General features: G+C 37.1%; 178 protein-coding genes, 1 tRNA gene and 8 pseudogenes (1 of these 187 cut by a window edge). 90 read left to right on the top strand and 97 right to left on the bottom strand.

Annotation, left to right across the window (positions count from 1 at the left end; translation table 11 throughout):
- The 6 genes from ACFINW_RS02735 to tatA form a co-directional block, all read right to left on the bottom strand.
- Positions 1-770, bottom strand: the 5' portion of a protein-coding gene (locus ACFINW_RS02735; RefSeq protein WP_375630192.1) for a peptidoglycan DD-metalloendopeptidase family protein. 412 nt of this gene lie to the left of the window's left edge; only the first 770 of its 1182 coding nucleotides appear in the window; its start codon is at positions 768-770; its stop codon lies off the left edge, out of view.
- Positions 771-925: 155 nt separating this feature from the next.
- Entirely contained in the window at positions 926-1585 is a 660-nt protein-coding gene (locus tag ACFINW_RS02730) for a protein-L-isoaspartate(D-aspartate) O-methyltransferase (protein ID WP_273791164.1), read from the bottom strand.
- A gap of 133 nt (positions 1586-1718) precedes the next feature.
- Positions 1719-2996, bottom strand: coding sequence for a serine--tRNA ligase (serS, locus tag ACFINW_RS02725; RefSeq protein ID WP_375620754.1), 1278 nt, complete (start codon positions 2994-2996; stop codon positions 1719-1721).
- Positions 2997-3057: 61 nt separating this feature from the next.
- Entirely contained in the window at positions 3058-3840 is a 783-nt protein-coding gene (gene tatC / locus ACFINW_RS02720; protein WP_375640086.1) for a twin-arginine translocase subunit TatC, read from the bottom strand.
- Complete coding sequence (locus ACFINW_RS02715; protein ID WP_375640090.1) at positions 3837-4277, bottom strand: twin-arginine translocase subunit TatB; 441 nt, start codon at positions 4275-4277, stop codon at positions 3837-3839. The genes tatC and ACFINW_RS02715 overlap by 4 nt, the downstream gene beginning before the upstream one ends.
- A 60-nt stretch (positions 4278-4337) precedes the next feature.
- Positions 4338-4640 (bottom strand): twin-arginine translocase TatA/TatE family subunit, encoded by a 303-nt coding sequence (gene tatA, locus ACFINW_RS02710; protein WP_375673763.1) that lies wholly within the window; start codon positions 4638-4640, stop codon positions 4338-4340.
- Positions 4641-6283: 1643 nt separating this feature from the next.
- On the opposite strand from tatA, the gene ACFINW_RS02705 reads away from it, so the two are divergent.
- From ACFINW_RS02705 to pgsA, 3 genes are all read left to right on the top strand, one after another.
- Positions 6284-7147 carry a 23S rRNA (adenine(2030)-N(6))-methyltransferase RlmJ gene (locus ACFINW_RS02705; RefSeq protein WP_375620751.1) on the top strand — a complete coding sequence of 288 codons (864 nt, stop codon included), beginning with the start codon at positions 6284-6286 and terminating at the stop codon, positions 7145-7147.
- A gap of 392 nt (positions 7148-7539) precedes the next feature.
- Positions 7540-9519, top strand: a complete 1980-nt coding sequence (gene uvrC / locus ACFINW_RS02700) for an excinuclease ABC subunit UvrC (protein ID WP_375630189.1) — start codon at positions 7540-7542, stop codon at positions 9517-9519.
- A gap of 72 nt (positions 9520-9591) precedes the next feature.
- Entirely contained in the window at positions 9592-10173 is a 582-nt protein-coding gene (gene pgsA, locus ACFINW_RS02695; protein ID WP_273723320.1) for a CDP-diacylglycerol--glycerol-3-phosphate 3-phosphatidyltransferase, read from the top strand.
- A 312-nt stretch (positions 10174-10485) separates the two neighbouring features.
- Here the strand turns inward: pgsA and ndk are convergent, their stop codons facing one another.
- The 5 genes from ndk to bafA (ACFINW_RS02670) form a co-directional block, all read right to left on the bottom strand.
- Positions 10486-10908, bottom strand: a complete 423-nt coding sequence (gene ndk, locus ACFINW_RS02690) for a nucleoside-diphosphate kinase (protein WP_375612918.1) — start codon at positions 10906-10908, stop codon at positions 10486-10488.
- 267 nt (positions 10909-11175) lie between these two features.
- Positions 11176-13743, bottom strand: a complete 2568-nt coding sequence (gene bafA / locus ACFINW_RS02685; RefSeq protein WP_375673762.1) for a BafA family autotransporter — start codon at positions 13741-13743, stop codon at positions 11176-11178.
- A 358-nt stretch (positions 13744-14101) separates the two neighbouring features.
- Positions 14102-14290, bottom strand: a complete 189-nt coding sequence (locus ACFINW_RS02680) for a hypothetical protein (RefSeq protein WP_375620748.1) — start codon at positions 14288-14290, stop codon at positions 14102-14104.
- Positions 14291-14585: 295 nt separating this feature from the next.
- On the bottom strand, positions 14586-17150 hold the full coding sequence (gene bafA / locus ACFINW_RS02675) for a BafA family autotransporter (RefSeq protein ID WP_375673760.1): 2565 nt from the start codon (positions 17148-17150) through the stop codon (positions 14586-14588).
- Between the two features lie 363 nt (positions 17151-17513).
- The gene (gene bafA / locus ACFINW_RS02670; protein ID WP_375673758.1) at positions 17514-23018 is read right to left on the bottom strand and encodes a BafA family autotransporter; all 5505 of its coding nucleotides are present in this window, start codon (positions 23016-23018) and stop codon (positions 17514-17516) included.
- Positions 23019-23584: 566 nt separating this feature from the next.
- Between bafA (ACFINW_RS02670) and ACFINW_RS02665 the strand changes: the two genes are divergently transcribed.
- Entirely contained in the window at positions 23585-24874 is a 1290-nt protein-coding gene (locus ACFINW_RS02665; RefSeq protein WP_375620745.1) for an MFS transporter, read from the top strand.
- Here the strand turns inward: ACFINW_RS02665 and ACFINW_RS02660 are convergent.
- From ACFINW_RS02660 to ACFINW_RS02650, 3 genes are read right to left on the bottom strand one after another with little or no spacing between them, the layout of a single operon-like run.
- Positions 24871-25137, bottom strand: a complete 267-nt coding sequence (locus tag ACFINW_RS02660) for a hypothetical protein (RefSeq protein WP_375620744.1) — start codon at positions 25135-25137, stop codon at positions 24871-24873. The two genes, ACFINW_RS02665 and ACFINW_RS02660, sit on opposite strands and share 4 nt — an antisense overlap.
- Positions 25124-25303: a hypothetical protein gene (locus ACFINW_RS02655; protein ID WP_375611245.1), complete on the bottom strand. Its 180-nt coding sequence runs from the start codon at positions 25301-25303 to the stop codon at positions 25124-25126. Before ACFINW_RS02655 ends, ACFINW_RS02660 begins: the two co-directional genes overlap by 14 nt.
- Complete coding sequence (locus ACFINW_RS02650) at positions 25303-25749, bottom strand: DNA polymerase III subunit chi (protein ID WP_375620743.1); 447 nt, start codon at positions 25747-25749, stop codon at positions 25303-25305. Before ACFINW_RS02650 ends, ACFINW_RS02655 begins: the two co-directional genes overlap by 1 nt.
- Positions 25750-26156: 407 nt before the next feature.
- Between ACFINW_RS02650 and lptF the strand changes: the two genes are divergently transcribed.
- The 6 genes from lptF to rsmA all read left to right on the top strand — a co-directional run bounded on the left by lptF (position 26157) and on the right by rsmA (position 33696).
- Complete coding sequence (gene lptF / locus ACFINW_RS02645; RefSeq protein ID WP_375620742.1) at positions 26157-27347, top strand: LPS export ABC transporter permease LptF; 1191 nt, start codon at positions 26157-26159, stop codon at positions 27345-27347.
- The gene (gene lptG, locus ACFINW_RS02640; protein ID WP_375640114.1) at positions 27344-28435 is read left to right on the top strand and encodes an LPS export ABC transporter permease LptG; all 1092 of its coding nucleotides are present in this window, start codon (positions 27344-27346) and stop codon (positions 28433-28435) included. Before lptF ends, lptG begins: the two co-directional genes overlap by 4 nt.
- A complete protein-coding gene (locus ACFINW_RS02635) occupies positions 28436-30796 on the top strand; it encodes an LPS-assembly protein LptD (protein WP_375629336.1) in 2361 nt (786 codons plus the stop codon).
- Between the two features lie 109 nt (positions 30797-30905).
- Positions 30906-31862: a SurA N-terminal domain-containing protein gene (locus ACFINW_RS02630; RefSeq protein ID WP_375640123.1), complete on the top strand. Its 957-nt coding sequence runs from the start codon at positions 30906-30908 to the stop codon at positions 31860-31862.
- A complete protein-coding gene (gene pdxA, locus ACFINW_RS02625) occupies positions 31862-32875 on the top strand; it encodes a 4-hydroxythreonine-4-phosphate dehydrogenase PdxA (protein WP_375620738.1) in 1014 nt (337 codons plus the stop codon). Before ACFINW_RS02630 ends, pdxA begins: the two co-directional genes overlap by 1 nt.
- The gene (gene rsmA / locus ACFINW_RS02620) at positions 32866-33696 is read left to right on the top strand and encodes a 16S rRNA (adenine(1518)-N(6)/adenine(1519)-N(6))-dimethyltransferase RsmA (protein ID WP_375620737.1); all 831 of its coding nucleotides are present in this window, start codon (positions 32866-32868) and stop codon (positions 33694-33696) included. Before pdxA ends, rsmA begins: the two co-directional genes overlap by 10 nt.
- Before the next feature lie 29 nt (positions 33697-33725).
- On the opposite strand, the gene gmk is transcribed toward rsmA, so the two are convergent.
- From gmk to ACFINW_RS02585, 7 genes and pseudogenes are all read right to left on the bottom strand, one after another.
- The gene (gene gmk, locus ACFINW_RS02615) at positions 33726-34403 is read right to left on the bottom strand and encodes a guanylate kinase (RefSeq protein ID WP_375620736.1); all 678 of its coding nucleotides are present in this window, start codon (positions 34401-34403) and stop codon (positions 33726-33728) included.
- 298 nt (positions 34404-34701) lie between these two features.
- Positions 34702-35810, bottom strand: a pseudogene (mltG, locus tag ACFINW_RS02610) (endolytic transglycosylase MltG).
- A gap of 96 nt (positions 35811-35906) precedes the next feature.
- Complete coding sequence (fabF, locus tag ACFINW_RS02605) at positions 35907-37169, bottom strand: beta-ketoacyl-ACP synthase II (protein WP_375620735.1); 1263 nt, start codon at positions 37167-37169, stop codon at positions 35907-35909.
- Positions 37170-37270: 101 nt separating this feature from the next.
- Positions 37271-37507 carry an acyl carrier protein gene (locus tag ACFINW_RS02600; protein WP_004860281.1) on the bottom strand — a complete coding sequence of 79 codons (237 nt, stop codon included), beginning with the start codon at positions 37505-37507 and terminating at the stop codon, positions 37271-37273.
- A 261-nt stretch (positions 37508-37768) separates the two neighbouring features.
- Positions 37769-38506, bottom strand: coding sequence for a 3-oxoacyl-[acyl-carrier-protein] reductase (gene fabG / locus ACFINW_RS02595; protein ID WP_375673755.1), 738 nt, complete (start codon positions 38504-38506; stop codon positions 37769-37771).
- A gap of 18 nt (positions 38507-38524) precedes the next feature.
- The gene (gene fabD, locus ACFINW_RS02590) at positions 38525-39469 is read right to left on the bottom strand and encodes an ACP S-malonyltransferase (protein WP_375620733.1); all 945 of its coding nucleotides are present in this window, start codon (positions 39467-39469) and stop codon (positions 38525-38527) included.
- Between the two features lie 77 nt (positions 39470-39546).
- A complete protein-coding gene (locus ACFINW_RS02585; RefSeq protein ID WP_375620732.1) occupies positions 39547-40134 on the bottom strand; it encodes an undecaprenyl-diphosphatase in 588 nt (195 codons plus the stop codon).
- Between the two features lie 335 nt (positions 40135-40469).
- Here ACFINW_RS02585 and rpsF point away from each other — a divergent pair, with 335 nt between their 5' ends.
- The 10 genes and pseudogenes from rpsF to ACFINW_RS02535 all read left to right on the top strand — a co-directional run bounded on the left by rpsF (position 40470) and on the right by ACFINW_RS02535 (position 50939).
- A complete protein-coding gene (gene rpsF / locus ACFINW_RS02580; protein ID WP_375612935.1) occupies positions 40470-40877 on the top strand; it encodes a 30S ribosomal protein S6 in 408 nt (135 codons plus the stop codon).
- Entirely contained in the window at positions 40877-41125 is a 249-nt protein-coding gene (gene rpsR / locus ACFINW_RS02575; RefSeq protein WP_375620813.1) for a 30S ribosomal protein S18, read from the top strand. The genes rpsF and rpsR overlap by 1 nt, the downstream gene beginning before the upstream one ends.
- Before the next feature lie 149 nt (positions 41126-41274).
- Positions 41275-42255 carry a hypothetical protein gene (locus ACFINW_RS02570; RefSeq protein WP_375640129.1) on the top strand — a complete coding sequence of 327 codons (981 nt, stop codon included), beginning with the start codon at positions 41275-41277 and terminating at the stop codon, positions 42253-42255.
- A gap of 25 nt (positions 42256-42280) precedes the next feature.
- Positions 42281-42877 (top strand): 50S ribosomal protein L9, encoded by a 597-nt coding sequence (gene rplI, locus ACFINW_RS02565; RefSeq protein WP_273791080.1) that lies wholly within the window; start codon positions 42281-42283, stop codon positions 42875-42877.
- Positions 42878-43471: 594 nt separating this feature from the next.
- A complete protein-coding gene (locus tag ACFINW_RS02560) occupies positions 43472-44962 on the top strand; it encodes a replicative DNA helicase (protein ID WP_375610161.1) in 1491 nt (496 codons plus the stop codon).
- Positions 44963-45565: 603 nt separating this feature from the next.
- Positions 45566-46510 (top strand): annotated as a pseudogene (locus tag ACFINW_RS02555) (DnaB-like helicase C-terminal domain-containing protein); the annotation flags it as partial.
- A gap of 6 nt (positions 46511-46516) precedes the next feature.
- A complete protein-coding gene (gene radA / locus ACFINW_RS02550; protein ID WP_375611228.1) occupies positions 46517-47893 on the top strand; it encodes a DNA repair protein RadA in 1377 nt (458 codons plus the stop codon).
- A gap of 142 nt (positions 47894-48035) precedes the next feature.
- Complete coding sequence (locus tag ACFINW_RS02545) at positions 48036-48578, top strand: CvpA family protein (RefSeq protein ID WP_375620729.1); 543 nt, start codon at positions 48036-48038, stop codon at positions 48576-48578.
- A gap of 115 nt (positions 48579-48693) precedes the next feature.
- Positions 48694-50187 carry an amidophosphoribosyltransferase gene (gene purF / locus ACFINW_RS02540; RefSeq protein ID WP_375610159.1) on the top strand — a complete coding sequence of 498 codons (1494 nt, stop codon included), beginning with the start codon at positions 48694-48696 and terminating at the stop codon, positions 50185-50187.
- A 2-nt stretch (positions 50188-50189) separates the two neighbouring features.
- Positions 50190-50939, top strand: a complete 750-nt coding sequence (locus tag ACFINW_RS02535) for an SDR family NAD(P)-dependent oxidoreductase (RefSeq protein WP_375640134.1) — start codon at positions 50190-50192, stop codon at positions 50937-50939.
- Between the two features lie 70 nt (positions 50940-51009).
- On the opposite strand, the gene pssA is transcribed toward ACFINW_RS02535, so the two are convergent.
- The 5 genes from pssA to cysS all read right to left on the bottom strand — a co-directional run bounded on the left by pssA (position 51010) and on the right by cysS (position 56902).
- Positions 51010-51849 (bottom strand): CDP-diacylglycerol--serine O-phosphatidyltransferase, encoded by an 840-nt coding sequence (gene pssA / locus ACFINW_RS02530; RefSeq protein WP_375640138.1) that lies wholly within the window; start codon positions 51847-51849, stop codon positions 51010-51012.
- Positions 51850-51857: 8 nt separating this feature from the next.
- The gene (locus ACFINW_RS02525; protein WP_375611224.1) at positions 51858-52556 is read right to left on the bottom strand and encodes a phosphatidylserine decarboxylase; all 699 of its coding nucleotides are present in this window, start codon (positions 52554-52556) and stop codon (positions 51858-51860) included.
- 117 nt (positions 52557-52673) lie between these two features.
- Positions 52674-54557, bottom strand: coding sequence for an ABCB family ABC transporter ATP-binding protein/permease (locus ACFINW_RS02520; RefSeq protein WP_375620728.1), 1884 nt, complete (start codon positions 54555-54557; stop codon positions 52674-52676).
- Positions 54558-54672: 115 nt separating this feature from the next.
- Positions 54673-55344: a DUF421 domain-containing protein gene (locus ACFINW_RS02515; RefSeq protein WP_375620811.1), complete on the bottom strand. Its 672-nt coding sequence runs from the start codon at positions 55342-55344 to the stop codon at positions 54673-54675.
- Between the two features lie 49 nt (positions 55345-55393).
- Positions 55394-56902 (bottom strand): cysteine--tRNA ligase, encoded by a 1509-nt coding sequence (gene cysS, locus ACFINW_RS02510; RefSeq protein WP_375612941.1) that lies wholly within the window; start codon positions 56900-56902, stop codon positions 55394-55396.
- A gap of 501 nt (positions 56903-57403) precedes the next feature.
- Between cysS and ACFINW_RS02505 the strand changes: the two genes are divergently transcribed.
- Positions 57404-57772, top strand: a complete 369-nt coding sequence (locus tag ACFINW_RS02505) for a TIGR02301 family protein (protein WP_375673753.1) — start codon at positions 57404-57406, stop codon at positions 57770-57772.
- 419 nt (positions 57773-58191) lie between these two features.
- Here the strand turns inward: ACFINW_RS02505 and ACFINW_RS02500 are convergent, their stop codons facing one another.
- Complete coding sequence (locus ACFINW_RS02500) at positions 58192-59520, bottom strand: dihydroorotase (RefSeq protein ID WP_375620725.1); 1329 nt, start codon at positions 59518-59520, stop codon at positions 58192-58194.
- Positions 59521-59584: 64 nt separating this feature from the next.
- Here ACFINW_RS02500 and ACFINW_RS02495 point away from each other — a divergent pair, with 64 nt between their 5' ends.
- The 3 genes and pseudogenes from ACFINW_RS02495 to ACFINW_RS02485 all read left to right on the top strand — a co-directional run.
- Positions 59585-60457, top strand: a complete 873-nt coding sequence (locus ACFINW_RS02495) for a YgfZ/GcvT domain-containing protein (protein ID WP_375620724.1) — start codon at positions 59585-59587, stop codon at positions 60455-60457.
- Positions 60450-61067: a YfbR-like 5'-deoxynucleotidase gene (locus tag ACFINW_RS02490; RefSeq protein ID WP_375620723.1), complete on the top strand. Its 618-nt coding sequence runs from the start codon at positions 60450-60452 to the stop codon at positions 61065-61067. The genes ACFINW_RS02495 and ACFINW_RS02490 overlap by 8 nt, the downstream gene beginning before the upstream one ends.
- Positions 61068-61418: 351 nt before the next feature.
- Positions 61419-61560: pseudogene (locus tag ACFINW_RS02485) on the top strand (integrase); the annotation flags it as partial.
- A 99-nt stretch (positions 61561-61659) separates the two neighbouring features.
- Here ACFINW_RS02485 and panB read toward each other — a convergent pair.
- From panB to rpoZ, 11 genes are all read right to left on the bottom strand, one after another.
- A complete protein-coding gene (panB, locus tag ACFINW_RS02480) occupies positions 61660-62475 on the bottom strand; it encodes a 3-methyl-2-oxobutanoate hydroxymethyltransferase (RefSeq protein WP_375620722.1) in 816 nt (271 codons plus the stop codon).
- Complete coding sequence (gene panC, locus ACFINW_RS02475; RefSeq protein ID WP_375620721.1) at positions 62472-63332, bottom strand: pantoate--beta-alanine ligase; 861 nt, start codon at positions 63330-63332, stop codon at positions 62472-62474. The genes panB and panC overlap by 4 nt, the downstream gene beginning before the upstream one ends.
- Positions 63333-63355: 23 nt before the next feature.
- Positions 63356-64102, bottom strand: a complete 747-nt coding sequence (recO, locus tag ACFINW_RS02470; protein WP_375620720.1) for a DNA repair protein RecO — start codon at positions 64100-64102, stop codon at positions 63356-63358.
- A gap of 25 nt (positions 64103-64127) precedes the next feature.
- Positions 64128-65033 carry a GTPase Era gene (era, locus tag ACFINW_RS02465; RefSeq protein ID WP_375620719.1) on the bottom strand — a complete coding sequence of 302 codons (906 nt, stop codon included), beginning with the start codon at positions 65031-65033 and terminating at the stop codon, positions 64128-64130.
- Entirely contained in the window at positions 65026-65733 is a 708-nt protein-coding gene (gene rnc / locus ACFINW_RS02460; RefSeq protein ID WP_375612949.1) for a ribonuclease III, read from the bottom strand. The genes era and rnc overlap by 8 nt, the downstream gene beginning before the upstream one ends.
- On the bottom strand, positions 65714-66526 hold the full coding sequence (gene lepB, locus ACFINW_RS02455) for a signal peptidase I (RefSeq protein ID WP_375620718.1): 813 nt from the start codon (positions 66524-66526) through the stop codon (positions 65714-65716). The genes rnc and lepB overlap by 20 nt, the downstream gene beginning before the upstream one ends.
- 79 nt (positions 66527-66605) lie before the next feature.
- Entirely contained in the window at positions 66606-67007 is a 402-nt protein-coding gene (acpS, locus tag ACFINW_RS02450) for a holo-ACP synthase (RefSeq protein WP_375620717.1), read from the bottom strand.
- 26 nt (positions 67008-67033) lie between these two features.
- Positions 67034-67642 carry a DUF2062 domain-containing protein gene (locus tag ACFINW_RS02445; RefSeq protein WP_375610146.1) on the bottom strand — a complete coding sequence of 203 codons (609 nt, stop codon included), beginning with the start codon at positions 67640-67642 and terminating at the stop codon, positions 67034-67036.
- Positions 67643-67735: 93 nt separating this feature from the next.
- Positions 67736-68314, bottom strand: a complete 579-nt coding sequence (gene pyrE / locus ACFINW_RS02440) for an orotate phosphoribosyltransferase (RefSeq protein WP_375620810.1) — start codon at positions 68312-68314, stop codon at positions 67736-67738.
- Positions 68315-68330: 16 nt separating this feature from the next.
- Positions 68331-70556 carry a RelA/SpoT family protein gene (locus ACFINW_RS02435; protein WP_375620716.1) on the bottom strand — a complete coding sequence of 742 codons (2226 nt, stop codon included), beginning with the start codon at positions 70554-70556 and terminating at the stop codon, positions 68331-68333.
- A 128-nt stretch (positions 70557-70684) separates the two neighbouring features.
- On the bottom strand, positions 70685-71083 hold the full coding sequence (gene rpoZ / locus ACFINW_RS02430) for a DNA-directed RNA polymerase subunit omega (protein WP_273791104.1): 399 nt from the start codon (positions 71081-71083) through the stop codon (positions 70685-70687).
- Positions 71084-71650: 567 nt separating this feature from the next.
- On the opposite strand from rpoZ, the gene ACFINW_RS02425 reads away from it, so the two are divergent.
- A complete protein-coding gene (locus ACFINW_RS02425) occupies positions 71651-72319 on the top strand; it encodes a uracil-DNA glycosylase (protein WP_375620809.1) in 669 nt (222 codons plus the stop codon).
- Positions 72320-72367: 48 nt separating this feature from the next.
- On the opposite strand, the gene smpB is transcribed toward ACFINW_RS02425, so the two are convergent.
- Complete coding sequence (gene smpB, locus ACFINW_RS02420; protein ID WP_012231306.1) at positions 72368-72844, bottom strand: SsrA-binding protein SmpB; 477 nt, start codon at positions 72842-72844, stop codon at positions 72368-72370.
- A gap of 18 nt (positions 72845-72862) precedes the next feature.
- Positions 72863-73747, bottom strand: a complete 885-nt coding sequence (gene dapA, locus ACFINW_RS02415; RefSeq protein ID WP_375620715.1) for a 4-hydroxy-tetrahydrodipicolinate synthase — start codon at positions 73745-73747, stop codon at positions 72863-72865.
- A gap of 251 nt (positions 73748-73998) precedes the next feature.
- Here dapA and ACFINW_RS02410 point away from each other — a divergent pair, with 251 nt between their 5' ends.
- A complete protein-coding gene (locus tag ACFINW_RS02410; protein WP_375620714.1) occupies positions 73999-76089 on the top strand; it encodes a lytic transglycosylase domain-containing protein in 2091 nt (696 codons plus the stop codon).
- A 1014-nt stretch (positions 76090-77103) separates the two neighbouring features.
- Here ACFINW_RS02410 and ACFINW_RS02405 read toward each other — a convergent pair.
- Entirely contained in the window at positions 77104-77874 is a 771-nt protein-coding gene (locus ACFINW_RS02405) for an energy transducer TonB (protein WP_375640336.1), read from the bottom strand.
- Between the two features lie 241 nt (positions 77875-78115).
- Between ACFINW_RS02405 and ACFINW_RS02400 the strand changes: the two genes are divergently transcribed.
- The 5 genes from ACFINW_RS02400 to ACFINW_RS02380 all read left to right on the top strand — a co-directional run bounded on the left by ACFINW_RS02400 (position 78116) and on the right by ACFINW_RS02380 (position 84454).
- Positions 78116-80293: a TonB-dependent hemoglobin/transferrin/lactoferrin family receptor gene (locus ACFINW_RS02400; protein WP_375620713.1), complete on the top strand. Its 2178-nt coding sequence runs from the start codon at positions 78116-78118 to the stop codon at positions 80291-80293.
- Positions 80294-80556: 263 nt separating this feature from the next.
- Complete coding sequence (locus ACFINW_RS02395) at positions 80557-81600, top strand: hemin-degrading factor (protein WP_375640153.1); 1044 nt, start codon at positions 80557-80559, stop codon at positions 81598-81600.
- A gap of 18 nt (positions 81601-81618) precedes the next feature.
- A complete protein-coding gene (locus ACFINW_RS02390) occupies positions 81619-82521 on the top strand; it encodes a hemin ABC transporter substrate-binding protein (RefSeq protein ID WP_375620711.1) in 903 nt (300 codons plus the stop codon).
- 5 nt (positions 82522-82526) lie between these two features.
- Positions 82527-83624, top strand: coding sequence for a FecCD family ABC transporter permease (locus ACFINW_RS02385; protein ID WP_375612958.1), 1098 nt, complete (start codon positions 82527-82529; stop codon positions 83622-83624).
- Positions 83621-84454, top strand: coding sequence for a heme ABC transporter ATP-binding protein (locus ACFINW_RS02380; protein WP_375611204.1), 834 nt, complete (start codon positions 83621-83623; stop codon positions 84452-84454). Before ACFINW_RS02385 ends, ACFINW_RS02380 begins: the two co-directional genes overlap by 4 nt.
- Before the next feature lie 1121 nt (positions 84455-85575).
- On the opposite strand, the gene ACFINW_RS02375 is transcribed toward ACFINW_RS02380, so the two are convergent.
- Entirely contained in the window at positions 85576-86550 is a 975-nt protein-coding gene (locus ACFINW_RS02375; protein WP_375611203.1) for a tail fiber protein, read from the bottom strand.
- A gap of 1861 nt (positions 86551-88411) precedes the next feature.
- On the opposite strand from ACFINW_RS02375, the gene thiC reads away from it, so the two are divergent.
- From thiC to ACFINW_RS02330, 9 genes are all read left to right on the top strand, one after another.
- Positions 88412-90247: a phosphomethylpyrimidine synthase ThiC gene (gene thiC / locus ACFINW_RS02370; protein WP_375640155.1), complete on the top strand. Its 1836-nt coding sequence runs from the start codon at positions 88412-88414 to the stop codon at positions 90245-90247.
- Positions 90244-91194 carry an FAD-dependent oxidoreductase gene (locus tag ACFINW_RS02365; protein ID WP_375611201.1) on the top strand — a complete coding sequence of 317 codons (951 nt, stop codon included), beginning with the start codon at positions 90244-90246 and terminating at the stop codon, positions 91192-91194. The genes thiC and ACFINW_RS02365 overlap by 4 nt, the downstream gene beginning before the upstream one ends.
- 3 nt (positions 91195-91197) lie before the next feature.
- Positions 91198-91395, top strand: coding sequence for a sulfur carrier protein ThiS (gene thiS, locus ACFINW_RS02360; protein ID WP_273791115.1), 198 nt, complete (start codon positions 91198-91200; stop codon positions 91393-91395).
- 4 nt (positions 91396-91399) lie between these two features.
- A complete protein-coding gene (locus tag ACFINW_RS02355; RefSeq protein ID WP_375629378.1) occupies positions 91400-92173 on the top strand; it encodes a thiazole synthase in 774 nt (257 codons plus the stop codon).
- Positions 92170-92775 (top strand): thiamine phosphate synthase, encoded by a 606-nt coding sequence (locus tag ACFINW_RS02350; RefSeq protein ID WP_375640160.1) that lies wholly within the window; start codon positions 92170-92172, stop codon positions 92773-92775. Before ACFINW_RS02355 ends, ACFINW_RS02350 begins: the two co-directional genes overlap by 4 nt.
- Positions 92766-93524, top strand: a complete 759-nt coding sequence (locus ACFINW_RS02345; protein ID WP_375611294.1) for a hydroxymethylpyrimidine/phosphomethylpyrimidine kinase — start codon at positions 92766-92768, stop codon at positions 93522-93524. Before ACFINW_RS02350 ends, ACFINW_RS02345 begins: the two co-directional genes overlap by 10 nt.
- Before the next feature lie 448 nt (positions 93525-93972).
- Positions 93973-94812, top strand: a complete 840-nt coding sequence (locus ACFINW_RS02340; RefSeq protein ID WP_375640164.1) for a uracil-DNA glycosylase family protein — start codon at positions 93973-93975, stop codon at positions 94810-94812.
- A gap of 73 nt (positions 94813-94885) precedes the next feature.
- Complete coding sequence (gene pepN / locus ACFINW_RS02335) at positions 94886-97513, top strand: aminopeptidase N (RefSeq protein WP_375673750.1); 2628 nt, start codon at positions 94886-94888, stop codon at positions 97511-97513.
- A gap of 286 nt (positions 97514-97799) precedes the next feature.
- Positions 97800-100121 (top strand): ATP-binding protein, encoded by a 2322-nt coding sequence (locus tag ACFINW_RS02330; protein WP_375629385.1) that lies wholly within the window; start codon positions 97800-97802, stop codon positions 100119-100121.
- Here ACFINW_RS02330 and ACFINW_RS02325 read toward each other — a convergent pair.
- Positions 100118-100642 (bottom strand): methylated-DNA--[protein]-cysteine S-methyltransferase, encoded by a 525-nt coding sequence (locus ACFINW_RS02325; protein WP_375620707.1) that lies wholly within the window; start codon positions 100640-100642, stop codon positions 100118-100120. The genes ACFINW_RS02330 and ACFINW_RS02325 overlap by 4 nt on opposite strands.
- Before the next feature lie 455 nt (positions 100643-101097).
- On the opposite strand from ACFINW_RS02325, the pseudogene ACFINW_RS02320 reads away from it, so the two are divergent.
- From ACFINW_RS02320 to ACFINW_RS02305, 4 genes and pseudogenes are all read left to right on the top strand, one after another.
- Positions 101098-101196, top strand: a pseudogene (locus ACFINW_RS02320) (integrase); the annotation flags it as partial.
- A 257-nt stretch (positions 101197-101453) separates the two neighbouring features.
- Positions 101454-104939 (top strand): carbamoyl-phosphate synthase large subunit, encoded by a 3486-nt coding sequence (gene carB / locus ACFINW_RS02315; RefSeq protein ID WP_375640173.1) that lies wholly within the window; start codon positions 101454-101456, stop codon positions 104937-104939.
- Positions 104940-105186: 247 nt separating this feature from the next.
- Positions 105187-105396, top strand: coding sequence for a cold-shock protein (locus ACFINW_RS02310; RefSeq protein ID WP_012754908.1), 210 nt, complete (start codon positions 105187-105189; stop codon positions 105394-105396).
- A gap of 322 nt (positions 105397-105718) precedes the next feature.
- Complete coding sequence (locus ACFINW_RS02305) at positions 105719-106921, top strand: pyridoxal phosphate-dependent aminotransferase (protein ID WP_375634296.1); 1203 nt, start codon at positions 105719-105721, stop codon at positions 106919-106921.
- A 1157-nt stretch (positions 106922-108078) separates the two neighbouring features.
- Here ACFINW_RS02305 and ACFINW_RS02300 read toward each other — a convergent pair.
- Positions 108079-108984 carry a LysR family transcriptional regulator gene (locus ACFINW_RS02300; protein ID WP_273791217.1) on the bottom strand — a complete coding sequence of 302 codons (906 nt, stop codon included), beginning with the start codon at positions 108982-108984 and terminating at the stop codon, positions 108079-108081.
- 42 nt (positions 108985-109026) lie between these two features.
- Positions 109027-109983, bottom strand: a complete 957-nt coding sequence (gene trxB / locus ACFINW_RS02295; protein WP_375620705.1) for a thioredoxin-disulfide reductase — start codon at positions 109981-109983, stop codon at positions 109027-109029.
- A gap of 310 nt (positions 109984-110293) precedes the next feature.
- On the opposite strand from trxB, the gene ACFINW_RS02290 reads away from it, so the two are divergent.
- Positions 110294-111688, top strand: a complete 1395-nt coding sequence (locus ACFINW_RS02290; protein WP_375673747.1) for a TrkH family potassium uptake protein — start codon at positions 110294-110296, stop codon at positions 111686-111688.
- Positions 111689-112905: 1217 nt separating this feature from the next.
- On the opposite strand, the gene ACFINW_RS02285 is transcribed toward ACFINW_RS02290, so the two are convergent.
- Positions 112906-113964, bottom strand: coding sequence for a glycosyltransferase family 4 protein (locus ACFINW_RS02285; RefSeq protein WP_375629390.1), 1059 nt, complete (start codon positions 113962-113964; stop codon positions 112906-112908).
- A gap of 17 nt (positions 113965-113981) precedes the next feature.
- Entirely contained in the window at positions 113982-114455 is a 474-nt protein-coding gene (gene greA / locus ACFINW_RS02280; protein ID WP_007347010.1) for a transcription elongation factor GreA, read from the bottom strand.
- Between the two features lie 338 nt (positions 114456-114793).
- Between greA and ACFINW_RS02275 the strand changes: the two genes are divergently transcribed.
- The 3 genes from ACFINW_RS02275 to ACFINW_RS02265 all read left to right on the top strand — a co-directional run bounded on the left by ACFINW_RS02275 (position 114794) and on the right by ACFINW_RS02265 (position 119085).
- On the top strand, positions 114794-115108 hold the full coding sequence (locus ACFINW_RS02275; protein WP_375612971.1) for an SH3 domain-containing protein: 315 nt from the start codon (positions 114794-114796) through the stop codon (positions 115106-115108).
- A 257-nt stretch (positions 115109-115365) separates the two neighbouring features.
- On the top strand, positions 115366-117675 hold the full coding sequence (gene uvrB / locus ACFINW_RS02270; protein ID WP_375629393.1) for an excinuclease ABC subunit UvrB: 2310 nt from the start codon (positions 115366-115368) through the stop codon (positions 117673-117675).
- 630 nt (positions 117676-118305) lie between these two features.
- Complete coding sequence (locus ACFINW_RS02265; RefSeq protein WP_375673745.1) at positions 118306-119085, top strand: BA14K family protein; 780 nt, start codon at positions 118306-118308, stop codon at positions 119083-119085.
- Between the two features lie 68 nt (positions 119086-119153).
- Here ACFINW_RS02265 and ACFINW_RS02260 read toward each other — a convergent pair.
- Positions 119154-119465, bottom strand: a pseudogene (locus tag ACFINW_RS02260) (MBL fold metallo-hydrolase); the annotation flags it as partial.
- Between the two features lie 4 nt (positions 119466-119469).
- On the opposite strand from ACFINW_RS02260, the pseudogene ACFINW_RS02255 reads away from it, so the two are divergent.
- Positions 119470-119868: pseudogene (locus ACFINW_RS02255) on the top strand (sensor histidine kinase); the annotation flags it as partial.
- 472 nt (positions 119869-120340) lie between these two features.
- Positions 120341-120964, top strand: a complete 624-nt coding sequence (locus ACFINW_RS02250; RefSeq protein WP_375673743.1) for a BA14K family protein — start codon at positions 120341-120343, stop codon at positions 120962-120964.
- Between the two features lie 70 nt (positions 120965-121034).
- Here the strand turns inward: ACFINW_RS02250 and ACFINW_RS02245 are convergent, their stop codons facing one another.
- Entirely contained in the window at positions 121035-121685 is a 651-nt protein-coding gene (locus tag ACFINW_RS02245; RefSeq protein ID WP_375629401.1) for an MBL fold metallo-hydrolase, read from the bottom strand.
- A gap of 144 nt (positions 121686-121829) precedes the next feature.
- On the opposite strand from ACFINW_RS02245, the gene ACFINW_RS02240 reads away from it, so the two are divergent.
- Together ACFINW_RS02240 and ACFINW_RS02235 are read left to right on the top strand one after the other, a co-directional pair.
- Complete coding sequence (locus ACFINW_RS02240) at positions 121830-122534, top strand: response regulator (protein ID WP_375673740.1); 705 nt, start codon at positions 121830-121832, stop codon at positions 122532-122534.
- Positions 122535-122542: 8 nt separating this feature from the next.
- Positions 122543-123883 carry an ATP-binding protein gene (locus tag ACFINW_RS02235; RefSeq protein ID WP_375673738.1) on the top strand — a complete coding sequence of 447 codons (1341 nt, stop codon included), beginning with the start codon at positions 122543-122545 and terminating at the stop codon, positions 123881-123883.
- 45 nt (positions 123884-123928) lie between these two features.
- On the opposite strand, the gene ACFINW_RS02230 is transcribed toward ACFINW_RS02235, so the two are convergent.
- Positions 123929-124429 (bottom strand): YbjN domain-containing protein, encoded by a 501-nt coding sequence (locus ACFINW_RS02230; RefSeq protein ID WP_375629408.1) that lies wholly within the window; start codon positions 124427-124429, stop codon positions 123929-123931.
- 404 nt (positions 124430-124833) lie between these two features.
- Positions 124834-125079 carry an accessory factor UbiK family protein gene (locus ACFINW_RS02225; protein ID WP_273791228.1) on the bottom strand — a complete coding sequence of 82 codons (246 nt, stop codon included), beginning with the start codon at positions 125077-125079 and terminating at the stop codon, positions 124834-124836.
- 305 nt (positions 125080-125384) lie between these two features.
- Between ACFINW_RS02225 and lgt the strand changes: the two genes are divergently transcribed.
- The 4 genes from lgt (at position 125385) to ACFINW_RS02205 (ending at position 129617) form a co-directional block, all read left to right on the top strand.
- Positions 125385-126263, top strand: a complete 879-nt coding sequence (gene lgt / locus ACFINW_RS02220; RefSeq protein ID WP_375629411.1) for a prolipoprotein diacylglyceryl transferase — start codon at positions 125385-125387, stop codon at positions 126261-126263.
- Positions 126238-127317 carry a class I SAM-dependent methyltransferase gene (locus ACFINW_RS02215; RefSeq protein ID WP_375673736.1) on the top strand — a complete coding sequence of 360 codons (1080 nt, stop codon included), beginning with the start codon at positions 126238-126240 and terminating at the stop codon, positions 127315-127317. The genes lgt and ACFINW_RS02215 overlap by 26 nt, the downstream gene beginning before the upstream one ends.
- A 102-nt stretch (positions 127318-127419) precedes the next feature.
- A complete protein-coding gene (gene pgeF / locus ACFINW_RS02210; RefSeq protein ID WP_375640214.1) occupies positions 127420-128211 on the top strand; it encodes a peptidoglycan editing factor PgeF in 792 nt (263 codons plus the stop codon).
- A gap of 473 nt (positions 128212-128684) precedes the next feature.
- A complete protein-coding gene (locus ACFINW_RS02205; protein WP_375673734.1) occupies positions 128685-129617 on the top strand; it encodes a ribose-phosphate pyrophosphokinase in 933 nt (310 codons plus the stop codon).
- Here the strand turns inward: ACFINW_RS02205 and ACFINW_RS02200 are convergent.
- On the bottom strand, positions 129614-131113 hold the full coding sequence (locus ACFINW_RS02200; RefSeq protein WP_375673732.1) for a helicase HerA domain-containing protein: 1500 nt from the start codon (positions 131111-131113) through the stop codon (positions 129614-129616). The two genes, ACFINW_RS02205 and ACFINW_RS02200, sit on opposite strands and share 4 nt — an antisense overlap.
- Positions 131114-131399: 286 nt before the next feature.
- Here ACFINW_RS02200 and ACFINW_RS02195 point away from each other — a divergent pair, with 286 nt between their 5' ends.
- Both ACFINW_RS02195 and pth read left to right on the top strand, forming a co-directional pair.
- Positions 131400-132029 carry a 50S ribosomal protein L25/general stress protein Ctc gene (locus ACFINW_RS02195; protein ID WP_375640224.1) on the top strand — a complete coding sequence of 210 codons (630 nt, stop codon included), beginning with the start codon at positions 131400-131402 and terminating at the stop codon, positions 132027-132029.
- Between the two features lie 76 nt (positions 132030-132105).
- Positions 132106-132687: an aminoacyl-tRNA hydrolase gene (gene pth / locus ACFINW_RS02190; RefSeq protein ID WP_375640229.1), complete on the top strand. Its 582-nt coding sequence runs from the start codon at positions 132106-132108 to the stop codon at positions 132685-132687.
- 221 nt (positions 132688-132908) lie between these two features.
- On the opposite strand, the gene ACFINW_RS02185 is transcribed toward pth, so the two are convergent.
- Positions 132909-133652 carry a L,D-transpeptidase gene (locus ACFINW_RS02185; protein WP_375611178.1) on the bottom strand — a complete coding sequence of 248 codons (744 nt, stop codon included), beginning with the start codon at positions 133650-133652 and terminating at the stop codon, positions 132909-132911.
- 265 nt (positions 133653-133917) lie between these two features.
- Here ACFINW_RS02185 and ychF point away from each other — a divergent pair, with 265 nt between their 5' ends.
- Positions 133918-135021, top strand: a complete 1104-nt coding sequence (gene ychF / locus ACFINW_RS02180) for a redox-regulated ATPase YchF (RefSeq protein ID WP_375636229.1) — start codon at positions 133918-133920, stop codon at positions 135019-135021.
- Between the two features lie 159 nt (positions 135022-135180).
- Here ychF and ACFINW_RS02175 read toward each other — a convergent pair whose 3' ends face one another.
- The 4 genes from ACFINW_RS02175 to petA form a co-directional block, all read right to left on the bottom strand.
- Positions 135181-135621: a PRC-barrel domain-containing protein gene (locus tag ACFINW_RS02175; protein ID WP_375611176.1), complete on the bottom strand. Its 441-nt coding sequence runs from the start codon at positions 135619-135621 to the stop codon at positions 135181-135183.
- A gap of 110 nt (positions 135622-135731) precedes the next feature.
- A complete protein-coding gene (locus tag ACFINW_RS02170; protein WP_375620693.1) occupies positions 135732-136628 on the bottom strand; it encodes a cytochrome c1 in 897 nt (298 codons plus the stop codon).
- On the bottom strand, positions 136622-137878 hold the full coding sequence (locus tag ACFINW_RS02165) for a cytochrome bc complex cytochrome b subunit (RefSeq protein WP_375620692.1): 1257 nt from the start codon (positions 137876-137878) through the stop codon (positions 136622-136624). Before ACFINW_RS02165 ends, ACFINW_RS02170 begins: the two co-directional genes overlap by 7 nt.
- A 4-nt stretch (positions 137879-137882) precedes the next feature.
- Positions 137883-138431 (bottom strand): ubiquinol-cytochrome c reductase iron-sulfur subunit, encoded by a 549-nt coding sequence (gene petA, locus ACFINW_RS02160; RefSeq protein ID WP_375620691.1) that lies wholly within the window; start codon positions 138429-138431, stop codon positions 137883-137885.
- A 726-nt stretch (positions 138432-139157) separates the two neighbouring features.
- Here petA and ACFINW_RS02155 point away from each other — a divergent pair.
- Positions 139158-139634, top strand: a complete 477-nt coding sequence (locus tag ACFINW_RS02155) for a tRNA (cytidine(34)-2'-O)-methyltransferase (RefSeq protein ID WP_375620690.1) — start codon at positions 139158-139160, stop codon at positions 139632-139634.
- A gap of 452 nt (positions 139635-140086) precedes the next feature.
- Here ACFINW_RS02155 and ACFINW_RS02150 read toward each other — a convergent pair whose 3' ends face one another.
- A complete protein-coding gene (locus ACFINW_RS02150) occupies positions 140087-141340 on the bottom strand; it encodes a CCA tRNA nucleotidyltransferase (RefSeq protein WP_375629431.1) in 1254 nt (417 codons plus the stop codon).
- A 245-nt stretch (positions 141341-141585) separates the two neighbouring features.
- Between ACFINW_RS02150 and ACFINW_RS02145 the strand changes: the two genes are divergently transcribed.
- The 5 genes from ACFINW_RS02145 (at position 141586) to ACFINW_RS02125 (ending at position 149898) form a co-directional block, all read left to right on the top strand.
- Complete coding sequence (locus tag ACFINW_RS02145) at positions 141586-142617, top strand: AAA family ATPase (protein WP_375612988.1); 1032 nt, start codon at positions 141586-141588, stop codon at positions 142615-142617.
- Positions 142618-143529, top strand: a complete 912-nt coding sequence (locus ACFINW_RS02140) for a DUF58 domain-containing protein (protein ID WP_375629434.1) — start codon at positions 142618-142620, stop codon at positions 143527-143529.
- The gene (locus ACFINW_RS02135) at positions 143526-146324 is read left to right on the top strand and encodes a DUF4159 domain-containing protein (RefSeq protein WP_375640240.1); all 2799 of its coding nucleotides are present in this window, start codon (positions 143526-143528) and stop codon (positions 146322-146324) included. Before ACFINW_RS02140 ends, ACFINW_RS02135 begins: the two co-directional genes overlap by 4 nt.
- Positions 146321-148417 carry a glutamine amidotransferase gene (locus tag ACFINW_RS02130; protein ID WP_375640244.1) on the top strand — a complete coding sequence of 699 codons (2097 nt, stop codon included), beginning with the start codon at positions 146321-146323 and terminating at the stop codon, positions 148415-148417. The genes ACFINW_RS02135 and ACFINW_RS02130 overlap by 4 nt, the downstream gene beginning before the upstream one ends.
- Positions 148418-149013: 596 nt before the next feature.
- Positions 149014-149898, top strand: coding sequence for a metallophosphoesterase family protein (locus ACFINW_RS02125; RefSeq protein ID WP_375640248.1), 885 nt, complete (start codon positions 149014-149016; stop codon positions 149896-149898).
- Between the two features lie 1375 nt (positions 149899-151273).
- Here the strand turns inward: ACFINW_RS02125 and ACFINW_RS02120 are convergent.
- The 12 genes from ACFINW_RS02120 to ACFINW_RS02065 all read right to left on the bottom strand — a co-directional run bounded on the left by ACFINW_RS02120 (position 151274) and on the right by ACFINW_RS02065 (position 165729).
- Entirely contained in the window at positions 151274-152098 is an 825-nt protein-coding gene (locus ACFINW_RS02120; protein WP_375673729.1) for an outer membrane protein, read from the bottom strand.
- A gap of 451 nt (positions 152099-152549) precedes the next feature.
- Positions 152550-155474 carry a bifunctional [glutamine synthetase] adenylyltransferase/[glutamine synthetase]-adenylyl-L-tyrosine phosphorylase gene (locus ACFINW_RS02115; RefSeq protein WP_375673727.1) on the bottom strand — a complete coding sequence of 975 codons (2925 nt, stop codon included), beginning with the start codon at positions 155472-155474 and terminating at the stop codon, positions 152550-152552.
- Between the two features lie 91 nt (positions 155475-155565).
- Positions 155566-156948 carry an ATP-binding protein gene (locus tag ACFINW_RS02110; RefSeq protein ID WP_375645508.1) on the bottom strand — a complete coding sequence of 461 codons (1383 nt, stop codon included), beginning with the start codon at positions 156946-156948 and terminating at the stop codon, positions 155566-155568.
- Positions 156945-157631 (bottom strand): response regulator transcription factor, encoded by a 687-nt coding sequence (locus ACFINW_RS02105; protein ID WP_273791552.1) that lies wholly within the window; start codon positions 157629-157631, stop codon positions 156945-156947. Before ACFINW_RS02105 ends, ACFINW_RS02110 begins: the two co-directional genes overlap by 4 nt.
- 72 nt (positions 157632-157703) lie before the next feature.
- A complete protein-coding gene (locus ACFINW_RS02100; protein WP_375611163.1) occupies positions 157704-159215 on the bottom strand; it encodes a Do family serine endopeptidase in 1512 nt (503 codons plus the stop codon).
- A gap of 216 nt (positions 159216-159431) precedes the next feature.
- Positions 159432-159842, bottom strand: a complete 411-nt coding sequence (locus ACFINW_RS02095; protein WP_375673725.1) for a cytochrome c-type biogenesis protein CcmH — start codon at positions 159840-159842, stop codon at positions 159432-159434.
- A gap of 1 nt (position 159843) precedes the next feature.
- Positions 159844-161823, bottom strand: coding sequence for a heme lyase CcmF/NrfE family subunit (locus tag ACFINW_RS02090; protein ID WP_375673723.1), 1980 nt, complete (start codon positions 161821-161823; stop codon positions 159844-159846).
- Between the two features lie 7 nt (positions 161824-161830).
- On the bottom strand, positions 161831-162310 hold the full coding sequence (ccmE, locus tag ACFINW_RS02085) for a cytochrome c maturation protein CcmE (protein WP_375611160.1): 480 nt from the start codon (positions 162308-162310) through the stop codon (positions 161831-161833).
- Positions 162311-162382: 72 nt separating this feature from the next.
- Positions 162383-163153 carry a tetratricopeptide repeat protein gene (locus tag ACFINW_RS02080; protein ID WP_375612997.1) on the bottom strand — a complete coding sequence of 257 codons (771 nt, stop codon included), beginning with the start codon at positions 163151-163153 and terminating at the stop codon, positions 162383-162385.
- 234 nt (positions 163154-163387) lie between these two features.
- Positions 163388-164806: an ATP-binding protein gene (locus ACFINW_RS02075; RefSeq protein ID WP_375611158.1), complete on the bottom strand. Its 1419-nt coding sequence runs from the start codon at positions 164804-164806 to the stop codon at positions 163388-163390.
- Positions 164806-165471, bottom strand: a complete 666-nt coding sequence (locus ACFINW_RS02070; RefSeq protein ID WP_375611293.1) for a response regulator transcription factor — start codon at positions 165469-165471, stop codon at positions 164806-164808. The genes ACFINW_RS02075 and ACFINW_RS02070 overlap by 1 nt, the downstream gene beginning before the upstream one ends.
- Before the next feature lie 21 nt (positions 165472-165492).
- Positions 165493-165729 carry a hypothetical protein gene (locus ACFINW_RS02065; RefSeq protein ID WP_375622279.1) on the bottom strand — a complete coding sequence of 79 codons (237 nt, stop codon included), beginning with the start codon at positions 165727-165729 and terminating at the stop codon, positions 165493-165495.
- Positions 165730-166076: 347 nt separating this feature from the next.
- Here ACFINW_RS02065 and ACFINW_RS02060 point away from each other — a divergent pair, with 347 nt between their 5' ends.
- From ACFINW_RS02060 to ACFINW_RS02045, 4 genes are all read left to right on the top strand, one after another.
- Positions 166077-168227, top strand: coding sequence for a transglycosylase domain-containing protein (locus ACFINW_RS02060; RefSeq protein ID WP_375640266.1), 2151 nt, complete (start codon positions 166077-166079; stop codon positions 168225-168227).
- Positions 168228-168244: 17 nt separating this feature from the next.
- Complete coding sequence (locus ACFINW_RS02055; RefSeq protein ID WP_375620677.1) at positions 168245-168841, top strand: DUF1214 domain-containing protein; 597 nt, start codon at positions 168245-168247, stop codon at positions 168839-168841.
- Entirely contained in the window at positions 168834-169373 is a 540-nt protein-coding gene (locus tag ACFINW_RS02050) for a hypothetical protein (RefSeq protein WP_375620676.1), read from the top strand. The genes ACFINW_RS02055 and ACFINW_RS02050 overlap by 8 nt, the downstream gene beginning before the upstream one ends.
- 531 nt (positions 169374-169904) lie before the next feature.
- Positions 169905-170690 (top strand): DUF1499 domain-containing protein, encoded by a 786-nt coding sequence (locus tag ACFINW_RS02045; protein ID WP_375620675.1) that lies wholly within the window; start codon positions 169905-169907, stop codon positions 170688-170690.
- Positions 170691-172608: 1918 nt separating this feature from the next.
- On the opposite strand, the gene ACFINW_RS02040 is transcribed toward ACFINW_RS02045, so the two are convergent.
- Positions 172609-173205, bottom strand: a complete 597-nt coding sequence (locus ACFINW_RS02040; protein WP_375673721.1) for a hypothetical protein — start codon at positions 173203-173205, stop codon at positions 172609-172611.
- 254 nt (positions 173206-173459) lie between these two features.
- Here ACFINW_RS02040 and ACFINW_RS02035 point away from each other — a divergent pair, with 254 nt between their 5' ends.
- The 3 genes from ACFINW_RS02035 to ACFINW_RS02025 are packed head-to-tail and all read left to right on the top strand — an operon-like array spanning position 173460 to position 176906.
- The gene (locus tag ACFINW_RS02035) at positions 173460-175127 is read left to right on the top strand and encodes a peptidase domain-containing ABC transporter (RefSeq protein WP_375673719.1); all 1668 of its coding nucleotides are present in this window, start codon (positions 173460-173462) and stop codon (positions 175125-175127) included.
- The gene (locus ACFINW_RS02030; RefSeq protein WP_375620672.1) at positions 175117-176442 is read left to right on the top strand and encodes an HlyD family type I secretion periplasmic adaptor subunit; all 1326 of its coding nucleotides are present in this window, start codon (positions 175117-175119) and stop codon (positions 176440-176442) included. The genes ACFINW_RS02035 and ACFINW_RS02030 overlap by 11 nt, the downstream gene beginning before the upstream one ends.
- Positions 176442-176906, top strand: coding sequence for a toxin-activating lysine-acyltransferase (locus ACFINW_RS02025; RefSeq protein ID WP_375620671.1), 465 nt, complete (start codon positions 176442-176444; stop codon positions 176904-176906). The genes ACFINW_RS02030 and ACFINW_RS02025 overlap by 1 nt, the downstream gene beginning before the upstream one ends.
- Positions 176907-177137: 231 nt before the next feature.
- Here the strand turns inward: ACFINW_RS02025 and ACFINW_RS02020 are convergent.
- Positions 177138-177212, bottom strand: a tRNA-Gln gene (locus ACFINW_RS02020).
- Positions 177213-178093: 881 nt separating this feature from the next.
- Here ACFINW_RS02020 and ACFINW_RS02015 point away from each other — a divergent pair.
- Positions 178094-178696, top strand: coding sequence for a superoxide dismutase (locus tag ACFINW_RS02015; RefSeq protein WP_375620670.1), 603 nt, complete (start codon positions 178094-178096; stop codon positions 178694-178696).
- 82 nt (positions 178697-178778) lie between these two features.
- Here ACFINW_RS02015 and ACFINW_RS02010 read toward each other — a convergent pair whose 3' ends face one another.
- Positions 178779-180872 carry a S9 family peptidase gene (locus tag ACFINW_RS02010; RefSeq protein ID WP_375620669.1) on the bottom strand — a complete coding sequence of 698 codons (2094 nt, stop codon included), beginning with the start codon at positions 180870-180872 and terminating at the stop codon, positions 178779-178781.
- An 855-nt stretch (positions 180873-181727) separates the two neighbouring features.
- Here ACFINW_RS02010 and ACFINW_RS02005 point away from each other — a divergent pair.
- The gene (locus ACFINW_RS02005) at positions 181728-182165 is read left to right on the top strand and encodes a MucR family transcriptional regulator (protein WP_012754848.1); all 438 of its coding nucleotides are present in this window, start codon (positions 181728-181730) and stop codon (positions 182163-182165) included.
- 98 nt (positions 182166-182263) lie between these two features.
- On the opposite strand, the gene ACFINW_RS02000 is transcribed toward ACFINW_RS02005, so the two are convergent.
- On the bottom strand, positions 182264-182674 hold the full coding sequence (locus ACFINW_RS02000) for a SufE family protein (RefSeq protein ID WP_375611146.1): 411 nt from the start codon (positions 182672-182674) through the stop codon (positions 182264-182266).
- A 108-nt stretch (positions 182675-182782) separates the two neighbouring features.
- A complete protein-coding gene (locus ACFINW_RS01995) occupies positions 182783-183157 on the bottom strand; it encodes a DUF5330 domain-containing protein (protein WP_375620668.1) in 375 nt (124 codons plus the stop codon).
- A 1050-nt stretch (positions 183158-184207) separates the two neighbouring features.
- Between ACFINW_RS01995 and ACFINW_RS01990 the strand changes: the two genes are divergently transcribed.
- The gene (locus tag ACFINW_RS01990) at positions 184208-185041 is read left to right on the top strand and encodes a peptidoglycan-binding domain-containing protein (protein ID WP_375673717.1); all 834 of its coding nucleotides are present in this window, start codon (positions 184208-184210) and stop codon (positions 185039-185041) included.
- A 906-nt stretch (positions 185042-185947) separates the two neighbouring features.
- On the opposite strand, the gene ACFINW_RS01985 is transcribed toward ACFINW_RS01990, so the two are convergent.
- The 4 genes from ACFINW_RS01985 to ACFINW_RS01970 form a co-directional block, all read right to left on the bottom strand.
- Positions 185948-186088: a hypothetical protein gene (locus tag ACFINW_RS01985; protein WP_375673715.1), complete on the bottom strand. Its 141-nt coding sequence runs from the start codon at positions 186086-186088 to the stop codon at positions 185948-185950.
- A gap of 703 nt (positions 186089-186791) precedes the next feature.
- Entirely contained in the window at positions 186792-189458 is a 2667-nt protein-coding gene (ppdK, locus tag ACFINW_RS01980; protein WP_375629487.1) for a pyruvate, phosphate dikinase, read from the bottom strand.
- Positions 189459-189632: 174 nt separating this feature from the next.
- The gene (locus ACFINW_RS01975) at positions 189633-190289 is read right to left on the bottom strand and encodes a DsbA family protein (RefSeq protein ID WP_375620665.1); all 657 of its coding nucleotides are present in this window, start codon (positions 190287-190289) and stop codon (positions 189633-189635) included.
- An 82-nt stretch (positions 190290-190371) separates the two neighbouring features.
- Complete coding sequence (locus ACFINW_RS01970; protein WP_375611142.1) at positions 190372-190872, bottom strand: DUF721 domain-containing protein; 501 nt, start codon at positions 190870-190872, stop codon at positions 190372-190374.
- Between the two features lie 203 nt (positions 190873-191075).
- Here ACFINW_RS01970 and mutY point away from each other — a divergent pair, with 203 nt between their 5' ends.
- Positions 191076-192134, top strand: a complete 1059-nt coding sequence (mutY, locus tag ACFINW_RS01965; protein ID WP_375620664.1) for an A/G-specific adenine glycosylase — start codon at positions 191076-191078, stop codon at positions 192132-192134.
- Positions 192135-192891: 757 nt separating this feature from the next.
- Here mutY and ACFINW_RS01960 read toward each other — a convergent pair.
- Complete coding sequence (locus ACFINW_RS01960) at positions 192892-193980, bottom strand: site-specific DNA-methyltransferase (RefSeq protein ID WP_375613050.1); 1089 nt, start codon at positions 193978-193980, stop codon at positions 192892-192894.
- A 370-nt stretch (positions 193981-194350) separates the two neighbouring features.
- On the opposite strand from ACFINW_RS01960, the gene ACFINW_RS01955 reads away from it, so the two are divergent.
- The 7 genes from ACFINW_RS01955 to ACFINW_RS01925 all read left to right on the top strand — a co-directional run bounded on the left by ACFINW_RS01955 (position 194351) and on the right by ACFINW_RS01925 (position 205204).
- Positions 194351-195046, top strand: coding sequence for an HAD family hydrolase (locus ACFINW_RS01955; RefSeq protein ID WP_375620663.1), 696 nt, complete (start codon positions 194351-194353; stop codon positions 195044-195046).
- A gap of 1998 nt (positions 195047-197044) precedes the next feature.
- On the top strand, positions 197045-197401 hold the full coding sequence (locus tag ACFINW_RS01950; protein WP_375620662.1) for a hypothetical protein: 357 nt from the start codon (positions 197045-197047) through the stop codon (positions 197399-197401).
- Between the two features lie 190 nt (positions 197402-197591).
- On the top strand, positions 197592-197957 hold the full coding sequence (locus ACFINW_RS01945; protein WP_375673713.1) for a hypothetical protein: 366 nt from the start codon (positions 197592-197594) through the stop codon (positions 197955-197957).
- 208 nt (positions 197958-198165) lie between these two features.
- Positions 198166-198528, top strand: a complete 363-nt coding sequence (locus tag ACFINW_RS01940; protein WP_375629499.1) for a hypothetical protein — start codon at positions 198166-198168, stop codon at positions 198526-198528.
- 636 nt (positions 198529-199164) lie between these two features.
- Entirely contained in the window at positions 199165-200562 is a 1398-nt protein-coding gene (gene thrC, locus ACFINW_RS01935; protein ID WP_375611136.1) for a threonine synthase, read from the top strand.
- Between the two features lie 83 nt (positions 200563-200645).
- Positions 200646-201920: a M16 family metallopeptidase gene (locus ACFINW_RS01930; protein ID WP_375640293.1), complete on the top strand. Its 1275-nt coding sequence runs from the start codon at positions 200646-200648 to the stop codon at positions 201918-201920.
- A 398-nt stretch (positions 201921-202318) separates the two neighbouring features.
- Entirely contained in the window at positions 202319-205204 is a 2886-nt protein-coding gene (locus tag ACFINW_RS01925) for an EAL domain-containing protein (RefSeq protein ID WP_375620659.1), read from the top strand.
- A 42-nt stretch (positions 205205-205246) separates the two neighbouring features.
- On the opposite strand, the gene ACFINW_RS01920 is transcribed toward ACFINW_RS01925, so the two are convergent.
- On the bottom strand, positions 205247-205831 hold the full coding sequence (locus ACFINW_RS01920) for a YqgE/AlgH family protein (RefSeq protein WP_375620658.1): 585 nt from the start codon (positions 205829-205831) through the stop codon (positions 205247-205249).
- Between the two features lie 71 nt (positions 205832-205902).
- Here ACFINW_RS01920 and ACFINW_RS01915 point away from each other — a divergent pair, with 71 nt between their 5' ends.
- Positions 205903-206781, top strand: a complete 879-nt coding sequence (locus tag ACFINW_RS01915; protein WP_375620657.1) for a protein-disulfide reductase DsbD domain-containing protein — start codon at positions 205903-205905, stop codon at positions 206779-206781.
- Between the two features lie 26 nt (positions 206782-206807).
- Here the strand turns inward: ACFINW_RS01915 and rnhA are convergent, their stop codons facing one another.
- The 4 genes from rnhA to cyoE all read right to left on the bottom strand — a co-directional run bounded on the left by rnhA (position 206808) and on the right by cyoE (position 210413).
- A complete protein-coding gene (gene rnhA, locus ACFINW_RS01910; RefSeq protein ID WP_375620656.1) occupies positions 206808-207275 on the bottom strand; it encodes a ribonuclease HI in 468 nt (155 codons plus the stop codon).
- A 5-nt stretch (positions 207276-207280) separates the two neighbouring features.
- Positions 207281-208240, bottom strand: coding sequence for a homoserine kinase (locus tag ACFINW_RS01905; RefSeq protein WP_375620655.1), 960 nt, complete (start codon positions 208238-208240; stop codon positions 207281-207283).
- Positions 208240-209295 (bottom strand): 4-hydroxy-3-methylbut-2-enyl diphosphate reductase, encoded by a 1056-nt coding sequence (ispH, locus tag ACFINW_RS01900; RefSeq protein ID WP_375640306.1) that lies wholly within the window; start codon positions 209293-209295, stop codon positions 208240-208242. The genes ACFINW_RS01905 and ispH overlap by 1 nt, the downstream gene beginning before the upstream one ends.
- 182 nt (positions 209296-209477) lie before the next feature.
- Positions 209478-210413: a heme o synthase gene (gene cyoE, locus ACFINW_RS01895; RefSeq protein ID WP_375620653.1), complete on the bottom strand. Its 936-nt coding sequence runs from the start codon at positions 210411-210413 to the stop codon at positions 209478-209480.
- A gap of 343 nt (positions 210414-210756) precedes the next feature.
- Between cyoE and ACFINW_RS01890 the strand changes: the two genes are divergently transcribed.
- Positions 210757-211296 (top strand): invasion associated locus B family protein, encoded by a 540-nt coding sequence (locus ACFINW_RS01890; protein ID WP_375611128.1) that lies wholly within the window; start codon positions 210757-210759, stop codon positions 211294-211296.
- A gap of 110 nt (positions 211297-211406) precedes the next feature.
- Positions 211407-212831 (top strand): metalloprotease TldD, encoded by a 1425-nt coding sequence (gene tldD / locus ACFINW_RS01885; protein ID WP_375611127.1) that lies wholly within the window; start codon positions 211407-211409, stop codon positions 212829-212831.
- A gap of 507 nt (positions 212832-213338) precedes the next feature.
- Here tldD and ACFINW_RS01880 read toward each other — a convergent pair.
- From ACFINW_RS01880 to ACFINW_RS01845, 8 genes are all read right to left on the bottom strand, one after another.
- A complete protein-coding gene (locus ACFINW_RS01880) occupies positions 213339-214592 on the bottom strand; it encodes a class I SAM-dependent RNA methyltransferase (RefSeq protein ID WP_375620652.1) in 1254 nt (417 codons plus the stop codon).
- Positions 214589-215332 (bottom strand): TlyA family RNA methyltransferase, encoded by a 744-nt coding sequence (locus ACFINW_RS01875; protein ID WP_375620651.1) that lies wholly within the window; start codon positions 215330-215332, stop codon positions 214589-214591. Before ACFINW_RS01875 ends, ACFINW_RS01880 begins: the two co-directional genes overlap by 4 nt.
- A gap of 16 nt (positions 215333-215348) precedes the next feature.
- Positions 215349-217256 (bottom strand): 1-deoxy-D-xylulose-5-phosphate synthase, encoded by a 1908-nt coding sequence (gene dxs / locus ACFINW_RS01870; RefSeq protein ID WP_375620650.1) that lies wholly within the window; start codon positions 217254-217256, stop codon positions 215349-215351.
- Positions 217257-217497: 241 nt separating this feature from the next.
- On the bottom strand, positions 217498-217752 hold the full coding sequence (locus tag ACFINW_RS01865; protein ID WP_375611123.1) for an exodeoxyribonuclease VII small subunit: 255 nt from the start codon (positions 217750-217752) through the stop codon (positions 217498-217500).
- A gap of 7 nt (positions 217753-217759) precedes the next feature.
- Positions 217760-218863, bottom strand: coding sequence for a 3,4-dihydroxy-2-butanone-4-phosphate synthase (gene ribB, locus ACFINW_RS01860; protein ID WP_375620649.1), 1104 nt, complete (start codon positions 218861-218863; stop codon positions 217760-217762).
- Positions 218864-218878: 15 nt separating this feature from the next.
- Positions 218879-219967 (bottom strand): chorismate synthase, encoded by a 1089-nt coding sequence (gene aroC, locus ACFINW_RS01855; RefSeq protein WP_375620648.1) that lies wholly within the window; start codon positions 219965-219967, stop codon positions 218879-218881.
- A gap of 148 nt (positions 219968-220115) precedes the next feature.
- Positions 220116-220934: an enoyl-ACP reductase FabI gene (gene fabI / locus ACFINW_RS01850; protein ID WP_375620647.1), complete on the bottom strand. Its 819-nt coding sequence runs from the start codon at positions 220932-220934 to the stop codon at positions 220116-220118.
- 127 nt (positions 220935-221061) lie between these two features.
- On the bottom strand, positions 221062-221967 hold the full coding sequence (locus tag ACFINW_RS01845) for a DnaJ C-terminal domain-containing protein (protein WP_375620646.1): 906 nt from the start codon (positions 221965-221967) through the stop codon (positions 221062-221064).
- A gap of 325 nt (positions 221968-222292) precedes the next feature.
- Between ACFINW_RS01845 and pdxH the strand changes: the two genes are divergently transcribed.
- A complete protein-coding gene (gene pdxH, locus ACFINW_RS01840) occupies positions 222293-222916 on the top strand; it encodes a pyridoxamine 5'-phosphate oxidase (protein WP_375620645.1) in 624 nt (207 codons plus the stop codon).
- A gap of 237 nt (positions 222917-223153) precedes the next feature.
- Here pdxH and ubiA read toward each other — a convergent pair whose 3' ends face one another.
- Positions 223154-224158, bottom strand: coding sequence for a 4-hydroxybenzoate octaprenyltransferase (gene ubiA / locus ACFINW_RS01835; protein ID WP_375620644.1), 1005 nt, complete (start codon positions 224156-224158; stop codon positions 223154-223156).
- A gap of 90 nt (positions 224159-224248) precedes the next feature.
- Here ubiA and purD point away from each other — a divergent pair, with 90 nt between their 5' ends.
- Positions 224249-225523 (top strand): phosphoribosylamine--glycine ligase, encoded by a 1275-nt coding sequence (gene purD, locus ACFINW_RS01830; RefSeq protein WP_375673710.1) that lies wholly within the window; start codon positions 224249-224251, stop codon positions 225521-225523.
- A gap of 1084 nt (positions 225524-226607) precedes the next feature.
- On the opposite strand, the gene ACFINW_RS01825 is transcribed toward purD, so the two are convergent.
- From ACFINW_RS01825 to ACFINW_RS01815, 3 genes are all read right to left on the bottom strand, one after another.
- Positions 226608-227135 (bottom strand): DUF6101 family protein, encoded by a 528-nt coding sequence (locus tag ACFINW_RS01825; protein WP_375628324.1) that lies wholly within the window; start codon positions 227133-227135, stop codon positions 226608-226610.
- Between the two features lie 144 nt (positions 227136-227279).
- Positions 227280-228689 carry an FAD-binding oxidoreductase gene (locus ACFINW_RS01820; protein ID WP_375673708.1) on the bottom strand — a complete coding sequence of 470 codons (1410 nt, stop codon included), beginning with the start codon at positions 228687-228689 and terminating at the stop codon, positions 227280-227282.
- 2 nt (positions 228690-228691) lie between these two features.
- A complete protein-coding gene (locus ACFINW_RS01815; RefSeq protein WP_375620641.1) occupies positions 228692-229654 on the bottom strand; it encodes an L-threonylcarbamoyladenylate synthase in 963 nt (320 codons plus the stop codon).
- 278 nt (positions 229655-229932) lie between these two features.
- Between ACFINW_RS01815 and ACFINW_RS01810 the strand changes: the two are divergent.
- Together ACFINW_RS01810 and ACFINW_RS01805 are read left to right on the top strand one after the other, a co-directional pair.
- Positions 229933-230213, top strand: a pseudogene (locus ACFINW_RS01810) (type II toxin-antitoxin system RelB/DinJ family antitoxin).
- A 9-nt stretch (positions 230214-230222) separates the two neighbouring features.
- Positions 230223-230496: pseudogene (locus ACFINW_RS01805) on the top strand (type II toxin-antitoxin system YafQ family toxin).
- Positions 230497-230686: the final 190 nt, after the last annotated feature.

Here is a 230686-nt window from a genome sequence, read left to right as displayed (position 1 = left end):
TTCGTAACAGTACTTGACAAACCAGTCTCATGTTTCAATTGCGTCATCTGTTTAGAAAAATTTTTCTCAGAACTTGATTTGTTCATCTTTGCAGAGGGTGGCGTTGTTACAGGAGCTTTATATATAGGAGAGGACTTCTTGTTTTTTATAGAGGACATCACTTGAGATTGGGATGCAGATTCTGTTGTTGACACTGCCCAATCGTTATTATTGTGTGCATTTGAAGATGCTAATGTACGCCTGCTTGGAACAACCAGTACCTGACCAATATAAATGGAATTGCTGTTTATACCATTTGCTAATTTTAATGCCTCAACACTAACCCCTACTTGTCGTGCAATATTGAGCAGTGTATCTCCACTCTGGACAATATAAGAATTCCGGCGAAAAATAGGAGATTTATCCATTTGTGAACGAGAAAGTGTTCCAAGATTACGTGGAGGGGAGCCCATAACGCGACCATCAGAAGAAGTTATCCTATCTTGATGTGGAAAATTATAGGGGGAATTATCATCTCCCCACGAATCATCGCTTGATTCCACAGGTGGCAATTCAGTGCTTTGTATCATACCACTACCGTATGATAGCATTCGCGGGTCTGTATACATAGTGCTTGATATATTTGATTGAGATGATACCGTACGATGAGAAAACGTATTGGAAAAACGCTGTGTACCAGAACTACAACCAGCAACAATAGTTACCACCGCTAACAAAGTTATTCTCTGAAAATTATGCTGGAAAATATTATCCAAAGCTTTTAGACACATCGTTTTGCTCACTCATCAATAATCAACTCACTCCATTAAAGCTTTTTTAAATTACCGAAGAGTTAAAATGAGATGTTTTATTCATAAATATCTTTATATAAGATCAAAATGAACTTAACGTAGACAATTTGCAGAAACTTCTTAGCTTGTAAAAATTAAAGTATCTCCGCAATGCCTTTAATAAAAGGTTGGTAACGCACTTGGAACAGTTCTAAACACTCAAATCGACTACCAATTTTTGTATAGCGCGTCACCGTTTGTACCCCTTCGTCAGGTCCTATCGCCTGAATGAGAATTCCATTTTCAGCTAAAAGTTCTAAAAATTCCTTTGGTTCATCAAAACGTGATGGCCAAATAAGAATGCGATCAAATGATCCTAAGCCTGTCACGCTATGACTTCCATCAATCTGCCGTATAACAATATTTTCAATTCCTAAAGTTTGAAATTTTTGGCGTGCTAAATCAACAAGCGTTTTATAACGATCAATCGTTGTCACACGGTCACTCAGACATGCCATAAGAGCAGTACAAAAACCAGATCCTGTACCAATTTCTAAGACACGATGCCTTTTTTTCAACGATAATGCCGAAAGAATTAAGAGTTGTTCTTCCAAACGTTCCATATATTCACCACACTCAAGGGGAATAACTTTATTATCATAAGCACTATTGAACCAAGGAGCAGCAACAAACTGTTGACGCGGAATTTTCTCTAATGCCGAAAAAAATCGCACGTCATCAATGCCTTTGCTACGCATTTTCAGTACAAGAGCGGCTAACTCCTCACGAAATTGTAAAATACCCTTTTGCCCCATAGTATCATTCAATCTCCAATGGAGGTACACTTTTATCATACTGACAAACTGCTTCTTTTAAAATGGCAAAAACTTGCGTCTGTGTATCATCACCTCTTGGCAATAAACGCATATTGTCTCTCCTTTCGTAAAATTAAGCAGTAATACAGCGCATGCCTCCCATATAAGGTTGTAAAACATCTGGAATAATAATTGATCCATCAGCCTGTTGATAATTTTCAAGTACAGCAATAAGACAACGTCCAACAGCCGTACCAGAACCATTAAGGCTATGAACAAAATGCAATTTTTTATCGCCGTCTTTACGATAGCGCGCATTCATACGACGACCTTGAAAATCTCCACAAACTGAACAGCTAGAAATTTCACGATAACATTCTTGACCAGGAAGCCAAACCTCGATGTCATAGGTTTTACGCGCTGCAAACCCCATATCACCCGTAGAAAGAACCACTGTGCGAAAAGGCAAACCAAGCCGTTTTAATATATCTTCTGCACATTCCGTCATACGTTCCAATTCAATTAAAGACTGCTCTTCACTGGTAATCGAGACCATTTCAACTTTCCAAAATTGATGCTGACGCAACATACCGCGCGTATCACGACCGGCTGCTCCCGCCTCTGAACGAAAACAGGGAGATAAAGAAGAAAATCGCAGTGGTAAATCTGATATTTCAAAAATTTCATCGTTGACCAAATTGGTTAATGGCACTTCTGCTGTGGAAATAAGCCATCGACCATCTGTTGTACGAAAAAGGTCTTCAGCAAATTTCGGTAATTGTGCTGCTCCGTAAACAATCTCATCACGAACAAGAAGAGGTACTGAGACTTCTGTGTAACCATTCTCATTGACATGCACATCAAGCATAAATTGGCCTAATGCTCGTTCTAGCCGTGCTAACGCCCCTGAAAGTACTGTAAAACGTGTTCCAGACAAACGACTAGCTCGTTCAAAATTCATCTGTTTGAGATCTTGACCAAGATCAAAATGTTCCTTTGGTGTAAAATTAAATATTGGAGGTGTACCAAAATGTCGAATGACGACATTATCACTTTCATCTTTACCTTCTGGAACATCATCTAATGGAATATTTGGAAGTGCTGAAAGAATTTTCTCAAGACTCTCCGTCAGCTGTTTTTCTTCCACTGTTGCAGAGGAAAGAAAAGCTTTAATCTCTTCAACTTCAGCTCTAAGACGTTCAGCCATTTGCTGATCCGATACCGCTAAAGCCTGTCCTATTTCCTTTGAAACAGCATTGCGACGTTCCTGCGCCAATTGCACCTTAGCAATATGCGACCGACGTGCAAGATCAAGTTGTATTAACCTTTCAGCTTGTGGCTCAAGACCTCTACTTACGAGTGCTTTATCTAATTTCTCAGGATTGTCACGAATCCACTTAATATCAAGCATAAAAATTCCTCATTTATATTGTTTTTATTCATTCCTTATCGCATAAGATTATACACTTTTCTTAAGCGGATTTTCTTCTCTTTTCTATACTGTAAGCAATTAAAATTGAAATCTCGTAAAGTGCTATCGTTGGTAAAGCCACTGCAAACATCGTAAAAAAATCCGACGGCGTTATGATTGCCGCAATAATAAAAGAGAGCAAAATAGCCCATTTTCGTTTAGACACCAAATCATGAGACGTTAAAAATCCAATTTTTGTTAAAAGACTGATGACAAGAGGTAATTGAAAAATCAAACCAAAAATTAGGATAAATGATGTCATAAAGCCCAAATAATCAGAAATACGCACTATAAACTCTATTTTTAAATGAACATCTGGAAGAAATTGTTGAGAAAGGCTAAACCATAGTATTATTGGCGCTAATAGACCATAAACAAACGCTCCCCCAATACAAAATAAAATAGGCCCCCCAATGAGAAATGGTAAAAAAGCCATCCGCTCATTTTTATAAAGCCCTGGTGCAATAAAACTATAAAACTGAAAAGCCGTATAGGGAAAAGATAAAATAATTCCCCCAAAAGCAGAAAGCTTCATCTTCGTTAAAAAAGTTTCCCATACTTGCGTTGATTGCAAACGAATACCCTCAGGATTACCCCCTGCTATTTTCATTGCCCACTGATATGGCCATAGTAAAAAATTTAAGATATAATCTTTAACAAGAAAACACATCATAAAAGCGATCATAAATGCAACCAAGGCAGCAATAATTCGCTGACGAAGTTCAATTAAATGTTCTAAAAGTGGTGCCATATGGGCATCAACTTCATCTTTCTTAGCATTCATGACATATCTTCTTTATCTTTATCTTTAGGGGAAACAAAAATGTTTTCAGAATGATGAGAAGCTATAGAAACTGTTATATCTTTCTTGATTACGTTTTGATCACATTCCAAAATTTCTTTACCTTTTTTTGATTTATGATGTGTTTCCTTAACATCCCAATTATCGTGGATATCCTCTAATATATTTTGAGTGGGATCAAAAGTTTCTGCCAACTTCTTGCTTGAATCGCTAATATCCGAACATACTTTTTGCAAATCATCGCGCTCGATTTGTTTTATTACATCATCAAACTGATGACGAAGTTCATTTGCTGTTGAATACACATACGCTCTTATCTTTGCTACTGTCTTTAATATTTTAGGTAAATCTTTTGGTCCAACGACAATGATGAGAACAAGTAAGATTACGATAAACTCTGGTCCGTCAATCCCAAACATCTCTTAATTCAATTCGACTTTCTCATCAAAAAATATTGCACAATGATGATTGCGTTTTTGTTACTGTTTTTTAGCAACAGATGTTTTGCTTTTTTTAGAAGCAGAAGAAACCTTTCTGCGCGCTGTTGCATGTTTTACCGATAACGGTTGAGATTGTTGAGATTCTACATCAATCACTTGGGAAGTAGGAGCCATTTCAACTTTATCCTCAATGCCGTCATCTTCTTCTTTCATATTTTTTTTGAAGGCTTTAATTCCTTTAGCAACATCGCCCATTAATTCAGAAATTTTACCGCGACCGAAAAGCACAAAGATAATCAATAAAATTATAATTAAATGCGTTGGTGAAAAAATATTACCCATTATTCTCTCTAACTTTATGCTTTTAAATTTGATTTCATTTATCCATGCTTCCTCTGAAGAATGTATCAAATATAATATCTTACTTATATATTTTCTTCTTAACTTAAAAGCAATTACACGCTTTTATTGCAAAAAGAACTTTTTATCCTCTCATCCTTTTTTAGCGTATTATAACACAAACCATTCAAAAATGATAAACCACTTCATACAAAGTTCAAAACACTTAAAAACTTTTCTAAAATAACTTCATCTGATCTCTTAGGTTACTCATCTTCCTGTAAATACTATAGCCAATGTCTTTCCTTTTAAACAATGCTTTACATATCATTACAAACATTTCCGCCAAATTATCCTTTACTGATAAAAATCATAACATGCTGTAAAATATTTTACGTATTCAATTAAAAAAATCAGAAAGAAAAATCTCTAAAAAACTTTCTTAACACATCATCAGTCTCTTCAAAAACGATCATCTTACGCACAACATTTATTCTTTGCGTTGGGGTGGAAATTTTATCATCCATTATTCCATATACAATACGAAATATGAGCCATCATAGCATTCAATTAAATATCTGGCGTGTAAATAAAACTATTAGCGGAAAGAGTAAAAATGTACTTTATGAACCAACTCAAGTGCCAAGAGGTATGGCAATACTGCTAAAAAATAAAAAAGGTACCAGCTTGTGCCTTTATTCAGTAAAATACCTCCATATAACCAGCTCTCTAAACCACTGTATGCTCTAACTATTACAAGTCTCCGGATTCTGGGCATGCGTTCTCATAATATCATGTGTTTAACCTATCTCAGTATTGAAAACAGAATGGGCATGAATAGAAAATTACATTCAATCAAAAGCATGGTATCGAAGCATAATCCATATAAAAAGAATTTCTTATCCTAGCCTTTTTTATAAGATTACCTCATAAAGTCGCTCGATAATACAGTGTTAGAGATAGATAAACCTATTTACTTTAGTTTAAAATTCCTCATTTTGATTGAGATAGCTTGCAGAGCACATATCAATTTTCAAAAGTTTTATTTTAGCATCATACACAATAACCTAGCTATTTAGCGTGTATAATGTAAAGCTTTGGCTCCGCTTAAAGCAATGAAATTCATTCACACTTTTACAAAAATCTATCACTATAACACCAGCACTTTATTGCTCTATCCATAATTTTACGCTTGCTAAAAAACTTATAAATGTAACAATGTTTTTATCAACCATTTGAAATTCTTTAATCTTTAAACAAGCAAATTGATGAATGAATTTGAAAGATACCCTTCAATTTTTCAACAAACTTCACTAATATTCTCGTTAATTGAGTTTTTTTATAGTTTTCCTGAAAGAGTCCGCGGTCATAAAAAAATTCTCTTACAACATAAATATCTCTATTGAAATGTTTTGTCTCTTCTTGTCTATCTTTCATATAAAAAAATTAAAATTTTAACGATTAATCTCATAGTATAAAAATAGCCTTGTGAATAAATGCTCTAATGACATTAATATTTTTTCTGTAGTGTATAATTTGGGAGTGAGGGTATTGTTTGATTTCTACAAGAGTATTTTTATGGATATCAATTCTATTATTCTATGCTAATAATCCGGTACAGTTATACATATGATAGAGTTTACTCCATGAATTATCGGCATATTTATCATGCTGGCAATTTTGCTGATGTTTTTAAACACATTATTGTCACTCGCATTGTAGAATATCTCAAACGCAAAGAAAAAGCTTTTCGCGTTATAGATACGCATGCTGGAATCGGTATTTATGACCTTTCTTCTTTAGAAGCACATAAAACAGGAGAGTGGCGCGAAGGTGTCCAACGACTTTTTTCAACTCCTATCCCAGAAGATTTAAGAACACTCCTTTGTCCATGGTGTGATATCATTGATGCCCTCAATAAAGGGGAAAAAGAAATTGTATTTTATCCTGGATCTCCTGTTCTTATTCGTCAATTATTACGGAAACAAGATCGCCTCACCGCAATAGAATTGCACAATGAAGATTATCATATTTTAGCAAAAAACTTTGCAGGAGATTATCAAACAAAAGTTCTGCATTTAGATGGTTGGCTTTCCTTAAATGCTCATGTACCACCAAAAGAAAAACGTGGTTTTATCCTTGTTGACCCTCCCTTTGAAAAAGCTGGAGAGTTTTCCCGCCTTATTGATGGATTAACGAAAGCCTATCGTCGCTTTTCTGGAGGAATCTACGCTTTATGGTATCCTGTTAAATATGACAAAGAAATTGAAAGTTTTCTTCAAGCGCTTTATCAAACCGGAATTCCTAAGATTCTACAGCTTGAAATGCGTATCCGAAAAAATTCAAGTCCACCGACAATGAATGGAAGTGGTATGATTATTATTAACCCTCCCTACCTTTTGGAAGAAGAAATGAAAAAACTCAGCCCCTTTCTTATCAACCGTCTTGGACAAGATGAAAATGCCAAAATAACGCATAAGTGGCTTCAAAAAGAACATCTATTATTTTAGATCTTTCTCTAATATTTTTCCTAAATCAAATATCATGTTGTAAAATACAAAGGCATTAAATGATAAAGTTCTTTGATTCTTTGGATAATATCAACATATTATAATGGTAAGCTAATAACGATCAGCGTGAATTATTTTTTTTAGAAAGCCTGTCCTCTTAATCATCATGGATTTCTTATTTCAATCATTTTAATGGATAAATTGGGCAAATTCATAAAGCTGTCTTAGAATAACAACTCTCATATTTTTTATGAAAGATCGGCTCTCTAAAATCACACTCTTATGTTATAAGATATTATTTATAGAAAAAAATATAAAGACATAAATAATCATTATTTAACAAAAAAGAATATTTCATATATTAAACAAACAACATATTCGTAATAAACGGAATGGTCCTGAAAAATAATACAAATTGTCCGCAAAATGAACGGGAAAATCTTTCTTTTCTCTCTAATATTACATGGCATAATGCTAATCAAAGCAATGAGAAAAATCAATTCCAAGGTATCAAGTTCATACAAGAGTTTGTTAGACACCTTCCGCATAAGCCAGGGGTTTACCGGATGATTGGTGAAAATGGTGATATTCTTTATGTTGGCAAAGCCCGTAATCTCAAAAAACGTGTTTCAAGCTATACACGTGAACAAGGACACAATAATCGTATTACCCGCATGATTCGTGCAACATATCATATGGAATTTATTGTCACCCATACAGAAACAGAAGCACTCCTTTTAGAAGCCAATCTCATCAAAAGATTGCATCCACATTTTAATGTACTCCTACGTGATGATAAAAGTTTTCCTTATATTATGATTACAGATGATCATCAAGTGCCTGCACTTTACAAACATCGTGGTGCTCGAACACGAAAAGCTCACTATTTTGGTCCTTTTGCTTCTGCTGGTGCAGTGACACAAACAGTTCATATTTTACAACGCGCCTTTTTATTACGAACCTGTACTGATTCAGTTTTTGAAAACCGTACACGCCCCTGTTTGCTTTATCAAATTAAGCGATGTTCTGCACCTTGTACTCATGAAATTAGTGACAGTGATTATAAAGAACTGGTGAAAGGAGCAAAAGCGTTCCTTTCGGGAAAAGATCAATCTATTAAAAACGATATGGTTCAAGCTATGCATAAAGCCGCAGAAAATCTTGATTTTGAACAAGCAGCTTCCTATCGTGACCGCTTATCAGCCCTTTCTCACATACAAAGCCATCAAAGTATTAATCCTCAAACGATAAAAGAAGCGGATGTATTTGCAATTGCGCAAAAAGAAGGAATGACCTGTATTCAAGTGTTCTTTTTTCGCATGGGGCAAAATTGGGGAAACCGTGCCTATTTTCCTAAAGCAGATCCCTCTTTTTCCCGCACTGAAATTTTAGCGAGTTTTCTTGCCCAATTTTACGATGATAAACCACTTCCTAAAAGCATCCTTTTATCTGAAGAAATTGAAGAAAAGACACTTCTTACAGAGGCATTTAGTCTTAAAGCAAATCACAAAGTGTCCCTCTCTTTACCTAAACAAGGTGAACGAAAAACTCTTGTTAATCGTGCCTATCTCAATGCTCATGAAGCACTTGAACATAAGCTTTCTGAAACAGCCACCCATACAAAATTGCTTCAAGGTCTTGCTAAAACATTCCAACTACCTTTTCCTCCACGCCGGATAGAAGTCTATGACAATTCTCATATCATGGGAACAAATGCTGTAGGAGCTATGATTGTTGCTGGTCAAATGGGATTTATTAAAAATCAATATCGAAAATTCAACATTCGCTCAACAGATATCACGCCTGGCGATGATTTTGGCATGATGAAAGAAGTGATTAAACGAAGATTTTCACGCCTTATCAAAGAGTATGATCTGCCAAATAGAAGTCATGACATAAAAGATGATGATCTTTTTCCCATTTGGCCTGACCTTATCTTAATCGATGGTGGTGAAGGACAAATCAACAGCGTACATGCAATACTTGCTGAATTACAATTAAATGATCTCTTCACAGTTGTTGGAATCGCCAAAGGTGTTGACCGTCATGCGGGACGTGAACGATTTTTTATAAAAGGTATTCCCCCCTTTACACTTCCTCCACGTGATCCTATCCTCTATTTTTTGCAACGTCTGCGTGATGAAGCACACCGTTTTGCGATTGGAACTCATAGGATAAAACGAAAAAAAGCAACATTCAAAAACCCACTTGATGAAATCGAAAATATCGGTCCGACAAGAAAGCGTGCATTGCTTCATCATTTTGGAAGTGCCAAAGCTGTTGCTAGTGCCTCATTTGAAGATTTAAAAAAAGTTACGGGAATCTCTATGACAATTGCACAAAAAATTTATAACCATTTTCATGAAAAATAGGCTTGTTTCATAACCTTCGCCTTGTTACGTTTAGGAAATATATTCTCTTTCAAAAGAATTAAAAATGGCTCCATGAAAAATCATACTTTTTCTTTTCCAAATATTTTAACTTATGCACGAATTGTTGCAGTCCCAATGGTTGTTGCATGCTTTTTTTTAGAAGGGCGACTACAATCAAGTGATATCACTCGCTGGATTGCTGTTTCTATTTTTATCGTTGCATCCATTACTGACTTTCTTGACGGTTACCTTGCTCGTATTTGGGAACAAACATCCAATATTGGTCGCATGTTAGATCCAATTGCCGATAAACTTCTCGTCTCTGCTTGTTTGCTCTTGCTTGCCGCAGACAGTACCATCGCTGGGTGGACACTATGGGCAGCTATTATCATTCTTTGCAGAGAAATTCTTGTATCAGGATTACGTGAATATTTGGCTGAGTTAAAAGTTAGTGTTCCTGTCTCTCGTCTTGCAAAATGGAAAACTTTTGTACAGATGATCGCTATTGTATTTCTTTTAGCTGGACCAGCCGGTAATAAAATTTTCCCTTACACAGTAGAGTTTGGCATTACTATGTTGTGGATTTCTGCCCTCCTTACATTGTGGACAGGGTGGGATTATTTTCGTGCAGGTTTAAAACACGTTATCCTATGAAGAGTATGGAGATTTATAATGATAATTTATCTTTTTGTACTTAAATAAGAGATAAGAATAGCATAAGATTGATTTATTTTTATTAATGATAAATCAATCAAACACTGTTTTGCACATTACAAATAAGGGGGACGTGTAGATAAAAACTCTTCAAAAAAGAGTAAATAGGCTTTATATTTTCGTAAAAGCAGCTGTAATATTAAAAGCTAAAAAAACGATTAATGCTCTATATGCTTTCAAAAAAATCTATAATCTTATAAGCAAAAAACCGAAACATAGTGTTTCGGATTTTTGCTTCTTATAAACGCTTTATTAACCAACAATTTCTACCTCAGGAAACCAAAAGGCGATTTCTGTTTTTGCCGTTTCAGCACTATCGGATCCATGGACAGAATTTTCGCCAATCGATAAAGCATGAACCTTACGAATTGTCCCTTCTTCTGCATCACTAGGATTCGTAGCCCCCATTACTTCACGGTTTTTAGCTATTGCATTTTCACCTTCCAAAACTTGTACAACGGTTGGACCAGAAGACATGAATTCAACCAATTCACTAAAAAAAGGACGTTCTTTATGAACAGCATAAAATTTTTCAGCCTCACGTTTGCTCATCCAGACACGTTTAGACGCAATAACACGTAGCTCCGCATCCTCAAGCATTTTAGTAATTGCGCCAGTCAAATTACGACGGGTTGCGTCTGGTTTAATCATCGAAAAAGTACGCTCTAAAGCCATTTAACCACCTTTATTTCATTTATAATATTCTCTAGCCATTTCTATAGCGAGCAAGGAGCCCTTTGCCAAGTGACTCTGCAAAATTCTATACAAATTCTCAAAAATATAGAATGAATTATAAAGAAGACTTTAATAAAAACACCTGCAATTGCTCATCCCATCATAAAGATGCGCTACCGCTCCTTAGCAAATGTTGAACTTCTTTTATATTCCTCAACGCTTTCCATCAAAATTATCATTGAGATCAATTAAAAAATAACCATATCGTTAGAAACTATAGCGTACACCTAAAACACCCTGAAGGGACTGTTTTGTTTTACGCCCTTTAATATAATGTGCCTCACCATATAACTTTAACTTCTCACTCACTAAACTGCTTAAACCTATTCCTAATTTACCTGCATTCCCCGATAAGTCAGTGGTAAATGGATGGCGTTGATTAATTAACGTTTGATTGTCATCTTTATTCTCACGCAACCATGCTGCTGTAATATACGCAAGCGATGAGGAATCCATGTGTGAACCAAATTCATACCCTAAAGATAAACCAACCTCACTGCGTAATGAAGTGAATGGACGCATGTCACCTGTCATATCATTCGATAACTTGATTTCTTTACCCTCAACTTGTAACCATGTAAATTGTCCATAAGGCTGTAACCAACTGTTCTTTGACGTCTTAAGTCGATAACCAGCTTCAAAGGAAGTTCCCAATGCCCTTTGAGTATATGTTCCTTCAATCTCTAAACCATTCGTTGAAACGGCTTTTAGAGTATTTTGATAATGATTGTATTTTAAAATACCATCGAGATACCATCCACTATGATCAAAATAAGTGACATAAGCACCAATACCATAAGTATTGATTCCACTGTTACCCCCCCGTGCATGCGCAACACGGGCACGATCATAACTGCTAAAACCACCTATATAAAACTCTCCATTTTCCCACTCGCTTAAACCATTGATCCCCAAAACGATACCGGTCTGATCCAGTTTAAAATCTATATGCTCTGTAGCAATGCTCTCTTTAGATTTAATCGCATAGGTCCATAAAGCTGCATTCTTTTTACTTTTATCTAGAATTCCTCTTCCCGCACGTACGGTTTGCATTTCATTGTGAAAAATCATCGCTGGAGCCGCAGACATAGACAATACCGCATCTGTAGAGGGAGTGGTCAAAAAGTGAGAAACTGAAAGTTTCTCACTCAATTGTGGAAAAGGGTGTTCTTTATGAACTGGACGCAAAGTCATTTGATCGGCTAAAGATTGAGAAGAGGTTGAAACAGCAGTTTGTTGTTTTTCATCAGAAAAAGGATGAGGACCTGATGGAGGTAACGCTACAAGAGTCTGATTTTCTTGAGAGGGAGATACAGAAACACTAGAGACATTCTGTGCCCCTCTTAAATGACGTGGAGGTCGTGGTTTAGCTGGTTGTTTTATAGTAGGTTTACGAGAGCCTGTATTTTTTTCTCTAGAAGAAGCACCTTGATCAGATAATGCAAGAGGAATCTTCGTTTTCTTGTTTACACACTGTGCTTCAGTATTCGAACGTGTCGTACCTCCAGAGGCTCTTCCTAAATACCAAATTGTAGCACTACCACTAGAATCAGCACATCTATCTCTCTTTAGCAATTGATATTGATAGGCCCCACCATCAACAGCTGTAATATCCTTACCCGAAAGGTCTGCCAGAGTAAAATTAGCGCCTCCATTGTGGCTTCTATCGGTAATTAAATTAATCCCTGTGACCAAACTATTCTTTTGTGAGAGAAGACCTGTAATTTCACGACCAGAATCTGCAACGCTTATTTTGTGATTACCGGCGCCCTCATCAATCGATAAGTAATCACTCGAATCCCCCGTAGCACTAATATTGAATCGAAAATGTAAACTCCCTGAAAGTTTCTCAACATGAAGTGAAATATGTCGTGGATCATACGGTATAGAAGTAAAAATAACAGTCCCATTTTGCCCCCCTAAATCTTCAATTTCAATCTGAGGTTTTTCTCCCATATTCCGTTCACCAACCTCAAATATTGTTTCATCCACTCTGTCCTTTATAGGAATTTTTTTCTTAGTCGTATGATTTGTCCTATCACCAGCGAATAAATAAAGTTCTCCGTGATCATTGATCCTTACTTCTCCAAGGACCTCTTGTACACCAACATGGAACCACGATTTAGCAAAGTTGTTAACAGTCAGACCATCCACAAACCCTTCAGGATATACAACTTGAATAGCATGATCTTTCAAATTAGTAGCATAAGATTCTCCTAACGCTAAGACGTGCTGTCTCCCATTCCCAGAGACCTCAGCATACATTGATTTTCCCCCCTCTTTTCTTTGTCCTGCATAAAGATTTTGTTCTCCGTTATCTCCCACTTTCGTATACCAACCCCACGCTCCATCATACACATTCTGCTGTCCAACTGTTCCACCATCCCCAGTAACTGTGGAATTATATGCACTACTTTTTCTCTCCACGCTTGTAAGATCAATATATGGCTCTTCATGAATAAACTGCTGACCTCCCAAAATTTTGGCGTTCATTGCAATTCCTGCCCGTGTAACTATTTGCATCCCTCCTTTTTTAATAGTGGAACCTACAGAACTTTCTCCATTTTCAACAAGCTCTACATCACCATATTCAATCGTAATATTATTCTTGAAAAAACTAGCAATCTGTTCTAATTTTTTTTCTTCCTCTTCTCTATTTACCACATATGTTGCTCTTGTTAGCACTCTATTCCTACTCTCAACTACACTTGCAGATTGCAAAAGACAACTACTGATCATCAATACTGAAAAACTTAATTTGTATTTATACCGCATTATCCACACTCCACTCTCAATTATTTAGAAAAATATCCCGCGGCCACATAGGTAGCTCGGTTTAGATTGTATCATAATGTGTTTTATTTATGTCTAAATGCAATTTTTTAGTGTATTTTTTTGATTTAAACAACTTTAAGTTGTTTGTCTATAAGCCACTAAAAAACTCTAACTTAAGGCAGAAAAATTGAATAAAATTCAAAATGTTTACTTAAATTCAAGGAATAATTTGCATATCTGGAATTATAGATGAAAAAAAATGCTCGTGCCCTTTAATGGAGCCCCTCTTCACGTAAAACAAAACGCCATTGGGTTGTACATTCACACACTTGTTTTAAAGAGACATCTCTCAATGCACTCAAGCCCATTTCGCCACGTCATCCATGAATGATATACCGGTAAAGCCATTGAACTCCCAATCTTTACGCTTATGAAGAAGCGAGCCGATATCATCATACACTTTTCCAGCCCTAAAATGTTGCAACGCTACACCCTTTGGTACTTGAGGCAGTTTAATAAGAGGTATTTTTAGTTCTTTCTTGTACAATTTTTATCCACGCAGGCTTGCCTGCTTGTGACGTGCAAGAAAATGGTTTTGATTGATTCAACATCAACAGATTTGGAATCAGAGAATTCTATGATTTTCGCGACTCTCATTCAACATGCATAGAAATGAATTATTATTATAAATTCAGTATGTTACCTTTAAAAGAGAGAGTATAAAGACATTCCTACTGTTTGAGAAAGTCCTTACACTCTCGAGAAGACATAGCCGAGCGTTATCTGTTTAAGCTTGCAAAACAATTACATTTGTAAAGTCAATCAGTCGTGTACACACATATTTAGAAACTATAGCGTAATCCTAAAATACCTTGAAGAGCATTCTTAATCTTATGTCCTTTTAGATAATGTGCTTCCGCATAAAGTGTTAGTTTATCATTGACCGAACCGTTTAAACCAATTCCCAATTTACCCGCACTGCCTGATAAATCTGTAATAAATTTATACTGGTTATTAATTGTCGTATAATTATTATTTATATTCTCACGCAACCAAGCTGCCATAATGTAAGCTGTTAATGAAGTTTCTGAACTCACAAAAAATTCATGTCCTGCAGTCAATCCAACTTCACTGCGGAATGAAGTTAATGGGCTTAGATCACCTATCATTCCATTGGAAAGTTTTATTCTTTTACCTTCAACCTGCAAACCTGTTAGCTTGATATAAGGCTGCATCCAAGTATTCTGTGCCGGTTCAAAATAACAACCAATCTCAAATGATCCACCTATCGCCCACTGATTGTAATGACTTTGAATGGCTAAGCCATTCGTTGATATGGCTTTCAAATTATCTCGGTAATAATTATATTTCAAAACACCATCCATATACCATCCACGATGATCAAAATAAGTTGCGTAAGTTCCAATGCTATAAGAGCTCAGATCACTATCACCACCTCGTGCATGAGAAATACGTACTTGATCATAACTCCCGAAACCACCAACATACAACTCTCCATGCCTTAATTCACTCAACTGATCAGCACCAAAGACTAAACCTGTCTGCCCAAGCTTAAAGTGTGTATGGCCTGTCGCAACACGTTCTCTGCTCTTAATCCCATAAGTCCATAGTTCGATATCCTTCTTATTTCTGTCCCAAATTTTTCTACCATTCCGTATAATTTGCAACTCATTATTAAAAATAAGCCCAGGAACTACGGACAACGTTAACACTGCATCTGTAGAGGGGGTTGTTGATGTTTCTCCAGGAAAAAAAGGATTTGTCGGATCTGGTATAGAAGGTTCTGGTCCACTGAGGCGGTCTGCCGATAAAAACCAAACTTTTCCATTTTCATCCTTTCTTTCTTTCAAATCATACATATAAGTTCCACCATCAATGGCGTTAATTTTTTCACCCTTAAGATCTGTCAGCGTAAAATGCGCTCCACCACTTTGATCCGTAATTAAATCACGCTTATTTGAAAAAGGATCCGTGATTTCAACTCCAGAATCAGCAACACTTATTGTATGTTTCCCAGCGCCTTTCTCAACCAAGAGATAATCACCACGGTTATGGGCAATCGTAGTATTGAACGCGAAATGTAAATTTCCTGAAAGATTATTCACATGAAGCTGAGAATAATATGGATCAGAACCTGTAAACGAAAAAATAACACTCCCTTCACCACTTAATTTTTGTATCAAAGAACTTTTTCCATCAAACTCATCAGTAATAGAGTATAGTTTTGTATCTTTTCCATTTAAAATAATATCTTCTACTGTGGTGCGTTGTTGATCATTTCCAGCATAAAGATGGATCTGCCCAGAATGGTTTACCTGTGTCTTGCCTTCTAATGTTGCTCCAGCATACACCCATGATTTTGTTTGATCATTCATTGTTAGATTTTTTACAGATCCATCAGTATATATTTCCTGAATAGCACTCTCATTTAAAGTGACTCCAATAGCCTGACCGCCTTTTAAGATACGTTGTTTACCACCACCAAAAACTTCTGTGTCAAATGCAAAACCACCATTTTTTGCACTTTGAGACTTTTGTCCAACCTCTTGGACACCCCCTTGCATAACTTTTGTATTCCAAACTTTTCCGCCATCATATACTTTTTGTTGGCCTAGTGTTTCATCTTGACCATAAATGATAGTATGAGAAGCACTACTGCCTTTAATCTCTCCTCCAATATCCCCCTCGCCGAAAACAAGCTGCTCACCGCCATAAATTTTAGTCCCCTCTACTTTCCCTCCATTTCCAACACTTTGGTGCCCGCCTTCTTTAACAACAGCATTTTTCGAAAAACCTTGTTTTCCCTTTAAAGCCTGAACATTTTCAATTCCACCATGTTCAATTTTACTATTCTCACTGAGTCCTCCTGCATACACATAAAGCTCTGCACCATTCCTTACAGTGTTATTAATGGATCGCCCTGGACTATCAATCTCACCATCATTTGAAATGTATGCTTTACCTTCATTATCAAGGATATAATTTTCTAATATTGCCCCATCTTTAATGGAAATAAGTTCAGGCTTTTTAAGAAATGCAGTATTTTGTTCTTGTGCATTATATCCAGCATTGTCACGATGACTGCTGTCAAGCTCCTGTTGACTCGCAAACACTCTAGCACCCTTATCCATGATAAAATCTCTAGGCTTTTTTAAAAAGTCTAATTCATTGCGCGTTCTTACCATAACATCATTAGAGGCTCCAAGTATGCATCTTGCTGATTTCATATCCTCATTGTATTGATCTTGAAATACTTTATCATTTTCATAACTTGAAGATTGACAAAAAAGTGCTGTTCTCTCCTCATTTGCAGCAGCAGCTTGCACAAAACAGCTGCTCAACATGAGTATCCAAAAATTTCGTTTCCATTTATATTGTAGAGCCATATCCTCCCCCCTTCACGCCTGCATAGACACTGAACGTAATTAGCTCTACAAAACATATTTTCAACCTTAGATTGCAACAATCCTTCTTAAAAATCCTCCTTATCTCATAAAAAACCGTTCTTTACAGTTTTTTAAATACTTTTTTGATCAAGAATATAAGGGCGTTTTTATAGTGCTTCTTTAGCATTTTCTCGGAGTTTTCTTATCAAAGATAAAAAGTAATGCATAATCAAGTATATAAGGGTATACAGTTTATCATGAACAACGAAGCTGCGTGCTCTGAAAAATTGTTCTCTGATGCTGCATTAAAAACTTTAAAAAACTAATCATACATTTAAAGATAACTAAAAAATAACCATATCGTTAGAAACTATAGCGTACACCTAAAACACCCTGAAGGGACTGTTTTGTTTTACGCCCTTTAATATAATGTGCCTCACCATATAACTTTAACTTCTCACTCACTAAACTGCTTAAACCTATTCCTAATTTACCTGCATTCCCCGATAAGTCAGTGGTAAATGGATGGCGTTGATTAATTAACGTTTGATTGTCATCTTTATTCTCACGCAACCATGCTGCTGTAATATACGCAAGCGATGAGGAATCCATGTGTGAACCAAATTCATACCCTAAAGATAAACCAACCTCACTGCGTAATGAAGTGAATGGACGCATGTCACCTGTCATATCATTCGATAACTTGATTTCTTTACCCTCAACTTGTAACCATGTAAATTGTCCATAAGGCTGTAACCAACTGTTCTTTGACGTCTTAAGTCGATAACCAGCTTCAAAGGAAGTTCCCAATGCCCTTTGAGTATATGTTCCTTCAATCTCTAAACCATTCGTTGAAACGGCTTTTAGAGTATTTTGATAATGATTGTATTTTAAAATACCATCGAGATACCATCCACTATGATCAAAATAAGTGACATAAGCACCAATACCATAAGTATTGATTCCACTGTTACCCCCCCGTGCATGCGCAACACGGGCACGATCATAACTGCTAAAACCACCTATATAAAACTCTCCATTTTCCCACTCGCTTAAACCATTGATCCCCAAAACGATACCGGTCTGATCCAGTTTAAAATCTATATGCTCTGTAGCAATGCTCTCTTTAGATTTAATCGCATAGGTCCATAAAGCTGCATTCTTTTTACTTTTATCTAGAATTCCTCTTCCCGCACGTACGGTTTGCATTTCATTGTGAAAAATCATCGCTGGAGCCGCAGACATAGACAATACCGCATCTGTAGAGGGAGTGGTCAAAAAGTGAGAAACTGAAAGTTTCTCACTCAATTGTGGAAAAGGGTGTTCTTTATGAACTGGACGCAAAGTCATTTGATCGGCTAAAGATTGAGAAGAGGTTGAAACAGCAGTTTGTTGTTTTTCATCAGAAAGAGGATGAAGACTTCCTGAACCTAAGACTTCAATAACGTGACTTCCAAGAGAGGAAACAGTTGGAGATACAAAAGCTGGAGATCTTTGATTCAAGTTTTGGCGGTTTTTTCTTCGACGTGGCAATTTAATAACACGCGCTTGTGGTGCTGCAATAGTTGAAAGAGAAGAAACTGATTGATTTTGATTTAAATGCCGCATAGATCTGCTTCTACTACGTGGTAAACTGTTGAGAAATGAAACATTATCAATAAATACTGCAGATAAATACCAAACTTTTTCACCCCCATCCTCATCAATTCTCTGTTTTAAACCATACGTATAGGTTCCGCCATCAATAGTTTTAACATTTGCACCAGAAAAGCTTCTCAGGGTAAAATGTGCGCCACCACTTTGATCAAAAATTAAATCAAGTCCTGCTGAAGAAGGATCAACAATTTCAATACCAGAATCTACGACACTTATTGTATGAAAACCACTCCCATTCTCAATAAAGAGGTAATCACCTTTTTTTTCTGCAAGGCTAACATTAAAGTTAAAATGTAGACTCCCTGCTAGATTATCAATGTAAAGCTGAGAGTAATATAAATCATCTTCAAAAGAGGTAAAAATGACTTTTCCTACACCGCTTAACTGCTGAATGCGTGTACTTTTGTCGTCAAACCCACGAGCAACGGAGTATAATTGAGCGTCTTCTCCATTTAATTCAATGTTTTCTACTATAGTTTGTTGACCATCGTCTCCAGCATCAAGATGGAGCCCACCAAAATCCTGAACTTTTATTTCTCCTCCTAATATTGCACCAGGAGAAATCCATGAATTAGCATTACCTTCAATCGTTAGATTCTTTACAATTCCACCTGCATAGACTTCTTGAACACCACCAGTGCGTAAAATGACTGTATTTGCTTCACCTCCTGCTAAAACACGCTGCACACCCTCTGAAAAGATTTCAGCATTTACAGCTAAACCGCCGGCTTTTTCTGCAAAGTTATCATCATTAGGAAACCACTTAGCAAGAGTTTGTACTCCTCCACTCATCACTTTTGTTTCCACAGCCATCCCATCATCATATACATTCTGCTGTCCCAGCGTATCACCTTGACCATAAAGTGTCGTGTTATAAGCACTGCTCCCCACAATTCCACCATTTACATAACCATTTCCGAAAACAAGCTGCTCCCCACCATAAATTTCAGCTCTCAATGCAGAGCCTCCCCCCTCCACTTTTTGTTTTCCACCCTCGTAAATAATCGTAGATTCTGAGACCCCCTGTTCCCCTACAATCTCAGTACCACCATTTTCAATGGTTGTATTTTTACTGAAACCACCAGCTTCAACATAAAGTCTTCCTGATCCCTGAATTGTATTATTAATAGACTTCTTAAGAACACCTTGCTCTCCATCATCAGAGACATAAACTACGTTATCATCACCGAGCAAAGAGCTTTGTAGAATTCCTCCTCCTTCCCCAATGCTGTAATGAATTACATCAGAGATACTAAAATCTTTTGCCGACGTCATATTTTCTTCTTTTTCAGGAAGCTTATCTATAGGCGACTCCACATGAGGTGAAGGAATTACAGGAGCAGAAGTTATTTGTGATATAGCCAAAGACCAAGTCTTTCCCCCATTATCATCTTTTGTCTTTAAGCCATACATGTAGGCTCCACCATCAATCGTACTCGTCTCTTCACCAGAAAAATCTGTCAGAGTAAAATGCGCATTTCCGCTTTGAACATGAATTAAATCAAGCTCCAAAACTAAATTCTGATCTTGTAGAGGAGAATTGGTAATTTCAACACCAGAATCGATAACACTTATGGTGTGATTACCTGATCCTTGTTTTATCAGAAGATAATCACCGCGCTGTTCTGCAAAATTAGTATGCAACCTAAAATGTAAACTCCCTGAAAGATCATTGATCTCAAGTTTAGAGTAATGTGGATTAAACACGGTAGAAGTAAAAATAACACGACCATTCCCACTCAGATTCTCAATCAAAGAACTTTCACCATCTATATTAGAGGCAATCGCGTACAATTTTGTATCTCTGCCATTTAAGACAATTTTTTCTACTTCAGTACGAGATTGCTCTGCACCAGCATAAAGATAAATCCGTCCAGAATCATTAACCGTTGTCTTTCCTTCCAATGTTGCGCCACTATGTAACCACGATTGTGCTTGATCCTTAACGGTTAAATCTTTTACATAACCTCCTAAATCTATTGCCTGAAAAGCACTCCCTTCTAAAAGAACGCCAATCGCGATTCCTCCCGCTAAAACATGTTGCTGTCCACCAGAAAAGACCTTCGTATCAAAGGCAAAACTGCTATACTCGTCTAGATCCTCTTCTCCATAAAGATTTTGTATCCCTCCTTCCATGATCTGTGTGTTAAAAACCTCTCCATCATCATACACATTCTGATATCCTCGCACTCCATTCTCACCAGAAACGATAGTGTCATAGGCGCTGCTCCTCACCATCGCACCTTTAATATCAGACTTTCCTGAAACAAATTGCTCACCTCCGTAAATTTTAGCCCCTTCAGCTTTTCCCCCCTCTTTAACCTTTTGTTGCCCACCTTTATGAACAATAGTATCCTGTGAAAGACCCTGTGTTTTAATAAGCTCAGTGCCACCTCTTTGAATTGTCGTATACAAGCTAAAACCACCGCTATAAACGGAAAGCTTTCCACCATCTTTAACTGTATTACTAATTGAAGTTTCTCCATTGCTATCAACTTCCTTGCTACTCGTGTCAAAGCTAGGATCTGCAATAGAAACAGTTGCTCCTTGATCAATTGTGAGTTCTGTAAGTAAATCACTTGATGAACCAGTATATGGTTTCAATACACTATCAAAAACTTGAGAAGTTGTCTCATCAATGGTGTGGTTTGTATCTAAATACCAAATTTTACCAGTACCCTTATTGTTTCTATGTTGCAAACTGTACCGATAGGTTCCGGCATCAACAGTTCCGATTTTTTCACCAAAAGTGTTTGTCAGAGTAAAATGGGCATTTCCGCTGCGATCAGTAATTAATTTAAGCTTTTTGTAAGAAGAATTTGTAATTTCACGCCCAGAATCAGCCACACTTATTGTGTGAGAACCAGAGCCCCTTTTTTTAATCACAAGATAATCACTAAGCTGCTTGGCAAAATTGATATTAAAATCGAAATGTAAAGAACCTGAAAGATCATCAATATTAAGCTGAGAATAATGCTTATCAGCCCCAGAAGATGTAAAAATAACTCTGCCATTTCCTTTTAAATTCTTAACATTAATCTCAGGTTTTTTGCCGTTATCTTCAGACGCAATAATGTATAGTTTGGTATCTTCTCCATTTAAATTAAGATTTTCTACTTCCGTAACAGCTTCACCATTTCCAGCATAGAGATAGAGGTTGCCAAAATCATTAACATTTGTATTTTCACCTAATATCGCACCAGCAAAACCCCGTGACCTTGCTTGATGATTAATAGTTAGATTATCCGCATATCCAGAATCATATATATTCTGAATAGCTCTATCGTATAAAGTAACTTCACTCGCATTCCCTCCTGCAAAGATATTCTGCATACCATTTTTAAAAAGTTCAGTACTCAGTGCAAAAGCCCCCTCATTAATTGTAAAATCTTCATCTTCTATATCGGCTGTATCAGCATCTTCTGAGAAACCGTTATGAAAATTCTCTTTACCATCAAGATTCTGGATACCTCCTTTCATAACCTTTGTGTCAACAGCCATCCCCCCACTATAAACACTTTGTATTCCTGGCATTCCATCTGCAGCATGAATTTCAGTGCCATAAGCACTACTTTCCTTATCTTTTCGCGACAAACTAGATCCAAGGCTTCTCTTACCAAAAATAATCTGCTCGCCACCATGGATTTGAGCCCCTTCTGCATTTGCACCACTCTCAACAATTTGTTTACCCCCTTTTTTAACAGTAGCATATTCTGAAATGCTCAAGTTTTGGACAAACTCAATCCCACCATGCTCAATTGTCGTATCCCTGCTAACACTTGCTGCATCAATGTAGAGTTTTCCCCCTTCTCTAACCGTATTATTAATGGAATAAGCTGCATCTTTATAGTTAAAGCTATTTATTTCAGAACCTTCAGAGTCACGGTTAGTAATATAGATCGCAGCACCATCGCTTATTATTGAATTTGTGAGTACTTCAAAGAATAGGTTTTCTAATCTCTTCCTTTCCTCTTCTGAAAGATCACTTCCTTCTGCTGTCTGTTTATTCTCTATCTTTTTTGATCCTCCCTTTTTTTCTTTTAGTCCCCTCACTTCTGATAACAACTTTCTTGTCTCTTCTAGGTGTTCACTGATACTTACTGGTGTTAATAACTTTTCTCTTGGTGTAGCTACTCCATATGCACTCGCAATCTTGACAAAAAAACCACTGACCATTAACGCACAAAAACTTAATTTCAATTTGCGTTGCATTATTTACACTCCATAATTTTAAATTTACTCCCATTTAGAAAAAAGTGCATAGACCAAAACAACACAACGTAATTGCTCAACCTCATGTCTTTTAAGACAGCAAAGCATTCGATGGATTAAGCTTTGACAGATCAAATATACACCATGTGTTTTAAAATGCATGCACAACTAAAAGATTTAATTTTTTAGATACACTTTAAAAGTGTTATAATTGCATCCATGAAAAATATTTTTAATATTTTGAGACACTAAACACTGATCTACGAATAAGATTGATCCCTTAATAGATAAAAATGGCATTAAACTTTAAAGGACACAGCAATGTGAATGAGAGCTGCGTTTATAGCCATCTATTGCCATCTTCTACAGCATTTAAAGCAGTGTCTTTATCTTATTCAATTTGGATAATATATAGAGCACTTATTCATACTCATCAGCCCATAATCATTGTTCTAATATATAACGAAGTGTCATAATATTGACTCGACACTGATTTGAAATTTCTATAGTTATAGTCAGTTAACTCGTCATTTGATTTGTCATATACTGAAAGGGACATTCTATTCATGTCTATAAACTCAGAAATGAAAGCTACAAGCAACAGAAACTCCCCTCGTCGGATTTTATTTGCAAGCCTTATTGGCCCAACAATTGAATTCTTTGATTTTTATGTCTTTGGCACTGCCGCAGCTCTTATATTTCCTCATGTGTTTTTTCCAACACAAAATGATCAAATTGCCATTTTACAATCTTTCCTAATATTTGGAGCAGCCTTTTTTGCCCGCCCTTTTGGATCAGTTGTTTTTGGACATTTTGGAGATAAAATTGGAAGAAAAGCAACACTTATCGCTTCTCTTCTCACAATGGGTCTTTCAACAGTCATTATTGGTTTTCTTCCTACTTATGAAATAGCTGGGTGGTTTGCCCCTTTCCTCTTAACCTTGTGCCGTATTGGACAGGGAATTGGATTAGGAGGAGAATGGGGAGGAGCTGTTTTGCTCGCTACAGAAAATGCCCCTCCAGAAAAGCGCGGCTGGTATGCAATGTTCCCCCAATTAGGCGTTTCAATAGGTTTGTTTTTATCTATTGCTGTTTATTTGGGTCTGCTGCATTTCCTTGATCGTGAAGAACTTTTAGCCTGGGGATGGCGTATTCCTTTTATTGCTTCAGTTGTTTTTATGATTATAGGATTATGGGTCCGTCTTTCAATCAATGAAACTGTTCAATTCAAAAAAACTCTTGAAAGTAAAAAACATGTCAAAGTTCCTATCATAGATGTCTTTTTAAAATGTCCACGAATCCTATTTCTTGGAATATTTTCTGGTATGGCAACTTTTGTTTTGTTTTACTTGGTTACTACATATTTGCTAAGCTATTCAACAAACCATTTGCAATTGCCATTTCATCAAGCTCTTCAAATCGAAATTGTCGGTGCTATTTTTTGTGGGATTTTTACTGTCATCACGGGAAGACTCGCTGACCGTATTAGACGTAGAACTTTGATGATTTGGATTACAATCATCACCGGTATTTATTCTTTCGCAATTCCTTATTTCTTAAATTCTGGAGTTATAGGAGTCCTTGCAATGTCTGTTATCGGTTTGTCTCTCATGGGAATGATATACAGTCCTCTTGGTGCTGTTTTGGCTTCACCATACCCAACAGCAATTCGATATACCGGTTCTTCTATTACTTTCAATTTATCTGCTATTATAGGAGCATCTCTCGCGCCTTATATTGCAGAATATCTGGTGCAACATTTCGATACATCTTATATCGGTTATTATTTGCTTCTTGCTTCTTTTATTTCACTGATTTGCTTCGTCGGATTTACAGATGATGAAATATCCAACTAAAATATAATAATGAAGAATAAAATAAGGACTGGCGGCAAAAATGCTGCCAGTTTCGTTTTTAAAGACAGGGGTTGAGGTATTTTCCACCACAATATTCCTGCAAACAAAGCACTCAAAAAGAAAAATAAAAAATCTGCAATATTGCTTATATAAGAAACAGCAAACATTTCTGATAAGATATGCGTTGTCCCCAACCATGAAACGCAAAAGAAGGCCAACATCACAGCCCATAAAACAAGCAAAATTCGATCAATAATTATCATTATGGCGTTTCGTTTTTTTAATTATAGTCCATATATTTAACATGCCTAAAAGAAAAATCACAATAAAAACCCAACGCCCTCCCCCTGAGCCTTCCGTAATAAAAAGTGCAGGATTTACTATTCCCAGTAATCCTATAAAAATCAGAACAATAGATACAAGACGCATTAAACCTGTTTTTCCCAGCGACGATCTTCAGTCTGTTGCCAATACGTTAAATTATGATTTTCCATTTTATATTTTTTCCACTGTGCACGAACGAGATTCAACTGCTCTTCACTTCTACCATCAAATATCACGACAAGCCGTTGATAAGCATCAATATCCGAACAAACAGCTCCCTCTATGAGAAAACGAATCTTTGAATCATTCGGATTTTCTTGTCCTGTCGTAAGAAATACAGGCTGAACGTTTGGATATTGATCACACTCCGTTCCATGTCCAATAAATGATTCATCAGTATAAACCCATAAATGTATATCTATAGAATCGCGTTGTTCTTTACTCACACACTGTATTGTTACTTTACCAAAACGAGCCAATGCACGCTCCACAAGCGTCGGCAAAATATCCTTCAGCGTTGACTGCGTCAAATGATAGAATAAAATATCCAATCTCTTAAGCCTTCATCATTCTTTATAAAAAAGCTAACATCTTTTTAAAAAAACTTCTATATCCCTAATACAAAGGAAACGGTTCAAGATATAAACCCTCTTTTTTGATTGAGATGCATTATCTTTTTGCACGTGTCTTTAAAAGACAAAAATTTTTATCTTCAACGTTAATAAAAAAGTTTTTTAAGTTATTTTCTAGATTCTTCTAGATTCTTTGTAGACTATAGTTGAAAATAAAATATAATGTACGGAAAATTTAAAGAGGACCTCATAGGCAATTTTATATTATTTATTTGGTAAAAATATCCAATTCATGAAAGGATATTTTTTCAAACTTTATTACATTTTAACCGAAAGCAGTAAGAATATTTGCTATCGAATTAAAAACTGAGGATTTTCCCCAATTTATGCGTATTATTGAGTTCTACATCCTGAAACGTGTCCTTGTTTTGTTTAGTTCTGTCATGATTGCAGCAGTGGGCGTTAGTTGGACTATACAAATTCTTGCACGGATAAACTTTCTCACAACAAGTAAACAAACACTCCTCACAGTCTTACAATTTTCACTCTCATTGGTTCCTTCTGTTATTTTTGTTGTCATTCCGTTTGCATTAGTCATCGCAATTACAACCATCCTCTCAGCAATGCATCAAGACTCAGAACTTGCTGTCATCAATGCCTCTGGTTTTCCTAAAAGTACTGTTTGGAAACCTATCCTTCTTCTTGCTATTGTTGCATCCTGTATCTCCTTTTCTATAGCTAATTTTGTTGTTCCTCAAGCGCGTCTTCATATGCGACAAATGCTAGCAAGCGCTCATTTTGATCTTATTAATCTATTCATTAGTGAAGGGAGCTTCCAAAAACTCGCCAATAACCTTTACATAGAAATTGGCGAACGAAATCCAAATGGAACACTTGAACGCCTTTTCATTGCCGACCAGCGTGATCCTAAGACTGATCTTTTTTATTATGCAACAGACGCATCCATTGTGAGCAATAAAAACGGCAGTTTTCTGGTTCTCAATAACGGTGAAATAGAAAGAGTCAATCATCAAAATAACAGTGTTTCAATCGTGCAATTTAGCTCATATACTTTTAGCCTAGGAGAGTTTATCCCCAGTGATAAAACACCTACTCTTTATCCAAAAGATCGGTCTCTTTCTTATTTACAAAACCCTGACCCAAAAGATCCCTACTATCAACGAAAACCACTCCAATATAAAGCTGAATTTCACCGCAGATTAACACAATGGCTCTACCCTATTGTTTTTTCACTTATTGCATTAGCAGCGGCAGGGGATGTACGCTCCCATCGACAAGCTCGTCATTCCGCAAATCTCTCGGCAATTGCCCTTTCTTTTCTGGTGTATTGGATAGGATATTTTTTCGCAGAAAAGGCAAAAAGCGATCTTGCATACGTTCCTCTCCTTTATATTATACCTATAGGAACAAGTGCATTTGTCTTTTTTATGCTTTTAACGAATCATAAAATTGGGCTTCCCACAAAAGTTAATGAGATACTTCAAATCGCTTTTCAAAAAATAATGAACAAATTTGAACATCGAAAATCTCAAGATTCCTCGGATGAAATATCATGATTGGGTGGATACTTGGACGATATTTTTTTATACGGTATCTTAAAATAACTTGTTATTTCTGGGGAAGCATTTTTGTTCTTGCTCTTTTAATCGATTTCACAGAGAATTCTGGTAGGCTATCTTCCCTTCCGCATTATACAGCAAAAGATGCATTTTTCCTCTCTGCTTTACGCATCCCTTTTATCATGCAACAACTTATCCCTTTCATTGCACTCTTTTCTGCAATGGCAACGCTTATCTCGCTCAACAAAAAACTTGAACTTGTAGTAACTCGTTCAATCGGTGTTTCTGCATGGCAATTTCTTATGCCAGCTTGTTTTGGAGCTTTTCTTTTGGGATTATTTTCAATTCTTCTCATTAATCCACTTGCTGCATGGGGATTTTCTCAAGCAGAAAAAAAGATGACTGAATGGCGCAATCACAATGTACTAACACCTCTTCACAATACAAGTATCCACTGGTTAACACAACGTACAAATTTAGGCAGAACAACCATTGGTGCCAAATCTATCACCGATCAAGGACTTTCTCTTCTCGATGCAACCTTTGTACAATACAATGACAATGCAACCGTTAAAAATTGGATTAACGCCCCAAAAGCAACCTTGACTAATGGATTTTGGCTATTAACAAATGGAACAATCTATAAAATAGGGCATCCTCCTGAAAAATTTACCGTGTTGCAAATAAAAACCAATCTAAAACCTGAATTTTTAACGGAACGTTTAGTGAATCCCGCAACTATTCCATTTTACCAATTGCCAAAAAAAATTATGATTGCACGTTCATTTGGCTATTCTGCTAATAATTTTGATATGTATTTCCAATCTTTGATTGCATTACCGGCATTGCTTGTGGCAATGACCCTCATTGCAGCAACTGTATCTTTAAATTTTACACGTTTTGGGCAATCTAGAATGTTGATTCTTGGTGGCGTAATAGCTGGGTTTATGCTTTATGTTATTTCCGTACTTGTTCAAGCTTTCGGTAATGCTGGATATATTCCACCAATTATTGCAGCTTGGACACCCGTTGTTATTGCGTTATTCTTAGGAATCTCTTTTTTACTTCATAAAGAGGATGGCTAAGTGAAAGCATTAACACTTAAAAAAACTATTTTAACAAAATTAAGTGCTCTCGCTTTTAAAAGTGTTGTGGGGGTTATTTTAGGAAGTGCTTTGTCTTATTGTGCGCACGCTCAAAGCCTTCAATCTCCTTCTCAAAGTCGCATTCAAAATCTGGAACCTCCTCTTTTGCTCTCTGCGGATGAACTCATCTACAATCGTGATGAAAACACTGTTTCTGCACACGGTAATGTCCAAATCAAATATGATGGCAATAAAGTTGTCGCTCAAAAAATTATTTACAATCAAAAAACAGGACGGCTTATAGCACAAGGGAACGTTGAAATTACTCAAAAGGATGGTAATAAAATTTATTCCAACCAAATTGATATGACCAAAGATCTTGGCGAGGGTTTTGTAAACGCCCTACGTATTGATACAGCCAACAATGTTCACTTTTCAGCCCAAAATGCTACACGCAAACACAATCACATAACAGTCTTTGAAAATGCAACCTATACAGCCTGTGAACCTTGCTCTTATAAACCAGATAGAGACGTCCTATGGAAAATTAAAGCAAGAAAGATCATATGGAATAATAGCGTCAAAAAAATTCGGTTTGAAAATAGCAGTTTTGAAGTTTTTGGTGTACCGATTATAAAATTTCCAAATTTTGAGATCTATGATCCAACTGTCAGGCGTGCTAGCGGTCTGCTTACTCCTCATTTTTTTTATACTGATTATCTCGGTATGGGGATAAAGAATTCTTATTTCTGGAATCTCGCCCCCCATTATGATTTTACCCTTTCTTCTACGGTTTATACCCAACAAGGGCTTTTAACCGAAGGGGAATGGCGTCAGCGTTTAAAAACGGGACGTTATAACATTCGCTTTGCTCATATATATCAAATGAAACCGCATAGATTTGATAATGATACGATTGATGCCCAACATAAAAACCGTTATATGCTGGCGACAAAGGGGGATTTTCGTATTAATTCACACTGGACTTATGGATGGGATATTCTTGCACAATCAGATCGGCATTTTAGTCGTGCCTATAAACTTGAAAACTATAACAATCCTACACAACTTTCTCAGATCTATCTGAATGGTCTTGCAGGAAAAAATTATTTTGATATGCGTTTTTATCATTTTAAAGTTCAAGATTCAATATTGAATGATCCTCATTATGAACGTCACTCTCGGCAAGCGTGGGTCTTACCACGCATCGATTATTTTTTCACACCAGATGAACCCATTTATAATGGAGAGCTTACCTTCCATAGTAATATGCAATCAGTTTATCGTCGCCATGCTGACTTCAGTTCACCCGACCAGAACGGAAACCCTCTCAACACAGTAAAACTTTCTGGTATGGCTGGAAATAGTTTGCGTTTAACAAACGAGCTTCAGTGGAAAAAGCGCTTCAACACGCACAACGGACTCATCTTAACCCCTCTTCTCTCTCTACGAGCTGATATCATTACAACCAATGCAAGCGAAAATCACACAGATTCTATAGAAAACAATGCCTTATCCGCAATTCATGGTTCAGCAATTCGTGGCATGGCAACAGCAGGATTGGAACTACGCTATCCCTTCCTCATTACAGCTGATCATTCTACACATATTATAGAACCAACTGCACAAATTTTTATACGCAATAATGAACAATATATTGGACAAATTCCTAATGAAGATGCTCAAAGCTTTGTCTTTGATGCAACCACTCTCTTTCAACGAGACAAATTTTCTGGTTATGATCGTGTAGAAGGTGGTACAAGAGCCAATATAGGTATAAGATATTCTGGAAGCCTTAATGATAATTGGTCTCTTTATGGTCTCATTGGACAATCCTTCCATCTAGCAGGAAAGAATTCTTTTGCAGACAAGGACTTTATCAATGTCGGTACTCATTCTAGCTTAGAGGCAAAACGTTCAGACTATGTTGCAATGTTTGGTACAACCCATAAAAGTGGTTTTTCCTTAGAAACGCGTGGACGCTTTGACAAAAAAACAGGAAAAATCCGCCGTAGTGAAATCGAAGCATCACAAAAATGGCAAAATTTTTGGGCGGCTCTACAATATGCCTATATCGCAAAGCAACCAGATTATGAATATTCTCAAGAGCGCCAAGAAATTTCTTTTCAAACAGGACTTAAATTAGCAGATTATTGGTCCATTAATAGCAACGCCGGTTATGATTTAGTATCTGGTACATTTATAAAGCGAGGAATTAGCTTGAGTTATATGGATGAATGTTTCGGATTAACATTCGGTTATCAACAGGTAACGAATCCAGGCAGGAAAGCACCCTTGCAAAACTTTAATTTCTCTCTTTCATTGCGTACGATTGCAGATATCGGAAAAAAGATAGATTAATTTATAAAGGGAATGTATCAGTCATTTAACTTATCATTGTTTTTATGAAAGAAAGCGTGTATTTTAAGTTGTTGATGAGAATTAATAAACAATGCGAAAGCCTATTTACATGAATAAATTGAAAAAGCGTTTTCTTGCTTTATTTTATATTGCATCTTTGAGCGTAAGTAGCCTGATAATAAATGGATTTTTGATTCCGACAGTCTTTGCGCAGACTTCTATTGTTGTTACAGTTAATGGCAACCCCATCACAAATTATGATATACAAAGACGCCTTGCTTTTCTCAGGCTACAACAAAAGCAAGGCAATTTGGTGGCACAGGCTAAAAAAGAGCTTATTGATGAAAAGCTAAAAAATATTGAAATAAAACGTCGTAATATTGAAGTAAGCAATGATGAAGTTGATAGAGCTTTTGAGAATTTTGCGACACAAAATAATATGACGATTGATCAGCTCAACCAGATTCTGATCCAAACTGAGATCACAGTGCAACACTTTAAAGATTACATCCGTGGACAAATAGGATGGGGGCGTCTTGTTAGCGCACGCTATCAAGCTGAAACAGGTATGATTAGCGAACAAGAAGCTGTACGCAGAATATTAAAAAATGGTGGTGTAAAACCTTCAACCAACGAATATACATTACAGCGGATTGTTTTTGTCATTCCTGCACATCGTCGTTCAGAGATCTTTGAAAGACGTCAAAGAGAAGCAAGTAATTTTCGCGCACATTTCCGTGGATGTGCCAATGCTCACAATCAAGCAAGAGGTATTTTAGACGTTACTATCCGCCACTTAGGAAAGTTTCTGGAGCCACAACTTCCTAATGCATGGGAACAAGCTATTCTTGAAACGCCTGCTGGAAAAATGACAAAATTACAAGAAACATCTGATGGAATCGAAGCAATTGCTGTCTGCAAAATAAAAAGAGTTTCTGATGATTATGTCGCTCGACTGATATTTTCTCTTCAAGATAGTAAAAAAAGAAGCCCGCAAAAACTTGAAGAATTAAGCGACAAATATTTAGGAGAACTGCGCCGAGTGGCACGCATTCAAAATTCATAATGGCTGCTCTTATTGTTAGCGGTGGTGATCCTGCCGGAATTGGTCCTGAAATAGTACTAAAAGCGTGGAATTTGCGTGTTACGCGCCAAATTCCACCTTTTGTACTTCTTGCTGATCCAGATGTTATTCGTTCGCGCGCTCGTTTTTTACAGATTGATGTTGAGGTGCAATCTGTTTTAATCAATAATCCTGCAAAAAATTTTCAAAAAGCTCTTCCTATCATACCGTTAAAAAACAAACAAAGTGATCAATTAGGTATACCTTCATCGAAAAATACAGCTGGAATTATTGAAGCAATTAAACGCTGTGTTCAATTGATTCAAAATGGCCATGCATGTGCACTTATCACTTGTCCTATTGCAAAAAAGAGTCTTTATGATGCCGGTTTTCGATTTCCAGGTCATACAGAATTTTTAGCCGATTTAGCCCATAAAGCTTTTCATAAATGTTATCATCCAGTTATGATGTTAGCAGGACCTCGATTAAAAACAGTACCAATAACTGTTCATATTCCATTTAAAAATGTTCCTTCACAGCTTACCCGTGATTTAATTATTCAAACGGTACTTATTACTGAATATGACTTAAAAACAAGGTTTAAAATAACGTCACCCCGACTAGCTGTTGCTGGTCTTAATCCTCATGCTGGAGAAGGAGGTGCAATGGGAAAAGAAGATATTGAAATTATCACTCCTGCTATTGAATATCTTAAAAAGAAAGGACTCAATATTGCAGGCCCGCTGCCTGCCGACACAATGTTCCATGAATGCGCAAGAAAAGCATATGACGTTGCCATTTGTATGTATCATGATCAAGCCCTTATCCCTGTTAAGACATTAGACTTTGATAGCACTGTTAATGTCACGTTAGGTCTACCTTTTATTCGCACGTCTCCAGATCACGGAACTGCTTTTGACATTGCTGATAAAGGAATAGCCTCTCCCGAAAGCTTTATTGCTGCTCTTAAACTTGCAAATCAACTTGCAAAAAATAGTTTAAACCCATGCCAATAGATAATCTCCCTCCTCTGCGTGAGGTCATTAATATATATGGATTACAAGCGCATAAATCTTTGGGGCAGAATTTTCTTTTTGATCTTAATTTAACATCTAAAATTGCTCATCAAGCAGGCAATATAGAAGGAAAACCTGTTCTAGAAATTGGTCCTGGTCCTGGAGGTCTCACACGTGCCTTGCTAGCAAAGGGTGCCATTGTAACAGCAATAGAACGCGATGAGCGCTGCATACCGGCTCTCTTAGAAATAGAAAAACACTATCCTAAAAAATTAAAAGTTATTTGTAATGATGCACTGAAGCAAGACTTCTCAAAACTCTTTGAAACAAGCCCTGTAAAACCGCGCATTATTGCAAATCTTCCCTATAATATTGGGACACAACTCTTATTAAATTGGCTTTTAACTGAACCATGGCCTCCTTTTTATGAATCAATGACATTGATGTTTCAACGTGAAGTTGCCAAACGGATTACAGCTAAACCTCAATCTACTCATTATGGACGTCTTAGTGTCCTAACTGGCTGGCGTACCACTGCTAAAATTGCTTTTGATGTCCCCCCTCAAGCCTTCATACCAATACCTAAAGTAACGTCTTCTGTTGTTCATATTATTCCGCGAACACAACCTCTTGCCTGCTCTGCACAAAAACTAAGCCTCGTCACAAAAACCGCCTTTGGACAAAGACGAAAAATGCTTCGTCAAAATCTCAAAATACTTGGAGGTGAAGAGCTATTAGAAAAAGCTGGAATTGATGGAACGCGCCGTGCTGAAACGCTCTCGATTTCTGAATTTGTAACTTTAGCGCATCTAGTGCTCTAAAAAATGCACTTTGTGTTATAAAACCTTTTTTAATCACAACATTTATCGATTTTTTCAGCAATAAGCCCATCAACAAAAGAGCCAAGATAAGAACAACGCTCACGTTTTACGGTTTCAGCTAAATAAATTGATTTAATAAAAGATAAAGACTGATCTAAATCTTCGTTAATCACAACATAATCATAAGAAAGCCAATGCTTTAACTCCGTTCGTGCATTTTCCAATCGCAAATTGATGATATCTTGACTATCTTCTGCTCGACGATGTAAACGCGAAACAAGCTCTTTCATTGATGGTGGAAGAATAAAAACAGATACAGTGTCTCCTAGCATCTTTTTTTGCAGCTGCTCGGTACCTTGATAATCGATATCAAATAACATATCTTGGCCAGCATTCAATGCGTTTTCAACAGTTTCACGTAAAGTGCCATAATAATTTCCGTGAACTTCTGCCCACTCAATAAATTCATCCCTATCACGCTTATATTCAAACTCTTCCTTTGAAATAAAGTAATAATGCAGCCCATCTACTTCACTAGGACGCCTTTTCCTTGTAGTCATACTTACGGAAAGCTCTAATTGTCCCTCTTTTAGAAGTAATCGAGAAATTGTTGATTTACCAGCACCTGAAGGCGAAGAGAGAATAAATAAAAAACCGCGGCGTTGATTTATTTTTATAGCACTCAATTTACTTTCAAAGACTGTCATTACATCACTCTACTTTGTTCATAAATGTTTCTCCAAAATTTGAATTATACATTATCTCAACCTCTCCCTTAATCAATGTGTTTTCTTAGCAATTCTCAATGTTATTTTGCTCTTTTTTGAGATAAGGTATTAGCAGTATATTCACTTTTTTCTTAAATATTTTTATCCATACGCCAACCCACTTGTGACAGACAAGAAAATGATTTTTTATCATTCTCATAAAAAATTTAAATAGAAAAATTTTACTATATTTGGGATTCTCATTTACGATGCAAAAAGATGTGTTATCACTATAAATTCAATGTTTTGCCTTTAATTCTCGCCACTTGCGAACATTCATATTATGTTCCTCTAAAGTTCGAGAAAAAACATGCCCTCCTGAACCATCAGCAACAAAATAAAGTGCATCACTGCTTGGTGGATGTGCCACCGCTTTTAAAGAATCTCGACCTGGATTTGCAATAGCCGTTGGGGGCAAACCATTAATTTTATAAGTATTATATGGTGTTTCCTTCTCAAGATCTGAACGATAAATTGCACGACCAGATGGTTTTCCTTTTCCTCCGAAGAGACCATAAATTACTGTTGGATCCGATTGAAGACGCATATGCTTTGTAAGGCGGTTATAAAATACCGCAGCAACCATTGGTCTTTCTGCTGCAATTCCCGTTTCTTTCTCAACAATTGAGGCTAATATAACAAATTCATTAATTGATTTAATGGGTAAATCAGGTGAACGCGTAGCCCATATAGCATGAATTAATTTTGTCTGTCCTTCACGCAACCTGTTTACAATCTCTTTACGCGTTGTTCCCCGAATAAAACGAACAGTATCCGTCATTAAATAACCTTCTGGAGGCAAAATTTTTGGAAGGTCTCCAATCAAAATTTCATTCGCAGCTAATCGATCGAAAACTTGCTGAACCGTTAAACCTTCAGGTACTGTAAATGTATACTCTATAGATTTTCCTTTCACAAGAATATCCATAATATCCTGCATCGAAGCATGAGCTGGAATTAAATATTCACCAGCCTTCAGATGCGTTGTTTTTTGGTGATAACCAACCCCATAAACAAAAATATCTGATGATCGAATGAAACCACGTTTTTCTAGCAATGAAGCAATTTCACGAATTCCGGTACCAGGATGGATAAGAACAATTTGTTCTTCCTCAATTTTTCCCTTTTCTTCAAAAATACTTTTTCCAATATAAAGAGGAATACTTATGGCAAAAAGAATAATCACAATCAGCATAAGAAAAAAATGACCGAGAATGACCAACGGATTACGGACGATAGATGATTTCTTTCGTTTTTTATGTATTAACATGTCATAACTATCTGCTAAATGATTCGAAGAGGAATCACTTACGTCCTTTAATGATTTCCATTTTTCACATCGGACATAACCCCTCAATAGCGATTAAGGATAATATTATAATTTCTCATTCACCTTATAATAAAGTAGAAAACTCAAAAGCAAAAATTAAATAAAAATACTTATTATCCCCTAAAACGTCGCATCACCAACGATGCATTTGTCCCACCAAATCCAAAAGAATTAGAAAGAATCGTATCAATCTTTCGTTCACGCGGTTTGTGTGGTACAAGATCGATTTTTGTTTCAATCGATGGATTGTCAAGATTAAGTGTCGCTGGGGCTATATTATCCCGTATAGCTAAAATAGAAAAAATAGCCTCAGCAGCACCGGCAGCACCAAGTAAATGCCCGATAGATGATTTCGTTGATGACATAGAAACGTGTGGTGCATAACTCCCTAAAACACGCTCAACAGCTGCTAGCTCTATGGAATCAGCCATCGTAGATGTACCATGAGCATTAATATAATCAAGTTCACTCACATTCACTTGTGCACGCTTAAGAGCAGCTATCATACTACGCTGAGCCCCTTCACCACTTTCTGAAGGCGCTGTAATGTGGTAAGCGTCACCAGATAAACCATAGCCAATAACCTCAGCATAAATACGCGCTCCTCGTTTTTTGGCATGTTCCAGCTCTTCTAAAACAACAACAGCTGCTCCTTCCCCCATCACAAAACCATCACGATCAATATCATAAGGACGTGACGCCCGTTCAGGATCATCATTGCGACAAGTAGAAAGAGCTCTACAAGCTGCAAAACCTGCAAGAGATATCCGATTTATCGGAGATTCAGTCCCCCCTGCCACCATGACATCTGCATCACCAAACATAATCAAACGTGCCGCATCACCAATTGCATGCGCCCCTGTTGAACAAGCCGTTACAACAGAATGATTAGGCCCCCGTAAACCATATTGAATAGACACATAACCAGAAGCAAGATTAATCAAACGACCTGGAATAAAAAAAGGAGAAACACGACGTGGGCCCTTATCACGAAGCGTATAACCAGCTTCAACAATACCCTCAACTCCCCCAATTCCCGAACCAATTAACACGCCTGTACAAATCTGATCTTCATCACTCTTAGGAAACCATTCGGCATCTGCAAGCGCTTGGTTAGCAGCAGCCATTGCATAAACAATAAATGCATCAACTTTACGTTGCTCTTTAGGTTCCATATACAAATCAGCATTATAAGTCCCCTCTGTTCCATCCCCTAAGGGGATACGCGCAGCAATCTGGCATGGCAAATCTGACACATCAAACTCTGTGATACGTCGGACACCACTTCTTCCTTCAAGAAGTCGCTTCCAACTATATTCAATATTACCAGCTAATGGAGATACCAATCCTAAACCAGTAACAACAACACGTCTCATAACTTCTAACCTTGAACTAAACTTCACCTCTCAAAGCTCTCTTTTCAAAAGAGCTCCGAAGAATATAGGCAAAAGCAATTTATGCCTTTGCCCTTTAGTAATCACGCAGAAGCTTTATCAATGAACTTGACTGCATCGCCAACTGTGAAAATCGTTTCAGCAGCTTCATCTGGAATTTCTACCCCAAACTCTTCTTCAAAAGCCATAACGAGTTCAACCGTATCAAGGCTATCAGCCCCTAGATCATCGATAAAGCTTGCATTTTCTACAACTTTATCAGCATTAACCCCAAGATGTTCCACGATAATTTTCTTAACGCGCTCTACTGTATCACTCATGTTGAAATCCTCGAATTTATATTTTCCTATAATTTGGTTAACTATATCGGTTCATCTAATCAAGCAATAGATGCATTACTTTAAAAGATTTTAGTAATGATTTAAAACATCCTGTGGATATCCCCTACAAAATGAACCAATCTGACATTCCGACATCAATTGATCAACGACCATATTAAAGAAATAGATGCATCTATCCATTTCAATCGTTACTATCTAAAATAATACAACTCATAAATCAATGTGGAATAAAATAAATACTCAAATCATTGCCATTCCACCATTGATATGGAGTGTTTGACCTGTCGTATAGGCTGCTTCATCGCCTGCTAAATAAACAGCAGCAGCGGCTATTTCTTGCCCACTTCCCATACGCTTCATCGGAATCGCAGCCATAATGGCTTCTTTTTGCTTTTCATTAAGCTTGTCTGTCATTGCGGATTTAATAAATCCAGGAGCAATACAATTGACCGTGATGTTTCGCGAAGCAATTTCTTGTGCCAATGCTTTAGAAAAACCTATCAAGCCTGCTTTTGCAGCACAATAATTCGTTTGTCCAGGGTTTCCCACAACACCAACAACAGATGTAATGTTAATAATCCTTCCATAACGGCGGCGCATCATAGAATGTATTAATTCACGCGTCAAAAGAGAAGCAGCTGTTAGGTTAACTTCTAAAACATCATCCCAGTCTTTATCTTGCATACGCACAAAAAGACCATCCCTAGTGATTCCCGCATTGTTAACCAAAATATCGACGCCATCCATTTCTCTTTCTGCAACTTCAGCCAATTGTTTAATCGATTGGCGTTCAGAAAGATTAGCGGGAAATACAAAAACATTCTGCCCTAATTCTGCCGCCACTTCTCTAAGCTTTTCTTCGCGTGTTCCATGAAGTCCAACAATGGCTCCTTGTGCATGAAAGCAGCGTGCAATTGCCTCACCAATTCCTCCCGAAGCCCCCGTTACAAGAGCTTTACGTCCTGTTAATCTAAACATTTTTTAACTCCTTATAGATTAAACGCCGAGCATACCTAGCGCTGATTCTATTTCATCAACTGTTCCAATGGTTACCCCCTTTATATCTTTGTTAATACGACGCGTTAAACCTGTTAATACTTTTCCAGAACCAACTTCAAAAAGCGTATCAACTCCATTAGCAGCGATCCATTCTATTGTTTCACGCCATCGCACCCTCCCAGTCACTTGTTGGACAAGAAGAGTAGTAATACGCTCTGGATTGCTCTCAGGTGCAACAGAAACATTGGCAATCAAAGGAACAATAGGGGACATTTTGTTAACAGTCAAAAGTGCTTTCTTCATGGCATCAGCAGCAGGTTGCATTAAAGATGAATGAAAAGGTGCAGAAACAGGAAGAAGAAGTGCACGTTTTGCACCTTTTTTTGATGCAATCTCTACCGCTGCCTCAACTGCTTTTGCTTTACCGGAAATAACAATTTGCCCACCACCATTATCATTAGCAATCTGACATAGTCCTTCTCCAGAAACAGTTTCACAAATTTCTTCCACAATGTGCTCTTCTAAACCAATTAATGCAGCCATAGAACCTTCACCAACCGCGACAGCAGCCTGCATAGCATTGCCACGAATACGCAAAAGTCTTGCCGTATCTGTGAGAGTAAATGTACCAGCAGCACAAAGAGCCGAATATTCGCCTAAAGAATGACCAGCAACAAACCTTACCTTTTCTTCTATACGAAGCCCTAATTGTTTCATCACACGAATGACAGCCATAGATACAGCCATTAATGCCGGTTGTGCATTTGCTGTTAACGTTAAAACATCTGCAGGTCCTTCAAAAATGATCTTTGATAATTTCTCACCCAAAGCATCATCAACTTCCTCGAAAACCATCCGTGCGACAATAAATTGCTCTGCAAGCGCTTTCCCCATACCAACAAGTTGACTCCCCTGCCCTGGAAAAATAAAAGCTGCACCCATTTATCAACTCCTAAAACTGTACAATTAAATTATTTTCTTTTGACCTTATTCATCCGCACAAATCAAGATAAAGCCCTTTATTTAAAACGAATACCACACTTAAAATTATATTTTAAAGGCGGAATTTGATATAAAAACTTAGGGAAATAGGGTGCTATAAACTGAATAACACCGAAACTTATGAGACTTCCTAAAAGTGCACCTGCTAAAATATCAAAGGGATAATGTACACCCACAAAGATGCGCGCCCAACAGATTAAGCATAAAAACACTACGGCAAATTTAAAAGTAACTTTGTATCGGTAAAAATAAAAGTTAGCTGCATAAGATGCAATGGTCAAGGCATGATTACTAGGAAAAGAAGCTGTTGCACGATGTTGAATAAGTGGTGTCGTCAGCCCTACCACGAATGGGCGAGGATGAAAATAAAAAAGAGAAATGAGATAACCTATGAAAAGAGATGCACAAATACTCATGCAAATGCTTAGCACAACACACCGCTCCCTCTCCCCACCACAAAACCACAACGCACAAAGATGGAGAGGAATAATATAAATTAAAAACTTTGCACAAAAAATACTAAACAAAACTACAATCGACCAAGCTTGATGATTGCCGACAAACATTTCAAAGAGTGTAACATCAATCTGGTTTAAAAAGTCCATTTTTCCCTCCTTTGCCTTTATATTACAGTATTATCTTTTTGTAGAAGAAGGAAATATATCAAGATTTAACAAATCAATTTTTTTATATGCATAAACTTGCTATTTTAAAAGATAACCTGTAGATATGAAATATTCGTTGCCGGCACTTTAGCTGGAGGTTGAACGGAGGGCTGTAAAATATCAGTAGGAAATACAATGTTTCCGGCCTCCCGTATCTCCGCTCTGAGATGTCTCGAATTGTAAACGCGTCCTTTCTTCTTTGGATTTCCAAAAAAGACAAGTCGCAGAGGCTTTGCGCTAAAACCGGTGAAATTTAATTGAAGAAAGGCAAAACAATGGCTCTTTATGAACATATGTTCCTTGCCCGACAAGACATTGCACCGCAGCAAGTTGATGAACTTTTGAGTCTCTACAAAGGTGTCATTGAAGCGCATGGTGGAAAAGTTGGGCGTATAGAAAATTGGGGACTTCGTCCTCTTGCTTACCGTATTCGTAAAAACCGTAAAGCTTATTATGTCTTAGTCAATATTGATGCACCAGCTTCAGCAATTGCTGAAGTGGAGCGTCAGATGCGCATCAATGAGGATATTTTGCGTTATATGACCATTCGCGTAGAAAAACACGAAAAAGAAAAATCTGCTATGCTCTCACACCTTGATCGCAATAGTCACATTGGACATGATGAAGAGCGTCCTCGTTTTCCACGTCGTCAACGTGAAAATACTATAGAAGGGGTAGAATGATGACTGATACTAATCAAAACTCTGCACGTCGCCCCTTTCATCGTCGTCGTAAAACATGTCCTTTTTCAGCGACCAATGCTCCCAAAATTGATTATAAAGACATCAAGTTGTTACAACGTTATATTTCCGAACGTGGGAAAATTGTTCCTTCACGGATTACTGCTGTTAGTCAGAAAAAACAGCGTGAATTAGCTAATGCTATCAAACGTGCTCGCTTTTTAGGCTTACTTCCGTACGTTATAAAGTAAGCAATCAATACGCTATGCAACTGGAGAGTTTCTCCAGTTGCATTTCTTATATGGTTAAAAAATAGCTTGTTGTATCCTATGTTAAGCTATTAAATGTCAAAGTTGGGGTATTGACACGCCTCTAACTGCAGAAAGCAGGACAGCAATAAATGAAAAAAAATCGTACTTATGAGATATTAACCGGTATTTTGGCAGGATTATTTGCTGTTGTGATAGGACTGGCAATCATCAGTGTTGCAAATATCGCGCCCTTTTTTTCTCTTCTTCTTGGCTGCTTTCTTTCATTGCCAATTTTTATTGTTGCGTTCGGTCAAGGAACATTAGCCAGTCTCATCGCCCTCATAAGTGCCACTGTTGTTCTTATCATAACCACTAATACCTATATTGCTCTTGGCTTTATGTTCTTATTTTTCCTTCCTGCTGTCTATGCTTCTTGGCTTCTTGGGCTTGCACGACCAGCGCAAAAAGAAAACGAACTGATATGGTATCCATTATCATCGGTTATTTTTCATTTAACTAATTTTATCGCTCTTATAGCAACTTTCATTGGGCTCTATGTTCAAACACGTCCTTCCACACCCATCGTTGCAAAAAAAATCACCGAAAACATAGCACAAACTCTGCAACAAACACAGTCAATAAAAGAAGCCGATATACGCGCTTTTAATGAGCTTTTAATGACGCATACAGCAACTTTTACTGCTTTTTCTTTGACTATTTATAGTTTGGTTTTTCTCATTGGTAACCTTTACTTTTCCATGATAGCAGCACAACATATGAAATGGCTGAAAAGACCCCGTGATGATTGGAGCCAAACTCTCCGCCTTCCAATTTCTGGAATTATTATTTTTATTATTGTTTGCATAGCATCGATGATTGAGTTGAGCGCTTCTCTTAACTTGAGTACCCTTGCCTTTAGTACTGCATACACTGTCATCATATTAATTAGCGGTCTAGCATATCTTCACAATATTACAAAAGGGGTAAACGGTCGGATTATTATACTTTCTCTTGTTTATATTGCTATTTTTACAGTCGTTTTTACTCCACCTATTGTTTTCATGATGCTTTTGATGGGAATTTGGGCTGCTATTCAATACAATTTTCAATCACGCAAAAAACTCCACTAAATTTATTTGTTCGAAAGGAAAAACTATGGATATTATTTTACTTGAGCGCATTCCTCGTCTTGGTCAGATGGGTGATATTGTCTCAGTTAAAGATGGTTATGCGCGTAATTTTCTCTTGCCTCAAGGTAAAGCTTTACGCGCAAATGAAGCTAATAAAAAACATTTTGAGGTACAACGTGCACAACTTGAAGCACGTAATCTTGAACGCAAAAGCGAAGCGCAAAAAATTGCTGAAAAACTTGATGGACAATCATTCATTGTTGTTCGTTCTGCTGGTGAAACGGGACAACTTTATGGTTCTGTGTCAACACGTGATATTGCTGAAATCATAACAGATGAAGGCTTTTCTATTGGAAGAAATCAAATCGAACTTAATCATCCAATAAAAATGATCGGTCTTCACACTATCACTCTTAGCTTACATCCAGAGGTTCAAATTTCTGTGATTATTAATGTTGCGCGTTCTACCAGTGAAGCACAACGCCAAGCAGAAGGTGAAACCCTCACTTCGGCTAAAGAAATATATAATATTCAAGAAGAATTATTAGAAGAAAGTCAGGAGGAATTATTGGCAGAAGAAATTAATGACAACGATATAAACAGTTCTCATCAAGAAGCTTAATTGCTATTTTTGCTTTCTGTTTTATATTTTTTATTCCATTTTAAATATCGCTCATAAAATACTCACACTTTAAAAGTGAGTATTTTATGGCTATCGTACATAAAGAACCTAATTTTTATGAAAGAATTAGAAATATATTATTTAAAGGCATTATATGCCGAGAATGATAATATCACTAAGAGGAAATGTCTTTTGTCTTCCAGCATATAAAGCAAAAATAATTTAAAGTCCTACCCTTAAGGCTAAAGTTTGTATGAGCGTTAAGTTGATTATATCCTCACATGATCTGAAATAATTTTAGTTATAAAAAAATAATTTTACTTACACAGATATTGGAATTTTAAGGTTAAGTAACTTAAAAATACTTAAATTTAGAGTAGCAAAACTTCCACTTTAAAATCACATATTATAAAATAAAATAGATAGATGTTATATAAATAATACACAAATGATAAATGAGGAACGAAAAGAGAGTTTTAAAAAATTATATAATTTTAACTTAAAATGAAGATTTGTAGCTCTATTCTTTTAATTATACGATTTTCAATTTATCGCCTAAAGTAGCTAGACTTAGAATTTTAGTGGAAAAATATTATGGAAGAAACTAACGTTGTTAATGTCAGCTCTTCAAAGAAAGAGGATTCTCCTTCTTTTCGGCAACTTCCGCATAATATTGAAGCTGAACAGGCATTGCTTGGTGCCATCTTTATCAACAATGATTCTCTTGACCGCGTTTCAGATTTTTTAAAACCAGAACATTTTTTTGAACCTTTGCATCAAAAAATTTATCATGTTTTATCTCACCTTATTAAAATAGGAAAACGTGTAGATCCAGTTACAATCAAGCCCTATATCCAAATGGAAGAAAAAATTGGAGATATTACTGTATACCAATATGTTGTTCGCTTAGCCACAGAGGCAGTCACTATTATTAACGCTGAAGATTATGGACGCGTCATTTACGATCTTTTTATCCGCCGGTCTTTGATTAACCTTGGAACTCAAGTCGTCAATACAGCCTTTGATGCTCCTGTAGAACTCACGCCTACCCAACAAATTGAAACTGTTGAAAATCAGTTATTTGAGCTAGCAGAAAAAGGGAAATATGGAGGTGGATTTGAAAATTTTAATGAGGCTATTAAAAAAGCTATCGATATGGCAAGTGCTGCGAAAAAGCGCTCTTCACAATTATCAGGGATAGCCACCCATATTAAAACACTTGATGAAAAAATGGGAGGATTACAAGCATCTGACTTAATTATCCTTGCGGGCCGCCCTGGTATGGGTAAAACCTCACTGGCTACCAATATTGCCTTTAATATTGCTAATGCTTATAATCGTAATGCCAATATCCAAGAAAATGAAGGCGGCATTGTGGGATTCTTCTCACTTGAGATGTCATCCGAACAGCTTGCAACCCGTATTATTTCTGAACAAACAGAAGTCTCTTCTTCTGATATTCGGCGTGGCAATATTTCAGATGAACAATTTTCAAAAATTATTCGTGCGGTGAACCAACTACAAAAGGCACCACTTTATATTGATCAAACTGGGGGAATATCAATTACGCAATTAGCTGCTCGTGCGCGGCGTCTCAAGCGGCAACATGGTTTAGATATCTTGTTTATTGACTATATCCAACTCATGACAAGCAGTTCAAAGCGCTCATCAGAAAATCGTGTTCAAGAGATCACAGAAATTACCACAGGATTAAAAGCATTAGCAAAAGAATTGAATATTCCTATTATCGCTCTCTCTCAACTTTCACGTCAAGTAGAAAATAGAACAGATAAACGTCCACAGCTCTCAGATTTACGTGAATCTGGTTCAATTGAGCAAGATGCCGATATCGTTCTGTTTGTCTATCGCGAAGAATATTATCTCAAAAATGAAGAACCAAAACTAGGTAGCTTGGAACATACGAAATGGCAAGAAATAATGGATAAAGCTTTTGGAAAAGCTGACGTTATTATTGCAAAACAGCGCCATGGGCCGACAGGAATCGTGCCCCTTGCCTTTCAATCTGATTTCACACGCTTTAGTGATCTGGCCGATAGTAATTATCTTCCAGAGCAAATTGGTTAAATCAACATGACGCGTAATCATATTCAATTTATCTGTCAAAATTGTGAAACCATTCTTCTCATTAAAAAATATAGTTCTTATCAAGAATGAAATTTCTTACAAAGAATCATTTTTCAATGATTCTAGCCGCCGTTATTTGCTATTTAATAACATTCTTCTTGCATGAAATGATAACACATCTCTTAATGTTGTAAGTGGGGTACATATATTAAAATCCATAGCTAATCTAAATCTTTCTATATTGTTCCTTCTTTTAAAAAACTCCTTCTCACAAGACACTCATTTTCTTGTTTTTAAATTCAAAAATAATTGCTGCTGTTGTGCAAGGCTGACTATTATGTAGAATATCAGAAACTTTCCTCTTTATAGGACAACCTCTAACCTTTTAACAAAAATATTTTCTAATCTATCTGAAAAATTACCCTAATTACCGCAATATAAAAAACAAGCAGTGTTTTAAATACTACAGCACAGAGAAAATTCTACAACATGCAAAATATTCTTGATATAAAATTGCATAAAAACTGATATCTAACAAAAGGAAAGTGTATAATTATGCTAGAAAAAAAAGAAGACTGCGATAGTAGATTTGACAGTCTTGATGAAGCTATCAAAAGAGTTGTTGATATAGCAAGTGCTGCAAAAAAGCGCTCTTCGCAAATATCAGGGATAGCGACTCATATTCAAACACTTGATGAAAAAATGGGAGGATTACAACCATCCGACTTAATTATCCTTGCGGGACGCCCTGGTATGGGGAAAACTTCACTTGCTACCAATATTGCCTTTAATATTGCCAATGCTTATAATTATAATGGTAATATCCAAGAAAATGAAGGCGGCATTGTGGGATTCTTCTCACTTGAAATGTCCTCAGAGCAGCTTGCAACACGTATTATTTCTGAACAAACGGAAGTCTCTTCTTCTGATATTCGACGTGGTCATATTTCAGATGAACAATTTTCAAAAATTATTCGTACGGTAAATCAGCTCCAAAAGGCACCCCTTTATATTGATCAAACTGGAGGAGTATCAGTTTCACAACTGGCTGCCCGTGCTCGGCGTCTCAAGCAAAAACATGGTTTGGATGTCTTAATTATTGATTATATCCAACTCATGACAAGTGATTTAAAATACACATCTGAATATCGTATTCAAGAAATCACTGCAGAATTAAAAGCCTTAGCGAAAGAATTAAATATCCCTATTATTGCTCTTTCACAACTTTCACATCAAGTTGAAAACAGAACAGATAAACGCCCAAAACTTTCAGATTTAGGTGGATTTGGTTCTATTGAGCAAGATGCCGACATCGTTTTATTTGTCTATCGTGAAGAATATTACCTCAAAAATGAAGAACCAAAGTTCGGTAGCCTTGAACATATGAAATGGATAGAGACAATGGACAAAGCTTTTGGAAAAGCTGACGTTATTATTGCAAAACAGCGCCATGGGCCGACAGGAATCGTGCCCCTTGCCTTTCAATCTGATTTCACACGCTTTAGTGATCTGGCCGATAGCAATTACCTTCCAGAGCAAATTGGTTAAATCGACATGGCGCGTAATCGTATTCAATTTATCTGTCAAAATTGCGGAACCATCCATTCCCGTTGGGCAGGAAAATGTAGCGCTTGTGGGGAATGGAATTCCCTTATCGAAGAAACTATAAATAGCGGCATAGGAAGTGGTCCTAAGCAGAATGCTCGTAAAGGACGCATTGTCACACTCACATCTCTTTCTGGAAATATTGAAGATGCTCCACGTATTCATTCTGGTATTGCTGAACTTGATCGTGTTACCGGTGGGGGCTTTGTCCGTGGATCGGCACTCCTTGTTGGAGGTGATCCGGGTATTGGTAAATCAACATTGCTGACACAAACAGCCGCTGCTTTATCACGTAAAGGATATAATGTCATCTATGTTTCAGGTGAAGAGGCTATTGCGCAAATTTGTCTGCGCGCACAAAGGCTTGAAGCTAACAATACAGAAGTGAAACTTGCTGCTGAAACCAATGTTGAAGATATTCTGGCAACCTTAAGCGAACATAAAAACCTTGATATGGTGATTATCGATTCGATTCAAACCCTATGGTCAGATACAGCAGATTCAGCACCTGGCACTGTCACACAAGTACGTATCGGTGCTCAGGCAATGATCCGCTTTGCCAAGAAAACAGGAACCGCCGTTGTTCTTGTTGGGCATGTTACAAAAGATGGACAAATTGCTGGTCCTCGAGTCGTTGAACATATGGTTGATGGCGTTCTCTATTTTGAGGGTGAAGGAGGACATCATTATCGCATTCTTAGAACTGTAAAAAATCGCTTCGGACCAACAGATGAGATTGGTGTCTTTGAAATGTCTGATAAAGGATTACGCGAAGTGATAAATCCATCTGAATTATTTTTAGGGGAACGTAATGAAAAAGCACCAGGCGCTGCTGTTTTTGCAGGAATGGAAGGGACACGCCCGATACTCGTAGAAATTCAAGCGCTTGTTGCTCCTTCTTCCCTTGGGACACCAAGACGTGCGGTTGTCGGATGGGATGGAAATCGCCTTTCTATGATTCTTGCCGTTTTAGAAGCCCATTGTGGTATTCGTTTTGGACAGCATGATGTCTATCTGAACGTAGCAGGTGGATATCGCATATCAGAACCCGCTGCTGATTTAGCTGTAGCCGCTGCTTTGGTATCTTCTCTTGCCAATATCGCATTGCCAACGGATTATGTATATTTTGGTGAAGTCAGTCTTTCAGGAGCTACCCGCGCTGTTGCACATTCAGCACAGCGCATCAATGAAGCAAAAAAACTCGGCTTTCAAGGAGCCTTTCACCCCACAACAACAACCGAAATGATGAAGTCGCTCAACTTTCAACAAAAAACTTTCTCCGACCTTCCCGAACTCGTTGCTACTCTTACCGTAAGTAAAAAATGATCTGCACCACAGATATGATAATATAGAAAAATCTCTATAAAATACAAAAGATCCTTGCTATAAGAACAAAAAATGGCATAACAAAAAATATATTTGCACACAGACTTAAAAGAACACAACTTTATGTATAAGGAACAAACAAATGATCATAACAATCCTTGATGGAATTGTCGTAGTAATCATCCTGTTGTCCGCTTTTCTTGCTATGCTTCGAGGATTTTCACGTGAAGTGTTATCGTTGATTTCTTGGACAGTTGCAGCTGTTACGACACTGTTTTTATTCAAACCTGTCTTACCTTTCTTTGAACAATATCTCTCTAATAAAATGATTGCATTGATCACAACATTGGTCACAATTTTTATTATTGTTCTCATTATTACTTCAATTATTACAATGAAGATCTCTGATTTTATTATTGATAGTCGAATTGGTATCCTTGACCGTGCTATTGGTTTTATTTTTGGAGCACTTCGTGGTTTACTTATCATGGTCATCGGTATGTTGCTGCTTAATGCACTGATTAAACCCGAGCTTCAAGCGAATTGGTTAAAAAATGCAAAAACAAGGCCTATTTTAGATTCATTGGGACAAAAAGTTTGGGAAATACTCCCCAAAGATATTGGATCTGTTCTCGAAAAGACGGAAAATTTGTTTAAAGACAGCAATAAACATACGTATGAGTAACACTCTCATGAAAAGATAATTTTCAAAAAATAGAGAATAGTTTTTCATGAGGAAAGAGAACTAAATGATGTAAAATGTGATATTAATGATTCCTCCATATCACAACTGAAAGAATATGATGATAAAAAGCGATGTTTTCTGTCAAGAATTTTCATTAGATGATGATACCCTTCATGAAGAATGTGGAGTTTTTGGTATTCTTGGGCATGAAGATGCCGCAACATTAACAGCTCTTGGACTCCACGCACTTCAGCATCGTGGGCAAGAAGCAGCTGGGATTGTTTCTTACCATAATAAAATATTTCATCAAGAAAAGCATTTAGGTCTTGTTGGAGATCACTATACAAACCCTGCAACACTTGCGCGCTTACCAGGAAATCGTGCTATTGGACATACCCGTTATTCAACAACTGGAGAAGTGGCATTACGCAATGTTCAACCCCTTTTTGCTGAATTGAAAGTTGGAGGTATTGCTATTGCGCATAATGGTAATCTTACCAATGGTCTCACATTACGCCGTGAACTCATCGCTTCTGGTGCTATCTGTCAATCAACGTCGGATTCAGAAGTTTTTCTCCATCTTATTGCCCGCTCACGTTATGAGTCGTCCTCTGATCGTTTTGTTGATGCGATTCGGCAAGTAGAAGGTGGGTATGCTATGTTAGCGCTCACACGTACAAAACTTATTGCGGCACGCGATCCAACAGGAATTAGACCTCTCGTGATGGGGGAACTTGATGGTAAGCCTATCTTTTGTTCTGAAACTTGTGCTCTTGATATTATTGGAGCAAAATATGTCCGTGATGTTAAAAATGGAGAAATCATCATATGTGAAATACAAAAAAATGGGGAAATTACAAAAAAAATTATAAAACCAGAAAATACAAAACCAGAAAAACTTTGCTTGTTTGAATATGTTTATTTTGCCCGCCCAGACTCAATCGTTGGAGGACGTAGTGTTTATACAACACGCAAAAATATGGGAATCCGTTTAGCACAGGAAGCCCCTTGTGAGGGTGATGTTGTGGTTCCTGTTCCTGATGGAGGAACGCCTGCCGCAATTGGCTATGCACAAGAAATTGGAATTCCCTTCGAGCTTGGTATTATTCGTAATCACTATGTTGGCCGCACTTTTATCGAACCAACACAACAAATTCGCGCTTTTGGCGTCAAGTTAAAACATTCGGCAAACCGTCCTGTGATTGAAGGAAAACGTGTTATTCTGGTTGATGACTCCATTGTGCGTGGAACAACATCCCTTAAAATTGTACGAATGCTTCGCGATGCAGGAGCAAAAGAAGTTCATATGCGCATTTCTAGCCCTATGATTTTTTATCCTGACTTTTATGGTATTGATACACCTAAAGCTGAAAACCTTTTAGCAAATCAATATCCAGATTTAAAATCTATGTGTGATTTTATTGGAGCGGATTCATTAGAATTTCTTTCAACGGATGGATTATATCTTGCTGTAGCAGGGGAAAAACGGAATAACGCCGATCCACAATTTACTGACCATTATTTTACTGGATATTATCCTACGCATCTGGTTGATCAAGAAAATCTCTCCAAAATTCATCAATCATCTGTTCTTAAAACAAGAGATTAATGATGACAAAACGTGACTTTAGTCTCCATGGGCGTGTTGCACTTGTTACTGGCGCATCAAGAGGGATTGGCTATTATTTGGCACTCGAGCTTGCTGCACGCGGTGCTCATATTATTGCTCTTGCACGAACAGTCAGTGGACTTACTGAATTAGATAATCAAATCCGAGAAAAAGGAGCTCATGCAACCCTTGTTCCCCTTGACTTGCATCATATGGAAAACATCGATACCCTTGCTATCTCAATTGCCAAACGCTGGAAAAAACTTGATATTATCGTTGCAAACGCAGGAATTCTTGGAACACTCTCACCAATAGCGCATATAGAAAACACGGTATTTGAAGATGTTTTTCAAATAAATCTTTTCAGCCAATGGCGCTTAATGAAAGCCGTTGAGCCTTTATTACGTGAATCTGATGCTGGACGAGCCATCCTGTTATCCTCAAGCGTTGCGCATGCTGCGCGCCCTTTCTGGGGAGCTTATGCAGCCTCTAAAGCGGCTTTAGAGGTGATTGCCCGCTGTTGGGCAGAAGAACTCAAACAAACCCCTATTAAGATTAATTGTGTCAACCCTGGTGCCACACGCACTGCCATGCGCGCTGAAGCTATGCCCAGTGAAGATCCACAAACTCTTCCTTCACCACAAGAGGTTGCAAAAAAGATAGTCCATTTGTTATCACCTGATTTAAAGGAAACTGGAAAACTTTTTAATGTCCATAAAAATCGGTTTGTAGATTATCATGTACCTGATTGATCATCATATGAGAAGTAAATCGTTTGACTCTCTCTTTTTCCTGTGCTTTTCGACAGAAGAATGAAGCGCTTTATAATTCTTGGATAGCTTTAGCATCAGCCTTTTTCTCTTCTAAAGTAGCACGTTTATTATAAGCGATAAAACTACAAGGGAGAAAAATCATATAGCTAACAGCTGTAATCAATAAAGTTTCCCATGTGTAAGTCGCAAGAAAACCGACATAAATAACAATGACCAACATGCACGGTATAACGATATCGCGCCTTAAATTTTGATCAATTGTTTTTGCATTCCATACCGGTAAACGACTAATCAAAAGAAAAGCAATAATTACAGTATAAAGACTAAAAAATAATGCCCACCCCCAATTGGGGACCAAACCAAGAGTGCCTAAATAGGTAGGCAATAAAAGTAATAATGCTCCTGCTGGTGCTGGAACACCAACAAAATAACTTCTCTGCCACTTAGGTATATTGGGGTTATCTAACATCACATTAAAACGTGCTAATCGCAAACAACAAGCAACACAATAAACAAGGGCAGCAACCCACCCAATATGATTCGCTTGATTCAAGATAAATGAATAAACAATGAGTGCAGGGGTAACACCAAAATTTATAACATCAGCAAGAGAATCCATCTGTGCCCCAAAAGATGAACTACCATCTATTAAACGGGCAATGCGACCATCAGCACCATCTAAAACTGCAGCCAAAAGCACCATTAAAATAGCAGCTTCATAGCGATGTTCAAAAGCCAAACGAATGCTGCTCATCCCTGCACAAATTGCTAAAATAGTAATAATATTAGGAATAACATACCGCATTAATGTAGGTGAACGCCGCCGATTTGCAACATCATCATGCTGCCCCTCAGGGTTGAATGAAGAAAATGGCGAAAAATTTTTCATTGTGAGTCCTAATCGTATCTGAAGCCCGTTGTGGCACTCTTATCATCAAAAGAACCCAAAACTGTTTCTCCAGCAATTGCTGTCTGTCCAACTGCAACACGCAATTTCATTTCAGTTGGTATATAAACATCAAGGCGAGAACCAAAACGAATCAATCCAAATCGCTCACCAGTCATAACGGCATCGTTTTCTTTTGACCAGCAAACAATCCGGCGTGCAACCATTCCCGCTATTTGTACGACACCAATTTTACCATGTTTGCTATCAATTACCACCCCATTACGCTCATTAAACTGACTAGCTTTATCAAAGTCAGCATTGGTAAATCGACCTGGATGATAAACGATAGACTCTACTGTACCACTGATAGGAATACGATTAATATGGCATGAAAAAACATCCATAAAAATGGAAATACGAATCATTTCATCTTTCCCTAATCCTAATTCTTCAGGTGGAACACATGATTCCACAAATGAAATACGCCCATCTGCAGGCGACATAACCCAATTTGAATTCAAAGGGATCACACGATCTGGATCACGGAAAAAGTATACACACCACACCGTGAGAACGAGACCAAACCAAAACAACGGACTCCATATCCAACCAAGAATGAGCGAAATAACAAAAAACGCTACAATAAAAGGATAACCTTCTTTATGAACCGGTACAAAGCTATTATGGAAAGATTGCAGAATACTCATATAATTTCCTATTCATCGTAAACTTAAACAAGCAACAAAGCTTTTTGTTCCTCTTGTGTCTTTTTATGTATTTAATCAATCACTCCATATAAAGATATAGATTACATTTTGCTCTATTTATTTTTTACGATTAACAACACTCGTCTCATCTTCTTCACGCATTTTACGTAATTTTTCTTCCGCTTGCGATGCTTCAAGCTGCTTATTCCACATTGAAGCATAAAGACCTTTCTTGCGTAAAAGCTCTGTATGCGTCCCATTTTCAATAATACGACCACTTTTAAGAACTAAAATTTCATCCGCATTGATAACAGTAGAAAGACGGTGCGCAATAATCAATGTTGTACGTCCACGGCTTACAATATCCAATGCTTGTTGAATTTCCTGTTCGGTCGCCGTATCAAGAGCCGCCGTTGCTTCATCTAGAATAAGAAGTGGAGGAGCTTTTAAAAGTGTCCGTGCAATAGCCACGCGTTGTTTTTCACCACCTGATAATTTGAGACCTCGCTCTCCTACCATAGACTGAAAACCTTCCGGTAAAATTTCAATAAATTTTGATATTTGTGCCATTTCAGCAGCTTTGCGCATCTCTTCATCTGTAGCACTTGGACGCCCATAGCAAATATTATAGGCAATTGTATCATTAAATAACACCGTATCTTGTGGGACCATGCCAATCGCTTCACGCAAACTCTTTTGTGTTACGTCACGAATATCCTGCCCATCAATTGTGATAGATCCTGCATCAACATCATAAAACCGAAAAAGCAACCGAGAAATAGTAGATTTACCGGCACCCGATGGACCGACAATAGCGACTGTTTTTCCTCCAGGAACTTCAAAATCAATATCTCTGAGAATCTGACGTCTCGAATCATAGGAAAACTTTACCTGATGAAAACAAATGGTCCCATCGCTTATCTCTAACGGTTTAGCATCCGATTTATCAACGATCTCTTTCTGAACATCTAAAAGATCAAACATTGCTTCAATATCCGTTAAACCTTGTCGAATATCACGATACATTGAACCAATAAAATTTAGTGGAATGGAAAGTTGCATTAAAAGCGCATTAATAAAAACAAAATCTCCTAAAGTTTGTGTCTTATAAAAAACTTCATAAGCTGACATCAGCATCATGATCGTCATTCCAATACCAAAGATAAGAGTCTGACCAAAATTAAGCCAGCTTAAAGATGTCCAAATCTTTGTTGCGGCTTTTTCATAACCTACCATAGAAGCATCAAATCGATCGGCTTCTAGAGTTTCATTACCGAAATATTTGACCGTTTCAAAATTCAAAAGAGAATCAACAGCGCGAGTATTCGCCTCAGTATCCGCTGTATTCATTTTTTGCCGAATACGAATACGCCAATCACTCGCCTTAATGGTAAACAAAATATATAATCCAACCGTTACAACAACAATGAGAAGATAATGCCACCCATAACTTATATAAAATACCAGTGCCGTTAATATAAATTCTAAAACTGTTGGTACTGTACTAAGAATTGAAAATCTTACGATCGCTTCGATTCCTTTTGTTCCACGCTCAATCACACGAGAAAGCCCACCTGTTCGGCGTTCCAAATGAAATCGCAAGGATAACTCATGCATATGTACAAAGGTTTTATAAGCTAATTGACGAACAGCGTATTGACCAACAGTGGCAAACAGGGAATCGCGTAATTGATTTAATCCAGCCTGCATAATACGCGCGACATTGTATGCCAAAACAAGCATGATGGGAATAATCCAACTGGATGGGAACCATTCAGGTAGCTGAAAGCTTGAATCAAGCACATTCGTAGAATATTTAAATAAATACGGTACAGATATGAGAACGAGCTTAGCCAAAACAAGATAAAATATTGCCCATAGCACACGCATTTTTAGATCACGCCGCCCTACCGGCCACATATAGGGCCATAAATTGTAAAGTGTGTGCAGAGTCTTCCCTGTATCTGATGATACAGTTTTTGTCATTTCATTGCGTTTCATAAAGTCCTTACTTCTCTATCATCCGCACAAACAGGCAAAATACCCTCTGTGGTTATTTATAGATTTATCTCTTCATTACGGCTTCCAATAAGCTATACCTACCCGTTTTTTGAAGTTAGACTGTTTTTGAAAAAGGAACAAGAAATAATCCACTATACAATTTATTATTTTGATCTGTATTTTCATACCACTCTGCTGCAAATAAATTTTCAACTTTTACATGTTTTTTTTTCAATTCTGCCTGAAGCCATTTTTTTGTTTTACCAATCTCTTTAAGTCCATCATCAATAACTTCACCATTTTCTATTAAAATCGTCGATTTCTTTCCCTCTTCCTTTTTAATGACAGTGCAATCACCATTGGTTTCCAAACGAACAAAAGCAGCTTCATGTAAGTGACACCCTTTAAGACGTAACATCGTAATGAGATCATTAATATTGATCCCTAAGTTCTTAATCTTATCCATTTGGAAAACTCCATCTAAAACTAATGTGACATTCCGCCCTGCAATAAGACGACGAAAAAAAACTGAATAGCGTGCAAAAAAATTAAAAGATGTAATCAAGGTTTGCCAGATGAATAAAACAAGCAATAATTGAAGGCTACTAATATTCTGATTATAAATAACGCCTCCAATAATACCTCCCATGACAAAATTACTGACCAAATCAACTGGTGTCATCTGACTAAGACTACCCCGCCCCGTCGTTCTTAAAATAAATAAGAAGGCAACAAGACCTACAGCTAGTTTAAGCGCGATATATCCATAATGATATAAAAATTCCATCATATTCTCCTTTTTTATGGAGCTGCTGGAATAGAGACATTAGTGCGCTTTAGTGTCGCTTTATTTCCCACACAGTTATGCGCTCACCACTCTGCGGATCCTTACTGTCTTTTAAAAGAACCCCCTCGGCTGCAAGCTCATCACGAATTGTATCCGCAGCTTCCCACTCTTTATTATGGATAAGTCTTAGTCTTTCGGCAATGCGCTGATCAATAAATTTTGTATCAAGGAAAGTTTTTCTCATAAATAATGGGCAATCTATTTCTTTAATCCATTCTTGTCTTAACAGTCCTAATAAATTCATCCCATTCAGAAGAGCCAAAGCATTTCCTTCTTTATAAAATTTTCGCAAAAGAGTCAGTGCTTTTGGAGTATTAAGATCATCACTAAGTGCATCTATCAAAGTATCATCAATTGCTTCATTGTTTTTCATCTCACTCTTTTTGCTGCGAAGCCATTCATACCAACGATACAGTTCGCTGCTCGATTGTATTAAACGCTGTGCTGTCCAATTTAATGGTTCACGATAATGCGTTTGCAACATCGAAAAACGCGCAGACAAACCAGCCCAATTTTGCTTCATTTCATCGGTTAAAATACCATTAAACTCCCCCAAATTATTCTCTAAAACAGAACGAATAGTTATGAAATTGCCAAAGCTTTTCGACATCTTTTTGCCTTCAACTTGTAAAAAACCATTATGCATCCAAAAATTAGCCATTCGCTCCGTCCCAAAAGCTGAACAACTTTGTGCAATCTCATTTTCATGATGAGGAAAAATTAAATCAATTCCACCACCATGGATATCAAAAACATTGGCGGTCGGATCATCACAGGTTAAACCACCGCCATAGGGCGCTAATAACTTTGCCATTGACATTGCAGAACATTCAATATGCCAACCTGGACGACCTAAAACAGGAATTCCGCCCGGTGATTTCCAACCTGGTTCTCCTTCCACAGAAGGCTTCCACAAAACAAAATCCATCTCTTCCCTTTTATAAGCAGCAACATCGATACGCGCCCCCGCCCTCATTTCATCTAAAGAACGATTTGCAAATGCCCCATAATGGGGAGGATTTTTTATGCTACTTACAGAAAATAATATATGATTTTCGGCTTCATAAGCGTGCCCCTTTTCAAGCAACCTCTCAATTAAAGAGCGCATCTCCTCTAAATGCTCAGTGGCGCGTGGCTGACTGGTTGGCAACAGACAACCAAGTGCTATGGTATCTTGTTGAAACTGAGAATATGTACGTTCTGTTAAGTGACGAATAGCCTCATTCAATGATACGTTTGGATATTCGCTAGCTGCTCGTGCATTAATTTTATCATCGACATCTGTGATATTACGTGCATATAGAACATGCTCATTGCCATAAACATGACGCAATAAGCGAAATAAAATATCAAAAACAATAACAGGACGTGCATTTCCTATATGCGCATAATCATAAATTGTCGGTCCACAAACATAAAGACGTACTCTTGTCGCATCTATTGGTGTAAATTTTTCTTTTTTACGTGTTAGCGTATTATAAAATCGCAACTCTTTCATTTATTGACTCCATGGACGATATTATGCACCGATCCTTTTAGATGTATCTTATCTCAAATCATTGTATTACGCGGTTTAAGCTAAAAACTTGTATCTTTTATAGTAAATTCTTCTTACCATTTTCCCATTGTATTTACGGCTGTATTCATCGTTTATCATAAAAACAATCTATTTTATTTGATTGGACAAAAGCGTTCTATCATTAGAGATGCTTTCTCTCTTTAAAAAAAATGAGCTTAGAAAAAAATCTATAGGCAATACAATATAAATCTATGTGAAAAATAGATAGCTTGCAGGCAGAAAATCTTAAATTTTTAACCACACAAAGCTTCGTCAGTATTTTCAATATTCCACAATGGTTTCCTTACTGCCTCTTACGCCCTATATTTTATAATCAATAATTGAGAATGATGTAGCAATTAACTTTATTTTTTTACACCGTTCTCATGACAAAATTATTTTATCTTTACAGAGTTTTATTCAAAGAAAGCAATAAAAATAATGCGTAATAGATTGATGAACATCATTATTTTAATATTTCTTGTCATTTCAATACCAGCCTTTGCACAACAATCTCCACCTTATGAAAAAAATTTACTCCGACTAGCAGAAATTTTGGGATCATTGCATTCTCTCCAAAATCTTTGCGAGCCTCCAACAAACCAATGGTATGACTATATGAATGCACTGATTGAAGCAGAACACCCCATTCCACAAAGACGTGCTTATTTTTATGAAGCGTTTAATGAAGCGTATCGTGCTTTCTCAGAAAATTATCATCATTGTACACAAGCAGCCATTGAAGCCAATCAAAGATACATTGAGGAAGGAAGAATTTTATCTGAAAACCTCCTCATGCATTATAAATAATTAATCTATACAAAAAGTATCTCTCTCAATTTTAGCGGTATCAATGATACTCCTTTCACAAATGCGGGGAGCAATAAACCAGCTCTGAAAATAGAGAGACGTTTAAAGAATAATGTCTCGATACGCTTTTATTCGTATGAGCGTCTTTTTCCCCATACAAAATTGCTCTTTGGCTTCCTCCCCACACCTCAAAGGACGAAGATTTTTAACTAAATTTGCTCTGTAAACAATCTAGGTTCTTGTTGAACAAGGTTCCTCTTGGCTTCTAACGCATGTAATTTGCTGCATAGTTTCTACAAACAAGCCTAAGAATATTCACCACGCATTAAAAAAACACTTATGTATCAAAGAGGCTGACATACCCTATATCACCACTCTAAAGGATGGTATTTTACGGCATACTTATAATTTTAATCTGTTTACACCAAAGTTTCCATAAATTTAACAGGCTCTCCTTGTGAAGGTGTGACAATTTCACCTTCCCACATAACGCGCATACCACGGATAATAGTCCCAACAGGCCAACCTTTAACTTTTTGACCATCATAAGGTGTCCAACCGGCGCGAGAACCAATTAAGCTATTCGTAATAATTTCCTCTCGCTTAAGATCAACAATGGTTAAATCAGCATCAAACCCAACAGCAATGCGCCCTTTACAACTTATACCAAAAATACGACTAGGGCCATGTGAAGTGAGATCAACAAAACGTTCAAGAGATATTTTTCCTGCATTCACATGTGTCAACATAATTGCTGCTGTTGTTTGCACGCCTGTCATACCTGAAGGTGAAGAGGGATAAGGTTGAAGTTTTTCTTCAAGAGTATGAGGCGCATGATCTGAACCTAAGACATCAATAATTCCTTGTTGAACACCGTACCAAAGAGCGTCACGGTGGCGCGGCTCACGAATAGGCGGATTCATCTGAATTAATGTACCAAACTTCTTATAATCATCAGCCGTGAGCGTCAAATGATGTTGTGTCACTTCAATTGTTGCAACATCCTTATGTTTTTTTAGAAAATCAATTTCTTCTTCTGTCGAAAGATGTAACACATGAATCCGAGCCTTCGTCTCATGAGCAATTTTTACCAAACGCTGCGTACATTTTAATGCCGCAACTTCATCACGCCAAATCGGATGTGACGATGCATCCCCTTCAATACGCAATATTTTACGCTCTTTGAGCCTCGCCTCATCTTCAGAATGAAAAGCCGCACGACGGCGTGTATTCTTCAAAATAAGGCGTACACTTTCATCATCATCAACCAAAAGATCACCGGTAGAGGACCCCATAAAGACTTTAATTCCAGCCGCACCAGGAAGTCTTTCTAATTCAGATAGTTCATGAGCATTTTCACGCGTTCCTCCAACCCAAAATGCAAAATCACAATGCATTCGATGAAATGCGCGTTTAACCTTATCGCTTAATGTTTCTTCTGATGTTGTCAATGGATTGGTGTTAGGCATTTCAAAAACTGCCGTAACACCCCCTAACACAGCAGAATACGAGCCACTTTCCAAATCCTCTTTATATTCATTTCCTGGCTCACGAAAATGCACTTGGCTATCAATAATTCCTGGTAAAATATGAAGCCCCGTACAATCAATGACCTCACTAGCCGATGCACATGTAAGGTCGCCTATTTCAGCAATACGACCATTTGTAATACCAATATCACGCTTGCTTCTTCCATCATGATTCACAAGTGTTGCACCTTTAAAAATTATATCAAATGTTTTAAACATAACCACGCTCCTTACATATTGCTCACTTATCGATTATGTAACTTTGAGCAGAAAGGCAAGAACCATGATTAAAAAACAAAATGCCATTTGCTTAAAAAACCGCGGGCTTATTCAAATTACAGGCGAAGAAGCAACAGATTTTCTACAATCCCTGATCACGACAGATGTAAAAAAAATCAGTCCACAGGAACTTTTCCCTGGAGCCCTTTTATCCCCACAAGGAAAGGTTCTTGCTGATTTTCTTATCGGAAAAAAAGAAGATGGTTACCTGATTGATATCAGGATGCCTTTAGCTGATACGCTCCATAAGCGTCTGTTGCTCTATAAGCTGCGCAAAAAAGTAGAAATTACACAACCATTTCAAGAGCTTGTTACAGTTTTTTTGAATAATGAATCAGATGCTTTAAATTTTGATTCAAGTTTTGTTGATAAACGCTTCCCACAACAAGAAAAAATAATACGAATCTATGGCAAAAAACCTTTTTTGACTTCAGAATATCATGACACATGGAATCAATTGCGTATCCGTTATGCAATTGCGGAAAGTGATCAAGACTATGAAATTGGCAAAGTCTTTCCTCATGATATTAATTACGATCAAATCAATGGACTTGCATTCAATAAAGGATGTTATATTGGACAAGAAATTGTTTCACGAATGCACCACCGCCGTGCAGTACGTCGCCGTATTTTTATTGTAAAAGGCCAGTGTAAATTAACCCCTCAATCTAACATTGAAGCAGGAACAAAAGTGCTTGGCTACTTGGGAACATGTATAGGAAATGAGGCTCTTGCTTTAATGCGTATTGACCACGTCAAAGATGCTATGGATTATAACATCCCCTTTACTGTAAAAAACATTCCTGTCACTATAAGCATTGCTGAAAATATGAATTTTACCTTTCCTGAAAATACTATAGAAAATACTCATGGCTAAAGCTGAATTATTAAAAAATGGAGAAGCCCGCGCTTGGCAAAGAATGCTCTCTGGAAGGCGACTTGATCTTCTCAACCCTTCTCCTTTTGATGTTGAAATTGAAGATATTGCCCATGGACTTTCTCGCGTGGCACGTTGGAACGGTCAAACACGAGGAGAGCATGCCTATTCTGTTGCACAACATTCACTTTTGGTTGAACAAATATTTCAAAAACTTTTTCCACAATCGGAAAGCAACGAATGTCTTTATGCCCTTCTTCATGATGCTCCAGAATATGTCATCGGCGATATGATTTCCCCTTTTAAAGCTGTCATAGGAAAACAATATGAACGCGTTGAAAAGCGCATCCAAGATGCTATCCACATGCGCTTTTCTCTTCCCGTTGATCTTTCTCAAAAACTTTTAAAAAAAATTAAACAAGCCGACCGTATTGCTGCCTATTATGAAGCGATTACGCTTGCTGGATTTAATACAGAAGAAGCCTTTCGCTATTTTGGCTCTCCCAATAATATTCTACCCGATGATCTTAATTTATCCCCCTATTCTACACAACACATTGAAAACGCATTTTTAACGCGCTTTAATGACTTGGATGCCCAAAGATTATAGACTCTTCGCATTGTTGATTCCTTGTCATTACAGAATCATCACACTGACTTATAATAATAATTCATTGTTTTTTCATTTTGAATGAGAGCTCCTAATATCGTAAGCTTCACTCATTTCAAATCTGTTTATATTGAATCAATCAAAATCATTCTCTTGCACACCACAAGCGGGTCTGGCGTGTGGGTAAAATTTTTTAAAGAAAGAGTTAAAATGCTCCTTATGAACCATCTCAAGTGCTAAGCGCTGTCGCAGCATTGAAAATTGGCAAAGTGTGTGATGATGCCGGCTTGCTCTCTTATGAAGCGTAAAGACGGGAGTACTCTATAAATTTTATAAACTTTATAAGGGACTTACCACTATACTATTCACGAACGCCGTCGCGAAATAGGTTGGGTACCTTAAGAAAGCTTTCTTTAAAAAAGCACGTGAATTAGCGACCCAATGGCGTTCTGTTTTGCATGAGAGGCGTGACTTCATTAAAGAAATGGAAAAAAGCACAGTTCAAATTGCATACAAAATATATTAAATAATGCACATTCATTATCAAAATAAAAAATGTTCTCTTGTCAAACCTTTCATCTTAAACTGAAGTTTATTTTAGTTTATAAACTTCATTATCCGCTGGGAAAGCGCGAGATGTGACATCCTCTGCATAATTCTTTATTGCAGTTTCCATCGCTTGTTCAAGGTCTCCATAACGGCGTACAAATTTTGGCACATGAGAACCATAGCCCAACATATCTTCCATAACCAATACTTGCCCATCACATTGATTGGACGCCCCTATACCGATCGTAGGGATAGAAAGCTTATCTGTCAGTTTCACCGCTAAAGGTTCAACCATTGCTTCTAAAACAACAGCAAAAGCACCTGCCTCTTCAATCGCTGCTCCATCTGCTTCAATTCTTTGCCAATCATTCTCCTTGCGTCCTTGTGTTTTAAAACCACCAAAACGATTCATTGCTTGGGGTGTAAGACCAATGTGCCCCATCACTGGAATGCCACGTTTACACAAAAAATCTATTGTTTGGGCTATATAAACGCCCCCTTCAAGCTTAACTGCACCACACCCCGTTTGTGCAAGAATGCGCGATGCATTTAAAAAAGCTTGTTCTGGACTTTCCTCATAAGATCCAAAAGGCATATCAATAACAACAAGAGCTTTTTGAGATCCACGCACCACGGCTTTCCCGTGTAAAATCATCATATCTAAATTAACAGGAAGCGTTGTCTCAAACCCATACACAACCATCCCAACGCTATCACCAACCAAAAGGATATCGCAATATGGATCAGCAATCCGCGCAGTATAAGCTTGATAAGCTGTTAAAGAAACAATTGGCTGTTGTCCCTTTCGTGCACGTATTTCGGAAGATGTTATACGCTTTACGGTTTTATGTACACTCATTTTCCACCCTTCTCTTGCAATATATATTGATCAATCAGCCTTACCTCACCAAAACGGACAGTAAGGAGTAAAACCGCCGGTTTATTCAATGTTCCTTTAACCACGCATAAAGTTTCCATATCCCGTAAATCTATCGCTTCAATGATTGCACGCGTTTCTTGTTGTAAAATATCACGAACAGTTTTGCATAATTTATCAACCGACCGTTCACCTTCATGATAAAGCTTTTCAGCAGCTTTTCCACTTTCAGGAATAATTTTGGCAGCTTTACGATCTTCTAATGTTAAAAGCTGATTGCGTGAAGAACAAGCTACACCATCTGACTCCCGTAGAATAGGAACTCCAACGATTTCAATAGGAAAAGCCAAATCTTCAACCATACGCCGAATAATTAAAATTTGTTGAAAATCTTTTTCCCCAAAAAAAGCCTTATCTGCTTGGACAATGTTAAAAAGTTTAGCAACAACGCTTGTTACACCACAAAAGTGCCCCGGACGTAATTTTCCCATCAAAATACGTGATAATTTTTTCACTTGCACAATTGTATCATTTCCTAGTGGCCACATTTCATCGACAGAAGGAGCAAAAACACATTCAACACCTGCTTCTTTTAACAAAGCACAATCGCCCTTCAAATCTCTTGGATATTGAGAAAAATCTTCATGAGGTCCAAATTGCTTTGGATTGACAAAAATAGAAACCACTACGCGATCACACATTGCTCTTGCATACTGTACTAATGCAAGATGACCATCATGCAATGCCCCCATTGTTGGAACAAAACCAATCGAAAAACCTAAACGTCGTTCCTCTGAAGTATATTGGCGAACTTCAGCAATTGTCTTTAAAATTCTCATTTTCCCATTCAATTATCATCAGATCAACAAATTAATGCCTGTACACCAAATTGGCGCTCAAACAATTGTATCAAATTCATGCGCACTGACGGCTGCTTTATATCTCGTGGCTCCCAGACATGACGCATAAGAAAAAAACCCGTCAGTATAAAACCATTTATTATATCACTAAAATCAGCAGGACGAGTCGTTCTTTGTACAAGAAACTGTGGTAGAATGAGAAGCTTTTTTTTCCAAGGTTCTCCTGCTTCTTCACAGACAGCCCGACCAGATTTTGGTGATACGTAATGAAGCCTTTCCTGACGACCTGTTGCAGCACAACAAGATAAATCAAGACCAAAACCAAGTTCTTCAAGAAGCAGCATTTCAAAACGTACAAGCAATTCTGCATTTACAAATGGTTCATCAAAATTCTGCATAAAAAGGTGTAAAATATCATATAAAATGGGGTGCGGATCACGTTCGGGAAGAAGCCGCAAATGAAAAGCTATCAATTGCAAAGCATAAAGTGCTTCTGGTAGACAGATTAATCGTGCCGCATGTAAATCAAGAGCTTCAAGCCGAAAAAGTCCCAAATGTTCGTCTAAACGAGCCCACCATTCAGCCTCCACAAAATTTCCAGGTTGAAGAAGAGCTGCCATACGACGCGACCGCCCCCCTTTTACCACTCCCATATAACGACCATGTTCACGTGTCATAATCTCAAGAATAACACTTGTTTCACCATATTGGCGTGTACCAAGAATAACGGCTTGTTCTTTCCACTTCATTTTACTTTAATTATTTTTAAAAATCTTATTTTAAAAAATCCAATCCCATTTCGCGATAACGTTCTGGATCAGTATCCCAATTATCGCGCACTTTCACAAAGAGAAAAAGATGAACCTTTTGATCCATAATTTCCATGAGTTCTTTACGTGCTGCTTGACCAATCGCTTTAATTGTATCGCCTTTTGCTCCTAAGACAATTTTTTTCTGACTCTCACGCTCGACATAAATAACTTGATTAATTTTAACGGAACCATCTGAACGCTCTTCCCAGTTTTCTGTTTCAACCGTTGAGGAATAAGGAAGTTCATCATGAAGACGAAGAAAAAGTTTTTCACGCGTAACTTCAGCAGCAAGATGACGCATAGGCATATCAGAAATTTGATCTTCCGGATAATACCATGGCCCTTCCTGCATCATGTTACTCAACGCATGAAGTAAATCCTTGCAACCAGAACCGTTTAGAGCAGAAATCATAAATGTTTGCGCAAACTTTACACGTTCATTTATTTTAGTGGTTAACGCTAGAAGAGATGATTTAACAACTGTATCAACCTTATTAAGAACAAGAACTTTTTCTTGTTTCATATTGTTTACAATATCTAACATCATATCAACTTCATCCGAAAGACCACTTTGAGCGTCAATTAAAACGAGTAGAACATCAGCGCTCTTAGCCCCTCCCCAAGCAGCAGAGACCATGGCTCGTTCTAAGCGCTTATGGGGACGAAAAACACCCGGTGTATCGACCAACACAATTTGCACATCATCATGAATGACAATACCGCGGATTAAAGTTCGTGTTGTTTGTACCTTATGTGTTACAATTGAAACCTTTGTTCCAACCAATTGATTAACCAATGTCGATTTACCGGCATTAGGCATCCCAATAAGCACAACAAACCCAGAACGCGTTTTCATAACGTCACTCATGATCATTTTTTCCTACTGTTTTCCATACACCCTCTCGTCGCAAAATTTTTTCAGCTGCCATTCTTTCAGCATATCTTTTGGAGCTTCCCTGCCCAATCTCTGAAGCAAACCCAGAAATACTGACCTCTACCATAAAAACAGGATCGTGATCTGGACCTGAACGTTTTATAACCTGATAATGTGGTTGTGCATTGCCTTGGATATGCGCCCATTCCTGTAATTCTGTCTTGGCATCACGTCGACCAGCATCCATTTTCTTTGCCCGACTTTGCCAATATTTTTGAATAAAAGGGCGAACGCTTTCCAATCCTCCATCGAGATATATTACTGCAATCAAAGCTTCCACGACATCTGCATGCATGTTGATAAGTCGACGTCCCTCAAAATTTTTCATCTCAAAACCAACACGGATCATATCAGGAAGCCTCATTTCACGCGCAATATCAGCACATGTCTGTGCATTGACCAGATGATTTAAACGAACTGATAATTCACCTTCACTTGCCTGAGGAAAAAGTTGATACAGCATCTCTGCAATCAAAAGCCCTAAAACCCGATCCCCTAGAAACTCTAGTCGTTCATAATTCCCCTGTTCCGAATCTTGTACACTCGAGTGTGTTAATGCCTTCTTTAACCTCTCTTCATCTTTAAAACGATGCCCCGTCAGCTTGAAAAGCTGATCAATCATGAGACGTTTCATCGTTGCTTCCTTGCTTGATAAGCGGCAAATCATGAACCGTATTTATGAAAGAAAACAAACGTTTCCAACGCACATCAAATGGCCAGCGCCAAATCTGCCAAGCACTTGAACCATTACTGATAGAAAAGAAAATCACGCTCGCGCGACCAATAAGATTTTCTTCTGGAACATAGCCTACATCTAAACGACTATCATCTGAATTGTCGCGGTTATCTCCCATCATAAAGTAATGTCCTTGAGGAACTTCAAAGACTTCTGTATCATCAACTTTCGGGATGAAAGCTAAATCAAGTGTATCATAACTGACACCGTTAGGCATTGTCTCGCGATAAACCTCAACAGGATAGTTAACCTCTGTTATATCAGAATTATCAATCTCCCCCATAAAGTGACGTGAAACAGCCTCATCATTAATATAAAGGACACTTTGACGGACTTGTATACGATCACCTGGTAGCCCAACAACGCGTTTTATATAATCAATCTTCGGATTACTTGGTAAGCGAAAAACGACCACATCTCCACGTTGAGGTTGAGATGCCCAAATCCGTCCAGAAAAAAGAGGAGGAGAAAAGGGGATGGAAAAACGAGAATACCCATATGCATACTTAGAAACAAACAGATAATCTCCCACCAACAAAGTAGGACGCATTGAACCGGAAGGAATACTAAACGGCTGGAAAAAAAGTGTCCGAATAAACGCTGCTAAAAGCAAAGCCTGTATTAAAACAGAAATAAATTCACGAAGCCCACCTTTTTTTTCTTTTTTATGCACTTTATCTTTTTGGATCATCACCAACTGCCTTCTCATCACAGATATAATTTTTTTCATCATAATATTCAAATAACAAAAGCACAATCTCTCATGCCATCTATCCACGTGGAAGTGCTTCGATAATAATAAATGCCTGCGCCCAAGGAAAATCATCTGTTATACTAAGATGAATAACTGCATCATGATGAGGAGGTAATAACTTTTGAAGTTGTATTTGCGCACGATTTGTTAATTGCATTATTGGTTTACCAGACGGCAAATTAACTACCCCCATGTCTTTCCAATTGATACCACAAGCGATTCCCGTTCCTAAGGCTTTAGCACATGCTTCTTTAGCAGCAAATCTTTTTGCATAAGAAGAGGAGCTTTTTTTGAGATTTTCAGATCTATTTCTTTCAATATCCGTAAAAATACGTTCGATAAAATGCTCACCATAACGAACCAACATTTTCTCAATACGTCGTATATCAACCAGATCATTTCCAAGACCAATAATCATAAGATATTACCCGATCTTTCTTAAATTTATTTCTGTTTTAATACAGGCGATGAGCGCTTCTTTAAACGCCTTTTTTTTATAATCTTTTGGTATCGCTTTTGTTTAAAACGAACCGTTGCTCTGTAAACACCTATATAAGATAAACCACCAAAAACAATACCTAAAAGAGTTCCCCCTAAAATCATAGGACTCATAATTGTGTCCCATGCGCCTTTAAAGAGGAGAGAGAGATTTGACAATGTCAAACCATTAAATAGAGCACGAATTTGCGAAAGAGAAATCTCTTTGACATCGCTAAAAAGTGATAAACAAAAATACCCTACTTTATAATCAGCCATGACAATCAATAAAAATGTGAGTGGATTAGAAAAAATTGTCCCAATGATTGCGGCAGCAAAGTTTGCACGCAAAAGCCAAGAAAAAAATATTGCCAAAATAATATGCAGCCCAAAGAAAGGTGAACAAGCTAAAAAAACGCCAACAGCAACCCCTAATGCTACTTCATGCGGTGTTGCTGATATACGCAAAATACGTTTATGTATGTAGCAAAATGAGCGAGAAAATGAACGACGTGGCCATAACCAAAGTCGAATACGCGTTACAAAATCTATTGGTTCTCGACGACGAAAAAGCATATGACTCTCAATATACATCTTTTGATGATGAAATAATCTATATCATCCAAATTAATCTTTTTAAGCTTTTGCACAAAAAAAATATAACGACAATTAAATATTTCGACTGCCTGGTTTAATCGCGGGAAGAACAGAAAGCTCTGCAGGAAGTGCATCACTAGCATAAGAGGTTATCTCGTATTCAGCAAGCGCAATCAATGGAACTCCAACATTGACCTTACCACCAGAACGATCAAGGATACATGCACTAGCCAATACCTCTGCTCCTGCTGCAACAAGCGCTTCAACAGTCTCACGAATGGAAAGACCCGTTGTTACAATATCTTCAACAATAACAATCCGTGCACCCTTCTTGATTTCAAAACGACGCAATTCAAAGATGCCATTTACACGCTCTACCCAAAGAGAAGGAACACCAAGGTGACGTGAAGTTTCATAGGAAGGAATAAGACCGCCAATTGCGGGACCAACAACATAGTCAATTTTTCCCTCGATAGATTTTTTGATTTTTTCAGCCAATCCACGACATAACTTTTCCGTCAAGTCAGCATGCATGAATACTTTCGCTTTTTGCATATAAGTCGCACTATGGCGCCCCGATGTTAAAATAAAATGCCCTTCTAGAATAGCATCTGCTTGTTTAAAAATATCAATGACATCTTGTGTCTTCATTGCAAAATCTTTCTTTTTATCCATGAACCCGCCGTACTGTACTTACTGAACCTGCCTTTTTTAACTGAGAAAAAATACGATTCAAATGTTTTAAATCCCACACTTCCAAATCAATCATAATTTCTGTAAAATCTGGTGCTGTACGGATAAAAGATAAATTTTGGATATTGGCATCGTTAGCAGAAATTATTTGTGTAATTTCAGCCAGAGAACCTGGACTATTTACAACTAAAATATCCATCCGTGCAGGAAAACGTTCATTCATTTGGGCATCAATATCCCAGCGGACATCAATCCATCGTTCTGGCTGATCATCATACGCCATCAAAGCTGAAGACTGTATTGGATAAATAACGATCCCAGCTCCTGGCTGCATAATACCAACAATCCGATCTCCAGGTACTGCTCCTTCCGGTGAAAAACGTACGGGTATATCTCCACGGGTTCCTCTAATAGGCAATGCTTTAGATTGATGATTCTCGACCTTTGCATTCTTCTCATTTTCTGGAACTTTAAAAATCATACCTTGAGCATTTTCAATATTAAACCAACCTTCTTCCCCAGGCCTAAAAGATGACTTTTGTACCACACGGTGATCTTGATAATCAGGATAAACCGCTTTAATCACATCAGCGGAAAACAGCTCTCCACGCCCAACAGCAGCCAATACATCCTCTACATCTTTACGTGCTAAACGTGGCAAAACTTTCTTCAAAAGGTCTTTTGAAAATTGCTTTCCCATATATTCAAATGAACGCTCGAGAATACGATATCCTAAACCCGAATATTGTTTACGTACCGCTGCACGACTTGCTCGTCGAATAGCTGAACGTGCTTTACCCGTGACAACAAGAAATTCCCATGCTGCTGGCGGAATTTGAGCGTGTGAGCGAATAATATCAACCTCATCACCATTTTTTAATTTGGTCATTAAAGGCATAATACGACCATTGATTTTTACACCCACACAAGAATCACCGATGTCTGTATGGACGGCATAAGCAAAATCAATAGGCGTAGCTCCTTTAGGAAAAGCAATTAATCGACCTTTCGGCGTAAAACAAAAAACTTGGTCTTGAAAAAGCTCAAGTTTTGTATGTTCTAAAAACTCTTCTGGATTATCTCCATCAGACAAAGATTGTATCGTTTGACGCAACCATGCATAGGCATTCGTTTCACTTGATAACTTCACAGTCGAATAATTGGAACCATGCTCTTTATAGATGGAATGAGCAGCAACCCCATATTCAGCAACTTCATCCATAGCAGCCGTTCTAATTTGCAACTCAACACGTTGTCTTGAAGGGCCAACAATTGTTGTATGAATAGAACGATAATCATTTTGCTTTGGTATAGAGATATAATCTTTGAAACGACCAGGAACCATTGGCCATGTCGTATGAATGACACCAAGAGCACGATAACAATCATTCACGGACTCAACAATCACACGAAATCCAAAAATATCCGATAATTGTTCAAAAGATAATGCTTTACTTTCCATTTTGCGAAAAACTGAATAAGATTTTTTCTGACGGCTTTTAACATCTGCTTTAATGCCATTTTCCAAAAAAAGTTTTGTCAATTCATTTTCAATTGTGGAAAGCAAATCACGGTTGTGTTTCAATAATTCAGAAAGTCGATTGGTAATCGTACGATAACCTTCTGGATTTAAATAAAAGAAAGAGAGATCCTCTAATTCCTCACGCATATCCTGCATACCCATACGACCTGCAAGTGGCGCATAGATATCCATCGTCTCTTCAGCAATTCGCCGACGTTTATCATCACGCATAACACCAAGGGTACGCATATTATGAAGACGATCAGCAAGTTTGACTAAAAGAACACGAACATCATCAGAAATAGCAATAAGAAGTTTACGAAGATTTTCTGCTTGTACGGCTTTCTTTGATACAAGATCAAGCTTATTAAGCTTTGTAAGCCCTTCAACCAACTTCCCAATTTCAGAACCAAAAAGCTGATCAATTTCTGCTCGTGTAGCGCTTGTATCTTCAATTGTATCATGCAAAAGAGCAACAGCAATCGTTGCCTCGTCCAACCGCATATCTGTCAAAATAGCAGCAACTTCTAAAGGATGAGAAAAATAAAGATCACCTGATGCACGCTTTTGATGTGCATGCTTTTTCATTGCATAATCATAGGCCCTGTTTAAAAGAGCCTCATCTACGTCAGACTTGTAACGTTGAACACGTCCAACAAGCTCACACTGACGCATCATACGAGCATATCCTTTATCTTTTCACACCTCTAATCTTTATTGAACATGTCCTATCAATAAAAGACAAGAAAAATAATTGCTCCTTACATGACAAGGTATCTTTACTCCTGTAACATAAATTGCTGCAATTAATAATCGTCACTTTTTTCTGGAACAACCAAACCTTCAATACCCGCTAAAAGCTCTTCTTCTGACATATGATCAAATGAAGTACCTTCTTCTTGCGACGACGTATTAAAAACACTTTCAGCTTCACCTGAATGGGTAATAAATTCACTTGCCATTTCTGGCTCATCTACTTCCACATGCTTTTGCAACGAATGAATAAGGTCTTCCTTTAAATCAGCAGGCGACAATGTTTCTTCTGCTATTTCACGCAAAGCAACAACTGGATTTTTATCATTATCACGATCAACCGTAATCTGCGCTCCTTGTGAAATCTGACGCGCCCGATGACCTGCTAAAAGTACCAATTCAAAGCGGTTGTCAACTTTATCAATACAATCTTCTACCGTTACGCGGGCCATTTATGCCTCTTTCTCAAATAAAAAAATTTAATAGCGGATAAAGGAGTATATACAATAATCAAAATAAAACACAAGAAAAACAACACAAACTTTTATATTTTTTGATTAAAGAACTTATTTAAAAAAATTCTTGGAAAATTTAAAAATGTATAACCTATTCATGCTCGTTATCAAAATTTCTTTTAAAAGCATTCCAATAGATTGACTTCAAACAAAGGGAGGTCTTTCTTGACAAAAGACTTGTCTGGAGTCCTTATCCTTTTAAAAGGAATACCTGCTGTTTAAACCCTTTGCAATAACAGCAGTCTTATACATACTTTTTATGATAATATCTTTATCTAAAGAGAAAACTTTTTTCTTTGAACATCATGTGTATCGCACTCTTATTCATCGAATAAATTACTGAAAGATGACCTCTCTTTACACAATAATGAGCAATAAGTTTATATTAAACTTTCTTCTAAAAAAGTTTATTTATATTCATTATAGATTGTTTATCAAAACATAACCCGTCATATACGCTATATAAAGACTCACAAAATAGAAAAACGATTGATGCCTAACACCATGAATAGCCAATTAACATCACTGTGCCCAGAACCACCCCAAAATTGCAATTTATGTCCGAGGCTTCATCAATTTATCGCTGGCTGGCGTGTAAAAGAACCAAGTTGGTATAACGCACCGGTGCGCCCATTCTTTCCTTATAAAGGGCCAGATACAACACGCCTTCTTATTGTTGGGCTTGCTCCTGGATTACGCGGAGCAAATCGAACTGGACGTCCATTTACTGGTGATTATGCTGGGCACTTACTTTATTCAACTTTAAAAAAGTTTGGTTTTGCCCAAGGAACCTTTGAAGAAAGAGCAGACGATACTCTTGAACTTATTGATGCAGCAATTGTTAACTCTGTTCGTTGTGTTCCACCAGAAAATAAACCCACCGGTGCAGAAATTAACACGTGCCGCTATTTCTTCTCACCTCTTTTAACAAATCTTCCCAAACTTAAAGCCGTTATTACCTTAGGCACCATTGCGCACCATTCAACGATACGTGCCCTTAATGCAAAAGTTTTAGCTCACCCTTTTGGACACGGCGAAATCAATAACATCGGCAGATTACGCATCTTTTCGAGCTATCACTGTTCTCGTTATAATACAAATACTGGACGTTTGACAGACGCCATGTTTCATCAAATCTTTCAAGCAGCAAAAACATACTTAGATCAATGCTAAAACTGTTTTAAACAGCGCTATGAATAAAGAATATCTAGATCGCATCCATTAGCCATACCTTTTTAAAAGTCTTGCTTTCTCACGTCCCCAATCACGTTTTTTTTCCGTTTCGCGCTTATCATGAAGCTTTTTCCCCCGCGCTAGAGCGATCTCCAACTTAACGCGCCCTCGTTCATTAAAATAAAGTTTGAGAGGAACAAGTGTCATTCCTTCACGAGACGTTGCATTAAAAAAACGTGCCATCTCACGTTTTGAAAGTAATAATTTGCGCAAACGTCGTGGTTCATGATTAAAACGATTAGCCTGCGTATATTCAGGAATATAGCTGTTTACTAACCACAATTCCCCATTCTCAAAACTCGCATAGCTTTCAGCAATATTGGCATGATTAGAACGTAAGGACTTCACTTCCGCTCCCTGAAGGACAAGACCAGCCTCAAGATTATTAAGGATTTCAAAATTAAAACGTGCTTTACGATTGTCAGCAATTATTTTCCGTACGGGCGCGTTCTTTTTTTTATTCATGGCTTTGTCAATATCATTTTATGCTTTTAAAAGACCAGCATGACTGAGGGCTGCATCAATAATCTTCTTTGTTCTTTCTGTTAATGGAACAATAGGAGAACGCACAGTATCACCACAAAATCCTAATTTTGCAGCAGCATATTTAATACCTGCTGGACTAGGTTCAATAAACACAGCACGATTAAGAGGCATCAAGCGATCATTTAATTCTCGTGCTGTTTTATAATCACCACGAAAACAAGCTGCTTGAAGTTCTGCACAAAGCTTCGGAGCAACATTGGAGGAAACTGAAATACACCCCATACCTCCATGTGCATTAAAACCTAACGCCGTACAATCATCACCGGAAAGCTGCACAAAATCTTTTCCACACTTTTCACTTTGTTCACTAACGCGCTCAATTCTGCTCGTTGCATCCTTAACACCAATGATATTGTTAAAATCTTGATAAAGGTCTTTCATCGTTTCTACAGCCATATCGATAATAGAACGACCAGGAATATTATAAATTATAATCGGAATAGAAACAGCTTTGGCAATGGAAGAAAAATGCTTATATAAGCCAGATTGATTTGGTCTATTATAATAGGGAGTGACAACCAAAACTGCATCTGCGCCAGCTTTTTGCGCGTATTGTGCAAGCTCTACAGCCTCGCTTGTGCTATTTGATCCCGCTCCAGCAACAACAGGAACACGCTTTGCAACCTGCTCAACACACAATTCTATAATCCGCTTATGTTCTTCATGACTTAACGTTGCTGATTCACCTGTTGTCCCAACAGGGCTTACACCGTTAATCCCTTGTGTGATCTGCCATTCAACAAAATCACAAAACGCCTTCTCATCAATTGCGCCCTTGTTATCAAACGGTGTGATAAGCGCAGTTATAGCTCCCTTGAGCATGACAAACTCCCTATAATGTTTGCTTTTATTTTTTTAATAATCGCCTTTTATAAATTTTAAATAGAGCATAATCTTGCTCTATCATTGAAGCAAGATGAATTTCAAAAAAAGCCCCCATAAGATGAAAATGTCCCTCCTTAAATGTTGAACATTTCTTTAAAATAAGCCGTCTATATTAACGCGTTTTTCATGCTTGTGTTCTATAAATCCTTAAGTTTTTACAAAAAGCAAGGTCTCAAGGTCTTTTCTCTATGCGTGTATTTTCCACCTCTCTTTTCGTATCAACCTTTACTGCACTTATACTGGCAATAAGAATTTTATTTTCAAGTGCATACGCGCAAACACCCCTTTTGCAAGGGAAAGTACCAATCCCTTTGGTTCGCCCTACTCCCTTTACCGCAAAAGAAGCTCAAGAATCTCTTCAACAGACACACACAACATCACACAATACTGCTACACTTCAGCAACTGAAAACTGGGCTAGATGCACTAGCAAACAACAATATTGCAAAAACAATAAATCTTCGTAATTCAATGGAAAAACATAGCCTTGATCGTCATATTTTGACATGGGCGCTGGGGGTGTCAAACCAAGCTAATATATCCAGTTCTGAAATATTTAATGCAATCAACATGCTAAAAGGATGGCCAGGTATAGAAACGATGCAACGCAATGCTGAACGTGCTTTTCTTAACGAAACCAACGTCACACGCGCAATCATCCAAAAATTTTCTCATCACCCGCCCCAAACAGCACAAGGGATGGCTCTTTTCGCTAAAGCACTTATCGCAACGGGACAAACCACTCGTGCTCAACACGTTATTGCGCCATGGTGGCATAAAACACAGCTTAATGCAAAAGAAGAAGTATTTGTTCTTAAAAATGCAAGCGCTACATTAAAACCTATTGATCATTTGAAACGCATGCAGTTTATGCTGTATGCACATCGTTTTGATTCAGCAGCACGCGTTGCAAAATTAGCCCATGCTCAATCTCTTTTTAATGCTTTTGTGGCCGTTGAAAAAAATGATCCTAGAGCTACACAAAAATTAAAAGCTGTAGAGAGATCATGGCAAAAAGATCCTCTTTTTCAGTTTGCTCGAATACGCCATCTTCGACGAACAGAGCAATATGATGCGGCCGCAGCACTCATGATGAAAACATCAAAAGATGCATTTCGCCTTATGAACCCTCATTCATTGTGGAAAGAACAACGCGCCCTTTCTCGTGAAATGCTCGATTTAAACAAACCAAAAATTGCTTATCAACTCGTTGCAATGCACACTGGTATAACATCTGCATTAGCCATCGATGCTGAGTTTCATGCAGGATGGTATGCACTACGGTTTCTTCATAACCCTAAATTAGCAATGCAGCATTTTTCACGTATTCCTCAACTCTCTTCTTTACCTTTTTATGCATCACGTGGATATTACTGGATGGGACGAACAGCAGAAGCGCTAAAAGAACATCAAAATGCCCAGCAATACTTTCATCGCGCAGCTCATTTTGGTGCAACTTACTATGGTCAATTAGCCGCTGCACGACTCAACCAAAAAAAGCTTAAAGTTTTCTTTCCCAAACCAACAACCGCTGAGCGACAACATTTTAGTGCACGAAAAGCGATCAAAGCAATTCAACGTCTTGAAGCAGCCGGCTATGCTGATTTTGCTAAAATTTTTTATAGAGAGCTCGGAAAAAAAATAGAAAGCCCCGGTGAATTAGCTCTTCTGGCTGTTATGGCAGAAAAAAATGGAGACTATTATACCAGCCTCAAAATTGGAAAAATGGCTGTTTTTCAGGGGAAAAATGTCGGTGCACTCTCTCATCCTCTGGGAGCTATACCAGCTTCTGCTAATATTTCTGTAGAAGAAAAATCGCTTATCTATGCCATTGCACGCCAAGAAAGCGAATTTAATCCAACAGCCATATCAAAAGCAGGTGCACAAGGTATACTCCAATTGCTTCCTACAACAGCAAAAGCACTGGCAAAAAAATACTCAATCGCATGGTCTCCTAAAAAATTTAGCAGTGATGCTCATTATAATGCAACATTAGGTGCTCATTTTCTCAATGAACAATTAGAACGTTTTAATGGATCCTATATACTAACTCTTATTGGCTATAATGCGGGTCCCCGTCGAGTCAATGAATGGATAAAACGTTATGGCGATCCTCGAGGTCAATCTCTCGATAACGTCATTGATTGGATTGAACGTATTCCTTATACAGAAACACGTAATTACGTGATGCGTGTCATGGAAAATTATGGTGTCTACAAAGCAAGACTCACTGGGAAAATAGATATAAAAACCGACTTGCTTTCTGGTCGACGGAAATAATATGCCTTAACTTCCCAAATAGCATTTGAAAGCGTTGATAAGAAGTGTTTTTATTCCTTTTTAAATAGTACCATACCCACTTTCTTAGGACGTATAAGAAAGTAATTTTAATTGATTCAGTATTAATAAATTCGAAATGAGGAAACCCTACGCTATTTGGGTCTTTTATTTTAAATACAAAATGATGAATTATCATTATAAATCAACAGGTAGTACAAATAATTCATTTCTTCTCAACATAGACGACAATATCATAGAGATTACAAATATAAGAGAAGAGTGAAACAAATAGCTCATCCTTTTACTGTTGCTTATTAGTCAATATTCAAATCTTGTGAAACAGCATCTTTTAAGACTATTTTTTCCTGCTTATAACATTTCTATAACAAATAAGAGTACGTTATTATATATATCGTTTGGATTATCTCTGATAACAGAAAGACAGACTCATTGAGTTAGAAAGCCTTAAAGACAAACAATTCTCTTCTGCCCCTTCCCTTTTCATTCGGTTCTACGACTTTTAAATATGTCAATATCTTTTAATGATGAAGATGAAGCTTTGCTTTTTTTCTTATTTTTACATATAAGCTCACATCCTTCACACAAAACAGAGTATCCCCAAATAGTATGTTTTTCTTATTTATATTATTGTTTTATTTTAATGTTTCTAAGTCCATTTCACAACGGTGTATCTGAAAAGTACTTACGAAAATCCTCTCACGAATGGTATAAAAATCGATTAGACCTTTAATTAATAAAAGCTATAGCTCTATCATCCCTTAACTCCCAATGATGCAAAAGCCCTTTCATTTAGAGCACTCATAAGAAGTATATTCACTGCTTCTTAGAAGTTTTTTATCCATGCTCCTCCTCAACTTGTATCATACGTAAGCGGATGGTTTTGATTGATTCAACATCAAAAAAATTCGAATAAATTGTATTTGAACTTTCATTAAAATTATAAATAGTCATTATAAATCAATATATTATAAGAAAAGCGCCCCGCATAAAAAATCAGCTAAATATTAGGGATACTCTAATTGTTTTATTCACTTTTGATGGTGGTGGTGGTGGAAAAGAACCAACGCGTCGAAGGGCTGCCATCGCTAATCGATCAAGTTCCGGGTCACCAGCAGAGACTGCTACACGACTAGAAAAAATACTCCCCTGCTCATGCACCATAAATTCTAACTTCACCGTTCCTTTTGTACGATTGGTGCGCTGTCCCACAATATAATTTTTTTGCCTTTCTAATTGTGACTGTACCTTTGCTAACCACTCCATTAACAACATATCTTCAAGCCCTGCTGTACCGCCACCCTTGTTGATGGAAGAAGAACGTACCGCCTTTGCATTGGAGCGCTTTACTACAGCCTTTGGCATCGGTATTGTTTTTTTGATAAACGCTTTATGCTCCACTTTTTGAGGTAGGGGTTCTTCCAAAGGCTTTAAGTCATCTTGTTCTACTATATGCTGAGGTTCTTCCGATTGAACTTCATCCACGGATTCCAATCCTTCTGACTCCTGCTCTAGGAGATCAGACTGTAATAATTCTTGCTCTGTATTAATATCCGACTCTCTATGAATATCTGGCAAGTCTGTATCAACATCCGGATATACAGTTTCTTGCATAAAAGTCAGCATAATCTCCGACGAGAGCAAACCATTACTTATACCAGTACTTTGAAAATAAAACTGTGCTGCCAATAATACATGCAAAAAGAAAGCCCCAATAAATGCACCAATCCAAAGAGTTAATAATTGTTTCGTATTTGCAAAATTCATCGTTTCTTCTGCCACTATTTTAAGCTTAATATTGGTGTTCAATCTCATTAAAACAGGCTATTTTGAAATTGCAACTTTTTTCTTGACTGATTTTGTCATGTTTAATATGGTCTTCTAATGATTTTGTGCCGTTGTCAAAATCATTCCTACTTGGCTGGCAAGTTTTAATCAGTGAGTCCAGCCTTTTTGTATTAAAAATTTCAAAACAGAGAGGGGATGTTTAAAAGGGTTATGATGTGTTATGCAAATAAGACGAAAAAATATCTATAAAAGCTGTGTAATTTTAAGTGCATTATCGGTCTGTATACCTTCATTTGTTTTTGCACAAAATAAAGATGGAAGTGCTGTCACTGAACTCAAACCAATCCTTATTAAAGGAAAAAAAATAGAAGATGCTTCAAATTCAATAACCATTCTGACTGATCGTAAGACCAACAAGAATATTGATGAAAGACAAATAACTGATGTTTATGATGTGAGTCGTCTTAATCCTTCCGTATCCTATAACTCAGAAAATAACAGTTTCGTTATTCGGGGTTTAGATGCAAACCGTGTTCTTACGACAATGGATGGTATTTCTCTTCCATGGTTTAATGATATATTCCGTGGTGGAGGTGGAAACACAACTTTTGATTTCAATGCTCTTTCTACGTTTGATACTATTCAAGGATCAGATTCTAGTCTTTATGGTTCTGGCGCCTTAGGGGGAATCATTGCGTTGCGTACCCTTGATCCTGAAGACCTGATCGTGGAAGAAAAGAATTGGGGAAGCCTTATAAAAGGTGGTTATAATTCTGTTGATAACAGCTGGCGCATCGATCAAGCTTTTGCTGTGCGTAATTACCGGACATTTTTACTTTTTCAAGGATCTTATGTAGAAGGTCATGAGCGCAAAAATATGGGAACAGTAGAAGGGTATGAGGAACGCACGCGCAAAAACCCTTCTCACTTTGATAAAAATAACTTGCTTTTTAAAATTCATCAATATTTGAGTGATAATCACCGCCTTGGTTTTACCGCAGAGCGTTTTGGTCATAATAGTAACACACATGAATTAAATTCGTCTAAAAGATACGCTCCAGGTTCCGTTTATGAGCAGGATAATAAACTTCGTGAGCGCTTTTCTCTTTCTTATAATTATAATGGTAATGGTGATGCAGTTCTTGATGCGTTTAATGGGCAGCTTTATTGGCAAAGGCAATCAAGTCGTTACGTTATGACAGGCGTTCGTGTTTCAGCTCCCAAAGGGGATTATTTGAGAGATAATTTCTTGCGTAATATCAATTATGGTTTCAATGCTGATGCCCTTAAAAAAGTGGATTTTGGCACTATAAACCATACGTTAAAGTTTGTAATGAATGTTTCGTCATCTAAATTTCATCACTATTTGTTAGGTAAAGACAATTGTCATATAAAAGAATACGCTCGGGGATGTCTTTTTGTTCCTGCTAATCGATCAGATTCACCAGACACAAATGGTTACAATTTAGGTTTTGTTTTTGAAGATGAAATTGGGTTGGTTGATGATCGTTTTCGTGTAACACCGGGAATCCGGTATGATTGGTACAAATATGTTCCTCAGAAAACACCTTCTTATGAGAAAGCACTGATTTCTGATAAATTCCCTCCAGAAAGAAGTGGTTCACGCTTTTCTCCTAAATTACGCGTGGAGTGGGATGTTCGTAATCAAGTAACGCTCTATGCTCAGTGGGCACAGGCTTTTCGTGCACCACGTATTTCAGAACTTTACGTCTCTTATATCAAACCTTCTGCTTATTACGTGAAAGGGAATCCTGATCTTCAACCAGAAACAAGCAATGGGTATGATGTTGGTCTACGGTATGGAAATGTAAATTTCGGTGGTTCCTTCAATGCCTTTTTCAATCAATATAAGAATTTCATAGATACTGAGGATAGAGGGCCATCAGAGGAATTTAGATTTGCGCGTCGGCATTACATGAATCGTTTTCACGTGCAAATTTTTGGTGTTGAGACAAAAGCCCATTTAGTTCTTAAAAATGGTTTTCATAGCAATGTTGCTCTTGCTTATTCACAAGGAAAAGATCTTGATAAAAAGGAGTATCTTAACTCAATTCCTCCTTTGAAAGCAGTTATCGGATTAGGATATGCAAAAGAGGTTTGGGGAAGCGATATTATCCTTACTTTGGCAGCTAAACGTGACAAAGTAGCCGGAGAATCTGATTACCAAAAAATTCCAGGATATCATGTCGTTGATATGACAGGGTGGTGGAAACCATTCGGTGAAACGGGACCTATTCTAAGAGCCGGTGTTTATAATCTTTTCAATACAAAATATTGGAATGTATCTGAACTTCCTTCAGGTAAAAGTTCAACACCAAAAGATTATTATAGCCAGCCTGGTCGTAACTTTAAGGTGTCGTTTGTACAAAAGTTTTAGTCACTTCTGTTAATTATTCGGTCAATAAAATCGTATTGATAAAAGGATTAATTATTGTGTTTCTATTTTCAACATCTTTAAAATTACAAAGATTTGGTAGAAAAGTTTTAATTCTTTCTGTTTTATCGTTTTTTGATTGCTCAGCTGTTGACGATAGAGTGTTATTTTGTGATAGATTGAACTCTTAAAAGAATTTAATTTATTGCCTTGGAATTGTAAAATTTGAAAGTTAGTTTTTGAGTTAAGTAACATAAGGTAAATTCATGGCACATACAGCTGAAATGATTCTTCGTTTGCGTGAAGAAAAAAAAGAAATGCGAAACCGCGATTTTGCGGTTTCGATTGGTATATCTGAAGCGGAGCTTATTGCGGCTTATTGTACCATTGGAAAAGCAAAAAGGCTACAAACTGATGTTGCTACTCTCTTGGAAAATGCACCTCGACTTGGAACCGTCATGGTCTTAACTCGCAATGAATATGCTGTTCACGAAATAACGGGACGCTTTGAAAAAATTGTTCAAAACGAACATATTCCTATCACACTTGGTGAAATTGATTTGCGTATTTTTACAAAACAATGGAAGTTCGGTTTTGAATATGATGTCGTTATTCTTGGAAAACCTACAAAAAGTCTGCAATTCTTTGATCAACATGGCGTTGCTATTTTAAAGGTCTATTCTAAAGATATGACAAATATGGAAGAGTGGAATAAACTTGTTGAAAAGCTCCTTCTTGAAGATCAGTCTCCTGTTCTTAACATTCTTCCCGTTTCTCTCCCAGCCCAATGTGACATAGCAGAATTGGATATTGAGAGTTTTCGGGATCGTTGGCGGAAAATGACAGATGTACACCAACTTCACAAAATTATTTCCGAATTTAAAATTAATCGACATCATGCTGTAAAATATGTTGGTAATGAATTTGCCGATGAATTACAGGTAAATGCTGTTGAAATGATGCTTAACCAAGTCGCACAACAAGAACTGCCAATCATGTGTTTTGTTGGGAATAAAGGGTGTATTCAAATTTTTAGTGGGACTGTAAAAAATATTAAGCAAATGGGACCTTGGCTTAATGTTCTTGATCCAAGATTTGACCTTCATTTACTCACGTCCGGGATTGCTAGAGTATGGCATGTTCGCAAACCTACCCGTGATGGTTATGTCAGTTCACTTGAAGTTTTCGATAAAGATGATGAGATGGTTATTCAATTTTTTGGCGTACGCAAGGAGGGGCAAAAAGAACGTGAAGATTGGCGTTCTTTATTGAATAGTTTGCCATCATGCCAAGAAAACAGCAGTAACTAAGATAAGATAAGGTTAGACATGTTCATATCTCTTTTACATAGGTTATCAAACCTTTTTCTTACGTGTTTACTGCTCTCTCTTACTTGTTTTTCTAAACAAGTAATTGCTGAACCTGCAACGCGTTTTCCTGAAAATGCTCGAATTGTTTCTATCGGCGGAGCACTTACAGAAATTGTCTATGCATTGGGAGCCCAAGATCAACTTGTCGCCCGTGATAGTACAAGCGTCTACCCACAAGAAGCGCTCAAGCTTCCTGTGCTTGGATATATGCGTGCTCTTTCACCTGAGGGGGTTTTATCACTTGCTCCTGAGGGTATATTGCTTGTTGAAGGAAGTGGTCCCGCTTCAACAATTGATATTCTCAAAAAAACATCAATACCTCTGGTGATCATACCAGAAGACTACTCCCGTGAAAATGTGATAGAAAAGATTCGCCTCGTTGGTCAAGCCATTCATCGGGAAGTGCAAGCCGCGGCGTTAATTGAGAAATTGAAGCGTAATTTTTTAGACAACGATGCGCTTTTGGCGAAAGTAACAACACCAAAGCGTGTTCTTTTTGTTTTCTCTGTGCAAAATGGACGCGTCATGGCATCTGGGACAGGTACTGCAGCTGATAGTATGATCAAACTTTCAGGCGCTATCAATGCTATCACCGATTATAAAGGATATAAACTTCTCAACGGCGAAGCATTATTGAAATCAGATCCTGATGTTATTTTGCTTATAAAACATGGTGCAAGATCAACCAGCATTGATAAGATTTTAGCCATACCGGCAGTTCAAGCAACAACTGCAGCGAAAAATCATGCCATAAAACAGATGGATGCTATGTATTTTTTGGGATTTGGTCCACGTACTGCAGATGCATCAAGAGAGCTTATTGAGATACTTTATGGTGCACATCAAAACGGTAAGAGCTGATAAAAATGGTAGACGGTACATCTAGGATGCATTTACCTAAAGAAAAAGAAGGTAAAAAAATAAACCGTTCAAAGCAGGGAAAAATTTTATTATTAAGCTTAATAATATTCCTTATTTTCAGTATTTTTGGTGGGCTCTTGAATGGTGCAGCAAAGGTTTCTTTCGTTGATCTCCTCCATGTGATACTTACACAAGATTTTTCGGTAAGTAGTAAAACGCGTGATTACCTCGTGCTCATCGACATAAGGCTTCCCCGTGTTATCTTGGGATTATTGATTGGAGCAGCCTTAGCTGTCTCCGGTGTTCTTATGCAAGGGCTTTTTCGTAATCCTCTTGCAGATCCCGGAATTGTAGGTGTATCAGCAGGTGCTGGACTTGGAGCAGTCTTAGCAATTGTTGTCGGCATTGCTTTTCCTGTTTCTTTTGCACCTTTTCTAGAGCCTTATAAAGTTATCATAGGTGCTTTTTTTGGTGGACTTTTATCAACAATTATTCTCTACATAATAGCAACGCATAACAGCTTTACCTCTATTGCAACCATGCTGCTTGCTGGTATTGCTCTTGGTGCATTAAGCAGTGCTGTTGTCGGAACATTGATTTTTGTCGCAAATGACCAACAACTGCGTGATATCACTTTTTGGAGTCTGGGCTCTCTTGCGGGCGCTACATGGTTGAAAGTATGGCTTGTTCTCCCTTTTATCGTTATTGGTCTTCTTTTCTCTCCCTTTTTATCACGAGCACTTAATGCCCTTGCTCTTGGAGAAGCTGTTGCTGGCCATATTGGTTTCCATATTCAACGCGTCAAAAATATTGCTATTCCCCTTGTTGCTCTTATGTGCGGTAGTGCTGTTGCTGTCAGTGGTGGTATTGGTTTTATTGGTATTATTGTTCCTCATATTTTACGTCAGCTCATAGGTCCTGATCATCGCTATCTCATTCCTTGCTCTGCTCTCTTGGGAGCAGCATTACTTATTTTTGCTGATATGTTTGCACGCTTAATTGTTGCCCCCGCTGAATTGCCGATTGGGATTGTAACAGCACTTTTTGGTGCACCTTTCTTTCTATGGATCCTTATATGCAAACGAGGAACAGACTTTTCATGATTGAAGCGACAAATATTTGTGTTCAGCGCGGAAAGAAGCAGATTCTTAAACACATTAATCTTCAAGCTAAAAGTGGTGCTTTTACCATTATTATTGGTCCTAATGGATCAGGAAAAAGTACTTTTATCAAAGCTCTGAGTGGTGAAATTCCTTACAGTGGAAAAATAACCTTAAATGGTTATAATGTATGCCAAACAAAAACTCATGTAATGGCAAAAATGCGCGCTGTACTACCACAATCAACAACGCTCGTATTTCCATTCTTAGTCCATGAAGTTGTAGGGCTTGGCCTTTCTGTAAACCAATTTAGCATTGCCAAAGCCGAATTGCAAAATCTTATCCAGAAAGCTTTAGAGTGCGTTGACCTTTCTGATTATGGCAACCTGTATTATCACCAATTATCAGGTGGAGAACAAGCTAGAGTACAACTTGCCCGTGTACTTTGCCAAGTCTGGAAACCTGTTCATAATGGGATTCCTCGCTGGATGATATTAGATGAACCTATTGCTAGCCTCGATATTCAACATCAAATCATCGTTATGGATATTGCTAAACAATTTGCTCATTCTGGTGGCGGCGTTCTTGCTGTTCTTCATGACCTCAATCTCGCGGCACATTATGCAGATAACATGATCTTGCTCAAGGAAGGTGAGATTTATTGCGAAGGAAATGCAACTAATGTGTTGACAACACAAAATCTCCGCGATGTTTATCATTGTTCTTTAAACGTTTCTGAATTACCTAAAGAAGATATCCCTTTTATACTCCCTCAAACGACATCCTCCTATGAAATTAGATCTCTAGGCTATCGGCTTCAATCTAAAAACTAAAGTCCATAGCAAAATAAAACACGCAAATATTCAAGAATCTTTTTTATTTTCATATGAACTCCTTTTTGTCATCTGTCATTAAAAAAGAAGACCAATTACCCTAAAGATATTTTTGGAAAAAAACACCAGTTTAAAATCTTTTAAGATTTTACGTAACTAAAAACATGTGAAGTTTTGTTTTGTTATCAAACTGTTATATCATACAAATTTATACAACATAAACATGCGTTTTCCCACTCTTTCTATCACTTTTATCTTTATAAAAATGATTCAAGAAATACATATAAATGCCTTTGTTATAATAACGGGTGTATTATTATATCTTCTAAGGACCATATAGAAATCAAGTACCTTTCTCCCCTGCATAAAAGATTTATTTGTAGCTTTAATGGTAATGTTTTCTTTATAATACATATACTTTAGCTTATTTGTATAAATAAATATTGATTTACAATGATATTTTTACTTTTCTCTCTCTATTAAAAAATTGTTTATTGGCATATCACAAAGAATTAACCTATTGAATAAAAACTTTAAAATAAACTCAATAACGCTTTTTGTAAGCCCCCTAATGCAAAAACAATGCGGAATATAGGGATGAGGAGAGAGTATAGAAATAGCGTTTGTCTTCTGCTTCATAAGCATAATGATGATTCCACTCAAAGGGGAACTATCATTTACAGATAAAGCCTCCTACCATGGAATGCAAAGAAATGAAATCGACAACAAGGTGAGAAATATCTTTATAAGATGAATTAACTCATACAGGGGTATGCTATTTTTGCACAAAAAACGCTAAAAATATTGTACTTTTTTATGCCTCAGGTTGAATAATTTTATTACCTTCCCCTATCAAAACACCTTATGAAAAAATATATCTCCAGATCTCTTCACGGCACAGTTTAAATGATTTTTACACATTTTCCCTATGTTATCATATAATTATAAAATAAATTATATCCTTAACTCTTTCTTTCAATCATTTTAAAATTGTTTTTTGACGCTCTCAAGTATTCTATTAACAATATAGATTTCCTTTTCATATGCATAGAAAATAACGCGGAATTGCTCCGCGTTAACAAAATTATCAAGGTGTATAGATTATTATTACTTAAACATACTCATGATTTTATAGCATAGACAACGGTTGTATTAACAGGGCGCGTTTCTGCCTCACCCGTATGGGAAAGAGTTACCTTGTGTGTATGTGCACCAGCAGAAGCTGTTCTCCCTTTCAGGGTTGCATTATAAGTATAATGATTCGGGAGTCTCCCAATATCACCAACGGGCCATCCTACCCCTTGATACTCAAAATTATGCGCATGCTCGCCTGCGTTTTCAATACTCCCAATATGCGTATGTGATTTTATGCTATCTTGTTGTTCATCTGCAAACTTTCTACCACCATCTAAACCCCGACCATTATCAAAGCCGCGTAAAAACATGCCTCTAAAATCAGGAACTTTAAAAGTTTTATTGCTGTCTTTTCCCCATTTATCACCTATTGCCTCGAATAACTGCGGATAATCTTCACGCTTATAGGCCTTACCATCACATAAAAGCCAACCATTTGGCACATTTTGCATAGCAAATGTTGCAATGAATCCAGAGGGGAAACTTTCTATCTTTGGTGGTGTAGGGTTTAATAAATACCAACCCTCATGCTCTTTTATTAAAACACCATTATTGTATACCATTTCATAAATGCCATCTGTTTGAAATTCTCCACCTTCTAATGGTATAACCCCCGTATCAGTGGCTTTATAGATAAGCTTTTCTCCTATATTATTAACAGTTATTGTTGTCACGCCAATATTTACACCACAAGCTTTAAAACGTATGACGATATCATTGTTGTATTTCTTTATAGGCGAAACTGTCTTTAAGGTAATTAATGTTGTTTTATCTTCCAAATTTACTATAAAGCTTGAATTAATAGATCCACCATTATCTGCAAGATATTCGCGCACGCGCTGCATCATCGCCCTTGCACTATCATTAACAGAACTAGGCGGCTGTCCTTCTGCCCAATTAATGATACTATCTGAATAAGCATTTTCATCAGCCTTTAGAGACCAATCATAGATATTAGACATTTTAAATCCCCCATTATTTTCATAGTTTTTCTAACAACTTCTCGTTCTGTGCACTAAAATGTGCTGCCGCTGTTTATTGGTACATCATAACCACTGCACCATCCTTATTTACGCATTTTATCTCTCTTCACTCCTTCCAATTTTATAACCTAAATTCACCAGACGCTTTTCATAACATTAGTCTTAATGCTTTCTCTTCTAATGTATAATGTAACACCTCATCTGATGTTACTTAATATCTTGTTTTGTTGCTTTGCTGTTGTTATATAATTATTTTTTCAATCTTGCATCTTGTTGCAAAATTTATAAATACTTCCAAAATTTTTCCTATTATGGATTTCATATAACCATTACTGAATGTAATAACTTATCATCCACATAGAAAATTTCTGACTTAAACATTATCTTTTTTTATTTTTTTCAATAGTTTAAATCTATCTCGTCGATATTTCATACCATATATTTTAAACAAAGAAATTCTATCTTTTGGCTATCATTTGTATTAAAATTTTAAAAATTAGCTTCAAATTTTTTGCATGCTTCATTATGTTTTTATCCACATGCAGATACTTTGTTCTATTTTATTCAATTGATTTCTGAAATTGTGTCACAAGATTAGCACCAATGTTTTTTTTGAATAAGCTTTTGTTCAATCTAAATGTATCACAGAGAATATATTCAATATGGACATTTGCTCCACACTTTCATTAAACTGGAAATAAAATACTTTGAAATATTAAATATCACACACCTTCACAAAATTTGAAGGTTGTATCCGATCCGGAAAAAATTAAAAAGCATAACCCACCCCCTCCCCCAATTTTTATGAACAATATCCTTGTTTATTAAACGCCCCATAACCAACCTTTGCCCTCCCACACTTAGCATATCCCCCTCTATATATTATTATATGTATATTTTTTTTGCAAGAACAATAAATCATTCTAAATAACATCTTGCAATTATTGGTGTTCTTCTTAATTCAAGGCAATATTATTTTTATAATAAAGATTAGGTATTGTTTCTCGCTTTTATTTATCGCATTCTTAATGGGAACATCCCCCTCATGAAGAATAGAATGCCCCAAACAAAATATAATGATATTGCATATTACGCACTTTTTAAGAAATATTGCTCAAAATATACTCCTTTCATTTTACGACAGCGCACGTCAATGATACAATAGCAAGCCATTATAGATCATCAGCTTTAAGCTTTTGAAGATACAAGTGGAATCCATCATACATTTTGTTGGCTCCCACGTTTTGACAGCCTCACTCTTAGAATGTTCATTAAATGACATTTGGCTTCCTTTCTTCAAGTGCTTTGCCCCATACGCTCCCACTTATGACGTGCAAGGAAGTGTTTTTATACGAAAAGATATATGATGAGAGGATCTTATGGTATTCTGAGTTATTATTTTAATATGAAAAAAATCTCAATCAAAGCCATAAACTATCTACTTTTCCCTGATAAGCCGTTTTTAACTTTATTCTGGTTTATAAAAGCTTCAATATCATAGTTTATCACTTCATAATATCTATTTTCACTCTTAAAAACACACCAAAATCGTTTAAAATATATTTTTATGATTGACAATATAGATATTTAAGCCAACCATATTCGTATTAACAAAAATACTTCAAGTGGGAGGAGGCATGCAAATATTAGAATAGATATTGTATCAGTTTTTCAAAATAACTTTTCTTGAGCTGTATTGGGTTTTCTTTGCTACAAAGCAATACTATCCCTATTCATCTGAATGCTCGTGATTGATAATTTGAATACATCTCCATTAACATCGTAACTCCATTAACATCGCAACCTATTTTTGAACTCCGTGTCTATAAGGAAAAAGTTTGTGCAGAAAAATACTCCATCAATCAGTTGTAGCCCCTTTCCCGCTTCACGCAAAATTTATCAACAGAGCCTTCTCTTTTCTGATGTGCGCGTACCATTGCGTGAAATTTCACTGGCTGATGGCAGTGGTGAAAAACCTTTAAACGTCTACGATACTTCTGGCCCCTACACAGATAAAGATATGATCATTGATATTACAAAAGGCCTGCCAGCAATTAGTTTGCCTTGGCTCTCTAAGCGGGATGATACTGAAACTTATCCTGCACGATTAGTTAAACCTGAAGATAATGGATTGACTTCTGATAAAAACCTTACACCAGCCTTTAAGCAAAAACGTTCTATTTTACGAGCAAAAAATGGCAAAGCAATTACACAAATGGCTTACGCACGCGCAGGCATTATTACCGAAGAAATGGAATATGTGGCTATACGAGAAAATGAAGGATTAGCAGTAAAAGAACGGCAGAATGTACCATCAAATGAAACATTTGCTGGATCAATACCAGAAATTTATACTGCGGAATTTGTTCGCAATGAAATTGCTTGTGGACGCGCCATTATTCCACAAAACATTAATCATCCAGAGTGCGAACCCATGATTATTGGGCGTAATTTCCGTGTTAAAATTAATGCCAATATTGGCAATTCAGCAGTAACTTCATCTATGGAAGAAGAAGTTGATAAAATGGTTTGGGCCATTCGCTGGGGAGCAGATACAGTTATGGATCTTTCTACAGGTCGAAATATTCATAATATTCGTGAGTGGATTATTCGAAATTCTCCTGTGCCCATCGGGACTGTTCCTCTGTATCAAGCACTCGAAAAAGTACAGGGTATTGCCGAAAACTTAACATGGGATATTTTCCGTGATACCCTTATTGAGCAAGCAGAGCAAGGTGTTGATTATTTTACCATTCACGCAGGATTAAGATTACCATTTATTCCTATGACCATTGATCGTGTAACAGGTATTGTTTCACGAGGCGGTTCTATTATGGCAAAATGGTGTCTCCATCATCACAAAGAAAGCTTTCTCTATGAACATTTTGATGAAATTTGTGATATTGCAAAAACATATGATATCTCTCTTTCATTAGGAGATGGGTTACGCCCTGGCTCTATCGCCGATGCCAATGATGAGTCCCAATTTGCAGAGCTTAAAACCTTGGGAGAATTGACAAAAATTGCTTGGAAAAAGGATGTACAGGTTATGATTGAAGGACCAGGACATGTCCCAATGCACAAAATTAAAGAAAATATGGAGCAACAATTAGATCTTTGTCATGAGGCGCCTTTTTATACTTTGGGACCTCTTACAACGGATATTGCTCCTGGTTATGACCATATTACATCAGCAATTGGTGCCGCTATGATTGGATGGTTTGGAACTGCTATGTTGTGTTATGTAACACCTAAAGAACACCTAGGACTCCCCGATAGGAATGACGTAAAAACTGGTGTGATCACTTATAAAATTGCTGCTCATGCCGCTGACCTTGCTAAAGGTTTACCTAGAGCACAATTGCGCGATAATGCTCTTTCGCGTGCACGATTTGATTTTAGATGGCATGATCAATTTAACCTTTCTCTTGATCCAGAAACAGCCTGTGCCTTTCACGATGAGACAATGCCTAAAGAAGCCCATAAATTAGTGCATTTTTGTTCCATGTGTGGACCAAAATTCTGTTCTATGCGTATTTCCCATGATATTCGTGAGGCAGCTGCAATAAGAAAAACAAAAGGGGAAGGTATGATCGCCATGGCCGAAAAATATCAGAAAAATGGTGACCTTTATATGGAAATTGTTCCTCCTCAAAAAAAGAAAGTAAATAGTTGAAGAACATTCTTATCAAAGGTGCAGGTGTAGGCGGCTTAACAGCTGCCTTTATGTTACAGCAAAAAGGTGCTTCTGTTACTGTATCAGCCCCCCCTCATTCACCTATAGGAAGTGCTAGTTGGTATGCAGGAGGAATGCTCGCACCTTACTGTGAAAGGGAAAGTGCAGAACAAATTGTTGAAGATCTTGGTGTACAAGCTATACAATGGTGGCGTAAAACGCTCCCCAACCTTGTCATACAAAAAGGCACTTTAGTGGTTGCACCTACACGAGATAGAGGAGAGCTTGAACGATTTTCTGTACGTACGCATAATCACAAAACCGTAGATAATACAGAAATAGCTCATCTTGAACCAGATCTTGCTGAACGTTTTAACTGTGCACTCTTTTATGAAAATGAAGCCCATATTGATCCTCGCAAAGCACTTATGGCTTTAAAAGAAAAGCTTCTCAACAATGGAGCCTGTTTTGTTGATGTAGAGAAGGCTGAAAAAAAATTTGATATTGTTATTGATGCGACAGGAATAGCACGTTTAGGAAAAGATAAAAATATACGGGGCGTACGCGGTGAAATGCTTCTCGTGCGCTGCACCGATATTAAAATTTCGCGTCCAATTCGTCTTCTTCACCCACGGTTTCCTCTTTACATTGTACCTCGACAAGATAATATTTTTATGATTGGTGCAACGATGATTGAAAGTGACTTTGATGGTGCAATCTCTGTAAGATCAATGATGGAACTGCTCAACGCGGCTTATACTTTACATCCTGCTTTTGCTGAAGCAGAAATTATTGAATCTGGCGTTGGTGTTCGTCCATGTTATCCTAATAACTTCCCTTCTGTGCATAAAGATGGTAACTTTATTTCTATTAATGGATTTTATAGACATGGTTTTCTGTTGTCTCCAGAAATGGCAAAACGAGCAATGGAATTGGCATTGGAATAAAACATGCAAATATTTGTTAATGGTGAAACAGTCCAAACAGAAGTTATGACTCTCGGTCTCTTGCTTGAAGAATTGGGGTATGAAGGAAATTGGCTTGCAACTGCTGTTAACGCTGAAGTTGTTCCCATAGATGCACGAAGCCAATTTGTCTTGCATGAAGGAGATAAAATTGAAATTTTAAGCCCAATGCAAGGAGGCTAAAATTATGCTGAATCTTTATGGACGACAATTCTCTTCCCGTCTTCTATTAGGTACAGCGCAATATCCTTCACCAGCAATCCTTCGTGATGCTATTCATAAATCGAATACGGAAATTGTAACTGTTTCCTTGCGCCGTGAAACTGCAGGTGGAAAACAAGGTGGACAATTTTGGAAATTTCTTCAAGAACTTGGGGTAACAGTGCTTCCTAATACTGCTGGTTGTTATACTGTTAAAGAGGCCGTAACCACAGCCCAATTAGCAAGAGATCTTTTTAAAACGGCTTGGATTAAACTCGAAATTATCGGTAATTCAGATACCTTACAGCCAAATATTTTTTCCTTAATCGAAGCTGCTCAAATTTTAAACAATGAAGGTTTCAAAATTTTTGCCTATACAACGGATGATCTCATTGTTGCTGAAAAACTTTTTGACATTGGTTGCCGTGTTATTATGCCTTGGTGTGCTCCTATTGGTTCTGCCAAAGGACCTCATAATACTGATGGATTGCGTTCTATCCGTGCTTACCTTCCTGATGCTACTCTTGTTATTGATGCCGGCATTGGACGCCCATCACATGCCGCCATTGCGATGGAACTCGGTTATGATGCAGTACTGCTTAATACCGCAGTTGCTAAAGCAGGTGATCCTGTCTTAATGGCTGAAGCATTTTCTAAAGCTGTTCAAGCAGGACGTATGGGATATAAAGCTGGCATGATCGAAGCACGCAATGTAGCAGTCCCTTCAACACCAATCATTGGAAAAGCGGTATTTTCATGAAACTGGATCCATTTTACCTCATCGTTGATAACGCTGATTGGATTGAACGTTTGCTTCCTCTTGGTATCAAGCTCGTACAATTGCGTATGAAACATGAAAATCAACAAATAATCCGTCAACATATTAAGCGTGCAAAAAACATATGCAATAAATTGGGAGCACAATTAATTATTAATGATCATTGGGAAATAGCAATTGATGAAAAGTGTAATTTTATTCATCTGGGACAAGAAGACCTAAGCAATGCTGATCTTCACGCAATTCGTAAAAGTGGTATAAAAGTTGGTCTTAGTACACATGATGAACATGAATTGGCTATCGCACTCTCTGCTAATCCTGAGTATATTGCACTTGGTCCTATTTATCCGACAATCTTAAAAAAAATGAAATGGATGCCGCAAGGACTAGAAAAAATCAAACAATGGAGAAAGCGGATTGGTGCTTTACCTTTGGTGGGTATTGGTGGTTTAACACCAGAACGCGCAGTGGGTGTTTTAAAAGCAGGAGCAAATAGTGCTGCTGTTGTGACTGATATTATCCTCCATAAAAAACCAGAAGAGCGTGTACAGCAGTGGATAAAAGTAACACAAACATGGCGTTGATACCTTCTATTCTTATTGTTGCGGGCACTGATCCAACAGGAGGTGCTGGTATTGTTCGTGATATAGAAACCTCTGCACATTTTCAAATAAAAGCAAATTTAGCAATTACTTGTGTTAACGTACAAGATGATAATCGCGTTGTCGAAATCATTCCAATGCGTGGAGACCTCGTCGCTGCGCAAATGCGTGCTGCCCTAGAAGCAAATCCAATAAGCGCAATAAAAATCGGTATGACGGGGACAAAAGCAATTATAGCAGCAATCTGTAACGTACTCAAAGACTATCCCCATGTTCCAGTTATTTTGGACCCTGTACTTGTCGCTTCATCAGGAGGAAAACTAATAACGGAAACAATCATCGACACGATGATCGATAAACTGCTTCCTCATGTTGATCTTTTAACACCGAATAGAGAAGAACTCGCTCTTCTTAGCAAAAGTCCATTGGCATCTCATGATAAGCAAGCAATACAACAAGCAAAAAAACTTTTGTCATTGGGAGCTCGCTCTATTTTAGTAAAAGGGGGACATGCAGAGGGGCCTCTTGCAATTGATAGCTTCATTGACAAAACTGAAGTCATAAATATCTCTACTCCACGTTTAAAAGGAACAATGCGAGGAACAGGTTGCATTCTCTCAAGCGCTATTGCAGCGCATTTAGCATTAAATGAACCTCTCATTTCAGCTGTAAAAAAAGCAAAAGCATATATCCACACATTGCTTTTAACCCATTGTAAAAATAGTTTATAACGTCTTAGTATTTTCTCATATAAAAGTAATATTTATATATTTCAATTAATATATTTAATTTTTTTAATAAAAGTTATTAAAAAAATATAATAATATAAAATTTATAATTAATCTTATAAAGAAAATACTACAAAATTCACTTTCATTAAGTATTAAATATAGAATATAATGATAAAAAATATTATCACACCACTTGCATTCAGTAAAAAATTCTTTTAGTATGAGTGAGTTTAGTCTGTTTAAAAAGTTGAAATAACGCAATTTAAACAAATTATACATTTAAAGATGCATATAATCGCGAACATTCGCATTTTACGATTTGCCTTTTTTGTGAAAAGAGAGAATCCTATCAGCGTTCTTATACATTAATGGCTAGCGAATACATTTAATAAAACTTGAAGGATAATTTTGTTTGATCTATAATCGCTAGATCATTAGAAAAAATAAAATGTTAAATCAAACACCATGCTCAATTTCCTATGAAGAACTCTTAAACTTTTATAAAGAAAGTGGTGCGGATGCCGTTCTGACAGATTTTCCTATTGATCGTTTTAAGCAGTCTGCTTGTTCAGAGAGAAAATTAATATCTGTCGTGAACATTTCTCATAATCAACAAGCATCTCCCAAAACATCTCCAACCGTAAAATTAGATCATCATCAGCTGCATAACTCTAGGACTATACAAAATGAATCCACAGCTATAGAGAGTGCAAAAAATGCAAAGACACTTGATGAATTAAAATCTGCTCTCCTTGCATTTAATGGCTGTTCATTAAAATTGACAGCAAAAAATACCTGTTTTTCAGATGGAACAGCAGGAAGCCCCCTGATGCTTATAGGCGAAGCACCAGGACGAGACGAGGATATACAAGGAATTCCTTTTGTGGGAAAAGCTGGGATGTTGCTTAATAAAATCCTCGCATCAATTGGCTTAACAAGAAATAATGTTTACATTGCCAACACTATTCCTTGGCGTCCGCCAGGAAATCGTACACCAACACCAAGAGAAGTTACCTTGTGCCGCCCTTTTATTGAACGGCACATTTATTTAGCGCGTCCTCGTGTTCTTATAGCACTGGGAGGCGTTGCTGCACAGTTTCTTACCGGATCTCAAAATGGGATTATCCGAACAAGAGGTAAATGGCATATTTATGAAAGCGAGGATAATATAAAAATACCTGTTATGCCAACTTTCCACCCTGCTTACCTTCTTAGAACCCCTAGTCAAAAGAAGCTTACATGGATAGACTTCTTAGAAGTAAAAAATCGCCTCGACAGCCTTTTGTAATTCTTTAATCCTATATTGCTTCTAAAATTAACACACCCTTCTTTAACTCTTAAAATACAAATGGGAAAAAACTATGAAACAGCCAATAACATCTATTTATCGTTTGGAAGACTACCAACCAACCCCTTACGTTATCCCTAAAACACAACTTTCTTTCCAATTAGCACCGACAAAAACCTATGTTATAGCCATATTGTCTATTGAGCCTCGTCACGATACAAAAGAATTAACACCTCTTGTTCTTTCTGGTGATGATCTTACTTTAATTTCCGTTTCTATTAATGATGAGATATTAGCCCCAAACACTTATAAAGTGACGCCTTCACGTTTAGAAATTACAACGCCACCAACGGTTCCTTTTACATTGAAATTGGTTACGGAACTGAATCCTGAAAGCAACCGCCAACTTATGGGGCTTTATCTTTCAAATGGTGTTTATTGCTCACAATGCGAATCGGAAGGTTTTCGTCGTATTACTTATTTTTACGACCGCCCAGATGTTCTTTCTACATATAGAGTGAAAATTGAAGCAGATACCCAAACAATCCCAATCTTGCTTTCAAATGGTAATCTGGTGGAAACAGGAACTTTAGAAAATAATCGCCATTTTGCCATTTGGGAAGATCCTTATCCCAAACCATCTTATCTCTTTGCTTTAGTAGGTGGAGATCTTGATAAGTTAGAAGACCATTTTACAACTGTATCTGGACGACGTATCGAGCTTAGTATCTATGTAGAAAAAGGAAAAACCGAACGCGCAACTTATGCAATGGATGCTCTTAAACGTTCCATGCATTGGGATGAACAATGTTTTGGGCGCGAATATGATCTTGATGTTTTCAATATTGTTGCTGTTTCCGACTTTAATATGGGAGCAATGGAAAACAAAGGCCTTAACGTTTTTAATGATAAATATGTTCTTGTCGATCCTGAAACAGCAACCGATCAGGATTATAGAAATGTTGAACGTGTCATTGCACATGAATATTTCCATAATTGGAGCGGTAATCGTGTTACCTGTCGCGATTGGTTTCAACTCTGTTTAAAAGAAGGATTCACTGTTTATCGTGATCAGGAATTTTCATCAGATCAAAATGTACGCAGCCTACAGCGAATTGAAAATGTAAAAGCATTAAAAGCGACGCAATTTGCAGAAGATGCAGGACCTCTTGCGCATCCTGTGCGTCCTCGTCAATATAGCCAAATTAATAATTTTTACACAACAACTGTTTATGAAAAAGGTGCTGAAGTTGTTCGCATGATACGGACTATTTTAGGTCCTACTCTTTTTCGTAAAGGCACTGATCTTTATTTTCAACGTCATGATGGACAAGCTTGTACAATTGAAGATTTTATTACCTGTTTTGCTGAAGTGTCTGGTCAAGACTTCTCCCAATTCATGCTATGGTATGAACAGGCAGGAACACCCAATGTAGAAATCGATAGTCATTATAGCGATGGTGTTTTAACAATTCATGCAAAGCAACATATTCCCGCAACCCCACAACAAAATACAAAAAAGCCTATGCTTATCCCTATCGTATTTGGCTTGTTAGGACCTAACGGAGAAAACCTCACCTATGAAGCGGATACAGATATTCAATCAGATGTTATGCTTTTATCCAAGGAAAGCCAAACGTTTACATTAAAAGGACTGCGTGAAAAACCCGTTTTATCACTGCTGCGAGACTTCTCAGCACCAATTATTCTACACACGCCATTTAATGAAAATGAACTTATTTTTCTTGCACAACATGATGACAATCACCTTAATCGCTGGCAATCTCTTAATCATTTAATGACGCAAGCTTTGCTTCAAAGCATTCAAGATAAAACACAAGAAAAAGCAACTCTCCCTTCTGCTTTGCTAAAGCTGATTGAAACAATCATAACAGATGAAACCTTAGAGCCTGAATTTCGTGCCTTCTGTTTAAATTTACCTAGTGAAGTTGAGCTTGCTCATACAATCGGTAAAAATATTGATCCAGATCGTATTCATTACGTGCGCAATCAGTTTCTCGCTTCACTTGCACAAACACATCAAAAACTCTTAACAAAATTTTATGAACAAATGCAAACCCAAGAACCCTATTCACCAGACACTGTACAAGCCGGAAAGCGAGCATTAAAGAATATCATACTGGATTACCTTTCCATTGCTGAAGCCAATCCAAATCGAGCTGCTATACAATATGCAACAGCTGATAATATGACTGACCGTATGGCCAGCATCGCTGTTCTCGTGAAGCGTTTTAATGAAAATGAGCAGGCACAAAATGCCTTAAATGATTTTGAAAACCGCTATCGACATGACCCTTTGGTTATGGATAAATGGTTTTCTATTCAAGCAATGGTTGCTGGCACATCAACACTCGAAAATGTTCAAAAGCTCATGCAACACCCGCTATTTTCAAAGGATAATCCTAATCGTGTACGATCTCTGATCGGTGTCTTTGCCTCTAACAACCTAACAGGCTTTAACAGAGTTGATGGTGCCTCCTATGATTTTCTTTGCCAAATCATTTTAGAAATTGACAAAAAAAATCCACAGCTTGCTTCACGATTATTAACAACTTTGCGCTCTTGGCGACAATTAGAATCTATTCGGCAACAAAAACTTGAAATGGCATTAAAAACGATTGCTGCCGCGCCAAAATTATCAAGCGATGTTTCTGATATCATCAATCGTCTACTCACTTGAAACAAAAAATTATTTTAAATCAATATGCTATGATATTTTTTAAAATAAATTCTATAAACTATTCGATCATCATTAAATCTATAAACAGGCAATCTAAGCCTGTTTATAGATCACGTTTAAAGTACTTTTTTCTTTTCATATTCCAAAATCATAAAAGTAAAATTATTTTTTTTAAAAAAAAGACTGGACAGAAGACTCCTGTTTTGATTCATTGCATTCGATGGGGTTACTATGAATATCGAAGCAGTTTTTAAATCACATTATTCCAGAATTAAAGGAACGCGAGATGGCTAAATTGGACGCATATAATGCGCCAAGGGAGGTGTATGCTGATTCAAAATCAAGCGCTCAAAGCCGCAAGGAGCGCACAGAGCGTACCAATCTGTTTTCTGGTTCTGCCTATCAAAAACTTCTTTTTATTGAACCTTGGCTGCGACATTCACTCCCATTTGTAATTCTTGCATTTCTTGTTATGCTAGCAGCAATCCGTTTCCTATCAATCTATGATTGGCGCAACACAATTGATAAAAACACGCATTCTACCATCGCTCTCTTAGCTTCTCATATTACCAATACAATCGACCGTGACATACTTGCCGCCACTCGACAAGGAAAAGCTGCTGCTCTTTCTCATAATCATTTACAAAATATCCTGACCAATTTTCGTAACAAAGGTTTTATAAAAACCAGCGCTGTTATTGCTATTGTCGATCAAAAAGGCAATGTCCTAGCTTCATCAAGTTCCGAGATTGTCTTAGGAAAACCCTTACAGAATTTTACCTCTGAAAGCATTACTTTGCAAGCTCTAGGAAAACATGCTGGAATCATGAAAATTACAATAGGAAAAGATATTCCTGCTCTTGCTTCCTTTCAGCAAACAGAAAATGGACAATATGGGGTATTCATCAGTGAAAAAATGCAACATATTTACATGGAATGGCGGAAAACTCTCTCGTTAAATATAACCATATTCATTGGAACTAGTGGCGTTATCCTCGCTCTTCTTTATGCTTATTATAACCAAATTGTACGAGCACGCAAAACAGATCTTGTTTCAGAAAAAATTCAAAACCGTATTGATATGGCAATGATGCGTGGACGCTGTGGACTATGGGATTGGAATATGGCAAGTGGACGCGTCTACTGGTCACGAGCAATGTACGAAATGCTCGGCTATGTCCCTCAAGATGCATTGCTCTCAATTTCCCAAATTAGCGCCATTATCAATCCAAATGATGCAAATTTTTTTGACCTTGCTCAGGAATTAATGAGCGGTAAAAAAAAGCATATCGATATTAACGTTCCTATGCGTCATGCTGATGGTCATTATGTATGGATGCGCATTCGTGCCGAAGTGACTGAAGAAGAAGAACCCCATTTGGTTGGTATTTCCTTCGATATTAGTGAACAGCAACAATTGGCTGAACAAACGGCGCAAGCCGACCTTCGTATCCGTGATGCGATTGAAAACATTTCAGAATCTTTCGTCTTGTGGGATGCTGAAGGACGTTTAGTCATGTCCAACAGCAAATTTTGCGAATATGCCGCTATTCCTAAACAAATTCTCCAATCAGGTATCCAACGTGCAACAGTCGAAGCCATGGCACGCCCTGCACTCAGTGAATATCCCCTTAAAGATGATGGTACTGGTAACTTAACCAGTATTCGCCAAACGGCAGATGGTTGTTGGCTCAAAATTAACGAACGACGAACCCAAGATGGAGGATTGGTTTGTATTGGTACTGACATTTCTGAGCTTAAACAACAACAGGAAAAATTTGAAGACAGTGAAAGGCGTCTTTTTTCTTTCATTCAAGAACTCAAGCGCGCACGAGGGAGTGCTCAACAACGCGCAACAGAAGTTGAAAAACTTAATAAAAGTTTGAAAGCAGAAAAAGAACGCGCCGAAAGTGCTAATAAGGCTAAATCAGAATTTTTAGCCAATATGTCTCATGAATTGCGCACGCCTCTGAATGCTATTCTTGGTTTTTCAGACATCATGTTGCAATCAACTTTTGGCCCTCTTGGCTCACAACGCTATAAGGAATATATGCATGATATTTACAATTCAGGAACCCATCTTCTAACCCTTATCAATGACATTCTTGATATGTCAAAAATCGAAGCAGGAAGATTTACGCTTGATTGTAAAAATACCGATCTTGAGCCCATCATTAGTGAAGCAGTACGAACACTAACGCCTCAAGCTCAAGAAAAAAATATTGTTGTTACAACAAACATTACCCCAGAACTTCATGCTGAAGTTGATGGTCGTGCAATGAAACAGATTTTCCTTAATCTCATCTCTAATGCCGTTAAATTTACGCCTTCTGGCGGAAATATTGATGTCTGCGCTTTCAAGAAAAAAAATAACCTTATTTTTAAAATTACAGATACAGGTGTCGGTATTCCCCAATCAGCAATTAAAAAACTTGGGCAACCTTTTGAACAAGTTGAAAATCAGCTTACTAAGTCTCATACAGGCTCAGGTCTTGGATTAGCCATTTCACGCTCCTTGCTAGAACTCCACAAAGGAAAACTTGAAATTACTTCAAAAGAAATGAAAGGAACAACTGTAACGATTATAATGCCCATCACACAAAGTTAAATTTCTCCATTTTGTTCTCGTTGTAGTAAAATCTGTTTCCGTTTGTCCCCCCAACGATACCCTGAAATAAAACCATTTTTACGCACAACACGATGACAAGGAATGATAACAGCCAATTCGTTACGTGCACAGGCATTAGCAACGGCACGAAAAGCTTTCGGCATACCAATACGGCACGCTAAGATCTCATAGGAAATTGTTTCACCACATGGTATATCACATAATACTGCCCATACTTGTCGTTGAAAAACTGTACCATTTATATCTAAGGGAAAATTATATTTTTTTACCAGCTTAGGTGTTTCTATCATGGCTATAATATGGGCAACTTCTCTCTTAAATGTATTATCACCTACAACTTGTTGTGCATCACCAAAGCGTATCGTAAACTCCTGTAATAATTGCTCTATAGTATCTCCTAACGCTATATGACAAATCCCTTTTTGAGACCTAGCCACCAAAAGTTTCCCTATTGATACATCTTTCAAACAGAATACTCTTGTTTGGGAAATGTTTAGCATTTTAGCCTTCTTTATATTTTAAATAAGTCTTGAACATCATCCATAAAGTAAAAGGAGAGTATTCACTCTCTTTTAAAAACAAATAAAATCATTCTGAAATGATCTCCTTAGCCATTGTATTAAAATACACTCTCATCCTTTTATGAAACGGACACATCTATAGATTGACGTTCCCTACCCTAAAACAGAAACTTCGACCAGAGCTGATTTATCAACAATCTTGCTATTTATCTAACAGATTCCAACTGAAACCATTTGATATAGTTTATTTCATAAGCTCTCTACAGACAAATCTTGTCCTGAATTTTATCATATACTAACAAAAAATACCTTAATGTGGTAAATTTTCATACCTTATATCACAGCTCTAAACGGCAGTATTTTACAGAACAACACGATAAGCTTTCCACTTCATTTTACGAAATCCCATTGAACCATAAATAATGGCTTATGTTTTACAAGCAATAGAAAAAGCGCGTGCTCTCTTAGGCAAAAAATGTCATAAAACACAAAATATACCGGCAATGGATTGGAAAGATGTTCCGGCTTTTTATGCTCCACGTATGCTTGAATATTCTAATTTGTTAGAGCACTGTTATTATTTTTTTATCAAAGGTCATACTTTTGATAGACTGACGAGATGACTCAACTCAAAAAGGAAATTTATCTTCAATTTTATGAAAAAAAGCATGGAAAAGGTATTTTAATGCTTACTTTCTTTGTCACTTAACTTATAAAATGATTGTAGCCTCAGAACTGAAATATTTTGCCCGCAACAATCGCACATAGATATTTGTCATAGGAAAAAGTCATGCCCAAACGCACAGATATAAAATCTATTCTTATCATCGGAGCAGGACCTATTATCATTGGTCAGGCATGTGAATTTGATTATTCAGGCACTCAAGCCTGTAAAGCATTAAAAGAAGAAGGTTACCGAATTATTTTGGTAAATTCTAATCCTGCCACGATTATGACAGATCCAGATCTAGCTGATGCAACTTATATAGAGCCCATTACTCCTGAAATAGTTGCCAAAATTATTGCCCACGAGCGTCCCGATGCCCTTTTACCCACTATGGGAGGACAAACAGCCCTCAATACTGCTTTATCATTAAAGCGTATGGGTATTTTAGACCGCTATCATGTTGAAATGATAGGAGCCAATGCTGATGCTATTGATAAAGCTGAAGATCGTGCTTTATTCCGCCAAGCGATGGCAAAAATCGGTTTGGAAACGCCACGCTCTATGTTAGCCAATGCAACAGAACTGAAAGAAGAAAATCGCCAACAACACGCAAAAACGTGTGCTGAACTTAAAGCAAAGCTTTCTGGTGCTGCGCTTGACAAAGCACTCGAAGAACTTGAGCGCAACTGGCGACATACCGAAGCTGATCGCAAACAACATTATATCGCTCATGCAACAGCAAAAGCAGTTCAAGCTCTTGATGTTGTTGGGCTTCCAGCTATTATTCGTCCTTCATTCACCCTTGGTGGAACTGGTGGTGGAATCGCTTATAACCGCTCTGAATTCTATGAAATTATTGAACGTGGGCTTGAAGCTTCACCAACAACAGAAGTATTAATTGAAGAAAGTGTTTTAGGGTGGAAAGAATATGAGATGGAAGTTGTTCGTGATAAAAACGACAATTGTATCATCGTTTGTTCTATTGAAAACATTGATCCGATGGGGATTCATACCGGTGATTCGATCACTGTAGCACCTGCTCTCACCTTAACCGATAAAGAATATCAATGTATGCGTAATGCTTCGATTGCTGTTTTGCGTGAAATTGGTGTTGAAACGGGCGGATCCAATGTACAGTTTGCTGTCAATCCTGAAAATGGGCGCCTCATTGTTATTGAAATGAATCCGCGTGTTTCTCGCTCTTCAGCGCTTGCCTCAAAAGCAACGGGGTTTCCCATTGCCAAAGTAGCGGCTAAACTGGCTGTTGGTTATACACTTGATGAATTAACAAATGATATCACGGGTGGTGCAACACCAGCATCATTTGAACCTTCTATTGACTATATTGTGACAAAAATTCCTCGTTTTGCGTTCGAAAAATTTCCCGGTTCATCACCTGTCCTCACAACTGCGATGAAATCTGTAGGAGAAGTCATGGCAATTGGACGCACTTTTCAAGAATCGTTACAAAAAGCACTCCGTGGACTTGAAACAGGGCTTACGGGTCTTGATGAAATTGTGATTCCAGAGCATGCTGAAGGTGATGAAAAAAGTTCTATACGCTCAGCCATTGCCATACCAAGCCCTGATCGTCTACGCTATATTGCTCAAGCCATGCGCACAGGCTTACCCTTAAATGAGATTCACCAAATTAGCAAAATTGATCCGTGGTTTTTAGAACAAATAGCCTCCATCATTGAAATGGAGCAGCGTATCCGCATTCATGGATTACCCCAAGATGCAGATAATTTACGTATGTTAAAAGCTATGGGCTTTTCAGATGCGCGATTAGCCTCCCTTACAGGGAAAGAACCCGATTATATCGCAGCTTTACGTAAATCACTGAATGTTAAACACGTCTTCAAACGGATTGATACTTGTGCCGCTGAATTTTCTTCTCCTACAGCCTATATGTATTCAACATATGAAGTTCCCTTTGCAGGTGTAGAGCACTCGGAAGCACACGTTTCTGAACGCAAAAAAATTGCTATTTTAGGCGGTGGACCAAACCGCATTGGGCAAGGTATTGAATTTGATTACTGTTGCTGCCACGCTGCTTTTGCACTGCGTGATGCAGGATTTGAAGCGATTATGATTAACTGTAATCCTGAAACAGTTTCAACCGACTATGATACCTCTGATCGCCTTTACTTTGAATCTTTAACAACAGAAGACGTTATCGCTATTTTAGAAGCAGAACAGGAAAAAGGAGATTTGGTTGGAGTCATCGTCCAATTTGGCGGACAAACACCCTTGAAATTGGCAAGCGCTCTAGAAAAACACAACATCCCCATCCTAGGTACTTCACCTGACGCTATCGACTTAGCAGAAGATAGAGATCGCTTTCAAAAACTGTTATTTAAACTTAATTTAACACAACCTCAAAATGGTATTGCCCACTCCATTGAACAAGCACGCCTCATTGCCCACGAACTAGGCTTCCCCTTGGTTGTACGTCCCTCTTATGTTTTAGGAGGACGTGCTATGCAAATTATTCGTGATGAACGTAGCTTACAAAATTATTTACTTGAGAGTGTCCCTGAATTAATTTCAGAAGATATCAAAGTCCGTTATCCTAACGACACAACAGGACAAATCAATATATTGCTTGGTAAAAATCCGCTTCTCTTTGATACCTATTTAACAGAAGCAATTGAAGTAGATGTTGATTGTCTATGTGATGGCAAAGAAACACTAATCGTTGGTATTATGGAACATATTGAAGAAGCTGGTATCCACTCTGGTGATTCAGCATGTTCTCTACCAGTCCATACGCTCTCAAATAAAATAGTTACTGAATTAGAGCGCCAAACCAAAGCATTAGCACAAGCACTTCATGTTCGCGGCTTAATGAATGTACAATATGCTATAAAAGATGACACCATTTATGTCTTAGAAGTCAATCCCCGTGCTTCACGTACTGTCCCATTTGTTGCAAAAACGATTGGTCGCCCTATTGCTAAAATGGCTGCACGTATTATGGCAGGAGAAACGCTTCATGATGCTCTTCAAGCTTATGGTGGATTACCTTCTTTGCAAAAAAAACAACATATTGCCGTCAAGGAAGCAGTATTTCCTTTTGCTCGTTTTTCAGGTGTTGATACACTTCTTGGTCCAGAAATGCGCTCAACCGGTGAAGTTATGGGACTTGACTATGAATTTTCGCTTGCTTTTGCTAAAGCCCAACTTGGAGCTGGTGTAAAACTCCCTAAAGAGGGAACTTTGTTCGTTTCTGTAAGGGATGAAGATAAAAAACGCATCTTAAATCCTGTAAAACGTTTAACTGAGCTTGGCTTTTCTGTTGTCGCCACAAGTGGAACACAAAAATTTCTCACCGAACACCACGTTGAAGCAAAAAAAATCAACAAAGTTCTAGAGGGACATCCCCATATTGAAGACGCTATTCGTAATCGCCAAATTCAATTAATTTTTAATACAACTAGCACTGCCAGTGCCATCTCAGACTCAAAATCATTACGTTATGCAGCACTCATGCAAAATGTTCCCTATTATACAACAATAGCTGGAGCCGAAGCCGTCGTAGAAGCGATCAAAGCACTCAAAAAAAGGCACCTTGAGGTACGTTCACTACAAAGTTATTTTAGTTGAATTTTTTTCTACTTAGCAAAATGTACACTGTTTTCTTATTTTTTCTTTATATAAAAATTGATTAAGACTTGCTTTTTGTTCTAAAAACTTTTATAGAGGTTTCATCGAATTTTCGGTTACGTGACTTTCTTTCCTGTGCAATCTGCACTTTCGGCGAAACTTCTCCCACCTAATTTCGATCTACAACCGTATTGAAGAAATGAAAGCTTCAATGCTCAATATAATTATATATTCTAAGGAGTTTCCTATGTCTACAGGAACAGTTAAGTGGTTTAATACAACAAAAGGTTTCGGATTCATTCAGCCTAGCGATGGTAGTGCAGATGTATTTGTACACATTTCTGCCGTCGAGCGTTCAGGTCTAAACAGTCTTAATGAAGGGCAAAAAATCTCTTATGATGTTCTTCAAGATCGTCGTTCAGGAAAATTTGCCGCTGGTAACCTTGCAGCACTTTAAAGTTTAAATTCTGCAATATTTTATTTAGAAATCTTCGTCTGTAAAGACGAAGATTTTTTTATTTTGTATAAAGCATTATTTTACCTTGTTAAAATAAAAGACTGCTTATCTCCTTTGCACAATTTATCAAACCTCTCTTATACTTCCTCAAAAACTTTCATAAAATCTACGAAGAGATTATCTTGTAAAAGATCTCAAAAAAGAAGAATATAAAGCCCGTGTAAGAGTATTTTGGAAGTTTTTTATTGCATACAATATAATCTCTTATAGAATATCCTTAAAGCAATAACCATTTGTTGATATAATATAAGGATTTAAAATTATGGCTTTTATTGCCGACAAGCTGTCTCGTATCAAACCTTCTGCAACAATTGCTGCTTCTCAAAAGGCCCGTCATTTAAAAGCATTAGGGCGAAATGTTATTGCTTTAAGTGCTGGAGAGCCAGACTTTGATACCCCAGACAACATCAAAAACGCGGCTATTGAAGCTATTCGAAGGGGAGAAACAAAATACCCTCCCATATCTGGAATTCCAGAATTGCGCCAAGCAATTTCTGCAAAGTTTAAAAGAGAAAATAACCTTCTTTACCAACCAGAACAAATTATTGTTGGTACTGGTGGAAAACAAATTCTCTTTAATGCATTCATGGCAACTTTGAATAAAGGAGATGAGGTCATCATTCCATCCCCTTATTGGGTTAGTTATCCAGAAATGGTTGCACTCAACGATGGTACGCCTGTCTTTTTAGAAACAAAAGCCGAATTTTCTTATAAACTCCAACCACAAGAGCTAGAAGCTGCCATTACCCCCAAAACCAAATGGTTCATCTTTAACTCTCCTTCAAATCCATCAGGTGCCGCTTATACACATAATGAATTGAAAAAACTTACAGATGTTTTAGTAAAATATCCTCATGTTTATATCCTTTCCGATGATATATATGAACATCTCACATATGAGGGTTTTACCTTTGTGACTCCAGCTCAGGTAGAACCAGCGCTTTATGAGCGTACACTCACAATGAATGGTGTTTCTAAAGCCTATGCGATGACGGGATGGAGGATCGGTTATGCAGGCGGACCACAAGAATTAATTAAAGCCATGGATACCATTCAAGGACAGCAAACATCTGGAACAAGTGTCATTTCACAATGGGCTGCGGTTGAAGCACTCAACGGACCACAAGACTTTATTGCTAAAAATAAAAGTATTTTTCAAGCACGCCGTGATCTCGTTGTCTCCATGCTAAATCAAGCTCCTGGCATTTACTGTCCAACGCCTGAGGGTGCTTTTTATGTTTATCCTTCTTGCACCGGACTTATTGGAAAGAAAACACCCAATGGTCAACGTATTACGAATGATGAAGACTTTGCCATAGCGCTTCTAGAAACAGAAGCTGTTGCTGTCGTCCAAGGATCTGCTTTTGGACTTGGATCAACTTTTCGTATTTCTTATGCAACATCAGAAGAATTACTTGAAAAAGCTTGTATACGTATACAGCGTTTTTGCAACAGTTTAATTTAAAATTTTTAATATCATCTCTTGTGATTGTTTTTTGCCGAATGTTAGTATATCCGAGAAAATATCTGAAACTGTGTCACTAAATCTATCGATTCAGCAAAAATATCTATGAATAAACACAAAAATAGATGCTGTAGATAAAGATCAAAAAAAATTAGCTATCAAATAAATGAATCGGTCTATTATCATAAGAGATGACACGCCTATTCTACTTTCTCCATTCAATTTATAACTCTAAAAAAGACCGAGCACTTTTAAACACAATTGCCCTTATAATCAAAGGCCCTTACAATAAAATCTCTTCTATTTCTCAGCTTCTTCTTCGTCCTAAAACGAAGAAGAAGCCACCTCCCATCGTTGTGTAAGCAATCCAATTTCCTTTAAGTTCTATTTAATAACTACTTGATTTACTTCATAGGCTTTATGAACAAGACCTGCCTTAAATATTCACCTCACATTCTAATAAAAAGCACTTCATGTATAAGGTTTTAAATATTTTATATCACGCCCCTAAAAGACAGACTTTTACAGTACAATAGAATACCCCCTCTCAAACTCCTCATTGAATTTTAGTATTCTTAAAAAATTTTTGGATATCCACCAGTTTCGAAATTTTTTCTTTATCATCTTCCCATATATTGCAATTTCTAGGGACTCTTTCAAAAATTAAAAAAAAGCCGGACATATGTCCGGCAAATTTGGAAGATCCTCAGAGATAAAATCAATCTGATAGATCTTCGTAAGGGAACACTCAAGAAAACGAAACTGGGAGGCAACATAATCAAGAGATAGTACTCTATGTCATTTTATAAGGAAAAGCACAATAAAGACTTAAGCGTATCTGCTATGCAATAAACACATAGCTTTAAATTTGTCTCCATCATGTACCACTCTCTTTAATTAAATAGTAAAAATGTTAACTACACCATCACACGATTGTCCATTTTTCAATATATAATAGCTCTCATGTTTGCTAGCATTTGTAAAAAAACATTTATCCCTCTTTTCAAAAATATTTACCCGTACGGACTCCCTCCACTTTTAATGTGCAACAAATAATTTTAATTGATTCAATATAGGCAAATTTGAAACGAAAGAATATTACGGGAGTCTCAAGTTGCAAAACAGCTAATTATTCCTTATAAATTAAGATATTAATATTAAAAAGACCACTGGCGAGCTTTTAAAAAAATATAATCTCGAAAAGCATTTAACCTTGCCAAATTCTTTAAATTATAAGGATAACAAAAAAAAGTATCAAAAGAGGGAATATCAACCATATCAGGAAAAAGACGCACTAAATGCTCATCATTATTGACGATATAATCAGGAAGCACAGCAATCCCAAGATCACGCATAAGCGCATTCTTTATTGAGATGATATTGTTGATTTGTAAAACTGAAACGCGCAATGATCCATCACTTCTACCAGCCTTTTCCAACCAATTTAAACCAGACAAATAAGGTGGAACAGGTTCACCGAACGAAATAATACGATGCTCATCGAGATCAGACAATTTTTCCGGCTTTCCATAATTTGCAATATACTTTTCCGAAGCATAAACATGCATATGAATTGTAAAGAGTTTTCTTTGTATAAGATCAGGTTGTTTGGGTTGATGTAAGCGAACAGCACAATCCGCATGACACATTGTCAAATCAAGCTCTTCATCGGAAAGCAAAAGCTGAACCTGCATATCAGGATAAAGACTAAGAAATTCTGGCATACGCTCTGCAATCCACCCTGCCCCCATTCCAAAGGTCGAGGTCACACGCAAGTGCCCCGTTGGTTTTGCATAGCTTTCACTTAATTGCAAACGCACACTTTCAAGCTTCATCAAAACATCATGAGCTGTACGATAAAGAGTTTCTCCCTGTTCTGTAAGAATCAAACCACGCGCATGACGTTGAAATAAGGATACCCCAACCTCTTGTTCTAAAGCCGAAACCTGTCGTGAAACGGCTGATTGAGATAAATGAAGTTTTTGAGCAGCATGCGTAAAAGATCCCGCTTCTGCTGCAGCGTGAAAAACCCTTAACTTATCCCAATCCAACGGTGGCGCCACAATTAATTCTACCTCTATATTCTCTATGTTCTCAATGAGTGACTAACGCCTGGGTATATCCAAAAACCGTTCTGCTTCCAACGCTGCCATACATCCTCTTCCCGCAGCTGTTACAGCTTGGCGGAATGTTTCATCTGTCACATCCCCAGCAGCAAAAACACCAGCAATGCTTGTTGCTGTTGAGTTGGGTGCTGTCCATAAATAGCCGCCTCGTTTTTGTTTCAGCTGTCCTTCAAACAGAGAAACAGCAGGATCATGCCCAATGGCAATAAATATGCCCTCTGCATTAACTTTCATCTCGTGACCTGTCTTAACATTTTTCAGACGTGCCCCTGTTACAACAGCGCCCATTGAATCTTGAGCTGGCAGCCCCACAATTTCTTCAACCACATGATCCCAAAGAACACGCACATTATTACAAGCCAGCAACCTATCTTGCAAAATTTTTTCTGCCCGAAACTGCCCCCGCCTGTGAACCACGCTTACACTCTTAGCCAAATGCGATAAATAAAGTGCTTCTTCAACAGCCGTATTTCCTCCTCCCACGACAATAACGTCCTTATCACGATAAAAAAAGCCATCACATGTAGCACAAGCGGAAACACCTCCGCCCATAAAGGTCTGTTCACTTTCTAAACCAAGCCAGCGCGCTTGAGCTCCTGTTGCAATAATCAGTGCATCACAAGAATATTGTGTTCCTGAATCCCCATATAAGACAAAAGGATACTTCAACAAATCAGCCTTTATAATTGTATCATAAACAATTTTTGTCCCCATATTCTCAGCTTGTTTTGCCATTTGTTCCATCAACCATGGTCCTTGAATGGGATCTGCAAAACCTGGATAATTCTCAACATCAGTTGTAATTGTCAATTGTCCCCCCTGCTGCAAGCCCGTCACCAAAACAGGCTTAAGCATTGCTCTTGCTGCATAGATCGCCGCTGTATAACCAGCCGGACCTGAGCCAATAATCAGCAGACGAATATGCGATTGTACCATTAAATCCCCTTCACTTTATTATAAATTAATTATTCTATAAATGATAACGGAATGCAGCCTTTTAAAAAAATATTTTTCAAGAGCCCTAATTATGTTATGTATACTTCTTTTCAAGTTTTATGAAAAGGTCTGATTACTAATTCATCAAGGCACGCTAATGTTAAGAATTAATCCTTATCCTATAAAGAGAAAAATGTAACTTCTTATGAGCACAAAACCATAATAAAAAGAGATACAAAGATAGGGAACGATCATTTTTCAATTTATTATCAATGTCTGTGCACGTTTTGCCTTAATCATGGGAGGAGCAATGCTTTTGCCAATTTTTGTGGATTTGCACGACAACAATCGTAATTGGATAAGCTTTCTCTATTCTTGTGCCATAACCACCATGTTAGCAACGCTGATTCTTTTAGCAACTAAGGGAGCTACTTGTCGCTTTTCAGCACGGCTTGGCTTTATGCTCACTGTTTGTCTTTGGCTTACAGGAAGCATCATAGGTGCCTTACCTCTTTATCTTTCTCCTCTTCCCATTTCTCTAGCAGGAGCCATTTTTGAATCTGTTTCTGGAATTACAACAACAGGCTCCACAGTCCTTTCTGATCTTGATAATTTATCGCGAAGTATTTTATTATGGCGTTCTCTTATATGCTGGATTGGGGGCATTGGTTTTATCGGTTTAGCCCTCTTAATTTTGCCTTCACTGCGTGTGGGTGGCGTGCGACTTTTTCATATGGAATCATCTGATAAATCTGAAAAAATATTGCCTCGCATCAACCAAATTGCTAACGGAATTATCATCGCTTATGTTGGGTTAACATTGGCTTGTATGCTTTCTTATTTTGCTGCAGGCATGAATTTATTTGATGCCATTAACCATGCAATGAGTACAGTAGCAACAGCTGGTTTTTCAACGCATGATGCTTCTTTTGGCTATTTTTCTGATACACCAGCCATCTTAATTATTTCAACAATCTTCATGTTGCTTTCTGCTTTACCTTTCGTACTTTATGTTAAATTAGTCCTTCCTGGACACTCTAAACGCTTCCTTGACCCACAAGTGATTGTTTTTCTCCATATCGTTCTCCTTTTCAGCTTTGCTTTAGCGGCATGGCTACGGTTTTATGATCATCGCGCGTTCCACTTGATTTTCCTTGATGTCATTTTTCACCTTTCATCCATTATTAGCACCACAGGTTATAGCGCTGAAGATTATCAACTTTGGGGACCGTTTGCGCTTGGAATTTTCTTCATTGTTTCTTTTACAGGCGGATGTGCTGGTTCTACTTCTGGTGGCATGAAAATCAATCGCCTCATTATTCTTTGGCGTATTACACAAACAAATATAGAAAAACTTCTTTCTCCTAATGTCGTTGTAAAAGCGCGCTACGATCACTCAAATATATCAAATGACGTTGCTCAAGCCGTTTTGTTTTTTGTCTGTCTTTATATGTTTTGCCTTGTTATCGGCACTGCACTTTTGCTTACAACCGGTCTTGACTTTACCTCTGCCTTTACAGGGGTCTTAACCGCACTTTCAAATGTTGGTCCAGGCTTTGGAGATATTATTGGCCCCACTGGTAATTTCTCTACAATCAACGATCATGCTTTATGGATTTTAAGTTTTCTAATGTTAGCTGGACGCCTTGAAATCATAACAATATTCGTCCTTTTTATTCCCGCTTTCTGGCGTGAACAATTCTAATGCAGAGAGTATTTTATTCTACCATGATAAAAAATTGACAAGATAAAAAGGCGAGAACAGTATGCGTCATAATATTCACTCCTCACCCAATCTACTGAAGATTTCCTAAAATTTCATACAAAACATCATATCAATGATATAAAAATAATTCAACAAAAACAATCAAATACCGATATTCTCAAAGCCATAACATATAAAACTTCCCTTTATTGATCTTCTTTATCAAATAAAGTGGACGCATAGAACATTCTTTTTTACGAATAATCTCTCATGCAAAAATATGAATATTTACTGATAAAAGTGTTTTTTCTTTTTAATAGAGTTACACCCTTATAGAAAATAAAATGCTATTATATTATGAACTCACAAACTTGTAAAAAACATCTCACAATACTCATCACCCCCATTTCACGACAGGCCTCATGAAAGATATAAAATGGGCACCATCATTTTTACTTAAATAACAATAAGGTGCAAGTCGGTACAAAAAAATAAGATATAAATTAGTACCACCATATTATTTTCTTTCTATTAATGTCGTAACAGCCTGCATTTCAGACAATTTATAAGAAATCTCTTTACACCCTGTCTTCAATAGTTTTTATCCACCACATGCCTTCTTCCAATTGTGATGTACAAGAAGATAGCTCTCATTGTTAATATCAACAGATTTTACATAAGAAAATCTTACGGTACTCAAAGCTCTTATTTAAATTGAAAAGGTAATTTATTTATAAAAATCATATATATATATATATATTGATCTTAAATACATCTTATTATGAATTTATTGAAAATATGTACGACTATTTTATCCATGAAGATACCATCATTATCTTTTTAAGACAAGAAAACGTTTTTTTTGCTATCTATTTAAGTCTTACAAAACGAACAATATCAGCACAACCCCGTATAAGATAGTGCATAAATCCCCAGACTTGAGTTAAAGCATTATTTTCTTATTCTAAAATATCAATGAATAAAAGTAGCTTTCTTCTCTCCTAGTATGCTTTATCATAAACTACATATCGCTCTCAAGCGTATACATTTTTAATCTTTTATCCAAAATTTTTAGAACTTTTTATAGCGTGCTACTAAAGACAATATAAATTTTGTAAAATAACATTTATATCATTGAGCTGTTTTCTTGATGACTATGAAAAACCTTTAAGGAAAATACTTTTTACCATTCCTCAAGAAGATTTTTGATATAATAATCAAAGTCTTTTTTCTGCAAACAGTTCTTTGTAGACACGCCCAATCTCCGCTGTCTCCTTTTCCAAAGGAAAGTGCGTACGAACATGGGTTAAAGCTTTCTTTCCGGCTGCCAATGTTTTTTCTACATCAGCAAAATAAGGTTCAATTGCTGCTGTTAAAGCCGCTCCATCTCCTGCTTTTACAACTGTTCCTGTCGCTTCTACAACCAATTCTTTATAAGCTCCTGCATCACTCGTTACAACCGCAACCTGTGATGCCATTGCTTCTAATGGTGTTAAACCGAAACCTTCTGTACGAGAGGGTGCAACATAAAGTGTTAAACGACGGTACCATAAAGGGATGTCCAGAATCTCACCAAGAAAAATAATGCGATCATCCAGACCAGCCTTAGCAATCTTTTGGCGTAATTCTTTTTCAAAATGATAATATTGCTCTGTCGTACGACCAGCGATAAGTGCTGTCCATTCAGGATAGTCAGGCAATAATGCTATCATGGCATCAACAAATAAATCTGTTCCCTTTGAGTAGCGCAGACGCCCAAAACATCCTACCGCATATTTTCCTGGAAATCCTGTCGAAGAAAAGCAATCATCAAGAGTGTGTGGTGGAGTAAAACGCCTCACATCCACCCCATGCATAATAACCTTATGAGGCACTTCTAGATAAGCGCCCGTACGTGTACTGGTAGCTATAACCCTATCCATACAGCGAATCAACCATTTGGTAAAAGGCTTATGATGACGTTGTGAAGCCGAAGTAAAGATGAGTTTAAGCTTCATTCGCAAAACATCGCGCAAAAAGATCCCACAAAGCATCTCAATATTGCGTCGTGCATGCCAAATACGAAATGGCTTCCCTTTCGGACTTTTCCAAAGTCCGAAAAGGTCCCTAAAGGCAAGAGCCGGTAAACTTTGTGGTAATCCAAACCCAAAAGTGGATATACGTACACCCTGTTCGCGTTGCAGTGGAATAAGCTGAATAATCGTAGATGTTACTCCCGATAAACGCCTTTTCAAGTGAGGCGCAATAATCTCAGTTTCGTCCAAAGATACACGCATAATAATCCATATGTTATTTAGATGTACTGAACCTTAATGATCTCGTAATTATGCGCACCACCTGGTGCATTCACCTCAATCACATCACCTTCTTGCTTGCCAATAAGTGCACGTGCGATAGGCGAAGAAATAGAGATTTTTCCAACCTTTACATCAGCTTCTTGATCTCCTACGATCTGATACACTTTTTTTTCCTCAGTATCCTCATCCAAGAGTTTAATGGTTGCACCAAATTTTATTTTGTCACCTGAAAGACGCGAGACATCTATAACTTCTGCTCGTGCGATATAATCTTCAAGCTCATTTATACGCCCCTCATTATGACTTTGCGCTTCTTTAGCTGCATGATACTCAGCATTTTCAGATAAATCACCATGCGCACGCGCCTCAGAAATTGCTTCAATAATTCGCGGACGCTCCTGTTGTTGACGCCAACGCAACTCTTCTTTAAGACTCTCAAAACCAGCTGTAGTCATCGGAACTTTTTCCATAATCCGTCCCTTTCTATTACACGGAAGGTTTAATAAAAATACAAAAAACGGCTTCCAAAATTACTTTTGGAATCCGAAAACTACGATCTTTTTTATTATATAGTACAGTATCACTGTTTTCCATACAAAAATAAATAAAGGAAACAAAACATGCACAAATAGTGATTAAAACATCTCATTTTGGTGTTTAAAACGTTAAACTTCACTCTTCTCTTTAAAGTGTCCTAAAGAAGAAAGAATTGTATTTTTTTCTGTTTTATCATAATCTAGTAAAAGAAATTATATAGAATATGAAGAGAGAAGGATAGAAAATCTCTAAAGAAATTCTTTACAGAAAAATGAAAAAAATCGTCATTTTTTTTATGTTTGGCTCTTTCTTTTTAGCCACAACAATATCAGAGGCAGCAGATGCTTTTGTTACGAGAAATCTTAATTTTAGAACAGGTCCCAGCACTCAGTATGCACTTTGCGGCTTAATCTCTGCTGGAGAATTAGTTTTTGTTAAAAACTGTGAAGGAAATTGGTGCCATATCCGATATAACACTCAAATAGGTTGGGTGTCATCTCGTTATCTTTCATTTAAAGATGGAAATGATCTTTATCACACATATACAATGTCTTTAATGCCCAAACGTACCGATTATTCTCCATAACAGCCATAATAACTTATGCCCTCTTGAATATCATCATGGCAAAAATGCAATAGTGTTCACGAACAACCACAAATATGCTCCTTCCAAAGAAATGCTTCGAAGAATTTGTCTCATAAAAACTTGATCCATATCCTAATGAAGGCTCCAATAAACCAAAACAAATCTGTTCAATAACGTTTTGCTGTTGTCGTAATAAATTTGTAAAAATTAGTATTTTCTTTAAAATCACCAGCACTTTTCTATCAAAGGATACAACAATGAAAAATGGTGTTACTGCAACAGTAGAAGCTCTTTCTGCTCTTATTGCTTCAGGTAATCCTCTTTTTAAGAATGGTGCATTATGGACACCTCACCGCCCCATTCGTCCTGAAAAATCTGAAGGTGGTATTCCATTTCAACTCGAAACATCTTTTAAACCAGCGGGAGATCAACCTCAAGCCATTAAAACTCTGGTTGAGGGAATTCAAAAAAATGAACGTACGCAAGTGCTTTTGGGTGTTACCGGCTCAGGGAAAACCTATACAATGGCCAATATCATTGAAAAAACACAGCGTCCAGCTCTGATTTTAGCTCCCAATAAAACTCTAGCAGCGCAGCTTTATGGGGAATTTAAAAGTTTTTTTCCCCATAATGCCGTCGAATATTTTGTTTCCTATTATGACTATTATCAACCAGAAGCCTATGTTGCACGCTCAGACACTTATATTGAAAAGGAATCCTCAATTAATGAACAAATCGACCGGATGCGTCATGCTGCAACACGCGCTGTCTTAGAGCGTGATGATGTTATTATCGTCGCATCTGTCTCCTGCATCTACGGAATTGGTTCCGTAGAAACCTATACGGCCATGACCTTCGAAATAGAAAAAGGGGACAAACTCAATCAACGAAAACTCTTGGCTGATTTAGTCTCTCAACAGTATTATCGACAAGATATCAACTTCGTTCGTGGTTCCTTTCGTGTACGAGGGGATACAATCGAAATTTTCCCTGCCCACCTCGAAGATCGTGCTTGGCGTATTTCGCTCTTTGGCGATGAAGTGGAAACAATTACGGAATTTGATCCTCTCACCGGACAAAAAACAGGCGATCTTCAATCAATTAAAATTTATGCCAACTCACACTACGTAATACCACGCCCAACACTTAACCAAGCGATGAAATCTATCAAAATGGAACTCGTTCAACGCCTCGATGAGTTGAACGAAGCTGGACGTCTTTTAGAAGCACAACGTTTAGAACAACGTACAGTTTTTGATTTGGAAATGTTGGAAACCACCGGTTCATGTCCGGGAATTGAAAATTATTCACGTTATTTAACAGGACGAAATCCCGGTGAACCACCCCCAACTTTATTCGAATATATTCCACTCAATTCTCTTGTTTTTATCGATGAAAGCCATGTAACCATTCCCCAAATTGGTGGTATGTACCGAGGTGATTTTCGCAGAAAAGCAACCTTAGCAGAATATGGTTTTCGCCTCCCTTCTTGTATGGATAACCGTCCTTTGCGCTTTGAAGAATGGGATGCTATGCGCCCACAAACGATTGCTGTCTCCGCAACACCTGGACGGTGGGAAATAGAACAATCTCACGGTACTTTTGCAGAACAAGTTATTCGCCCCACAGGGCTTGTTGACCCACCAACAGAGGTTCGTCCAGCCAAAAATCAAGTCGATGATGTTGTGAATGAAATTCGTAAAACAATTCAAAAAGGCTACCGCACACTAGTGACCGTCCTAACCAAGCGTATGGCCGAAGATTTAACGGAATATCTGCACGAACAAGGTATTCGTGTACGCTATATGCATTCCGACATTGATACATTAGAACGCATTGAGATTCTACGCGATCTTCGGCTTGGCACCTTTGATGTCCTCATCGGTATCAACTTGCTCCGAGAAGGCTTAGATATTCCAGAATGTGGTTTTGTTGCCATTCTAGATGCCGATAAAGAGGGCTTTTTGCGCTCTGAAACTTCCCTCATACAAACAATCGGACGTGCTGCACGTAACGTAGATGGCCGTGTTATCCTCTATGCAGATACGATCACTGGTTCCATAAAACGAGCCTTACAGGAGACACAAAGACGTCGACAAAAACAAATAGCCTATAATGAAGAACACCATATTACACCGAAAAGTATCAAAAAAAATATCGGAGATATTCTCAATTCAGACTATGAAAACAACCATATTCGTACAAATATCCCTGATGTCATCGAGAAAAAAAATATGGTTGGCAACAATTTAGCATCTCATATTAAACACCTCGAAAAATTAATGCATGAAGCAGCTGCTGATCTTAATTTTGAAGAAGCAGCACGCCTTCGCGATGAAATCAAACAATTACAAAAGATAGAACTAGAACTCGCAGAGAATCCCTTAACACATCATAGAGAACAATCCCCCCATGAGCCCGTGTTACAACCAAGTCTTTTCTCCAAACCAGACCTTGCACACATGGGACCAACCATGGACACTGGTATTTTGGAAAATCAAAAAGGAAAATCTCGTAAAAACACCCCTAATCAAGCAACAATAAAACGAAAAAAACGCAATCAATGAAGGAGCAAAAAATTTCAAACCGCATAAAATAATCTTCAGCTCTTCTAAAAAAAGACGAAAGCTCAAAAGCAAACAGCGTTATCCGAAAAATAGACAACCTCCAACATCAAGGGTGCTTCAATTTGTCTAAAACAACATGAGAGAGAACATTTTATAAAAAATTTCTAAAATATATTATCTTTATACAGTTATACTCTGATATCTAACTCAATATTATTTATCCTTACAAGAAAATATTCAAATAGGACACTGTCCTATAACACAAATAAAGTAAAATAAGACTTTCTCATAGAACCATAAGCCTATGATAAAAAATGATAACTTTTATTCATATCCCTATTGTTCAATTTATATTGTACCAAACAATAAAAAATTATCCCTAAATAAAGAGTTTATATTCCATAGTAAAAAATCGTGGACTCTCAATACAAACTTATTAATTAACCTCAAGCAGAGTACATTAATTGAAATCAAAATTCTGTTATGATTTCATTTTACTGTCTCCGCGATAGATTTAACTAAATAAATTTTTATTTTTTTTGTCACAATAAAGCCCAAAATTGTTCAGGCTCTATTCAGTTTGAAACGTATAGGATGTGAAAAATACGAATTTACACAAGGAGCATCATTATGAAAAAAGTGATCAGGCTAGCGGTATTATCAGCAATGTCAACTGTGACCGTTTTGATGCCGCTAAATGCAACGCTTGCGGATATGGCATGGAATCGTAGTGACTCTATCTCGAGAGAAATAGATGATATGATGAGGAAGATGCGTAAAGAAACAGATGATGCGATAAGGGAAATGAGGAAGAAAGCTGATATTCTGCCTTGCGGTTTTTCTCGCTCCCATTGTTCTGATAAAAAACGTAGCTTTTTATCTGATGATTTCCAAAAGTTTGTTGATGATTTCCACAAGAGTTCTGATGACAACAAGAGAAGATTTAAAGCCAAACATGAAAGGTCTGTAGCCAAACAGAGTAAGACGGAACAACAACATCATCATCACCACCACCATTATCATCATGTTGAAAACAAAACATATCATTACGTCGAGCGCAAAAAGACAAAACACAGTAATATTCATATAGATAACTCAGGAGATGCTTTAGCGGTGGGTATTCTTGGTCTTGCAACAGGTACGATTCTTGGTACAATTTTAAAAAAACCAGAACAGCCACAAGTGGTTTATCAAATAGTACCACAAAATCAGGTAATTTATCAAAAAGTTCCGCAAAATCAAAGAGTTTATCAAGTGCAGCAAACAGTGGCATATGAGCCATTCCAGCAATCATTAGAATCTGATTGGCTTAACTATTGCAAGAAAAAATACCGTTCCTTTAACCCTAAAACAGGGACCTTTCGAGACCGTAATGGTTTGGAACACATTTGTTATGCCCCAATAAATTAACTTCTGTTCTGCCCTACTAAAAAGTTTTAAATGGCAAAAAAAACGCTTCAAAGCGTTTTTTTGTTTTCTCATATATTAAAATCTTGAAGAAAAGGATTATTTTGGTGCTCATAGCCTATACTACTTTTGGGATCATGCCCACAGATAAAACAAACATCATCGCCTAAGGGTAAAACTTTTTCTCGAAGGGATTTCATCAATTTTTCATAAGAACAGAAGGGCAAGTCCGTACGTCCAATAGAACCACGAAAGAGAACAACACCCAAGAAGGCTAAGCGCTCTTTTTCATTGAAATAAATAACATGACCAAGAGAATGCCCTAGTGTATGCAAAACCCTAAACTCATGTCCAGCAAAATACACACACTCACCATCTTCTAACTATATCGAACAACGCCCCATGATGCTTGCGGATGTAAGCCATGATTTAAGAACCATTCTCACCCGTTTCAAACTTCAGCTAACATTAGCAAATAATGACTTTGATATCAAGCCGCTTGAGCAAGATGTGAGCGACACGCAAAACATGTTAGAAGATTACCTTGCTTTTGCCCGTAGTGAAGAAAGTGAATGTGTTAAAACTTTTGATTTAAATGCTCTTATGCAAAAATTCTCCACCGATGCGCATCTTCACAAACGTCAATTTTCCTACACCATTGAAAGCCCTACACAAATACAAGCACACCCACGTGCCTTCACGCGTCTCATCAGCAATATTGTGTCAAATGCATTTTGTCATGCCAATACTGTCAAACTAACAGCCATATCCCAACAAGAATGTTTCCCATATATCAAAAAAAGTTCCCGCAATATATTATATTTATACAGTTATAATATGATATCGAACTCAATATTTAGCCTCACAAGAGAGTAGTCAAACAGGACTGTATTCAATCACACAAATAAGGTTCTATCTTAGCACCATAAGCCTATAATAAAAAACGATAACTTTTGTTCATACACCTATTGTTCAATTCATATTGTATCAAGCAATAAAAAATTACTCATCAATAAATAATTTATAACCAATAGTAAAAAATCTGGTGCTCTAAATACAAACTGCTTAATTAATCTTAAGAAGAGTACATTAATTGAAATCAAAATTCTGTCATGATTTTATTTTATTGTATTGATAATAGTTTTAACTAAATGAATTTTTATTTTTTTGTCACAATAAAGTCCAAAATTGTTCAGTCTCTATTCAGTTTGAAACGTGTAGGATGTGAAAAATACGAATTGACACAAGGAGCATCATTATGAAAAAAGTGATCAGGTTAGCGGTATTATCAGCAATGTCTACTGTAACCATTTTGATGCCATTAGATCCAACGCTTGCGGATATGGCATGGTATCATAACTATGATATGAGAAGGGAGGCTGGTTTACCGTCTCACAATTTTAGCTCCCATTTTTCTCATAGTGAACATCACTCTTTTGATAACCCCCACACGCGTCATTATGTTAGCCATAAATGGGGAGCACAACAACACCATCATGTTGAACACAAGACATATCATTATGTCGAGCGCAAAAAAACAAAACACAGTAGTATTAATATAAATAACTCAGGAGAAGCTTTAGCAATGGGCATTCTTGCTCTTGCAGCAGGTGCACTTCTCGGCAAAATTTTTAAAAAATCAGAACAGCCACAAGTTGTTTATCAAACCGCACCACAGCATCAAATTGAATATCAACAGGTTCCACAAGAACAGATAATTTATGAAACTCCGCAAACGGTGGAATATGAGCCAGTACAACAATCATTAGAGTCTGATTGGCTTCAATATTGCAAGAAAAAATACCGTTCTTTCAACCCTAAAACAGGAACTTTCCGAGACCGTAATGGTTTGGAACACATTTGTTATGCCCCAATAAATTAACTTCTGTTCTGCCCTACTAAAAAGTTTTAAATGGCAAAAAAAAACGCTTCAAAGCGTTTTTTTTATTTGCTCATATATTAAAATCTTGAAGAAAAGGATTATTTTGTCGCTCATAGCCTATGCTACTTTTGGGACCATGCCCACAGATAAAACAAACATCATCGCCTAAAGGTAAAACTTTTTCTCGAAGGGATTGCATCAATTTTTCATAAGAACAGAAGGGGAAGTCCGTACGTCCAATAGAACCACGAAAGAGAACATCACCCAAGAGGGCTAAGCGCTCTTTTTCATTGAAATAAATAACATGACCAGGAGAATGCCCTGGTGTATGAAAAACCTTAAACACATGTCCAGCAAAATGAACGCACTCACCATCTTCTAACCATCGATCAGGAATACAAATGCAAGCATCAGTGATGCCATAATTTTTTGCGCTTTCGCTCACGGCATCCATCACAGGCTTATCATCGCGATGTGAACCGATAATTTTTACATTAAGCGCTTCTTTTACTTGCATTGCTGCTCCTACATGATCAAAATGACCATGTGTTATCCAAATAGCCTCAACGATAACACCATTCTTTTCGATTACGTCTTGAATCCGCGGCCAATCACCACCAGGATCAACGAGAACCCCCGTTTTACATTCACTATCAAAAAGCAAAGTGCAATTTTGTTGAAATGTCGTAACTGGAATAATATGTATATTAAGACTACCCATAATATCCTTTTCAAAAATAACTTTTTTAAATTTATAAATAAAACTTTCTCTCCTTTAAGGTAAAGGTGCAGCTCGACAGCTTTATACAACTTATGTAAACTTGCATTTTGTGTAAACTAAATTTTTATCAAGGTTTTTTTAAGAATGAGCAATCACGTTCAAGTTTTGTGTGACGATGCCCCTCACCTTCTTGTGATTGATGACGATACACGTATTCGCAATCTTTTATTTCAGTTTCTCATTAAAAATGGATTTCGTGTTTCAGTTTCAGCTAATGCGAATGAAGCAAGACGACTGTTAGCAAGTTTAGATTTTGATCTTCTTATTGTTGATGTCATGATGCCTAGCGAAAACGGTATTGATCTCACTCATTCACTCCGCCAAACAAAAGATGTCCCTATCTTCATGTTAACAGCTTTATCAGAAATAGACAATCGTATCCGTGGATTAGAAGCAGGGGCAGATGATTATCTGGCTAAGCCGTTTGACCCTCGTGAACTTCTCCTTCGCATCAACGCCATTTTACGACGTGGTTTTCCCCCTCACCAACCTAAAATTGAGCAAATAGTTTTTGGTCCTTATATATTTTCAATTTCACGACGCGAACTCAAAAAAGGAGGAGAAATTATTAAATTAACAGATAAAGAACAAGAAATGATGGTCATGTTTGCCGAAAATGCAGGCGATACAATTCCGCGCCATAAATTCGCGACCGATGACAGCAATGTAGGTGAACGTGCCATTGATGTGCAGATCAACCGCCTTCGTCGTAAGATCGAAAAAAACCCAGCACTGCCTATATGGCTCCAAACCGTGCGAGGAATAGGGTATAAACTCTCTATTGAATAGGCACAAGAATGATCAAACCTTTAAGATTTTTTCTTCGATGGTTAACGAAAAAAATGCCTAAACGGCTTTATGCTCGCTCTTTGATCATTATCATTGCTCCCATGGTGCTTCTGCAAACGGTGATTGCTTATGTCTTTATGGAACGCCATTGGCAAATGGTAACGGAGCGTCTTTCAACGGCTGTCGTGCATGATATTTCAGCCATTATTGATATTCTTGAAACATATCCCCAACAAGATAACTATGAAGATATCAAGCGTATTGCACAACAACGTATGGGATTAAATATTTCTATTCTATCTCCTACCTCCTTACCCCCTCCAGGACCTAAGCCATTTTTTGCAATTCTTGACTATTTTTTAAGTGAAGAAATCACCCGCCAAATTAACCGTCCCTTCTGGATCGATACCGTAGGAGATTCTGATCTTGTTGAAATCCGTATCCACCTTGGTCACAACATTTTACGCGTCTTTGCTCCACGCAGCCAAGCCTATGCTTCCAATACTGCTATTTTTTTAAGCTGGATGGTAGGAACAGCTCTTGTTTTATTGCTGATAGCAATTTACTTTTTACGCAATCAAATCAAACCGATTCAACAATTGGCTGAAGCAGCAGAAAGCTTTGGACGCGGTCGTCCTTTACCAAAAGGATTTCAACCACAAGGAGCTGATGAAGTCCGTCGTGCAGGCATCGCTTTTTTACGCATGCGTGAACGTATTGAACGCCAAATTGAACAACGTACCATGATGCTCTCAGGAGTAAGTCATGATTTAAGAACCATTCTTACACGCTTTAAACTTCAGCTGGCATTAGTAAATACTGACTTTGATATTAAACCGCTTGAGCAAGATGTAAGTGACATGCAAAATATGTTAGAAGATTATCTTTCTTTTGCTCGTGGTGAAGGAAGTGAAAGTATCAAGACTTTTGATTTAAATGCTCTTATGCAAAAATTCTCCACCGATGCTCGTCTTCACAAACGTCAATTTTCTTACACCATTGAAGGTCCTACAGAAATACAAGTACGTCCCCGTGCTTTCACACGCTTAGTCAGCAATCTTGTAACAAATGCATTTTGTTACGGCACGACTGTTAAACTAACCGCTAACTCTCAACAAGAATCTTTTATATTGATAATCGATGATAATGGACCTGGAATTCATAAAAATATGCGCACAGAAGTTTTTAAGCCATTCTTTCGACTTGATAAAGCGCGAAATCAAGATGCAAGTGGAACAGGACTTGGTCTTTCTATTGCTCAAGACATAGCACGCAGCCATGGTGGCAATATACAATTAGATGAAAGCCCACTCGGGGGAGTGCGCGCTATTCTTGATGTCCCCCTATGAGCAATATTTCCGCAAACCGTCTGTAAAAATAACAGACTGTATATTTTAGGCATTCCCTACAGTTTCAAACAAAGTGTATTGCAGTGCTTTGTAAGCACTTTCTCCCGACAAAGCAACCATCTGAAATGCAACATAATGGCTTTCACAAGCTTTAAGTGCATGTATCAACAATGTTTCAACCTGTATATGAGATGGATGCATCCCACCAGCCAAAAGAAGACCTTGTCGATAAATGACTGAATTATTCCTTTGCCAGTAATCAAAATGTCCCAACAACAACTTTTCATTAATTGCTAGCAATAAGCGCTGTATTTCAGCTGTTCGAGCATTTTTAGTAGAGAGATCAAACGAACAAGCTAAATGAAGTGCTTCATGCTCTTCCATCCATGAAAAAGCAAGACGATAGTTTGCGCGTTTTCCTTCCACACAAACGCTAATTTCATCTTGTGCATCCCGCTCAAACGACCAATCATATTCACAGGCAATCTGTTCGATAAAGTCAACAGGGTGCTCTTTTCTTTCTGTGGCGCAAAATGCAAGCCTCATCACAATCCTCAATCATCTTAAAACATTGTCAACAGAATATAAACCGTCTAAACTGTAACAATATTTTGCTACAATCAGAACCTTTACACCAAACAAATACACATAAAAACATCGACAGTACACAAACACCCAGAACACAATCGCGCTGTTTAGGGCAACCTGATAGTCATAAAACGAATCATCAAGTCTTTTCAGTGTATTGATACAATTTCATAGCGCCAGCCCCCCTGATTCAAAAAAATGTATTTTACCAAAAAAAAAAATCAAAAATAAACAAATGATCCGCTCTAACAGACTCAAGATTAAGCATTTTTTAGTTTCACGCATCATATTGAAAAATTGGGGATATTTTTTGAAGATTCTTTTTTTAAGAAACTATTTTACTTTTTTGTGTCTGCGTTTTTTTAATCATCTTTTTTTAAATCATCAAGGCGCCTTTTCAAATCAGCATTATCAGCATGGATTTTCAGCACCATCTCCTTAAAAGTCTCAAACTCTTCGCGAGAAACAAGATCAAGTTTGTTTGCTATCTTTTCAGCCTGCACACGAAAAGCTGTTCCAGCTTCACGTCGTATGCCTTGCGCAACGTCAGCAGCATCCGTTGCTAATTTTGCTAATTCATCAAGAATACGATTTGATCCATTACGCATAACATTTTTCCTTAAATTTTAATTATTGACGCACGCATTATAGCGTATTCTCATAACATTTAGATACTGTAATTTGTTCCTTTTACTCTATATTTTACATACTATGTAGACTTTATCATAACGATTTTGTTTAAGATTTTTTAATATTCCTTTATCACCATATTTTTTACCGCGATAAATCAGTGGAAATCTATCTCCCTTTCTGACTAGCCTCCCTACTGACTTGACCATTGTGCATTCATCTGTCATTTCTGACCATCAGAGTCACTTCATATTCATCTCGTATAATGTAAAATGCTTAACTCATGAACAATCTGTCTTGTCCAGCCATTGCTTTTCCGTCTTTCCTTGATCCTGTCATTATCCAGCTAGGTCCCATAGCACTTCATTGGTATGGACTTGGTTACGTACTGGGTATTCTTTTTGCTTGGTGGTATGCGCAAAAATTATTAAAAAAAACATCTCTATGGTATAGAGACCACCCTCCTATGGATAAAGAAAAGATCGGAGATTTTGTTGTCTGGTCTGCCATAAGTGTTGTTATCGGAGGGCGTTTAGGACAAGTTCTTGTATGGGATCCCATTTACTATTTTAACCATCCAAGTGCTATTATTGCCGTATGGGATGGGGGAATGTCCTTTCATGGCGGACTTATTGGTATTATCATTGCTATGATTTGGTTTGCCCGTAAAAATTATATTAACATACGAGCCATGTTTGATATCATTGCTGCAGGTGCGCCTATTGGTATCGGCATTGTACGAATCTGCAACTTCATCAACCAAGAGTTATGGGGCAATATCACTACACATCCTTGGGCTGTTTGTTTTCCTCTCGATCCTTACTATTTACCGCGCCATCCAAGCCAGCTTTACGAAGCATTTATGGAAGGATTTCTTCTCTTCATCATCCTGTGTCTTCTTATTTTTGGGTTCAAAGCATTAAAGCGTCCCAGTACTGTATCAGGAACATTTATTATAGGCTACGCAGTAACACGCAGCATTTCTGAAATTTACCGTGCGCCTCAAGAAGATCCAGAATGGTTTTCGACTCTTTTCCATTCTACTGGTTTTACCTATGGCATGGCTTTATCTCTTCCCATGCTTCTTGTAGGGTTTTATCTTCTTCTCCACGCCTTTAAATATAAACCGACAGAAAATGGCCAATCTCAAAGAAAAAATTAAAGAAATTATTGTCCTTAATGGACCAATCACTGTTAGCCAATATATGACGTTGGCACTCACCGATCCCCAATTTGGTTATTATCACACACAAACCCCTTTTGGACATGCTGGTGATTTCATTACAGCACCTGAAATAAGCCAATTATTTGGAGAGATGATTGGCATTTGGACTCTTGCAAGCTGGAAAGCTCAAGGGTGCCCTCACCCTTTTATTCTCGCTGAAATAGGTCCAGGACGAGGAACTTTGATGGATGACATTTTGCGAACTATCCAAAAGCTCTCTCAAACGGCATTTAATGCTGCTGAAATTTTTCTGATCGAAATAAGCAAAAAACTTGCAAAAGAACAAAAAAAATGCCTTTTCTCTTATCAAAAACAAATCCATAGCATTGAAAATTTTAATCAAATTCCTTCAAAACCTCTCTTCCTCATTGCTAATGAATTTCTCGATACACTCCCTATCAACCAATATATTAAAGTCAATGGAGAATGGAAAGAGCGCCGCATTACAGTCAATCAAAATGGAGATTTCATCTTTATTGCTGCTCCGCATAAACTTCCCTCTTCTTGTCTACAAACCTATTGTTCTAAAGTGCCTGACGGAACAATTTTTGAACATGCCCCCTTACGGCATCAATTCATGCAACAAATCAGCCACCATTTAGTGCAAGTGACAGGTTCTGCTTTACTTATCGACTATGGTGCTTGTGAGCTTGCCTTTGGCGATACCTTGCAAGCACTCTCAAAACATAGATTTCGTGATGTTTTTGATGCCCCTGGTGAACATGATTTAACATCCCATGTTGATTTTTCTTTTTTAAAAAACATAGCTCTTGAACAGGGCTGTTTTGCTGAAATCTTCGAGCAAGGAGATTTTCTTTTTAAAATGGGGCTACTGGAGCGCGCAAACCAGCTTGGAGTTGGCAAAAGTGCTCCTTTGCAAGACAAAATCCGCCAAGACATCGAACGGCTCGCTAGTCCAGATCAGATGGGAAAATTATTTAAAGTTTTACATTTCAGTGATAAAAATATCTCCATACCTCCCCAATTTTAATGATCGGCGCTTTTGTCAATAAGCACATCATTATCTGAAATATTCATTGACAAATATGAACATCTCCATCCTCACTTTAAATAATCTCCATAAGGAACTTTTATGAAATCTATCCCTCATCCCATTCTTGCAAAAAATCTTTCTACTTTACACTCCCATGGAATAAAACATGGATTTTTTACACGTCAAGGTGGTGTTTCAAAAAATCTTTATCATAGTCTTAATGTTGGGAAAGGTTCAAATGATCAACTTGAATATATTGTACAGAATCGTCTTTTGATTGCCAATTATTTTTCTATTGAAGCGCAAAATTTAGTCACAGTTAATCAAATACACTCCTGTAACGTTGTCGTAGCTCATCAAGCAATTATCGGTGCACCTCCTCAAGCTGATGCTCTGGTTACGACCACCCCAGAACTCGTTATTGGGGTTCTTACAGCAGATTGCGGACCCATTCTGTTTGCTGATCCACAAGCTGGAGTCATCGCTGCAACTCATGCTGGCTGGCGTGGAAGCTTAAATGGAATTATCGAGAAAACAATTGCTGTTATGGAAAAACAAGGAGCCAAAAGACAATCAATAACAGCAGTCCTTGGACCTTGTATTGGCCCTTATCACTATGAAGTAACAAATGAATTTTACGACCAATTTATTGATTACCACAGCAAATACCAAAAATATTTTTTAAAAACAGACAAAATAAATCGCTTTTATTTTAATCTATGGGCATTTATTATAAACCAACTCAAAGAAGCAGGTGTTAATGCTTCTTGTGTAGAGCTTTGTACCTATCAAGATGAACAGCGTTTTTTCTCCTATCGCCGTGCAATACACCGCAACGAACCCGATTACGGACGGCAGATTTCTGCTGTTATGCTGAAAAACAAAAGATGAGCCTCTTTATGCTTGAGAACAATACCAAAACTGCAAAACTAAGCTTTTTACCCAAATGTAAAAATAAATCCCATTGTACTTTGCTTTTTTCACGAAATTATCTACCAGCCCATAAAATATGATAGCCTTCGCTATGATCATTTTCAATGTTTGGTTATAATGATTGAAGGCAAGATGATACTTCTTTTTATTACTCCCCTTCATTCATCTTAAATATGAAACATTCCCCATATTGAAAGTATTTTTATAAAGTAATAACCAAAAAGCTTAATCAATATGTATTTCTTTGCCGCATGGAGAAAAAACTTTGCTCTAAAAGTAATAAACTTTTGGAAAAAGAGAAAACATACTGCATAGCTCTTTAATAATAATCGATAAAATTGTAAGGCTTTTGTAATTGTTCTCTTGCAATTTAATAAAAAGAAATTAAAAACCGTGTCGCATTCCCACCATGATGATTCAGAGGTTCTACTATGAAACTTTTCTGCGGAAATTCTAATCCACGCCTAGCTGAAGATGTTGCAAATTATTTGAACATCCCCTTAGGCAAAGCGACTGTAAAGCGCTTTGCTGATCAAGAAATTTTCGTAGAACTGCATGAAAATGTACGTGGACAAGATGTTTTTGTTTTGCAATCTACATCCTATCCCGCAAATGATCATTTGATGGAATTACTCATCATGATTGATGCCCTTCGTCGTTCTTCTGCGCGTCGTATTACAGCTGTTATCCCCTATTTTGGCTATGCCCGCCAAGATAGAAAACCAGGACCACGAACTCCTATTTCTGCAAAACTTGTTGCCAACCTAATTACTGAAGCAGGGGCCCATCGTGTTTTAACATTGGACCTTCATGCAGGACAAATTCAAGGTTTTTTTGATATCCCTACGGATAATCTCTATGCTGTTCCTGTCATTTCTCGCGATGTCAAAGTGCATTATTCTCTTGAAAATGTTATCGTTGTTTCACCTGATGTGGGTGGTGTGGTGCGCGCGCGCGCGCTCGCCAAGCGCTTGAACAGTTTGCTCGCTATTGTGGATAAACGTCGCGAAAGCCCCGGTGAATCAGAAGTTATGAATATCATTGGAGATGTATCGGGAAAAGATTGCCTTTTGCTGGATGATATTGTTGATTCCGGTGGAACTTTGTGCAATGCAGCCAGTGCTCTGCTGAAACACGGTGCCAATAGTGTCACAGCTTATATCACGCACGGTGTTCTTTCTGGTAATGCGATTGAACGCATAACCAATTCAGAAATGAAAGAATTGGTTATTACAGATTCAATTATGCCAACAGAAACTATTGAGAAAGCCCATAATATCCGTGTTTTGCCCATTGCTGATCTCATTGGAGAAGCCATCGCCAGAACAGCGGCAGAACAATCTGTCTCAAGCTTATTTGGTTAAAGTGGTTCTTTGGGATCTCCTGGTGCCGTTTCGACACCAAGATCAGGAAATGCAACAATGCGTTGACCATTAAAATGCGAATGAATAACAATAAGTCCGCGCTCTTCAAAATAGGTTAAAAGCCGGCGGGCACGGCTTAAAGAATGCGTTCCATAAAGACGGGCTAAAAATGCATCGGATGGGCATGGTTTTCCGCTCAATGCGGCCTGTGCCACATTCAAGAAGACTCCTTGAACATCATCTTCTAAACTTTCTGATATCTGCAAAATATGTTTCCAGTGTTCACTCACAGCTGTTTGTTCATCAACAAAAGCTTGAGCAATCGCCAGCTTACGCCGAAACTGTGAAAGATTAAAAGGAACCTGTGACATACCATGGATACGGCAACGAACCGAAAAATCTTGATAAAGCACCGCTGTTGAACGATAAAAAGCCTCAGGATCTTCAAGAATTTCCCGAATAATATGTTCTGCTTGATGATCAAGCTCAACATTAGAAAGTTCAGGAAATAAACTTAGGGGTTCTTCCAACGCCTCTTGTTTTTTATGCACCACCTCCTCTAACATTTCATGCATTGATTTTTCTCTCACTGGCTCTCGTATTTGTTTAAATGGCGTTAAAATCTCCTCTGGTGATGCCGTAAAAACGAGTTCTTGTACATCATCCCGTTCTGTTGGAAGAGGCATTAATTTAGGGCTAGAAGAGCGTGCTAAAGTTTCAACAGAACCAATGATAATTGGTAAAGGGCGTCGTGACAAAGCAGGGCCTAAAGCAATAAAATGTCCCCGCTCAAGATCTCTAAACATTTCCGCTTGACGACGCTCCATTCCCAAAAGATCAGCCGCACGCACCATGTCAATATCTAAAAAAGTCCGCCCTATTAAAAAATTTGAAGCTTCAGCAGCAACATTTTTGGCAAGCTTAGCCAAACGTTGTGTTGCAATAACACCGGCAAGACCACGTTTACGTCCTCGACACATAAGATTGGTCATAGCGCTCAAAGAAATTTTACGCGCTTCATCGGAAACTTCTCCTGCCGCAGTTGGAGCAAATAATTGTGCTTCATCGACAACGATAAGCATAGGATACCAATAATCACGCTCCACATCAAACAAGGCCCCAAGAAAAGCCCCCACAGCACGCATCTGTTGTTCAATCTCCAACCCTTCAAGATTAAATACCACCGAAACCCGATGTTGCCGAATGCGATGGGCAATACGCGTTAACTCCAATTCGCTTCGTTGAGCCTCTACAATAACATGACCAAATTTATCGGCCAAAGTTATAAAATCGCCTTCTGGATCAATCACACAGTGCTGCACCCACTTAGCACTTTGTTCCAAAAGACGGCGTAAAAGATGTGATTTTCCGGAACCGGAATTACCTTGTACAAGAAGACGTGTCGCCAATAATTCTTCCAAATCAAGAAGTGCCAGCATCGCTTTATGCAAAGCACGACTTTCTGACATCTCACCCAAGGCAATTTCAACCTTCATAACATCTCCAGTGTTTGATTTTAAATATATCAGCGTCTATTGGTTGATTCTCCATCCGCACCGCAGTTTGTAACATTTCCTCTTTTTTAACGGTAGAAATCATCGAATTTTCCCACAACTCTTGCATCTGTGAATAGTTTGAACTATAGAACAAACTTCTGCGTAGACACCCTTGGAGGCAACGCAGAATGGAGTGATCGCTGTTGGTTAGCGCATATCTTCATATCCATGCAAAAACTATTACTGTTTTTGAAGGATCTCCAATCATGTAAAAAGGACTTAAATTATGAGCAAAAGCTACACTCTTAAGGCCGAAAAACGCGAGCGGGTTGGTAAGGGGTCCTCCCGTGAACTTCGCCGCAACGGTCTTATTCCTGCTGTCATTTATGGTGAAAAACAACCTCCTTTGGCAATAACAGTTCCCTATAAAGAAATTTTCTACAAAATTCACGCTGGTGGCTTTCGCACCACCATTGCAACGATTATTCTTGACAAGCAAAAAATTATGGTTTTGCCAAAAGATTATCAATTAGATCCCGTGCGTGACTTTCCCCTCCATGTAGACTTTTTGCGCATTTCAGCAAAATCCGTTGTAGAAGTGAATATTCCTGTCCACTTCCTCAATGAAGATACGGCACCTGGACTTAAAAAGGGTGGTGTCCTCAATATTGTTCGGCACGAAATTGAATGTACAGCTCCAGCAAGTGCTATTCCTGAAGCTATTGAAATTGATCTCTCCAGCTACTCTATTGGTGATTCTATTCACATTTCAGCAGTGCAACTGCCAAAAGATGTGACTCCCATCATCCAAGATCGAGACTTTACCATTGCAACCATTGCAGCTCCTGCTGGCATGGATGTCAGCGATAAAACTTCTGAACAAGAAAATGATGAAGAAGACACGGAAACTTCATAAAACTCAAAAGGCGGGAATTTTTTCCGCCTTAATTTATGAGACACTACCCTTACTCATACTTTGACTGAAGATACACATGTGGCTTATTGCTGGTCTTGGCAATCCTGGTTTACAATATCAAAATAACCGCCATAATATCGGTTTTATGGCTGTTGATGCCATTTATCAGTCCTTCTCTTTTTCTCCATGGTCAAAGAAGTTTCAAGCAGAAATCTCCAATGGTTTCATAAATAATGAGAAAATTTCTCTTATAAAACCACAAACTTTCATGAATCTTTCTGGTCAAGCTATCGGTGAAGCTTTGCGATTTTATAAATTAGATTTAAAGAATTTGATCATCATTTATGATGAGCTAGACCTGTCACCGGGGAAAGTTCGTATAAAAATTGGTGGAGGAAATAATGGGCATAATGGCATTAAGTCTATTGATGCCCATTGTGGTACTGACTATTGTCGTATACGCATAGGAATTGGTCATCCTGGAAGCAAAGAACTTGTTCATCAGCATGTCCTGGGAAATTTTACCAAATCTGATCAAGAATGGTTATCCCCTCTCTTAGAGACAATCGCAAAAAATATCGCTCTCCTTATAAAAGATGATAAATCCCTCTTTATGAATGAAGTTTTACAAACGATAAAACACAATCAGAACCATTAGCTTGCGTGCCCCTGTCGCGTGAAGAATATGAATAAGAACTCTTAAAAAAATCCTCTTATAAACTTTCTCAAAGGCAAAATCTGTTGGCAACGTGAGAAGCTAGAAAATAGAACAGAATACAAGCTTGTATACACCTTTGAAAAAGAAAGGCTTATATTCTCTTTTGAGAGAAAGAGAAGATTGAACAGCAAACACAGCTCTCTCCAATCTTCTCCCCTAAATTAAAAAAAATCATTTGGCTGAATGGTCGACTGTAGCGGATCGTAACCATTTGATTGTTGACTATAAACTGTAGGAATACTCCTATTGTTTTGCAATACCACAACACGCGAACCAATAGGAACACGATCATAAAGATCGATAATATCTTGATTAAGCAAACGGATACACCCACTTGAAATAGCACGCCCAATTGACCACGATTCGTGTGAGCCATGAATACGGAAAAGTGTATCTTTCCCATTTTTGAACAAATAAAGTGCCCGCGCACCTAATGGATTATCGGGCCCTGGTGGCATTCCTTTCCCAAGATGACCATAACGTTCTGGTTCTCGAGCCATCATAGCTGCAGTAGGAGCCCAATTTGGCCACCGACGCTTGCGCTGTATAACCCCCTCACCTTCAAATGCTAGGCCTTCTTTACCGACACCAATCCCATAACGCAAAGCTTTTCCATTTTCACCAATAAGGTAAAGAAAACACTCTTGCGTATCTATAACCAATGTTCCAGGCGCATAAGATGTATAATAAATCACCTCTTGTCGCCAATATTTTGGATCAATTGTCGCAAGATCAACAGCAGGTAACGAATAGGTCTCATTCGTTACAGGACCATACAAAGCCTGTATTTCTGGTGGAATGTATCGAACTTGTTGAAAAGGTACCGATGACATATCTGACTGACGTGTAGCACATCCAGCCAAAGCCAAAAGTGCTGCAATTAAAAAGGCACAACGAGATAACACTCTTCTATTTTCTCCGATTAATTATTTATGCAGATTTGCATACCATGAAAAACTTAGCACAATATTAACATTAATTCGAAGTTTTCTTATCCTTGTAACTAAGGAGAACAATAAGGTAAGAAGAACTAAGGTAAAAAAGTAGATACCTATTGCTTTAGACTTTTTTCTCACTTATCGCAAGACCAGGACTATAACTCTTCTGAAAATATGCTATAAAAAGGAAGCTTTATCTTGACCATAAAATTAATAGAAAAGAAAGACTCTCATGGGCTTTAAATGCGGTATTGTCGGATTACCTAATGTCGGGAAATCAACTCTTTTTAATGCATTAACAAAAACAGCCACTGCACAGGCTGCCAATTATCCTTTTTGTACCATTGAACCCAATACCGGAGAAGTTGCTGTTCCAGATTTACGAATGGAAAAAATTGCATCAATCGCTGGTTCAAAAGAAATGATTCCTACACGCATTAACTTCGTCGATATTGCGGGGCTTGTGCGAGGAGCTTCAAAAGGCGAAGGTTTAGGAAACAAGTTTTTAGCCAATATTCGCGAAGTCGATGCCATTGTCCACGTTTTACGCTGTTTTCAAAATGAAGATATTACCCATGTAGAGGGACGTATTGATCCTTTTTGTGATGCGACAACGGTTGAAACCGAACTCATGCTTGCGGATCTTGAAAGTCTTGAGAGACGAATCATACAAATCCGTAAACGAGCAACCGGAAAAGACAAAGAAGCTCTCACAATTTTACCTATTATGGAAAAAGCATTAAACATACTGCAACAGGGAAACCCTGTCCGGTTATTACTCAAAGATATTTCTTCCGATGAACACCACATTCTTAAGAGTTTGAATCTTTTAACCTCCAAGCCTGTACTTTATGTTTGTAATGTAAGCGAAAATGACGCCGCTCGTGGAAATAGCTTTACCCAAACAGTTGAAAAAATGGCAACAGAGCAAAATGCGCAAAGCATTATCATTTCTGCTTCTATCGAAGCGGAAATTACACAACTGAGTGATGCTGAAGCATCAGAATATCTCAATGCGCTAGGACTCTTTGAACCGAGTCTCAATCGCCTCATTCGCGCTGGTTACCATTTACTTGATCTCATTACTTACTTCACCTGTGGGCCTAAGGAAACACGAGCATGGACAATTACGCGTGGTACAAAAGCTCCCCAAGCAGCTGGTGTTATTCATTCAGATTTTGAGCGCGGTTTCATTCGTGCCCAAACCATCAGCTATAATGACTATATTGCTCTGGGTGGAGAAAGCGGTGCAAAGGAAGCAGGAAAAGCCCGCGATGAAGGAAAGGAATACATTGTGCAAGATGGCGATATCATGTTATTTAAACATAATACTTAAATCTTCACTCTGTCTTAATAGTTTATCTTGAAAACTTTGGTAATAGCTCCTTGGAATCTTGTCGCAAAAATTCTCAAGAGTTTTTAGAACAAAAAAACTGTTGCTAGCATATGATTGTGATAGCAACAGCTTGGTCCATTAAAGAATAGAAATATAAAATTAGCGTGTCCAACGCCCTTCGTATTTAAATGTTGGAGCGTTCTTTAAAGAATCTTTTGTCGCATTTGTAATGAGTTTCCATTTACCATAATCATTTGTCATCTGGATTGTTTCTGGAGAAACGACCACATAACTCTCGCCTATGCCAAGAAAACCACCAACAGCAATAACAAATCCTGCAATATTATTTTCACGCAAAATAATATCTTTTACTTCACCAATATTTTCATCTTCTATATTATATACATTGGCGCCTATAAGACTGGAAGCAACAAAATCCGTTGCTAAAGGTGTCACATAACGCACAGACTTATCTATCCCCACCTGTACAATACCCGTCGAAGAAATCATTTCAGGTTTTGAAGGCACTTCAAAAGACTGAGCATAAGTACTAGAAACCATCAAAATTGACATAAGAGTAGTACATGCAATTTTTTTCATTTTAACATCTCCATTTTTACTTTGCTTTTACTTTATAAAACCTCAATGCATCATAAAAAGATTTGTTCCTTATGCTCTTTATACTCTATACTCTTTTGAGCCTTATCACTTTACCCTTTTCTCTTTATTTCGTCTTTTATTTCTTTCTCTAATTCTTCTTCTAAACGACACCAAATACGATTTTTTAAAATATAAACAAACCCTGCAAAAATGATTAAAAATAAAATAACACGAAAACCGGTTTTTTTACGAATTTCCATATGAGGATCGGCAGCCCACATCAAAAAAGCAGAAACATCGCGCGCATAATGTTCAATGATTTCTGGGGTTCCATCTTCATAAGTAACCATACCATCACTCAAAGGAGGAGCCATAGTTAAAGAATTACCGGCAATAAAATAAGGATTGTACCAATAACCATTCAAAATTTTTATCTCCTTCGGTGCCTTCTGATATCCTGTTAAAAGAGCTGTAATATAATCTGGACCAGCTGTATCATAATGAGTCAATGCATCAGTAATTAAAGCAGGAAACGGCAAAGATACCCCACGTGCACGTGCCATCAATGTCAAATCTGGAGGATAAGCACTATTCAAAATAAATCTTGCTTCTTCTTCATGTGAAAAGGGAGAAGGAAAATAATCCGTTGCAACCCCAGCACGTTTAAAAAATTTTCCTTCTCGATTAGGACCATCGCACACTTCATATTGCCCCGCCAAAGCTTTTATCTGTTCTTGATCATACCCAAGATCTTTTAAATTACGAAAAGCCACATATTTTAGCCCATGGCAGCTGGAACAAACTTGTTTATAAACCTTTAATCCACGCCTCAATTGCGCCTTATCATAAAGCCCAAATGGACCTGAAAAACTCCATTCTTGTTTTTTAGGAATCTGTAAAGGAAAGGAAATAAATCCCTCTTCCTGATCAGAGGCATCACTCGCTAAACTCTGAGCAGAAAAACTCATAGCAACAATAACAACCAACCCAACAAAAACATTTACCATAGTCTCTTTTTTTTCTGTTTTAAATCTTGCATAATTGAAGAAGGAAGAGAACAATTTTTTTCAAACGCTGGCAAAATCGGCAAAATAACCAAAAAAAATATAAAATAATAAACCGTAGCCAATTGTGTCCATAAAAGAATTTTGTCACTTATTTCTCTTGACCCCAACCAACCAAGAAAAACGACATCAATAACCAACGCCCAAAAGAAAATTTTATAAATAGGTCGATATCTTGCTGAACATATTTTAGAGCGGTCTAACCATGGCACAAAAATTAAAACGCAAATCGAACTGACGAATAAAACAAAGCCAACAAAGTTTGAAGAGAAAATACCGATATCAAAAGTTATAGCACGAAGCATCGCATAAAAAGGCAAAAAATACCATTCTGGAACCACACGAAGAGGTGCCTTTAAAGGATCTGCCACACTATAATTTTCAGCCTGCCCCATATAATCGGGCATATAAAACAAAAACCAGGCAAAGAAGATGAGAAAAACAGTAATAGCAAGAATATCTTTGATAAGCGCATAAGGCGAAAATGGAACCGTTTCCTTATCTGATTGTATAGCAAGACCTGTTGGATTGCCTTGCCCAACACAATGAATTGCCCAAATATGCAGCCCCACAAAAAGAAGCAAAACAAATGATAAAACATAATGGAAAACATAAAAACGATTCAACGTTGGTTGTCCTACGACATAACCACCCAGAAGTGTCTCATGCAACCATGTCCCCACCAAAGGTATCGTTTTTAAAAGCCCTGCAATCACTGAAGCCGCTGAAATAGACATCATCCCCCAAACAAGCACATAACCCAAAAATGCTATTGCCATCATGATGATATAAATAAAAATACCTGTAACCCATACCATTTCTCGCATATTTTTATAAGAACCATAATAAAGTCCACGTGCTAAATGGATATAAACAGCAATAAAAAAAAACGAAGAGCCTACACAATGCCATGGACGAAAAAGCCAACCAAACTGCCCTTCACGCCGAAATCGTTCACTAGTTTCAAAAGCCAAATGAATATCCGGAACATAATGCATAGCCAAGACAATACCAGTCAAGAGCTGTGATAAAAGCATAATGGTTAAAATACCGCCAAATGTGTAAAAGTAATTAAGATTACGCGGAACAGGAAAAATCACAAATGCATTATAAAAAAAACGAGGAAGAGGAAAACGCTTATCAAACCAACGGGCAAGAGCACTTTTAGGACAATAAGGAGGAAACCTTATCATGACTTTATCCTATTTTGAGCAAAGTATCAGAAAGAAATTGGTAAGGTGGAATAGTCAAATTATAGTTAGCTGGACCTGACCGCACTCTTCCAGCAGTATCATAAACAGACCCATGACAGGGGCACAACCATCCTCCAAATTTACCCGATTGCCCAAGTGTTACACAGCCTAGATGCGTACAAAGATTAATAACAATAAGCCAATTTTCACGTCCTTTACCTGCTGAACGCGCAAAATCTGTTGCTTCCTTTTCACCTTCAAGATTAGGATTGCGCGCTTGACGATCTTTTAGAAGTCTCAATTCAGTAGCGCGCGCATCAGCAATTTCTTTTGCCGTACGATTTCGAATAACAACAGGCTGTCCTCGCCACTTTACCGTTACTGACATCCCCTCTTCAATACCAGAAAGATCAACCTCAACAGAGGAAGATGCCAAAACAGCTTCATCTGGACGCAACTGACGGATAAAAGGCCACACAACCGCTCCCATTCCAACTGCTCCTGCAACAGCTGTTACCAAAAACAGAAAATCCCGCCTCGTTTGCTCACCCATGGACTTAACTTAAAGAGACACTTTGCTAAAATATTCTTTTACCATACCCTCTCCCATTGTACAATGCTTGATCACTCCGTTACCTCAACCATAAAAACATCCCCGTAAAAAACTCCTGCCATTTGTATGGTTTATACAAAAAACTGTTTTATAATGATAATTCATCGTTTTACAGAGTGAATGAAATCCCTAAACACCGTAAGGTTTTTTCATTTCAAACCTATTCATATTAATCAATCAAAATTACTCCCCCGCCCGTGAAAATCAGAGATAGCATGTAAATAAACACTTCTAAAGAAAGAAACATAGTCTTGTTATGACCATATCTCAGTAAACAAGTTGAGCTTATCGGTTATTTCTTTAACACATTTACAGCATCTCTCCCTCCCTCAATTCCAACTGGTTGCATGAGTATTTTTTTCGCTTCTGTTTTTGCATAAAAAGCATATTTTGTTGATTTTAATTAAAATTGATGATCTAACCTCATTAAATATCCCACTTTTCAACATAATGAGCCAATTCATTTCATGGATTGCTCAATAAAAGGAAGTCCCTAATAGGGAGCTTCTCTCTGATCCCAAACAGACCTGTATACATAACTTTTTCCCTGAAATTTAAAGGGAATAAAAATGAACCATAAAAAACATGTATTTCTCAAAGCATATTTTTCGAATAAATTGTGGTGCTTCTTTACAAAGTCGAAAGAAAAATCATATTACAGAGAACATGACACTTCATATAGCTCTTTTCCAACCTGATATTGCTGGTAATACTGGAACGATTTTACGTCTTAGCGCTTGCTTTGGTTTACATGTGCACATTATTGAACCTGCAGGCTTTAATCTGTCGGATCGTAATCTCAAACGCGCAGGATTGGATTATCTCGAATATGCTTCCTTAGAACGACACATTGATTGGCAACATTTTATAAGCTCCATGAAACACTTTAACCGCCGCCTATTGCTTTTAAGTACAAAAGCAAAAACATGCTATACGCAGATATGCTATCAAAGAAATGATGTTTTACTTTTTGGTCGTGAAACAGCTGGCGTTCCTAATTATGTTCATGAAGCGGCCGATTACACATTGAAAATTCCCATGCAACCACAGGCACGCTCTCTAAATCTCGCCATGAGCGTAGCCATAACAACAGGAGAAGCATTACGCCAAATTGGTTATCATGAAAAAAACTGTAATCTATAAAAACATAAATTATCACGAAAAACAATAATACAACATATAAAGAACAGTTAGAGCGTATAATGCCTATCATTTTCCAACCATTAAGTGCTGTTAAAATAAACATTTCTTAGTGCCCATCACATCCATTTCATATCACCTCATAGTAAAAATCCAGTGAACATCCCCCTCTTTATGGTCATACAAGGTGCAAACCGCTACCACTATTCTCTTTATTCGTTCTCATTTTCGAGAATCCTTATCTTTGAGATGATTCATAAGAGACATTTTTCCTCTCTGTAATCATTTTGCCTCACTTGTGACGTGTAAGGCAATAACTTTGATTGATGTAATATGAACAGGTTTGAAATAACCTTACAATATTGTGAACTCTTATTTTACATGAATAATGATTATTATAAATTAATATGTTGACTTAAAAAATATAAACAACAGTGAGTTTATAAACAGAAATATTATAAATCAATTTTTTCTAATAGTGCATGACGATCCATTAAAAATCCGCTTTCAATCCATATCATTTCTAGCTCTTTAAGCTTTTTTCCTAAAAGTACACCTTTCGTAAAACCTTTCTTTATTAAATCGTTACCATTAATGGGAAAAGTTGGAATTTGCCATTTTTTGGCAAATTGATAAAGCTTGACATAACCCTCTGCTTTTTGCAAAGCATCACTTTTTTCCAGATGATCAAGATGTGATGCAGCGACAGACAACGATAATTGATCTAAAACTGGCTGTCGTCCATGAAAATAAATCAGTTTTTGCACAAAATGATCAGAACAGTTTTGGTTTATTATTTCTAACTCCGCCCATTCTTTTAATCGCGTTGTTTCCTTAAGAGAAAAACGCAAGCGCTGTGCCATTTCATGAAGACGCATGGGATCAGGAGGAAGAAGGCTTTCTAGCCGTAACAATGGATCAACTTTCCAACCAAGAGCCTGTTCTGTCTTCACCAATGCGTGAATTGCATCAATGCCCCATCGTTCTGTTTCAGGAAAAATGAGTGCCAAAATTCTGCTTTGTCGCATCCATAAAAGAGCACGCGTTGGATCAAACGCCGCAAGAAGCTTTTTCATTTCTGCCCAAATACGTTCAGAAGAAAGTTTTTTTAAACCATGTTTTAAACGAACACATGCCTTCAATCCTTGCACATCAGGTCGCCCTGCTCCATACCACGCAAAAAAGCGAAAAAACCGTAAAATACGCAAATAATCTTCGCAAATACGATCTTCTGCAACCCCAATAAAACGAACTGTTCGGCTAACAATATCACTCAAACCTCCCACATCATCATAAAGGTTGCCAGCAGCATCACAATAAAGCGCATTTATCGTAAAATCTCGCCGTTCAGCATCTTTTTTCCAATCACGACCAAATGCCACTTTTGCATGACGACCATCTGTTTCAATATCGCAGCGAAGCGTTGTAACCTCATAAGAACATGAATGAGCAACTACTGTTATTGTACCAAAAGCAATCCCTGTAGGAATAGCTTTAAATCCTGCTTCTTCTACACGTGCAATAACCTGTTGCGGCAAACAGGTTGTTGCAATATCAATATCACTAATAGGCTGCCCTAGCAGTTGATTGCGCACTGCTCCCCCTACAATACGCGCCTCTTCCCCCTCCACAGACAAAACACGAAGAAGTGTTTGGATATCACTTTGTTGTAACCACGCAACCTGTTTGAAGTTCTGTCTTATATTCACCCTTTAACCTTTCAAAAAAGTTGTCTTCATTGCTTTAAAAAACTCTCTTCATAAAACAAATTTTTTAAGACATCCCTTATAAAGCACGTCTATTCTTCCAAAGAAACTTTTCTCTTCTATATGAATATGAAAAAAAACGGCATATGATACTTCATTTCTTCTCATTTTCTGTTACAAACAATAAGATATCCATTATCATGCAGAGAAAATTACCATTTTTGCGACAAACGCCTTAAGGAAGAAATATGAGTCAACATGATCCATCATCCAATTCTATAAAAAAGGTCAATATCAATCATGAAGCTCAAGTCATTATTGATGATATTGATACGGCACACAAAGAATTGGATATTTTACAAAAAGAAATTGACAAAGTTATTTTTGGGCAAAATCAGGTAATCGAATATGCTTTAATCGCTATTTTTGCTGGTGGTCACGCCCTTCTTGTCGGTGCTCCAGGACTTGCAAAAACACGTCTTGTTGAAACATTGGGAACAGTCTTAGGGCTTGATGAAAAACGCATCCAATTCACTCCTGATTTAATGCCATCGGATATTATTGGTTCTGAAATTATGGATTCCGATAAAGACGGTAAACGTTCTTTTCGGTACATTCAAGGTCCTATTTTTACGCAACTTCTCATGGCCGATGAAATCAATCGTGCTTCCCCACGGACACAGTCAGCCCTTTTACAAGCTATGCAAGAATATCATGTTACTGTTGCAGGTAACCGTTATGATTTGCCACAACCTTTTCATGTTCTTGCAACGCAAAATCCTCTTGAACAAGAAGGGACCTATCCACTTCCTGAAGCACAACTGGATCGCTTTTTGATGCAAATCGATATTGACTATCCTGACCTCACAACAGAGCGACGGATTATTTTAGAAACAACAAAAGAAAAAAAATCAAATGCAAAACCAATTTTATCCGGCAAAAAATTGCAAAAAATTCAAAATATCGTTCGCAAAATGCCTCTTTCAGAAAGTGTGATCGAAGCTATTTTAAAAATTGTCCGCTCATCTCGCCCTCATAAAGACAATAGCCTTGCTAATACTTATGTTTCTTGGGGACCTGGTCCACGGGCATCACAAGCCCTTTCACTTTGTGTTCGCGCCCGTGCTCTTTATTATGGACGCTTAGCCCCTTCACTTGATGATGTTGAAGCATTGGCCTATCCTGTATTACAACACCGCATGGCTCTTAATTTTTCTGCCCGTGCTGAAGATATAACCGTAAAAGATATTATCAATAACCTTGTGAAAGATGCTCTTTGAATGGCACTTGGCAAAAAAGTTTTACAAAAGCCTCCATTGTCGCTGGCAAATGAACTGCATAAGGATACTGGCAAAATGCCATATTTCCTTTTACAAGCGCGTCATATCGCTAATACATTGATAACTGGGTGGCATAGACAACGTAAAAGCGGTAATGGGGAAAACTTTTGGCAATTTCGTCCCTATATGGAAGGAGAATCCATTACCCGCATTGATTGGCGTCGCTCAGCGCGTGATGAAAATACGTATCTCCGTGAACACGAATGGCAAATGACACAAACCGTTTGGCTTTGTCCTGATCAGAGCGCATCAATGCATTACTGTTCCCGCTTTTCTAAAATCTCTAAAGGTAATCATGCCATTATTCTTACCCTTACCTTGGCATCCCTTCTTGCACGCAGTGGCGAACATATTGCTATTCCTAACTTAATGTCCCCCACAATGACATCCAATGTCGTAGAACGAATAGCCTTTGCTTTAGAAAATCATTCAGATGAAAATTTATTTCCGGATTTTTCAACGATTACACGCTTTTCACATGTCATTATAATGAGTGATTTTCTCGACTATCCTGAAAAAATCATCCAATATTTAACCGTTTTAACTACAAAACAAGTGACAGCGCATTTAATTGAAATTTCTGATCCCGCAGAAGAAAGCTTTCCCTACACAGGTCACACAGAATTTTTGGATCCTGAAACGAAAGAGAAACATGTTTCCACTAAAGCAGAAGATCTTCGTAAGAGCTATTGTAAACTATATCACGCAAGGCGACAAGAATTGGTAAATTTTTGCGCACGCCAAGGATGGTCTTATCACGTTAGTACAACAGATCAACCTTTAACAGAGACCATTTTTCATCTTGCAAATACAATGAGCGACTCTCCATTGCAAAAAAGGAGGGCACTTTGAGTTTTGCTGCTCCCTTTCTGTTACTAGGGCTTTTGTTCCTACCGGTCATTTGGTGGCTGTTACGGATAACTCCTCCATCTCCGCGTAAAGAGCTTTTTCCCCCTTTTCGCTTCTTACCCAAACCAACTCATCAACAAGAAACAGCAAAACATACACCTTGGTGGTTGCTCTTGTTGCGTTTAACCATAGCGGCACTTGTTATCATAGCTCTAGCACGCCCCACTTGGAATCAAAAACCAATAAGCTTTTCCGGATCTCAACCCCTTGCACTCGTTATTGATAATGGTTGGGTTTCTGTAAAAGAATGGAAACAGCGCATCTCTATCGCTGAAATGCTCCTTGCACAGGCAGAAAAACAGCAAAAAAATATTTATCTTGTTGCAACAGCTGAAAATAATATCTCCAATATAGAGCCCCAACCAGCCAAGATTATAAAACAGCATTTAATGCATTTGCAACCGCGTCCTTGGCCTGTCAACCGTGTGCATGCCTTCAAAAAACTCAGCGAAAGAACCAAAGGAAAACCTCTTGATATTGCTTATTTAAGTGATGGATTACAAACAAATGAAGATGAGCAAGCTTTTGCTCTTCTTGAAGAATTAAAACCTAGAAACTTCTTGTGGTATTTGACTGATATTTCCGATTTAACCGGCATAACATCCATAGAAAATAACAATGGAAACATGGGCGCGCGTATTATCCGCTCAACAACACACAGTAATACTCCCGCTATACTCAGCCTTTACGATTCAAATAATCAACTTCTCGGTCAATTTACGAACAATTTCTCTGAAGGAGAAACAACAGCACTTGTTCCTTTTAATGTACCACTTGAACTACGCAATGATATCGCTTGGATAAAAATAAACAATCAAAACCATGCTGCTGCAACCTTCTTGGTAGATAGCCATAACAGGATAAGCCGTGTTGCTCTTCTCTCACCCGATACCAATGAAATGGCACAGCCTTTACTTGCTCCATTTTATTACATTATCAAAGCCTTACAAGGTCATACACAGCTTATAACAGCCGGTGGAAGAGAACTTTCAACGGATATTGATCATTTGCTTAAACAAAATCCATCTGTTTTGATTACGGGTGACATTGTTAACATACCCCCAAAAGCAGAAAAAAAACTTTCTGATTTTGTGAATAAAGGGGGAACACTCATCCGCTTTGCAGGAGAAAAACTCAGTAGCGCAGAACATTACGATAACCTTCTTCCGATACCACTGCGCCCAGGTCAACGTTCCCTTGGAAGTATTATGTCTTGGACAAAACCACAAAAGCTTGCCCCTTTTGCAAAAAATAGCTTTTTCTTTGGTCTTCCCTTTCCAGGAGATGTTACTGTCTCGCGCCAAATCCTCGCAGAACCAACCCCAGATCTTTTTGAAAAAACGTGGCTTAGCCTTTCGGATGGAACTCCTCTTGTTACCGCAGCAAAACGTGGTAAAGGAACCCTCATTCTCATTCATGTTGCTCCTGACCCAACATGGTCTAACCTTCCTCTTTCTGGCTTTTTTGCACAAATGCTGCAAAAATTAATCACATTAGGTTCTAACGAAAACACAAACCTAACACACAGAGAAAAAAGAACAGTGATACAAAACCCTTGGCGAACTATAGCCGTTGACGGACAATTACAAGTACCACCCTCTGATGTTGTTCCTTTGATCTTTGACTCTCAAAATCCACCCCATCCTTCCTACCATACTCCCCCAGGACTTTATGGTGCCAAAAACAATTTTTATGCACTCAATCTCTTAACTCATTCGTCGCACTTGATGAAACAATCATCATTGCCAACTTCTCTTAATAAAAGCCCTTTATCTTACGATACAAAAGAAAAAAATCTTATCGGTCCACTTTTAGGATTAGCCATCTTATTATTCGCCTTTGACAATTTTCTCATTTTATGGATGGGAGATATTTTTTCTTTCATGAAACGGCGTAATATGTTTCTCGTCCCCTTTATAAGTCTTATTGCCTTGTTTTCATATGATCCAACTCTTCATGCACAAACGAAAGAAAATCATCATGATAGTGTACAAGCTGCTGGCGCAACACATCTTGCCTATGTTATAACCAATAATCATGAAATTGATACAACGAGTAAAAGTGGTCTAGAAGCGTTAAGTCAATTTATCGCAGAGCGCACAATGCTTACCCTTGGCTCTGTTACAGCACTTGATCTCGATAAAGATGAACTCTCTTTTTATCCTCTTATTTACTGGCCAATTGATGTTAAGAGTCCTATACCACCCCCCCAAAGCCTTGAAAAAATAAATAACTTTATGAAACATGGGGGAACAATTTTATTTGACACGCGCGATCAGATAAAGAGCAATCTTAATCTTGAAGGAGACGCTACTCCAGAAACGCAAAGATTACGAGATATCTTAAAAGAGTTAAATATTCCATCCATTGAGCCAGCATCAACAGATCATGTTGTTGCACGTTCTTTTTATATTATGCCAGATTTTCCTGGTCTCTACCGTGGTTCACCTTTATGGGTTGAATCCTCATCAACAAACAAAAAAAATAAAAACTCTCTTGCCAACGGCGATAACGTAAGCTCCCTTCTCATCACCGCAAATAACTTTGCTGGGGCTTGGGCACTTGATGAAAAAGGGGCATGGAAATATCCCCTTGTTCCCAATGATCCAATGCAACGTCTATGGGCATTTCGTGCAGGTTTAAATATTGTCCTTTATGTGCTTACAGGAAACTATAAAGCGGATCAAGTGCATGTTCCAGCACTCTTGGAACGCTTTAAAAGAGAAAGAAGGCAATGATATCATTTTTCACTTTTCAGCCTTTTTTACCACTCTTTTGGATTCTGCTCTTAAGCGGAATATCGATTCTTTTTGTCGTTGTTAGTCTTGTTACGCAACGGCAAGGTTCTTTATTTCGTCTGATGGCATTAAGCGCCCTTATCCTTGCTTTGCTCAATCCAATGATCATAAAAGAACAGCGCGAACCACTGAAAAGCACAGTAGGCATTGTCATTGACCGCAGCAAAAGCCAATCATTTGGAACACGTACAAATGATAGTGATGAAGCGCGCAGGCAATTAGTCGAAACACTGGCGCATTATCCACAATTTGAACCACGTTTTATTGAAGCTGGGAAACTTGCTGATAATCAATATGCGCCCTCAACGAATTTGTTTGAGACTTTAACACAAGCAGTATCTGATGTACCGCTCTCTCGTTATGCAGGAACCATTTTTATCACCGATGGACAAGTGCATGACATCCCTGACCTATCAGACCTTCATCATGAAGCACCTCTCAATGCCCTGATTACAGGATACTCAGATGAATTTGATCGCCAAATCAAGTTTATTTCTCCTCCACGCTTTGCCCTTGTCAACAAACCACAAACGCTCTCCATTTTGGTAGAAGATAAAGGCCCCGCCAAAAAAATAATATCACAGAAAGCAAATATTACACTAAGCGTCAATGGACAAGACATTGGCCATTATTCTGTAACTCCTGGCGTGATTTTTCAAACTGAAATTACCCTTCCTCATGCTGAAAAAAATATTATCCAAGTTATAACTGATCCACACAAAGGTGAACTAAGCTTTGAAAACAACCGCGCCATAACAATTATTGAAGGAATCAGAGAAAATTTACGCGTTCTTCTTATTTCAGGTGCTCCTTATAATGGAGAACGGACATGGCGAGACCTTTTGAAAGGTGACTCCAATATTGATCTTGTTCACTTTACTATTTTGCGTCCCCCCACCAAAGCAGATAATACGCCCTCAAGCCAATTATCCCTAGTGGTCTTTCCCACAAGAAAACTCTTTGTTGAAGAAATTAATAACTTTGATCTCATCATCCTTGATGGCTACCAGCACTCTACTGTTCTCCCCTTAATCTATTATGATTATATCGCCCAATATGTACAAAAGGGGGGTGCATTGTTGATGGTAACAGGACCTGAGTTTACCCAAAAAAACTCACTTGCGAAAACACCTTTAATAAGCATTCTACCGGCATTGCCCAATGGAACTATTATTGAAAAACCTTTTCGCCCCACATTAACCAAAGAAGGTGAGCGCCATCCTGTCACAAGGGGGCTTGCAACACTTAACCTTCCCGCTTCTCAATGGGGGCAATGGTTGCGACAAATTGCTATTCAAAACATAAATAACGGAATCGCCCTCATGAAAGGAGCGGATGAACAACCACTTTTACTTCTCTCGCATGTTGATAAAGGACGTGTAGGCATGTTGCTCTCTGATGAAAGTTGGCTTTGGGCACGAGGTTTCGAAGGCGGTGGTCCTTATGCTGCTCTTTATCGTCGTATTGCCCATTGGCTCATGAAAGAACCAGAACTTGAGGAAGAAAAATTAAGTGCGACCAGCAGCCATCATCATTTAACAATTCGCCGCCAAACCCTTAAAGAGCATCCAGAGCCCGCTGAAATAATCTTTCCCTCTGGAAAAAAAGAAAATATTACTCTGACCAAAGAGAAAGAAGGCCTTTTTACTGCAACTGTGACCACTGATGAGACAGGAATTTTTAACATTAAAAATGGCGGTTTAACAATACTTTCTTCTGTAGGGATGCTCGATAATCTTGAGTTGTTTGACTTGATTTCAACACAAGAAAAACTAGCCCCCATTATTAAGCACACTGGTGGCTACATCGGACGTTTACACCCTGAAGGAAAAGAAAACTTTCATCTTCCTCCATTTAAGCTGATTCAATCAAAAACAAGTCCGTCCTCTTCCCCAGCACATTCAATTGTTCTGAAAGAAGCAACAGAAACCCGTTTAATCAATACCTTTTATTTTTCGATATTTTCTGGTTTTTTTGCACTGCTTGCTTGCCTTTTACTGTTGAGCAGCATGTGGTATTATGAAGGCCGTTAAAAAGTCTGAGATTTCGTCTAATAGTTTTAAAATTCAGCTTATCTTTTTACGTATTTACTTGTCTTTTGTAATTAGATAACGTATTGATTTATAACTCAAAATACAGTGGAATTCTCCTTATTTCCAATATCCTCATATTAAAACAATAAAAAACATTCTCTTGCGTATTATTAGAAGAGATGCTGTATGGATAGAAAACATCGAAGAAAAGAGTGAAATACCTCTTATGAATCCTCTTAAAACAAAGCAAGGATTTTCATAAAATTGGGGGAAAATAGTATGATGTTTTTTATTTGCACCTTGTATAAGCGTAGAGATGGTAGTGTACAGTAAGCCCTATATAGTTCACAGAAGCTTTCTATTATAGCATCAAATACCGGTCGTGAAATTAGCTCAAACACATTGAGAAATGTTTTTTTTACAAATATGTGAATGTATAACACAATGATATTTTATTAGGGATATTCTATTTAGAACATCCCGCTTGAGACATTCTTTTTTGCAAGCTAATTTTCATTTACAATCTTTCTTGCCTTTAAGCACTAACTTATCTTATGTTTATTCTTTAAATCGTTTTTAATACTCTACGAGCTTTTATGTTTTATCTTGCCCATATATCGGATGTACATCTTTCCCCTCTCCCGCAACCTTCCCTTTTTGAACTTTCTGGGAAACGTCTTACCGGTTATCTGAACTGGCAAAAAAAACGTAAGAGTCAGATGGCAACAGATGTCCTAGAAACTTTAATAGATGCCTTGAACAAAACAAAACCTGATCACCTTGTGATCTCTGGTGATCTTGTAAATCTTGCTCTCGATAAAGAATTTGTACAAGCTCATCGTTGGCTACTTAACCTAGGAAAACCTCAAGATATTTCTTTGACATTTGGAAATCACGATGCCTATGTCCGCGGCGCTTTACAAAAAGCATGCACTCTCTTTAAACCTTGGATTACAGGTGACATCCCTCAAAAAAGTGCCTTTCCTTATATGCGCATTCGCAAAGATGTTGCCATCATAGCAGCTTCTTCAGCCATTGCGACATTGCCTTTTCAAGCTTCTGGCTATTTTGGTAAAATGCAAGCGCAAACTTTACCGCTCTTTTTAAAGGAAGCAGCACAGCGCAACCTTTTTCGTGTCGTCATGATTCACCACCCCCCCTTTCCAAAGGCCACGTCTTGGCATAAAAAACTACGGGATATAAAACGTTTTCTAGACGTTATCAAATACCACGGTTGTGAGCTTATTCTTCACGGACATACTCATTTACCCACATTGAATTACATTGAAGGACCAATTAAAAAAATTCCTATTGTTGGTGTTCCTTCCGCATCACAAGCTTTTGGTGATAAAAACCCCCCCGCAGGCTTTAATTTATTTTCCATTGAACGCTTACAAAATCAATGGCATTGCCAATTAAAACGTTATAGCATTATCAACCCCAAAAACGAGATTGCATGTACTGAAACAATTAATCTTTAAACACCTTCATAGTTGCCCAAACAACAAAAAATAAAAATATTTTTATTTCATATCCCTTTGGAAATCATAATTCTTATTTCCCTTTTTCTCCTTAAAAGATAAAGTTTCACCTTCTCTGTCAATAGATCAATTTTTCTCAGACAGTTCCATCTGCTGCCCCACTTATGTGACTAGCTTTTTACAAACTTATCGGTTTTCTTCCTTCCCGCTCTAAAGGACGAAAATTCTACCACATCTGATTTATAAATAATTCGGATTCTTGTCTCACGGGTTCCAGCCGCTAATTGCGCATGTGATTTACTTCACAAAGCTCTACACATAAACCCTGCTTTGAATTTCATCATCCACTCCTCCAAAAGCATCTAATGCGTAAAATCCTTATATTATTACAATGATGATATTTTATAGAATAATAGAGACGCTCATTCAGCTTCTATACCTGAAAATCAATGGCTAAAAAAGCCAAATAATAACTAAAGTATATAATTTAAATAACCCAACCTACTTGTGATTCATAAACAAATGATGTTGATTGATTTATCGTAAATAGATTTGAAATGATCCATTACTATTTCACTCAAAATTTATTATCATACATTTAAAAAATTAGGAGAATAATAGATTATATTTCGATAACAGACATAGGTAATAATGTTTTTTATGTCTCAATAAATTCCTAATTTTCTCTCTATTTTTTCCTATAAATCACTTTATAATACTCTTTATAATTATTTTATTATTGAGTTATATTGCGGATGTAATTTTACGTTCTTTAGAATTTTTTGCGAGCTTTTTGTTATTAAATAAAATATTTTACGATACCGCAAAACAGAAAAGTTGATTGTATGAAAGATCTTTCAAATAAAATAAAATGCCATTAGCTTGCCAATTCACATGTTGGTTTAAAAAGCATCTTTTAAAGCACCCAAACCCATTTCCCGACGGTACCTATGAATGATGTAATGTTAAGTCCATTTAGCAACACCATCTTCACGTTTATGGAAAAGCAAGCTAGTATCAAAATCTCACACTTTGCCACCCCCTAATGTAGCGACAGCCTTTAGCACTTAAAATGGTTCATAAGAAGCATTTTTATTCTTTCTTTAATGTTTTTATCTCACGACGCCCCCTCTTTTTGACGTGCAAAAGACATGGTTTTGATCGGTTCAATATGGTATAGGTTTAAAATGAGAAAATCTTATGACACTTGGGTCTCTCACTCAACATGACAAAAAGTAATTTATGTTTACAAATCAAAGTATTGTTCGAATAAAATAGTAGCTCTTTTGAGTAAAGGATATTTACTAGAACATATCTGAAAAATAAAAGCCTCATTCGAAAATGAGACTTTTGAAGTGTTTAATTCTGCAAAAAATTAAAATTTATAAGCTACACCCACACGAAAATCATTTGTCTTGTAGCCCATTTCAAATTTATCCTGTATGAACTTCTTTTTGCCAAAATCTGAATAACGATATTCTGCACGTACAATAATATTATCAGTCATTGCAAAATCAATACCACCTCCAAGGGTATAACCAATCATGGTCTTTTTTTCATCATGCAACCAATCAGAAAAATCAACTTCTCCACTTTTGCTATCAGCTACTGCCGCAAAAATATTCTGAAGCTGCGTATAAGTAATCCCTCCAGAAATATAAGGCATCATACGCTCAATCGCAAAACCAACTCTCACCCGTGTAGCACCAGCCCATTTTTGTTTTAAAGTATGACGTACAGCTTTAATAGGTGTTGTCGAATCCTCCTCATGCAAATCTCTTGTTAGACTTGTTTTTTCTACAAGTTTTGGTGTTTCTTCAGTTGGACTTTTTTTCGGTAGATTGACATCTTTAGAATCCTTTTTACCAAACCACATAATATCTGTATCAATACCTATAATAAAACTATTATCGATATCAATATTGGAACCTGCATAAACTCCCCCGATAAAACCAGAAAGTTTAGGTAAATTCTCCTTTCCAATTGGATTCCATATCCCTGTCTCATGTTTTAAATAACTTGCAGTTGTTTTACCTGAAAAGTTACCAATCTGTCCTCCAAGATAAAATCCTGTCCAAGACAAAGCAGGTGCTGGAATAACAGGAACAGGTTGTTCAGGAATAACGATATCCGACGCCTGTACTACAGAAATTGAAATTAAAGAAAATATAGATGTTGAGGCTAAATACTTTGTAATCATAATTGCTCCCCTAAAAGCTAATGTGATACATAAATAATGGTAAATCGTTTCACAATTTTTTGAAAAAATCTATAGCAAAAATGACACAGTTAAAAAATTAAAATTAGTTTTAAATAAAGCTTAAATATTATTTATAATTTCCAGAAGCTATTAATCTATAGCATCTTTTATAGCTTCATATTGATCATTATTATCTGAAATTATATAAATAATTATAATGTCAATTTTTTGAAAAAATGAGATAACGCTCATAAAAAATATGATTCACTAAATTAATCACTCATCGCTTTTTGTATAAAGAATGATACCTAGAATGGAGAATTTTTTCATCACACTTGAAAAAACAGTAGAGAACTTCACTCTAACCCTCTCAAGCGTCTATGAAATGAAAGACAAAAATTAATATATAAAAATGGAATTAATAATTTTTATTTATTCTTATAGAATTATTTTAATATTTCATGATTTTTGTAAAAACTGAACAGACCAATTGCCCAGTTTCTGCAATTAATTTTTCCACACGAAGCAAATCAGGTTCCCCAACACTATTCAACAAAAGATCACTTAATCTAGGTGGCATGTCATTGGGATCAAGAGAATCATTTAAGCAAAGCCGTATAATTTGACTCAAATTTGTATAAAGACGATAGGCATAATGTAAATCAGCAATACATGACTGATTAAGAAAACTGTTTGGTAAGTGATCTAAAATATCCGCTGTCGTCGCTCCAATTTGAAACGCCATGACATGCGTAATAAGAGAAAATTGAGCAATAAACTCCAAATCCATAATGCCACCAGACATCGTTTTTAAATCCCATTGATTTTTTGGCGGCTTTTCTTTTGCAATCAAGGCACGCATTTCACATACTTCTTTTGCAACTTCCTTCTTATCACGAGAAATAGCAATAATTGCATACACTTCATTTTCTAGCTTTTGTAAAAAATCAGGGTCTCCTGCAATGCCTCGAGCCCTTGTTAAAGCAAGATATTCCCATATCCATGCTTCTTGGCGATAATACTTTTTAAAAAATGGAAAAGAAACAGCAATAGGTCCTTTATTGCCTAATGGCCGTAACCTTAAATCAACGACATAAAGAATACCTTGGCTTGTAAGAGTGGATAAAGCAGAAACGAGGCGTTGTGCTAAACGCGTATAATATTGAGAGATATAAAGAGGCTTTTCTCCATCAGATATTTCTGCATCATCATCGTGTTCATAAAGCAAAACGAGGTCAACATCGGAATCTGCTGTTAATTCGCGACTTCCAAGCTTCCCCATACCCAATATGCCAACACGCCCCCCTTTAATACGACCATGACGACGAGAAAATTCCTCTTGAACGGTAGCAAATGTTTTTGTAATCATAAGATCAGCAAGCGCAGTAAAAGCAAAACCCGCTCTTTCTCCTGTAATTGTACCGTTTAAAATTCGAATACCAATCAAAAAACGTTGTTCATCTGCAAAAATCCTTAAATGGTCAAGAATTTCCTCATAAGAAAGAACATTTTCAAGAAAATATTCAAGCCGTTTTTCTAAGTACGTTTTGGTCGGTAATTCTGAAAGAATATTCGGATCTAACATTCCATCAAAAACATGGGATCTGCGTGTAATAATTTCTGCAAGACGTGGAGCAGCACCCATAATAAGGACAAGCATATCCAAAAGAGAGGGATTAGACTGCAAAAGACTAAAAAGCTGAATTCCTGAAGGTAAGCCCTGTAAAAAACCATCAAAACGCAACATCGCCTCATCAGCTCGTTTTGTCCCACCAAAAGCTTTCAAAAGAGCTGGTGTTAATTCCGTTAATCTCTCGCGTGCTTCGGCTGATTGCGTTGCTTTATAACGACCAAAATGGAGCGTGCGCATAATACGACAAATATCACTTGCTCTTTCGAAGCCTAAACGGCTTAACGTTATTAATGTCTCCGGATCATCTTCTTCACCGGTAAAAACTAAATTACCAATTTCTAAACCAAGTTCTTGCTCATTCTCAAACAGTGCTGCATAATGTTTTTCAACAACCTGAAGTGTTTTTAATAAATCACGGATAAAATTGCTACTGTCTTGATAACCCATTAAATAGGCAACACTTGTGAATTGAGCAGTATCATTTGGAAGAAGATGTGTTTGTTCATCGAAAAGCATTTGAATACGATGTTCCACATTTCGAAGAAAAGCATAACTTTTTATAAGGCTATTTCTCGTTTTCTCACTGATCCAACCAAGCGTGTGAAGTTCTGCTAACATTGCAACTGTCTGACGTCCACGTAATTGAGGAAAACGTCCACCAGCAATGAGCTGCTGTGTCTGAACAAAAAACTCAATCTCACGAATACCACCACGACCTAACTTTATATTATGCCCATAAGCTGCAATTTGACCGTAATTTTTATGCGCATGAATTTGACGTTTGATCGAATGAATATCAGCAATAGCAGCATAATCTAAATATTTCCGCCACACATAGGGAAAAAGCTCTTTGAGAAAGTTAAAACCTGCCCTCTTATCACCAGCAACTGGACGTGCTTTAATCATGGCTGCTCGTTCCCAATTTTGCCCACGCCCTTCGTAATAACGCAATGCAGTCCTTACTGGTAAGGCCAAAGGGGTTGAACCTGGATCTGGACGAAGACGAAAATCAAGACGAAAAACATATCCTTCCGCAGTGCGTTCTTGAATGATACGGATTAATCGGCGTACCATTTTAGAAAATACGTCAACACTTTCAGAAAGATTACCAATATGAGGTGATGTTTCATCAATGAAAACAATAAGATCAATATCAGAAGAATAATTAAGTTCCCCTGCTCCTAACTTTCCCATCCCTAAAATAATTAAACCACAGTCTTTTTCTGGATTCTCACGGCTTAATAAATTGATCTTACCATGATCATGCGCTTCTCTTAATAGAAAACGTAGTGCTACACTTAATGCTGCTTCGCCCAAACGTGTCAACCAAGCACATGAAACTTCGTAAGTAAAAACACCACCCAAATCAGCTAAAGCAATAAGAACATGCGCTTCTCGTTTTTTGCGCCTTAAAGCAGCCATCAATGAAGTTTCATTTATAGCTTCATCCTTATCAATAGCTGTAATATCATCTATAATTTCGCTCAGCCTTGTTTCTATATCAACATTTAATAAAGCACTAAGATATGATGGGTTGGCAATTAAAACCTCACGCAAAAAAGGAGATAAGGTCATAACCGAACTGATAAAATCAATCTGCGTTCCACTCTCTGAAATGATGGAAACAAGCGATTCTAAACCTTCTTTCCTTGCTTGTTCTTCCATGTCTTTTAACCATTGGGAACCACTTTTATCGAGAGGACATAAAGGGAGAAGCTGTGTTTTTAAAAAAGCTTGTTTCATCTGTGCTCCCTTGAAAAGCATTTTGCTTTCCTTTCTATTGCTTTATACTTTTAAAATAGTTGTTACGTATGAAAAGTGAAGAAAAATATCTTTAAGGAAATAACAAAACAGCCCTAAGCCCTGGATTTGCATTTTCAAGTAACAATTCACCCCCGTGAAGCTTCATAACCGCTTTTGCTATACTTAAACCAATCCCAAACCCAGGTTGTGTGCGGCTTTCTTCAAGACGAACAAATCGTTCTGTCACTTTTTCACGTTTATCCTCTGCTATTCCTGGTCCATTATCGCTCACAACAACTAATAAATGTTCATCACGATATTCCATTGATAAGCAAACCTTCGCTTGCCTTCCACCTTTAGGCGCATATTTAATTGCATTATCTATAAGATTAAAAATTGATTGCGCAACAAGCTCACGATTCAATTTTAGCTCTTTATCAAATATATCTCCCAACTGAAGTAAAACACCTGACTCTTCAGCAAAAGGTTCGTAAAGCTCAACAGCATCCTCAAGGATCAGTTTCATATTAATCATTTCAAGATGTTCAATTGCACTGCTGGCCTCAATACGTGAAATCATTAAAATCGCATTGAACGTACAAATAAGTTGATCTGATTCTGCAATAACCCTATCAAGGACCTGACGATATTCAAGCTTTGTCTTATTTCCTGAAAGCGCTTCTTCAGCGCGATTTCTAAGACGCGTTAACGGCGTTTTCAGATCATGAGCAATATTATCTGATACTTGACGTAAACCAATATTTAACTCTTCAATGCGGTCTAACATAACATTAAGATTGCTTGACAATCGATCAAACTCATCCCCTACTCCAGAAACAGGTAAACGCCCACTGAAATCACCATCCATCAAGCGCTGTGATGCAGCCGTTACATGATCAATCCTTTGTAAAGCTCTTCTGCCAACAAAAAACCATATGAGTAAAGCGCCTCCAACCATTGCAGCAAGTGCAATGATCACAGCTTTGCGAATAACAACAGCAAAACGTTCTGGCTCATCCAAATCACGTCCTATAAGAATCTTCATAGCATTAGGTAAATCAACAATAACCGCCAAAGCGCGATGTTCACTTGTTTTGCCATGTTCTCCAAAACGGGAATACAAAAAAGAGGTAGAAATAAAACCACTCTGATTCAAAAGACCTAATTCAATACGTGCTACATTTCCAGCTAAAATACGCCCCATAGAATCTGTAACAAGATAAAGAAATGCTCCTGGTTGTCTTGAACGATAATCAATAGTGCGCATTAATAAGGATAATCCCCCATAATTATAAGCATTTTCAATATACTTTAATTCTTCATGTAAAGCCTGTTCAGTTTGCTCTGTTAACAATGAAGCAGAAAATGCCGTCATATAAATAGAAAGTCCTGTTGCCACCAATCCAAACAATAAAATGTAAAGTGCTGAAAGCCTTAGCGCCGTCGTGCGCATTATATTAATCAAACGATTCATGCTTTGTTATCTGGTACTTTCAGCATATATCCAGCTCCACGCACTGTATGGAGAAGGGGAACATCAAAATCTTTTTCAATTTTGGCTCTCAAACGAGAGATATGGACATCAATGACATTCGTTTGTGGATCAAAATGGTAATTCCAAACGTTTTCCAAAAGCATAGTGCGTGTAACAACCTGCCCCGCATAACGCATCAAATATTCAAGTAAACGAAACTCTCGTGGTTGCAATAGAATGTTTCTATCACCTCGTTTTACCGTATGTGCTAACCGATCAAGCTCAAGATTACCTACACAGTAAACAGTTTCTGCTTCTTTAGGATTTTTCCGCCGTTGTAAAACTTCAACACGCGCAAGAAGTTCAGAAAAAGCATAAGGCTTTGTTAAATAATCATCTCCCCCTGCACGCAGCCCCGTTACACGATCATTAACTTGCCCTAAAGCAGACAGAATAAGAACCGGTGTTTCATTGCCTTTAGCGCGCAATTCAGCAATAATAGAAAGACCATCACGATGCAAAAGCATTCGGTCAACAACCATAACGTCATAATTTTCCGTGGTTGCTAAAGCGTATCCCGTATCTCCATCATAAGCAACATCAACAGAATGCCCTACTTCCAAAAATGCTTTTTCGAGATAATGCCCCGTCTCATGATCATCTTCAATAACGAGTATCTTCATAAAACGTATCTCCATTATTTTATTATGTTGTAGGACAAATGTTTAATAAACATTTGTCCTACAACTAAAGCCTTATTTTTTGAAAATTGGAAGAGCAACAAAACGATTTTGATCATTTGTTCGCACTTGTAAGAGTATAGCCTTTCGTCCTAACTGCTGAGCATTTTTGATTGTGTTAATAATATCAGAGACTCGTTTAACTGGTTTATTATTTACTGTCACAATGATATCACCAGGGCGTATCCCTTTATCTGCAGCATCTGAATCGGTATCGACATCCGTTACGACAACCCCTACACCATCATCAGAAGGCATAACAATCAAACCATAATCTTCCAATGTTTCATCTAAATCACTCTGTCCATTTGAATATTTTGAAGTCTCTTTCTTACTTTCGTCTTCAGACATTGAAGCGAGTTTAACCTTTATACTCTCCTCCTTACCTGATCTCCAAATCCCTATGGTTACCATTTCTCCTGGTTTAATATTTGCAATACGTTTCGCCAGCTCACGCGCATCAGCAACTTTTTCATTATTCACTGAAATAATTACATCACCCGCTTTAATACCAGCCTTTTCTGCCGGTCCTTTTAACGGATCAGTAACCAAAGCACCTTTGGCTTCTTTCAATCCTATTGAATCGGAAATCTCCTTTGTTACCGGCTGAATCTGAACACCTAACCAACCACGTTGAACTGAACCTTTTTCAATAAGTTGTTGTACAACCTGTTTTACAGTCGCTGCTGGAATAGCAAAAGCAATCCCAACATTTCCTCCAGAAGGAGAAAAAATTGCTGTATTAACCCCAACAACCTTTCCATTAAGATCAAACGTTGGACCACCAGAGTTTCCTCTATTAACAGCAGCATCAATCTGAATAAAATCATCGTACACACCAGTGCCAATATCACGTCCACGTGCAGAAACAATACCTGCTGTCACAGTTCCACCAAGACCAAATGGATTCCCAATGGCAACAACCCAATCCCCAACACGAAGCTTTGAATCATCACCAAAATCAACATAAGAAAATTTTCTTTTATCATTCACTTTTAATACGGCAAGGTCGGTTTTTGGGTCTTTCCCAATGAGCTTTGCGTTCAATTCTGTACCATCATCAAGAACAACAGTATAACTTGTTCCGTCAGAAATCACATGATCATTGGTCACAATGTAACCATCAGATGAAATAAAAAAACCCGATCCAAAAGCAACAGGACGGAGTCTCTGCGATTGGTGCGGAAATTTATTTTTAGGTTTATCAAAATCATAAAACTCTTTAAAAAATCTTTTTAAAGGATGCTGATCTGGTAATTGATCAAGTCCTGGACCACTAAAAAAGTTGCTAAAGAACCTATCTTCTTTCTTTTTATTGCTCTTTACTTGTACTGCCACAACGGCTGGTTTCACTTGAGCAACAATATCGGCAAATCCCTGTTGTTGCATTAACGAAGTAAATACAGAACTTGCATGAGCCTTTGTCATCCACAAGCTTGATGTACATCCACTAAAAAACAGTGCACTTTCCAATATCGCAGAAAAACTCACTGCGACAAATGTTTTAAAGAAAGCCTTTTTAACCATTTATTCTATGCTCCTATTCAATCATACCTTTATTTCAATTCCGATCACTTATAAAATACCAGACCTTACCATTTTCTGTCTAAATTATTAAAGTTTTGTAAGGTTTCAGTATTCCCTAATATAATTACAATAAGATTGTCTGCTCATTGCAGATGATCTGATTTTTTCTTTTATGTAACATTTTTTTAATGCAATGACATTTTTGACTGTTCTTTTTCATTCACATAACGCATGATTATTCCGTTTGAAGTGGAAAAATATGATACTTACGCCAATGATAATAATGATCAAAGGCGAGAACCATAAAAACCAAGTTATCTTATTCAATGGTGGTTTCAAGAGAATAAATTCACCATATCGCTCAACAAGAAAGTCAGTGACTTGCTGATTACTATAGCCCATTTTTAGCCTTTCCCGAATTAAAAGCCGTAAATCACGTGCTAAAGCAGCATCTGAATCATCAATTGATTGATTTTGACAAACCGGACAACGTAAATGCGATGAAATATGGCGTGCTCGCGCTTCAAGAATCTTATCCTTTAAAATCTCATCCGGCTCTACTGCTATTGCTAATTGAAAAGGAAACGTTGCAATTAAAAAAAATACAATCCAAAGAATTTTTTTCATCTCAATGTCTTTTCCCAAAATTTAAAGCAAGCACTACCTTATTGTACATGCCAATGCGAAACCAATACCCCAGAAGAGAAAGACATCCCCCCATAGCCATCATGAATGCCCCTAACCAAATACATATTACATAAGGCTTCCACCATACGTGCACAACGAGACCCCGATTATCAATATGTCCCGGTACAATATATAGCTGTGATAAGCCATGATTTTTAAGACCAACTTCTGTTGTTGATGTATTTTGGCTTGAATAAAATCGCTTTGAGGCTGTTACATGACCTACAATGTTTTTATTTTCATATATTTTAAAATAAAACTCCATTGTCGAATAATTCGAACCAACACCATCATACACTGCATCAAAATGAAGCGTTTTATCCGCTATCGTCACCCTATCCCCTACGTTCATGATTAAAATACGTTCTTGCCCAAAACTTGCTACGCAAACAATACCAAATAATGTAACGCCTAATCCCATATGTGCTATTGCTGCACCAAAAGTAGACCATGGCAATCCAAGAAATCTCTTAACGCGTACTGAAAAAGCTCTCTTGCCATATCCACTCTTTCCCCATAGATCCGCTAAACTGCCTAAAAAAACAAACGCTGAAAGCCCAATCCCTAAAACTGCAAAAATATCACGCACAGATGTCGCATAGAATATTATAAAACAGACGATACCAACCAATACAAAAACAAACCACAAGCGTTCAAAAACTGCAAGAAAATCACCGCGTTTCCATGCCATCATTGTCCCAAATGGAACAAACAACAACAGCAAAACCATTAGCGGTCCACAGGTAAGGTTAAAAAAAGCAGCCCCTACAGAAATTTTTTGCCCTGTTAATATCTCAATAAAATAAGGATAAAGCGTACCAATCAATACTGTTGCTGTTATTGTTGTCAGTAACAAGTTATTTAAAACAATAAACCCTTCACGTGAAATTGGTTGAAAAAATCTTTCTGTTTTTAAAATAGGGGTACGCAAAGCAAAAAGAAGAAAAGCAGCTCCCGTAAAAAAAAATAAAAGAGCAAGAATTGCTTGCCCGCGTGCTGGATCAACAGCAAAACTATGAACAGAAACTAAAAGCCCAGAACGCACAAGAAAAGTTCCCATCAGAGAAAGGGAAAAAGTAAGCAGCGCTAAAAACAGAGTCCAACTTTTCAATATTTCTCGTTTTTCGAGAACAAGAGCAGAATGTAAAAGAGCCGTTCCTGAAAGCCACGGCATAAACGAAACATTTTCAACAGGATCCCAAAACCAATAGCCTCCCCATCCTAGCTCATAATAAGCCCAATAAGAGCCAACCATAATACCCAATGTCAAAAAACACCAAGAAAGTAAAAGCCACGGACGAATCCCACGCGCCCAAATTCTATCAACATGTCCCATAATCAATGCCGCAACGGCAAAAGAAAAACAAAGTGAAAAACCGACATAACCTAAATAAAGTAGCGGTGGATGAATTGCTAATGCGATATCTTGTAAAAGAGGATTGAGACCATTTCCCTGCAATGCTGGTGGATTTACGCGTAAAAATGGATTGGATACAAAAAGAATAAATAAAAGAAAAGCAGTTGTAATCCAACTTTGGCAAATTAAAACAAGCGTCTTAAAATCTTCTGGCAAATGTTGGCTAAAAAAAGCCATCAATGCGCTAAAAAAAGCAAGACTTAAAACCCATAACAACATAGAGCCTTCGTGGTTGCCCCAAACACCTGTAATTTTATAGAGCATCGGTTTTTCTGAATGAGAATTCTCAACAACGTTCAAAACAGAAAAATCAGATACGACATAAGCATAAATTATCACTAAAAAAGATAAAAGCAGTAATGTAAAAGTGATATATGTTAGAGGAACAACTGTTTGCATTAACAAACGCTCTCTCCACCAAAAACCTAAAGCAGGTAAAAATGCCCCTAATAAGCTTACTGAAAATGCTGCAGCTAAAAAAATATGACCCAGTTCGACAAGCACAATCGAATTATTTCTCCATAATGTAATGTTTTTTCAAACGATCAGCTGTTTCTTTAGGCATATAAGTTTCATCATGTTTTGCTAAAATACGCATCCCTATAAAAAAGCCCTGTTTATCGAAATGCCCTTCTACGATCACCCCCTGACCTTCACGAAAAAGATCCGGTAAGGCACCATTGAAAACTACTTTTTCATGTTTTTTGTTATCCGTTACAAAAAAAACAACGCCTCTCTCTCCAACATATTGAACAGTTCCCTTTTCAACAAAGCCACCCAAACGCAAAGGGCGCTCCGTTAAAATATCTTCTCTTGTAATTTCAGAGGGCATTCTAAAAAAACTGACCGCATGACGCATTGCATACACTATGAGACTTGCTGCAATTGTCATAACCAAACAACATAATAATATGATCAGTAAGCGCTTTTTTTTTCGCTGCTCTAAAATAACCTTCCATGAGGCAGAATTCTTTAAAGATTGACTGTTCATAGACACTCTGCGAAAAAATTTACGTTATAATTAAGTATCAATATTTTATTTTTTAAAAGCTTTGCACATCTTCTACATAGGTGCAAGATTTCTTTTCTTTGTATGCTCACTCGATAAATCACGTAACTGAATTATCATTTTTTTAACACGTGATTGTCCTGAAAAATTTTCAGGCATTGTGTCAAGAAAGCTTTGTAAAAATTGCACTGCCTGCGCAGTTTTTCCTGCTTGATGCAATGCATCAGCCAACAATAAACGTGGATAAAAATCTGTTGGCGCTAAATCTGCTGCTTTTTGAAAAGCATTTTGCGCTTCTTGCGTTATCACTCCCCCTTCATAACCAACCAATGCTAAACCGTATCCTACAAGCCTTGGAGCTGTTTCTCCATTCAAACGAAGTGCATCTAAATAAGTATTCACTGCTTCTTGAAAAAGGCTTTCTTCGAGATACCCTACCGCTAACGCATCTGCTAGCTTGCCATCATGAGGTGCACGGAAAAAAAGCACTTGTAAACGAATAAGCTTTTCTTGCTTACTAAGAGTTTGAGGATCCTTATCCATTAATTCGCTAAAAAAATAACTTTTCACTTCTGGATTGCCTGTCAGCCCATAAATATTCCATGTCATAAGGAGAACAAATAAGATACTTAAAGCCTTAAGAATATTTCTTTTTTTATAATGCATATAAAGCTTGTTAAACTCAATCATACGCTTATGGCTTCTATAACCACCCACGGTTTGAACTTTCCATTCTTTTTTTATCTCATCATCAAAACGTAGTGAAAGAAAAAGAACACTTGCCAGAAAAATCAGAAAAAATGCTGCAAAAATCAATAAGAGCATATCGTTTTTTTCCAATACGAACAGAGAATAACTCGCTTACATTTTATCCTCTTCATGAGAAAAGTGATGTGAATTAATAAAAATTCATTTTTTCATGGAGAATATTATAAAATCTATTATATATATCAATTAAACAAAGAAACTAAAAACAATGTTTCCCTACTCTTTGATGTATTATCTGAAAATACTGCTTTACAAACTTTATAGATATTTCTTGCTTAAGGAGAAAATATGTTATTCTCCCATCTTAGGTAATAAAACTTTTGCATACAACCCACCCAAATCAGAACGTGATAAAAAGAGATTGCCACCATATTCACTGACCATATCTGAAACAATTGCTAACCCTAAGCCTGACCCTAGTTTACTTTCATTAAACCGCCGCCCTCTTTTTAATGCTTCATCAATTTTGTCTTCTGTTAAACCAGGACCATCATCTTCTACAAAGATACTAAAATATTCTGTTTCTTCAGCATTTTCTTCTAAACAACAAGAGATCAAAACCTTTGCGCGAGACCACTGAGTAGCATTTTCAATCAAATTCCCTATAATTTCTTCTAAATCTTCCTTCTCTCCAGAAAAAACAATATCATCAACATCCATAATAAATTGAATTTGTTTTTCAGGATTAAGCTTTTTCATAACCCGTACCAAGCGTTCAAGCACACTGCGAACAGACGTATGATAGACAACACTATCGCATTGTGCTGCAATCCGCGCACGCTGAAGATAATGATTGATTTGAGCTTGCATTATTTGCGTTTGCTCTCTCAACAAACTAGCCTTTTCTCCGCGCATCTTATCTGTCTCATTCATAATCACGGATAGAGGCGTCTTCAATGAATGCGCGAGATTACCAACCTGTGTGCGAAATCGCTCGATAATACGCTGATTATTATTAATGAGAGCATTCATCTCTTGTACAAGCGGCATCACTTCGCTTACTAAATCCGTATTCACATAATGAACTCTTCCTTCGCGAATATCATTCAATGCACGTCGAATAAGCTTCAACGGTTGAAAACTAAAGAAAATAATAGCAATATTAATAAGAACACTCCCGATACCGAAACTCCAAAGAAAAATTTGCAAAGTTCGCTTAAATTCCTTTACCTGGGCATGAGCTTCATCGATATTCCCAACAAGCCGAAAACGTGCAATATGATTTTTATTATCAAGAACAACATCACTCTCAATCACTTGTAGCTTTTGACCATTGTTCCCCGTTATCCGATAAGAGCGAAAGAATTTATTGTCAAAAGGTATATCAACATCACTTGGTGTAAATATCTCGCCTGTTCCCAATGAGGGAGATGTCAATCTTCCTTTTAAATTATGGGATATCGCAACAACTTCCCAATACCATCCTGTTGTTGGATCAGAATAACGAATATCATCAATCCCAGCCCCTCCTATCAAAGTACCTTCCGATGACACCGTCACTGTTGCAATAAGACTGTAGAGTTGAGCAGAAAGGATACGCTCTAGGCTTTGTTCAGTCGAACGCTTATAAAATAAAATACTTACTGCAGAAATCGATAAAAGAGAAATAACAACCCATAATGTTGATAAGATCATAACACGTAAACTGAGAGATCGAGTAATTACAAAAAAGAACCTCCTATACCAATTATTCTCTTCAAAAACATTCATTAATCACCTCGCGTTCTCACGCGATATCCCATTCCTCGAATAGTTTCAATCAAATTCACTCCAAGCTTTTTCCGTAACCGACCTACAAAGACTTCCACCGTATTCGAATCCTTATCAAAATCCTGATCATAAAGATGTTCAGTAAGCTCTGTTCTTGAAATGACCCTGTCACAATGATGCATGAGATACGAAAGCAGTCTGAATTCATAAGATGTTAGTTTAATCAATTGACCATCCACAAAAACACGAGACGTCTTTGTATCCAACAAAACATTTCCGCAACATAATGCACTTGTCGCATGTCCCGTAGTGCGACGAATTAATGCTCGCAAGCGCGCCATCACTTCCTCCAAATGAAATGGCTTCACAACATAATCGTCAGCTCCAGCATCAATACCGTGCACCTTATCAGACCAACGGTCTCGCGCCGTTAGCATTAAAACAGGCATGGAGAGCCCTTCTTGACGCCACTTTTCAACAACACTAATACCATCAATCTGCGGTAAACCTATATCAAGTATCACCGCGTCGTAAGACTCTGTGCTCCCTAAAAAATAAGCCTCTTCACCATCGAAAGCACTATCGGAAACATATCCTGCACGTCTTACAGCTTCTGCTAATTGATGGTGAAGATTCCGATCATCTTCAACGATTAAGATACGCATCACAACACCATCTGCTAAAGACTAATCAGCAGGAACAAAAAACTCAACACGACGTAACTTTTCACCATTACGGGCTGGTACAACAACTACAATTGCACACATGTCCTTTCCATCCTGAACAACCGGTTTTGAACGGACGAGAACCCCGCTCTCTTGCGCGGCAGCCTTCTTACCTACTTCAGCACACCCAGAAGCTAGAACAGAATCTGCTTCTAAAAAAGCTGCTATTATTACGAATAAGAATTTTTTTTTCATCATAAATATTTCAATAACCCATCTCTTCTCTTCCTTGATAAAGGGTAAAAGAAATAATGGTTTTTTTTTGGTCGATTAAAAAATCACAAATGGAAATAATTTATCCTCTATCTTACAGAATAACATATTAACATTACTCCAAATTTTTAAAAAATCAAAAAAATATTTTTAATAATGAGAATAAAATTTATTCAATAAAATAATAAAATATTAATATACTATCTTACAAAAAATGAATAATTCTAAAACAAATTCTTTCTCTGTTAGAACTATAGAAAAAAAATACTTCTACTCCATATAATTATTGTAGATTTGTTTGGTTGTATTGCTTTGCCATAGGCTCTCTTTAAATGTTTGATTTTTTTAAAAAAAAGAAAGGGCAACACCGTAAGCCATTCCATAGTCCTGCTCTCATTGAATTAGACGCACGATTAGACACAGCGCTTTATCACATTCGTTCTGCTAACAGTTTTTTCTGGAAAAAGGCAAAAATCGTCTCACAAAATTTTCATCTTCAAGGATGGAAACGTTTTATCGTTGAAGTTCTCGATGAAATACTGACATTAGGGTTGATGGGATTTACTCTTTTCACTATTTTGGGCATTTCTGTTTTTGAACTGACCAAAACAGATTGGTCTTCTCCTAAAAACTTTTCCATTCTTTTTCTAGATCGCTATGGAAATTCCATTGGGCACCGTGGTGCACTGCCGGCAATCTCTGTCCCCGTTGAAGAAATGCCTGACACTGTCATTAAAGCGGTTCTCGCTACAGAAGACCGTCGTTTTTTTGATCATTGGGGCATTGATTTTCAAGGACTTACACGGGCAATTTCACAAAATATGCAAGCTAAAGGTGTGGTGCAAGGTGGTTCAACTCTCACACAACAATTGGCTAAAAATTTATTTTTAACAAACGAAAGAACCATAACACGTAAAATCAAAGAAGCTTATCTTGCTCTTTGGCTAGAAGCAAATTTTAGCAAAAAGCAGATTTTACAACTTTACCTTGACCGAGCCTATATGGGAGGAAACAATTTTGGTATTGCCGCAGCGGCAAAATTTTATTTTGGAAAAAACATACGTCATGTCTCTTTAAGTGAATCTGCTATGTTAGCAGGACTCTTTAAAGCTCCAACAAAATATGCTCCTCATAGTCATCTCTTTGCAGCTCAAACACGTGCCAATATCGTCCTTTCTAATCTTGTTAATAGTGGCTTTATGACGAAGAGCCAAATTATCAATGCGCATCGCCACCCTGCTAAGGCACTTCCCCAAAGAGAAAATAATCAGCCAGATTATTTTCTTGATTGGGCATTCGAGGAAGTCAAAAAAATGCGTAATCAACTTCCAAGCCATAGTTTAATTATTCAAACGACCCTTGATCCGAATATTCAAAAAGCAGTAGAAGAATCAATTGCATATCATTTACATCAATATGGTCAACAATATCGTGTAACACAAGCAGCCACCGTTATACTCGATAATAACGGTGCGGTATGTGCAATTGTTGGAGGACTAGATTACAAAAAGAGCCAATTTAACAGAGCAACACAGGGCGGTCGACAACCTGGTTCTTCATTCAAACCTTATGTTTATGCAGCCGCAATGGAACATGGATTATCACCCTCAACAATCGTTCTAGATGCTCCCATCAATTGGGGAGGTTGGACACCCAAAAATAATTCTGGTCGTTATCTGGGAAAAATTGACTTAGCAACAGCTTTAGCCTTTTCCATTAATACAGTCCCTGTTTATCTCACCTACCAATATCTTAACCGCGATACCCAACCTATCATAGATCTCATTAAAAATATGGGGATTAACGCGCATATTTTATCACACAAAACGATGGTTCTTGGCACTTCCAACATGACCCCCATGGATCAAGCTACAGGCTTTAATGTCTTTGCCAATGGAGGAATAGCGGGTAATCGTCATGGGTTTACGCAAATCAAAACAATTGATGGTCGTGTTGTGTGGGATTTCGAACATAACGGAAAAAAACTACACCGAGTTCTGAGTGAACAATCAGCAGCTTATATGAATCAAATGATGGTGGGTGTCACAACACGAGGATCTGGTAAGCGTGCTGCGTTGCCCATGACTCTTGTCGCTGGGAAAACTGGAACATCACAATCTTATCGTGATGCTTGGTTTGTTGGCTTTACGGGAAATTATACGGGAGCGGTATGGATGGGAAATGATAATTTTTCACCGATGAATCGTGCTTTTGGGGGTGGCGTTCCTGCCATGATATGGCATCGTATCATGCTTGCTGCGCATCAAAATATTATGCTCAAACAGCTCTATGGTGTTAAAGATTCTCTCCTTCCTTATCAGCCTCCAGTACTTTCTTCCCGTGTAGATTCTGAAGTTCCTTCCCCAATACCCTCTACGCTTTCTCCTGAAACATTAAATATCGTGCGATTGATTAACAAAGATCTGAAAAAACCATCTGCAATTTCTTTGAAGATGAAAACAACTGGAGATTCAACATTTTGAATTCAAGATATTCACTGATGTTTTTTAATATCACCATTTTCTTTTTTATCTTCGCTTTTTCCATTTTATGTGGAACACTGAGTGTCGATTATGTGCTCAATTCCTTTCCTCATTTTGGACTCTTTAGAATTGGAAAATGGAGTGCTTATCCCCAAATGGGAACCGCCAATATGGATCCTTATACCCGCGCCCGCACCGCTAAACAAGGCATTGTTTCACTCGGACGAACTGAAGGTATTCAATTCCAGATTTGGCAAGATAACCAAGGGCGTCCACTTCATCATCACTGTCATTATTTACTCAAAGGCACCATCCCTGAAACCCGTCTTTTTACCCTTTATACAGCTGACAAATCCCTAAAACCCTATACTTCATCCAAAGAAATACCTTTTGAACTCCACACGAACGCTATTATTTATGAGCATGATGGCTCATTGCGCATTAATATTTCACCCACACCGCAAACCGGCAATTGGCTTGCAACAGTTAGTCAAAAAGAATTCGGGCTTATTCTTACCTTATACGATACCTCAATCATCTCTGCAACGGCATTACAAAAGCTTACAATGCCATCAATAGAACAAATTCCATCAGGACAAATAAATTGTGACTAGATTTATTCATACCGCACTTCTTGCAATCATTGGCGCTATTATCGTTCATATTTGCGTTCTCTTTCTGATCCCCTATTGGGCACAAGATAATATATGGACAGCACTAAAAAAATCTGGAACCTCTTATCAATTTGTCGATTTTACGCCCAATAATCCTATTCAGCAATCTGCTGATCCACTCTTTCTTCTTAAAGTCTGCAGATTTAATCTTGAAAATGGACCTGTTCATTTAAAAGCTTTGAAAACACAACAATTTTGGTCACTAGCAGCCTACACACACGACGGAATTATTTTCTATAGCCTTAATGACCGAACAGCCCCTGATGCGACACTTGATCTTATCATTGGAAAACCAATACAAATCATAGAACTCAAAAAATCAAAACCTAAAAAAAATGCCAATTCAGTTTTGGTTGCTAAAAATTTGAATGAAGGGTTTGTTATTTTACGTATTTTTGTCCCTTCTTCCCTTGCAAAAAAAGAAAGTGAAGCTTTTCTTTCATCTGCAACCTGCCGCATATTTTATGAATAAAAACGGACTAACCTCTCATTTGTACAACACCTTCCTTTCTATAAAATACATAAAGCCTATCAAAATGGTTATCTTTTTTCTCTATTAATCAAATATTCGAATTCAGATTTATCTGATTGTAGATCCCTAAATTTTTTATTGAGGTAGAATGAAATCTCTATTGCACATCATCATATCCTATTTGAGACGCATTATCTGACAGAAAAAACTCCCCGCCATTAGAAGAGAAAAATCAAGAGTAAAGTTCTAAAAATATATGCTGCTAACAACCGTAGAACTTGTTATTTGAGTTTATTTCTTTTTATTTACAAACATTCCCATAAAATTCGCATCAATGACATGATAAATTATAGAAGAAATACTGATCACTTTCAATGAAGTGCTAAAATAACCGCTGGAAACTTATAAGACATTACACATCCTTGACCTCAAAAATAAGTGCTTTATTTTTGGTTTATGAGCAGAAGCTTTTTGTAAGATAGCACTCTGAAAAAACTTGGCTTATAGTTTACAATCGAGGGGAAAAACTTCATGAAGAAGAGATATGTTCGGTTCGTTTCAAGAGCAGCAGTATGGTCCCCTCGATTTGGTGGATTGTCGTTCTTTATTTTATTATTTTCAGTCATTTTACAACGTTTTTCCGTCATTAACGTAACTGACTTCATAATTTTGATCGGAATCTCTACTGGCTGTGTAATTATTTCTCTTTTTCTGGCTATTAAAGCACTTCATAGTTTGTGGGTCTATGGTGCTCTAGGGGGAATGAAAGCTTTAAAAGGGATCATTTATTCGTTGATAACAGCCACACCATTGATGCTCTTTTTTGGACTTTGGTTTACCTTACCGGCTCTTTACGACGTTTCTACCGATACACAAAGACCACCGGCTTTTTTTCGCACAATACGTCCCAGCGATGCTTTACCACTCAAAAGTGTTTTGACTGAACAAGCAGCAATACAGATGTCACAATGGCCAGAAATATCGGGGCGCCGTTATGATGGCTCACCTGACCGTATTCGCGAATCCGTTCTTAATGTTTTAGCAGCCTATGATTGGCCTGTTGTGGCTCAACGAGAGTTTAAAGGTGAAGAAAATGCGCTTTATATTGAAACAATGGCAAAAACTTTTTACCTTGGTTTTATTTCAGACATTGTGATACGCTTAACCAATGAAGGGGATACAACTTTTGTTGATATGCGTTCTGCTTCTCGTTATTTGCTAAGAGATTTGGGAACGAATGCTGCTTTTATTATCGATTTTATGGATGCCCTTGATACAGAAATCGCCTCACTTCCTCTCTCACAAGACGATGAATAACAATCTAAGAGAAATAAGGCATTTTATTTCATAAAAGTTGCCTATTTTTCAATAAATCATGATACATAAGCAAACAATCACTTTTCAAAAACTATAAATTGATAATCCTTATACAAAAGATAATAATCTCAAAACAACCCATGCTTGAAATAATGAAAAAGATTAAAAAAATAGGAAATAAAAAACAGAAATATTGATAATAATATTAAAGTCTCTGTCTAACTGTAATCAGTAAATATTTTTTAAAGTTTAATATTATATAAAAATAATAACTTATTTTTTATAAATAACTCTACAAATAACACCTTATAATTATATTTTTAAAATAATATAACAACTTGATTTTATATTATTTTAAAATTCCCATATATTCAATTAATAAATTTGCAGCATAATATAATATAAAAAACCTAATTGTTGTTAATATTGTCCTTTTTATACTCCAGTTCTTACCTTTAAATCTATTGTAAAAAAACATGCAAAGTCCAAATCCAATTGCTGTCATTAAGGAGCTAGTAAAAGTATGCATAACAAAAAATCCAGACTGAAATTTCATCTACTTTATGAATGATTTAAGAGAGAGAGCAATAGAGTATAATTCAAATAATAAACTTAACTTAATTAAATATAATTTTATATATAAACAATCTTTATAAAATTCCCATATATTTAACTAATAAAATTCCAAAATAATATAATATAAAAAACATAATTGTTGATAATATTTTCCTTTTTATACTCCAGTTCTTACCTTTAGATCTATTGTAAAAAAAAATTGAAAATCCATATATAAACGTTACCAATAAGGCGCCAGTAAAATTATTCATAACAAAAAAATCCAAAATAAAATATCTATTGTCTTAAACAAAAATATCCCTGAAATCAGTTTAGCCATAGCTTTAAAGTATGTTTACGATATCACTGATCTCAGAAATATCTTTATCGTTATTTTCTAAATAAATTAGAAACAGTGTTCTTCCACTTTACGGATGGCATTGATTGTACTTATCTATCAAACCGATAGGCAGCTCCTAATAATCCGCCTCCTACTACTCTAGGTAGACCAGCTACTGCACCCAGCCCCTCCTCCTAATAAAGGGCTCCCACGAGACCGCCTGTGCCTACTGTTTGAGCATAAGAGCCTGCGCTACAACCATCTTATTCTGGAAAAAGCCAACTTTTGGGATGTGAGTTACTACTTTAATCATCTGATGATGCATGCTATTTAGCAAAAAAATCAAATATAATTTGTAAAATGTATAAATTATGATAAATAATAAAATGCTGATAATAACGTAATTCTATATTATTTTAAAATTCCCGTATATTCAATTAATAAATTTGCAGCATAATATAGTATAAAAAACCTAATTGTTGATAATATTTCCATTTTTATACTCCAGTTCTTACCTTTAAATCTATTGTAAGAAAACATTAAAAATCCATATATAAACGTTGCCAATAAAGAGCCAGTAAAAGTATGCATAAAAAAAATCCAGACTGAAATTTCAACTACTTTATGAATGATTTAAGAGAGAGCAATAGATTATAATTCAAATAATTATAATTTTATATATAAGCAATCTTTATAAAATTCCCATATATTTAACTAATGAATTTCCAGCATAATATAATATAAAAAACATAATTGTTGATAATATTGTCCTTTTTATACTCCAGTTCTTACCTTTAAATCTATTGTAAAAAAACATGCAAAATCCAAATCCAATTGCTGTTACTAAGGAGCCAGTAAAAGTATTCATAACAAAAAATCCAAAATAAAATATCTATTATTACACACAAAAATATCCCTGAAATCAGTTTAGCCGTAGCTTTAAAGTATGTTTACAATATCACTGATCTCAGAAATATCTTACTAGCTATTTTCTAAATAAATTAGAAACAGTGTCCCTCCACTTTACGGATGACATTGATTGTACTTATCTATAAAACCACTAATAGCTCCTCCTAATCCGCCTGCTACTGCTGTTTCCGGACCACCTAATAAACCAATTAATGCTCCTGCGCCTCCCTTTATGGCCGCTGTTTCGACATAATCGCTTACTTCACAACTTGGATTCGGATGGCATTCATTGTACTTATCTATAAAACCGTCAGCCGCTCCTCCTAATCCGCCTATTGCTGCTCCTTCCGGACCAAATAATGCACCAGATGCTAGTCCTATGCCTCCGTGTATGGCAGCTGCTTCAACATAATCGCTTGTTTCACAACTTGGTGCCGTATAGCATGCATTGTATTTATCTACCACAGCGTCACCAGCTCCTGCTAGTCCACCTCCTATTGCTCCATTGACAAAGCCAGAACCGACACCTCCCGGTCCAGAAAAAAGACCTCCAACGGCACCAGCAATACCTCCTATTAATTCTCCTACGATGCCACCTGCACCTGCTGCTTGGGCATGAGCGCCTGCGCTACAATCATCTTCTTCTGGAAAAAGCCAACTTTTTGGATGTGAGTTACTACTTGAATCATTTGATGAGCTTGAACTACCCATTTAAATCCTCCTTTTATTATTAAAAATAACTGTATCACAACGATACAGTGGGAATTTCATTATTGTTCATTTTAGCAAATGTAAAATATAATTTGTATAAATAACAATAAAAATACTGTATAAATAAAATATACATTTTGTTTGTATTGCATACATACAAAATGTATATTTTGTATAAATATAATACTATTTACAATACTGTTTAAATATGCGACATCCATCGCTCTTTCTCTTAAACAAAATCATAAATTCAAATGAGTCATTCACAAGAAAAACCTGTATCATTCTCTTGGTTTACAAGAACAACAAAGAAATATATTTATTATGTCATCGAACTCAGTTGCGTTGCTGTTGTTTTGCGCTTACTTGGCTTGGTGAATCCTTTTATTTTTCAAGCGATTATCGACCGTATTCTCCCTTTTCAACGTATTGAAAGTCTCTATGCTATCGTTGTCTTGATGGTTGCTATTATGCTGTTTAGCACGGCTCTTAGCAGTCTATCAGGCTACTTAGGTGCTTATTTAGCCAATCGGCTTACATTAGAATTTGGGCGGCGCATTTACAGCCATCTGTTAAGTCTTTCCTTGCCCACTTTACGCCGTTGGCAAGTAGGAGAATTGTTTTCACGTATTGGAGAAGTTGATACAATTCGCGGTTTTTTAACAGGAACCATCGCCACAACTGTGCTAAATGTTCTCTTTGCCATTATTTATATTGTTGCACTCTTTTCCATTAGTCCGAAACTGACCTTCATTGTCCTTATCATTTTACCTTTACAAATGGGTTCTTTAGCGTTGGTCGGTCCCTTCTTGCGCCGCCAATTACGCCGTTCTTTCACTCTGCAAGCTGTCCATAAATCGCGCCTTATTGAAAGTTTTACCAATCTTGAAGCCATTAAAGCACATGTAAAAGAATCTGCTCATACGATACGCATGCAAGAAACTTTAGCTCGTAGTTTAGATCAAAGCCTTACAACCAGTAAATTGCATCTTCTCAATGGAGCCATGAGCCATATTTTTGGTGATCTTTTCACTATTTTTATTATCTTTTTTGGTGCTCAGGCAGTTCTTCAAAACCAGATTACGCTAGGGCAACTTATTGCCTTTCATCTCCTCGCTGGAAATGTTTCTGGTCCTATCTTAAGCCTTGCATCCCTATGGAAAGAATGGCAGCATTTGAAAATCTCTCGTCTTCGTTTGGGCGATATTCTTAACTCCCCTTCAGAATGGGAAGAAGAAAAGCCGCCTCTTCAACTCAGCGCTCCTCCTCATCTTGAAGCCAACGATCTCTGTTTTTCTTATGGAGATAAATCCATTATCAATCATCTTGATGTCTGTTTACAACCTGGGCAACCAATTATGTTACTTGGTCCTTCAGGGTGCGGAAAAACAACCTTGGCGAAGCTCCTTTGTGGACTCTACCCCCCAACAAGCGGGAAGATATTGATTAACGCCCAACCTTTACAGAATTTTGATGTCCGTAGCGTGCGTGAAACAATCGCGTACTTTCCTCAAAATCCTTGCCTTTTTTCCGGAACCATTCTTGAGAATATGCTTCTTGCTAAACCAGATGCCACTAAAGATGAAATTGACGCTGCACTATATGTTAGTGCTTGCCATGATTTGATTGCTCAGTTGCCTCTAGGACTCCATACTCAAGTAGGAGAGCAAGGTGGTTTTTTATCGGGTGGTCAGCGCCAACGCTTGGCTTTGGCTTGTTTCTTTCTGATAAACCCAAGCCTGCTTATTTTAGATGAACCTACTTCCGCATTGGATGACACTGTCAGTGCACAAATTGTTGAGCATTTATATAAACTTTCACAAGATCGTATTGTTCTTGTTATTACCCACAAAAGTGACCTCTTTCCTCAGCATGCAAACGTCTTAAACTTTACTGATTTGGAGGCAAAAAATGGCAGATAAAGCTCCCTATTTGCGCCCTTTGTCACCAACGCTTCATATGGTTGTTGCTGTTTTGGTCACCTTATTTCTCTTTATTGTGATCGGCAGCTTTATCGCAAAAACAGAGATTGTTGCACGGGGGCAAGGAAGTGTTATTCCCACCGCTTACGTTCAGCTGGTCCAAGCGCAAAATACAGGACGCATTGAGAAAATCCTTGTAAAAGAAGGGCAATTTGTTCATCAAGGGGATCTCCTTATTCAATTAGATCCCCGTGAAGCCCTCAATGAGTGCGCACGTGTTCAAGCAGATATCGCGCAACAAACCCTTCAAGCACAAATCGCAACAGCTATTTTAACAGCTTTGCATGAAAGTGATCCTTTGGATAAAGATTTTGTGACCAAAGGACTTGCCTATCTGCCAGTTCCTCCTTCTGGCAACACGACTGCAAGAATAGAAGGGGAAAAACTCATTAGCGCTGCCCTTCAATCTCTCCAAGATAAATTAAGAGCGCTAAAAGCACAAGCGGACCGCGTCGAGCGCAGCGGTGCAACACAACATGCGCAATTAGATAGGTTGGAAGATGATCGTCAATTAAGCCAAGGAAAATTAAAGGCTGCAAAAAGCCTAATGGAAACAAAAGTCATCAGCCAAGCGGTTTATTTAGAGCGTTTACATGATTTTAAAAATGTCGAGCATGAAATTTTAACCAATCAAAGACGTTTGGAAGAAAATGCCGCCGAAATCAATACCCTTCGCCAACAACGGAAAAGTCTCATTTCCGATGAAATCGCCCGCTATCGCCAACTTTCGCGTGAAACAGAACTGAATCTTCAAGGATTAAAAGCAAAGCTTGATAGCACTCAATACCATCTTGACCACTTATCACTCTATGCGCCTGTTGATGGACGTATCGATGATTTAAGTATCCATACTTTGGGCGGCTTTGTAGAAGCTGGTAAAACGCTTATGCGTATTGTCCCTGATGCAGGTGGTCTCATTGTTGAAGCGTTTTTTGATAATCGAGATATTGGTTTTTTAGAAAAGGGTCAACGTGCTTACATCAAGTTTTCTGCCTTTCCACCTGAACGTTTCGGTGTTATCCACGGTACAGTCGTTAATGTAGGCGCTACAGCGCGCTATAATAAAGAAATTAATGGTGTCTATGCTGTTTTAATAAAAATTGACCAAGATCACATCACTTTGAATAACAAACATCTTAAATTTATCCCTGGCATGACTGTGGCAACGGATGTCATTACCTCAAAACGGCGTCTCATTTCTTATTTCTTTGAACCTATCACCAAAGTTTTAGAACAATCTCTAAAGGAAAGATAATGTCTGTAAATGAAAATTCATCACCATCATTCATAGACCCTCTTACAGCGTTAGGAGCTATGGTTGTTTTAATGCTTACATCTCCCTTATACCGCCGCTGGCGAATCTGGGATATCGAACGAAATTTAGGACCAGCTTTACAGACTGGGCAATACAAGCTCTATAAAAATGAACGTGGAGAATTTTGTGCCTTTATCACTTGGGCTTTTTTAGATGAGAAAAATCATCAATCTATGCTTGATAAGGGAGAATTTTTACCTGATGCCAATTGGCAGAATGGAAAATACGTATGGTTTATTGATTGTGTAGCACCCTATGGCCATACTGCTCATATTGTACGCGATATGCAACGAAATATATTTCCTGATCAGCGTTATTGTTATGCTGTACGACGTAATGAAGATGGTGGAATGCGAAAAATTGCACGCTGGTGTTGCTGTAGAGCGCAAAATCCAGCCAAATAGTTTTTCTAAAGCAAGTGCGCATCAATCATTTACCCCTCGTCTTATAGAAAAGAATCTTTTAAAAGAGCTCTTTAAGCGATAGCTATAGCAAGAGAACCTTACCATATTTAGAGCTAACCCGCTACAAATAGGTGTTTTTCAGCTTACAAAACTTGCTATGAATAGCAACAGACGGTTAAGGGGATTGATCCACTCTCAAGCTGAAATTTGATTAACTAATTTCACTAGAATTGGCTGGGGTACCTGGATTCGAACCAGGGAATGCCGGTACCAAAAACCGGTGCCTTACCGCTTGGCTATACCCCAAAAAAACACGCTTTATAGCGACTCTTGCACCTTATAGCGATTCCTGTGATTGGACGCAATATCTGAAAATCAAAGACTTTACTTTTTTATCATAAATTTCTGAGTTTTGTATGGCATTGCCATCGATACAAATTCGTAGCAGAAACTGATATACAGTTGTGATTTTAATATAAGTAGGAACCATTTATCCATCAATTATTTTACTCTTTGTATTGATTTTCTAGGAACAGAAAATGAAAATCTTGCAGTTTACTCATGTATCTAATAAATTTGCATATGATTTACTTTTCTTGATATATTAAAATCTCATCTTGCTCAATTTAAGAAAAAAGCTGTCACCACATTGGCAACCGGTAAGTGTGTGATAGTGCTGCTGTGCTCTTGCATTAAGCATAAAGATGGTAATGTCCACTAATTTTTACATTATATTATTCATGGGTAGCACCATAAAATGAAATCAAGCACATTGAAAAATATTTCCTAAAAATAACACTTAATATTCTGTTGAAAACATTATGATACACCAATAAACTGGAAAAGTTTTGCAAAAATTAAAAACATTTTAATTTTATATGGTATTTGAAAAAATAGAGATACCAAAACAAGGAATAATCGCTATTTCCATTTACTTTTTATTCAAAAGATAATGATATTTATTACCCACTCATAGATGTAAAAAAATCTTCAGAAGCAATCTTTATGTAGACCAATACCCTTTTTGATTGATGAATATACACTTCCTAAAAGCTTCTTTTACAAAAAGACAGACATTAAAACTAATTTCATACAAACTAGGTATTCAACATTTGCTTTTAAATGCGGTAAATGGCAAATTAGGCTTATGAAATAAGCTTAACAATTAGAATCGAGGAGATTTTTAAATGGCTTTTGAATTGCCCCCATTGCCTTATGATTACGATGCCCTTTCGCCTTATATGTCACGCGAAACGCTTGAATATCATCATGATAAGCATCACCTCGCTTATCTTACCAACACCAATAATTTTGTGAAAGAGTTAGGCTTAGAAAATGAAAGCCTTGAAGATATTGTTAAAAAAAGTTTTGGAAAAAATATTGGTTTGTTTAATAATGCAGCGCAGTATTACAATCATAACCACTTTTGGCTTTGGATGAAAAAAAATGGTGGTGGCCAAAAACTTCCTGAAAAGTTAGCAAAAGCTATTGACGCTGATCTAGGTGGTTACGACAAATTCCGCGCTGATTTTATTGCTGCTGCTAGTGCCCAATTTGGTTCTGGATGGGCGTGGGTTGCTGTTAAAGATGGCAAGCTTGAAATTATGAAAACGCCTAATGGTGAAAATCCCTTAGTGCACAACGCTTGCCCTATTTTGGGTGTTGATGTGTGGGAACATTCCTATTACATTGATTACCGCAATGCTCGACCGAAGTACCTCGAATCCTTTGTAGACCATTTAATTAATTGGGACTATGTTTTGAAACTTTATGAAGAATGTGAATTTTAAACTGTCTCAATAATTTTTTAGTGTATGAAAGTCTCTATAATCCAATAAATTATCGGAGACTTTCATACAGAGATATTATGGATTAGCAAAAGTCTTTTCCTGCTATCTTTAGAATATATGCATAGATATAGGCAACTTCTTCTAGCTTTGAAAAACGTCCAGCTGCACCAGCGTGCCCTGAATCCATATTAATACGTAATAAAACTGCATTATCGTCTGTTTTTAGGTCTCGTAATTTTGCCACCCATTTTGCAGGCTCCCAGTAAGTTACACGAGGATCTGTTAATCCTGCCATCACAAGTATAGGGGGATAGTTTTGAGCTTTGACATTATCGTAAGGGGAATAGGAAGCAATAAGCTTATAATCTTCTTCTGATTCAAGAGGATTCCCCCATTCGGCCCATTCTGGAGGTGTGAGTGGCAATGAAGCATCTAACATTGTCGCTAAAACATCAACAAAAGGCACATTCGCTACGATCCCAGCAAAATCCTGTGGAGCTATATTGGCAATAGCTCCCATCAACATCCCCCCTGCTGAACCACCATGAGCAATCAGCCGGTCGTGAGAAGTAAATTTATTGTTTACAAGATAACGCCCACAAGCAATAAAATCTGTAAATGTATTGTGCTTAAAGAGATGTTTTCCTTTCTCATACCATTCTACTCCCTTTTCTTTTCCTCCGCGAATATGAGCAATGGCATAAATAAAACCTCTGTTCACTAGAGAAAGTACATTACTATTGAAACTGGCAGGAATAGAAATCCCATAAGCACCATAGCCGTAAAGCAGACAAGGCGCACCACCATCAAGGGGAGTGTTTTTGTGGTAAAAAAGTGAAATAGGAATCTTCTCACCATCGTCTGCTATTGCTGTAATACGTCGTGTTACATATGCATCTTTATTATGCCCAGAGGGAATTATTTGCGTTTTTAAAAGCATTCGTTTACAATTTTTCATCTCATAATCAAACACTTGATCAGGTGTTGTCATAGACGAATAGGAAAAACGAATAGTTGGACTGTTATATTCAGCAACTCCTTGCAGACCTAAAGAATAAGCCTCTTCAGTAAAAGCGATGGAATTAACTTGTTTAGTGGTACGTTCCATTACTTTTATACGTGGAAGCCCCTCAAAACGTTCGATCCAGACAAGAAAATCTTGATAAGCATCGTGGGATAATATTAGGCACCCAAGCTGATGTGGGATAAACTCAGACCAATTTTCTGATTGTGGAGATGTATATGGCGCTACCATAATTTTGAAATCTTTTGCATTATCTAAATTGGTTAGAATATAAAAGACATCACCACCCTCTGTAAGTGAATATTCAATACCTTTTTGTCGTTTCCGTACACATTGGGGAACAGTAAAAGGCGCCTCAGCAGGAATTAACCAGATCTCGGATGTTTCATGATCATGAATATTAATATAAATAACATCATTAAGCTTAGAACCGCTTACATCTAAGAAAAAACCTGGATTGTCTTCACGAAAAATAAGCTTATCTTGTGATTGATCTGTGTTTAATTGGTGATAATAGAGCTCTGAAGGTCGGTGGTTTTTATCCATCTTAGTATAGAAAAAACCTTCAGACCTAGCATCCCATACAATTTGACCAGATGTATCAGTAATTGTGTCCGTACAGTCAGACAATGTCTCAAAATTACGAATTTTAGCTGTATAGAACTCTGATCCTTTGTCATCATAGGTCCATACCACATGTGTATGGTCAGGAGATTCTTGAACTGAACCAAATTTAAAATATTCTTTGCCTTCTGCCAAGACATCACCATTAAGGTACACGTTTTTTTCTCCGCCATTCCTTGGTGTCCGAAAATAATGTGGTTGTTGGCCTCCGGTAACATAAGAGAATCCGTAAGCAAAAGGACCATGTTTTATAGGAACAGAACTATCATTCTCTTGGATCCTGTTTTTCATTTCGGTAAAAAGCAAATCTCGTAATGGTTTTGTATCAGCCATTTGAGCTGATTGATAAGCATTTTCTTTTTCAAGATAATGTCGAATATTGGGATCAAGACAGTTAGGATCTTTAAAAACATCTTGCCAGTTAGACGCACGTAGCCAATGATAGGGATCATCACGAAAAATACCATGATATATTTCCTTATGAGTGATTCTAGATGCTTTGGGAGGAATTGCAAAAGTGCGAGTCATACACAATCCTATATTAAAATATGTTAATAGCTTCGTTTATATGTTAGAATCACAATGATTGATGCAAGTGTAAAAATCTATAAGTTCTATTCACTTGCAAAAATAGCACCATGATAATTTTTAAAACTAATACCTTTCTGTTCATTACATATCACAGCTATTGTTTTCTAGGGATATAACACCACTTTTATAATGAAAGTGACTGGTAAAACAATTAAACTATTAGAAAAAGAATTGATTTTTTTTGAAACAGTATAATCGCATAATTTTACAGAGAGGAATAAATATATCTAAAATATTATTATTACTGTATAAAAAATAAAAATATCCTATCTCCTTTTAATGAGTAGTTTTATATTAAAAGTAATACTATTATGTCATTTTTATAATATATCATGTTTTTTATTATTAAATTTTATAAATATAAACAATAAAAACAAATTTAAAACTTATTAAAAATAAACTTACTAAAATATAATTATTCAAAATAAAATATAATAATTTATATATTATATTTTTATAATTAGTAATTTTATTTTTACGTTCTCAAAAAAAATAAATAAATTTTATCATATATTTTTTTATATTTGTGATGTATTATATATTATGTATGATATGTTATAGGCTAAAAATATATTTTAGCATGTAATAATTTCGTTTTTCTTATTGTATATTATGACAAAAAATGGGTATTTATTTGATTTTTTTGTGTTTTGGCAATTTTATAGAATAATTGAATTGACAAAAAAGATTTTTGTACAATATGAAACTCATGTGCATGAGATCTTTATATCATGAGTATATGCACTATATCTCGATTTTGAATTACTCAATTTTAAATTAAAGGAAACAAGAATGGAACATCGTGCAGTCTTAGAGACTGAAAGCAATTTAGTTATTACATTGGTTGCTGATATTGTTGCTGCCTACGTGAGTAATAATTCTATTCGACCGACTGAAGTGCCAAGTTTAATTGCTGATGTCCATGCTGCTTTTCGTAAAGCAGGGAATCTAGAGTTAACAGAAGTCGAAGTTGAAAAACAAAGGCCTGCCGTTAATCCGAAGCGTTCAGTATTTCCTGATTATCTCATTTGCCTTGAAGATGGAAAGAAGTTTAAATCTCTAAAGCGTCATCTCATGACACATTATGGAATGTTGCCAGAAGAATATCGTGAAAAATGGCAGTTAGATAGTTCTTATCCTATGGTGGCGCCTAATTATGCAAAAACACGATCGGCTTTGGCCAAAGAAATGGGGCTTGGACGCAAAAGCAAACGGAAAAAAACTAAATAATCTTATTTTGCAAAAAAATGGTTTCGTGTATAAAGTTGATTTTAGTATACATGTTTTGTGTGAAGCTTTTGTATATATAGCAATTTCTACCAAGGGGATTACATATAGCTTTCGTTACGAATCCGTTTAATCATTGATTTCAAACCATTTGATCGTTGTGGTGTAAGATTTTCATTTAAACCAAGTTTTTCAAAGAGCTCTTGAGCATCAGAATTGCGAATTTCAGAAGCTTTTTTGCCTGAATAAAAAGCAAGAAGTATGTAAATGAGTCCACGCACAATATGAGCATCGGAATCACCTTGAAACGTCAATATTGGATCTTTTGAGTTATTACGTGAAGATAAAAGCCACACTTGGCTAACACAACCAGGAACTTTGTGAGCATCATTTCGAGCGCTTTCTGGAAAAGGTGGCAATTCATAGCCAAGCTCGATGACATAACGATAACGATCTTCCCAATTATCCAAAAGCGAAAAGTTCTCTATAATATTACCGATTGTTTCCGCCATTATTTTAGTCCTGTTTCGTTTGAATAATCATTCTTGAATACACTTATAAAAAATAAATATTTATTCTTCCTAACATAAATAACACGAAGAACGTTAAAAATCCTTATTTCAAGATAACATTGCATGGTTTTGTAAGAACTCTTGTATTTCGATTTTGTAAGAAACATTAGGGGAAGTCTCTGATATCATTTTTTTTCCTAATATGTTCCCTAAATATTCATAAGCAGCTCTTGCACCGTAATATGCGCGCTCGCCAAGTGAACTTAAAAAGGATTTTCCTAATTTGCAGGTTTTTATATTACGGTCACAAAATGCGCCTAAGTCATTTAAGGCTTCCTTAAAAGCAATAATCACATCGCTCGTTGTTGTCTCATTATTTTGGGGGCTAGAAGAATGGTTACTGCTTGGATCTGCTACAAAAAATGAAATAATGACAAAAATAAAAAATAAAAAAAATGATAATTTGATTAAAAAACGTATCATGGACAATCAATGTACCGCAGTGGTAAATACAATAAAAGGAGCATTTTATACACTGTTGCTTTATAAACAATTTATAAAATGTGTTTTTTATAAAATTGAGTATTCATGTATTGGATCTATATCATTGGCTTTTTTATAAATATGGCACAATTCCGCTGTATAAAATGGGATACATTGTCTATTCAGTAAAAAAATAACATCAAAATTATACACTTACAAGCTGATCATGTTAATGAACATACTATGATAAAAAATGAGAAAGATAATCATGTTGTGTACATAATTATTTTAAATAATAGTCCACCATCTTAGCTTAGTTGAAAAGGCTAAAAAGAGTAAACTCTGTTATTCTGACTCTAGTGTCGATAAAATATTTATATTATCTATAAAATTTTTACTGAAATGTTATGAAAATGGTCAACCTGTCGATAAAAACATCAAAAAACAATTGCATCTCTTATGATTACATCTCAAGCCAGTTTTTTCTATAACATTGTAAAGATCAATTTAATTAATACTTATGAAAATTATTTAATAGAAGGAATTTATACCAAAATATAATAATATTAAGAGATAATTATTATTACCAAACCGTTTATGGATAAGTAACCATCTATATGTAAATTATAAAGAATAGATAATGATTGTCATCTTTTTAGCGTTATAGGCAAATATTTTCAATTTTATTTTAAATAATAGGCAAACATATGCCCCAAAATGAAGAATAACGTGGCATTATTGTTTAGATAATTATATGTGATAATGTAGTTTGCAAACACCAAAATGATCTTGAATGCTAATCATTTGGTGCTCTCTTTATACACATTAAAGATTTGTATAAAATAAAATGAATAAACGTTGATAAGAACTCTTGTTGATTTATCAACTTATAAATTGATATAATGAAGCTGCTCATTCTAGGAGTTTGAAAGGAAAAATCAATAATGTCAATGCACTTCTCTCTGGCTGGAAGTAAAAACTGATTCATATTCGTTTCCTAATTTATATTTGTTTCTTTGTAAAAAATAAACGCAACTGAAAATAAAAGTAATGGCAACAAAACGAAAGACCTACCGAAAAAAAACTGTAAAACACCGTAAATACTATAGTAGTATTGTTATAACACTTCTTCTTATAATTTTTCATTTTATTCTTTGGAGTGCAAAAACTATTTATTTCTATACACGAAAAAATACTTTATTTTTTGTTGGATCTTTTCTTTTTAGCATTAGTTTTTTATTTATTTCATTTAATGCTTTATTTTCGCAAATGACAACGCATCAAAATATTTTAACTCAAATGAAATTTTCCTCTGTTCAAAGTATAGGTAAGAGCTCTACTTTATCGGAAAAAGAAGAAAAATCACAAGAACTCTCCCGTGTAACTTCTGTACATTCTCAAAGTCATAAGTACACAAATTCACCTTTACCCTCTCAATCAGCAAGCATGCTGGAAAAGCAAAAAGAACTAGCAAAATTAGGACTTTATGATGGACCATTAGATGGACTGGAAGGACCTAAAACACGCCGAGCCATCACTTTATGGAAACAGCAAACTGCTCAGAGAATGCAAAAGAATGTTCTATCTAATCCCGCAGCAGATGAAATCGCGATATTAATTAAGCAAAGCGAAATAGAAACAAACAATACAAAAAATATGACACACTTAAAAGAAGCTATTTTAGAGCCTTCTGTTGAAGATATTATACAAGTGCAAAAAGCTTTACATATTTTTGGGAATGAGGAGGTTATTGTCACAGGAATAGAAGATCAAAAGACGATAGAAGCCTTAAAACAGTTTCAAAAAATATTTGATCTTCCTGTAACAGGTAAAATTAATCACACAATTTTAATGAAAATGCGTGAAATTGGTTTATTAAATTGAAGCTAATCATAATAATCTCTTAATTTATAATGATAATTCATCTTTCGTTTGTTTAATGCTCCCCTCAAACATTCCTTCATCTCAAGCCCTCTTATTTTCAATCAATCAGAATGGTTTTCTTACACATTACATATTGAGCCGTATAATTTGCTTCAAAAAAACCACAACCAATTGCAGAAAAAAGAATATTGCAAAATAGCAAACGCGCTTGTTCTAGCATTTTTATTGCCTCCGATGATAAAAGGACACGAAATTTTTGTAGTATCACGTAAACCTTTCATATTATCGAACCACGAATTGTCCATATATTATCGTCAATTTGATCTTTATAAATATGATGCAAAGAATTTGTGCAAACACCTGTAAGGATAAGTAGACGTAAAGCTAATTGTGTTATGGTTGTTGTTTTGCAAAGTGTCTGATAAAAAACCGGCACTTCTCTCTAATCTATTGCTGGAAAGTTATGTGTTTTATGACATTGTCTTCTTAAGAGAGCGTGTGCGTTTAGTATTGTCTATAAATCAACATCCAAACTTACCGCAGCAGTATATTTGAAAAAAATGTTAAGACAGTTTAGTACTTCTCTCAGCTGTTATAGCTTTTATATGCCAAATGGAGGCAAGAATATTGCGCATCTCTGTTTGTATAATCTCTTAAAACAGGAAAACAGCCTAATTTGGGAAGAATATGAAATTTTAAGGTAAACACCATTTTTCATCTTTGCCATTTCCTTTTAATTCAGCTTTACGCCTTTCAAAGACATCTAAAGCAATATCTTTAAAATAACGGAAATTACCTATTGCCTCATGCTCTTACTTTATCACATGTCTTTTTGGTCTCACTCCCCCTCACCTAAAACAAAATGTCCCAAACGGAATATACTTGGATTGCCATTCACGGGTTTTCTTAAAAAACATCTCTAAAGCACCCAAAACCACTTTGCAACAACGCCCGTGAATAATAATAGCAGGCCCCCCCCACAACAACTGCGCGACAGCGCACATCATCTTTACGCTTGTGAAGAAGCAAGCCGGCACCATTACACACTGTACCTACCTTCAATTTGTGATAGCTCTCACTTGAGACGTTTCATAAGAGGCATATCCTTGCTTTATTTTTTTACCTACAGACGCTCATCCCGCCTGTAACATACAAAAAACATGGTTTTGATTGATTCATTATAAAAGAAGTCGAAATAAGAAGATCTTATGATATTTACAGCTTTCCTTCAATATGAGAAATAAAAAATTATCTTTATAAATCAATAGATTGTGTAACTTTGATATTCCTTTATAAATGTAAAGATGGGAGTGCATAATGGAGTTTATAAATTTTGGGAAGATTTTTATAAACTTATGGGGAGTTTTACATAATCCCCATTCCACGAATATCAATGTGAAATGGGGCATCACTGAGAAATGTCTATCTCAAACAGCATGATGCACAAAAAAATGCATTTGTTTGCAGCATTCTACTTTGCGTGAGGAGCTCATTCCCCTATAAAAAAGCAAACGCGTAAATTGACTGCACAATAACACGTTTCTCTCTATCAAGAGGTTCGCCAATAAAAAGTGCATTAATAATACATCTTTGTCTATCCTGTGCTTTATATTTTCTCTCATAAACCTCTAACGCGTAACACAACTTATCGTGCATTTTAGAAGCATTTTTATTCCCTTTATTAAAGAAAATAAAAGAATATATAAAAATTTATTTCAGTAATAACGATACAACAAAAAATATTAACCCATTACATCCTTTTTGCTATTGCGGCCTGAGCTGCTGCTAAACGAGCAATTGGCACTCGAAAAGGAGAACACGAAACATAATCTAGGTTATTTTCTTCGCATAAAGCAATAGAGGCAGGATCGCCTCCATGTTCACCGCAAATTCCCAATTTTATTTTTGCACGCTTTGAGCGTCCACGCTGTGCAGCAATGGTAATAAGTTCCCCTACTCCATCACGGTCAATAGACACAAAAGGATCTTGCTCTAAAAGACCTTTTTGAAAATAGGTTGCCAAAAAAGGAGCTGCATCATCACGGGAAATCCCAAAAGTAGTTTGTGTCAAATCGTTTGTTCCAAATGAAAAAAATTCAGCAGTTTCAGCAATTTCATCTGCTCGAAGCGCCGCTCTTGGAAGTTCAATCATCGTCCCAACCATATATTGAATAGTGCTTCCCTTTTCTTTCATCACTTCCTCAGCAACCTGATCAATACGCGCTTTCACAAAATCGAGTTCAGATTTAAGCGCAACCAGTGGCACCATAATTTCAAGCATAACAGGAGATCCAGATTTTTGGGCAGCTTCTGCTGCTGCTTCAAAAATCGCCCGCGCTTGCATTTCTGCAATTTCAGGATAAGTAATAGCTAAACGGCATCCTCGTAATCCAAGCATAGGATTAAATTCGTGCAACTGCTGAGTGCGTTCAGCAAGCACTTCAGCAGAAACCCCCATAGCTGTTGCAACATCAAGAATTTCTGCTTTCGTTTTAGGCAAAAATTCATGTAATGGTGGATCTAGCAAGCGGATAGTAACAGGTAAACCACACATAATTTCAAATAATTCACTAAAATCTGAACGCTGCATTGGCAAAAGCTTATCTAGTGCTTTACGACGACCACTTTCATCATGACTTAAAATCATTTCACGCATGGCAACGATACGTTCATCAGAAAAAAACATATGCTCCGTACGGCAAAGACCTATACCTTCAGCCCCAAAAGAGCGCCCCATACGGGCATCAGATGGTGTATCAGCATTAGCGCGAACTCTTATACGTCGCATCCCATCAGCCCATTCCATTAATTTTGCAAAGTCTCCGCAAAGCTGAGGCTGCAACATTGCAACTTTCCCTTTGAAAATTTCTCCACTTCCACCATCAATTGTGATAACATCACCTTTTTTTAGGCTTTCTCCTGAGGCAAACAACGTATTTGTGTTATAATCAATCCGCACACTGCCAGCACCAGAAATACATGGTTTTCCCATCCCCCGCGCAACAACAGCAGCGTGACTTGTCATACCGCCACGCGTTGTTAAAATTCCTTCTGCAGCATGCATACCATGAATATCTTCTGGGCTTGTTTCTACCCGGACCAAAATAACTTTGCGACCTTCCGCCGACACAGTTTCTGCCTCTTCTGAAGTAAAAACAATTTCACCAGTTGCGGCTCCAGGAGAAGCAGGTAAACCACGTCCTATAACAAAACGTTCTGCTTTGGGATCAAGTGTTGGATGCAAAAGTTGGTCAAGCGACTTTGCATCAATACGCATCACAGCCTCTTTACGGTTTATTAACCCCTCCTCAACCATTTCAATTGCCATCTTGAGAGCCGCACGAGCCGTGCGTTTTCCTGAACGAGTCTGAAGCATCCATAATTTACCTTTTTCAATGGTAAATTCGAGATCTTGCATATCCCGATAATGCTGCTCAAGATTCTGCGCAATCTGACATAATTTCAAAAAAGCCTCAGGCATAATTTTTTCTAACGACGGTCTATTTGAACCAGCAACAATACGCGCATTTTCTGTAATATTTTGAGGTGTTCGAATGCCCGCCACAACATCTTCCCCTTGCGCATTAACTAAAAACTCACCATAAAGTTCTTTTTTCCCTGTCGATGGATTGCGTGTAAAAGCAACGCCCGTTGCCGAATCTTCTCCCATGTTACCAAAAACCATAGCTTGCACATTAACTGCCGTTCCCCAACTTTCAGGAATGCTATGTAAACGGCGATAAGTAACTGCACGTGCTGTCATCCAACTTGAAAAAACGGCTCCAATCGCCCCCCATAACTGTTGTTCAGGATCTTGTGGAAAAGGGGTTCCTAATTTTTCTTCAACATAGGCTTTATAAGAAATAATAACATTCTTCCAATCATCTGCTGTCATTTCTGTATCAATAGTGTAACCATTGCATGCTTTTACTTCATCAAGAATCTCTTCAAAATACGAATGGTCTAGCCCCAAAACAACGTTAGAATACATTTGGATAAAACGCCGATAACTATCATAAGCAAAACGTTCATTATTGGCTTGTAAAGCAATTGCTTTTACAGTTTTATCATTCATGCCAAGGTTCAGCACTGTATCCATCATCCCTGGCATAGAAGCCCTAGCCCCTGAACGAACAGACAGCAAAAGTGGTCTTTGTTCATTCCCAAATTCACGTCCTGTTTGTTCAGCAACGTATCTTAGTGCTTGCTTAACAGATTCCTGTAGCTCTTCTGGATATGATTTGTCATGGGCATAATAAAAATTACAAACTTCTGTTGTCAGCGTAAATCCGGGTGGTACGGGCAAACCAAGATTACTCATTTCTGCCAAATTAGCCCCTTTACCTCCGAGAAGGTTACGCTCACTTGCACTTCCTTCTGCCTTTCCATCTCCAAAACTATAAACCCATTTTTTCACTGTACAAATCCTCCCATATCAGCTTCAAAACATCATTCAACCCAGGCTCACTTAAAAGCAATGATTTGATTCAAATTTGGCTCAACGATATCGCTTCATAAATGCATAATATTAATCCTTCCAAAAGAGATAATGACCAAAAGTATCACTATCCATCTTCTGGAAGATTAAGATTCAGTTTTTTAGAAAACTATCAATCACCGCAAAAAATTCTTCTACTTTCATGGCACCTTCATATTTACTACCATTAATAAAGAAAGTAGGTGTTGCTGTGACACCAAGCTCTTTACCGCGTTCAAAAGATGCATTTACTTCATCTAAAATGGACTGATTTTTCAAACACGCAGTAAAACTTTCATCTGTAAAACCAGCCATTAAGCCAATTTTCTTCAATGGTGTTAGAGCATTTTTTCCGAAAGCCCATTCATTTTGTTTTTGAAATAAAACTTCTATCAAAGGAAAATAGCGATCTTCCGGTGCACACCGTGCCAACATAAAACCTGCTGTTGCCCGAGGATCAAAAGCATATTCTCGGAAAATAAGTTTTACTTTTCCTGTTTTGATATATTTTTTACGAATTTGGGGAAGTATATCATTATAAAAATGCGCACAATGGGTACATGTCAACGAAGCATACTCAACAATGACGACTGGTGCATCCGCCTCTCCCTCAAAGCGATCCTTTACTTTACCCGATTGGAGAAGCTCTGCCATATCAACAGTTGCCACTGATTTGGGATCACGCGCTAAAGCAACTGTTACACTGTTTTGTACAATCGTTATGAAGAGAAAAATTATCCCGAAAGATAAAAAAGAACGATATTTTACCATAAATAATACTTTTCTGTTGTTATTAACGAATAGGAATCCAATGCTTTCTCATATATTAAAGAAAAATATATAAAATATCTTTCTATTTATTATTTTTTTCCAAAAAAATGCAACAGCCAAGTTGGTAAAGTGCTTGGTGCAAACTTTTATCTTCAATTCCTTCAAGCATTTTTTCCACGTATTTTTTGTCTTGTTCACTCAAAGGCGGTTTTAGAGGCAAGTGATTCATAAAAACCGACATACTCCTTTGCTCAATCTTGATGCGATCAATAGCAATATAGCCAAAAAATCCGTTAATTCTATGAAGTAATTCCTCTGTTTCATGCATCAATTTTAACGCAGCAAATCCTTCACATGCGACAACAAGTGTTGCTGGCTGAAAAACTTCATCTTGATCTGCACGACGTTTCCAAATAATTTTAAGCGGCATTGTATGTTCACTGATATCATAGCCTGCAATCTGTGGCCAATGTTCTATAAGCGCTACATTAAGCCCTGTCCGTTTGCGTAAAACTGGATCAAGTATTTTGTATACCGCCTCAGAAAGAGAATAAAAGATACGTTTTTTAAGTTGTTTTCTCATTTTTAGATCATTGTTCAAGCGCTTACTAAATTAAAATCATTTGTTTCATCTAAAAATTGTTGCCTCCTCAATTTATGAAATATCAACAAAATAAAAAGCCTTTTCTCACCAGAGCCTTGACAATAAAAAAGCAAAAAACATGAATTACAAAATAAATAATTTTTTCTTTTGCATTTTATATCTCCCTATGCTTGAAAGCAATCATGTATGAAATTTCTTCGCACCTCCTTGCTTGGTACGATCAAAATCACAGACATCTTCCATGGCGGATTACCCCCGAAAAGCAAAAACAAGGTATCCGTCCTGATCCTTATCAAGTTTGGCTTTCTGAAATCATGCTTCAACAAACAACCGTTGAAACAGTTAAGCCTTATTTTAAAAAGTTTCTAAAACTATGGCCTGATCTTTCCTCTTTAGCAAAAGCCTCCCAAGATGATATCATGAAAGCATGGGCTGGACTTGGTTATTATTCACGCGCACGTAATCTTAAAAAATGTGCGCGACAGCTTGTTGAAAACTACGCGGGACAATTTCCACAATCTGTAAAAGAATTGCGAACTCTAGCCGGTATTGGAGATTATACTGCCGCAGCCATTGCTGCGATTGCTTTTAACCACCCTGTAGCAGTGGTTGATGGTAATGTCGAACGTGTGGTAGCGCGACTTTTTGCTATCACTTCAATACTGCAAAAAGCAAAAGTTGAAATTAAAGAAAAAACACAAAAAATTACTGCTTTAAATCGTCCTGGTGACTTTGCTCAAGCAATGATGGATTTGGGAGCAACAATTTGTACTCCACGCAAACCATCTTGTTATACCTGCCCTCTTCAATGTTTATGCAAAGCAGAAAAGATGCAACAACCGGAGTCTTTTCCAGTTAAAGCCCCTAAAAAAGAACGCCCTTCAAAAACAGGTATTGCTTTTGTGGTCCTTAATAAAAAGAAACAAATTTATTTGGAAAAACGACAGACGCAAAAGCTCCTTGGTGGAATGACCCAAATTCCTAACAATATTGGCATAAACAACGAAAATGGGCTACAAAACGCACCCTTTACTGCCAATTGGCAATTCAAAGGACAAATTACGCATGTTTTTACTCACTTTTCTCTAAAACTTGATGTTTACTATACCGAAGATGTTCATGAAATGAATTGTGAAAATGGTTGGTGGTGTAACATTCAACATCTTGCCGAAGAAGCATTACCTACTGTTATGAAAAAAGCCATTTCCGTAGCACTTCCCAATTCTTTTAGATTTAAATAACCTTCCCTATTCATAAAAATGTTTTCTAATGGAGACTTTTGTATCTCTAGCGATCATTTACTAATCTGTAAAAGAAAAATTTTAAAAAATGAAATAACCAATTTTTTCTACAGACAAAAATTAAGGAGGGATAGAAACGCTTAGAAGCTTTAGATTTAAATTTCAGGATCTATCCTTTTTTCGCTTATGACGGAGCAAGTTAGCACCATCGTTATATTTACCAGCCCCCTCAACATCCCTTGGTACGTGAAACGGATTATAAGAGGTACTTTTAGTTCTTTCGTTAACAATTTTTATTCACACGCCAACCCCGTTTATGACATGCAAGAAAGTAATTTTCATCGATTCAATATGGAACAAATTTGAAATAAGAAAACTTGACGATATTCCGAGGGCAATTCGATATGAGTTGCGCTAAATTATATTTATAATCAATATATTATATTGCACTTTACAGATGTACGTATTCAAAAAAGCACTTAATTTTGAACTTCTGAATGAACCTTTTAATTCTGATATTTCATTTTTATAAGCTTATATTGAAATTTTACTGTTTTGCAACTAAAACGAGAACATAGAGTGAAAATTTCTCATTTTAATTTCTTCTAAAAGAAGCATAAAAATACTCGCTTGTCGCTTACAAGCGAGATTAGTGTGTCAATAAAAAACATCTAATAAAGGCATAAAACGCCCTCACGTCCATCTCAATCAAGATCAGGTACATTGGTGGTCAATAGAATGAAGCGATCAGCTTAGTTCATAAAACACCCGTTTTTAACATTTGTGAACGTATGATCATTCTTAAATGATCTATGGACTTCAACCGTCCATTTTCCTCATAATACCAAAAGGTCCAACCATTACAACTCTGCGAATCTTGAGCCTTTCTTCCCATTGCGTGAATTGAGCCCGCTTCACCACCATGCATAATCGTACCATCAGCTCTTACAATAGCAGATACTTGCTTCTTACGATCATACAGAACTTCTCCAGGATAGAGTAAACCTGCTTCAAGCAAACTGTTGAATGCTACGCGCGGTTCTGCTTTTTTTCTATCCAAAATCGCTAGTTCTGGTTGCGCTAAAGGTTGAACCGCCGCGATTCTCTCACATGCTGCATCGATGTAATCTTGCTCGCGTTCAATTCCAACAAAATCACGCCCTAAAAGCTTGGCAACAGCACCTGTTGTTCCCGAACCAAAAAACGGATCGAGAATAACATCACCAGGTTTACTAGAAGCCATAATAATACGCGCTAATAACGCTTGCGGTTTTTGTGTTGGATGTAATTTACGCCCCGAATCATCCTTTAAACGTTCAGCTCCAGTGCAGAGAGGGAAAAGCCAATCTGAACGCATTTGTAGATCTTCATTTGCCGCTTTTAAGGCATCATAATTAAATGTGTACTTTTTATCTTTTTGATCTCGCACGGCCCAAATAAGCGTCTCATGAGCATTTTGAAAACGGCGCCCTCGAAAATTAGGCATCGGATTATTCTTGCGCCAAATAATATCATTAAGCATCCAAAAACCTAAATCTTGTAATGCCGTCCCAACCCGAAAAATATTATGGTAAGATCCGATAACCCAAAGTGTTCCGTTGGGTTTTAATACACGACGACAAGCAAGCAACCATGCACGAGTAAAAGCATCATAAGCAGCAAAACTCTCAAACTGATCCCATGCATCATCAACCGCATCAACAAGCGAATGATCTGGACGGTATAAAGCTCCATCCAATTGCAAATTATAGGGTGGATCCGCAAAAATCATATCAACAGAATGTTTTGGAAGTTTTTCTAAAACGGAAACACAATCTCCTTTAAAAATTTTATTGCGCCATGGCATTTGTGAGGGAGTACGAAGGAAATCTTTTTGAAGCTGAATAACTGTCATGAAAAACCCAACAAAATTAACTGAATTTGCCCTATAATCAACCAAAATAGTTTATAGGCCCGCATTACCAATCTATATTTACAAAATAGCGTAAACGTATCGTTAAAGTTCTACAAAATTGATAATTGTTTTTGTTTTTTTAGTAAAAAAACTTTCATATGAATGAAACCTTAATTTTCTTTTTTTCAATGTACTGTTCCCATATCTTTTATTTCGTAAAAGAATTAAGAATCATTTTCAAAGCGTATTTTTATGAAATAAGATCTTCTCAATATCGTTTTCATGAAAGTTGTCCATCTCGTAACATGTAAAGGAATATCTTATGCCTCAGATAGATCTTATTATTTTTGATTGTGACGGAGTTCTCGTCGATTCTGAATATCTTGCAGCAAAAATTGGATCTCAATTGCTCAAACAAACAGGATATGAAATATCACCCGAAGAATTGAGTGAGCGTTTTGCAGGGCTTATCTTTCGCGATATTCTTAAACACGTTGAACAGGAAACAGAAAAACCTATTTCTGCTCATCTCATAGATCAAATGACTAATATTTTTCGTACACAAATAAAAACTAAATTACGGGCTATTGATGATGTAAGAGAAGCTGTAGAAATTATCCAAACACGCTATCCCTACTGTATCTGCTCTAATGCAAAAAGCGTAGATATAAAAGAGATGCTCACCACGGTTGACCTCTATGACCTTTTTGAAGGTAAAATATTTTCAGCACCTGAAGTTGGAACAAAAAGAACGAAACCGGCCCCTGATGTTTTTCTTTTTGCCGCACAACAATTACAGGCAGAGCCCCAAAACACTATCGTTATAGAAGATTCACTTCATGGTGTACACGCAGCCATAGCAGCAGGAATGCGTGTCATCGGCTTTACGGGAGGATCACATAGCTATCTTGGCCACTCTAATGCACTTGCAGAAGCTGGTGCAGAAACAGTTATTGCAAAACATGCTCATTTAGGAGAAGTCTTAGAAGCAATGGCAGTATGGCGAGATCTATTATAAAAAATCTCTTGAATATATCAATTTGTAAACTATTGTAAGAAGTATTTTTATTCAAATGTCCTTCTCTTCTCGCTGCTCCTTTTATAATAACTTCAATAAATGCGTAATTCACGACACGGGTGAATTGCATCTCAATGTGAAGGAAAAATATAGCACCTCATTGAGATCATAAGTCAGTTAACCATTGTACGTGCTTTTAAAAAAGCAAAAAACAGGGGTACAAACTCATAAAAATTAAACCCTGCTTATCTATCTCAAATCCGATATCCCACTCCCAACCACAGCAGCCTATCCTGATAAATTATTATATTTGTCAAACAAAGGAATATTACGATGCCTTGCTCGATAAGATGTGAAAATTGATAACCTCTTTCATCTGATCAAAAAAATCACACACTATGGTAAAATTGTAGGGGATGCGCATATTGATCATGGAAAACAATATTAAAATTCACGTATTCTATAGAATACAAGACTTTATTGAAAATGACAAATGCGTCCTTGTTGAGTTACAAAGGCTTATATTTACTCAATCCAAATCTCATAAACTTGTTGAAGGCTTATTTACTTTGCTGCTTAAATAGTATTTTAACAGCATCAATTGGTACAACCTCCCTAAGATTACAAAAAACAAAAAGAATACACTCTTATGAAGATGTACCTTTTATCAAAAACATTTCATACCAAGTAATTTACAGACAATATATTGATTTATAATCATAATTTATCATTATTCAAATTAAGCAAAAAAACCGAATATTGTAAAATTCTCTCATTTCAAATCTGGATATGTTGAATTAAATAAATAAAGAAATAAAAATGCCTTTTAATGAATCATCTTAAAAGGCAAAAATTGTAGCAACATTAGGAGCGAGAAAAGTGTATGCCAATACCATCTTTCTTCTTTATAAACGTCAAAAATTCTGATGCCCTAAGAATTTTATATTATGGGGGCTTTATCATCATATCTATCATTGCAAAATAGGCTTGAGTACCTTGAAAACGGTTTCTTTAAAAAAGCACATAAATATGAAACATATAATCATGTTAAACAAGCGACAGAGATACCAATAGTTGCTTAAAATTTTCCGAAAGCATTTAATATACTTTTTAAATAAGCAATGAAATCAGATCTTTTCAAAAGTAATCCACTTTCTAAAAATAAAAGCGGCTTTTCAGTTTGGAAAAAAGAAAGTGTTGAAAATATTATCTAATGCTGATCTTTCGGCACTCATAAATATGTCTAAATTATATTCTTCTATACACTGCCTTGCATCATAGTAATATGCCGTTCACATTAGCGATAAAAAGATAATATCATTTATCTCTATCCAATTCGAGCTCTACTTTACACTATGAGAAAATTGTACATTTTTTAGTATCTATAACATATTATTATCTATAAGATAAATGTATATATTTAATAGTAAATTAAGAAGTATTATTCTGCTATCACAATGCAATTAAATAACCATTGAATAATAACTTAAATAATATCTATATAACACACATTATACAATAATGACTATCTATAATAAATACTATAAATAATAAAATTTTATCGTATCCATTCATATTTTAATTGTTAATAATATTTTTATAACTAAATCATAATTTTCATGTTTTCTATTATACTATCGATAATAAATAAATTTTTATATATTAAATATGTAAAAATTTTGATCAATTTTATTATCTATTAATGTATTTAAAAAATATATTAATATCGTTTTATAAAAATTATACGATAACCATATGCTGTTTTATATATAACACATAATAAAATATTCTATAAAGTTTTTAAAAATATAATTTGTAATTATTACTGTTACTTTTTTACAATAATGTTTGTAAAAAAATTATAGGTATATTTTTATATGTATTTTTATTATTGACTAAAAATACATATTGAACTATATGACTTGTATATAGTGTGAGATACATAAACATTATGTATATTTCTTACATATATAAATTAAAAATATTTGAGGTAAAGTTATGGTAAAAATATTTAAAAATTATATTTTAAGCATTTTTATAGCGAGCACTTTTTTTATTTCACAAACTGTAAATGTTAATGCAAACTATTTGAAAAACGATACTCCAAAAGAGGAACTTTCTGTTTTCCCAATGGAACAAGTAAAATATGCGAAATCCGATGTAGTTTCTACGACTGCTTTCTATGCTCCGTCTGTAAATTATCAAACAGAACATGGAACAATAGGTGAAGGAAAATTAGAAAAGGTCTTTGAGCCTATGACTGTAAGAGGGGGACTATTGTACGCTGGATATGCAATAAGTTTTATAGGATCGATAATAAATTGGATAAATGACATAGTATTGATGTTCAAGTAATTCAATCTATTGTAGAAATATAGAATACATAGCTTCATTATGTTATTATTAATTATTATAAATTTATTACATAATGAAGCTTCTACTTCTCTTACTATAACTATAAATTCTGTAAATTACATCCAAAAATCCAAAGTATAATTTATATACATACATATATATATTGAATACTATAAAGTATTTGAGGTAAATGATGATTAATTTTTTTAACAATAATATGTTAATTATTTCTATGATATCTGTTTTTTACATTTCACAGACTGTAAATGTACATGCCAACTATTTGCAAAACAATATTCATCGTGAGAATATTTTTATTTCTGTAACAGAACAGAACAGAAAGGATGCAATCAGTACGATTGCTCTCTATACACAAAATCTAAATCGTCGTATGGAAAATGAAATTACCGTCGAAGGAAAATTTGAAAAGGTTGTTGAACCTCTTACACTCGGGGCTTTTGGTATGGGGATGGCACTTGGATATGCATCAAGTACGATAGGCATGTTTTTAGGATGGATAATAAGTAAAATAATATTGTATTTTAAATCTCGTTAAAATTGAAATTTCATCAGAATAAGACCTTCTCATATGAAATATAAACTATGAACATATTCTGTGTTTATCCATTGTTGATGATAAAACTAATGAATTATCACACTAAGAGTGAAAAAAGCTTTAAATGCTTCTGTTTCTCTCAATGTGCACTAATTCTGCCGATGCATCTATTCAATTCAGATTAAAATAAAAGTATTGGTGGTAAACTATGATTAAAGTATTGAAAACTTACGTATTAAATATTTTTATAGCAGTTGCTTTTTTGCTTTCACAAATTATAAATGTTCATGCCAATCATTTGAAAAATGATACTCAATGGGAAACTGTCTCTCTAATAGAACAAGGAAAGAAAAAAGCTATCGATATAGCTGCTCTTTATGTCCCAAGTTTCACTCATAGAGCAAAAAGTGAATCTGCCTTTGAAGGAAAATTTGAGAAAGTGTTTGAACCAATTACGCTAGGAGTTTTTTCTACAGTAGGAGCTTTGGGTTTTGGATTCTTGACTGGATCTGTTATGGCCATATTTAGTGGGATAATCGGATGGGCAATAGGAAAAATTAAAGGCAAATAATTCAAAGATACTTAGTTATTTTTTTCTATTTAAAATGAAAATACTTTACAGCCTGCTTCCCATCATTTAGCAGGCTGTTGTATGTTTTCTATGGATAACCTTTAGGCTACCATACTGTATAGCACAAATATAATATCTATTATTATACAAAGTAATAAATTAAGCTAAAAAAGATTATTCAAAGTATAGATTTGCGCACGAAATGCCATAAAATTACCTTATAAATCTTCCAATGTGAGTCTTGGGATGTATCATTTTAACATTTCGTTTAGCAGATTTAATTGTTACAGAGTATTAAGAGTATAAAATAACTATGAATGATTGATTTTTATACAAAGTTCTTCAGTAAATACTATTCTATCTATTTAATTTTATTATTTAAGAAGGTGTACAACTGAAGATACGTTGTAAAATCTAAGTGAATGAATAATAGAGAGAAAATTTTTGACTGTAACAGATTTTCTGTGAACATTTGGCGTTTATATCTCAAAAATAAAAATGCTTAAGGCTATTTCCTTTCATTATTGAGTTAAAAAGAAGAAAAGAAGCTCTATCCATTTAATAATTTAAATATTATGAAAAACGTGAAATAAATAACTTCACCAATTTGCCAGAAATAAAAAAAGGATAAGATTTATGGAATATATCAGCACGAGAGGTGAAGCTCCTGCTTTAAGCTTTACGGAAACAATCATGACAGGGTTGGCAAGTGATGGGGGACTTTATTTGCCAGATAAATTTCCTCAGCTATCATTTGATGCGTTACGAGCACTTCGTGGTCAGTCCTATACAACAATTGCTAAAACTATTCTGTGGCCCTTTGTGAATAACGAAATCGAATATACAGCTTTTGAAAATATGATCGCTGAATCTTATGCAACCTTTCACCATCCAGCAATCTGTCCGTTACGACAAACTGGAGCAGATGAATTTATCCTTGAACTCTTTCATGGTCCTACTTTAGCTTTTAAAGATGTAGCAATGCAGTTTCTTTCTCGACTGATGGATTATGTTTTGACTGAAAAAAATAGATGTGCAACGATTATTGCTGCAACATCAGGTGATACAGGAGGAGCTGCGATACAAGCTTTTGCTGGAAAAGAACACTCAGATATTTTTATTTTATTTCCTAAAGGACGTGTATCGCCTGTTCAACAACGGCAAATGACAACCAATCATTGTTCCAATGTTCATGCCATTGCCATTGAAGGAAATTTTGATGATTGCCAAGCTCTTGTCAAAGCAATGTTTAATGACCACAATTTTCGTAAAAAAAGAGCACTTTCAGGTGTTAATTCTATAAATTGGGCGCGTATCATGGCGCAAATTGTTTACTATTTTTCATCTGCACTTTCTTTAGGAGCACCTGATAGAGCTGTTTCATTTACTGTTCCTACTGGAAATTTTGGTGATATTTTTGCAGGTTATGTCGCAGCCCGTATGGGATTACCCATTGCTCAACTGGTCATCGCAACGAATGATAACGACATCCTTGTACGTACATTGACCAGTGGTACTTACGAAACACAACCAATAGTCCATACAACATCACCTTCTATGGATATTCAGGTCTCTTCTAATTTTGAACGTTTGCTCTTTGAAAGTGGCAATCGTGATCCAATGTGGATTCGCAATGCAATGGAAAACTTGAAAAAAACGGGGCTCTTTACTCTTGATGAAAAGCAACTCAAAAATATTCGTTCCCTATTTTCCGCTGGAAAAAGCAACATGGCTGCAACAGCTCAAACAATTGATAGTGTCTATAAGGAAAGTGGCTATCTTGTTGATCCACATACAGCGGTCGCTCTTCAAGTAGCGCGTGAAAACAAAAAACCGCATATTCCAATGATCGTTCTTGCCACGGCTCATCCAGCTAAATTTCCTGATACTATTAAAAGCGCTTGTGGCCTTCATGCTCCATGGCCATCTCATCTCAATGATGTAATGAAACACGAAGAACATTTTATAAATCTTGCTAATGATGAAAAAATAGTAAAAGATTATATTTCTTTAAAATCGCGTGCATCTTATTAAAGTTAGCTGCATTAATTTAAATCAAGAATATTCTGATACCCTTACAATGAGGTGTTTAGCTTATTTAATGGAGTTGTAGATACATGGATGTAGATATATGTCGCCTTAGTAATGGTTTGACTATCGCCACACATACAATGCAACAAATTGATAGTGTTGCTCTCGGAATATGGGTTAAAGTGGGCTCACGCAATGAAACCTCCACACAGCATGGTATTGCTCATCTTCTTGAGCATATGGCTTTTAAAGGAACCGAAAACCGTACTGCTTTTCAAATTGCAACCGATATTGAAGATGTTGGCGGTGAAATCAATGCTACAACCAGTATTGAAACAACAGCTTACTTTGCACGTGTACTTAAAAGCGATATCCCACTTGCTATAGACATTTTAGCCGATATTTTAATGCATTCAAAATTTGACGACGATGAACTAGAACGAGAAAAACAAGTAATCTTTCAGGAAATTGGTGCTGCCCATGACACTCCTGATGATATTGTTTTTGATCACTTTACAGAAACAGCCTTTCGTCATCAATCCCTTGGACGCTCTATTTTAGGAACAGCTAAAACTATTCAATCATTTACATCTAATGATCTCCATGATTTCATCAATAAACAATATAGTGCAGATCGTATGATTGTCGTTGCTGCAGGAGCTGTAAAGCACGAAAGTTTCTTGCGAGAAGTTGAAAGTCGTCTTGGTACTTTTCGCTCCCATTCAACCGCACCTCTTACTAATCTTGCAAATTATGTCGGTGGCGACTTTCGTGAATATCGCGATTTAATGGATACACAAGTTGTTCTAGGGTTTGAAGGGCGTGCTTATCACGCGCGTGATTTTTATGCAGCCCAAATTCTTTCAATCATTCTTGGTGGTGGTATGTCTTCACGTCTTTTTCAAGAGGTAAGAGAGAAACGTGGATTATGCTATTCTATTTATGCTTTTCATTGGGGATTTTCAGATACTGGGCTTTTTGGTGTTCACGCAGCTACCGGACAAGAAGGGCTCAAAGAACTTATTCCTGTGATTCTTGATGAACTTTCCAAGGTCAGCAAAAATATTCACGCCAACGAACTGCAACGAGCACAAACGCAATATCGTGCAAATCTGACAATGTCACAGGAAAATCCCTCTAGTCAAGCACATCTCATTGCTCGCCAAATACTCCTTTATGGTCGACCAATTCCAATATCGGAAACAATTGAACGCCTCAATCTCATCACTCCTAAAAGATTAACTGATTTAGCACATCGTCTTTTTACAAACTCCACTCCAACACTAACTGCTGTCGGACCTGTAGGACCCCTTATAAATTTTGATGATTTAACGTCAACTCTTTCATACAAGCTAAAGTAAAAACTTCTTTTCAATGCAACATCACAATAACGTCACATATTTTATCATAAAATTTACCACAAAAGCTCTCCTCATTAAATAAGTTTTGGAAATATTGGGCAAATAGGCGTACAAAACTACCCAATTCATACTTCATGTGATAAAGATTCTAATAAGTGAAGGTATATCCGTGAAATCTGAAAATTCATGGTTTAACTTTGCACTTTTAAAATATAAAACTTCATTCGCTTCAGGTTCCATTGAAGCAAATGGGTGTGTGGTCTATTTGTATATAAAATCACATAACTTAAGAAAAAGTGATAACAATTTATTATGTAAATAAATTATAAAAGGTGGACGTTTTTTCTCAAAAGTCGAAATGAAAATTAAACATCCTAAAATATTGAGAGTGGGACATTGTGAAGAGTTTGCGTAAAATAATTGACATCATTTTCATTGTAGTCGTTAGTTCTTTTGTCCATCTTACATCAGCACAAGCAATTGAACCAGTTAAAATTTCTTCTCAAGATGCTGCTCTTGATCTCTCAAAAGCAATTGAAATTCACCATACAAACAACTCTATTTTTCAAACAAGTACAGCACCAGGACCAGATGGTATTGTATGGCGTATTGAAGTGCAGGCAAAAAATGAAAAATTTTCCGGAAATTGGGCAGTTTTTTCTCTTGCAAATCCAACAGATGAACAAGTTGATCGTCTCATCGTTGCCCCCCATTACCGCATGGCACGTTCTGGATTTTTTTGGCCAGACCTTGGATCATCAAGGATTCAATCCATAACGCCAAGCGAAGGTTTTTCCCTCGATCGTCAACTTAGTGCAAACTCTGATATCTTTCGTATTACCCTTAACCCTGGTGCTGTTATTACATTTGTGGCCGAACTTAACTCTGCAAATCTACCGCAAATCTATTTATGGCAACCTGAAGCTTATAAAGATGCAATTAATTCTTATACGCTTTATCATGGTATTCTTCTTGGGATATCAGGTCTCTTAGCGCTTTTGTTAACTGTTCTCTTCGTCGTCCGTGGAACGGGGCTGTTTCCTGCAACAGCGGCAGTTGCTTGGGCAGTGCTTTTTTATATTGGTATTGACTTCAACTTTTTAAATAAATTCTTTGCAGTTACACTCACAACCCAACCAATCTGGCGTGCTGGTACAGAAGTAGCACTTACTGCTACACTCTTCATTTTTCTTTTTACCTATCTCAGCCTTAACCGCTGGCATTATCATTTTAGTTACGGTGCTATCGCTTGGACCATTGCGTTTTGCAGTCTAGGAGCCTTTGCTATTTACGATCCCATCAGAGCAGCTGGAATTGCGCGTTTGTCTTTTGGCCTTACCGCTGTGCTTGGTATAATATTAATCATCTATTTCTCAATCAGAAGCTATGACCGCGCCATTATGCTTATTCCAACATGGTTGCTCATTAGCTTTTGGTGTGTTGGAGCCTATACCTGCATAGCTGGACATTTAAACAATGATATTATCCAGCCAGCATTAGCAGGGGGATTAGTGCTCATTGTTCTTCTCATAAGCTTTACTGTCCTGCAACAAACTTTTTCTAATGACGCTTTCCATGAAGGAATATTTTCCGACCTTGAACAACAAGTACTCGCAGCAAAGGGAGCTGGAAATATTATTTGGGATTGGAATATTGAGCGTGATCGTATTGTTGTACATCCAAACATGGCAACCCTTTTTGGTACTGAAATTCATAACCTCAATGGACCTATGCGCAACTGGATTTCAGCCTTGCACCATGATGATCGTGAACGCTTTCAAGCCGTATTGGATATCATTCTTAAAAATAAAAAAGGGCGCATTGATCAAATTTTTCGGCTTTCTTCCGGTGGTGGTTATTATCATTGGTTTTCTCTTCGTGCACGTCCGGCTATGCAAAAAGATGGAAAAATCACACGTGTCATTGGAACCATTGTCAATATTACTAACCATAAAAAATCCGAAGAACGCTTATTGCATGATGCAATCCACGACAGCTTAACTGGACTTCCTAACCAACAAATTTTCTTTGATAGACTACAAAATTATACCTCTTTAGCGAAAGCAAATATCAAAATTAGACCGACTGTCTTTATGATTGATTTTGACAATTTTCGCCAAATTAATCGCAAATTAGGCATAGCAGTTGGGGATACTGTACTGCTTATAATCGCACGTCGTTTAAATCGTCTCATTAACTTTCAAGACACCTTATCGCGTCTTTCAGCAGACCGCTTTGCAATTATTTTACTCAGTGAAACCGAACCACAAAAAATTGCAGCATTTGCAGATCATTTGCACAAAACAATTTCAGCACCTATTTCACTTTCAGAAAATAAAATAATCCTTTCAACCTCTATCGGATTGGTTACATGGAGTGAAAGCCGATCGACGGCTAAAGATATTTTTAATGATAGTGAGTTAGCGATGATTCGCGCAAAACAAATGGGTGGGAACCATATTGAACCTTTTCGTCCTAATTTTCGCACTTTGGGTCTCGAACATAATACTCTGGAGAAAGATGTTCATTATGCCATAAAACGTAATGAGATGAAAATCCTCTACCATCCTATTCTTAATTTATCAGACGGACATATTATTGGTTTTGAAACAATTGTAGAATGGCATCACCCCACTTATGGAAATTTAAATGTCTCTGATTTCATAAAAATCGTAGAAAATGAACAAATTGTTATGGATTTGTCACAATTTATCATTGATAATGCCATTATTGATCTTATAAATGTACAAGAAAAGTTTTCCCAACAATCTTTCTTTATTTCAATTAATTTACCAAGCGCAGAAATGATTCATCCTCGTTTTATCAGTCAATTGCGTGCCGCTTTGCTTCGCCATCCGCTCCACAAAGGGCGTCTGATGATTGAAATATCTGAATTTGTCTTAAGAAATAATCCTGAACAATCAGCGCACTTTCTTGAACAAATTAAAACACTTGGAATGAATCTCGCACTCGATAATTTTGGAACAGGTTATTCGTCTCTGACCTATCTCGTACGTTATCCATTTGATATGGTTAAACTTGATCGTTCACTTATCTCAATCGACTCTCTTAAGAAGAAAATTGTTCTAAAGTCTATCATTAATATGGCAACAGATCTTAATTTGCAAATTATCGCAGAAGGTGTTGAAAATGAAAAAGAAGCAATCTTCCTCCGTCAAGAAGGCTGTAAATATGTTCAAAGTACACTTGTGACGAAACCGATTGCCATAGAAGAATTAATTACGCTCGTTCAGAGCCATTTCCCTTATAAAATAAAAACATAAGGGATAAAATAACGTGTAAAGTTAAAAAGCTTAGAAAAAACTCTACGCGTGTCCCATTTCAGAAGCAAGATAAGTTGGATCGATACCCATGCGTGTTAAACTTTTATCATACTTGCAGCTTAAATCGCTTTCAAAAAGAAAACTAGGTGATGTAGAACTGATTAGCCAACCATTTGTAGAAATTTCTGCCTCAAGTTGCCCCGCTTTCCATCCAGCATAGCCTAATGCGACCAGTGCATGTTGCGGACCTTGTTCGCAACTGATCGCTTTTAATATATCAATTGTCGCAGTAAAACAGATCTTATCTGCAATAAAAACAGTTTCTTCACAAGTATAATCATCTGAATGAAGGACAAAACCACGCGAAGGATCAACAGGACCACCATAGCGAACAGGAAACTGTTTTATTGGTTCAGAAAGACTTTTTTTTTGGCCACTGTCTATGACTCCCAAATGAAGCAAAAGCTCTGGAAAATCAATATGATGCAATTGATTAAGAATGATGCCCATCGCACCGGCATCAGAATGCGCACAAATATAAATAACAGAACGAATAAAGCGTTTGTCATTCATCCCAGGCATTGCTATGAGTAATTGTCCACCTAAAAAGCCATTACACCGCTTCATTAATCTGTTATTCTCCATAATTTACATGATAAAAGTTTGTTCATTTAGCACACTAGGAAAATAAAACTCCAATGAAAAAAAGTCGTATATTTACAAATTTACAAAATATCGCAACTTTCTTTTATAAAAAGCTTTTAGTTACTTTAAGCTTAACATTCATAGTTTTAGAATTACTTAACATTCCTGTAAATGCTCAAACAGAACAAAAACTCCAGCTTTTCGCAACATCTTGGTATGAATCAGATGGTGGTCGTATCCGATTAGCGATCACTGAACCTTCTCTTTCTGGAATAAGAGAAGGCATTATTGAAATTGAGCTTAAACCAGGATGGAAAACTTACTGGCGTAATCCAGGTAATTCTGGCATGGCACCATTTTTTAATTTCAACCAACAGATTTCTTATGAAATCTTTTATCCTACTCCACAGCTTTTTGAAACAGAAAATGATTGGTCATTAGGTTATAAAGATAAAGTAATATTGCCCTTCAATCTTTCTGGTTCAAGCAAAAATTTAAGTGGTGCTTTCACTCTTGGATTATGTAATAAAATCTGTCTTCCATTTACTATTAACTTTGATTTTTCGCCATCTGCTCTTAAAAATAAACAGCTTCCTGCTTCCTTCTTAAAAAAGGCGCAAGATTCTTTGCCCCGCATGATGCAGAATGCACTAAAAATAAGTGCCGAAAAAAATAACAGTACCCTTCTTATAAAAATACAAAATAACAACAAAACCACTCCTTCCTCTCTCTTTTTAGATGGAGGAGAAATGCAAATTGGAGCAGCAAGAAAAGTCAGTGATAACGCAGAATATACACTCTTCAGTGCTCCACTCTATTTCACACCAGAAGAAATAAACCAAAAAATTTTTTATACAATTTCTTTTAAAGATCACGCCTTAAGTGGAACATTCATATTCCATACGCAGCCAACCCCTCTTGCGTCTCCATGATAAAAGAAAAAGCTCTCAAAAAGCAATTATGCTGGAAAACGTCCATTTTCACGATATTGAGTAATTGCTTTGCGAGCAAGGGCATCTGCGCGTTCATTTTCTGGATGTCCCGCATGCCCTTTTACCCAGTGCCATCTAACTGTATGACAAGAACTAGCATCCTCAAGAGCTTGCCATAGCTCCATATTTTTAACAGGATTTTTTGATGCAGTGCGCCAATTATTCTTTTTCCAATCTTCAATCCACTTAGATATACCGTTACGTACATAAACTGAGTCTGTATAAAGATCGACCAAACAGGGCTCTTTAAGCGCCTTTAATGCACAAATTGCCGCCATGAGTTCCATTTGATTGTTTGTCGTATGGACCTTACCGCCATAAAGCTCCCGTTCATGACCATTCCAGCGTAAAATTGCCCCCCATCCTCCAATTCCAGGGTTCCCTGAGCAAGCACCATCTGTATAAATTTCAACGACTTTTTGTGGAGTTGCCATAAAATTTAAAAACCTAATTCACTTAGCGAATTTACATTACTGAAAAAACAAAGCTTGTGCCAATACTCCCATGGATCTTTCTTAATAACAAAGCTATTAGGCGGTGTATTAAACCAATCATATAGACGTGTGAGTAAGAAACGTAGAGACGCACCACGAGCTAATAAAACCATCTTGTCCAATTCTAAAGGGATCAATGGTCTTATTTTTTGATAACTTTCCAATAACTTACGTGCTTTGGTAAGATTATAGGAATGATCAGGCTCAAAGCACCAAGCATTTAAACAGATCGCTAAATCATAAGCAAAAAAGTCATTACAAGCAAAATAGAAATCTATCATCCCAGAAAGACGATGATTCACAAAAAAGACGTTATCATTAAATAGATCTGCATGAATAATGCCTATTGGTAAATTGAACGGCCAATTTTTCTGTAAAAAAGCCAATTCCAACTCAATTTTTTGTCCAAATTCTTTTAACAATGCATCTTCTTTGGTTTGACAACGTTGCCACAAGACCTTCCAATCCATAACAGAAAGAGTATTTTTACGACTAAGTGTAAAATCCTGTCCTGCTAAATGCAATTGTGCTAACCCCGTCCCCACTTCGCCACAATGATCTATATTGGGCTGGCGGATCCACTCTCCTTCCAGAAAAGTAATAATAGCGGCAGGACGTCCTGCTAATTCACAGATCATCATTCCATCATTTTGAATAACAGGTTGAGGACAAGGAATTCCACGCTGTCCTAAATGCTGCATCAAGCAACAAAAAAAAGGTAAATCATCTTTTGAAATACGCTTTTCATAAAGTGTTAAAATAAATCGCCCTTGTGTTGTCTCTAACATAAAATTAGAATTTTCAGTCCCCTCCTCTATACCTTGATAAGACAAAAGTGATCCTATTGCATAACGTGTTAAAAACACTTTTAAATCATTTGGGTGAATATCTGTATAAACGGCCATTATTCTGCTTTCGTTGTAGATATGTTTGTATTCTGATTTTCATTTTTTGCACTATTTGCTTGACCATTGACGAAAGCCATATCTTGAGACGTTAAAATGACGTCACGTAATTCGCGACTCACTAAAAATTTTTCCGTTTCTACCGCTGTTTCAGCTAATTCTATTGTGACATCATAACGCTCACGAAATGCTGAAATAATTTCATCAATAATAATTTCAGGAGCCGAAGCCCCTGCTGAAAGACTGACAATAGAAAGAGATTTTAGGTTTTCAAAATTAATTTCATCAGCGCGCTGAACTAAAATAGCTTGCCGCGCACCAGACTTTTCGGCAACCTCTACTAAACGTCGTGAATTAGAAGAATTTGGTGCTCCAACAATCAAAAACAAATCGCTCCCCTTTGCCGCTGCTTTAACCGCATCTTGTCGATTCGTTGTAGCATAGCAAATTGACTCAGCCGCTGGGGCTGCTAATGTAGGAAAACGTTGTTGTAATATATCGATAATTCCTGCAGTATCTTCAACAGAAAGCGTTGTTTGTGTCACAAATCCTAATTTATCTGGATCATTGGGTTGATAATGCAAAGCATCTTCTATCGTTTCAATAAGCGTCACAACTCCTTCTTCAAGCTGTCCCATTGTCCCTATCACCTCAGGATGACCAGCATGACCAATCAATATAACATGACGACCATGACGTTGATGTCGTATCGCTTGTTTATGAACTTTCGAGACCAACGGACATGTTGCGTCAAGATAAAACAAATTATAGTATCGTGCTTCTTCTGAAACAGATTTTGGTACACCATGAGCAGAAAAAACAACTGGTTGATTGCGATGTTCTTCTGGAATCTCATTAAGTTCTTCGACAAAAACAGCACCCCGTTGCTGTAATCCCTCAACCACGTAGCGGTTGTGTACAATTTCATGACGGACATATACTGGAACACCATATTTTTTTAATGCAAGCAGAACAATCTGGATAGCACGATCAACCCCTGCACAAAATCCACGTGGACCACAAAGACGTATCGTTAAAGGGGGAAGTCCAGACATAAATCATCCTTAATCTCTATAGTTTTAGCTATATATTCAAACAACCTATTATTATACATGAATAAGCAATGTAAAAAAACGTGCAATATCATCTTTTGCATAAGAACACACTCTATCGTGTTTTCTTACAGAATTTTCTTGAAGAAAAGCTCTTTTAAAATTTGCTCTTTCATTTTACGCAACTAAAGAGCGATAAAATACCAAACAAGAGATTCAATCAAAAGAATTCCAAAGATAGCTGCCAAATACAGTAACGAAAAGAAAAACGTTTTTTTGGCCATCAAAATAGTTTCATTATGTGTATCAGCTTGCCATAAACGATAGGCAAAATAAATAAAGATAATGCTTAAAATTGTTGAAAAAATACCATAAAAAATTCCGCCAAGACCAGTAAAGCAAGGAGCAGCAGCACACAATGCCATCAAAATAGTATAAAATAAAATCTGTTTTTTTGTTGAATGTTCACCTCGTACATTAGGCATCATAGGGATACCTGCAGCCTCATAATCAAGAGATGAAAATAAAGAAAGAGCCCAAAAGTGAGGGGGGGTCCACATAAAAATGATTAAAAATAATAAAAAGCTATCAATACTCACTGTCCCTGTTGTCACGGCCCATCCAATCATTGGTGGAAAAGCCCCAGAAGCACCACCAATAACAATATTTTGTGGTGTGATACGCTTTAACCAAATTGTATAGATAACGACATAAAAGAAAATCGTAAACGCAAGAAAAAATGCCGCAAACCAATTAATGAAGCTCCCCATAACCAATACCGAGAGCATAGAAAGAACCATGCCAAAAATAAATGCCTTTTGGGAGCTGATTTTACCCATGGGAATAGGACGCTTTTTAGTCCGTTCCATCACAGCATCAATGTCAGCATCATACCACATGTTCAGTGCTCCCGCACCACCGCCACCAGCAGCAATACATAAAATTGCTAAAAAACCATACCACGGATTGATAGGAACAGGCGATACAAGCAAACCAACCAGAGCCGTAAAGACCACAAGAGACATAACACGTGGCTTTAATAATGTGATGTAATCACCAATACCGGATTTTGGTGGCGTTGATTTACCATTCACAACCGATAACTCTTCTGAAACTGACATTCCACTCAAAGCCCTTTTCCATTTCTGTCATTCACAAACCCAATATTATCTGACAAATATTATCTAGCGTATGGAAATAACCCATTAAGACCAATCGTATTTTTGAGAAAATATGAAATATCTCTTTCGCACGTATCCCCTAAAAGTAAATGGAAATATTGGCAATAAAAATACATTTTTTCAATCAACGTTCTCTCCACATTACAAATGTATCATAAAAATATATCATATGAATTAATATATTTGGGTAAATACTGATTTTGTGTTATAGTTTTTTATAGGGAATTCATTTTTTATGTAAATCTATGCACGGTTGTGGGTGTTGAGTCGGATAGGATTTTCTGTGATACTTTATAAATTACTCAAAAAAACTTTTTTTATTGGTGCTGTTCTTTACACACTTTATAGTAGTTTTATCAGTCATGCATTTGCACAAACACCCTATGCACAAGATGTTCCTGCTCCGCAAACCTATGGTGCATGGACAAAAGTGTGTTCTCTACCACCAGGTACACCTAACATGCAGTGTGAAGTTGTACAAAACGTTCACACACAAGGGCGTCAAGATATTACCTTGCGCGTTACATTTTATAAACTTCCTCAAAAGCAAGGTGCTTTGATGCGTGTTTTTGTTCCGATTCGCGTTGAATTACGTCCTGGCGTTGGAATTAAAATTGACGATAAAAATATGGGCAGAATGGAATATCGTCGTTGTCTTGGTGATAATTGTGTTGCTGAAGCCTTTCTTAAAGAAGACATATTGCAGCTCTTTTTAAAAGGAAAAATGGCAACCTATTTTATCTTTACAACTCCTGAACAAGGGATTGGAGGTTTTGTTGACCTTCATGGTCTTGGCGACGCCTATGCAACCTTACCGACATGAATGAAATCAATACATTTTAAACAATCAAAATCTCATCGTATATTTTGAAAGATTCTTAAAATTAGATTGATAAAAATCTTCGAAGCCCCCATACAAATAGGATAATTCTTATGAAATCGCTGATTGATCATTTTGATATTGCTTCCTCTAAAGTGCAATCACTTATACAGGAAACACTTCATCATGCTGATGATGGTGAGCTTTACCTTGAGTATACAGAAAGCGAAGCTCTTTTATTTGATAATGGACAGCTTAAAAACGGCTCATTTCATCAAGATATGGGATTTGGACTACGCGTTGTTGCTGGAGAGGCTACTGGATATGCTCACTCTAGTGAGTTATCAGCTGCTGCACTCAAACGTGCCAGTGAAGCTGCTAAAGCTGTTACCTATAATAATCATGCAGGGACTTATAGCATAGCACCTCAACAAACAAACAAAAGGCTTTATCAACCGCATAATCCCCTTGATGCTCCATCATTTGAAGAAAAAAGTGCTCTTTTGCAAAAAATTGATGCCTATTTACGTGCTAAAAATGATAAATTGCATCAGGTGACTGTTTCTCTTTCCGGCTCGCTACAACATGTTGAAATTTTACGTGCAGATGGTTATTTGGTTCGTGATATTCGTCCCCTTGTGCGACTTTCTATATCTGTGGTCGCAGCTGAAGGCAATCGTCGTGAAAATGGTTTTTATGGATGTGGAGGGAGACAAGCATTTAACCAATTTATTCATGAAGACAATTGGAAAAAAGCCGCGGATGAAGCCTTACGTATGGCTTTAACAAATTTAGAAGCAGAAGCAGCACCTGCTGGATCTTTTGATGTTGTCTTAGCTAACGGATGGCCTGGTGTTATGCTCCATGAAGCCGTAGGTCATGGTTTAGAAGGTGACTTTAACCGTAAAAAAACATCGGCTTTTGCTGGACTTTTAGGACAACAAGTTGCAGCAAAAGGTGTTACAGTTGTTGATGATGGAACAATTCCACAATGCCGTGGCTCTCTCACTGTCGATGATGAGGGGACCCCTTCAGGATATAACGTTCTCATTGAAGATGGAAAACTCGTTGGTTTTATGCAAGACAGGCTTAATGCACGGCTTATGGGAGGTAAATCAACTGGAAATGGACGGCGTGAATCTTATGCTTATGCACCAATGCCACGAATGACCAATACAATCATGCTAGGAGGAGATAAAACACCTGAAGAAATCCTTTCTTCACTTAAAAGTGGTATCTATGCTGTTTCATTTGGTGGAGGACAAGTTGATATTACTTCCGGAAAATTCGTCTTTGAATGTACTGAAGCATACCGAGTAGAAAATGGCAAAATTTGTGCACCAATCAAAGGTGCAACTCTTATTGGAAATGGACCGGATGCTATGAAACGTATCACAATGATTGGTAATGATAGTAAACTAGACAATGGTATTGGTATGTGCGGAAAAGCAGGGCAAAATGTCCCTGTTGGTGTTGGTCAACCTCATCTTCGAATCAATAATATGACAATCGGTGGGACTGCGCTTATAGAGGAATAAGCTTGCTCATTCCTTCCCAGTATTGCCTCCTTCTCGTCTATTACGACCATTTTGTGAGGGGGAGATTACAATGAATTGATTTATAAAGATAATCTAGCGTTATTCATATTGTATTAGAACCTTGAATACCGCAAGATTCTCTCATTTTAAATCTGTGTCTGTTGGATCAATCAAAATCATTCGTTTATACGTTACAGGCGGGGAGAGTTATATGGATAAAAACTGTACAAGAAAAGACTAAAGATTCCTCTTATGGGGCGTCTCAAGTGCCAAGAGTTTTAAGAAACATTAGGGGATGGCAAATATAACGACGGCACAGGCTTATTCAGACACATCTTTTTCGTAAGATATTAGTCTTTTGTGTGGGGTAACTTGTCTTTTATATTCATAATAAAAAAGACTTTCTACATTTAGTGCTCTTAAATCAACGAGAAAAAGGTTATTATTATAGATAAATTTTGGAGAGATTTTATAATAATACTCAGGTAAACTTTTAAAAAAATTAGGCTAAAGTTTCCAACCTTTCTTTTTTTTCTTTTTGCTCAAAACAGCAACAATTTCGACATGTGGTGACCATAAAAATTGATCAATCGGTATGATTTTTTCTACTGTATACCCCCCTGCAACAAGAAGAGATAAATCACGAGCAAATGTAGTAGGATTACAAGAAATTGCCACAACACGTGATACTATAGTCTTCGCTAATTCACGTACTTGTTGCTCTGCACCAGCACGGGGAGGATCAAAAACAACACTCTCAAAACATTCAAGTTCCTTTACAGAAAGGGGATGTCGGAAAAGATCACGTTTTTCACAAGTGACCGTTTTTAAACCAGTCGCAAAACGTGCTGCTGTATTTAGATTTCTTAATGCATCTTCATTATTTTCTACTGCATGAACATTCATCTTTTTTGCCATACGCAAGGTAAATGTTCCTACCCCTGAAAACAAATCAACAGCATTCTTTGCTTTTTTTAAATGAGTCAAAATAATATTGCCCATTATATTTTCAGCTTCACAAGTTGCTTGCAGAAAACCACCAGAAGGAAATTCAACACGGACATCTCCAAAGTAAATCTCTGGTTTTTCTCGTTCAACCAAAACTTCACCGTCAACAGATAAACGTATAATCCCATATGAAAGAGCAGCACTGATCATTCTCTGACGAAGTGATTCATGGTGTATAATGCAACCGCTTAAAGCAACATCTAAACCATTTTCAACACATGTTATCGTAACATGAAACCGTTTGGCAGAGCTCTTTAGAAAAGCACAGAGCTCTCTGATATTATGCAACTGAGAAATAAGCTCTGGACGGCTTACTGGGCATTCCTCAAGAGCTACAATCTCATGAGAGAGATAACGGTTAAAACCAACTTTTTGCCCCTGTGGGGTCATGGATGCTGTTAGAGTAATCCGCCGTCGGCTATAAGGTTTACATTCTATTAAAGGCGCAACAACATTATTAAGTCCATACTTTTTAAGCGCCTCAACAACCAATTGTTGTTTCCATACGCGATAAGCATCCATATGCCAATGCTGAAGAGTACACCCTCCACATTCTCCAAAATGCTGACAAAGAGTATCAATGCGTTCTGATGATTTTTCTTTTAATGTTATATATGTTGCATATTTTCCATGAACAGTAATTTCAGCACACTCTCCTGGTAAAGTAAAAGGAACAGAAACGAAGCCGTGAGACGTCTTAGCAATACCATAACCATTTGCTCCGATATGATCGATTATGACATTGTCATTCACTCTTGTTTTTCTCCGAATAGTAAATATTCCACGTTGCCATCACCACCTGTAATAGGGGAAGAAATTAAACCTTTTGCACTCCACCCTGTTTGTATATTTAACCAAACAAAAAGCGCCTCAGCAGTTTCTTTAGCACTTGATGGACTTAATATTCCTCCCTTACTAAAGTGTTTACGACCAACCTCAAACTGAGGCTTTACCAGTAAAACAGCTTGGGCACCCTTCTTGGCTAAAGACAACACGGGAGGCAATGCAAGTTTGAGCGAAATAAAGCTAACATCTGAAACGATAAGATCAATTTCTCGCCCACCTAAATGTTCCTGTTTAAAATCTCTGACATTCAAGCCTTCTAATAACGTTATAGCACTGTTGCCCAATAAACGTTTATCAAATTGATGATGCCCAACATCAACGGCAATGACATGATCTGCTCCACGCTCTAAGAGAACTTGCGTAAAACCACCTGTTGATGCACCAACATCAATGGCTGTCACTTTATCTGTTATAATTGGAAATGCATCAAGTGCAGCAATCAATTTTAACGCTGCCCGAGAAACATAATTCTGCGCTGGATCACAAACGGTAATCTCTGCATCGTCAAAAACGATTTGCCCAGCTTTAAAAACGATTTCTCCGTTAACTTTAACAGTTTGGCGCATAATTGCATCACGTGCGCGTGAACGTGTCGTAAAAAAGTTTTTTTCAACTAAAAGAATATCGAGTCTTTTTCTGGAAGCCATCTCATACTCGAATTTTCTATCCTGTTCGAATCTCGCGTCCCAAAACAGCAAAAACCGTGTTTAAAATACCCATAGCGTCAAGTCCGACACGTGAAAGAACTTTTTCTGGTGAACCATGATTCAAATATTCATCAGGAAATTTTAGTGTACGAACTTTCAAACCATGCTCTAAGAGCCCTTCTTGCGCTAAAAATTGTAATATGTGCGCTCCAAATCCACCGATTGCCCCTTCTTCAATTGTCACCAATACCTCATGCTCACGTGCCAAACGACGCATCAAATCTTTATCTAAAGGTTTTGCAAACCGTGCATCTGCAACCGTTGTAGACAATCCTTCAACCTCCAACGCATCAGCAGCTTGCAACACTTCTGACATCCGCGTTCCAAAACAAACCAAAGCGATTCTATTTCCTTCACGCAGAACGCGCCCTTTTCCAATTTCTAATAACTCACCACGTTGCGGTAAATCTATACCAATCCCCTCACCACGCGGATAACGAAAAGAAATTGGTCCCTGATCATAAGCTGCAGCTGTACGCACCATATGCATCAGTTCAAGCTCATCAGAAGGTGCCATAACAACAAAGTCAGGAAGAGTGGCCAAAAAAACAATATCAAAACTTCCAGCATGTGTTGCACCATCTGCCCCCACAAAACCTGCTCGGTCAATAGCAAAACGTACCGGTAATTTTTGAATTGATACATCATGAATAATTTGATCATAAGCACGCTGTAAAAAAGTAGAATAAATTGCAACAAAAGGCTTATACCCTTCACAAGCAAGTCCTGCCGCAAAAGTTACGGCATGTTGTTCAGCAATACCAACATCAAACATTTTTTCAGGAAATTTTTTCGCAAAAGAATCAAGGCCTGTCCCTGTTGGCATCGCTGCTGTTATGCCAACAATCTTATCATCATTGCGAGCTTCTTCTATTAAAGCTTTAGAAAATACCTTGGTATAGGGTAGAATATTACTTGATGCTTTTACCTGTTTTCCTGTCGTGACATCAAAACGATTAACACCATGATATTTATCAGACGAGGCCTCTGCAGGTGGATATCCCTTTCCCTTATGGGTTACAACATGCACCAAAACAGGACCATTAGGATATTCACGAACATTTTTAAAAACAGGCAATAAATGCCCCAAATTGTGCCCATCTATGGGTCCAACATAATAAAAGCCAAGCTCATCAAATAAAGTTCCCCCAACCAAAAGTCCACGCGCAAATTCCTCTGAACGACGAGCTTTATCCAAAAAAAACTTTGGCAATTTTTCGCTCAACATCTTTACGCGTTCACGCAAATGACGATAAGAAGGACGAGACACTAATCGTGCAAGATGTGCACTCATAGCACCTGTAGGTGGTGCTATAGACATATCGTTATCATTAAGAACAACAATCAAGCGTGCATTCAAAGCACCAGCGTTGTTCATGGCTTCATAAGCCATGCCCGCAGACATTGCACCATCACCAATGACAGTTATGATATTGCGTCTTGTCTCTGCTTTCAAAGCACTTGCCACTGCCATACCAAGCCCCGCTGAAATAGAAGTAGACGAATGCCCCGCTCCAAATGGATCATACACACTTTCTGAACGTTTTGTAAAACCAGATAATCCGCCCTCCTGACGTAATGTGCGAATTTTTTCTCTACGCCCCGTTAAAATCTTGTGTGGATAGGTTTGATGACCAACATCCCAAATAATCCTATCCTCTGGTGTATTAAAAATATAATGTAATGCAACAGTGAGCTCAACAACACCAAGTCCCGCCCCAAGATGACCACCTGTTACAGAAACCGCATCAATTGTTGCGGTCCGCAACTCATCAGCCAACTGTACCAAATCAGACTCAGGCAATGCCCGCAAATCTTGCGGAAAACAAACACGGTCAAGCAATGGTGTTAAGACCTGAGACAAAAAAAATCCTTCCTATTATCTTAACTCAAGAAAACACAATGATAAAAATATATCTTTTCTACTCTTTTATTTACAGTTTTGCATCTTTTTTACTGAAAAATGCTCTTTTCTATTTGAGATGAGCTATAATTTCCTCATTTTTAACTTATTTTATAAAAAAGAAATCAATAAAACTTTCTGTTTATAAACTAAGGTTATTGCTTCTCTTAAGTCCCACAATAAATATCCAAAAAGATTTAAATTATTTAGCATCAAGTGGTTCCACTCCTTCTGGAAAACCTTCTTCTGAAAGCTGGATTTTTTCAACTTTAGCTTCAGCAACTCTTAAGAGTTTTTCACAATGCTTTTTAAGCGCTTCACCGCGTTCATAAATATCAATGGATTGTTCCAAAGGCACATCGCCACGTTCCAAATTTTCGACAATAACTTCAAGTTGCTTAAGCGCTTGCTCAAAGCTTAAGGTCGTAATATCCCCCTCTTGTATCTCTTTTTTCATATGAACCTCAAAAAATATCTGTTCTGGATATACGAACTCCAAAACCTTCCAAACCTACATAATGATGCTCTTTAGAAGCATAAATAATAACAGAGCCTATTCCTAAATATTTTAAAATTTGTGACCCTAAACCAATTTTGCGCCATTCTTCTTCGCGTTCAATCGCCTGCACATGGTTTTCTGAATTGTTTCTTGTCATGTTTTGAATACCAACAGTTGATTGTATAACAGATCCTTCACGCAAATAAATAAATACGCCACGTTTTTCTTTTTCCATCATACGCCGCATCATCACCATAATATCTGAAGTTTGACAAAAAACGTCACTTATAATGTTTTCATGATGTAAATGCACAGGAATATTCTCACCCTCACGGACATCACCAAAAACAATTGCAATATGCTGAACGACTTCCCAAGGGAGTTGATAACTTTGAACAATAGCGGGACCTACGAATGTTTCAATAGGCATTTCTCCAACATGCTTGATCAATATTTCCTTACGTTGGCGGTAAGCAATTAAATCTGCAACCGTTATAATATGCAACCGATGTTCTTGCGCAAATTTCATAATCTGATCGCCATGTTTAACGCTTCCATCATCATTAACTAACTCACCGATAACACCAACCGGCGGCAAATTAGCTAATTTACATAAATCAACAGCGGCCTCCGTGTGACCTGAACGCATAAGCACTCCCCCTTCATGCGCAATTAAAGGAAAAACATGCCCTGGACGAACAAAATCATCCGCACTTGCATTTGAATTCGCAAGATTACGTACAGCTAATGTACGGTCATGTGCTGAGATCCCTGTTGTTATGCCGTGTTTAAAATCAACAGTAACCGTAAATTGCGTCCCATGTGCAGAGTTATTATCTGGTACCATAGGAGAAAGATTAAACCGTTTTGCTTCTTTTTTTGGCATAGGTGTGCACACAATACCTGTTGTGTGACGAAGAATAAACGCCATCTTTTCTTCTGTACAATGCGCTGCAGCAACAGTTAAATCACCCTCATTTTCACGGTCATCATCATCTGTCACCACAACAATTTCACCGCGTTCAAAAGCTTTAAGTGCAGAAACAATTTTTTTTTCATCATACGCCATTGTTCACCTTTTCAATCACCCAACTTGACCGCGATGTCTTAGATAATGGTCAGCAATAGCACAAGCAACCATCGCTTCACCAACAGGAACGGCACGAATCCCAACACATGGATCATGACGTCCCTTTGTTATAACGTCTATATCATGACCATCAACATCAATGGAACGACGAGGTGTTAAAATTGATGAAGTAGGCTTTACAGCAAAACGCGCAACAATTGGCTGTCCACTCGATATTCCCCCTAAAATACCACCAGCATGATTGGATAAAAAAAGCGGTTTTCCATCATTTCCCATTCGCATTTCATCGGCATTTTCTTCTCCCCTCAAGCGGGCTGCCGCAAAACCATCACCAATTTCCACACCTTTTACCGCATTAATCGACATAAGTAACGAGGCAATATCTTGATCAAGCTTTGCGTAAATAGGGGCTCCTAAACCTGCCGGAACATTTTCTGCAACGATCTCAACAACCGCACCAACAGATGTCCCCTCTTTACGGAGTTTACTGATATAGTCACTAAAAATGTGAACCATCTCTGCATCAGCTGTAAAAAAAGGATTATTATCAACCTCTGACCAATCCCAACGATCACGATTAATATTATGAGGACCAATTGCTATCACTGCTCCTCGTACACTCAAACCAGGAACGATTTTACGAGCAAATGCACCTGCTGCAACACGTGCTGCCGTCTCCCGTGCCGAAGCACGTCCCCCGCCTCGAAAATCACGAATGCCATATTTAATATCATAAGTATAATCCGCATGTCCTGGACGATACTGATGAGCAATTGCTCCATAATCTTGAGAGCGTTGATCTGTGTTTCGAATCAACAGAGAAATTGGTGTACCTGTTGTCACCAATGTCGTTCCATCGTCTTGAACAACAACTCCTGAAAGGACCTCTACTTCATCTGGTTCTCGGCGCTGCGTTGTGTATTTTGATTGTCCTGGCTTGCGTTTATCAAGATAAGCTTGAACTTCTGCAAGAGTAAAAATAATTCCAGGTGGACAACCATCAATGACACAACCAAGAGCAGCACCATGACTTTCACCCCATGTTGTTACACGAAACAAATGACCAAATGTATTATGCGACATGAAAAAAGATCCATTTCTCTGTCAAATATATACAACGATAACGTATGTTGTGTGCTATACACAAAACAGCTCTTTTCTCCCAAATACTCTTGGACACCTTAAATTTGGTCAAATTACTGCTGTCTAATAAAATCTTATAAACCAAACTTTATTCTTTAACGACAGAAATGTCTGGGGCATCAACTGCTTTCATACCTATGATATTATAACCCGAATCGACATGATGGACTTCACCGGTAACAGAACGAGACAAATCTGAAAGAAAATAAAGCGCAGAATCACCAACCTCTTCAATTGTTACCGTACGACGTAATGGAGCATTATATTCATTCCATTTTAAAATATAACGAAAATCACCAATACCAGAAGCCGCTAACGTTTTAATTGGTCCAGCAGATATAGCATTAACACGAATATTTTGGGGACCTAAATCTACCGCTAAATATTTCACGCTCGCTTCAAGAGCGGCTTTGGCAACCCCCATTACATTATAATTGGGAACAACCTTTTCTGCACCATAATAGGTTAGTGTCAAGATTGAACCACCATCTGGCATCAATTTTTCTGCACGCTTCGTTAGAGCTGTTAGCGAATAAACGGAAATATTCATGGTCATCATAAAATTTGATTCGCTGATATCAATATAACGACCACTTAATTCATCTTTATCAGAAAAACCAATAGCATGAACTAAAAAATCAAGTTTTCCCCATTTCTTCTCTATTTCTCTAAAGACCGTATCAATAGAGACACTGTCAGAAACATCACAATGTCCACAAACAAATCCATTTAATTCTTCAGCCAAAGGCTCGACACGCTTTTTCATTGCTTCACCCTGATAGGTAAAAGCAAGCTCTGCCCCTGCGCTACTTGCCGCTTTAGCGATTCCCCAAGCGATGGAGCGATTATTGGCCAACCCCAAAATTAAACCACGCTTACCGTACAATAAACCATTACCCTTAGCCATCAGCACTGCCCCATTGTTACTTAAAATTAGTATTATTCACCTGCCTATGACACAGGTCAACTTTTTCTTCAAGCAATTGGTTTAAAATCAAACAAAAACTACGCTTTTATATATAAAATTTTTAAAATTAATCTTGTTGCATTTGCAAAAACTGTTCTAGTGCGGCGGCATTTTCATCTCCCGGCAACATAATGCGAACATGCACATAAAGATCATCTCTTGTACCATTTTTTAAACGAAGCCCTTTCCCTTTCAACCGTAAAACGCGATCAGAACTTGACCACGCAGGAATCGTTAAAACCACACGCCCCTCCAACGTCTCAACTTCTTCTTTTGCTCCCAAAACAGCATGTTTGAGAGAAACTGGTAAATCAAGATGGAGTGCTCTTCCTTCAACCCGAAAACGAGGATGTTTTTGAATCTGAATGGTTATTAACGCATCTCCTGCTTGCCCGTGAGGTACCTCTTCTCCCTGACCTTTTAAACGAATAGTCTGTCCGTCTTCAATATAATCTGGCAGTTTAATTTTTAACTTTTTTCCATTTGGAAAAACAGCTTCCACCTTTTCTGCGCCAACCATCTGCTCTAATGTTATGGCAAGATTAGCACGAACATGTGCTCCTTGTTGGGGACGGTTATAGTGTGTAGAATTCGAAAAGCTACCTCCTCCTCCAAACAGATCCCGAAAAATATCACTCGCATCAAAACTTGCACCACCTGAAGAGGAAAAATCAAATCCCTTTGCTCTTCCTGAAAAGGGATTTTGTTTATTGCTAAAATTTTCACCAGCACCATAGGCTTGATAAAGCGGTTTTCCTTCCATATCAATTTCACCGCGGTCAAATTGTGCCTTTTTATCTTTATCACCTATAATTTCATAGGCTTGATTAATTTCAGCAAATTTCTCTTTAGCCTTTGTATCATCTTTATTATGGTCTGGATGATATTTCTTCGCTAATCTTCTAAATGCCGATTTAATCTCTTGCGATTTTGCGGTACGTGCCACACCCAGAATCGTGTAGGGATCACGCATATTGCCCTCTTTTCAATTTCTTCGTTTTCAAAATATCAACTGATACGTTGTTCAATATCCCTTATAGCTTCATCAGTCTATTCTAAAGAATAATTTCTTCTTTTCTCTTTATATGTCTATCAATAAACTAAAATACCAGATAAAATGAGATATTTATTTAATATAGCTCCTTGTAGTCTATGCTAAAGTAAAAATAATTAAACTACCATAGAAATACACGATAGCATTGGCTTTTTGAAAATAAGAAAAAATGGTACTGTGACTTCTTGATGATAAAGTAAATGAGAAAATGCCTCACCCATGCTCACTGATATTTGGAGAAACTATGAGCAAAAAAATACCAACAGATGATCATTTTATGCAAATGCAAAAACCTTTTGAACTTTTCGCAAAGTGGCTTGAAGAGGCAACGATAAGTGAAATAAATGATCCGAATGCTATGGCATTAGCAACAGTTGACGAAACAGGACTCCCTAATGTTCGTATGGTTCTCCTCAAAGACTACAATCGCCAAGGCTTTGTCTTCTATACCAATTATGAAAGCTGTAAAGGACAAGAAATTTTAAAATCAATGAAAGCATCCTTAGGTTTTCATTGGAAATCACTCCGTCGTCAAGTCAGAATTAGAGGAATCGTTGAAAAAGTAAGTCAACAGGAAGCCGATGCCTATTTCCAATCGCGACCACGTGGTAGTCGAATTGGTGCATGGGCCTCTAAACAATCTCAACCTTTAGACAATCGTTTTGTGCTCGAAAAAGCAATTGCTCAATATACTGCGCGTTATGCTCTAGGCAATATTCCACGACCACCTTATTGGTCTGGGTTTCGTGTTAAACCCCTTTCTATAGAGTTCTGGTGCGATCGCCCATTTCGTTTACATGATCGTCTGCTTTTTACACGGGATTGTGTTGAACACAGCGATTGGAAAAGACAAAAACTTTATCCCTAATCCTTCAAACTTCATCGTTATGAAGATTTTTTCTTCGCAACAATTAAACAAATATTTTTTATTCGAAAAATTCTAAAAGAAGCTGATTTATTTTATTTAAATAGAAGAATTTTATTTTCACTGTAAAGGTTAATTGGTGATATTTTCTACTGTATTGCTTAAAAATAGATTATCAACAAGCTTATTAAAAAAAACATACTGTATTCAATAGAAACTATGATTTTAGCTAACTTATTTTTAGACCGCAGAATAAAATATCATCCATATACCCCCACATACTAAACCAGCAAAAATCACAAAACCAATAAGCGAATTAGATTTGAAAAGCCTGAGGCATTGTGAACTATCATCTATATCAATGACTTTAATTTGAATAAACATATGGATGCTTGCCACAAAAATCCCAAAAAAACTAAGAACAGGAACTCCAGCTAAATAAAATGCTAGACTAACGAACATCACAAAACCACCATACAAAAATACTAAAGCACGCTTGGTTGCTTTACCAAAAAGAAGAGCCGTAGAACGGACACCAACAGTAATGTCATCTTCTTTATCTTGATGTGCGTAGATTGTGTCGTATCCTATGGTCCACAAAATTGATCCCACATAAAGCAAGATTGGTGCCCAGCTTAAACTTCCAAAGACAACAGCCCACCCCATTAATGCCCCCCAATTAAATGCAACGCCTAAAAAAAACTGCGGCCAATATGTTACGCGTTTCATAAAAGGATAAAATGCAACAGCTATCAATGACGAAATACCTAGAAAAAAACTAAACCTATTAAATTGTGATAAAACAACTAAACCAACTAAACATTGCACAAGTATAAAAACTCTTGCTTGCAACCGACTCACATGACCTGTCGGCAATGGGCGAGAACGTGTCCTTTCTACCTGAGCATCAATTTTATGGTCAATAAGATCATTCCAAGTACATCCTGCCCCTCGCATAGCAATAGACCCCAGAAAAAAAAGAAAAAGATACCAAACCCAATGAAGAAACATTGATAAAAGAGTATCGTAATGCATGTTATAAGAGAAAAAAGCCATTGTTGTTGACCAAAAACAAGGCCACATCAACAATTGCCAACCGATAGGCCGATCCCAACGCGCCAATTGCGCATAAAACCATAAAGAACGGGGAAGGAAGCTGTAGACCCATTGTTTGGAAGATGCATCCATAACCCGTCCTTGGCTATCATAGGACTGAACATGCGCGATATTTTTATTTTTTTTCATCAAATGATTTACCTTTGGTCTTGCGATAGAGACATTTCATTCTTATGAGAAGGGGATGAGATTAATTATCTTTTATGAGAGGAGCAAGCAATGAATATTCTTCTTATTGGCTCAGGTGGACGAGAACATGCTTTAGCATGGAAAATAGCAGCATCACCACTGCTAACAAAGTTATATTGTGCTCCTGGAAATCCTGCAACAACAGAATTTGGTGAAAATATTAATTTGAACATTGATGACCATCCCCTTGTTATTGATTTTTGTAAAGCACATTCTATTGATCTTGTAATTGTAGGACCAGAAGCACCCTTGGTGGCGGGTATAACAGACTCTCTTAATAGCGCTAACATCTGTGTATTTGGTCCTACTCAAAAAGCTGCTCAACTAGAAGGTTCAAAAGCCTTTACAAAAGATTTATGTCGGAAGAATAACATTCCTACAGGAAGTTACCAATGCTTTAATGATGCCTCTAAAGCTAAAGCTTACATTCAGCAACAAGGTGTTCCCATTGTTATTAAAGCTGATGGCTTAGCAGCTGGCAAAGGTGTCGTGGTTGCAACAACTATGGAAGAAGCGTTTAACGCAGTTGATGCCTGCTTCAAAAGTACATTTGGAGATGCAGGAAACAAAATTGTTGTAGAATCTTTTCTTGAAGGTGAAGAAGCAAGCTTCTTCTGCCTTTGTGATGGTAAAGTTGCTCTTCCTTTTGGATCTGCTCAAGATCATAAACGTGTAGGTGATGGGGATACTGGAGCAAACACCGGTGGTATGGGTGCTTATTCACCAGCGCCCATCATGACCAAAGAAACAGTGAATCGTACCCTCAAAGAAATTGTTGAACCAGCTTTAAAAAGCATGAACGAAATGGGAACCCCCTTTAAAGGCATTCTCTTTGTCGGATTAATGATAACGCAAAAAGGACCCGAATTAATTGAATTTAACGTACGATTCGGTGATCCTGAATGTCAAGTTTTAATGATGCGCCTCAAAGATGATATTTTGCCAATTTTTCTTGCTGCAGCTCAAGGAAAACTTGAAAATAAGCCTCTTCGGTGGTCTGAAAAAACAGCTCTCACCGTTGTTATGGCTGCTAATGGTTATCCAGACTCCCCCCAAAAAGGTACTGTTATCCGTAATGTTGATCAAGTAAACACTCTTCCCGATGTGAAAGTTTTTCAAGCTGGTACAGTGTTGCGTGATGGAGAACTCATTGCAAATGGTGGACGTGTACTCAATATAACTGCAACAGGAAAAACGATTACGCATGCACAAAAACGTGCTTATGAAGCTGTTGATTTTATTGATTGGCCAGAAGGTTTTGTTCGTCGAGATATCGGATGGAGAGCCGTTGCGCGAGAAAATTAAATCCTTTGAATATTCTTTTTTTACGATTTTCTTATTTTATATAAGAGCATGACACACAAATTTTCTCACTGTTTTACGTTGGCCATAATTTTGAAAAAATAAGTGTGCTTTCCTTTGAACAATCAAATATTGTAAATAGGATATCTACTCATGATAAAATAGGAAAATTTTCTGAATCTGAAGATGTAATATAAAATAATCATTTTACTGTTGTCTTTACTTTAAACGCATTTTCTCATCATTTTTATAAACACTTTCTTTCTTATAAAATCCTGAGGAAAAACGTATATACTATCATTTCTTTTATTTATCGCGTTTTTAGTGAAATTCCGCTTTTACGAAAAATAAAATGCCCAAAAAAGATAGTTATGTTATTCACATACAAATTCTTAAACAATATCTCTCATGCTTATCATTCCCATTTTACGACACTACCTGCAAATAGTATAAATCCATTCTGCCAGCTTTCTGGAATAAAAATAAAAACCTATACCATCATTGTATTTTCCAATTCTCAATATTACGATAACCCTTTCTATCTAAATGATTTTGATTATAAAAGAGAGATGAAATAAGAATATTCTGAAATATTCAAAGCTTTCATTCAACATGGAGAAATGATTTATAAAAAAAATTCAAAAACACTTCCAGTAATCTTCTGGTGTTTTTAATAATGTGGCAAACACCCAAAATTATACCGCAAAAAAACAGTTTCTATTGTTATGAAAACCGTTTTTACCTCTCTGAAAAAAGCGTTCTACATCATCGATTCCTGCTGCCAATGTATGGTGTCAAAAAACTCTCATTTACAATCATTGACTTTCTCTTTGTTTTCAAGAACCAAAAGTCACACCAAATCCCGTCTGTAAAGGTCTGAATTCTCATTAAGCGGGTTTCTCTTGCTTCCCACTCATATGCTGCACTTACACAAAGACCTACAAGCAAACTTAGAATATTCGCCATATCTTCTAAAAACACTTCATGTGTGAAGTTTACATGCCTTATGTTACCTCCCCAAACAACGATGTTTTACAGCACAACAAGATAAATGCTGACGGTCGTACAAAAATGAATGCATATTAATTTACTGGAGTGCAATTCGATTCGCAATCACCAAACGCAAGCCTAACGGATTGCTATAACGAAGTAAAAAATGCTTTTGTTTAGAATGTGCTGTTGTACCAAAAAATCGATGTAAATCAGAACGATCTTTTACAACCAGAATGCGATTATCTTCATTGATCATAAGCATGGGAAGGCCATAAGTATCCGCCCATAACCGCCAATCCAGAAGAACATTATTCAAATCTCTGGAAACCAAAAGCGGTATACAAGCTTCCTCATCGGCATGAAGTAATTCTAATGCAACAGCTCTTTCTCCTGAACGCGTTTTTACGGTACGTGCTGCAATTCCTTGAAAATGATAAGGGGGTATTAAATGCGATAAGCTTGAAGGCATATCCGTTTTAAAAGAAACACCACGCTCATTTAACGAACAAATAACCTGATTACCCGTTTTGGATGAAAAATATGTCGTCGTTTGTGGCAAATGGCACGGATCTAACCGAAATTCAAGCACCGCTTTTGCCTGATTAAAGCATTGATTAGCCATATACATTATCCCAATTTATCTTAAATAACATACACCCTTTAGCAGCTTTTTCTCATTGGATTATTAAAAGTTTGAATAAAAAACAACTGGTTTCTTTTTTGGTTATTAAAATCTAAACAAAAATGCATGATCACCATTCTTGAATTATAATACTTTTCCAGGATTCATTATCCCTAAAGGATCGAGTGTTTTTTTAATCCCTTGCATAATATCCAATGCGACAGGCGATTTAAAAGAACGAAGTTCTTCGCGCTTAAGCTGACCAATTCCATGCTCAGCAGAAAATGCACCTCTATAGTCCACCACTAAACTATGAATGCGATGATTCATTGTTGACCATAACTGCAAAAACACTGTCGTATCAGCTCCTACAGGTTGTGTAATATTATAATGTAAATTTCCATCGCCCATGTGTCCAAAACAAATCACCCGTGCTCCTGGAGCAATATCTTCAACAATAAGCGCTGCCTCAGCAATAAAATCAGGAATAGAAGCAAGTGGGATTGCAATATCATGCTTAATGGACCCTCCTGCTAACTTTTGTGCTGATGATATACTTTCTCGTAATTGCCAAAAAAAATCTTGCTGTTTTAAAGATTGCGCAACAACTGCATCTTCTATCACCGCATTCTTTAAAGCTTCTTCTAAAATAGTACTCAATACCGATAACGCCTCATCATTGCCTTGCAACGATGAAATGTTCATTAATACATACCATTCATGTTTCCGCTGAAGAGGAAGCTTCTCACACATCTTATAATCTAAAGCCATTTGCAAACTGAGATTTCCCATGAGCTCAAAACCTGTCAACATCCCTCCTCCATATTCTTGAGCCAGAGATAAAAACTCTAAAGCCTTCGCCGGACTATATAATCCCACCAAAGCAACAGCTTTTCCTTTTATTTTTGGAAACATCTTCAAAACGGCTGCGGTTATAACACCCAATGTGCCTTCTGCACCAATAAAAAGATCTTTTAAATCGTAACCGCTATTGTCTTTTTTAACAAAACGCAAATCATCTAAAATACGCCCATCCGGTAAAACAACTTCTAAACCAAGACAAAGATCACGCATATTGCCATAAGCTAAAACAGCTGTCCCTCCAGCATTCGACGAAAGATTTCCTCCTACTTGGCAAGAACCTTCAGATGCCAAAGAAAGAGGGAAAAAACGACCTGATTCATCCACTTTTTTCTGTAAATCCTGTAAAATAACACCAGCCTCTACAACAACAAAGTTTCCCTCAAGATTTATAGCTCTAATCTTATTTAATCGCTCCATGGATAAAAGAACGCCCCCTCCTCTTTCATCTGGTTGTTGCCCCCCCACAAGCCCTGTATTTCCACCCTGTGGCACAATCGGTGTGCGCGTTTTGCTCGCTAACTGCATAATCAATGAGACCTCTGCGCAAGAAGATGGACGTAAAAGTAAAGGTGTTTTTCCATGAAAAAGCCCACGCTCTTCAAGCAAATACGGTGCAATCAAAGCTTGATCTGTTATAGCATGCTTAGCACCAACAATTTCCCTAAACCCCTCAATTAATTCCTGCTCCATGTTCATTTCTCCTTTGGAGCTGCAGCCCGTATAAGACGATCATTGATAGCCTCCCCTAATCCGTATAATGGAATAGGTTCTACTGCGATACATCTCACTTTAAATGAATCTAATTCCTTCATATATTGAAATAAATGAGAGGCTGCCTCTTCTAACTTTCCATCTTCGCTAAGGTTTAAAATAGACACGGCATTTTCAGCCCCCATAACACGCTTTGAACCAAATGCTAAAAGCGCTTCACCATTTTCCACCTTTTCTACATTCAAACGAACCGTAGCATTGGGAGCATAATGCGACTTTAACATTCCAGGAGCTTCAATCGCCGCCCTTTGATCTATCCGTTTTAAAGGCTTCCCCACAACTTCTTCAATTTCATCAGCCGCAAGCCCCCCTGGACGCAAAAGATAAATATTTTCACCACAAATTTTAATAATCGTTGATTCCAGACCTATTTTAGCAGGTCCTCCGTCCAATATCAAAGGAACAGATTCCCCCAAAGATGCAAAAACAGCCTCAGCTGAAGTAGGGCTAAGACGCCCCGATTGATTCGCACTAGGAGCAGCAAGTGGGCGGCCAAAATGTTGTACCACTTCTGCAAAACGACTGTCTGGAAAACGAACAGCCAAGGTATTCAAACCAGAGGTTGTTAAAGGATGGATATTATGCTGTTCCTTTAAAGGCAAAACCAATGTCAAAGGCCCTGGCCAAAATTCCTCCATTAATTGGCGTGAAAGAAAGTCAATTTTAACATAACGTTCCGCCATTTCTATGCCGCTGACATGCGCAATAAGAGGATTAATTTGCGGACGACCCTTTGTAGAATAAATAGAAGAAATTGCCCTTCCATTGGTTGCATCGCCCGCTAATCCATAAACAGTTTCCGTTGGTAACGCTACTAACTTCCCTTGTTCAAGAAGCGCTATTGCCTCTCTTATCGAAGCACTATCGAGTGGTAGAATCGTCATGACACATCATTTCTATAACACTCTTTTAGTGATATTATGCTCTTTTTTATTCATATATCACATTGATTTATATGTTTTTTTAAAGTATGTGGTTCATAAATAAAGGTTAGGGAATAGGATTTTCCAATATTCTTCTACAGAACATATCTTATTCTTCTAACTTTCTCTAATAATTTTTTGAATTTTGCTAAGTTCTCTTGTGAAAAGCTATTGTTGAAACTCTTGACATAGACTTAACGTGCAGTACATTGTACTACAATTGAATAGGGGATTTAGAAATGGGAAAAATTCAAGCCCGCATACCTGATCAAGTTCAAGAAATTGCAAGTGCAGTTATTAAGTCTACGGGTTTAACTGTATCGGATGCAGTACGCATGTTTATGACCCGCATTGCTAGAGATCGAACATTACCGCTTGGATCTTTCAACCAAATCCGGAAACATTACGAGCTATCGAGGATGCCGAAATGGGATGCGTCGAACGTACATCATTAGACGGCTTAAGGACCATGATACGCGAAGATAGAACCGAAATGCGTAAATCTGAAAAGAAAACCTAAGCTTGCTATATTGTCTATACGCGTTCATTCCGGTCTGACCTTAAACGTGAAAGCAAAGGTAGGTATGGCTGATACACTAGAGAAGGATTTGCTGCTTGTGGTCAAAGCGTTAGCGGAGAATGAACCGCTAAAAGCGCATTGGAGAGATCATGCGCTAACAGGTCAATGGCGCAATTGTCGTGATTGTCATATCAAGCCAGATTTAGTTTTGATCTATCGAAAGCCGAATACCAAAACACTAGGGCTCTTACGACTTGGTTTGCATTCTGAACTACGCTTATGATTGGATCTCCAATTCATAGTAAAAAGAATTTTTCGAAGTTTTTGCTTGTATGACAGTTTTTCTAATTCTTTGAGAACCACTGCTTCAAATGAGCGAAGATGTTGTCTATCGCATCCATGAGGCGTGCAAAATCAAGAATAAGCAAAAAAAGAAAAAATGCTATCCACTTCATCAAGCGAGACATCATTTT

The sequence above is a fragment of the Bartonella sp. AA18HLJMS genome (assembly GCF_042197245.1).
In the GTDB taxonomy this organism is placed as follows: domain Bacteria; phylum Pseudomonadota; class Alphaproteobacteria; order Rhizobiales; family Rhizobiaceae; genus Bartonella.
The sequence above is the reverse complement of the archived record's forward strand: the minus strand, read 5'-3'. Positions and strand labels throughout refer to the sequence as shown.

Bases quoted from the DNA above. Each gene is read 5' to 3' on its own strand.
- ACFINW_RS02730 (WP_273791164.1), bottom strand. From the start codon at position 1,585: ATGGGGCAAAAGGGTATTTTACAATTTCGTGAGGAGTTAGCCGCTCTT.
- serS (WP_375620754.1), bottom strand. From the start codon at position 2,996: ATGCTTGATATTAAGTGGATTCGTGACAATCCTGAGAAATTAGATAAA.
- tatC (WP_375640086.1), bottom strand. From the start codon at position 3,840: ATGAATGCTAAGAAAGATGAAGTTGATGCCCATATGGCACCACTTTTA.
- ACFINW_RS02715 (WP_375640090.1), bottom strand. From the start codon at position 4,277: ATGTTTGGGATTGACGGACCAGAGTTTATCGTAATCTTACTTGTTCTC.
- tatA (WP_375673763.1), bottom strand. From the start codon at position 4,640: ATGGGTAATATTTTTTCACCAACGCATTTAATTATAATTTTATTGATT.
- ACFINW_RS02705 (WP_375620751.1), top strand. From the start codon at position 6,284: ATGAATTATCGGCATATTTATCATGCTGGCAATTTTGCTGATGTTTTT.
- uvrC (WP_375630189.1), top strand. From the start codon at position 7,540: ATGGTCCTGAAAAATAATACAAATTGTCCGCAAAATGAACGGGAAAAT.
- pgsA (WP_273723320.1), top strand. From the start codon at position 9,592: ATGAAAAATCATACTTTTTCTTTTCCAAATATTTTAACTTATGCACGA.
- ndk (WP_375612918.1), bottom strand. From the start codon at position 10,908: ATGGCTTTAGAGCGTACTTTTTCGATGATTAAACCAGACGCAACCCGT.
- bafA (WP_375673762.1), bottom strand. From the start codon at position 13,743: ATGCGGTATAAATACAAATTAAGTTTTTCAGTATTGATGATCAGTAGT.
- bafA (WP_375673760.1), bottom strand. From the start codon at position 17,150: ATGGCTCTACAATATAAATGGAAACGAAATTTTTGGATACTCATGTTG.
- bafA (WP_375673758.1), bottom strand. From the start codon at position 23,018: ATGCAACGCAAATTGAAATTAAGTTTTTGTGCGTTAATGGTCAGTGGT.
- ACFINW_RS02665 (WP_375620745.1), top strand. From the start codon at position 23,585: ATGTCTATAAACTCAGAAATGAAAGCTACAAGCAACAGAAACTCCCCT.
- ACFINW_RS02660 (WP_375620744.1), bottom strand. From the start codon at position 25,137: ATGATAATTATTGATCGAATTTTGCTTGTTTTATGGGCTGTGATGTTG.
- ACFINW_RS02655 (WP_375611245.1), bottom strand. From the start codon at position 25,303: ATGCGTCTTGTATCTATTGTTCTGATTTTTATAGGATTACTGGGAATA.
- lptF (WP_375620742.1), top strand. From the start codon at position 26,157: ATGCGTATTATTGAGTTCTACATCCTGAAACGTGTCCTTGTTTTGTTT.
- lptG (WP_375640114.1), top strand. From the start codon at position 27,344: ATGATTGGGTGGATACTTGGACGATATTTTTTTATACGGTATCTTAAA.
- ACFINW_RS02630 (WP_375640123.1), top strand. From the start codon at position 30,906: ATGAATAAATTGAAAAAGCGTTTTCTTGCTTTATTTTATATTGCATCT.
- pdxA (WP_375620738.1), top strand. From the start codon at position 31,862: ATGGCTGCTCTTATTGTTAGCGGTGGTGATCCTGCCGGAATTGGTCCT.
- rsmA (WP_375620737.1), top strand. From the start codon at position 32,866: ATGCCAATAGATAATCTCCCTCCTCTGCGTGAGGTCATTAATATATAT.
- gmk (WP_375620736.1), bottom strand. From the start codon at position 34,403: ATGACAGTCTTTGAAAGTAAATTGAGTGCTATAAAAATAAATCAACGC.
- fabF (WP_375620735.1), bottom strand. From the start codon at position 37,169: ATGAGACGTGTTGTTGTTACTGGTTTAGGATTGGTATCTCCATTAGCT.
- ACFINW_RS02600 (WP_004860281.1), bottom strand. From the start codon at position 37,507: ATGAGTGATACAGTAGAGCGCGTTAAGAAAATTATCGTGGAACATCTT.
- fabG (WP_375673755.1), bottom strand. From the start codon at position 38,506: ATGTTTAGATTAACAGGACGTAAAGCTCTTGTAACGGGGGCTTCGGGA.
- fabD (WP_375620733.1), bottom strand. From the start codon at position 39,469: ATGGGTGCAGCTTTTATTTTTCCAGGGCAGGGGAGTCAACTTGTTGGT.
- ACFINW_RS02585 (WP_375620732.1), bottom strand. From the start codon at position 40,134: ATGGACTTTTTAAACCAGATTGATGTTACACTCTTTGAAATGTTTGTC.
- rpsF (WP_375612935.1), top strand. From the start codon at position 40,470: ATGGCTCTTTATGAACATATGTTCCTTGCCCGACAAGACATTGCACCG.
- rpsR (WP_375620813.1), top strand. From the start codon at position 40,877: ATGACTGATACTAATCAAAACTCTGCACGTCGCCCCTTTCATCGTCGT.
- ACFINW_RS02570 (WP_375640129.1), top strand. From the start codon at position 41,275: ATGAAAAAAAATCGTACTTATGAGATATTAACCGGTATTTTGGCAGGA.
- rplI (WP_273791080.1), top strand. From the start codon at position 42,281: ATGGATATTATTTTACTTGAGCGCATTCCTCGTCTTGGTCAGATGGGT.
- ACFINW_RS02560 (WP_375610161.1), top strand. From the start codon at position 43,472: ATGGAAGAAACTAACGTTGTTAATGTCAGCTCTTCAAAGAAAGAGGAT.
- radA (WP_375611228.1), top strand. From the start codon at position 46,517: ATGGCGCGTAATCGTATTCAATTTATCTGTCAAAATTGCGGAACCATC.
- ACFINW_RS02545 (WP_375620729.1), top strand. From the start codon at position 48,036: ATGATCATAACAATCCTTGATGGAATTGTCGTAGTAATCATCCTGTTG.
- purF (WP_375610159.1), top strand. From the start codon at position 48,694: ATGATGATAAAAAGCGATGTTTTCTGTCAAGAATTTTCATTAGATGAT.
- ACFINW_RS02535 (WP_375640134.1), top strand. From the start codon at position 50,190: ATGACAAAACGTGACTTTAGTCTCCATGGGCGTGTTGCACTTGTTACT.
- pssA (WP_375640138.1), bottom strand. From the start codon at position 51,849: ATGAAAAATTTTTCGCCATTTTCTTCATTCAACCCTGAGGGGCAGCAT.
- ACFINW_RS02525 (WP_375611224.1), bottom strand. From the start codon at position 52,556: ATGAGTATTCTGCAATCTTTCCATAATAGCTTTGTACCGGTTCATAAA.
- ACFINW_RS02520 (WP_375620728.1), bottom strand. From the start codon at position 54,557: ATGAAACGCAATGAAATGACAAAAACTGTATCATCAGATACAGGGAAG.
- ACFINW_RS02515 (WP_375620811.1), bottom strand. From the start codon at position 55,344: ATGGAATTTTTATATCATTATGGATATATCGCGCTTAAACTAGCTGTA.
- cysS (WP_375612941.1), bottom strand. From the start codon at position 56,902: ATGAAAGAGTTGCGATTTTATAATACGCTAACACGTAAAAAAGAAAAA.
- ACFINW_RS02505 (WP_375673753.1), top strand. From the start codon at position 57,404: ATGCGTAATAGATTGATGAACATCATTATTTTAATATTTCTTGTCATT.
- ACFINW_RS02500 (WP_375620725.1), bottom strand. From the start codon at position 59,520: ATGTTTAAAACATTTGATATAATTTTTAAAGGTGCAACACTTGTGAAT.
- ACFINW_RS02495 (WP_375620724.1), top strand. From the start codon at position 59,585: ATGATTAAAAAACAAAATGCCATTTGCTTAAAAAACCGCGGGCTTATT.
- ACFINW_RS02490 (WP_375620723.1), top strand. From the start codon at position 60,450: ATGGCTAAAGCTGAATTATTAAAAAATGGAGAAGCCCGCGCTTGGCAA.
- panB (WP_375620722.1), bottom strand. From the start codon at position 62,475: ATGAGTGTACATAAAACCGTAAAGCGTATAACATCTTCCGAAATACGT.
- panC (WP_375620721.1), bottom strand. From the start codon at position 63,332: ATGAGAATTTTAAAGACAATTGCTGAAGTTCGCCAATATACTTCAGAG.
- recO (WP_375620720.1), bottom strand. From the start codon at position 64,102: ATGAAGTGGAAAGAACAAGCCGTTATTCTTGGTACACGCCAATATGGT.
- era (WP_375620719.1), bottom strand. From the start codon at position 65,033: ATGAGTGACGTTATGAAAACGCGTTCTGGGTTTGTTGTGCTTATTGGG.
- rnc (WP_375612949.1), bottom strand. From the start codon at position 65,733: ATGAAACGTCTCATGATTGATCAGCTTTTCAAGCTGACGGGGCATCGT.
- lepB (WP_375620718.1), bottom strand. From the start codon at position 66,526: ATGATCCAAAAAGATAAAGTGCATAAAAAAGAAAAAAAAGGTGGGCTT.
- acpS (WP_375620717.1), bottom strand. From the start codon at position 67,007: ATGATTATTGGTCTTGGAAATGATCTGGTTGATATACGACGTATTGAG.
- ACFINW_RS02445 (WP_375610146.1), bottom strand. From the start codon at position 67,642: ATGCTTTTTCGTCGTCGAGAACCAATAGATTTTGTAACGCGTATTCGA.
- pyrE (WP_375620810.1), bottom strand. From the start codon at position 68,314: ATGAAGACACAAGATGTCATTGATATTTTTAAACAAGCAGATGCTATT.
- ACFINW_RS02435 (WP_375620716.1), bottom strand. From the start codon at position 70,556: ATGATGCGTCAGTGTGAGCTTGTTGGACGTGTTCAACGTTACAAGTCT.
- rpoZ (WP_273791104.1), bottom strand. From the start codon at position 71,083: ATGGCCCGCGTAACGGTAGAAGATTGTATTGATAAAGTTGACAACCGC.
- ACFINW_RS02425 (WP_375620809.1), top strand. From the start codon at position 71,651: ATGAATAGCCAATTAACATCACTGTGCCCAGAACCACCCCAAAATTGC.
- smpB (WP_012231306.1), bottom strand. From the start codon at position 72,844: ATGAATAAAAAAAAGAACGCGCCCGTACGGAAAATAATTGCTGACAAT.
- dapA (WP_375620715.1), bottom strand. From the start codon at position 73,747: ATGCTCAAGGGAGCTATAACTGCGCTTATCACACCGTTTGATAACAAG.
- ACFINW_RS02410 (WP_375620714.1), top strand. From the start codon at position 73,999: ATGCGTGTATTTTCCACCTCTCTTTTCGTATCAACCTTTACTGCACTT.
- ACFINW_RS02405 (WP_375640336.1), bottom strand. From the start codon at position 77,874: ATGAATTTTGCAAATACGAAACAATTATTAACTCTTTGGATTGGTGCA.
- ACFINW_RS02400 (WP_375620713.1), top strand. From the start codon at position 78,116: ATGCAAATAAGACGAAAAAATATCTATAAAAGCTGTGTAATTTTAAGT.
- ACFINW_RS02395 (WP_375640153.1), top strand. From the start codon at position 80,557: ATGGCACATACAGCTGAAATGATTCTTCGTTTGCGTGAAGAAAAAAAA.
- ACFINW_RS02390 (WP_375620711.1), top strand. From the start codon at position 81,619: ATGTTCATATCTCTTTTACATAGGTTATCAAACCTTTTTCTTACGTGT.
- ACFINW_RS02385 (WP_375612958.1), top strand. From the start codon at position 82,527: ATGGTAGACGGTACATCTAGGATGCATTTACCTAAAGAAAAAGAAGGT.
- ACFINW_RS02380 (WP_375611204.1), top strand. From the start codon at position 83,621: ATGATTGAAGCGACAAATATTTGTGTTCAGCGCGGAAAGAAGCAGATT.
- ACFINW_RS02375 (WP_375611203.1), bottom strand. From the start codon at position 86,550: ATGTCTAATATCTATGATTGGTCTCTAAAGGCTGATGAAAATGCTTAT.
- thiS (WP_273791115.1), top strand. From the start codon at position 91,198: ATGCAAATATTTGTTAATGGTGAAACAGTCCAAACAGAAGTTATGACT.
- ACFINW_RS02355 (WP_375629378.1), top strand. From the start codon at position 91,400: ATGCTGAATCTTTATGGACGACAATTCTCTTCCCGTCTTCTATTAGGT.
- ACFINW_RS02350 (WP_375640160.1), top strand. From the start codon at position 92,170: ATGAAACTGGATCCATTTTACCTCATCGTTGATAACGCTGATTGGATT.
- ACFINW_RS02345 (WP_375611294.1), top strand. From the start codon at position 92,766: ATGGCGTTGATACCTTCTATTCTTATTGTTGCGGGCACTGATCCAACA.
- ACFINW_RS02340 (WP_375640164.1), top strand. From the start codon at position 93,973: ATGTTAAATCAAACACCATGCTCAATTTCCTATGAAGAACTCTTAAAC.
- pepN (WP_375673750.1), top strand. From the start codon at position 94,886: ATGAAACAGCCAATAACATCTATTTATCGTTTGGAAGACTACCAACCA.
- ACFINW_RS02330 (WP_375629385.1), top strand. From the start codon at position 97,800: ATGGCTAAATTGGACGCATATAATGCGCCAAGGGAGGTGTATGCTGAT.
- ACFINW_RS02325 (WP_375620707.1), bottom strand. From the start codon at position 100,642: ATGCTAAACATTTCCCAAACAAGAGTATTCTGTTTGAAAGATGTATCA.
- carB (WP_375640173.1), top strand. From the start codon at position 101,454: ATGCCCAAACGCACAGATATAAAATCTATTCTTATCATCGGAGCAGGA.
- ACFINW_RS02310 (WP_012754908.1), top strand. From the start codon at position 105,187: ATGTCTACAGGAACAGTTAAGTGGTTTAATACAACAAAAGGTTTCGGA.
- ACFINW_RS02305 (WP_375634296.1), top strand. From the start codon at position 105,719: ATGGCTTTTATTGCCGACAAGCTGTCTCGTATCAAACCTTCTGCAACA.
- trxB (WP_375620705.1), bottom strand. From the start codon at position 109,983: ATGGTACAATCGCATATTCGTCTGCTGATTATTGGCTCAGGTCCGGCT.
- ACFINW_RS02290 (WP_375673747.1), top strand. From the start codon at position 110,294: ATGCTTTTGCCAATTTTTGTGGATTTGCACGACAACAATCGTAATTGG.
- ACFINW_RS02285 (WP_375629390.1), bottom strand. From the start codon at position 113,964: ATGCGTGTATCTTTGGACGAAACTGAGATTATTGCGCCTCACTTGAAA.
- greA (WP_007347010.1), bottom strand. From the start codon at position 114,455: ATGGAAAAAGTTCCGATGACTACAGCTGGTTTTGAGAGTCTTAAAGAA.
- ACFINW_RS02275 (WP_375612971.1), top strand. From the start codon at position 114,794: ATGAAAAAAATCGTCATTTTTTTTATGTTTGGCTCTTTCTTTTTAGCC.
- uvrB (WP_375629393.1), top strand. From the start codon at position 115,366: ATGAAAAATGGTGTTACTGCAACAGTAGAAGCTCTTTCTGCTCTTATT.
- ACFINW_RS02265 (WP_375673745.1), top strand. From the start codon at position 118,306: ATGAAAAAAGTGATCAGGCTAGCGGTATTATCAGCAATGTCAACTGTG.
- ACFINW_RS02250 (WP_375673743.1), top strand. From the start codon at position 120,341: ATGAAAAAAGTGATCAGGTTAGCGGTATTATCAGCAATGTCTACTGTA.
- ACFINW_RS02245 (WP_375629401.1), bottom strand. From the start codon at position 121,685: ATGGGTAGTCTTAATATACATATTATTCCAGTTACGACATTTCAACAA.
- ACFINW_RS02240 (WP_375673740.1), top strand. From the start codon at position 121,830: ATGAGCAATCACGTTCAAGTTTTGTGTGACGATGCCCCTCACCTTCTT.
- ACFINW_RS02235 (WP_375673738.1), top strand. From the start codon at position 122,543: ATGATCAAACCTTTAAGATTTTTTCTTCGATGGTTAACGAAAAAAATG.
- ACFINW_RS02230 (WP_375629408.1), bottom strand. From the start codon at position 124,429: ATGAGGCTTGCATTTTGCGCCACAGAAAGAAAAGAGCACCCTGTTGAC.
- ACFINW_RS02225 (WP_273791228.1), bottom strand. From the start codon at position 125,079: ATGCGTAATGGATCAAATCGTATTCTTGATGAATTAGCAAAATTAGCA.
- lgt (WP_375629411.1), top strand. From the start codon at position 125,385: ATGAACAATCTGTCTTGTCCAGCCATTGCTTTTCCGTCTTTCCTTGAT.
- ACFINW_RS02215 (WP_375673736.1), top strand. From the start codon at position 126,238: ATGGCCAATCTCAAAGAAAAAATTAAAGAAATTATTGTCCTTAATGGA.
- pgeF (WP_375640214.1), top strand. From the start codon at position 127,420: ATGAAATCTATCCCTCATCCCATTCTTGCAAAAAATCTTTCTACTTTA.
- ACFINW_RS02205 (WP_375673734.1), top strand. From the start codon at position 128,685: ATGAAACTTTTCTGCGGAAATTCTAATCCACGCCTAGCTGAAGATGTT.
- ACFINW_RS02200 (WP_375673732.1), bottom strand. From the start codon at position 131,113: ATGAAGGTTGAAATTGCCTTGGGTGAGATGTCAGAAAGTCGTGCTTTG.
- ACFINW_RS02195 (WP_375640224.1), top strand. From the start codon at position 131,400: ATGAGCAAAAGCTACACTCTTAAGGCCGAAAAACGCGAGCGGGTTGGT.
- pth (WP_375640229.1), top strand. From the start codon at position 132,106: ATGTGGCTTATTGCTGGTCTTGGCAATCCTGGTTTACAATATCAAAAT.
- ychF (WP_375636229.1), top strand. From the start codon at position 133,918: ATGGGCTTTAAATGCGGTATTGTCGGATTACCTAATGTCGGGAAATCA.
- ACFINW_RS02175 (WP_375611176.1), bottom strand. From the start codon at position 135,621: ATGAAAAAAATTGCATGTACTACTCTTATGTCAATTTTGATGGTTTCT.
- ACFINW_RS02170 (WP_375620693.1), bottom strand. From the start codon at position 136,628: ATGGTAAATGTTTTTGTTGGGTTGGTTGTTATTGTTGCTATGAGTTTT.
- ACFINW_RS02165 (WP_375620692.1), bottom strand. From the start codon at position 137,878: ATGATAAGGTTTCCTCCTTATTGTCCTAAAAGTGCTCTTGCCCGTTGG.
- petA (WP_375620691.1), bottom strand. From the start codon at position 138,431: ATGGGTGAGCAAACGAGGCGGGATTTTCTGTTTTTGGTAACAGCTGTT.
- ACFINW_RS02155 (WP_375620690.1), top strand. From the start codon at position 139,158: ATGACACTTCATATAGCTCTTTTCCAACCTGATATTGCTGGTAATACT.
- ACFINW_RS02145 (WP_375612988.1), top strand. From the start codon at position 141,586: ATGAGTCAACATGATCCATCATCCAATTCTATAAAAAAGGTCAATATC.
- ACFINW_RS02140 (WP_375629434.1), top strand. From the start codon at position 142,618: ATGGCACTTGGCAAAAAAGTTTTACAAAAGCCTCCATTGTCGCTGGCA.
- ACFINW_RS02130 (WP_375640244.1), top strand. From the start codon at position 146,321: ATGATATCATTTTTCACTTTTCAGCCTTTTTTACCACTCTTTTGGATT.
- ACFINW_RS02125 (WP_375640248.1), top strand. From the start codon at position 149,014: ATGTTTTATCTTGCCCATATATCGGATGTACATCTTTCCCCTCTCCCG.
- ACFINW_RS02120 (WP_375673729.1), bottom strand. From the start codon at position 152,098: ATGATTACAAAGTATTTAGCCTCAACATCTATATTTTCTTTAATTTCA.
- ACFINW_RS02115 (WP_375673727.1), bottom strand. From the start codon at position 155,474: ATGAAACAAGCTTTTTTAAAAACACAGCTTCTCCCTTTATGTCCTCTC.
- ACFINW_RS02110 (WP_375645508.1), bottom strand. From the start codon at position 156,948: ATGAATCGTTTGATTAATATAATGCGCACGACGGCGCTAAGGCTTTCA.
- ACFINW_RS02105 (WP_273791552.1), bottom strand. From the start codon at position 157,631: ATGAAGATACTCGTTATTGAAGATGATCATGAGACGGGGCATTATCTC.
- ACFINW_RS02100 (WP_375611163.1), bottom strand. From the start codon at position 159,215: ATGGTTAAAAAGGCTTTCTTTAAAACATTTGTCGCAGTGAGTTTTTCT.
- ACFINW_RS02095 (WP_375673725.1), bottom strand. From the start codon at position 159,842: ATGAAAAAAATTCTTTGGATTGTATTTTTTTTAATTGCAACGTTTCCT.
- ccmE (WP_375611160.1), bottom strand. From the start codon at position 162,310: ATGAACAGTCAATCTTTAAAGAATTCTGCCTCATGGAAGGTTATTTTA.
- ACFINW_RS02080 (WP_375612997.1), bottom strand. From the start codon at position 163,153: ATGCTCTTATTGATTTTTGCAGCATTTTTTCTGATTTTTCTGGCAAGT.
- ACFINW_RS02075 (WP_375611158.1), bottom strand. From the start codon at position 164,806: ATGAATGTTTTTGAAGAGAATAATTGGTATAGGAGGTTCTTTTTTGTA.
- ACFINW_RS02070 (WP_375611293.1), bottom strand. From the start codon at position 165,471: ATGCGTATCTTAATCGTTGAAGATGATCGGAATCTTCACCATCAATTA.
- ACFINW_RS02065 (WP_375622279.1), bottom strand. From the start codon at position 165,729: ATGATGAAAAAAAAATTCTTATTCGTAATAATAGCAGCTTTTTTAGAA.
- ACFINW_RS02060 (WP_375640266.1), top strand. From the start codon at position 166,077: ATGTTTGATTTTTTTAAAAAAAAGAAAGGGCAACACCGTAAGCCATTC.
- ACFINW_RS02055 (WP_375620677.1), top strand. From the start codon at position 168,245: ATGTTTTTTAATATCACCATTTTCTTTTTTATCTTCGCTTTTTCCATT.
- ACFINW_RS02045 (WP_375620675.1), top strand. From the start codon at position 169,905: ATGAAGAAGAGATATGTTCGGTTCGTTTCAAGAGCAGCAGTATGGTCC.
- ACFINW_RS02040 (WP_375673721.1), bottom strand. From the start codon at position 173,205: ATGGGTAGTTCAAGCTCATCAAATGATTCAAGTAGTAACTCACATCCA.
- ACFINW_RS02035 (WP_375673719.1), top strand. From the start codon at position 173,460: ATGAGTCATTCACAAGAAAAACCTGTATCATTCTCTTGGTTTACAAGA.
- ACFINW_RS02030 (WP_375620672.1), top strand. From the start codon at position 175,117: ATGGCAGATAAAGCTCCCTATTTGCGCCCTTTGTCACCAACGCTTCAT.
- ACFINW_RS02025 (WP_375620671.1), top strand. From the start codon at position 176,442: ATGTCTGTAAATGAAAATTCATCACCATCATTCATAGACCCTCTTACA.
- ACFINW_RS02015 (WP_375620670.1), top strand. From the start codon at position 178,094: ATGGCTTTTGAATTGCCCCCATTGCCTTATGATTACGATGCCCTTTCG.
- ACFINW_RS02010 (WP_375620669.1), bottom strand. From the start codon at position 180,872: ATGACTCGCACTTTTGCAATTCCTCCCAAAGCATCTAGAATCACTCAT.
- ACFINW_RS02005 (WP_012754848.1), top strand. From the start codon at position 181,728: ATGGAACATCGTGCAGTCTTAGAGACTGAAAGCAATTTAGTTATTACA.
- ACFINW_RS02000 (WP_375611146.1), bottom strand. From the start codon at position 182,674: ATGGCGGAAACAATCGGTAATATTATAGAGAACTTTTCGCTTTTGGAT.
- ACFINW_RS01995 (WP_375620668.1), bottom strand. From the start codon at position 183,157: ATGATACGTTTTTTAATCAAATTATCATTTTTTTTATTTTTTATTTTT.
- ACFINW_RS01990 (WP_375673717.1), top strand. From the start codon at position 184,208: ATGGCAACAAAACGAAAGACCTACCGAAAAAAAACTGTAAAACACCGT.
- ACFINW_RS01975 (WP_375620665.1), bottom strand. From the start codon at position 190,289: ATGGTAAAATATCGTTCTTTTTTATCTTTCGGGATAATTTTTCTCTTC.
- ACFINW_RS01970 (WP_375611142.1), bottom strand. From the start codon at position 190,872: ATGAGAAAACAACTTAAAAAACGTATCTTTTATTCTCTTTCTGAGGCG.
- mutY (WP_375620664.1), top strand. From the start codon at position 191,076: ATGTATGAAATTTCTTCGCACCTCCTTGCTTGGTACGATCAAAATCAC.
- ACFINW_RS01960 (WP_375613050.1), bottom strand. From the start codon at position 193,980: ATGCCATGGCGCAATAAAATTTTTAAAGGAGATTGTGTTTCCGTTTTA.
- ACFINW_RS01955 (WP_375620663.1), top strand. From the start codon at position 194,351: ATGCCTCAGATAGATCTTATTATTTTTGATTGTGACGGAGTTCTCGTC.
- ACFINW_RS01950 (WP_375620662.1), top strand. From the start codon at position 197,045: ATGGTAAAAATATTTAAAAATTATATTTTAAGCATTTTTATAGCGAGC.
- ACFINW_RS01945 (WP_375673713.1), top strand. From the start codon at position 197,592: ATGATGATTAATTTTTTTAACAATAATATGTTAATTATTTCTATGATA.
- ACFINW_RS01940 (WP_375629499.1), top strand. From the start codon at position 198,166: ATGATTAAAGTATTGAAAACTTACGTATTAAATATTTTTATAGCAGTT.
- thrC (WP_375611136.1), top strand. From the start codon at position 199,165: ATGGAATATATCAGCACGAGAGGTGAAGCTCCTGCTTTAAGCTTTACG.
- ACFINW_RS01930 (WP_375640293.1), top strand. From the start codon at position 200,646: ATGGATGTAGATATATGTCGCCTTAGTAATGGTTTGACTATCGCCACA.
- ACFINW_RS01920 (WP_375620658.1), bottom strand. From the start codon at position 205,831: ATGAAGCGGTGTAATGGCTTTTTAGGTGGACAATTACTCATAGCAATG.
- ACFINW_RS01915 (WP_375620657.1), top strand. From the start codon at position 205,903: ATGAAAAAAAGTCGTATATTTACAAATTTACAAAATATCGCAACTTTC.
- rnhA (WP_375620656.1), bottom strand. From the start codon at position 207,275: ATGGCAACTCCACAAAAAGTCGTTGAAATTTATACAGATGGTGCTTGC.
- ACFINW_RS01905 (WP_375620655.1), bottom strand. From the start codon at position 208,240: ATGGCCGTTTATACAGATATTCACCCAAATGATTTAAAAGTGTTTTTA.
- ispH (WP_375640306.1), bottom strand. From the start codon at position 209,295: ATGTCTGGACTTCCCCCTTTAACGATACGTCTTTGTGGTCCACGTGGA.
- cyoE (WP_375620653.1), bottom strand. From the start codon at position 210,413: ATGTCAGTTTCAGAAGAGTTATCGGTTGTGAATGGTAAATCAACGCCA.
- tldD (WP_375611127.1), top strand. From the start codon at position 211,407: ATGAAATCGCTGATTGATCATTTTGATATTGCTTCCTCTAAAGTGCAA.
- ACFINW_RS01875 (WP_375620651.1), bottom strand. From the start codon at position 215,332: ATGGCTTCCAGAAAAAGACTCGATATTCTTTTAGTTGAAAAAAACTTT.
- ACFINW_RS01865 (WP_375611123.1), bottom strand. From the start codon at position 217,752: ATGAAAAAAGAGATACAAGAGGGGGATATTACGACCTTAAGCTTTGAG.
- ribB (WP_375620649.1), bottom strand. From the start codon at position 218,863: ATGGCGTATGATGAAAAAAAAATTGTTTCTGCACTTAAAGCTTTTGAA.
- aroC (WP_375620648.1), bottom strand. From the start codon at position 219,967: ATGTCGCATAATACATTTGGTCATTTGTTTCGTGTAACAACATGGGGT.
- fabI (WP_375620647.1), bottom strand. From the start codon at position 220,934: ATGGCTAAGGGTAATGGTTTATTGTACGGTAAGCGTGGTTTAATTTTG.
- ACFINW_RS01845 (WP_375620646.1), bottom strand. From the start codon at position 221,967: ATGCGTGATCCCTACACGATTCTGGGTGTGGCACGTACCGCAAAATCG.
- pdxH (WP_375620645.1), top strand. From the start codon at position 222,293: ATGAGCAAAAAAATACCAACAGATGATCATTTTATGCAAATGCAAAAA.
- ubiA (WP_375620644.1), bottom strand. From the start codon at position 224,158: ATGAAAAAAAATAAAAATATCGCGCATGTTCAGTCCTATGATAGCCAA.
- purD (WP_375673710.1), top strand. From the start codon at position 224,249: ATGAATATTCTTCTTATTGGCTCAGGTGGACGAGAACATGCTTTAGCA.
- ACFINW_RS01825 (WP_375628324.1), bottom strand. From the start codon at position 227,135: ATGGCTAATCAATGCTTTAATCAGGCAAAAGCGGTGCTTGAATTTCGG.
- ACFINW_RS01820 (WP_375673708.1), bottom strand. From the start codon at position 228,689: ATGGAGCAGGAATTAATTGAGGGGTTTAGGGAAATTGTTGGTGCTAAG.
- ACFINW_RS01815 (WP_375620641.1), bottom strand. From the start codon at position 229,654: ATGACGATTCTACCACTCGATAGTGCTTCGATAAGAGAGGCAATAGCG.